This window comes from Psychrobacter immobilis (assembly GCF_904846065.1).
GTDB classification, from domain to species: domain Bacteria; phylum Pseudomonadota; class Gammaproteobacteria; order Pseudomonadales; family Moraxellaceae; genus Psychrobacter; species Psychrobacter immobilis_H.
Genome location: NZ_CAJGZV010000001.1, coordinates 519044 through 749729, shown reverse-complemented (window position 1 = coordinate 749729; position 230686 = coordinate 519044). Strand labels below are relative to the sequence as shown.

Annotated in this window: 180 protein-coding genes, 5 tRNA genes and 1 other RNA gene (2 of these 186 cut by a window edge); 74 read left to right on the top strand and 112 right to left on the bottom strand. The window is 43.0% G+C overall.

Going from position 1 to position 230686, the window contains the following annotated elements; translation table 11 throughout:
• From JMW64_RS03155 to JMW64_RS03105, 11 genes are all read right to left on the bottom strand, one after another.
• Positions 1 to 475, bottom strand: the 5' portion of a protein-coding gene (locus tag JMW64_RS03155) for a UvrD-helicase domain-containing protein (RefSeq protein ID WP_201553129.1). The gene continues 137 nt to the left of window position 1, outside the view; 475 of the gene's 612 nt are visible here — the first part of the coding sequence; the start codon lies at positions 473 to 475; its stop codon lies beyond the left edge, outside the window.
• Positions 459 to 2273: an ATP-dependent nuclease gene (locus tag JMW64_RS03150; protein WP_201553126.1), complete on the bottom strand. Its 1815-nt coding sequence runs from the start codon at positions 2271 to 2273 to the stop codon at positions 459 to 461. The genes JMW64_RS03155 and JMW64_RS03150 overlap by 17 nt, the downstream gene beginning before the upstream one ends.
• Positions 2274 to 2313: 40 nt before the next feature.
• Positions 2314 to 2460: a DUF2256 domain-containing protein gene (locus JMW64_RS03145; protein WP_201553123.1), complete on the bottom strand. Its 147-nt coding sequence runs from the start codon at positions 2458 to 2460 to the stop codon at positions 2314 to 2316.
• A gap of 51 nt (positions 2461 to 2511) precedes the next feature.
• The gene (locus JMW64_RS03140) at positions 2512 to 2682 is read right to left on the bottom strand and encodes a DUF2256 domain-containing protein (RefSeq protein ID WP_201553120.1); all 171 of its coding nucleotides are present in this window, start codon (positions 2680 to 2682) and stop codon (positions 2512 to 2514) included.
• Between the two features lie 312 nt (positions 2683 to 2994).
• A complete protein-coding gene (locus JMW64_RS03135; protein WP_201553116.1) occupies positions 2995 to 9141 on the bottom strand; it encodes a DNA repair ATPase in 6147 nt (2048 codons plus the stop codon).
• A 392-nt stretch (positions 9142 to 9533) separates the two neighbouring features.
• Positions 9534 to 11612 (bottom strand): flotillin family protein, encoded by a 2079-nt coding sequence (locus JMW64_RS03130; RefSeq protein WP_201553113.1) that lies wholly within the window; start codon positions 11610 to 11612, stop codon positions 9534 to 9536.
• A 251-nt stretch (positions 11613 to 11863) separates the two neighbouring features.
• Positions 11864 to 12529, bottom strand: a complete 666-nt coding sequence (locus tag JMW64_RS03125; RefSeq protein ID WP_201553110.1) for an OB-fold-containig protein — start codon at positions 12527 to 12529, stop codon at positions 11864 to 11866.
• Positions 12530 to 12711: 182 nt separating this feature from the next.
• Positions 12712 to 13716 (bottom strand): PD40 domain-containing protein, encoded by a 1005-nt coding sequence (locus JMW64_RS03120; protein ID WP_201553107.1) that lies wholly within the window; start codon positions 13714 to 13716, stop codon positions 12712 to 12714.
• A gap of 270 nt (positions 13717 to 13986) precedes the next feature.
• On the bottom strand, positions 13987 to 14475 hold the full coding sequence (locus tag JMW64_RS03115; protein ID WP_055125201.1) for an META domain-containing protein: 489 nt from the start codon (positions 14473 to 14475) through the stop codon (positions 13987 to 13989).
• A gap of 312 nt (positions 14476 to 14787) precedes the next feature.
• Positions 14788 to 15900, bottom strand: a complete 1113-nt coding sequence (locus tag JMW64_RS03110) for a lipase secretion chaperone (RefSeq protein WP_201553102.1) — start codon at positions 15898 to 15900, stop codon at positions 14788 to 14790.
• Positions 15901 to 15974: 74 nt separating this feature from the next.
• A complete protein-coding gene (locus JMW64_RS03105) occupies positions 15975 to 17051 on the bottom strand; it encodes an esterase/lipase family protein (protein WP_201553099.1) in 1077 nt (358 codons plus the stop codon).
• 310 nt (positions 17052 to 17361) lie between these two features.
• Here JMW64_RS03105 and map point away from each other — a divergent pair, with 310 nt between their 5' ends.
• Both map and glnD read left to right on the top strand, forming a co-directional pair.
• Complete coding sequence (gene map, locus JMW64_RS03100) at positions 17362 to 18153, top strand: type I methionyl aminopeptidase (RefSeq protein WP_372815769.1); 792 nt, start codon at positions 17362 to 17364, stop codon at positions 18151 to 18153.
• A 215-nt stretch (positions 18154 to 18368) separates the two neighbouring features.
• A complete protein-coding gene (glnD, locus tag JMW64_RS03095) occupies positions 18369 to 21131 on the top strand; it encodes a [protein-PII] uridylyltransferase (RefSeq protein ID WP_201553096.1) in 2763 nt (920 codons plus the stop codon).
• Positions 21132 to 21237: 106 nt separating this feature from the next.
• Here the strand turns inward: glnD and JMW64_RS03090 are convergent, their stop codons facing one another.
• Positions 21238 to 21909, bottom strand: a complete 672-nt coding sequence (locus JMW64_RS03090; RefSeq protein ID WP_193007864.1) for a hypothetical protein — start codon at positions 21907 to 21909, stop codon at positions 21238 to 21240.
• 257 nt (positions 21910 to 22166) lie between these two features.
• Here JMW64_RS03090 and dapC point away from each other — a divergent pair, with 257 nt between their 5' ends.
• The 8 genes from dapC to JMW64_RS03050 all read left to right on the top strand — a co-directional run bounded on the left by dapC (position 22167) and on the right by JMW64_RS03050 (position 31197).
• Complete coding sequence (dapC, locus tag JMW64_RS03085; RefSeq protein WP_201553079.1) at positions 22167 to 23435, top strand: succinyldiaminopimelate transaminase; 1269 nt, start codon at positions 22167 to 22169, stop codon at positions 23433 to 23435.
• Positions 23436 to 23592: 157 nt separating this feature from the next.
• Entirely contained in the window at positions 23593 to 25533 is a 1941-nt protein-coding gene (locus JMW64_RS03080; protein WP_201553076.1) for a DUF294 nucleotidyltransferase-like domain-containing protein, read from the top strand.
• A gap of 34 nt (positions 25534 to 25567) precedes the next feature.
• On the top strand, positions 25568 to 26173 hold the full coding sequence (locus JMW64_RS03075) for a 3'-5' exonuclease (protein WP_201553060.1): 606 nt from the start codon (positions 25568 to 25570) through the stop codon (positions 26171 to 26173).
• A gap of 119 nt (positions 26174 to 26292) precedes the next feature.
• Positions 26293 to 28302 (top strand): D-alanyl-D-alanine carboxypeptidase/D-alanyl-D-alanine endopeptidase, encoded by a 2010-nt coding sequence (gene dacB / locus JMW64_RS03070; protein ID WP_227676004.1) that lies wholly within the window; start codon positions 26293 to 26295, stop codon positions 28300 to 28302.
• A 43-nt stretch (positions 28303 to 28345) separates the two neighbouring features.
• Positions 28346 to 28861: an ABZJ_00895 family protein gene (locus JMW64_RS03065; protein ID WP_201553057.1), complete on the top strand. Its 516-nt coding sequence runs from the start codon at positions 28346 to 28348 to the stop codon at positions 28859 to 28861.
• A 147-nt stretch (positions 28862 to 29008) separates the two neighbouring features.
• On the top strand, positions 29009 to 29557 hold the full coding sequence (locus tag JMW64_RS03060) for a DUF421 domain-containing protein (RefSeq protein WP_201553054.1): 549 nt from the start codon (positions 29009 to 29011) through the stop codon (positions 29555 to 29557).
• Positions 29558 to 29686: 129 nt separating this feature from the next.
• On the top strand, positions 29687 to 30175 hold the full coding sequence (rlmH, locus tag JMW64_RS03055; RefSeq protein WP_045447690.1) for a 23S rRNA (pseudouridine(1915)-N(3))-methyltransferase RlmH: 489 nt from the start codon (positions 29687 to 29689) through the stop codon (positions 30173 to 30175).
• 128 nt (positions 30176 to 30303) lie between these two features.
• Complete coding sequence (locus JMW64_RS03050; protein ID WP_201553051.1) at positions 30304 to 31197, top strand: DODA-type extradiol aromatic ring-opening family dioxygenase; 894 nt, start codon at positions 30304 to 30306, stop codon at positions 31195 to 31197.
• A 30-nt stretch (positions 31198 to 31227) separates the two neighbouring features.
• Here the strand turns inward: JMW64_RS03050 and JMW64_RS03045 are convergent, their stop codons facing one another.
• Positions 31228 to 32721, bottom strand: coding sequence for an amidase (locus tag JMW64_RS03045; RefSeq protein ID WP_201553048.1), 1494 nt, complete (start codon positions 32719 to 32721; stop codon positions 31228 to 31230).
• Between the two features lie 215 nt (positions 32722 to 32936).
• Entirely contained in the window at positions 32937 to 36308 is a 3372-nt protein-coding gene (locus JMW64_RS03040) for a DNA translocase FtsK 4TM domain-containing protein (RefSeq protein WP_201553045.1), read from the bottom strand.
• A gap of 589 nt (positions 36309 to 36897) precedes the next feature.
• Between JMW64_RS03040 and trxB the strand changes: the two genes are divergently transcribed.
• The 3 genes from trxB to JMW64_RS03025 all read left to right on the top strand — a co-directional run bounded on the left by trxB (position 36898) and on the right by JMW64_RS03025 (position 39261).
• A complete protein-coding gene (gene trxB / locus JMW64_RS03035) occupies positions 36898 to 37920 on the top strand; it encodes a thioredoxin-disulfide reductase (protein ID WP_045456114.1) in 1023 nt (340 codons plus the stop codon).
• Positions 37921 to 38730, top strand: coding sequence for a leucyl/phenylalanyl-tRNA--protein transferase (aat, locus tag JMW64_RS03030; protein ID WP_201553029.1), 810 nt, complete (start codon positions 37921 to 37923; stop codon positions 38728 to 38730).
• Positions 38731 to 38826: 96 nt separating this feature from the next.
• Positions 38827 to 39261 carry a MerR family transcriptional regulator gene (locus tag JMW64_RS03025; RefSeq protein WP_201552999.1) on the top strand — a complete coding sequence of 145 codons (435 nt, stop codon included), beginning with the start codon at positions 38827 to 38829 and terminating at the stop codon, positions 39259 to 39261.
• Positions 39262 to 39324: 63 nt separating this feature from the next.
• Here JMW64_RS03025 and rimI read toward each other — a convergent pair whose 3' ends face one another.
• From rimI to JMW64_RS02970, 11 genes are all read right to left on the bottom strand, one after another.
• The gene (rimI, locus tag JMW64_RS03020; protein WP_201552996.1) at positions 39325 to 39822 is read right to left on the bottom strand and encodes a ribosomal protein S18-alanine N-acetyltransferase; all 498 of its coding nucleotides are present in this window, start codon (positions 39820 to 39822) and stop codon (positions 39325 to 39327) included.
• A 180-nt stretch (positions 39823 to 40002) separates the two neighbouring features.
• Positions 40003 to 41193: an elongation factor Tu gene (tuf, locus tag JMW64_RS03015; RefSeq protein WP_055124836.1), complete on the bottom strand. Its 1191-nt coding sequence runs from the start codon at positions 41191 to 41193 to the stop codon at positions 40003 to 40005.
• A 523-nt stretch (positions 41194 to 41716) separates the two neighbouring features.
• Positions 41717 to 41791, bottom strand: a tRNA-Thr gene (locus JMW64_RS03010).
• Positions 41792 to 41910: 119 nt separating this feature from the next.
• Positions 41911 to 41984 (bottom strand) — tRNA-Gly (locus JMW64_RS03005).
• A gap of 84 nt (positions 41985 to 42068) precedes the next feature.
• A tRNA-Tyr gene (locus tag JMW64_RS03000) sits at positions 42069 to 42152 on the bottom strand.
• 67 nt (positions 42153 to 42219) lie between these two features.
• Positions 42220 to 42295, bottom strand: a tRNA-Thr gene (locus JMW64_RS02995).
• A 181-nt stretch (positions 42296 to 42476) separates the two neighbouring features.
• A complete protein-coding gene (trpE, locus tag JMW64_RS02990; protein WP_201552977.1) occupies positions 42477 to 43973 on the bottom strand; it encodes an anthranilate synthase component I in 1497 nt (498 codons plus the stop codon).
• 213 nt (positions 43974 to 44186) lie between these two features.
• The gene (locus JMW64_RS02985) at positions 44187 to 45353 is read right to left on the bottom strand and encodes an FHA domain-containing protein (RefSeq protein ID WP_201552974.1); all 1167 of its coding nucleotides are present in this window, start codon (positions 45351 to 45353) and stop codon (positions 44187 to 44189) included.
• A gap of 123 nt (positions 45354 to 45476) precedes the next feature.
• Complete coding sequence (locus tag JMW64_RS02980) at positions 45477 to 46331, bottom strand: RsiV family protein (protein ID WP_227675940.1); 855 nt, start codon at positions 46329 to 46331, stop codon at positions 45477 to 45479.
• 213 nt (positions 46332 to 46544) lie between these two features.
• Complete coding sequence (locus JMW64_RS02975) at positions 46545 to 48140, bottom strand: peptide chain release factor 3 (protein WP_045453786.1); 1596 nt, start codon at positions 48138 to 48140, stop codon at positions 46545 to 46547.
• 188 nt (positions 48141 to 48328) lie between these two features.
• The gene (locus JMW64_RS02970) at positions 48329 to 49252 is read right to left on the bottom strand and encodes a hypothetical protein (protein ID WP_201552958.1); all 924 of its coding nucleotides are present in this window, start codon (positions 49250 to 49252) and stop codon (positions 48329 to 48331) included.
• A 278-nt stretch (positions 49253 to 49530) separates the two neighbouring features.
• On the opposite strand from JMW64_RS02970, the gene JMW64_RS02965 reads away from it, so the two are divergent.
• The 3 genes from JMW64_RS02965 (at position 49531) to JMW64_RS02955 (ending at position 54046) form a co-directional block, all read left to right on the top strand.
• Positions 49531 to 49944: an organic hydroperoxide resistance protein gene (locus JMW64_RS02965; RefSeq protein ID WP_060490459.1), complete on the top strand. Its 414-nt coding sequence runs from the start codon at positions 49531 to 49533 to the stop codon at positions 49942 to 49944.
• Positions 49945 to 50141: 197 nt separating this feature from the next.
• Positions 50142 to 53132, top strand: a complete 2991-nt coding sequence (gene polA, locus JMW64_RS02960) for a DNA polymerase I (protein WP_406947485.1) — start codon at positions 50142 to 50144, stop codon at positions 53130 to 53132.
• Positions 53133 to 53254: 122 nt separating this feature from the next.
• The gene (locus JMW64_RS02955; protein ID WP_201502019.1) at positions 53255 to 54046 is read left to right on the top strand and encodes a WG repeat-containing protein; all 792 of its coding nucleotides are present in this window, start codon (positions 53255 to 53257) and stop codon (positions 54044 to 54046) included.
• A gap of 37 nt (positions 54047 to 54083) precedes the next feature.
• Here the strand turns inward: JMW64_RS02955 and JMW64_RS02950 are convergent, their stop codons facing one another.
• Positions 54084 to 54860 (bottom strand): hypothetical protein, encoded by a 777-nt coding sequence (locus JMW64_RS02950; protein WP_201502018.1) that lies wholly within the window; start codon positions 54858 to 54860, stop codon positions 54084 to 54086.
• A gap of 92 nt (positions 54861 to 54952) precedes the next feature.
• Between JMW64_RS02950 and JMW64_RS02945 the strand changes: the two genes are divergently transcribed.
• From JMW64_RS02945 to JMW64_RS02935, 3 genes are all read left to right on the top strand, one after another.
• Entirely contained in the window at positions 54953 to 56113 is a 1161-nt protein-coding gene (locus JMW64_RS02945; RefSeq protein ID WP_201552955.1) for a hypothetical protein, read from the top strand.
• Between the two features lie 251 nt (positions 56114 to 56364).
• Positions 56365 to 56913 carry a hypothetical protein gene (locus tag JMW64_RS02940; RefSeq protein WP_227690144.1) on the top strand — a complete coding sequence of 183 codons (549 nt, stop codon included), beginning with the start codon at positions 56365 to 56367 and terminating at the stop codon, positions 56911 to 56913.
• A gap of 294 nt (positions 56914 to 57207) precedes the next feature.
• A complete protein-coding gene (locus JMW64_RS02935; protein ID WP_201552951.1) occupies positions 57208 to 57993 on the top strand; it encodes an SDR family NAD(P)-dependent oxidoreductase in 786 nt (261 codons plus the stop codon).
• Between the two features lie 65 nt (positions 57994 to 58058).
• On the opposite strand, the gene JMW64_RS02930 is transcribed toward JMW64_RS02935, so the two are convergent.
• A complete protein-coding gene (locus JMW64_RS02930) occupies positions 58059 to 59360 on the bottom strand; it encodes a right-handed parallel beta-helix repeat-containing protein (protein ID WP_201552941.1) in 1302 nt (433 codons plus the stop codon).
• A 196-nt stretch (positions 59361 to 59556) separates the two neighbouring features.
• Here JMW64_RS02930 and JMW64_RS02925 point away from each other — a divergent pair, with 196 nt between their 5' ends.
• Complete coding sequence (locus tag JMW64_RS02925) at positions 59557 to 59892, top strand: hypothetical protein (protein WP_227694043.1); 336 nt, start codon at positions 59557 to 59559, stop codon at positions 59890 to 59892.
• A gap of 118 nt (positions 59893 to 60010) precedes the next feature.
• On the opposite strand, the gene JMW64_RS02920 is transcribed toward JMW64_RS02925, so the two are convergent.
• Together JMW64_RS02920 and hemH are read right to left on the bottom strand one after the other, a co-directional pair.
• On the bottom strand, positions 60011 to 60826 hold the full coding sequence (locus JMW64_RS02920; protein ID WP_201552938.1) for a BPSS1780 family membrane protein: 816 nt from the start codon (positions 60824 to 60826) through the stop codon (positions 60011 to 60013).
• Positions 60827 to 61020: 194 nt separating this feature from the next.
• Entirely contained in the window at positions 61021 to 62040 is a 1020-nt protein-coding gene (gene hemH / locus JMW64_RS02915; RefSeq protein ID WP_201552935.1) for a ferrochelatase, read from the bottom strand.
• A gap of 488 nt (positions 62041 to 62528) precedes the next feature.
• On the opposite strand from hemH, the gene metX reads away from it, so the two are divergent.
• The 4 genes from metX to trhO all read left to right on the top strand — a co-directional run bounded on the left by metX (position 62529) and on the right by trhO (position 67079).
• The gene (metX, locus tag JMW64_RS02910; protein WP_201555008.1) at positions 62529 to 63959 is read left to right on the top strand and encodes a homoserine O-acetyltransferase MetX; all 1431 of its coding nucleotides are present in this window, start codon (positions 62529 to 62531) and stop codon (positions 63957 to 63959) included.
• On the top strand, positions 63956 to 64573 hold the full coding sequence (metW, locus tag JMW64_RS02905) for a methionine biosynthesis protein MetW (protein ID WP_045443684.1): 618 nt from the start codon (positions 63956 to 63958) through the stop codon (positions 64571 to 64573). Before metX ends, metW begins: the two co-directional genes overlap by 4 nt.
• Positions 64574 to 65133: 560 nt before the next feature.
• Complete coding sequence (locus JMW64_RS02900; RefSeq protein ID WP_045443681.1) at positions 65134 to 65715, top strand: tetratricopeptide repeat protein; 582 nt, start codon at positions 65134 to 65136, stop codon at positions 65713 to 65715.
• A gap of 278 nt (positions 65716 to 65993) precedes the next feature.
• Positions 65994 to 67079 carry an oxygen-dependent tRNA uridine(34) hydroxylase TrhO gene (gene trhO, locus JMW64_RS02895; protein WP_201552932.1) on the top strand — a complete coding sequence of 362 codons (1086 nt, stop codon included), beginning with the start codon at positions 65994 to 65996 and terminating at the stop codon, positions 67077 to 67079.
• Positions 67080 to 67189: 110 nt separating this feature from the next.
• On the opposite strand, the gene uraH is transcribed toward trhO, so the two are convergent.
• Positions 67190 to 67621, bottom strand: coding sequence for a hydroxyisourate hydrolase (uraH, locus tag JMW64_RS02890; protein WP_201502008.1), 432 nt, complete (start codon positions 67619 to 67621; stop codon positions 67190 to 67192).
• Positions 67622 to 68029: 408 nt separating this feature from the next.
• On the bottom strand, positions 68030 to 69256 hold the full coding sequence (serA, locus tag JMW64_RS02885) for a phosphoglycerate dehydrogenase (RefSeq protein WP_201552929.1): 1227 nt from the start codon (positions 69254 to 69256) through the stop codon (positions 68030 to 68032).
• Between the two features lie 481 nt (positions 69257 to 69737).
• Between serA and JMW64_RS02880 the strand changes: the two genes are divergently transcribed.
• Positions 69738 to 71180 (top strand): FAD-binding oxidoreductase, encoded by a 1443-nt coding sequence (locus tag JMW64_RS02880; protein WP_201552926.1) that lies wholly within the window; start codon positions 69738 to 69740, stop codon positions 71178 to 71180.
• A gap of 99 nt (positions 71181 to 71279) precedes the next feature.
• Here JMW64_RS02880 and JMW64_RS02875 read toward each other — a convergent pair whose 3' ends face one another.
• The gene (locus JMW64_RS02875) at positions 71280 to 71909 is read right to left on the bottom strand and encodes a BLUF domain-containing protein (protein ID WP_201552923.1); all 630 of its coding nucleotides are present in this window, start codon (positions 71907 to 71909) and stop codon (positions 71280 to 71282) included.
• Between the two features lie 238 nt (positions 71910 to 72147).
• On the opposite strand from JMW64_RS02875, the gene JMW64_RS14055 reads away from it, so the two are divergent.
• The 6 genes from JMW64_RS14055 (at position 72148) to lspA (ending at position 79709) form a co-directional block, all read left to right on the top strand.
• Positions 72148 to 72501, top strand: coding sequence for an IS630 transposase-related protein (locus tag JMW64_RS14055; RefSeq protein ID WP_045456530.1), 354 nt, complete (start codon positions 72148 to 72150; stop codon positions 72499 to 72501).
• Complete coding sequence (locus JMW64_RS14050) at positions 72473 to 72994, top strand: IS630 family transposase (RefSeq protein WP_406947496.1); 522 nt, start codon at positions 72473 to 72475, stop codon at positions 72992 to 72994. Before JMW64_RS14055 ends, JMW64_RS14050 begins: the two co-directional genes overlap by 29 nt.
• A 468-nt stretch (positions 72995 to 73462) precedes the next feature.
• Positions 73463 to 75100, top strand: a complete 1638-nt coding sequence (locus JMW64_RS02865; RefSeq protein WP_045453728.1) for a carbon-nitrogen hydrolase family protein — start codon at positions 73463 to 73465, stop codon at positions 75098 to 75100.
• A 145-nt stretch (positions 75101 to 75245) separates the two neighbouring features.
• Entirely contained in the window at positions 75246 to 75797 is a 552-nt protein-coding gene (locus tag JMW64_RS02860) for a protein disulfide oxidoreductase (RefSeq protein ID WP_201555006.1), read from the top strand.
• A gap of 425 nt (positions 75798 to 76222) precedes the next feature.
• Positions 76223 to 79069, top strand: coding sequence for an isoleucine--tRNA ligase (gene ileS / locus JMW64_RS02855; protein WP_201552920.1), 2847 nt, complete (start codon positions 76223 to 76225; stop codon positions 79067 to 79069).
• Positions 79062 to 79709: a signal peptidase II gene (gene lspA / locus JMW64_RS02850; protein WP_201552897.1), complete on the top strand. Its 648-nt coding sequence runs from the start codon at positions 79062 to 79064 to the stop codon at positions 79707 to 79709. The genes ileS and lspA overlap by 8 nt, the downstream gene beginning before the upstream one ends.
• Positions 79710 to 79871: 162 nt before the next feature.
• On the opposite strand, the gene JMW64_RS02845 is transcribed toward lspA, so the two are convergent.
• Together JMW64_RS02845 and JMW64_RS02840 are read right to left on the bottom strand one after the other, a co-directional pair.
• A complete protein-coding gene (locus JMW64_RS02845) occupies positions 79872 to 80483 on the bottom strand; it encodes a glutathione S-transferase family protein (protein ID WP_045453726.1) in 612 nt (203 codons plus the stop codon).
• A gap of 216 nt (positions 80484 to 80699) precedes the next feature.
• Positions 80700 to 81371 carry a DUF1294 domain-containing protein gene (locus JMW64_RS02840; RefSeq protein WP_060490442.1) on the bottom strand — a complete coding sequence of 224 codons (672 nt, stop codon included), beginning with the start codon at positions 81369 to 81371 and terminating at the stop codon, positions 80700 to 80702.
• 148 nt (positions 81372 to 81519) lie between these two features.
• Here JMW64_RS02840 and JMW64_RS02835 point away from each other — a divergent pair, with 148 nt between their 5' ends.
• Together JMW64_RS02835 and JMW64_RS02830 are read left to right on the top strand one after the other, a co-directional pair.
• The gene (locus JMW64_RS02835) at positions 81520 to 82017 is read left to right on the top strand and encodes an FKBP-type peptidyl-prolyl cis-trans isomerase (RefSeq protein WP_045453721.1); all 498 of its coding nucleotides are present in this window, start codon (positions 81520 to 81522) and stop codon (positions 82015 to 82017) included.
• Positions 82018 to 82067: 50 nt separating this feature from the next.
• Positions 82068 to 83108 carry an aldo/keto reductase gene (locus JMW64_RS02830; RefSeq protein ID WP_201552895.1) on the top strand — a complete coding sequence of 347 codons (1041 nt, stop codon included), beginning with the start codon at positions 82068 to 82070 and terminating at the stop codon, positions 83106 to 83108.
• Positions 83109 to 83250: 142 nt separating this feature from the next.
• Here JMW64_RS02830 and JMW64_RS02825 read toward each other — a convergent pair whose 3' ends face one another.
• On the bottom strand, positions 83251 to 84051 hold the full coding sequence (locus JMW64_RS02825; protein WP_109591016.1) for a lysophospholipid acyltransferase family protein: 801 nt from the start codon (positions 84049 to 84051) through the stop codon (positions 83251 to 83253).
• Positions 84052 to 84393: 342 nt separating this feature from the next.
• On the opposite strand from JMW64_RS02825, the gene hflX reads away from it, so the two are divergent.
• The 4 genes from hflX to JMW64_RS02805 all read left to right on the top strand — a co-directional run bounded on the left by hflX (position 84394) and on the right by JMW64_RS02805 (position 88613).
• Entirely contained in the window at positions 84394 to 85857 is a 1464-nt protein-coding gene (gene hflX, locus JMW64_RS02820; RefSeq protein WP_201552893.1) for a ribosome rescue GTPase HflX, read from the top strand.
• Positions 85858 to 86241: 384 nt separating this feature from the next.
• The gene (locus tag JMW64_RS02815; protein ID WP_201552889.1) at positions 86242 to 86676 is read left to right on the top strand and encodes a CidA/LrgA family protein; all 435 of its coding nucleotides are present in this window, start codon (positions 86242 to 86244) and stop codon (positions 86674 to 86676) included.
• 22 nt (positions 86677 to 86698) lie between these two features.
• Complete coding sequence (locus JMW64_RS02810) at positions 86699 to 87388, top strand: LrgB family protein (protein ID WP_055125716.1); 690 nt, start codon at positions 86699 to 86701, stop codon at positions 87386 to 87388.
• 406 nt (positions 87389 to 87794) lie between these two features.
• Positions 87795 to 88613 carry a lytic transglycosylase domain-containing protein gene (locus JMW64_RS02805; protein ID WP_198329664.1) on the top strand — a complete coding sequence of 273 codons (819 nt, stop codon included), beginning with the start codon at positions 87795 to 87797 and terminating at the stop codon, positions 88611 to 88613.
• Between the two features lie 211 nt (positions 88614 to 88824).
• Here JMW64_RS02805 and tsf read toward each other — a convergent pair whose 3' ends face one another.
• The 10 genes from tsf to JMW64_RS02755 form a co-directional block, all read right to left on the bottom strand.
• Positions 88825 to 89709, bottom strand: a complete 885-nt coding sequence (gene tsf / locus JMW64_RS02800; RefSeq protein WP_109591012.1) for a translation elongation factor Ts — start codon at positions 89707 to 89709, stop codon at positions 88825 to 88827.
• Between the two features lie 346 nt (positions 89710 to 90055).
• The gene (rpsB, locus tag JMW64_RS02795; RefSeq protein ID WP_045443642.1) at positions 90056 to 90853 is read right to left on the bottom strand and encodes a 30S ribosomal protein S2; all 798 of its coding nucleotides are present in this window, start codon (positions 90851 to 90853) and stop codon (positions 90056 to 90058) included.
• Between the two features lie 361 nt (positions 90854 to 91214).
• The gene (locus tag JMW64_RS02790; protein WP_045443639.1) at positions 91215 to 91664 is read right to left on the bottom strand and encodes a chemotaxis protein CheX; all 450 of its coding nucleotides are present in this window, start codon (positions 91662 to 91664) and stop codon (positions 91215 to 91217) included.
• A 41-nt stretch (positions 91665 to 91705) separates the two neighbouring features.
• Positions 91706 to 92155 carry a chemotaxis protein CheX gene (locus JMW64_RS02785; protein ID WP_045443636.1) on the bottom strand — a complete coding sequence of 150 codons (450 nt, stop codon included), beginning with the start codon at positions 92153 to 92155 and terminating at the stop codon, positions 91706 to 91708.
• 29 nt (positions 92156 to 92184) lie between these two features.
• The gene (locus tag JMW64_RS02780) at positions 92185 to 92547 is read right to left on the bottom strand and encodes a response regulator (protein ID WP_045443633.1); all 363 of its coding nucleotides are present in this window, start codon (positions 92545 to 92547) and stop codon (positions 92185 to 92187) included.
• 62 nt (positions 92548 to 92609) lie between these two features.
• On the bottom strand, positions 92610 to 94820 hold the full coding sequence (locus JMW64_RS02775; protein ID WP_201552887.1) for an ATP-binding protein: 2211 nt from the start codon (positions 94818 to 94820) through the stop codon (positions 92610 to 92612).
• Positions 94821 to 94832: 12 nt separating this feature from the next.
• Positions 94833 to 95717 (bottom strand): transporter substrate-binding domain-containing protein, encoded by an 885-nt coding sequence (locus JMW64_RS02770; protein WP_045443631.1) that lies wholly within the window; start codon positions 95715 to 95717, stop codon positions 94833 to 94835.
• Between the two features lie 369 nt (positions 95718 to 96086).
• Entirely contained in the window at positions 96087 to 97346 is a 1260-nt protein-coding gene (locus JMW64_RS02765) for a multidrug effflux MFS transporter (protein ID WP_055125721.1), read from the bottom strand.
• Between the two features lie 317 nt (positions 97347 to 97663).
• The gene (locus JMW64_RS02760) at positions 97664 to 98476 is read right to left on the bottom strand and encodes a crotonase/enoyl-CoA hydratase family protein (protein ID WP_201501991.1); all 813 of its coding nucleotides are present in this window, start codon (positions 98474 to 98476) and stop codon (positions 97664 to 97666) included.
• Positions 98477 to 98653: 177 nt separating this feature from the next.
• A complete protein-coding gene (locus JMW64_RS02755; RefSeq protein ID WP_201552885.1) occupies positions 98654 to 102202 on the bottom strand; it encodes an ATP-binding protein in 3549 nt (1182 codons plus the stop codon).
• A gap of 513 nt (positions 102203 to 102715) precedes the next feature.
• On the opposite strand from JMW64_RS02755, the gene cysM reads away from it, so the two are divergent.
• The 6 genes from cysM to JMW64_RS02725 all read left to right on the top strand — a co-directional run bounded on the left by cysM (position 102716) and on the right by JMW64_RS02725 (position 110899).
• Positions 102716 to 103699, top strand: a complete 984-nt coding sequence (cysM, locus tag JMW64_RS02750) for a cysteine synthase CysM (protein WP_201552883.1) — start codon at positions 102716 to 102718, stop codon at positions 103697 to 103699.
• Positions 103700 to 103746: 47 nt separating this feature from the next.
• Positions 103747 to 104571 carry a 3'-5' exonuclease gene (locus tag JMW64_RS02745; protein ID WP_201552881.1) on the top strand — a complete coding sequence of 275 codons (825 nt, stop codon included), beginning with the start codon at positions 103747 to 103749 and terminating at the stop codon, positions 104569 to 104571.
• A gap of 88 nt (positions 104572 to 104659) precedes the next feature.
• On the top strand, positions 104660 to 106201 hold the full coding sequence (gene rlmD / locus JMW64_RS02740) for a 23S rRNA (uracil(1939)-C(5))-methyltransferase RlmD (RefSeq protein ID WP_201552879.1): 1542 nt from the start codon (positions 104660 to 104662) through the stop codon (positions 106199 to 106201).
• Between the two features lie 384 nt (positions 106202 to 106585).
• On the top strand, positions 106586 to 109138 hold the full coding sequence (locus JMW64_RS02735; protein ID WP_201552869.1) for a RelA/SpoT family protein: 2553 nt from the start codon (positions 106586 to 106588) through the stop codon (positions 109136 to 109138).
• Positions 109139 to 109191: 53 nt separating this feature from the next.
• The gene (gene mutM / locus JMW64_RS02730) at positions 109192 to 110130 is read left to right on the top strand and encodes a bifunctional DNA-formamidopyrimidine glycosylase/DNA-(apurinic or apyrimidinic site) lyase (RefSeq protein ID WP_201552867.1); all 939 of its coding nucleotides are present in this window, start codon (positions 109192 to 109194) and stop codon (positions 110128 to 110130) included.
• Positions 110131 to 110458: 328 nt separating this feature from the next.
• Complete coding sequence (locus JMW64_RS02725) at positions 110459 to 110899, top strand: hypothetical protein (RefSeq protein ID WP_060490428.1); 441 nt, start codon at positions 110459 to 110461, stop codon at positions 110897 to 110899.
• Between the two features lie 123 nt (positions 110900 to 111022).
• On the opposite strand, the gene mscL is transcribed toward JMW64_RS02725, so the two are convergent.
• The 3 genes from mscL to JMW64_RS02710 form a co-directional block, all read right to left on the bottom strand.
• Positions 111023 to 111466 (bottom strand): large conductance mechanosensitive channel protein MscL, encoded by a 444-nt coding sequence (gene mscL / locus JMW64_RS02720; RefSeq protein WP_060490427.1) that lies wholly within the window; start codon positions 111464 to 111466, stop codon positions 111023 to 111025.
• Positions 111467 to 111751: 285 nt separating this feature from the next.
• Entirely contained in the window at positions 111752 to 113602 is a 1851-nt protein-coding gene (gene typA / locus JMW64_RS02715) for a translational GTPase TypA (RefSeq protein WP_201552865.1), read from the bottom strand.
• Positions 113603 to 113958: 356 nt separating this feature from the next.
• Positions 113959 to 115272, bottom strand: coding sequence for an OmpA family protein (locus tag JMW64_RS02710; RefSeq protein ID WP_201552857.1), 1314 nt, complete (start codon positions 115270 to 115272; stop codon positions 113959 to 113961).
• Between the two features lie 560 nt (positions 115273 to 115832).
• Between JMW64_RS02710 and JMW64_RS02705 the strand changes: the two genes are divergently transcribed.
• Complete coding sequence (locus JMW64_RS02705; RefSeq protein ID WP_227675944.1) at positions 115833 to 116558, top strand: pilus assembly FimT family protein; 726 nt, start codon at positions 115833 to 115835, stop codon at positions 116556 to 116558.
• 45 nt (positions 116559 to 116603) lie between these two features.
• On the opposite strand, the gene JMW64_RS14250 is transcribed toward JMW64_RS02705, so the two are convergent.
• The 20 genes from JMW64_RS14250 to coaD all read right to left on the bottom strand — a co-directional run bounded on the left by JMW64_RS14250 (position 116604) and on the right by coaD (position 136573).
• Positions 116604 to 116768, bottom strand: coding sequence for a pyridoxine 5'-phosphate synthase (locus tag JMW64_RS14250; protein ID WP_406947498.1), 165 nt, complete (start codon positions 116766 to 116768; stop codon positions 116604 to 116606).
• Between the two features lie 21 nt (positions 116769 to 116789).
• Positions 116790 to 116921, bottom strand: a complete 132-nt coding sequence (locus JMW64_RS14245; RefSeq protein ID WP_406947484.1) for a pyridoxine 5'-phosphate synthase — start codon at positions 116919 to 116921, stop codon at positions 116790 to 116792.
• Between the two features lie 249 nt (positions 116922 to 117170).
• Positions 117171 to 117947 (bottom strand): DNA repair protein RecO, encoded by a 777-nt coding sequence (gene recO / locus JMW64_RS02695; RefSeq protein WP_201552855.1) that lies wholly within the window; start codon positions 117945 to 117947, stop codon positions 117171 to 117173.
• Positions 117948 to 118003: 56 nt separating this feature from the next.
• Positions 118004 to 118969: a GTPase Era gene (gene era / locus JMW64_RS02690; protein ID WP_045443844.1), complete on the bottom strand. Its 966-nt coding sequence runs from the start codon at positions 118967 to 118969 to the stop codon at positions 118004 to 118006.
• Between the two features lie 361 nt (positions 118970 to 119330).
• Entirely contained in the window at positions 119331 to 120128 is a 798-nt protein-coding gene (gene rnc / locus JMW64_RS02685) for a ribonuclease III (RefSeq protein ID WP_201552845.1), read from the bottom strand.
• A gap of 120 nt (positions 120129 to 120248) precedes the next feature.
• Entirely contained in the window at positions 120249 to 120641 is a 393-nt protein-coding gene (locus JMW64_RS02680) for a DUF4845 domain-containing protein (RefSeq protein WP_227675945.1), read from the bottom strand.
• A 145-nt stretch (positions 120642 to 120786) separates the two neighbouring features.
• Positions 120787 to 121689 carry a signal peptidase I gene (gene lepB / locus JMW64_RS02675; protein WP_201552843.1) on the bottom strand — a complete coding sequence of 301 codons (903 nt, stop codon included), beginning with the start codon at positions 121687 to 121689 and terminating at the stop codon, positions 120787 to 120789.
• A gap of 104 nt (positions 121690 to 121793) precedes the next feature.
• Positions 121794 to 123590, bottom strand: a complete 1797-nt coding sequence (lepA, locus tag JMW64_RS02670) for a translation elongation factor 4 (RefSeq protein ID WP_201552841.1) — start codon at positions 123588 to 123590, stop codon at positions 121794 to 121796.
• Between the two features lie 533 nt (positions 123591 to 124123).
• Entirely contained in the window at positions 124124 to 125368 is a 1245-nt protein-coding gene (locus JMW64_RS02665; RefSeq protein WP_201552839.1) for a capsule biosynthesis protein, read from the bottom strand.
• 160 nt (positions 125369 to 125528) lie between these two features.
• Positions 125529 to 128111: a capsular polysaccharide biosynthesis protein gene (locus JMW64_RS02660; protein WP_201552837.1), complete on the bottom strand. Its 2583-nt coding sequence runs from the start codon at positions 128109 to 128111 to the stop codon at positions 125529 to 125531.
• Positions 128112 to 128191: 80 nt separating this feature from the next.
• Positions 128192 to 129964 (bottom strand): polysaccharide biosynthesis/export family protein, encoded by a 1773-nt coding sequence (locus JMW64_RS02655; RefSeq protein WP_201552834.1) that lies wholly within the window; start codon positions 129962 to 129964, stop codon positions 128192 to 128194.
• A 141-nt stretch (positions 129965 to 130105) separates the two neighbouring features.
• The gene (locus JMW64_RS02650; protein ID WP_227694041.1) at positions 130106 to 131212 is read right to left on the bottom strand and encodes a capsule biosynthesis protein; all 1107 of its coding nucleotides are present in this window, start codon (positions 131210 to 131212) and stop codon (positions 130106 to 130108) included.
• A complete protein-coding gene (locus JMW64_RS02645; protein ID WP_201552830.1) occupies positions 131190 to 131861 on the bottom strand; it encodes an ABC transporter ATP-binding protein in 672 nt (223 codons plus the stop codon). Before JMW64_RS02645 ends, JMW64_RS02650 begins: the two co-directional genes overlap by 23 nt.
• 56 nt (positions 131862 to 131917) lie before the next feature.
• Positions 131918 to 132730: an ABC transporter permease gene (locus tag JMW64_RS02640; protein WP_201552828.1), complete on the bottom strand. Its 813-nt coding sequence runs from the start codon at positions 132728 to 132730 to the stop codon at positions 131918 to 131920.
• A gap of 235 nt (positions 132731 to 132965) precedes the next feature.
• Positions 132966 to 133042, bottom strand: a tRNA-Met gene (locus JMW64_RS02635).
• Between the two features lie 133 nt (positions 133043 to 133175).
• Positions 133176 to 133542: RNase P RNA component class A (gene rnpB / locus JMW64_RS02630), an RNA gene on the bottom strand.
• 113 nt (positions 133543 to 133655) lie between these two features.
• Positions 133656 to 134396 carry a dethiobiotin synthase gene (bioD, locus tag JMW64_RS02625; RefSeq protein ID WP_201552826.1) on the bottom strand — a complete coding sequence of 247 codons (741 nt, stop codon included), beginning with the start codon at positions 134394 to 134396 and terminating at the stop codon, positions 133656 to 133658.
• Positions 134393 to 135709 (bottom strand): adenosylmethionine--8-amino-7-oxononanoate transaminase, encoded by a 1317-nt coding sequence (gene bioA, locus JMW64_RS02620; protein WP_201552817.1) that lies wholly within the window; start codon positions 135707 to 135709, stop codon positions 134393 to 134395. The genes bioD and bioA overlap by 4 nt, the downstream gene beginning before the upstream one ends.
• A gap of 3 nt (positions 135710 to 135712) precedes the next feature.
• Positions 135713 to 135961 carry a YfhL family 4Fe-4S dicluster ferredoxin gene (locus JMW64_RS02615; RefSeq protein ID WP_021814308.1) on the bottom strand — a complete coding sequence of 83 codons (249 nt, stop codon included), beginning with the start codon at positions 135959 to 135961 and terminating at the stop codon, positions 135713 to 135715.
• A gap of 102 nt (positions 135962 to 136063) precedes the next feature.
• Complete coding sequence (gene coaD / locus JMW64_RS02610; protein WP_201552815.1) at positions 136064 to 136573, bottom strand: pantetheine-phosphate adenylyltransferase; 510 nt, start codon at positions 136571 to 136573, stop codon at positions 136064 to 136066.
• A 358-nt stretch (positions 136574 to 136931) separates the two neighbouring features.
• Here coaD and smpB point away from each other — a divergent pair, with 358 nt between their 5' ends.
• Complete coding sequence (gene smpB, locus JMW64_RS02605) at positions 136932 to 137408, top strand: SsrA-binding protein SmpB (RefSeq protein ID WP_011512728.1); 477 nt, start codon at positions 136932 to 136934, stop codon at positions 137406 to 137408.
• Positions 137409 to 137512: 104 nt separating this feature from the next.
• Here the strand turns inward: smpB and rarD are convergent, their stop codons facing one another.
• Positions 137513 to 138535, bottom strand: a complete 1023-nt coding sequence (rarD, locus tag JMW64_RS02600; protein WP_201552813.1) for an EamA family transporter RarD — start codon at positions 138533 to 138535, stop codon at positions 137513 to 137515.
• Positions 138536 to 138825: 290 nt separating this feature from the next.
• Here rarD and JMW64_RS02595 point away from each other — a divergent pair, with 290 nt between their 5' ends.
• From JMW64_RS02595 to JMW64_RS02575, 5 genes are all read left to right on the top strand, one after another.
• Positions 138826 to 139293: an Lrp/AsnC family transcriptional regulator gene (locus JMW64_RS02595; protein ID WP_201552811.1), complete on the top strand. Its 468-nt coding sequence runs from the start codon at positions 138826 to 138828 to the stop codon at positions 139291 to 139293.
• Positions 139294 to 139435: 142 nt separating this feature from the next.
• Positions 139436 to 140191 carry a YidX family protein gene (locus tag JMW64_RS02590; RefSeq protein WP_201552802.1) on the top strand — a complete coding sequence of 252 codons (756 nt, stop codon included), beginning with the start codon at positions 139436 to 139438 and terminating at the stop codon, positions 140189 to 140191.
• Between the two features lie 220 nt (positions 140192 to 140411).
• A complete protein-coding gene (locus tag JMW64_RS02585; RefSeq protein ID WP_201552800.1) occupies positions 140412 to 142871 on the top strand; it encodes a YgiQ family radical SAM protein in 2460 nt (819 codons plus the stop codon).
• 335 nt (positions 142872 to 143206) lie between these two features.
• A complete protein-coding gene (locus tag JMW64_RS02580) occupies positions 143207 to 143620 on the top strand; it encodes a hypothetical protein (RefSeq protein ID WP_045443583.1) in 414 nt (137 codons plus the stop codon).
• A gap of 240 nt (positions 143621 to 143860) precedes the next feature.
• Positions 143861 to 144424, top strand: coding sequence for a hypothetical protein (locus JMW64_RS02575; RefSeq protein ID WP_227694039.1), 564 nt, complete (start codon positions 143861 to 143863; stop codon positions 144422 to 144424).
• A gap of 52 nt (positions 144425 to 144476) precedes the next feature.
• On the opposite strand, the gene JMW64_RS02570 is transcribed toward JMW64_RS02575, so the two are convergent.
• From JMW64_RS02570 to JMW64_RS02545, 7 genes are all read right to left on the bottom strand, one after another.
• The gene (locus JMW64_RS02570) at positions 144477 to 145493 is read right to left on the bottom strand and encodes a DUF2971 domain-containing protein (RefSeq protein ID WP_201552798.1); all 1017 of its coding nucleotides are present in this window, start codon (positions 145491 to 145493) and stop codon (positions 144477 to 144479) included.
• 13 nt (positions 145494 to 145506) lie between these two features.
• Positions 145507 to 146022 carry an IS630 family transposase gene (locus tag JMW64_RS14045; RefSeq protein ID WP_227694225.1) on the bottom strand — a complete coding sequence of 172 codons (516 nt, stop codon included), beginning with the start codon at positions 146020 to 146022 and terminating at the stop codon, positions 145507 to 145509.
• A complete protein-coding gene (locus JMW64_RS14040) occupies positions 146006 to 146344 on the bottom strand; it encodes an IS630 transposase-related protein (RefSeq protein ID WP_227694015.1) in 339 nt (112 codons plus the stop codon). Before JMW64_RS14040 ends, JMW64_RS14045 begins: the two co-directional genes overlap by 17 nt.
• 44 nt (positions 146345 to 146388) lie before the next feature.
• Entirely contained in the window at positions 146389 to 147441 is a 1053-nt protein-coding gene (locus JMW64_RS02560) for a tetratricopeptide repeat protein (RefSeq protein WP_201552796.1), read from the bottom strand.
• 3 nt (positions 147442 to 147444) lie between these two features.
• The gene (gene ligA, locus JMW64_RS02555; RefSeq protein ID WP_201552794.1) at positions 147445 to 149544 is read right to left on the bottom strand and encodes an NAD-dependent DNA ligase LigA; all 2100 of its coding nucleotides are present in this window, start codon (positions 149542 to 149544) and stop codon (positions 147445 to 147447) included.
• A gap of 293 nt (positions 149545 to 149837) precedes the next feature.
• A complete protein-coding gene (locus JMW64_RS02550; protein ID WP_201552787.1) occupies positions 149838 to 150854 on the bottom strand; it encodes a cell division protein ZipA in 1017 nt (338 codons plus the stop codon).
• 214 nt (positions 150855 to 151068) lie between these two features.
• Positions 151069 to 155031 (bottom strand): AAA family ATPase, encoded by a 3963-nt coding sequence (locus tag JMW64_RS02545; RefSeq protein ID WP_201552785.1) that lies wholly within the window; start codon positions 155029 to 155031, stop codon positions 151069 to 151071.
• A 139-nt stretch (positions 155032 to 155170) separates the two neighbouring features.
• On the opposite strand from JMW64_RS02545, the gene JMW64_RS02540 reads away from it, so the two are divergent.
• A complete protein-coding gene (locus JMW64_RS02540; protein ID WP_055123439.1) occupies positions 155171 to 155470 on the top strand; it encodes a DUF4298 domain-containing protein in 300 nt (99 codons plus the stop codon).
• On the opposite strand, the gene JMW64_RS02535 is transcribed toward JMW64_RS02540, so the two are convergent.
• Positions 155471 to 156412 (bottom strand): STM4504/CBY_0614 family protein, encoded by a 942-nt coding sequence (locus JMW64_RS02535; RefSeq protein ID WP_201552776.1) that lies wholly within the window; start codon positions 156410 to 156412, stop codon positions 155471 to 155473.
• Positions 156413 to 156459: 47 nt separating this feature from the next.
• The gene (locus JMW64_RS02530) at positions 156460 to 157263 is read right to left on the bottom strand and encodes a sulfite exporter TauE/SafE family protein (protein ID WP_060492142.1); all 804 of its coding nucleotides are present in this window, start codon (positions 157261 to 157263) and stop codon (positions 156460 to 156462) included.
• A 195-nt stretch (positions 157264 to 157458) separates the two neighbouring features.
• Here JMW64_RS02530 and JMW64_RS02525 point away from each other — a divergent pair, with 195 nt between their 5' ends.
• Both JMW64_RS02525 and JMW64_RS02520 read left to right on the top strand, forming a co-directional pair.
• Positions 157459 to 158418: a biotin--[acetyl-CoA-carboxylase] ligase gene (locus JMW64_RS02525; RefSeq protein WP_201552774.1), complete on the top strand. Its 960-nt coding sequence runs from the start codon at positions 157459 to 157461 to the stop codon at positions 158416 to 158418.
• Positions 158419 to 158455: 37 nt separating this feature from the next.
• Positions 158456 to 159184 carry a pantothenate kinase gene (locus tag JMW64_RS02520; RefSeq protein ID WP_201539803.1) on the top strand — a complete coding sequence of 243 codons (729 nt, stop codon included), beginning with the start codon at positions 158456 to 158458 and terminating at the stop codon, positions 159182 to 159184.
• Between the two features lie 79 nt (positions 159185 to 159263).
• On the opposite strand, the gene JMW64_RS02515 is transcribed toward JMW64_RS02520, so the two are convergent.
• The 13 genes from JMW64_RS02515 to JMW64_RS02455 form a co-directional block, all read right to left on the bottom strand.
• The gene (locus JMW64_RS02515) at positions 159264 to 159731 is read right to left on the bottom strand and encodes an energy transducer TonB (RefSeq protein ID WP_201552772.1); all 468 of its coding nucleotides are present in this window, start codon (positions 159729 to 159731) and stop codon (positions 159264 to 159266) included.
• 184 nt (positions 159732 to 159915) lie between these two features.
• A complete protein-coding gene (locus JMW64_RS02510) occupies positions 159916 to 161103 on the bottom strand; it encodes an isovaleryl-CoA dehydrogenase (RefSeq protein WP_201501964.1) in 1188 nt (395 codons plus the stop codon).
• Between the two features lie 72 nt (positions 161104 to 161175).
• Positions 161176 to 162096, bottom strand: coding sequence for a hydroxymethylglutaryl-CoA lyase (locus JMW64_RS02505; protein ID WP_201552762.1), 921 nt, complete (start codon positions 162094 to 162096; stop codon positions 161176 to 161178).
• Between the two features lie 45 nt (positions 162097 to 162141).
• Positions 162142 to 164271, bottom strand: a complete 2130-nt coding sequence (locus JMW64_RS02500; RefSeq protein ID WP_201552760.1) for an acetyl/propionyl/methylcrotonyl-CoA carboxylase subunit alpha — start codon at positions 164269 to 164271, stop codon at positions 162142 to 162144.
• 60 nt (positions 164272 to 164331) lie between these two features.
• Positions 164332 to 165141: an enoyl-CoA hydratase/isomerase family protein gene (locus tag JMW64_RS02495; protein ID WP_201552758.1), complete on the bottom strand. Its 810-nt coding sequence runs from the start codon at positions 165139 to 165141 to the stop codon at positions 164332 to 164334.
• A gap of 49 nt (positions 165142 to 165190) precedes the next feature.
• The gene (locus JMW64_RS02490) at positions 165191 to 166801 is read right to left on the bottom strand and encodes a carboxyl transferase domain-containing protein (RefSeq protein WP_201552756.1); all 1611 of its coding nucleotides are present in this window, start codon (positions 166799 to 166801) and stop codon (positions 165191 to 165193) included.
• Positions 166802 to 166914: 113 nt separating this feature from the next.
• The gene (locus JMW64_RS02485; protein ID WP_201552754.1) at positions 166915 to 168690 is read right to left on the bottom strand and encodes an AMP-binding protein; all 1776 of its coding nucleotides are present in this window, start codon (positions 168688 to 168690) and stop codon (positions 166915 to 166917) included.
• Positions 168691 to 168972: 282 nt separating this feature from the next.
• Positions 168973 to 170760: an AMP-binding protein gene (locus tag JMW64_RS02480; RefSeq protein WP_201552749.1), complete on the bottom strand. Its 1788-nt coding sequence runs from the start codon at positions 170758 to 170760 to the stop codon at positions 168973 to 168975.
• 301 nt (positions 170761 to 171061) lie between these two features.
• Positions 171062 to 172285, bottom strand: a complete 1224-nt coding sequence (locus tag JMW64_RS02475) for an FAD-dependent oxidoreductase (protein ID WP_201552748.1) — start codon at positions 172283 to 172285, stop codon at positions 171062 to 171064.
• 193 nt (positions 172286 to 172478) lie between these two features.
• Complete coding sequence (locus JMW64_RS02470) at positions 172479 to 173210, bottom strand: amino acid ABC transporter ATP-binding protein (protein WP_045443837.1); 732 nt, start codon at positions 173208 to 173210, stop codon at positions 172479 to 172481.
• Positions 173211 to 173392: 182 nt separating this feature from the next.
• Positions 173393 to 174064: an ABC transporter permease subunit gene (locus JMW64_RS02465; protein ID WP_060490392.1), complete on the bottom strand. Its 672-nt coding sequence runs from the start codon at positions 174062 to 174064 to the stop codon at positions 173393 to 173395.
• The gene (locus JMW64_RS02460) at positions 174061 to 174807 is read right to left on the bottom strand and encodes an amino acid ABC transporter permease (RefSeq protein ID WP_055123453.1); all 747 of its coding nucleotides are present in this window, start codon (positions 174805 to 174807) and stop codon (positions 174061 to 174063) included. Before JMW64_RS02460 ends, JMW64_RS02465 begins: the two co-directional genes overlap by 4 nt.
• 96 nt (positions 174808 to 174903) lie before the next feature.
• Positions 174904 to 175890: a glutamate/aspartate ABC transporter substrate-binding protein gene (locus JMW64_RS02455; RefSeq protein ID WP_045453598.1), complete on the bottom strand. Its 987-nt coding sequence runs from the start codon at positions 175888 to 175890 to the stop codon at positions 174904 to 174906.
• Between the two features lie 324 nt (positions 175891 to 176214).
• Between JMW64_RS02455 and hslO the strand changes: the two genes are divergently transcribed.
• On the top strand, positions 176215 to 177195 hold the full coding sequence (gene hslO / locus JMW64_RS02450) for an Hsp33 family molecular chaperone HslO (protein WP_055123454.1): 981 nt from the start codon (positions 176215 to 176217) through the stop codon (positions 177193 to 177195).
• A 116-nt stretch (positions 177196 to 177311) separates the two neighbouring features.
• Here hslO and JMW64_RS02445 read toward each other — a convergent pair whose 3' ends face one another.
• From JMW64_RS02445 to JMW64_RS02400, 10 genes are all read right to left on the bottom strand, one after another.
• A complete protein-coding gene (locus tag JMW64_RS02445) occupies positions 177312 to 178781 on the bottom strand; it encodes an esterase/lipase family protein (RefSeq protein WP_201552747.1) in 1470 nt (489 codons plus the stop codon).
• A gap of 228 nt (positions 178782 to 179009) precedes the next feature.
• Positions 179010 to 181211 (bottom strand): PhoX family protein, encoded by a 2202-nt coding sequence (locus JMW64_RS02440; protein ID WP_201552746.1) that lies wholly within the window; start codon positions 181209 to 181211, stop codon positions 179010 to 179012.
• A gap of 250 nt (positions 181212 to 181461) precedes the next feature.
• Positions 181462 to 182106 carry a fumarylacetoacetate hydrolase family protein gene (locus JMW64_RS02435; protein WP_227675953.1) on the bottom strand — a complete coding sequence of 215 codons (645 nt, stop codon included), beginning with the start codon at positions 182104 to 182106 and terminating at the stop codon, positions 181462 to 181464.
• Between the two features lie 268 nt (positions 182107 to 182374).
• Entirely contained in the window at positions 182375 to 183100 is a 726-nt protein-coding gene (locus JMW64_RS02430) for an ABC transporter permease (protein ID WP_045443544.1), read from the bottom strand.
• 12 nt (positions 183101 to 183112) lie between these two features.
• Positions 183113 to 183847, bottom strand: a complete 735-nt coding sequence (locus JMW64_RS02425; RefSeq protein ID WP_045453595.1) for an ABC transporter permease — start codon at positions 183845 to 183847, stop codon at positions 183113 to 183115.
• 458 nt (positions 183848 to 184305) lie between these two features.
• The gene (locus JMW64_RS02420; protein WP_201552742.1) at positions 184306 to 185217 is read right to left on the bottom strand and encodes an ABC transporter substrate-binding protein; all 912 of its coding nucleotides are present in this window, start codon (positions 185215 to 185217) and stop codon (positions 184306 to 184308) included.
• 102 nt (positions 185218 to 185319) lie between these two features.
• Positions 185320 to 186246, bottom strand: coding sequence for a transporter substrate-binding domain-containing protein (locus JMW64_RS02415; RefSeq protein WP_201552740.1), 927 nt, complete (start codon positions 186244 to 186246; stop codon positions 185320 to 185322).
• 32 nt (positions 186247 to 186278) lie between these two features.
• Positions 186279 to 187079: a transporter substrate-binding domain-containing protein gene (locus JMW64_RS02410; RefSeq protein ID WP_173936682.1), complete on the bottom strand. Its 801-nt coding sequence runs from the start codon at positions 187077 to 187079 to the stop codon at positions 186279 to 186281.
• A gap of 311 nt (positions 187080 to 187390) precedes the next feature.
• Positions 187391 to 188188: an ABC transporter ATP-binding protein gene (locus tag JMW64_RS02405; protein ID WP_045443533.1), complete on the bottom strand. Its 798-nt coding sequence runs from the start codon at positions 188186 to 188188 to the stop codon at positions 187391 to 187393.
• A 394-nt stretch (positions 188189 to 188582) separates the two neighbouring features.
• Positions 188583 to 188906, bottom strand: coding sequence for a hypothetical protein (locus tag JMW64_RS02400; protein WP_201552738.1), 324 nt, complete (start codon positions 188904 to 188906; stop codon positions 188583 to 188585).
• Positions 188907 to 189355: 449 nt separating this feature from the next.
• On the opposite strand from JMW64_RS02400, the gene JMW64_RS02395 reads away from it, so the two are divergent.
• From JMW64_RS02395 to JMW64_RS02365, 7 genes are all read left to right on the top strand, one after another.
• Positions 189356 to 190657 carry a glutamate-5-semialdehyde dehydrogenase gene (locus tag JMW64_RS02395; protein WP_201552736.1) on the top strand — a complete coding sequence of 434 codons (1302 nt, stop codon included), beginning with the start codon at positions 189356 to 189358 and terminating at the stop codon, positions 190655 to 190657.
• Between the two features lie 181 nt (positions 190658 to 190838).
• Positions 190839 to 191609: a ribonuclease domain-containing protein gene (locus JMW64_RS14130; RefSeq protein WP_201552734.1), complete on the top strand. Its 771-nt coding sequence runs from the start codon at positions 190839 to 190841 to the stop codon at positions 191607 to 191609.
• 1 nt (position 191610) lies between these two features.
• A complete protein-coding gene (locus JMW64_RS02385) occupies positions 191611 to 191979 on the top strand; it encodes a barstar family protein (protein WP_201552726.1) in 369 nt (122 codons plus the stop codon).
• An 89-nt stretch (positions 191980 to 192068) separates the two neighbouring features.
• Positions 192069 to 193343 (top strand): sodium/glutamate symporter, encoded by a 1275-nt coding sequence (gene gltS, locus JMW64_RS02380; protein ID WP_045453577.1) that lies wholly within the window; start codon positions 192069 to 192071, stop codon positions 193341 to 193343.
• 142 nt (positions 193344 to 193485) lie between these two features.
• Positions 193486 to 193734 carry a DUF2164 domain-containing protein gene (locus JMW64_RS02375; RefSeq protein ID WP_201552724.1) on the top strand — a complete coding sequence of 83 codons (249 nt, stop codon included), beginning with the start codon at positions 193486 to 193488 and terminating at the stop codon, positions 193732 to 193734.
• Positions 193735 to 193992: 258 nt separating this feature from the next.
• A complete protein-coding gene (locus JMW64_RS02370) occupies positions 193993 to 194982 on the top strand; it encodes a DGQHR domain-containing protein (RefSeq protein WP_201552722.1) in 990 nt (329 codons plus the stop codon).
• Positions 194983 to 194984: 2 nt separating this feature from the next.
• Positions 194985 to 195881 carry a hypothetical protein gene (locus JMW64_RS02365; RefSeq protein ID WP_201552720.1) on the top strand — a complete coding sequence of 299 codons (897 nt, stop codon included), beginning with the start codon at positions 194985 to 194987 and terminating at the stop codon, positions 195879 to 195881.
• A 162-nt stretch (positions 195882 to 196043) separates the two neighbouring features.
• On the opposite strand, the gene glyA is transcribed toward JMW64_RS02365, so the two are convergent.
• From glyA to JMW64_RS02350, 3 genes are all read right to left on the bottom strand, one after another.
• Positions 196044 to 197300 (bottom strand): serine hydroxymethyltransferase, encoded by a 1257-nt coding sequence (glyA, locus tag JMW64_RS02360; RefSeq protein WP_055123466.1) that lies wholly within the window; start codon positions 197298 to 197300, stop codon positions 196044 to 196046.
• Positions 197301 to 197758: 458 nt separating this feature from the next.
• Positions 197759 to 198262 carry a chorismate--pyruvate lyase family protein gene (locus JMW64_RS02355; protein ID WP_201552718.1) on the bottom strand — a complete coding sequence of 168 codons (504 nt, stop codon included), beginning with the start codon at positions 198260 to 198262 and terminating at the stop codon, positions 197759 to 197761.
• Positions 198263 to 198327: 65 nt separating this feature from the next.
• A complete protein-coding gene (locus JMW64_RS02350) occupies positions 198328 to 199698 on the bottom strand; it encodes a GNAT family N-acetyltransferase (RefSeq protein ID WP_201552716.1) in 1371 nt (456 codons plus the stop codon).
• Between the two features lie 734 nt (positions 199699 to 200432).
• On the opposite strand from JMW64_RS02350, the gene JMW64_RS02345 reads away from it, so the two are divergent.
• Positions 200433 to 202652: an NADP-dependent isocitrate dehydrogenase gene (locus JMW64_RS02345; protein WP_201539828.1), complete on the top strand. Its 2220-nt coding sequence runs from the start codon at positions 200433 to 200435 to the stop codon at positions 202650 to 202652.
• Between the two features lie 431 nt (positions 202653 to 203083).
• On the opposite strand, the gene icd is transcribed toward JMW64_RS02345, so the two are convergent.
• On the bottom strand, positions 203084 to 204343 hold the full coding sequence (icd, locus tag JMW64_RS02340; RefSeq protein WP_201552714.1) for an NADP-dependent isocitrate dehydrogenase: 1260 nt from the start codon (positions 204341 to 204343) through the stop codon (positions 203084 to 203086).
• Between the two features lie 468 nt (positions 204344 to 204811).
• Between icd and JMW64_RS02335 the strand changes: the two genes are divergently transcribed.
• Both JMW64_RS02335 and copM read left to right on the top strand, forming a co-directional pair.
• Positions 204812 to 205438 carry a pseudouridine synthase gene (locus JMW64_RS02335; protein WP_055123471.1) on the top strand — a complete coding sequence of 209 codons (627 nt, stop codon included), beginning with the start codon at positions 204812 to 204814 and terminating at the stop codon, positions 205436 to 205438.
• Positions 205439 to 205702: 264 nt separating this feature from the next.
• The gene (copM, locus tag JMW64_RS02330) at positions 205703 to 206524 is read left to right on the top strand and encodes a CopM family metallochaperone (protein WP_201552712.1); all 822 of its coding nucleotides are present in this window, start codon (positions 205703 to 205705) and stop codon (positions 206522 to 206524) included.
• Between the two features lie 179 nt (positions 206525 to 206703).
• Here the strand turns inward: copM and JMW64_RS02325 are convergent, their stop codons facing one another.
• Complete coding sequence (locus tag JMW64_RS02325; protein ID WP_201552710.1) at positions 206704 to 208746, bottom strand: M61 family metallopeptidase; 2043 nt, start codon at positions 208744 to 208746, stop codon at positions 206704 to 206706.
• Between the two features lie 333 nt (positions 208747 to 209079).
• On the opposite strand from JMW64_RS02325, the gene JMW64_RS02320 reads away from it, so the two are divergent.
• Positions 209080 to 209565, top strand: a complete 486-nt coding sequence (locus JMW64_RS02320; RefSeq protein WP_045443514.1) for an FKBP-type peptidyl-prolyl cis-trans isomerase — start codon at positions 209080 to 209082, stop codon at positions 209563 to 209565.
• A 574-nt stretch (positions 209566 to 210139) separates the two neighbouring features.
• On the opposite strand, the gene JMW64_RS02315 is transcribed toward JMW64_RS02320, so the two are convergent.
• Positions 210140 to 212350 (bottom strand): carboxy terminal-processing peptidase, encoded by a 2211-nt coding sequence (locus JMW64_RS02315; protein WP_045443512.1) that lies wholly within the window; start codon positions 212348 to 212350, stop codon positions 210140 to 210142.
• Between the two features lie 554 nt (positions 212351 to 212904).
• Here JMW64_RS02315 and nagZ point away from each other — a divergent pair.
• Positions 212905 to 213990 (top strand): beta-N-acetylhexosaminidase, encoded by a 1086-nt coding sequence (nagZ, locus tag JMW64_RS02310; protein ID WP_201552702.1) that lies wholly within the window; start codon positions 212905 to 212907, stop codon positions 213988 to 213990.
• A 124-nt stretch (positions 213991 to 214114) separates the two neighbouring features.
• Here nagZ and JMW64_RS02305 read toward each other — a convergent pair whose 3' ends face one another.
• Complete coding sequence (locus JMW64_RS02305; protein WP_201552700.1) at positions 214115 to 215710, bottom strand: OmpA family protein; 1596 nt, start codon at positions 215708 to 215710, stop codon at positions 214115 to 214117.
• Between the two features lie 464 nt (positions 215711 to 216174).
• The gene (locus JMW64_RS02300; RefSeq protein WP_201552698.1) at positions 216175 to 217803 is read right to left on the bottom strand and encodes a hypothetical protein; all 1629 of its coding nucleotides are present in this window, start codon (positions 217801 to 217803) and stop codon (positions 216175 to 216177) included.
• Positions 217804 to 218177: 374 nt separating this feature from the next.
• Between JMW64_RS02300 and JMW64_RS02295 the strand changes: the two genes are divergently transcribed.
• From JMW64_RS02295 to JMW64_RS02270, 6 genes are all read left to right on the top strand, one after another.
• Positions 218178 to 218786: a rhomboid family intramembrane serine protease gene (locus JMW64_RS02295; RefSeq protein ID WP_198329603.1), complete on the top strand. Its 609-nt coding sequence runs from the start codon at positions 218178 to 218180 to the stop codon at positions 218784 to 218786.
• 181 nt (positions 218787 to 218967) lie between these two features.
• Positions 218968 to 219933 carry a metallophosphoesterase gene (locus JMW64_RS02290; RefSeq protein WP_201552696.1) on the top strand — a complete coding sequence of 322 codons (966 nt, stop codon included), beginning with the start codon at positions 218968 to 218970 and terminating at the stop codon, positions 219931 to 219933.
• A 99-nt stretch (positions 219934 to 220032) separates the two neighbouring features.
• Positions 220033 to 220593 carry a 5-(carboxyamino)imidazole ribonucleotide mutase gene (gene purE / locus JMW64_RS02285; protein ID WP_198329602.1) on the top strand — a complete coding sequence of 187 codons (561 nt, stop codon included), beginning with the start codon at positions 220033 to 220035 and terminating at the stop codon, positions 220591 to 220593.
• A gap of 190 nt (positions 220594 to 220783) precedes the next feature.
• The gene (locus JMW64_RS02280) at positions 220784 to 222142 is read left to right on the top strand and encodes a 5-(carboxyamino)imidazole ribonucleotide synthase (protein WP_201552694.1); all 1359 of its coding nucleotides are present in this window, start codon (positions 220784 to 220786) and stop codon (positions 222140 to 222142) included.
• Positions 222142 to 222591: a YaiI/YqxD family protein gene (locus tag JMW64_RS02275; protein ID WP_201552692.1), complete on the top strand. Its 450-nt coding sequence runs from the start codon at positions 222142 to 222144 to the stop codon at positions 222589 to 222591. The genes JMW64_RS02280 and JMW64_RS02275 overlap by 1 nt, the downstream gene beginning before the upstream one ends.
• Before the next feature lie 174 nt (positions 222592 to 222765).
• Positions 222766 to 223404 carry an NAD(P)H-binding protein gene (locus JMW64_RS02270; RefSeq protein ID WP_201552690.1) on the top strand — a complete coding sequence of 213 codons (639 nt, stop codon included), beginning with the start codon at positions 222766 to 222768 and terminating at the stop codon, positions 223402 to 223404.
• A 116-nt stretch (positions 223405 to 223520) separates the two neighbouring features.
• Here JMW64_RS02270 and epmA read toward each other — a convergent pair whose 3' ends face one another.
• From epmA to JMW64_RS02255, 3 genes are all read right to left on the bottom strand, one after another.
• Positions 223521 to 224546, bottom strand: a complete 1026-nt coding sequence (gene epmA / locus JMW64_RS02265) for an EF-P lysine aminoacylase EpmA (RefSeq protein ID WP_201552688.1) — start codon at positions 224544 to 224546, stop codon at positions 223521 to 223523.
• Between the two features lie 72 nt (positions 224547 to 224618).
• Positions 224619 to 225731 carry a 4-phosphoerythronate dehydrogenase gene (locus tag JMW64_RS02260; protein WP_201554998.1) on the bottom strand — a complete coding sequence of 371 codons (1113 nt, stop codon included), beginning with the start codon at positions 225729 to 225731 and terminating at the stop codon, positions 224619 to 224621.
• A gap of 70 nt (positions 225732 to 225801) precedes the next feature.
• A complete protein-coding gene (locus JMW64_RS02255; RefSeq protein ID WP_201552686.1) occupies positions 225802 to 226929 on the bottom strand; it encodes an AI-2E family transporter in 1128 nt (375 codons plus the stop codon).
• A 797-nt stretch (positions 226930 to 227726) separates the two neighbouring features.
• Here JMW64_RS02255 and JMW64_RS02250 point away from each other — a divergent pair.
• Positions 227727 to 229418, top strand: coding sequence for an NAD+ synthase (locus tag JMW64_RS02250; RefSeq protein ID WP_045455343.1), 1692 nt, complete (start codon positions 227727 to 227729; stop codon positions 229416 to 229418).
• 243 nt (positions 229419 to 229661) lie between these two features.
• On the top strand, positions 229662 to 230686 hold the 5' portion of the coding sequence (locus tag JMW64_RS02245) for a hemolysin family protein (protein ID WP_060490365.1). It continues 250 nt past the right edge of the window; 1025 of the gene's 1275 nt are visible here — the first part of the coding sequence; it begins with the start codon at positions 229662 to 229664; the stop codon falls past the right edge of the window.

The following is a 230686-nucleotide window of genomic DNA, read 5'->3' as shown; positions in this document are numbered from 1 at the left end:
CATTCTTTCTCTTTAACCAATTAAAAGTACTATAATTTATATTTTTTAGTTTGGAATATCTTCTTAAAGCAAACTCTTCATATATCTCATTGTCTAATCTACTTATTTTTCTTTTAAATATATTACTATAATAAGGAATTGCTAAAAACGTATCCACAAAACTTTGGATCGTACCTATGAAATTAGGGTAAGCGAATAATTTTGGACAATAGCTTTGAATTCGATGTTTAATTTCATCAATAGCAGCATTTGTATGGGACAACACCAATATACCAACACCACCTTCAAGCGGTAACTTAGTTTCTAGTATTACTAACTTAGCTAGTAATGCAGTTGTTTTCCCACTTCCAGGGACTGCTTGCAAGTCTATCGTTTGCATATTTTTGATAAAGTCTCTACGTTCTTCATCGAAAGACTGACCATCTACTAGTAATAGCTTTTCTGCGTAATTTATATCTTCATCCGTTATCAGCATTATCGCTTACTCCTGCTACATAGCGGATGGCATCAAGTAAATATCCTATGTAATCATCGTTTTGATCTAGTTCAATTTCACGTTCACTTTCGATTTTATCCAAATCTTCATCTATTACACTAGCTAATCTACAAGCAACATCTGTTTTATGCAGTCCACCATTAATAAGCTTTCTTGCAAGCTCTAATTCATAGTCATTATCCCAATTAGTTTTTGTGTGGGAATCTTTCAGCGTTTGTTTAAACTCTTTCTTTAAGGTTGTCGATTTCAATAACGAATATTCTAGAGTCCATGATGGTGCAATGAAATATTTAATATTATTTCTATTCTTATCTTCCATTTCGGTCTTTTTAGTTATAATCTGAGACTCGATCAATTTTTCATCTAATTTATTAAAATTATTTTCAGTTCTTTCATAGACCTGTATATCAAGATCAGTAACCACGGCAACAGGTATTTTCATATGTGGTTCATTTTCGCGTAAATATATACGAATATAGTGTTCAAAACCGATATTCCCAATATTAACAATTGAAATACCCTGCGCTGTTAGGTCTATACCTATAAGCTTAGCAAGGCTAGGTAGTAATATTTCCTCAGACCAACCTTCAACAAAAATAACTCCTTTTGCAAAAAATAAATTAGCTTTTGTTGTATCTAGAAACTTCTCTAAAAATTTATAATTATCTTTTTCGAGCTTAGTGTGATTACTTCCCATAGGAAAAGCGTTTCCGCCATAACAAACAATAAGATTTTGCAATTTGAGTTTAGATACTAAATTAGGACTATGAGAAGTAAGAATCAGTTGAATATCATCTTGTTTCTGTAAGTATTCTACTACTTGCATTTGAGCCTGAGGATGAAGATGAGCTTCTAATTCCTCAATCAAACCAAGACGTAAACCTGTCCAGTTTTGCTTATTCAAATGTAATAATTCAGTCGCCATAAATAGACGATTTAGCGTTCCTAAACCAAGATTAATTTCATTTTTAAGCCCAAGGGTCAATTTTTCGAGAATGCTTTTTAAAGTATTCTCACTTGCGAAAAACTCGGTTTCAGCATGTGCACCGTAAAAGTTCTGTACATACTTATCGATATTGTCTTTTATTTTTTTACCATCTTGCGGAACTGTTGAACTACTAGTGGGCACAGGACTATTGACTTGCAAATTACCTTCAAAATATTCAGTCATACTACTGTTAAGTTGTTTGAACAAACTGAGTAATTCATGGTTGTCTTCTTTTCCTTTAAATGCCACATCTCCTAAAAGGACTTGAGCTAATCGGGAGTTTCTCTTTGCTACTAACTCGTTTTTAGCGTCTCTCAATGGTTTTAAATAAGTAGCTTTCAAGTAATCTCTTGCTTCGGCTGTTAATGGATAACCCTCATCATCTGCGCCTGCTCTAACATCAGAAGGTAGCACTCTCTCTTTTATTCGGCGAACGTCATATATAAGTTTTAGATACGGAGTTACTTTTCCACCATTGTCTGTATCCCAACCCAACCACTCTGTGAAATGTGCAGCTTCTTCGTCTAATAAATTTGAAAACTTAAGCTCAATCCTGAATCTTAAAGAGTCTTGGAAAAAATCTTCATCTTCCACTCGAATGTAATCATAACTGTGCGTTTTTAAGACCAGTTTAATAGCATCGACAATTGCAGTCTTACCTGAATCATTTTCACCAATAATAACATTAAGCCCTTTGGTAAATTCAAGATTGAGACTTGGCTTAGAAAGTTCAAAAGTTTTTGAACCAAATTTACGATAATTCCATAACTTTATATTTGATAGATGCATACTCGTCCCTGATGTATATTAAAATTGTTCAATGTTCTGTTTATTCTACTTTACCCTTACCCCGCCGACACCGCTCCGAACAATAAATCACCTGCTCCCAATCCTTCTCCCATTTTTTACGCCACGTAAACGGGCGCTGACAGACGGGGCAGGTTTTTTGCGGTAGGTTTACCTTTTTATGTGCCATCGTCTGCTCCCTTGTTCCGTATGTCTCATATCTATGGTTAATGTTTACTGCCTACCTAGCTTCTTTTTGATGACCCAGCCCTTCATACTTTTTCACCCGTCGGCATTGGTCGGAGCAATAGACCATGCTCTCCCAGTTTTTATCCAGCTTCTTAGTCCAACTAAACTCGCGCTCGCAGACAGGGCAGAGTTTTTTGCGGACGTTCTTCTTTTTGTGCGCCATAACTTTCTCATTGGTTTGTTTAATCTATAGTCGATTCACTATCATCGGATACGGTGTTAGGCTTGCTCAACCTACTGTTTGTAGCAACTTTACTCGCCGTCATTGTATCCAAAGTAGCTGTTGCCGACTATATTACCACTGTCTCTTAATCATAAGCCCTATTTATAGTGCTATTCATAAGTGATGTTCATAAGTGCAAGTCATCAGCATGGCTCATGAGCGTTAATAATTAAGCATTAACGCTTAATCGTTAGCCATCAATCATAGCTGTTAACCAGTAGTGACTAATCGTCAGCTATTAATCAGTAGTAATTAGTCATAATCATCAAAGATTTTATTAAGTCTGTTGAGACTATTAACGATGAGCTTGCCTGATTGATCGGTACTGCTATCAATAAGTAATTTCTCATCCATACGCATCGTCAGCGGTGCAAGCGCTTCTTTTAATGCGTTTGCTATAAGCGCGGTCTGCTGAGTGATATCAGGCGCATCGCTATCTACGGTTTGATGCTCTTCATTTTTAATCAGGCTTTCAGTTAGACTATTAGACAGGCTATTGGCCATTTTCTGTGCCAGCTCTTCAACGGCATCGACCAGCTGCACCATCAGCGCTTTTTGCACCTCTTGGTTTTGCTTAAGATACTCGCCTTCTACCTTTTCAGCATTGTGATCATGCTTATATATTTGCATCAATTGATTCAGACTTTTCTCAAAGCCATTATCGATACTATCGCTGACAACTTTGGCATTATTGATCACGCTATCGGCAAGGATTTTCTGTGCTTCTAATTGACCGTTTAACTGGGCATCGAGTTGCGCTTGCTGTCCTGCTTCTCGTAAGCGAGCAATTTGCTCAGGATCATTTTTCGTTAAGTATGTCTCAAACTGGCTACTGATGGCATTGAAGCCACTGGCCAAGTCGACCAACTGGGCAACGATACGCGCGCCCGTATCGCCATCTTCACCGCCCATGGCTTTATTACGTAAAAAGTCTGCTTTGATTTGCGTCCAACGCTGCATTTCTGCTTCGGTCAACACACCGCGCATCTCGCCAAGCTTGAGCAGATTGCTCTCTGCGCCTTGGGTCAGTAGCTGTGACTCTCCCAAATAGTGATCGTCTATCAGCTGGTTCAGCTCACTCTTATTCATGACCGCCGACAGCTTTTCGGTCATCTTATTCATATTACGATAACTGCCTTGCAGCTTAAATATCGGCTCAACGCGGTACTTATCGTCTTGAGAGGCGGAAGCAATATACGCTTGGTTAACATCCAGAATGACTTCTTGCACCATAAACATATGACGCAAGATCGCGACAATCTCATTAATCTCTGAAGTGCTATACGGATACGTCAAATCACCGCTTTGAGCTTGGGCAAGGTTGGCATTGTCCGCTTTCGCCATTTTGATGAGACGATGAACATCCGCTAGGTCGCGGTTGGCCAGTGGCGCGAGAACGGTGTTAGAAGTGAGCGAGTTTTCGATATAACTGAGCGCAAACACTTCTTCCATGCCGCTCATGATATCGCCTAAGTTGTAGATATCGGCACGGTTGGCGAGCATGTCTGGCACTTTGAAGGCTTCGCCGCTCTCAGTATACGGGTTACCCGCCATGACCACGCAGAACTTTTTGCCACGCATGTCATAGGTTTTGGTTTTACCTTGCCAGACGCCATCGATACGGCGTGTACCATCACCCAATGAGATAAACTTCTGCAAAAATTCCGCATGTGTATGCTGAATGTCATCGAGATAAAGCATGACATTATTGCCCATCTCAAAGGCCAAATTGATTTTATTCAGCTCTTCTCGTGCGGTGGCATTGGGCGCTTTTTCTGGATCTAATGAGGTGACGTCATGACCAAGTGACGGACAGTTAATCTTCATAAAAATTAAGCCGAGACGGTTTGCCACATACTCCATCAAGGTGGTTTTACCATACCCTGGTGGCGATATCATCATGAGAATACCCATCAAATCGGTACGCTTATCTTCACCGACCGTACCCATCTGTTTGGCAAGGTTATCACCGATGAGTGGTAGATAGCTCTCATTAATCAGACGGTTACGTACAAATGAAGACAATGGACGCGGCATAAACTCGTCCAGTCGCAACGTCTCTTTTGAATCATGCAAAATCTCTGAGCGCATGGCTAGATAACGTCTATAGGCAGGAATGACTTGGGTATCATGATGATGCAGACGATTTAAGAAGTCATCAACGGCAAAGGTTAAGGTCTGCTGATGGATACGCGTATGCTCACCTAGCAAATTATTGACTTGTATCTCAAGCGACACCTTACCCGTGCTACGCTCAAAGCTTTGCACTTGGTTGAGCGGGTTGTTAATACTGGTCAATGAAGGCGTTGACGAGGTAATTGATGAAAATGACAAAGCCGATGGTGTGGCATTTGCGCCGGTACTGCTTAGTCCCTGATTGCCTAGCCCTTTAACACCCAATCCTTTATCAAAAGTAGCACCTGAATCAATCAATCGCTGCACCAAAGCTTCACGTTGGGCATCGTTCAATTGAGTAAGTAAAACGGCTATCGCCTCCGGCACATAATGACGGCCACTTTCTAAATGCTGCTTGCGTAGCGCGTTTTGTGCTTCAATCTCGGCCAGCTGAGCTTCGCTGAGTGCTTCGCCTGCTTCATTGGTGCCATCAGTCGCTACGTTAGCCGATTCGGTACCACCGTAAGTTTTCTCAAGCAATGCATGAAACCAAGTTGACAACAGCTCATAGGCTGATTTGGGTTGGAATCCAAGCTTGCTAATAGAAGACTGTAGTTGATCAAAACTGGCCGTCGCTTGCATACTACCTGAAGCACTATTTAGCGTTTGGCTTAGCTGCTCACACAACTGCTGCGCTTGTTGGCTGGTTTGCCAGTTTACTGTGCTGTTTGCGCCTGCACTGGTTTCAACCGACTGCCCCATCACGCTAACGAGATACTCACAGGCAAGTTGGACATAGCTTGGTTTGAAGATGTTAGCGCCGTTATCAACGCTATCCTCTTTATCAACGCTAGCACTGTCATCATTATGAGCCATAACAAAATGACGCATCACTTGGCTCATGTCCTCGACTAGTAAAGACTTAGCCGTATCACTACCCAATGCACGGCGTAGTTGCTCTGCGGTCGCGGCTCTATCCGTCCAGTTGCTCGCGCGCGTCAGCACGGATTCATTTAACCAAGCGTCATAACCGAATTGGCGTAAGCTGTCTAAGCCCAATGCTTGAACGATATTGAGCTGCCAATAAAATAGCTGCGCCAATGCCCGTACTTGAGGGGTATAAATCAGCAGTCCTGCCTCACGTAGAGTCGGTAATATTTGCATCAGTAATAGCGTGGCATCATGGTCATGAATGCCTTTGTCATAGCCGAGCTGATAGCGAGGGGTGGCGTAAGCTTTGACCAGTTTGGACAAGGGGCTGTCATTATCAATATCGCCATTAATATCGAGAGTAATAACCGTCGCATCGTATGCTTGATATAGACGCGCTTCGGTCAAACCTTCTTGGCTGTTCTTGGCACTTTCGATAATGCTATAGGCTAAGTACTCCGCGCGGTAAACGGTATCAGACTCGGAGGCAATATTCATATCCCAATACGGGCGCAAGGCGTTTAGCTCAGCATTATTAAGCACTTCATAATAGTCGGTACCCGTTAGATGCAAATTCAGCACACGCTTGCCATCTGACTGCTGACGACTCAATAAAGTCAAATCAAGTGGCTGAGTATTAACTGAAAAGCGGTGCTTACCCAGTTTGATGATCTGACCACCATCTTCAAACAAATCCGACTTATCTTTTAAGCTCTTATAACTCTCGATTTGAATGGCTTTTAAGCGCGCATCGATGTCATCGGCTTTTACGCTAAAGCCCATCGCTTGCAGCTCTTTTGCGATGTTGCGGACTTTTTGTACCAAACCATCAGCCGCAAAATACGTATTTAACGCCTCTTCCTCTGTAAAGCCTGTGACACCAGTACTTTGCGTGCGTTTTTTAATACTTTCAAGCATTCGCAGCGCACCATCACCTAAGTTTTGCGCTTTACGGTTGCGAGCATCGAGCAATTGCTGCTTATGATTTTCAAAGGTCTCGTAAATCTCTTCACGCTTGCTGATGATGTCGGCTAAAAACTGATCGCCGCTGTTGGTCTCTGGATCAGCGAATTGGCTCTCTAACTCTTCTAGCTGTACCAACAATTTTGCCATTTGCTCGTCTGATTTTTCAGGGGTGTTGGCAATGGATAAGGCGTTGGCAATCGATTGACCAAATAGCTTAAATTGCGCGCCAAATTGCGCCACGGCCTCCGCTGAGCCTAAATTTTTGCGTTTGTGATTGAGCTTGGCTTTACTCTGGTTCAAGCTCGCATAAATAGTCGATATATCATCGATAATTTGCGTACGTACCGTGGCATCAGCTACATCTAATGTGCCTAGTAACTCGGTTAATAAATCTAACCCTTGCGCCGTCTCGTCAATTTTTTCTAATACAGGTTTTAGCTCGGCATTGGTTTCAGCGGTGTTTAAACGCTCACTGACATCGACCAATATGCCTTGGTAACTCGAAAGTGCTTCTTCGCCACTTAAGAACAGCACGGTCTTTTCAGCGAGCTCGCTTTCTGCTTCTTCTAACTGTGTCTGTAATGCTTGTAGCTTATCAGCATCTAAATAACGCAAATCTTCCAAGCTGACCAAACGGCCTTTTTGGTGTCTTAACGCTGACAGCTGATCGACATAATCACTGGCAGACTCAAAACTAGTGACGCGTATCTGCCGCAAAATCTCACTTTGCTGCGTATCAGCATCGGCTAGTGCGGTTTGGGTTTGCTTCTGGATACTTTGTACTTTGGCGAACTCATCAATAACCAGCTCAGCCGTGGCCGTCACTTCTTTAATACTACTAGCGACTTCGCTCAGCTCAGGCTCAGACAACCAATAATAGCTGTCAAAGAGTCTGCTGGTATTATTGGTAAGCTCTTCATAGAGCTTCTGTGATACGCTTTGATTATCAATCAGGCGAGTAATGCTATAAAGGTCTGAGATACCGCGCACCAGTTCTTTATTGCCAATCTTGCCATAAAAACTCGTGCTCTCTGGCAGCTCACTCACATACTCGTGTGAGGCATAAGGCGTGTGCCAGATTTGCATTGGGTGAATACGAGACGGCTCACTTTGGTCACTAAACAGCACCAAGCGGCCATTCTCTGCCAAAGCCATACCGTTGCAATAAATAGGATTTGCCAATTGCTTTTTAATCAGGTTATAAGGGAACAGCCCCGTGACACCCAAGTCTCTGTCGTAAAATAAGAATAAAACATCTTCCCCATTTGGCGAGATAATTTTACGCTTAAACCGTAAGTCAGTAGCACCAACGTTATTGGCCTCAAACAGCTTATACTCACCCGTCTGTAGATAATAACCACCCGGAAACATGATGCCGTGGTCTTCTGGTAGCTGGACACATGATTGACCAATCGCATCCAATCGCAGCACCGCTTCGGTCAAAGTGTTATAAACGAAATAACGGTAGTCCTCTTCACGATAAGGCAATATCTTAAGCAGTATTAGACTGCCCACTTTGGCATACGCAATCTCAGCATCGGTCAGCGACTGGGTACGGTCATTGACAGGTTCGCTATAAATACCTTGCCCTGACTGCGTATTGTCCTCAATCTTGATGGTCAGATCGCCACCGACCGTTTCCACAAATATCGTGTCTAAGATATTCATATGCGGATATTTACCATTCACCATTTGATCGCGTGTGGTCTCAATCCAGTCAAAATCATAAGCAGGCGGCAGCTCAATATCACGCTCGCCTCGATTGTCCACATAGGCGACTTGCGCCGACTCTGGCGTACCTTGGCTAAAATCTAGCGCAAAACGGAACACTCGAATATCGGTGATACGCTCGCCAATCTGAAACGCCAACAGTAATTTGCTGTCTTTAACTGTTATTTGAATCAGGCGCGTTTGCTTGTAGTATCGATACAGCTCATTGAAGTCTTGGACAAAGGCATCTTGAGCCAAAAAAGTGCCTTTTAAGTCAACCTCTTCAAGCTGATACTCTTCTTCATTACCAACTGGCTCGTTCAGACGATATAACGACAATACGTCCTTAATATTACTCGCGCGTTTGAGCCCCATAAAAACGTTGTAGCCAAACAGTAAATAATCACCGACCTGCACCATGTCTTGCGCCACACAGTTGTACTCGGTACGAATACGAGTACGGGCAATGACTTGCATTTGGGTGCTACCAAACTCTTCAAGACGTGCATTATTTAGCGTCTGCGTCTGCTGCTCTAAACGACCGCCTTGTTCCGTCAGACGTTTTTTGATGAGCTCATAAGCATTGCCTGAAGCAACTGCCTGATCGGTTCGGTTAGCTTGATTAGCGCTATTATTATCGTTGCTATCTGAGTTCTTTGAAGTTTGCGTATCCGCCATCGTTGCTCGTCCGTTTTTGTTTTTACATAATATAGTCAATCCTTTATAAAAGAGCTACAGCATTAACCTCGCTTGAAGTATCACATATACATCTGCACTCGGTTGCCTTGACCCTCTTTTAAACTGAATCCACTATAAGAGAATTTTGGGCAATAAAGAATCATTAAAAGTAAAGAAGCACTTGGCTAATCTAAAAAAACGAGTGGTCACTGCTGTTTTTTTAGATTAACCAACTCATCATGATTCGTCGTTCCGAATCACCCTGAGTTAGCAAAAAAATCTGCCGCCTAAACGACAGATTCTTTATTTTAGAAAATATTACTCATTCACACTGTTAGATAAAAACTTGCTCACTAATACTTACCTCATTAAGGCTAGTCCTTTAGACCTTATTAATAAGTCGTTTTATCATCATTTGTCTGGTTTGATTTCATAGCTTGACTGGCCATCACACCATTGATGATACCGCTCAAGGTGTCTGACTTACCTGCTAGGCCATCGATGGCTTTACCGATAGACAGTGACTTGGCAAAGTTGTCAAAGAAATGCGCTTCGCCGCCAACAATATCGATTTTGGCTTTCTGTAACGCCACAGCCAATACTTCAGCATTTTCTTTCGCAATCTCTTTACCAGCATCAATTGAGGCAAGCGCTTCTTGCAAGGCCGTCTCAAGGCTCATGCGGAACTCTTCGTGCTCACGTGCTTCTTTACTCATGCTACCCATGGCATTGAATTTCTCGACCAGACCATCTGCTTCGGCTTGGAAATGCGCACGAGTAACTTCGGCTTTTGCCAATCCAACTTCACGTTCTGCTTTGGCATTTGACTCACCGCGAGCCGCGATAACTTGAGCATCTGCCATGCCTTTTTCACGCTCAGCTCTGGCGGTAGATTCACCGCGAGCGGCGATGATTTCTGCATCGACCATACCGATATCACGTTCAGCTTTTGCCTTAGATTCGCCACGAGCCGCGATAACCTCAGCATCTGCCATGCCTTTTTCACGATCTGATTGCGCTTCAGCTTGTCCAGTCGCTTTGATAACATTGGCTTTCGCAATACCTTCTTTTTCCAAAGAAGCCGCTTTGACTTCTTGGATAGCTGCTTCAGCAAAGCCATGTGCTGACTCTTCTGCTTTGGTACCTTCGGCCATCTTAATTTTGGCTTCTGAATCTTTGGCGGATGCTTCAAGATTCGCAGCGGCAAGTGTGGTGATTTCGACGGCTTTGTGCTTGGCAGATAGCTCTTCTGCTTCGGCTTTTTTCACCTGACGTACTTTGATTTCTTCCGCATCGGCTTCTGCTGCTAGGACACGTGTTTGCTTAGAACGCTCCGCTTCGCTAATTTCGCGAACTTCTTTGATACGCTCTTCTTCTTGCGCAACGGTTTTGTCCACTGCGATACGTTCACGAATGACGTTGGCGATTTCTTTTTTCTCAAGCTCAATCGCGCGTTCAGCCTCGATACGTTGCAAGTCAACTTCACGCTCACGAGAGACAATTTCTAAATCACGGGCACGCGTGACTTTTTCTTCTTCGATGACGACCGCACGCAGACGATTTTGTCCTGCTACTTCGATTTCACGCTGCTGATTCTCACGCTGAATGGCCAAATCCTGCTCAACCGAGATAACAGCCGTTTCAGACTTTTTACGCTCTTCTTCTTCAATCTTGCGGGTTTCAGCTGTTTCTCGTGCAATCACTGACGAGATTTCACGTTGCTGTTTAGCTTCGGCATCGGCTTGCTGACGCTCTAGCTCTAGCATTGCCTCTCTGGTTTCGACATTCTTTTTCTTAACCGCCAACTCTTCATCACGCTCAAGCTCATTTGTGATGACGTTTTGGAAAGCCGTTAATTGAGTAATCTTTTTGATACCTTCAGCATCTAAGATATTGCTTGAATCTAATGACGCTTTTGGCGTTTGCTCTAAATAATCAATCGCCACATCTTCTAAGACATAGCCATTCAGATCGTTACCAATTTCTTGAACGATGCTGTCACGAAACTCGCTGCGGTTTTCAAACAGTTTGACGAAATCAATCTGCTTACCAACTGTTTTTAAGGCTTCAGAGAACTTAGCATTAAACAGCTCATTAACAGCGACTTTATCTGATGCGCGTTCAACCCCAACCGATTTAGCAACTTTTAGCACATCTTCTTCGGTTTCATTGACACGTAAATAAAATGCTACGGTGATATCAGCACGCATGTTGTCTGCGCAAATCAAACCTTCTTTACCGCGTCTGTCCACTTCTAACGTGATGAGCGATATGCGCATCAATTCTTTTTTGTTGATGACTGGCCAAACAAAACCACCATCAAAACGTACGGCAATTTTACTCACACCGTTAATAATGAGTGCTTTGCCCTGCTCGACCTTAAAGTAAAAGGCCTTGAGCATCAATAGTGCGACCATCATAAAAACAAACGCCAGCACTACAACCACGCCGACGATAATGAGTGTGTCCATATCCATTCCTTTAATTAAAACATTCCATAATCCATTCAATATAAATCAAATACTCTATCAAGCCTGCTAACTCTACTATTTATAGCACTGTTTATAGCATATGCGCTTTATAGCCCTGTCACGCACCATTCTGATATCTGAACTACATTGAACCGACTATAACCAAATTTAAAACGATTCGTGCTATTTCTAAAAACTTGCTATTTCTGACAATCAATTACTTCTAAAAACAATTAGCTTTATTCATACTTCTACAATATTTTTTTATCTTCCACGACAACAACTCGATAAGTATTGGCATCTTTTAGATACTCCACCAACATCACTCGATCGCCTTGTTTTAGCAAACCATCATTGGTGTCTGAACGAATCTTTAATATCAATCCTGCACCGCCATCATTTAGCTCTGCTTCGCCATGTTTATCTGTGACACTAAGCGTACGCACAACAGCGATCTTACCCACATTATTAGACGAATTACGTTTGGGAATTTTGGCGATATTTTTGCGAATCGGCGAAATAATAATACCTGTCAACCACATAGAGACGACCAATACGAAAATGAGCGCCCCTGTACCGAATAAATAATACAGAACGCCAGAATCGAAATATTGGTGTAAAAAGCTAGTATATAAATAGCTAAGCAACCAACCGATCAAGCTAATTAAGCTTAGTATGATGATTAAAGGGACACCGTAAAGACCAAATTTGAGCATGAGACCGGTGAAAAAACCAGTCGATGATAAGGTAGAGACCTCAGCATCACCGCCTGACTCACCAAGGTCTACGCTATCCATATCTGCCATTCCGAGTAAAGACACAACCCAATATAAAGTGACGAACATCACAAGCCCCGTAAAAATAATCGTGGGATATAAACTGATTTTAGTGATAAAGACTAAAAAAGCTTCTTGCATTACGCGTACTCTCCTTTTGCTCACCCAATCTATTAGCTCTATGACTTGGTTATACAAATTGGTATTATGTGGATGATGCTCACTCGAATTAATGCTGACAAGTTTACATTTTTTAAATCAACTTATGTTGCTTTATCGAGAATTATATATACATTCCATTACATAATACATAGGTTTTGCCTTTAGCGCCCCCATATCGGCGAGCGCACGATTCCGCCCACCTTACTCACAATCGCATAGCTTGTATTACCAGATAATGAGTGAATGACCAAACTTCCACCATTTTGACCGTCCACTTGTGAAAGCTTTGTCGGATAGACTGCATACTGTGCAGATGGTGACAGACGCGCTGGTTCATCAAGTCCCGTCTCTGCTAGATTGATAACTTGCCCTGTAGCCAGCGTCATAACGGCGGCCTTACGACCATTGAGATAGGCCATACGCTGACCGTCCAAGCTCAGTTGCGGACTGGCGACATAGCCACTTGTTAGCACAGGCGTGGCACTAGCAGTCTCGAAGTTATAGCGATAGATACGTGGGCGTCCAGCGCGGACTTTATCACTGGTATAGACAAAACTTTGCCCATCACTGGCGTAACTTGGCTGTACTTCTGTGCTCGGTAACGTAGTGAGCTGTGTGGTCTTACCGTCGCTCAGACGCATCTCATAGATATCAGCATTGCCGCCGACCGTTGAGCTATAGAGGAGTTTTTGCCCATTAGGTGAGAACGACGCTGACATATTGCTGCCTTCAGCATTTACCGCAAGGTTACGGATGTTGCTTTTGCGATCATAGATATAAATCTTAGGATGCTGGCGCGGCGCTTGTTTACTATATGCCAGCAGTTGCCCATCAGCTGACCACGCTGGCGCATAAATATAACCATCAAGCTGATCGATTAACTGACGATCACTACCATCAGGACGAATGCTATAAAGCGTTGATATCTTTGCAGCTCCGACTCCTTGCTCCTCGACATAGGCAATACGCCCTTGCCGATCTATCGCTGACATTTGCGCCGTTAGTGGATTGCTCACACTCATATTATTAGCAGGTGCTTGCATCGTTTTAGACATCGTACTAGGCAAGGTCTGACACCCCGTCAACAGAATAAAAGTCGTTAGTGCGGTGATATTACTTATCGTTCGTATATTGACGGATGATTTTGATACAAGCATTTTTGACATAAAATAACGTCCAATAAAGTGTTGATTATTGCGTACTGAGAATCTTGACAATTAAGGCTAAAAGATTGAGCGCATTAAAGCATCCTAGCCTACATACTTTACTTAACAGCAAATGACAGTGTAGCGTAAACCATGCCAAATTTTGGACAAAAAAATACCCCACTAGATAGTGAGGCATTTTTAAAACTACATCTGACTTTTATAGAACATTGCTTTTATTCAACATTGCTTTTCGCAAATACTATTCAAAAACCATTTGTAATGATTGAATTATTTAGAAACGGCTTTGAAATGGGCAACTTGATTGCTATTGGTAATAGTCAAGATAGGCGTGTTATTGGCATTTTTACTGATGCTATATTTACCTTGTACGGTCGCTAAAGTCGCAGTATCAAAACTTGCTTGTGGCTCAGGGCATGCCATCATAGTAGATAAAACGTTGCCTAATACGACATTGCCATTCACCACCTTGTAGTCAGCGCCCATGTTATTACAGGTGTTCATAAAGGTCACACGGTCACTGCCGCTGTCTTTGAAGAACTTTAGCGTCAACGGCTTCGCTGGATCAAAGAACAATTGGCTAACCTTATCGCCATTGCTGCGTTTTGCGTCAACGAGCTGCCAATCATATGCTTGTAGCGTATTAGAAGTAATTGGTTGAGTCACTGGCGCTGTTACGCTAGGGGTGGTTTGGCAACCAGCAGCCAACGTACCTACCGCAAGTGTCGCTGCCATCATCATTTTAGTCATGTTTTTCATATAAGCTCCTATAGTGGTTTTTTTAGAATAAAAAATAACTCTTATCCTAAACATTCGTTTTTATTATGATTAATTTACTGTTTTATTCATTACTCTCAATAATGCGGTCATTATGCACAACTGGAGCTTAACTGTCATTATAGATTGAGTGTATGATTACCCTGTTATTTGTTGCGCTCTATAGTCTTTTTGCTAACCTCTATTGTTAGACAGTACATTAACTGCTAACACTTTTTATATAACTTCTCGAATATACTCTAAAAGCCGACAATTTCTCGTCAAAATTACCGTTTTACTTATTTATGTTAGGCATTACTCCAGATTGGCGAGGTTCTGTTGTTGCAAAGCAGCATAGCCTACCAAACGTTTGCGTTCAGCCTCACTAAATAGCTGCTGTTCGATTTGATTGATTTGGGTTTGTGCTTGCGTTTTATCTGCACTTTGACTCAATAAGTGCTGTTTTTGAGCTTGATATTGGTCGAAACGTTGAGCAAAGTTAGCATCTTCTGCATCGACTTGCGCGAGGCGTGCGGCGGCTGGAGCACCTACCAGATCACGACGCATGTTATACAATTCCTGAGCCGTTGCCCCTTTTGCTTGCATCTGTTTTGTGCGATTCATCAGCTCGTTCAGGTTGGCTTGCTGGGTGATACCGGCTTTGAGCGCATTATCCGGCATACGGCTTATATAGTTCTGCCGTGTTGCCTCTTTTTGCACATCCGTTAGCTGCTGGTTTTGGTTGATTCTGACCATCTCCATACTATAATCATCATACTCCTCTTCTGCACCAAAGAAGGCGGTAATGATTTCTTTAGTAAAATACTGCTGACGCAACTTGGCTACATCTTGCTTTTGCTGAGCGACGATATTTAGATCCAGCTCACCGCTTTTTGCCGCTTGTAATTGCAGATTGCCATAACGTTGTTCTATTTCAGAAATGGCTTTAAGATAGGTAATATATTGGTCAAATATAGCGACCGCTTGACTAGCGGCTGGCTCTGGCGTGTGGTGACGAATATAGCTTTCAACACGGGCATAAATAACCGCTTCATCTTCTTCACCCAGCGCCGACAAAAAATAATCGAATAGACGCCGTAGACCTTCAGTGACGACCAACTGCTTATTTTCGTCAATAATGATTTCGCCGTCAATTTGCGTGCCTTGTAATGAGCGCGGCAAACGCTCCAATCCAGTGACAAATAGAGATTGGTTTTGGTCGGCTGTTGTTTGCACTACTTGGCCATTATCCAGCGCAGTTGATAGAGTAGCATCAGCCTCACTAGTGAGGGCACTGGATACTGGTTGCGCTGTAGCCATACGTGTATTATCAGGTTTGAACCACATAATCACCGCCGCCGTTATGGCTATGCTAACCACGGCGATTATAACTATTGGTAGATAGGCTGGGCGGCGATTATTCGACATAAATAAGGGTTCTTTTATAAGTCAGCTTAAAGGCTTATGTTTTTAAAAGCGTATGTTCTTAAAAGCTTACATTATTAAAGGTTAGCGTTTTTAAGACGATTGACCTGAGTACGATAGATAGATTTTGGCTCAGAATCGCCCCATGCCGTCAGACCCAATACTTGATCGGCTGAATCCAAATGGTTCATTCTATAATTATCCCGAATCACATAACCAAGACGACTTGAGCAAGCAGACACCAACCCATCATTAGACTCGCCTGCAAACGGTACGCTCGTTGCTGCCAATAAATAATCACTAGGATCCAGTGCGCTTGTTATTTGCCCAACCCCGCTGAACGAATAGTATTTAATGCCATTGACAGCAGTACTGGTCGGCTGACCACAATAGTTTTTTGGCATTGCCGCAGGAAATTTGGCATTGAACTTAGCAGCACCATCGGTTGATAGAGCCACGAGCGCTTGCCAGCCATCTTGCTCTTGTATCTCTTTAAAACTGATACCTGAGCCAACGTCTGTAAAGCCACCAATCAAATTGAACACGCCTGAGACTAGCTGTGTTGTGACATTGGATGGATTACCTGTGGTGTTGTTTGGCTCGAGGGTGTTTTTGACAAAATCTGCCGTTTTTGACCCTTGTTCTGGGCTTGAGACTGCCGTGACTGATGCGACATATTTTGGCGCGACGCCAGCGACATAGCGGATATCTATACCGCCTTGACTGTGTCCAAATAAATTGACTTTAGGCTCACCTGAAATGGCAGTGATGGTTTTGACTTGTTGTAGCAGCTGCTCTCCGCGAATCTCACTGTTATTGACGGCTGACGTTTTGGTGGTATATACCTCTGAGCCGCCTTTCATCAACTCTTGAGGAATGCCATTGAAGTAGTCGATAATCCCAAACAAGTTAGTGAAGCCGCCAAGACCATGTGCCATAACAATTGGGTATTTTGTATCAGTATGATTTGACGTCCAGTATTTGTTGCTGACCAGCTTACATCCGGTTGAATTGGCGCAATTATAGTATTGACCAGCAGCTTGAGCCGAGGTGGTTTGTAGAGCCATTAAGAGTACACCGGCACCGATAACACCAAGTGAGGGGAGAAATGCGCTGGGCGTGAAAGCCGAAGCTAGAGAAGTTTTTAGCGTCATAATAACGTCCTTGTTATCATTAATGTGGGTTATCTTTACCTCTCAAATACGACAGCAGAAGCGGCAAAGATTGCTGCTAATTCCTTTAGCATGCAAAATTACATTACTTATATCTTCTGTAACATTCAACTAAATTGTCAAAATATGAATATATTATCGTGACTAGAGGGTCACAACTGCCCCTACTTCGCTGTAAAGCAATTATTATCAATAATAATGATAGATTCACTATCACTTAACGTAAAACAGCGGCGTCTTCATTTATGTTATAATTCAAGCCATTAATTCCATAACTATAAGTAATATAATGATGACTAAAAAATCCCTTATCCAGTCCCCAGAAGCCATAGAAAAAATGCGCGTGGCCGGTAAACTTGCCAGTGATGTCCTTGTCATGCTCGATGAGCACGTTCGAGTTGGCATCAGTACCGAGGCACTTAACCAAATCGCCCATGACTATATTGTTAATGTGCAACAGGCTATTCCTGCACCGCTTAACTACAATGGCTTCCCAAAATCAATTTGTACCTCGATTAACCATGTGGTTTGTCATGGTATCCCAGCCGAAAACAAGCTACTCAAAGATGGTGACATCATCAATATCGATGTGACCGTGATAAAAGATGGCTACTATGGCGATACCTCAAAAATGTGGATCGTTGGTAACGGCTCTATCATGGCACAGCGTATCTGCAAAGTGGCACAAGACGCCCTATATGCTGGTATGAGTGTCGTCAAAAACGGTGCGCGTCTAGGTGATGTCGGTGCTGCTATCCAAGCAGTGGTCGAGCCTGAACGTTTCAGTATCGTTCGCGAGTTCTGTGGTCACGGCATTAGTAATGAGTTTCACCATGAGCCGCAAGTCATGCACTATGGCAAAAAAGGCACAGGCTTTGAGCTAAAAACAGGCATGACCTTTACCATCGAACCGATGATTAACCAAGGTACATGGCAAACCAAGATTTTGCCTGACGAATGGACGGCGATTACTAAAGACCGTAAGCTGTCAGCACAGTGGGAGCATACGATGGTCGTGACCGATAATGGCTGTGAGGTGTTTACCACTCGCCCTGAAGAAGATTTGAGTTTTTTGACCCAGTAATATCAAAAAAGATCGCCTAGGCGGTCTTTTTTTTGGCCAATAATTAGGTCATATTGAGTATTGTGCTCACCCGCTTTTTATCTTTATACTCTGATGACTTAATAACTTATATTGGTAACTTCTATTTGTGGCTTTTGTCAGCTACCAGCACACTGGTGATTCTACGCTTTTCAGCTGAAACGTTTTATTTTTAAACTCTTAACGGGATAACACTCATGTTTACTTGTGATGTCGCTTCTATCGATCTGACACCTTTACCTCTATTATCAAAGGATATAGCGACAAACGCGTCACTGCTAGCGGACACCCCTGTCACTGAAAAGTCGCTACTGGGTATTCCTCACTGGTTGACTCAAATTAATCAGGATATTAACCGTGCACTTGAACGCGGTGTCAATATTCGTCAATTGGTCGCGGCACGCTCTGGTGCGATTGACGAATTGCTGATTGCCTTGTTCAACTGGTTTGAGCTGGATAAGACAGATTTGGCTTTATTTGCCACAGGCGGTTATGGTCGCGGCGAGCTGTCGCTTTATTCAGACATCGACATTTTATTGCTCTCCCCTGATGAGATTGGTGCTGATGCCAGTGGGAAAATAGATCGGTTGGTGGCTCTATTGTGGGATATCGGATTAGAGCCTGCTCTCTCGGTACGTAGTGTTAATGACGCTTTAGAGGCGTCGCTCGATCACACCATTGCCAGTGCCCAGCTAGAAGCTCGGCTATTAATTGGTAATGAGGCTTTACAGGATGTGCCCGTTCAAATTGTCAATAAACAGTGGTCGCCACGTGAGTTTTTTGAAGTAAAAATCGCAGAAGCGAAAGCGCGATATTTACAGCACAATGCCACCGAGTACAACCTTGAACCCAATATAAAAACCGCCCCTGGTGGTCTACGCGACATTCATATCATCGGCTGGGTGACCAAACGCTATTTTCGAGTGGGTAAGCTTTATGACTTAGTACAACAAAACTTTTTGACTGAAAAAGAGTTCGATGAGCTGAACTTTGCAGAAGGTTATTTATGGCAAATACGTCATTATCTGCATGTATTGACTGGTCGCAACGAAAACAAGCTGCTGTTTGATTATCAGCGTGAAATTGCCCAGTTGATGGGTTATGAGACGCAGCCAGACGATCAACCAAATGCCGCCGTCGAGCGTTTTATGCGCGACTATTATCGCTGTGCCATGCAGATATCGACGCTGTCTGAGATGCTGACCAATCACTATTACGAGACGATTATAGAGCCGCAGTTGCCTGATGATGAGCGTCCAAAAAAGCAGCCAATCAATGCGCGCTTTAACCAAGTTGGTGACCAAATCGCCATGGCGCATCATCGGGTTTTTGCCCAGCATCCTGATGCTATCTTAGAGATGTTTTTACTGATGGGTCAGTACGGTATCAAAAACGTGCGCACTCATACGTTGCGTGCGCTAAAAATCGCCGCGCGTGGCATCGATCAAATCTACCGTGATAACCCCGCTCACCAAGCGCTCTTCTTAGCCAATTTAAAAGAGCAGAATTATCTGTTTCATCGCCTGCGTGCCATGAATCGCTATGGCGTCTTAGGCAGCTACATTCCTGCGTTCGCCCAAGTGACCGGTCTGATGCAATATGATTTATTTCACCGTTATACGGTTGATGCGCATACCTTATTTTTGATTCGGATTTTGCATCGCTTCACCGACCCACGGTTTTATGAAGATTTCCCACTGGTTAGCTCTATCTTTCAACGTATCGAGCGCAAGGAAATCTTGGTACTGGCCGCCATGTTTCATGATATTGCCAAAGGTCGCGGTGGCAACCATAGTGAGCTTGGACAAACTGAGTCGACTGAATTTTGTTTGGCGCATGGTATGAGTCTGGCAGATGCCAACTTGGTCGGTTGGCTCACTCGCTATCATTTATTGATGTCGATGACTGCTCAGAAAAAAGACATCTCAGATCCAGAAGTGGTCACTATTTTTGCCAATTTAGTCGGTAATGTCACCCACCTCAATCATTTATATGTGCTCACTGTTGCGGATATGAATGCGACCAATCCACAGTTGTGGAACAGCTGGCGTGCCACATTAATGAAACAGTTATACTCACAAACTCGGCGCATTTTGCGCGCTGATATCGATGCACCTACTAACCGCCAAGATATGATCAGTGCCACACGTACCCAAGCCTTAGCGATGCTCGATAATGTCAACAATCAACACATGAATCGTGATGAAGTCTTGAGGCTATGGGATGATTTGGGTGATGAATATTTCTTGAGAGAAATTCCTGAAGACATCTTATGGCATACCGAGGCCATTTTGAACCATCCGCCGATTGGTCTTGCTTCTAATGCGGATAGCCCGCCATTGGTGGTACTGCGTGAGCATCGTGAGTTGGCCCTTGATGCGGTACAGGTCTTTGTTTATACCCAAGATCAGACGAACCTGTTTGCAGTCACCATGGCTGTATTCGATCAAATGAACTTGGATGTTTTAGACGCCCGTATCATTACTGCTACCCGCGATTTTGCTTTGGACTCCTATGTACTGCTCGATCCCAGTGGCACATTATTGGTCGATGAGGACAGTCAACAAGAGCTCAAACAGCGCTTAATCAATGCTTTTAAAGACCCGACATTACTGAAACTTACCAATAAGCGCATACCGCGTCAGCTTAGACATTTTGAAGTAACCACGGTGATTAATTTTGAGTTTAACGAGGCTTCTGATCAGCATATTATGAGCTTGGAAACCCTTGATCAGCCGGGACTATTGGCAAGAGTAGGACAGGTATTTTTGCAGGAGAAAATTGAGGTACATGCGGCGCGTATCACCACTTTGGGCGAACGTGCAGAAGATATGTTTTATATCAGCGATCAAAATGATGAACCGCTATCTGCTGCTAGACTTGAAGCGCTACGATCCGCTTTGATGGCAAGTCTCAGTATGCAAAGAGAGCAGCCTGCTGCTTACAGCAAATGTGATTGAACAAATGGGCTTACAAGATAAGTCTAAGATAAATACTCGGCGTGTATCATCCATTCATTGATGGCATGCTTTGTATTTTTTAACCCGTTAATATCAAAAGCACCTTTTATAAGGTGCTTTTATATATCATTTCGCTAGCGTGCTCATTGAGCTCATCATCCGCAAGATCTGGTGGCAGAATCTCTGCTTCAATCTGTTTTTGCGTCAGTATTAAGCGCCCAGCGTTGACCTCTTTTTGTAGCAAACAATGCAAACTTGCTAAATGAAAATCTCTGCCAAAACACTCATAGATTTGTCTTAGAGAAATAGGCGATTTGGCATGCACATCGGGATAAAGGCTGTCCTCTGCTAAGATAATCATCTCATTCAGTGCCTCTTCACGCATCAACTCATCTTTATCGATTTTACGTTGCAAGCTGTCTGCCATTCGACTTTTGGACGCGAGCATGGCCACAAAAATCACTGTCTGTAAGACAAATAAGGCAATATATTGCCATAAGGGTAGTAAAATACCGAGCTGATTGCTAAGCAACATCAGCACCATCGCAACGATCACGTAACTGACCAGTTGCCACAGTAACCACATCATCAAGCTGTTTTCACCGTACCAAAACATTTTTCGTTCTTTATGGCTAATTAATTGCTGGCGAGCTTGCCACCAGCTTTGCTCCCGCTGTTTTAATAGCTCGTAGAATTTGGCTCGCTGTTGCGCATCATCAAAATTTTCATCTTGAATGCCTGTCGCGTTAAGATCATTAGTTTTTGAGATACTAGGCATATCAAATTATCCTCACCATAATCTATCATTAGGGCTGACAGCAGTTTTTTGTATTGTTATAAGTTATCAATTGATAAGCTTTTTTTAGGATTTTTAAATCTGTGACGGCTTCATTAGTTATTATAATTTATGGTTAAATAGCTAAGCAGCTTGAGCATGAGAAGTAAAAGACAAAAAATAAGAGAAGTGCTACACTGCTTAAATGTAATTTTTCTTTATAACTTTATTATTAATTGTCTATTATAGTTACCCTACTTATGAATCACAACTTAACGTACCTGCATCCTTACCCTTTTGCAAAGATGGCAACATTGCTTGCTAACAGTGTGCCAGCCCATGACTACAGTGAAATCAAGCTCGGTATTGGTGAACCAAAACATGAGCCACCAGCGTTCGTGCTGGACGTACTACGTGAAAATTTGGACAAAATAAGTCGTTATCCAACGACTAATGGCATGTTTGAGCTGCGCCAAACCATCGCGCATTGGCTAGAAAAACGCTTCTTTTTGAACCATGTCGATGCCAATACGCAAGTATTGCCAGTAATGGGCACACGCGAGGCTATTTTTAGTCTGGTACAAGCAGTCGTTGATCATAAAGTAAGCGATACAGAGAGTAGTCCGCTGTCTGGCTCTGACCCGTTATCTGCCGTTTCTCCTACGACTGTTCCTACGACTGCTCCTACAATAGTCATGCCCAACCCTTTTTACCAAATATATGAGGGTGCAGCGATACTGGCGCAAGCCGAGCCTTATTTTGTGCCTTGCACACTGGACGATGACTTTAAAGGTAACTATCGCGCCGTACCAAAAGACGTTTGGGCGCGCACGCAGTTGCTGTTTGTTTGTAGTCCGAACAATCCGACGGGCTCAGTCATGACGATGGATGATTGGGAGTATCTCATTCGTCTGTCAGATCAGTACGATTTTATTATTGCCAGTGACGAGTGCTATAGCGAGCTGTATTTTGATACGGCACCGATTGGACTATTGCAAGCCTGCGCTGCCCTCGGTCGTCATGATTTCAAAAACTGTATTGTCTTTCACTCTTTATCTAAGCGTTCAAATCTGCCTGGTTTGCGCTCAGGGTTTGTGGCAGGTGATGCCAATATTTTACAAGCTTACCTGCAATATCGTACTTATCAAGGCTGTGCGATGCCGATACCACATCAGCTCGCCTCGATCGCTGCATGGCAAGATGAAAAGCATGTGGCACACAATCGCGCTCTGTATCAAGAAAAGTTTGCCTTGTGGATGTCTGAGCTTGGTGAACTACTAGAGTTACGAATGCCTGAGGCTGGATTTTACTTTTGGATAAAGGTCCCTGAGCCGTTCAATGGGGATGATGAGCGGTTTGTCAAAGCACTGTATGAGCAGGCCAATATTCACGCACTAGCAGGGCGCTATCTGTCACGTGATATTGATGGCAAAAACCCTGGGCAAGGCTATGTGCGCATTGCGCTTGTTGCGAGTGTTGATGAGAGCCGCGAAGCAATAAACCGTATTCGGAAATTACTAGGCGCATAAGCAGTCGCTTTATACGTAAAATTTTCAAAAAAACAGCAACCTCTAATAGCCACAATATTACTGTGGTTATTAGAGGTTTTTTGCTTTAATAATGCTATAGTAAAGTGTATTTTATCATCAATTATCTTTTACTCAATATGCCATCAAGGATGATGCCATGCCCCATCTTGATTTTACCCAGCCGCCCTTTGACGTATTGAGTCTGGCTGAACGCCAAAGCATCAGAAAAAACACTCAAATCCGCTACCTTGCCAAAAATGAGCATCTAACTGCCGAAGAGTTGCAATATCTGTATGTGGTCATTAAAGGGCAGATTGAGCAATTGCTTGATGGTGAGTTTGTTGCCTCTTACTTGGGTAGTAACCACTCCGACCATCTCAATAATAACGATTGGTTCGACAGCCGTCGTCTGCCTGAATCATTGACTGAAAATAGCCTTAATACTAAAGCGCTGCAGACCTATCAGTTTCGAGCCGCTGAGGATACCTTGTTGCTCCAAGTCGCTGGTAGCGCAGTCGATAAAATAAGCGCCCAAAATCATCTAGTGCGCCAAATGCTGTCAGACAAATTGCCCGAACGGCTAAAAGCATTACAGCAGCGCCGCAATACTAAACCCATAGTCTCTGCCAGCTACAATGACCAACAAGAAGTGCAGCAAATCATGTTGCAGCCCGTCATTGATGTCAATCTATTGCCAGTCCATATCGTCAACGCTAATAACAGCTTGTACGAAGCCGCGTCTATCATGACGAAAGCGGGGCTAAAACACGTACTGGTGCAACCCTTAGACCACCTAAAAAACGAGGGAGAGGTGCGATTTGGTACTGGTCATCTATTGGGCATTTTGACCGATACCGACATTTGCCGCGCCGTGAGTGACCAGCAAGATCCAGCCACTACCCCATGCCAGCGCTATGCTAATTTTAACCTGCGTACCATCAAAGCCAGTGATGAGATTGGCGATGCATTATTGACCATGACCCGCTATCGCATCCATCGGCTACCAGTGATTGATCAAAATGGGGATGTCGTCGGTATATTGGGACAAAGCGATATGCTTGCGCATATTGGTCATCATTCACAGCTCATTAGTATCCAAATCGAGCAGGCAAAAGACTTATCGAGCTTAGATACTGCCGTCGAGCTTATCGGTCGTTACATTCGCGCACAACATCAAAACGGTGTCAAAATCGGTAATATCAGCCGCATGGTACAGACCTTGAATGCACAGGTATTTACCAAGCTCTGGCAACTTATCGTGCCTGATGAGGTCATGACAAATACCTGCCTGATCGTGATGGGCTCCGAGGGGCGCGGTGAGCAAATCATGCGTACTGACCAAGACAATGCGCTCATCTTACGTGACGGCTATACTCACCCTGATCTGGCACAATTTGCGGATACTTTTAATCAGCATTTAGCAGACCTCGGTTATCCACTGTGCGATGGTAATATCATGATGACCAACCCTATGTGGCGACAGCCGCTAAAACAGTTTAATGCCCAGATTGGTTTATGGTTTAGAAATACGGATCCCATGCATGGTATTTACTTGTCCGCCATACTCGATGGCGAATATGTCTGCGGAGATGAGTCATTATTGACTCAGGTGCGTCAACATTTAAAGGTTGCCCACAGGCAGTCAGACCCTATGTTTGTACGCCAGTTCGCGCGCGCCGCGCTACAGTTCGGTGATGTCAATCAGTGGTGGCAAAAGTTCGTGCCTTTGCTCGGTGGTAAATCCGGGTCAGAAGACATTGATCTAAAGAAAGCCGGTATCTTTCCACTGGTTCATGGTATTCGTACCTTGGCATTAGAAAACGATATCTTAGAGCTGCCCAGTAGTAAAAATCGTCTTAAAGCTTTGGTACAAGCGCGCGCCTTGACCCAAGAGCGCGCAGATACTCTATTAGAGGCCTTGGAGTTTTTTATGGCACAGCGCCTATCCGTCGCCCTATCAACCGATGATAAACATGCACGGCAAGTCAACCCAATGACCTTGACCGCGCTTGAGCGCGACTTATTAAAAGAGTGTTTGGCCGTTGTTAAAAGCTTTAAAAACCAGCTACGTCAGCATTATCAACTAGAACTCGCATAAGTAAAACAATCGCATAAATGGATGAGCGACAACTATGAGTTGGCTAACACAGTTATCCTGCGCTTGGCAAAAAACGCAGCTACAGCGTCCAGAATTGGCATCGATGTTTACCAAGCCTTTGGCTAAGCAGTGGGTAGCGATTGACTGTGAAATGACGGGACTCAATCCAAAAAATCACCATTTACTGTCTGTCGCCGCGATTCATATCAATGACAATACAATCGACACTGGCAATGGCATGCATATCGTATGCAGACCACCTGTGATGCCAGACCGTGACACCATTGTGATTCACGGTCTACGTACTGCCGACGTTGAGCATGGTATGAGCTACGATGAGATGCTGGCGCTGTTGTTGCCATTTATAGGCAATCGCCCGATTGTGGGATTTTGTACGAGTTTAGACACAGCGTTTTTAAACCCTCTGGTCAAACGCTATATGGGCACAGCGCTGCCCAACGAAATCATAGATTTGCGCCATTTATATAGTCGGCGCAGGAGTGGTCAAACCCAAGGACTATCTAGCCAAGCGCAGCATCTGACCAATATTTTAGCGCATTATAATATACCCGAGCTAGGCGCCCATGATGCTTATAACGATGCGATCATGACTGCCATGGCATTTTTACATGTGCGCTAGCGTGCGTCCGTAGTTTGAACATTCAGATAAAAACAGGTTTTCAACCACGCCTACCATCTACGCGAAAACGGCAACTCATGTTACCATAGGCTGTTTTTGCTACCTGATGAAAGATGCTCATGCGACCCACCTCTAAACTCCGTCATTCCTCTGCTTTTACTGCCAAATTACTTCCTTTTTCTCGTTATCTGCGACTGTCGAAGCCGCCTGCTAAATACGTACCTATCATGGCGTTATTAGCAACGGCGACACTATTGCCCATCCATGCACAAGCAGCACTACCAAAAGCCATCGAAGCAGCATTATCACGAGCCGATTTAACAGAAGCTGATATTAGTATTATCGTCACACCAGTCGGTGATAAAAATGCCAGTCACCTGCCCGCTCCCATTCAGGTTATTGATAGCAGCAGCACGCACCGCTCACCTAAACCCGCTCTTCAGCCAAAACCGACTGCCAATATAAATGCTAATATAAAAAGTAACTCTCAAAAAACCACGCAAAATAATAATAACAAAGCCAGTAATAACCATGTGCGCCAACAGAGTACGCTGATTACTATTGAGCAGCGTACCATTGAAAAGCATGAGAAAAAACTGCATGCTTACACCGATGACCCTTACACTTATCAAAGCTTAGAAAGCATCCCGACGATATTGGGTGATAAGGCAAAAACAGCTGTCATTAGCAACAATGCTAATAACAATAAAACTGATGACATCAGTACTGATAACCCCTCCATAAAAATTTCATTTTCGCCGTTGCTGAACCATCAAGCCGATATCGCTCGCACGCCTGCCAGCACCATGAAACTCGTTCCCAGCTTTATTGCTTTAGACACCCTAGGCGCTGATTTTGTCTGGCATACCCGTGTCTATCATACAGGCCTTGTCATCGGCGACCGTCTGCATGGCGATTTGATTATCCAAGGCAGCGGCGATCCAAAAATGACCCACGAGCGTTTAAAACAGCTCCTTTATAAAGTACAGTCGTCCGGTATCCGTCATATCGACGGTGATATTATCATTGACAGTGGCGTCTTTAAAAATGTCAGTAAAGACCCTGCTGCCTTTGATAACTCGCCACTGCGTCCTTATAACGCCAGTCCCGATGGTTTTTTGGTGAATTTTAGTACCATCGGTATCAAAAGCTATCCGTTAAACAATGTCCAAGCAAATCTGACTTATACACCAAAATTAGCAAATTATGATTTGCCCAGCATCATAAATACACGTTCGGCGGCCTGTGGGCAAGCGCGTTATAGTCTCGCACCTGAGTGGCAAGCAAAACAATTGGTGTTAAATACTCATTTGCCAAACAGCTGCCAAGAGCATGCTTTTTATGTGGCTTATCCTGATGCCAAAGATTTTGCCGCACGCGTTATTGCCGCAAAATGGCAAGAGCTAGGCAATACGCTGAGTGGTAGTGTCATCACTCAAGAAGCACCTTACACTACAACGAAAAGCACCAAATTAACGCATGGTCTGACAGCACTTCCTATATCACCGTTGCCTATTGTCAGCTACCCATCGTTGAATTTGACGCAGCAGATTTACGATATCAATCACTTTTCAAACAATGTGATGACTGAGCAAGTGGCGTTATCGATTGGTGTTTATGACAAAGTTGATAATAAAACACTCGATAAAGCTATTAATCATTCACATAGCTTGTATCAATTTGGCAAGCCGACTGCGACGAGCTATCCTGTCGCATTACAGACTATTAATCAATGGTGGCAGACCAATCTAAGCACACCGCCGCCCTATTTGACCAATGGTTCAGGACTCTGCCGCGACTGCACCATAACAGCCGCCAACCTAAGCGAGCTATTAACTTATGCTTATAGCCATCCAAGTTTTGACGCTTACGTCAACTCGTTAGGTATCGCTGGCGTCAGTGGCACCATTACCGCTCATAGTGAACGCCTACCAGAATCAGCAGCCATTGGTCGGGCGTGGATAAAAACAGGTACCTTAAACAACGTCACCTCGATGGCAGGCTATGTCAAAGGATTGTCAGGACAGGATTATGTCGTGGTTGGACTCATCAATAGTGAGCAAGCACATAACGCTTATACAGCCAGACCCGTGCTAGATGCGATGCTTGATTGGACGGCGCAGCATTAAGTGTTTTTCACATCCTATTTTTCACCTTTATAAAGGTTCACTTATGTCACGCAAGACAACCAATCTCAATAAATCCAAGACTCATTCAGGTGGCGAGCCGCTGCCGAAAAATCATGAGTCAGCACAGCCTAGATTGGCACAATATATAGGATATTTCGCGATAGGCTATACGCTTGCCAGCGCAATATTTATGATGATTCAAACCAAGCTTGCGTTGAATTCGCAACTGGTAACGGTATTGTCTATCATTATCGGGGCTTATATCGCGGTTCGTAAATTTGTCAAACATCAGCAGCACGCATTGAATAGCGGTGAAATCAATCGCTTAATGTTTGGCGGCGTCGCGGTGGTCTGGCTACTGACTGTCATTTACTTCTTAGCCATATGGTTTTGGTTGTTTGATGCGGTAAATCGCGAAGTCCTACTGGAGATGGCCGTCCAGCAACCATTGCCATTGGTCTCATCGCTGGTGATGATATTGGTGCTGACACTGGTCAGTGCTCGCATCAGTCTTTGGGCGATCAATCGCCTGCTTGACCCTAAACGCAAAACGATGTGAGCGAGAAGACCTCAGCCGAACCTCTACAAGGTGCTACAAATTTTTCTCCCTATTAATACATAAAATCCGTTAGGCTAACTTTAATGAGTAACCTTTTGAATGATTGTGGGTGATTAACGGTTTTATATTTTAATAGGAGCATTTATCATGGACATGGTTTTTTTTGACAATATAGACAAGCTCGGACGCATCGTTTTGACGACTGTCATGGTTTATGTGTTGATCGTACTGGTGACCAAAGTCTCAGGTAAACGCTCCACCTCGCAGCTCAATAATTTTGATTGGATCGTCACCGTGATGATCGGTTCACTTGGTGCCAGTACTATTTTGCTCAAAGACATTCCTTTTGTCGAAGGAGTTTCATCGATTTTAGTACTTTATTTATTGCAGTTTTTAGTTACGAAATACGCCTCTATCTCACCGCAATTTAGCAGTTTTATTTTGTCAGAGCCGCGTATTGTTTTTTATCAGGGGCAGTTTTTGCCAGATGCCATGCGCGCTGAGCGGCTGACTCGTCAAGAGATTGAATGTGCGATGCGCTCCGAAGGCATGAATAGCTTTGATGATATTGAAGCCATCGTTTTTGAATCGGATGCCAAGCTTACTATTATTCCAAAACCTAGCCCAACTGATGCTAGCAATAATGACCAAAATACAGAAGATACTGCCTCACAAACCATACAGCCTTTGATGTAAGACCTATTGTTTATCCAAGATTAGTAAAGCATAAAAAAAGCTTCGTAGAATCTTGTTTGTTACGTTCACTTAAGCGTAAAATTTTTTTGTTACATTTTACTAATGACTAAAATTAAAGTGGTACTGGCTATGAAAGTAAGGATTTTAACCGTCGGTAATAAAATGCCTAAATGGGTACAGACGGGGTTCGATGAGTATTTTAAGCGTATCCAGCCTATGCTCAGCACAGAAATCGTGGAAATTGCTGCCGCAAAGCGTGCAAAAAACCCGTCTGATGCCAATTTGGCACAATACCGTGAGCAAGAAGGACAGGCAATATTAGCCGCTCACAATGCCTCAGGGCGTGAGCAACTATGGGTATTGGATGTCAAAGGTAAAATGATTTCCACAGAAGGACTGGCTGATAAATTAGCTGATGGCATGCAGCAAGGCGATGATATTGCACTGGTGATCGGCGGTGCAGACGGCGTATCGCCAGAAGTATTAGCCAAAGCCGATGTAAAATTGTCACTATCAGCGCTGACATTACCGCATCCGTTGGTACGTGTTGTGCTAATGGAACAATTGTATCGCGCGATGAGTATCAACAACAATCATCCTTATCATCGTGGTAATTAAGCAGTCATTAAACACTGCTATACTCTGTGCTAATATTTTTTGCCGATATTCTGTGCTGATAGTTTATGGGCAACAATATCAATGATAGAAGCGATTGAAAAATCGCGGCGCGCCCTAATAAACGCTACATGAAATATCCAAAACATGCGACACCTAACGCCCCTCATGCAATTCATCAGCCTGATGACTCGTACTCTCATTCGCCAACGCCTATTACGGCAACTGGCGTTTGGACAGATGCACCTGCTTTAGGGTCAAATGTGGCTAAGCTACCAGCGTTGTTTATCTCGCATGGCGCACCCACGCTTGCCATTGAGCAATCTGCCACGACCAGTGCACTGGCACGTATTGGGCAAAACTTACCAAAGCCACGTGCCATCCTAATTATGTCAGCGCATTGGCAATCCGCCAAACTCGAAATGAGCAGTAATCCGCAACCTAAGACTTGGCACGATTTTTCAGGTTTTCCACCTGAGCTATATGAGCTTCAATACCCTGCATCTGGTCAGCCAGCACTTGCTGAATCCCTTGCCCAGCAGCTCACTGCACGCGGTATTACTTGTAGTGTTAATCCGGTGCGGGCTTGCGATCATGGGGTGTGGGCACCGCTCAGGCACTTATATCCAGAGGCTGAGATACCTATCGTACAGGTTTCTCTACCGCAGCATTATGACAGTATCGCCTGTTATCAATTGGGTGCGCAGCTAGCGCGCCTACGTGAAGAGCAAATACTGATCATTGGTTCAGGTAACATTACCCATAATCTGCAAGCATTACGCTGGCAAGCAGATAGTGTTGACCAAACGGCTAAAGCATTTAAGCAATGGCTGCTACAACAGCTCAAAACAGACATTCCTAGTGCTTTAGATTGGCAGCAATATCCTGACTATAAAGATATTCATCCGAGTGACGAGCATCTGTTGCCATTGTTTTTTGCCCTGGGTACAGGTCAGCGTGTCTCAGTTGTCCATCAAAGCATGGCGCATCATAGCTTGGGCATGGATATCTATCGCTTTGATTAAATAGTACTTATCTAATCAAAGCGTTCAAATCTACTTCTCAAAGGCTGCCTTGGTAAACAACCCTGCTCGTTCCATCTCCCCTGCCACACTGAATAATGTCGCTTCATCATTCATACGCCCAATCAGCTGCATCCCAATTGGCAAACCTTTTTTACTCATTCCTACCGGTAATGACATCGCTGGCAATCCCGTGATATTACCCAGTAGTGTAAAGGCCATTTTGCCCAGTACAGGCTGACTAAGCTTTTCGATCATACCTGAGCTAAAGGCATACTTACCCATATCGATGCCCTTATTGAGCAATCCTGCGCTACGCATGAGCATTTCATCCATAACACTTGGTGGCAATACACCATGCTTAACTGAAGGTGTCGGCACGGTCGGACATAAAATCATATCATAGGTTTCAAGTAGCAAGCCAGTTTGATACTGACTGTGATGCCAACCATGCTTAGCATGCGCCAAATCAACGGCTGATAATGAGCGACCCAGCAATGCCATATTGTAGGTTTGTGGCTCTAGGTTTTTGATATGTTCTGCCCCAAAGTCACGCTCAATATTATCAATGGTAAAAGCGGTATGGGTGCAGACCACCACCATAAAGTCATGCCAAAACTGCTCGATATTGATATTCGGCTCAGCGGGTATGACGCGATGACCCATGGCTTCTAGCTGCTTAGCCGTTTGCTCTAATACGGCTAACACTTCTTTATCCACCACAGTATTGGCAATCAATGGCTGTTGATGCAAGGCAATGGTTAATTGCCTTGGTGCGCGCATCGCAGCTTGCAAAAATGTGCCATCAGGTGGCGCGATGACATAAGGCGCACCAATCTCTGCGCCATTTGTAGCGTCGAGCATCGCGGCACTGTCACGTACGCTGCGGGTAATCACGTGATCTGCGACTGCACCTTCCCAGCCTTCCCCGAATTTAGGGCCTATCGGGTTACGACCACGGCTGGGTTTGAGTCCAAACGCGCCGCACCAAGCAGCAGGGAAGCGTATCGAGCCACCACCATCACCCGCGCCCGCCATCGGTACGATACCGCTCGCTACTGATGCTGCACTACCGCCCGATGAACCGCCAGAGCTGTAACCTTTTTTGAAAGGGTTATGAGTCGCACCATGGGCTTTTGGTTCAGTGGTAATGATTAAACCAAATTCTGGCGTATTGGTCTTGCCAAAGGTATTCACACCTGTGGCTTTCATTCGCTTGACGATTTCACTGTCGCTCTCAGAGATGATATTAACACTACGACTGCCCATCGTGATTGGCTCATCGGCAAAGCTAAATGACAAATCTTTGAGCAGATAAGGCACACTATTGAATATACCTGAGGGTAATCCCGCCTGTGCAGCATGATAAGCACGGTCATCAAAACGATGGATGATGGCGTTTAATTTGGGATTGAGTGTATTGGCTTGATAGACGGCAGCATCTAACAACTCTTTAGCGCTGACTTCACCTGCATTGACCAATGCCGCCAATGCTATGGCATCATATTGGGTATATTCTTTAAACATAGTAGCGTCCTTGCTGAGTAATAAACCTAAAATTTCTGAAAATTGAGTGATATTTATGCTATCAACAAAGGTCAGTTTAGTATAAAAAACGAGTGCTGATAATTGATAAAAAAACTGATTGGTCATTCAGACATGAGCGTTATCATATTTTTCCGATAAAAAAGACGAACCACTTCTGTGACTCGTCTTTTTTATTGTCTAATAAAGTCTAAACGCTACATTAATAGCTCACGCTTACCGCTTTTGCCCATTGAGCTGACCAACCCCGCGTCCTCCATGGAATCTACGATACGTGCGGCACGGTTATAGCCGATGCTAAATTTACGCTGGATACTAGAAGCAGAAACTTTTCGCGTCTCCATAATAAAGGCCACAGCATCGTTATAAAGATCGTCATCCTCACCAGATGCATTCGCCGTACTACCACCGCCACTAGGACTAGACAGTTCAAAGTTGCCTGCCATATTATCAATATAATCAGGCGCACCGCGTTCGCGCCACGCGTCACAAACACGGTTGACCTCTTCATCGCTGACATAGGCACCATGCACACGATCTGGCTCAATTTGCCCAGGTCCTAGAAAGAGCATATCACCATTACCCAGCATGTCTTCGGCACCGCCACTGTCCAGAATCGTCCGCGAATCTACTTTTGAGTTCACTCGTAGTGCCGCCCGCACAGGAATATTGGCTTTAATCAAGCCAGTAATTACATCGACCGATGGACGCTGGGTAGCCAGCATTAAATGAATCCCTGCTGCGCGTGATTTTTGTGCAAGACGGGTGATAAGCTCTTCGGCTTGTTTACCAACCTGCATAATCATATCGGCAAACTCATCCGCGACAATGACAATCATCGGCAAGGTTTTTAGCTTCGGTGCTTGGCTGATACTCATGCTGTCATTAGGTCGCCACAAAGGATCAAGCATCGGATTGCCCGATTTTTCAGCAGCAATGACTTTTTTATTAAACTCATTAAGCTTACGCACTTTGAGCAAACTCATCAGTTGATAGCGACGTTCCATCTCTGCCACGCACCATGACAAAGCACTGGCCGCTTCAGTCATATCGGTGACGACTGGTGTTAATAGATGCGGGATATCATTATAGTTGGCAAGCTCAAGCTGCTTTGGATCAATCAAAATGAGACGCAGCTCATTTGGCGTATATTTGAGTAGCATCGATAATAGCATCGAGTTGACCAATACCGATTTACCCGAACCTGTAGTACCAGCAACCAACATATGCGGCGCGCGTGCAAGGTCAGTAATGATGGCATTACCACCGATATCCTTACCCATCGCCATGCTGATTTGAGCTTTGGGATCTTGGAATTTTTCGGTATTCAGTAGCTCAATCAAACGTACCATTTCGCGCTGCTTATTGGGTACTTCGATACCGATATACGGCTTACCCGGAATCACTTCAACCACACGCAAAGACGCCATCGATAACGAGCGCGCCAAATCACGTGAAATACCGGTAACCTTACTGGCTTTTACACCAGCAGCAAGCTCGACTTCAAAGCGGGTGACAACAGGACCCGGAATGGCGTTGACCACATTCGCCTTTACATTAAATTCTTGTAACTTAATCTCTAGTAACTCTGATAATTGCTCAAGCTCGGCGACGGTATAACTGGGCTTACGATCAGGGTCTGGCTTATCCAAAATAGAAATCTCTGGAATAGGCGTTAGGCTACTACGATAGGCAGCCGTTTGCATCGAACGTGATTTTTGACTGAAGGCGGCATCATCACTAATATCTGGCATAACGGGCGCATTGACATCCTCAGCGCTATCATCCTCTGGCATCATGTCAGTGATATGATTGCTACTATCGCCCTCAGGTACCGCAAAACTTACCGTTGGTTTAGGCGCAACCATTGGTTCAATAGCTGATGCTGTGACGCGGGTTTCTACTACCGTAGGCGGCAGTTTAGGATTAGACGGTGGCGTATTGGTCGGCGTCATATCAGCAACTGGTTCAACCACGTCTACTGCTTTGGCGATACTCGCTTCATTAGGTACAGAAGAAGGCTCGAAATCGTCTGACAGTTCAGGCTCTTCATCAACCCATCTATCAGTAAAGTCGTTCATTTCGCTATTAGATGAGTCTGTCTCAGGCGCTGTGACTACTGCTTTGGGCAGCTCGCCCATATCGTCTACTTGTACTGTTCCTGCAGGTTGCCCTATTTCTGTAGGCTGCATGACTGTAGATGTTGAGACATCAGCATGCTCTGCCAACCATGCATCGGCCAGTATATCAACGGCCTCCACGTTATCCTCTAACTCGAACGATTTAGGCTCATTATCCGTTTCGTCAGCCGTCTCACCGTATACCAGCTCATTTATTGATGGCTGAGCTGTTGACGGCAAGTTCTCTGTTGATTGAGCTTCGGACATCTCTACGGCTGATATCGCTGTAGAGTCTGGTACCACAGTCTCTAACGACTCAGTATTGCTATCAGCAGATACAAAAGTAGTAGCAGCTGAATCAGAAGTGTTCATATTATTAGCGTGATAAGCCATTTGCTCGCTAGCTAACAAGTCATCGACAGTATTGGCGTCATTCCAAGCAAAGCTTGGCTCGACTTTACGGATAGTAGTCATGGCAGGACTTGACGGCGTCGATGTATTCGTATGACTTGCTAGATTTTGAACAGTATTGCTAGGTGTCTCTACTGAGACAGGAACAGGTTCACTATTCTCACGACTAGATTTAGCAGCTGAATTAGGCATCGCCGCTTGTGTTGCGGCAACTACAGAAGCTTTAACGCTCTCAGCCAACCCTGACGTTGCCAAAAACTCTGACAACACATTGCTGAACCGACCACTGTTGTCTACGGCTTGAGCATTGCCAGCAACTTGTAACTCAAATGGCAGCTGCTCGTGATCGGCTGCGTCTTTTTTCGCGTTACTGTTGGCTATGTTTTCATCATTTTGCTTGGCATTGATATTTTCTGGCGTGGTTGACACGCTATCGTGCATCCTACCCTGATGCTTCACCCCTGAGCCCAGCCACGATAGCGCCTTAACCTTCTCATAAATCGCTAGCCAATGAATATTAAAAGCAAAAGTCGCGGTAATAATGACGAATGCCGTCAAGAAAATCACACTCCCCCACTGCGATAAAAGCTGTGCCAAACGCGCCTGTAATTCAAACCCAATAATGCCACCAGCCACGCTTTCCAGCCCTAGCGTTCCTGGATTGGTCAATTGCTGTACTAACGCCACCAATTGTGCAAACAACGCACTGGCACTTAATAATAAAAACACATAAGCAACCACTCGCATCAGCCAAAACGTTGGCTTGTTGTCCCACCAAATAAGGATAGACTCATAAACCACAAACGCCAGCAGCCACCATGCACCAAAACCAAAGAAGCTATAAAGCAAGTCAGATAACCAAGCACCCGATTCGCCGCCTACATTATTAATCGTGGTCATATCGCTACTGATATGCGACCAACTGGGATCGTTACTGGTATATGTCATCAAAATGACAAATAGATAGACGGCCAGTATTAACCCAAGGAGGGTAAATATTCCCTTTTTTAAATACTCAATAAGCGGTGCTGATATCACGTAAGATCTGCCTTGTTATTAATACTAAATGGTTGCCAATACATGACTAAGCCTAATCATGCTGACATAAAGCGCTGATAAAGGGTTGGATATAAAGTGCTGATACAGACGCACTTAGCGAAGTGTACAGAAAACATTGTCTATTATAAAAGCGATATACAACAGCCTTCTTTTTGCCTTTGGTACACTTGGCATAACTTCTTATAATAACAAATACATAGGGATAGTGGCGACCGTCTTACAAAGAAAGCGTGCAATAAAATCAGTCTGTATACGGTTTAGATAAAAATCATACGGTTTAAACAAAAACTTATGTCACTCGCAAAATATAACGAACAGAACAAGGACAGTCATATTAGGTAAGCCCTATAAAATACCAGCGGTTTCTAACCATAGTATTTCAAGAAAAATATACTTTGATTGTAATCATACCTGTGTTTGTTTTAGCAAACTTGTACTTTTCGTCCAATGCCCTTATGTTATTATCACGCAGCGATTAGAAAATCCCATTAGCATCAATTTTGAAGACTGTTTTTTATTATATTGCTCACTCGTATCTTTAACATCTATATTTAGCAAGGAATAACTCATGGCAACTGACAATACTGCTCCACGTCACGAAAAACTCATTATCCTAGGCTCAGGCCCTGCTGGTTATGCAGCGGCTGTGTATGCAGCACGTGCCAACCTCAAACCTGTCATGGTCACGGGCATGGAAGTAGGTGGACAGTTAACCACCACCACTGAAGTCGATAACTGGCCGGGCGATGCGCATGACTTAACAGGTCCTGCATTGATGGATCGCATGAAAGCCCATGCCGAGCGCTTTGGTACTGAATTGGTTTATGACCATATCAATGAAGTCAATTTAAACGTGCGACCTTTTGAGCTGACGGGTAATAATGGTAGCTACACTTGTGATGCGCTTATTATCTCGACTGGTGCATCAGCACAATATTTAGGACTGGAATCAGAAACCAAATTCCGTGGCCTAGGCGTATCAGCGTGTGCAACTTGTGATGGTTTCTTTTATAAAGACCAAAAAGTTGCCGTCATCGGTGGTGGTAATACTGCTGTTGAAGAAGCCCTATATTTATCAAATATCGCTGCTGAAGTGACCTTGGTGCATCGCCGTGATAGCTTACGCTCTGAAAAAATCCTCCAAGATAAACTGTTTGAAAAAGTCAAAAACGGTAATATTAAAATCGAGTGGAATCATAAAGTCAAAGAAGTCGTCGGCGATGACATGGGCGTCAATGGCGTAATCATCGAATCTATGATTGATGGCAGCACCAAACAGTTAGACGTGTTTGGCATGTTTGTCGCGATTGGTCATAAGCCGAATACAGACTTATTTAAAGGTCAGCTGGATATGAAAGACGGCTATCTTATTGTCAAAAGCGGCTTAGACGGCAATGCCACACAAACCAGCATCGAAGGTGTATTTGCCGCAGGTGATGTCGCAGACCATGTCTATCGTCAAGCAATTACTTCTGCTGGTACGGGTTGTATGGCCGCGCTAGATGCTGAAAAATACTTGGATGCGATTGGCGAAGCCACAGCCGCTGACCATACTTATGCGTCAACATTGACTGCTGATAAAGAAGCCTAAATGGGTAATTTCTCTCAATACAACAATGAGCACATCACGCCTGAGACCTTAAAAAGTCTTGGGCGTTATGACTTTCCTGACCCTTTAACGGTTGATCCTGACGGCATTGGCATCGTCGCTGTCGGAGGAGATTTGGCAGCCGAAACATTGATTTCTGCTTACGCGCAGGGATTGTTTCCGTGGTTTAATGACGATGAACCTATCGCGTGGTGGTGTCCAGAGCCGCGCTGTATTATGCTGCCCACTGACTATAAGCCCAGTAAATCGCTGCGCAAGCAAGCGGGTCGCAGTCGTTGGCAATTGACCCTGAATCAAGCGTTCGATGACGTTATTCATGCTTGTAGTTTACCGCGTAGCGACGGTAACAATGACACGCTGCCCGAGGGCGAACATACTTGGATTCATAGCGAGATGATTGACGCTTATACCGAGCTGCATGCTCAAGGGTTTGCGCATAGCATTGAAGTTTGGGATGATCAGCAGCAGTTGATTGGTGGTTTATATGGCTTAAAGATAGGCGGTATTTATTTTGGTGAATCGATGTTTCATGTCGCATCGAACGCGTCAAAGCTCGCCTTTTGGGGCTTGATGCGTTTATGTGCCCAAAGCAAAGTCGAATTGGTAGACTGTCAGTTACCAAATGAGCATTTGATGAGCTTGGGTGCAACCACGCTACCACGTGCTGACTTTTTGACTCAATTAGATCTCTTAACGGCTAATAGCACTGTCAAATGGCAAAATAACTCTCACAAACCACTCGCCGTATCGTTACTTGATACCATAGAACCTTGGCAGCTTAGATTAAAATAAATACGATGGCGAAGTGATTGATGGCTTATGCCTGTTTGTTAATCGCTACTTTATTAACTCGTACCTTATCAACTGCTACCTACCGACGAGGTTATCATGGCACCCGACACATCGTTCTTACTGATTGGAACACTGGCAACAAAAGCTCAAACAACCAAAGATACCGTTCGTCATTATGACCAACTGGGCTTGCTAAAATCTCGTAAGCGTCAGGCAGGCTCCCGTTTATATACCGAGTTTCATCCAGAATGTATCGAACGTATTGAGCTAATCAAAAGTGCGCAAGCGATTGGCTTTACACTCACTGAAATCAGAGACAGCTTGAATGATTATTACGATGGTCAATTGGATGTTGATTTACAACTGGTGCTTACTCAGCAAAAATTGGCGCAAATACAAAAACAGCAAGCCAATATCAGCCTCATGGTAGAGCTATTAAGCGAACGTATCGATGTTCTTGAGCGTATGAAAGTAGATAATGACTATAAACTCAATATTGAAATCTGCAAAAAGAAAATACCCACTCAATAATAATAAAAGTGCCGACCCATCTACTATTTTATGGGCTTATATGGTTCTATTCGATGCCATTCATTATTCTCGGACGTACAGGCGCTGCATAATCAGGGCATCAATAGCTGGTTGATGTGGAGTTTGGTAATACCCTTTACGCTTATGAATTAGAGCAAGTTCTTGCTGCTCATATAAGGCTATCGCAGGCGTATTATCTGCGCGCACCTCTAATAAAAGGCTCTCCACCTGATGCTTTCTCAATTCTGTATTCAATCTGGCAAAAATTTGTGAGGCAATACCTTGACGTTGATAATCAGGATGAGTGCCAATACGTAAAATCTCCGCTTGTTCAAAAATCACTTGATATAAACAATAGCCTGTCACAGTATTATTAATAATAATATTGTCTTTTTGCTCATAAACGATCAGCAGATGCATGCTATCTTGTTTGAGTGATTCCACCAATGTCTGATAGCCCCAAGCATCTTGCGGTTGAACGATGGCTTCAATATCCGCTACTGCTTGCAGCACTTGCTCAAAATCTGCACTATGGGTTGATAAAACCTTTATCATCAACATTATGTATCCTTTTACTATTATTTATACAAACCCAAATACAATAGCACTTACTGTATTTCAAATATTTGTCATTATAATATTGATTATGCCGTTATCTGTTTTGTAGCCAAAAAAAAGCCACCCTTAAACAAGGATGGCTTTTTATGACTAACTTACAAGCTCATTACTGAGACTGATAGATTAGTTTAGTACGTTAGCAACAACACCAGCGCCTACCGTACGGCCGCCTTCACGAATAGCGAAGCGAAGACCTTTGTCCATAGCGATTGGGTGGATAAGCTCTACGCCCATCTCAACGTTATCACCAGGCATAACCATTTCAGTACCGTCTTGTAATTGGATTGCACCAGTTACGTCAGTAGTACGGAAGTAGAACTGTGGGCGATAGCCGTTTAGGAATGGTGTATGACGACCACCCTCTTCTTTTGACAGTACATATACTTCAGCGTCAAACTTGGTGTGAGGAGTGATTGAACCTGGCTTAGCTAGTACTTGGCCACGTTGTACGTCTTCACGCTTAGTACCACGTAGTAGTACGCCACAGTTTTCGCCTGCACGACCTTCGTCAAGCAGTTTACGGAACATCTCTACACCAGTACAGGTGGTTTTTTGAGTGTCACGGATACCGACGATTTCGATTTCGTCGCCTACGCGTACGATACCAGATTCAACACGACCTGTTACTACAGTACCACGGCCTGAGATTGAGAATACGTCTTCGATTGGCATTAGGAATGCTTTATCAACGTCACGCTCTGGCTCTGGGATGTAGGTGTCAAGAACGTTAAGAAGTTCTACAACCGCTGGTTGGCCGTATTTTTCTTGTGAGCCTTTTAGGGCTTCAGTGGCTGAACCATGGATGATTGGGGTATCATCACCTGGGAAGTCGTAGTCATTAAGAAGTTCACGAACTTCCATTTCTACGAGTTCTAGCAGTTCTTCGTCATCAACAACATCACATTTGTTCATGAATACGATGATGTACGGTACGCCAACCTGACGTGAAAGCAGGATGTGCTCACGGGTTTGTGGCATTGGGCCGTCAGTTGCTGATACGACTAGGATTGCGCCGTCCATTTGAGCGGCACCAGTGATCATGTTTTTAACATAATCGGCGTGACCTGGGCAATCGACGTGAGCGTAGTGACGTGCTGGGGTGTCATATTCTACGTGTGAGGTGTTGATGGTGATGCCACGTGCTTTTTCTTCTGGTGCTGAGTCAATAGACGCGTAGTCTTTGGCTTCGCCACCAGAGGTGATTGCTGCTACAGTTGCGATGGCAGCTGTTAGGGTTGTTTTACCGTGGTCAACGTGTCCGATTGTACCGACGTTGACGTGTGGCTTTACGCGTTCAAACTTGGCCTTTGCCATGGGTATTTCCTCTTTTTTTGGTGAATCTTTATCAATCAAAGATCGGTGAATAGCTGTTTGACGGCTCATGATGCATACAGAACCATCAAACCGTTGACGCTATGGCTTATCTACTAAAACTGTTTGATCACTTTACGACTATATATATGTGCTCAGATCATGCATTTCAATGCTGCACACATAGGTTTAAGCATTATACGTATTTTTTAATCTAGTGAACATTGCAAGATATTATACATTATCGCTGTTGCACTACTTTATCTCAGTGTAAATCATTAATAATATTGGAGCCTGCCGAACCTAGATGCTTTTATCTTAAATAATTTTGTCTTAGATACTTTTATATAATTACTCATGTATTGATAGCTTGATAAATTGACAGCACTAAAAGGCAACACCTCAGTGTCACCCTTAAATATTATTTGCTACACTGTAATTTATAATTTTCAATATTTTGTAATTTCGATATCGACACGAACTGTTTAAAGATGGCAAAGCAAACACAAGAGGTTTAAACAATAAATGGAGCTCATATTGAGAATTGAACTCAAGACCTCTCCCTTACCAAGGGAGTGCTCTACCGCTGAGCTATATGAGCATGTTTTTAATAACCACAAAAAACAACTTATGGATTTACTAAAAAAAATATCACGATACAGCAATATCAAAACTGACTGTCGTGATGATTTATTGATAATCTTTGCGATGTTGTATATATGGAGCGGGTGGCGGGAATCGAACCCGCGTCATTAGCTTGGAAGGCTAAGGTGTTACCATTATACCACACCCGCAATTACTCTTATTCAAGAAGACTCTAATCGAGAGTCATTAAGTATAAAGAGTATGCTTGGCGCTATGACAAACTTAAAAAAATATGGTGGTGGGAGAAGGATTCGAACCTTCGAAGCTTTCGCGACAGATTTACAGTCTGTTGGGTTTGACCGCTCCCCAATCCCACCTTAGGTTGCTTTAAACAAAAATGGCTTTAGTTTAAGACATATTCATAAAAAGCTACTTTAAGAGATATGGTGCCGACTGCCGGGATCGAACTGGCGACCTACTGATTACAAGTCAGTTGCTCTACCAACTGAGCTAAGTCGGCTTGTTCTCTTAAAGTGGTGGCTATTCTATCAAATTTTTTGAAAGACGCAAGCTCTTTTTTGCCTTTTTTATGATTATTTCAATAAAAAAATATAACTGATTGATTGTAATGATGTTTTTTAATTAAAAAATAGGCGGTTTTTCCACAATAACCGCATACTGTGTTTTTATGACTGGAGCCCCTAGCGAATCCGTAAACCATTACACGCCATTTTTACCGCTTTGACCAACGCCAATGCTTTTTTGTTGGTCTCTTCCCACTCTGCTTCTGGAATAGAATCAGCAACAACCCCAGCGCCCGCTTGGATATGAATTTTACCACGGCGCATCACAGCAGTACGAATAGCAATGGCGGTATCCATGTTGCCATGCCAGCCTAGATAACCCACTGCGCCACCAAAGACGGTTCGACGGACTGGCTCTATCTCGTCAATGATTTGCATGGCGCGTATTTTGGGCGCACCTGATAGCGTACCAGCGGGGAACGTCGCACAAAAAACATCCAACGCATCCTTATTGGGCAATATCGTCCCTTCAACATTAGAAGCAATGTGCATCACTTGCGAATAACGCTCGACAAACATCTTTTCGGTGACTTTGACACTGCCATATTCACAAACGCGGCCAATATCATTACGACCCAAATCGATAAGCATCAAGTGCTCGGCGATCTCTTTTTTATCACTCAGCAGCTCTTCTTCAAGCGCTAAATCTTCCGCTTCATTTTGTCCGCGTCTACGAGTACCCGCCAATGGTCGTACCGTCACTTTGCCATTTTCGATACGTGATAATATCTCAGGGGATGCTCCAATAATGTCGAAACGCTTGTGATCATCGAGGGTATAACCATGCACCAGAAACAGATAAGGCGATGGATTTAAGAATCGTAGGGCACGATAAACTGCTAATGAGTCGCCAGTATAATCGGCTGTCAAACGCTGCGCAGGAACGACTTGCATGACATCGCCTGCTAAAATGTAATCCTTTATTTTATTGACATCATGACAATATTTCTGCGCGCCTGTTTGTGAGGTAAATGTCGGCGTCGGCATTACGGGTGCGCTCAGATTTGGCATTTCTGCCAGTTTTTCTTCAATTTTTTCTAGCTCGCGGATGGCATTGCTATAGCCATCTTCAGTGTGACAATCAGCATAGACGATGATAGATAACGTATTTTCTAAACTGTCAAAAACAATCACGCTCATTGACAGCATCAGCCACATATCCGGCATTGTCATCGGATTGGGGGCGTCTGACAAACCCACGCTTGGCTCGATAACCCTCACCATGTCATAGCCAAAGTAACCTACTAAGCCGCCGCTAAAGCTCGGTAGCGTTGCAATATCCTCGACTGTTGGCATCTTATATTGCGCCATTAGCTGACGGATATAGTCAAACGGCTCAGCGACTGCATCGACATCGGTGTGGTCATTTTTTTTGACGGTCATATTACTATCGGCATACTGCAAAATGAGATCACTACCTAAACCAATCATCGAATATCGAGCCCAACGCTCCCCGCCTACGACAGACTCAAATAAATATGCAGAGCCGTTTAAATCACGTACTTTAGAAAATACAGATACTGGTGTCTGTGCATCCATTAGACGTTTTTTTATCAGTGGAGCATGACTAAAGCCACGGTCTTTAAAAGCTTGATATTCTTCAAAGTTCATCATAATAATGCTCTCTTAACAAAATATTGGCAAAAGATAAAACAGCAGACTGTTAAATAAAATATAGCGTCAACACTCTATTGAATGTTGACGCTATCAAAGTGGCATATTCGTAAGGGTTGCTAGACTATTAGCCGATAGTAGCTAACAATGGGCTAATAATTATACCAAAGCCGCTTGGATTAGAGCATCTCAAACGCACTGGTCAGTACTTAGTTACGCACCGCCCATGTTAAATAACCACAATGCTAACGCAATAATGATGATGGCAATAAACACCCAAATAAACCAACCACCGCTTGGTTTTTTCTCTGCCTGTCCTGCATTGGCTGGATTGCTGATAGTCTGATCCATCGCATTATTACCTTCTGTCCCAACATCACGAGATTGACCTAGATTGGCAGTGCCAGAAAATTGTGCGGTTGCCGCCTGCTTAGCTCGTAGAATGTCGGGATCTGCTTCTTCTTGTAGAGCAGTTTTAGTCGTTTTGTCATGCTCTGATTCAACTGCTGGCTTTTCATGTACAGCTGACTGCTCTACTAATGACGTATCATGAGCAGGTGCTGTCGGTGCCGCCTCTGTCGCTGTGACGGCTTCTGGCTGACTTACAGCAGGTTGTGCATCTATTACAGTTGCAGCGGGGACTGGTGCCGCTTCAGTTGTGTTAGACACGGTATTATCTATAGCCGTTAGGACTTCATCGATGCCCGTTTGTTTCACAATCGGCTCCTGAATCGGCTCCTGTAAGACTGGTTCAACTGTTTCATTAACACTGGTCTCAGCTACCGCTACTGAGTCTGCTACTCTATCCGAGGCTGTATCAACAGGTACTGTCTTCAAATCAGCTGTCACAGGCAGAATATCTTCGACGCCCGTTTGCTTAACAATCGGCTCTTTTACTACTGATTCATGAATAACAGGTTCACTCACCGTCGAGTCTTCGACAGCCTGTGTTTCGGCAGTCGTTTCAGCAACCACTGTCTCAGTCTTAGCCACTGAATCCTGTACTGCTACGGGCGCTAATACATCAGTATCTGTGGCAGCAAGTGGCGCGTTTACCTGAAAGCTGAAACTGGCAAATCCAATGGTATCATTTACCTGTAAAAGGCTCGATGTATTACCTTCGATACGCTGCTCGTTGATAAAGGTACCGTTCGATGAGTCTAAATCTTTGACATACAATCGACCATCTAAGATGCTTAACACCGCATGATTACGCGATACTTGCTTGCTACCAAGTACCACGTCATTGTCGCTGCCACGACCAACAGACAGGCTGTCATTGACCGTCAACGTTAGGTCACCAAGCGCTTCTGTTAAGGCATTAAGTTGCCAAGTCTCTGTGTCGACTGTCGCCTTCATACTATCTGTATTGTTCGTCATGCGGTAACTCCTTATTCTTTTATTAAATTTCAAATGGTTTTAGATAAATCATTGCCAATTTTTTAAGAGATTTTACGATTTTTTTAATATAAACCGTAATAAGTTATGCAATGACTATCTGAACTATTTAGGTATAAAGTGCGGCTTTATGACACCGTCGAGCTTACTGTACGGAATACTAAGTACCGGCATACCATAAGCATATGCGCCGATAGCATAATGCTGATAACGGATATCGATGCCTTTGTCTGTCAGTGTCACATTGTCACTTAAGGTAAATGGCCAGTTTTTCTCATAACTGCTGACATCGTCGTCAACCGTTTTGACCCACGTTTTATAAGCATCATAAGCAAGCGCTTTAAAACGTGATTCCTTGCCTGATTGAAGCATATCCTCAAGCGTGATTTGTTTTTTGGTGCCAAGGTCAAATATTAAGTATTCGCTATAAGGCATGCCATGAGCGCCACCAGTAAAGACATAAGTATTGATTTCAAACAGCTCAAAATCACTGACATGACCTAAATACTCAGGCGTTACCATTAAGCTATAAGCCCATGAACTGCCCTCTGGCATATCTATGAACTGTGAGCTGGCAAAGTCATCAATGGCGGCTTTCACCATTGTCTGATTGGCGTTCGTTTTGATAGGCACAGATTCAGTCGGTTTACTATTGACGACTAAATGATTAATACGCGCATTGGCGATATCATTGATCCAACCGTGATTGGTCTTCAGATATTTGATGTCAATCTCTGGACAGTTATCGCGCTCAACACACTGTGCTTGCACTTTTTTAGGCAGCTCATATTCTAGATAATCCGTGCTACTGATGAGATTACCTGCATTGGCAGGCATCGCGATGTTACCTAGCAGTAAACTGCCGGCAAGCAGTCTCAGCAGACGACTACGACTTGCTGTCATCGATAAATGCGGATTCATTGTTGGCTTATTGATATCAATTTGATTCGCAGCGTTCATATATCCTCTTTTATAAACATAAGATGTTACTTGATATTCTACCGTAACAATTACGATGTATTGTAGGAACACTGTTTGTGTTTTTAGGGTTTTGCTGTCTCCTGCTAACGAATAGCTACCTACCCTCTCTCGTTTAATGCCTAAATCTAAGCTAATAAAAAAGACACGGCTGGCGTGTCTTAAAAGATAAACTAACTCGTGAAACGATGGATTTTAATGCTCACGAGTATTACTAAAAGTGACTTCTGGATAGCGATCTTGCATCAGCTGCAAGTTGACCCGTGATGGGGCAAGATACGTTAAATAACCACCGCCATCTAGCGACAACTGGTCATGGGCTTTGCGTTTGAATTTCGCCAATGCCACTTCATCATCACAATGAATCCAGCGTACGGTGGCAATCGATACCGGCTCAAAGATACACTGTACTTTGTACTCCTCTTTGAGACGATGCGCGACCACTTCAAACTGTAGTACACCAACCGCACCCAAGATTAAATCGTTGTTAATCTGCGGCATAAAGACCTGTGTCGCGCCCTCTTCGCTTAGCTGCTGTAGCCCTTTTTGCAAGGCTTTTGATTTGAGCGGATCTTTTAGAATGACACGGCGGAACAATTCAGGCGCGAAATGCGGAATACCCGTAAAGTTCAGCTCTTCGCCTTCGGTAAAACTGTCACCGATAGAGATAGTGCCATGATTATGCAAACCGATGATATCACCCGGATACGCTTCTTCTAACGCTTCGCGGTCCCCTGCCAAAAAGGTCAGTGCATCGGCAATACGTACATCTTTACCCAAACGCACATGCTTCAGCTTCATGCCTTTTTCATACTTGCCTGAACACACGCGTAAAAATGCAATGCGATCACGATGGCGTGGGTCCATGTTGGCCTGAATTTTAAAGACAAAACCACTAAAATCTGTTTCTGTTGCCGCTACTTCACGCTCATTGGTCGGATGCGACTTGGGTGGCGGTGCATATTTGATCAAGGTATCAAGTACCATATTTACGCCAAAGTTGCCCAATGCTGTACCGAACAATACTGGCGTCATCTCGCCCGCTAAGAACGCCTCAACGCTAAATTCTTCTAACGCCATTTGTACCAGCTCAAGTGACTCTTCGAAAGCATCAAACATCAATTGACCCAAACGCTCACGGATATCTGGATAATCATAGCCCGCGCGGGTCTCAGAGACTGTCATCTTACCGCCATTACCTTTTTCATAAAGGTAGGTCTTGTTTTCAGTCAGATGGTAGACACCAACGAAATCTTGTCCCATACCGATAGGCCAAGTTACTGGAATACATTTAATTTTTAACACTGCCTCAATCTCACTAAGCAGCTCAAGCGGCTCACGAATTTGACGATCCAGCTTGTTAACAAATGAGATGATTGGCGTGTCGCGCATGCGGCAGACTTCCATCAGCTTGATGGTTCGCTCTTCGACCCCTTTAGCCCCATCGACCATCATCAGCGCGCTATCGACAGCGGTCAAGGTACGATAGGTATCTTCACTAAAATCGGCGTGACCTGGTGTATCCAATAGATTGACCACATGGTCTTGATAAGGAAACTGCATGACAGAAGTGGTGATCGAGATACCACGCTCTTGCTCCATACTCATCCAATCTGATGTCGCATGGCGATCAGTCTTGCGGCCTTTGACCTCGCCTACTACCTGAATTGCCTGACCCCATAATAGTAACTTTTCAGTCATGGTGGTCTTACCTGCATCGGGATGCGAGATAATGGCGAAAGTACGGCGTTTAGCCACTTCTTTGTTTAATTTCTTTGGATCTACGCTCATAATTTTTGGCTTCAACCTTAACTTCAAAAAGGCTGTCTTTTAGACAGTAATCTAACTAAATAGAATAAATAATGAGCGTATTGTAGCGGATTTAGCGTCAAGGTGCAGAATTAGCGCATAAAAAAACACTCCCTAGATAGTTAAATAGAGAGTGTTGGTCAGTTTTTTAACACGATGCTTTTTTAAGATTAATAGTAGCGTTTGATTTGTGCGGCCAAGAAATCTCCTGCGGCTTCATTGACTATCGTACAATCCACCACACCGCGAATACTGTTGGTATTCGGATTCATCACACCTTTGGCAACATAATTTGCTTCATAAATAGCATTTTTATCATCCGTGCCATCGTTATATTCGACACCATTGTACTGATAAGCAGGCTGATTCCGGTATTCAAAGAACGTCACTTGTGCCGCTTTTTGCTTATTGCCTATGCCTACACCAAACTCAGAAGTTCTGTAGCCTCTATCATCGCTAAAGCGGTCTTCAGCTGCATCAATCCACTTATCAAGCGATGTATATCCCGTCTTGTTTTTGTCGTTAAAGGCTAAAAACGAGCGTTCGCTCTCGACTACTGGAATATAGCAAACAGAACCTATCGGAAACTCTGCATTGGCTGGAATCTTAGGATAATTATTTAAGTCGGTGAGAATACCGCGACTGTTATTTATGTTTGTACCAGCGCTATAACTGTTTGCCTGCAAGCCTGATAAGTTAAGCGTCTTATAATTGGTTTCGTAGTCTAGCTTGTTATTACTGTCTTTTTCATAGATAGGGCGTTTGACAGTGCGGTTATCAACTTCAATGTTTTTGTTTTCCAGTCGCCCTTCAAAATTGTCTGATAATACCGTTCTGTCCAAAGTATTCAAACCTTGATTACTATAATTATTAACGATATTTTTTATCTTGATTTCACGCTCACCAGTACGGTAGGTCTCATCGATGCGTGCAATAGCGCTATCTTTCGCTTGCTTATCATAGCTATTGTCAAAGCTGGTCAGCGTAATCTTATTACTACCCGAACCATAAATACCATCATCCTCCCCGCCGCAGCCAGCAAGGGTAAATGTTAGCAAAGAAAGTGCAATAGGTAACACCATTGATTTATTCATCGAATAAGACCTTTATTGGTTAGATTTTTTATCATCTATTTTGGTAACTTTATTTTTTACAGCTATATTCCTATATTACATTAATACTTCTGTTACTTATAGCGATTAAGCTTTTCCTGCGATAGTTAAATGCAGCTAAAGATTCTACTAACAGTTCACTTACAAATCCACAGTATATACTTACGACTGACCTATATTGCTCATGCACTGGTTTGTTATGCTGAATCCCTATCAAAATTTAATGCTTGAACATAAAAACTCACAACAAAGGATATGTTATGAAAACACTATATTCCACCAAAGCAACAGTTACTGGCGGCCGTACAGGTAATGCCAGTCTGCAAGACAGTGATTTGACGATTAATATGGTCGCGCCGGGTTCCAGTAAGGACGGTAATAATCCAGAACAGTTATTTGCGATGGGCTATGCAGCCTGCTTTGATGGCGCACTTGCTGCGGTCAAAGGGGCAGAAAAAGCAAAGTTTGACTCTACCACTGAAGTATCCGTAGATTTAATGAAAGGTGAAGGCTTAGATTTTCAATTAGCCGTGAAAATTCATGTCACTGCTGAAAACACAGAGCTATCAGCGGATGAGTTCCAAAAATTGGTCGAAAAAGCCAATAAAGTTTGCCCATATTCTAAAGCGACTCACGGTAATATCGATAGCGAAGTGACTTCAGAAGTGAGATAGATTTTTAACAATAACAATATCGGCTTTATCTATAAGAGAGCTCAGTGAATACTGGGTTCTTTTTTTATGAGCGTCTGTCAGCAGTAGAAATATCATAACTATCGAGAAGTTCGGCAAGGTCTGATTTTATCGTTATAATGGAAGCATCGTTTTATCTGATATTTACTCTATCTGATACCTAATAATAAGTGACCTTTATGACTGACCATATGACCGACTCCTCCGTAGACAATAACCACAACTCGCATCAAGCGCTTGACCCTAAAGCCTTACCAAATTTTGATACCATGCCCAACGTAGCGACTATGGACACCAGTCACGTGGACAAAAATCAGCCACCTTTTATTTTGGTTGATGGCTCTTATTATCTGTTCCGCACGTATCACGCCTTGCCAAAAACCATGCAAAACTCGCAAGGGCTGATAACGAATGCCATCCGTGGCACGCTCAATGCACTGTTAAAATTGATGCGTCGATATCATCCCACCCATATGGCGGTCTGTTTTGATACCAAATCACCGACCTTTCGCCATCATATGTCTGCTGATTATAAGGCGGCTCGTCCGCCCATCGACATAGAGCTGGTGGAGCAAATTCCTTATATCCATCGCTTGGTAACCGCTTTGGGCATTCCACTGTTACGCATCGAAGGTGCAGAAGCGGATGACATTATCGGCACACTGGCGCACCGTGCGGTCGAGCAAGGTCATCATGTGGTTATCTCAACCGGCGATAAAGACATGATGCAACTGGTCAATGACTGCGTCATATTGGAAGACAGCTTCACGGGCAAAGTGACAGACACCCAAGCGGTCATCGAAAAATTCGGTATTAATCCAAATCAAATGATTGATTTTTTAACCTTGATGGGTGACGCCTCTGACGGCATTAAAGGCGTGCCCGGCATCGGTAAAAAAACCGCTAAAGACTTACTCGTTGAGTACGGTGATATCGACAATATGTTAAAGCATATTGGCTTTATTAAAGGACGCGGCGCTAAAGGCTTGATTGAGCATGCAGAGGAAATTCCATTCAATGCCAAACTGGCCACTATCGTCACAGACTTAGATATCGGTCAAGACTGGAATGATTTGAAAATCGATACCAATCCTTGTGCTCATATAGATGAATTGCGCGAGCTGTATAGCGAGCTTGAGTTTAGAAATGAGCTTGCTTCTCTTGACCACCCAAACCATCCAGCCAATGCTAATGGGAACGGCGTACAAAGTGTTGCAAGTAGCCAAGCAGATGCTGAATCACAAGCACAAATCGCTAAATCGCTACAATCAAGCAGTATTGAGAATGTCCAAAACGGCAAACAGCATGATAGAGCGTGGCATACTGTGCTCGACGAACCAGCTTTTGAGAGTCTAGTCGAATTATTAGAGTCTGCGCCGCACTTTGTCATTGATACCGAAACCACTAGCGTCCATTGGCGTCAAGCACAAATCGTCGGTTTGTCTTTTGCGGTACAAGCGCATGAAGCCTATTACATACCACTGACACATGCGCTAGAGGGTGACGAACTGACGGCTAAACAGCTCGACCGCGATAGCGTATTGGCTCGCCTAAAACCTATCTTAGAAAACCCAAATATCGGTAAAATCGGTCAGCATTTAAAATACGATGCGCATATTCTCAGCCATTATGATATCGATTTATTGGGTAGCATTCATGCTCGTCCCAATAATTGGGCGATGGATACCATGCTTGCCAGCTACGTGATTAATGCCGCTATCACTCGTCATGGCATGGATGATTTGGCACGCCATTATCTACAAACCCAAACCATCAGCTATGAAGATGTCGCTGGTAAAGGCGCTAAGCAAGTCACCTTTGATCAAGTCGCCATCGATATCGCTAGCGACTATGCTTGTGAAGATGCTGACATTACTTATCAGCTATTTGAGGTGTTCAGCGTTGAGCTAGCCAATGATGACAATAATACCAAATTGCTCAATGAGCTAGAAATCCCAACCGCCGAAATCCTCTGTCAAATGGAAGCAAACGGCATTTTAATCAAACGCCCATTTTTAAACGAGTTATCAAAGCGCTTCGATGAAGAAATTATCGCGCTAGAAAAACGTGCTTATGAAGTCGCTGGTGAAGAGTTTAACTTAGGCTCACCGAAGCAGCTCGGTGAGATGCTATTTGAAAAACTCGGCGTTCCGGGTGGCAAAAAGACCAAATCAGGTCAATACTCTACTGGTGAAGCCGTACTGTCAAAAATCGATCATCCATTGGTCGATATTACCTTAGAATATCGCGGTCTATCTAAGCTCAAAAGCACTTATACCGATGCGCTTGATAATGTCGCAGATAGCGAAACTGATCGCGTCCATACCAGCTATCATCAAGCACTGACCAGTACTGGGCGTTTGTCTTCGACTGATCCCAATTTACAAAATATTCCGATTCGTACTGCGACTGGCCGCTTGATTCGCCAAGCCTTTATCGCCCCAGAAGGTCGCGTTATTTTGGCGGCGGATTATTCACAAATTGAATTGCGTCTCATGGCACATTTCTCAGGCGATAAAAACTTAACTGACGCCTTCAACGAAGGGTTAGATATTCACGCTGCGACTGCCGCTGAAGTACTTGGCAAGGATGTTGCTGACGTAACCTCGATCGAGCGCCGTAATGCCAAAGCCATTAACTTTGGTCTGCTATATGGCATGAGCGCCTTTGGACTGGCTAAGCAATTGCAAATGAGCCGCAATGAGGCACAAGATTATATCGATATGTATTTTGATCGCTACCCGGGTGTCAAAAACTATATGATCAATACCCGTGCCAGTGCTCACGAGCAAGGCTATGTCGAGACGATATTGGGTCGTAAGCTCTACACGCCTGATATTACTCACAGCAACCGCATGGTCAAACAAGGCGCGGAACGTGCTGCGATTAACGCGCCACTACAAGGCTCAGCGGCTGATTTAATTAAGCTGGCGATGATTGCCGTCGATAAAGTACTGCCAAAAGCGCAAGCCAAAATGCTGCTACAAGTCCATGATGAATTGGTGTTTGAAGTGGATAGTGACAAGGTAGATGAAATTAGCCAACTCATTACCAATGCAATGCAAGAGGTCTTAACGACCACTGCTGTTGAAAAAGGCTGGAACGTGGATTTTGCCGTGCCTTTATTGGTTGAGACGGGTGCTGGCGAGAATTGGGATGAGGCACATTAAGCATTTTTGTAGAATAAAACAGCTCAAGACCTAACGTTTTTATTTTATAGGATATGGGCTGTTCTTTAGATTGCCCATATCATACCCAATCGATAGTATCTAATTCGTAGGAGCTGACGTTGATGACTAAGGATTCCGTTATCAAACAATTATCGACCACACTCATCCTAGCTTTTAGCTTGTCTTTAAGCAATTACGTAATAGCATGCGGATTATTGCCAGGATATAAGTTGTCGAAGGGAGTAAGTTGGGGTGAGCTATGTGACTTTAATGAAGGTTTAGCAAGTGCTCAGAAAGATGGGAAATATGGTTTTATTGATAAACAAGCCAATATCATCGTTCCATTCAGTTATAACTTTACTGCTGAGTTTTCTGATGGACTCGCCATCGTTAAAAAAAATGAACATCATGGATACATCAACAAAAAAAACCAAGTCATTATTCCGATAATATATGATGATGTCAGACCTTTTTCTGAAGGTAAGGCGGCTGTTGAGTACGAGGGTAAATGGGGTGTTATTAATGATACTGGCGAACTTACTATTCCATATCAGTTTGACGAAATCAGGTATTTCTCAGAAGGACTAGCACCTGTAAGAAAGGATGAACTGTGGGGTTATATTGATAGCAGTGGAAAGACTGTTGTACCCTTAAACTATCTGAATGCTGATTCATTTCATAATGGCTTGGCAGTCGTGGCAAAAGAGAATGGTTATGGCATGATAAATAAAGATAATAAAATAATCGTCCCTACGGAGTATGACATGCCTATTTTCATTGATAATTATTACATAGATACTTTTAAGTTTTTGAAAGGCAATAATTTTTATTATTTTGATTCAAATGGTGATCGCTTAGCTGTTAGCAGCTATCTTGACACGATGCCTGAAGTGATACTCGATAGACAAAGATAAATACAGTAACCGCTAAAGATAATAAGAATTTTTCATCTTAACTTTTATCATCTGGCAAGTTAAACATCTGTGTCTGCTCGTTGAACTCTACAATAAAGCTATCTGTACCTTTATCCAGACTAGAGGGTATTGGCTCGTAGTTGTTATCATAAAGACCGTGTTCGTAATTGACAGTGACTTTTAAGGGATAAAAGCCTTGAGTCATAACCCCACCTGTATTGATACTAACATCACTTTCAGCTTCACCATATGACGGTTTACTCATAAGCTCATACGAATAATCTAAATCCAATCTTGCCACTTCTTCGACTTTACCACTTGTCATAGCAGCGTACATACTCCAAGAACAATTGGTTTGACCACCTGCACCGGAGCCACAAAACTTACCTACCCAACCGTACCTATCAGCACCCACTTCTCTTAAATCAAAATCTATCAGCTGACTTCTACCCGCTCCGCCATTTTTTATATAAGGACTGCTTGCAGAGACGACCCAAGAATTGCCTAATTTATAAAGTATAAATAAACCGCCAAGTCCTGGTGTCACTCGTGCACCATCTTCCACCGTATCACCAGAAACCAATACATATAAAGTATCTACTCCCTCGATGTTTTTAAATTCATAATGCTTAGGAGCGAGGCAATAGGTTTCTGAGCCCTCATCATATAAGGTACAACCACGCAACTTATCATAGCTTGAACTGTAATAAACACTCATAATTTTTTCAACAGCTTGCCTAGCATCAAGAGATATTTCAGCATGTGCTGAAGGCAAGACCATCAGAAACAAGCTTACAATGATTAAAACTTTCATATAATAGCGCCTCTATATGTATGTGCTTAACGACCTATGGCATAATACTTTTGTTTGTCCTTTTTAGCTACCCAAAGTAATTGAAGCTCTCCATGATTAAACCAGCAAATCTCAATACCATTACCCTTTACACACTTGCCAGCTTAAGTTTATGCACGCAAGCATGGGCGGATACTACGTCTACCACAGAGCCGAAAGTCGAACCGCTAAAATCTGACACGGCTTCGTTATATCATGATGCTAACTCTAATCGAGATGAAAACCTCAATCAATTTGGTTATCGATCTCAACCTACCGAAACAACTGCCGAGCAGTCTGCTCCATCAGTACAAGGAGCACAAAATTGGACGGACGAACGCCGTGAAGAGGTCCAAGAGCAACTGCATGAATGGGCACACAAAATGGACGGTTGGTTCGGCGAACCGGATCCCAAAAAACCCGCCAAAGCCAGTTTACGAGTTGTACTAGATACCCGCTGGGTCAACGATCCACAATCAGGCAGTGACGTGAGCGTTGAACCTAGGATTCGCGGCCGCTTACGATTGCCAGTGTTAGAAAAAAGATTAAGTCTGATTATCGGTGATGAGGATTTGGATGAAGATACCTTCTTAAAACAGAATGTGACGGGCGATACTTACCAAGCAAGTACCAGTAACCAAGATGGACTCGTCAACAGAAGAAAAACGCGGGAAGACAATGGTTCTATCGCCCTACGTTGGTCACGTTTTAGTCATGAGGTTGAGCAGCAGTTAGGGGTCAAAACAGATATCGATGTCGGGGTTCGCTCGCTCGATGACTTATACGTAAAAGTGAGCGCCGATAAAGACTGGTATGACAATAAAAAATGGACTGTCACTAGTGATAGTTACTATCGTTATGGACTCGATAGTGAGCACTATGCAAAAGGCGGGCTAAATCTGCAATATGGCACAAATGCTGAGCGGTTCATCAATAATCGCACCGCCATCCGTTATCGCAATCAAGACAATGAAGAAAGCACAGTCTGGAGCAACGACCTCAGACAAGTGCACTATTTGGGCAATGAAAAACAGTTGGCTTATGGTGTCTCTACTGGCGGTTACTTTGACCATGATAAATCAACATTAAACAGCTATGGCCCTGCTATAAGCTACCGCCAACCTGTCTGGCGAGAGTGGCTTTATGTACAAACAGAGCTAAATTATTACAATGATAAAACAGCGGATAAGGACCATTACCCGTCAGCATTATTACGGATGGAAGCCTTATTTTAACCCTACTATCTATTGAATTGGTTGTATCATCATAGGTATAAATAGCCGATAGCAATGTGCACAACAAAGAGCATTTGTTTGCTTGTATTAACAATGACATATGACTCATTAGTTATATTAAATAACGTTATAGCGCTGACATTGGCGTTATAATAGCGGTCTATTACGTTACCTGTAATTAAATAAATTTCGGTCTAAAGTGAGCCTTTGTGCTCACTTTTTTTATTTTAAAAAATCAGGAGGTTTTTATTTTGAGTTCAGATGGCATCATCGAAATCCCTGGCATTATTATTTTATTCGCCTGTCTGCTACGTTGCGTGCAGTATTTACGACAGAGCTCTGCCACAAATACGTTTAAACAGATTCGAGCTTTTTGGTTGGCAGCGGTGCTGGTATTCTTTGCTGTGATACGCCGTGAGTTAAATTATCTACCAGACTTATTGGTTCCCACTGACTTTATGTTGTTCAGCCATTCTTATGACTGGTGGGAAGACCTCGTCCTGACCATCGTTTATGTGCTGATCGTTGGTTTATTGGCTTATTCATGGCGTTATCTTTGGTCAATATTAAAAAAAGTACCCGTTTCTTTGTATTTTAGCGTCGCCGCCTTGGCATTATTAGAATATATGGGCGAAAACGCCATTATGATTCCCGAAGCTTTTGGCGTCATCACAGAAGAGCTGTCAGAGACTGCTATTTATGGCATTGCCTTGATTTATTTGTGGCGCTTAAACTTAAACGAGTACGACTGTCAAGCAGAAGAGACGAGCGAGCTGCATTGTCAAACGGCTTCACACTAACGCAGAGTGTCTCTGCTAACAGTGATAACTGCTCATTATATTAATTACCATGCGCTCTACATCAATAGTTATACTCTCTAGCAAAATACATTTAGACGAATTTGTTATACTATAGTCGGTTCAATTTAAAAACAGTACAAAGCAACCGAGTGTAGATGTATATTTAATACTTCAAGCGAGGCTAACGCAGTAATATTATTATAGTGGAATGACTATAATAATAAGTCCGAGGGATAAGCATCCTAATATACGACCTCGATTTACTCATGATTAATAACGATTAAGTCACTTATTATGAATATATTGATTACAGGCGCATCACGTGGTATCGGCTTGGCCACCGCCAAAAGGCTGGCGGAAAAAGGTCATCATATTGGGTTATTTGCGACCAATACTGCCACACTTGAAAGCGCCATTAAAGACAAATCTTTTAAGAAAGCCGTCAAACAACAGCGTATTATTACAGGTCAGCTGGATGTCACCCAGCCTGATTCGTGGGACAATGCGATCAAGCAAATGATTGAACATTTCGGTGGTATTGATGTACTCATTAATAATGCTGGGGTGCTGGTCAGTGGCGCATTACCAACGACCAATCTAGATGAGCAATTGGCTTTAATTGACGTCAACTGTAAAGGTGTTTTGATTGGCTGTCATAAACTGGCGCCTTATCTGGCTGATAGCAAAGACGGCAAAATTATCAATGTGTCCTCTGCTTCTGCTATCTATGGTCAACCCGAAGTTGCGACTTATGCGGCCAGTAAGTTTTTTGTGCGAGGTCTCACAGAAGGCCTTAATATTGAGTACGAAAAATTGGGTATCAAGGTGATCGATGTGATTCCGCTGTGGGTCAAATCTGACATGACTGCCGATATCGAAGTGACCAGTATGGATCGCTTGGGCATCCATCTAACGGTCAACGATGTCGCCAAAACATTGTGTAAATTGACGACCAGTCCCAATCGTAAACTCAAAAGTACGCATTACTCTGTGGGCATGCCAGCAAAACTCTTTCAAGCAGTCTCGCAAGTCACGCCAGATTCTGTAATCCGCTGGGTCAATACCAAGGTTGGTGCTTAATAACAACATCACCTATTCGTTATACTGTTATTAACCGGTAACGCTTATTTAATATACAACCACACTTACGGCTGCTCAATATGAGTAGCCGTTTTGCTTGCCTCACGAATTTTTATGGCTTGCTCAGTGGTCTTATCGATAAAAGCATTGTTGCTGATAACCGTTTCTTTTATCGCCCCTGCTGCGCTGTCTTCCCGAATTTCAGAACCAACGCTAATCGGTAAGTTCACATCAGCAGCGAATTGATTACCAGCTATTAGCGTGCCATCGTCCTCCACGATAATGCCCTGCTCGACTTGCTCAAATCGATTATCGATGATCTGATTGTCCTTAGCGCTGTCTAAATGATAGCTGGCAAATGGCGTTTGCTTCAGCAAATAAGCACCGCATTCAAAACCTTTTAGATTGCGCGACTGTCTTGACGCCACCCAAACCCCGACTGGCTCGTCGTTAAAAGTATTGCCACGAATCATATTGTCACGGCTCGACTCGGTACGCTTAAAGTGATTGCCACGCGCCCGATCATCAGCATGCTCAAAGCAATTGCGATACAGCAAAATACTGCCTGCCCCATTATGGATAAATTGATTGTTTTCGATACGGTTATTGCTCGACGAATCCACGGCAATGGCCTCACGATTGGGCTTAAAGGTACGGAAACCATTACCGACAAACACCGAATTTTGAATCACATTATCGCGGCTACCAAATTCTAAATATAGCCCAACAGTACCTGAGTTTTGAATACGTACTTTATCAAAGCTTACGCCATGCACATGATCGCCGACGAACATGCCACTATTGATACTGTTTTGACTACTCACATTAATCACACGAATATCGCTTGGTGCAAGCGCACGATTGGCAGCAGGGTCTATCAAGCCGCGCGCATAACGCTGATTGGGCTGGCTATATTGGCGAATATGTAACGCATGACCATAGCCATCCACATGACAATTGGCAACGGTAATATCTTCGATAGCACTATCTGTTTTGGGCTTAATCATAATTGCGCTAACCTTTGATGCATCATCAGCGCGAGTACTGAGTAGTGCGCCCTGACAGTCGAGAGAGCTGTGCGAATCATTCAACTCAAAGCGTATCGACTTGGCTGTCAAATCACAGCTTGCACTGAGTACGCTGTGACCTTTTACCTTAACTATTTGCTTCGGCGTTAATTGTGCGCAGTCTATGATTGTCGTGGCTTTTGGCAGTTTGGCATCGATAATTAACGGCTGTTTTAAATCAGCCTTATCCAAGCTGCTATGGGCGCTGCTACCAGAAAAAGGTACACCTTCACAAGCCGTCAAACCTATTGTGGCACTGATTAAGGATATTGTGACGAACAACCTACTACTTGATACCATCGTATATTTCCTATTTTTATGTCTATCTTGTACTTGTCTTACATTTTTTGAACATCCTGTGACACCTTACTACTATTAGCAAGCGTCATAACACGTCACAATGTTTTTAATAAAGTCACAATGCTTTTAATAAATAAATCTTAATAAGTAAAATCAGTCACATCCATTAATAATAACTATCAATAATAAGGAAACCATGATGGACCATTCAAAAAGCCCATTACCAGAAGCAATGGATCACATTGAAGGTGATACGGACATCAATAATAACAGCCAAGAAATTGATTTGGCTGACCCTATGTTGCATACCATTGATAATGATGATGTCATTGACAATAGCGCAGGATTCGACAACTCACAAGCCGGAAGTGATGCAATTCAAGGGCTAACCCCTATCCATCATCAAAATATAGACGAATCGCGAATCGATGAAGTATTAGTGGACGATAATTTGGATGACAGCGATTACCCAGATATTGTCGATATCGCTGATAGAGATGCGGCGGAACGTAGTAATGATGACGATTTTTAACCACGCTCTTTCATGATAAAAAAGCTTTCAAACAATAAAAAAGCACGCTCGATATAATGGGCGTGCTTTTTTATTGTGCCTACTGTACTTCTGATACTAGGGTCTGTTAAACAACCAACTATAGCGCTGACAATGGCTGATCTGTCCAAACGTCTCGGTAACTGGTGTAGTAGGTAATCATACCTATTGGAAGCAGTGCTAACATACCTAGTCCTAGTGTAAAAACTACCATCAATATCATTATTATAGGAGCAATTAACCAAAAAACGAAAAATGGTAAGATATTTTTTAAACATCCTTTAAAACTCATTTTCATTGCCTGAACAGGCTCAATGTTGTGAAGCACAATTAAAGCAGGTGCAAACCAGATAGCCATAAGTACAGGAAATAATAGTACAAAAACCAATAAAACACCCAATACCATACCTGCAATCGCAACGTCACTTGACTCCTGAGCTAAAGACAAAGCCATACCACCGAATATAATCAGCATAGGTATCATTGCAACAATAACAGCTACTAAATACAAGACGAATAAAATAACTAATGGCTTGAGATGCGTATAAAAAGCTGAAAAAAGATGGTCAAACCTCAGCTCATTACCTATAGCTTGATCGGCACAACCTTTTATTATTCCACCAACAAAAACAAAGGAAAGAAAAGGAAAAATGAAATTTATCACGGGTACGCTACTACCAATCATAGCAATGATTAAATAAACAACACCAATAGCTAACCATAATAAAAATTGATCTTTAAATATTGCAAATGCTTTGGTAATCCAACTTATACCCCATCCTGCTTGGCACATTCGAGGTTCTACCAATAACTGCGGTAATAGGCCGCCATACTCGTCAGTGGGCGGTAAGTTCGGTGGTTGACCGTTAGGTTTTTGTAGAGACACAGAGGGTTGTGAATAATTGGAGCTGGACATATTTATCCTCAAAAATAAAGTTAAGCAAACGTAAAATTAACAATGACAATAAAAGTTTATTTGGCATAGTTTTACATATCAGTCACCAAAAATCCCAACTTTATTCCATTTTAATAAAATTCACTAAAATCATTTAGTCAAAAAAATACCGAACATGATGTCCGGTATTTTTTATGATTTACAAATTCAATTAATCAAGCCCAACCATCTAGCGTTCCCGCCCAGCCTTTGACCAATGGCGCACTGAGCGCTTCGAGCAAATCAATGTGCGCCTCATCCAAGTTCAATGCGGGAATATAGTGATATTCTTGTCCACCCGCGTGAAGAAAGTTTTCACGATTTTCGATGGCAAGCTCCTCTAGCGTTTCCAGACAATCAGCAGAAAAAGCCGGACTAATGACTTGTACCGAGCGCACACCTGACTTGCCCCACTCTTCTAATACCACGTCGGTATAGGGCTTGACCCATTCTTGCTTGCCAAAGCGTGATTGAAAACTGATAATCCATTCGTTATCCTTTAGACCAAGCGCGTGAGCCACTTGTGCAGCGGTACATTTACAACGCTTAGGATACGGATCACCTTTATCAGCATAAGGCTGCGGGATACCGTGGAAGCTAAACATCAACTTATCAGGCTTGCCATGCTCTGCTTGAAATCGGCGAATCGAATCAGCCAATGCTTGAATGTACAGCGGATGCGCAAAGTAATCTTTGACAATAGTATAGTTCGGCAAATTACGCTGCTTTAACGTCCACTTTGTCAACGCATCATAAACAGCACCTCCAGAGGAAGCGGAATACTGTGGAAATAATGGCAAGATAACAAAGTGATCAACGCCTTCACCGCGCAAGGTATCCATCACATCAGGCAAACCAGGATTGCCATAGCTCATCGCCGGATGGACAGAAACCCGAAATGGTGCGGCACTATTTGCAAGCCGTGGTTCTAATAGCTCCACTTGGCTCTTTAGTATCTTACGAATCGGTGAGTCGCCTTCCCAAATACTGGCATAGGCTTTTGCCACACGTTTAGGGCGGCTTGGCAATACAAACAAATTGAGAATAATCGCCCACAAGAATTTTGGAATCTCGATGACACGGGGGTCAGACAAAAACTGTTTTAAGTAACGACGTACGGCAGGCGCTGTTGGCTCATCTGGCGTACCTAGGTTCACTAATAGGACGGCAATACGGGGAGGCAGTTCAGGTTTCATAGCAGCACTATTTTATTATTAGGTTAATTAAAGAAGAATATGCGATAAAAGATTATTAAGTCATGATTGATTGAATGCTTTGTTAGTGTAGCATTTTATCCATTAATAACGCATGGTAAAAGTACACTTATACAATTTGATACTTAGTTGCTATTTATTGATAGTCAGCAATCATTGATTCACCCTAACCCTTCTCTACCTACCACCCATCGTCCCTAAGAACCATGCTTAAAAGGCTATGCTCAAAAGACTCGCTCGACGGTTGTACTCCTACGCGCATCACCATACAATAGGCAAGCACATTGTAAGAAAAACATTTAGAAAACAGTGTCGGCAAAGCAGTATTGGCAACACTGCCTATCGACAGTTTGCCCTTTTTATTTTATTGATGATTGTTGTCTTGCGAGGTAGCTTTGAACGCACGCCCTAATAATACCAGTGACCAGTCCCCGACAGATACGCTTCATTCGGCGAGCTTAGTTAATCCTGTGGACTCAGTCGGTTCAGTCGGCATTATCACGCCTCAGATTTTTCATTTCGCTGAGCCGTTGACGTTAGAATGTAATCGTACTTTGCCATCGTTTGATTTAATCATCGAAACTTATGGCACGCTAAATAACGACAAATCAAACGCGGTACTCATTTGCCACGCCCTATCCGGCAGTCATCACGCGGCAGGTTTCCATAGCGATGATGATAAAAAGGCTGGCTGGTGGGACAATATGATTGGCCCTAATAAAGCGATCGACACCAATCGGTTTTATGTCGTATGTGTCAACAACATCGGCAGCTGTTTCGGCTCTACCGGTCCAACGACCATTAATCCTGACAGTATCGATTCAGACCAGAATAATGTAAACAAAAACAGTTTAGACAAAGAAAGTTTAAACAAAAACAATCCAGCCAGTGAACTGCAAGTTTATGGCCCTGACTTTCCGCTCGTGACCATCAAGGACTGGGTAAAAACCCAAGCGATGCTGTCAGATCGTCTTGGTATTGATGTTTGGCATGCCATTGTTGGTGGTTCCATGGGTGGTATGCAGGCGCTGCAATGGTCAGTTGATTATCCAAATCGGTTGAAACGCTGCGTGGTCATTGCCAGCACGCCAAAGCTCTCAGCACAGAATATCGCCTTTAACGAAGTGGCGCGGCAGTCGATATTGTCTGACCCTGACTTCAAAGAGGGACGCTATTTACAAGCAGGCACCTACCCTCGTCGCGGGCTAATATTGGCTCGGATGGTTGGGCATATCACTTACTTAACCGATGACGCGATGAAGGCGAAATTTGGTCGTGATTTAAAGTCTGGCAAATTTATGTATGGCTACGATGTTGAGTTTCAAGTGGAGAGCTATTTACGCTATCAAGGCGAGCGCTTTAGCGAAAATTTCGATGCCAATACTTATTTGCTCATGACAAAAGCCTTAGATTATTTTGATCCAACACGTGATTATCCATCAGCCATGGCAACAGATTCGACAGAATCAGCAGCACAGCTTAAGGACTCGATTGCCACATCAGTGGAATCTAGTAAACAAAGCACGCAACCTGCGTTAGAAGATACGGTGGCAACGATAGATGAAAGTGAACAGAATCGTCAGCAAGAGCTGTCTGCGCTCAAAGCCGCCTTTGCCCATACGCAATGCCAATACCTAGTGGTCTCATTTACCACGGATTGGCGCTTTGCGCCGGAGCGCTCACAAGAGATTGTCGATGCGCTGATGGCGACTGGCAAACCAGTTAGCTACATCAATGTCGATGCGCCGCATGGTCATGATTCTTTCTTATTTGATATTCCTCGTTATATGGGTGCCGTCCGAGGATTTTTGACTGCGCCATTTATCACCGACAGCAAATCAAAACAACCAGCACAAAGCACAAATCAAAGCAGCCAGCAAAAAGCAGGAGCGCGCTCATGAGAATGGATCATCAATTGGCTGAGCGCTGGATTGCGCCGCACTCACATGTACTGGACTTGGGCTGCGGCAATGGTGAGCTACTCGCGCATTTACAACAAAATCGCGGCGTCACCGGCTACGGACTTGAGATTGACGAAGAAAAAATCAACGATGGTATCGCCAAAGGCTTATCTATTATCGAGCAAGACTTGAATGATGGTCTGGCACGTTTCGCTGATAACAGTTTCGACACCGTCGTCATGGCACGGGCGCTGCAAGCGGTGAAATCGCCTGATGTGCTCTTACTTGACATGCTACGTGTTGCTCGCGAAGCCGTCATCACCTTTCCCAATTTTGCTCATTGGCAAAACCGCATTCATTTAGGACTTAAAGGGATGATGCCTGTCTCAGAGGCATTGCCTTATGAGTGGTATAACACCCCAAACATTCATCTGTGTACGTTTAAAGATTTTGAGCAGCTTTGTGCACAGCATGATATTCATATCGTCAACCGCTTTGCCGTCAGCGATTCTGAAAAAGGTCATACGCCACTTATGAAAGCATTGATACGCCAAGCACCCAACCTATTGGCAGACGTCGCTATCTATCGTGTCACCAAACAAAAACCTGAATAATAGGTTTATCTACTTGGGGCGTATCTTTATTTTAAAAATGGTGATAAAAATGAGATAAATTGCCGTCAAACAAGGAAAGTAGCGCAAATAATATCGAGATATTGCTAAACTATTTGACGATGTTTGGCAAAATTTAACCATTTTTGCCCATTTAGAAGATAATCGATTGAATTGAAGACACGCCCTAGCATTGGTTGAAAGCAATAGCATGGCTCATAAATACAAATTTTAACCTCAATAGCTGGTTAACTTATTCTTACGCCTAAGTAACCCTATGATTTTATTGAGGACAATGAGGTATGAATAAGCATTAAATCATGTAATTAGTATTTGAGTTTCGTAAGTTTGGGTGTTAAGCTAGCAAAATAGTGTCAATCGCACCCTGATTCTGACCGTTTATCGGTTCGATTAAAGGAATTTGCCACAACACATCGATTAATTATATTGCTAATAATTAGGTAAGTTGGTATCGCAAGATTTCACCTAATTGTTATCGCCGTCTAAACCCTTTTAGCGGTGCAACTTTTTTTGCTTATTAACTGCCTAATTTTGGAGCTGCTATGAAATTATTAAAAGCTGCGTTGTTTACTGCCTTATTTTCTTGTGCAGGTCTAGCAAACGCTGAGTTAATATCAAACGTGCCACTTGATACGTCACGTTTTGAGCTAATGCCAGTCAGTGAGCTGTCTAACCGCGCTGCCCAAGGTAACGATCACGCTCAGTTTTATTTAGCCAAGCGCTTACAGAAAGGCGAAGGTATTGCAAAAAATACCCAACAAGCTATTCAGTGGTATACCAAAGCGGCTCAGCAAGGCGTTGCCCCTGCTCAGTTGAATCTTGCCATCATGTACTTGCGCGGTGAAGGTGTGCAGCCTAATTTGCAACAAGCGAAAGTTTGGTTAGAAAAAGCGGCAATGCGCGGCGATAACCGTGCCAGCTATACGCTTGCATTGCTCGATGAAAAGCAAAAAAATCTCGTCGATGCTTATAAATGGTACGATTTGGCTGCCCGTGACGGTATGCTCGATGAAAAAGTACGTAACAAAGCGCGCGGTAAAATTGGCCAGTTGGCATTGAACTTATCCAGTTCAGACATCGCTAGCGCTCGTAGCAAAGCGGATACTTGGTTTCAGAGTAAGTAAACTCTAATTTTGCTTTACGCAGTGAATATGAAAAAAAGCTCAGTATCTTACTGGGCTTTTTGTTGTCTATCTTTATTATTATAATCACCACCTATATCTTTCTTAAGAATGATAAAACCTCCAAAACTTCCCTAAAATTTGCTACACTACGCCCGCATTAGTCAATTCCACAATTGCACTAGTGTTATGAATCTTACTAATTAGTTTCAACCGTTAATTTTAAAAAGCACCTTAAACCCAACGCACTAGGTTTGCGACCTAGCCAGCAGGAGAAAAACATGAGTACCCTTCAAGACCATAATATAGATAGCAATATCCAAAACAGCACTGTCACCGACAACAAATCAACCCCTGCCTACGATAGCGTCACCAATAACATCGTCGTTGCCGCTCTATATAAGTTCACGCGTTTTGCTGACTTTGAGCAATACCGCGAGCCAATTTTAAATAATATGCTCGATAATGATGTCAAAGGCACGTTATTGATTGCTAATGAAGGCATTAATGGTACGATTTCTGGCACACGCCAAGGTATTGATAACGTCCTTGAGTATCTGCGCAGTATCGAAGCGATTGGCAGCTTTACCTTTAAAGAATCTTATACCGATGCTCAGCCTTTTTATCGTACCAAAGTGAAGCTCAAAAAAGAAATCGTTACCATGGGCGTTGAAAATATCGACCCATTGCAATCAGTTGGACGCTATGTAAAACCAAGCGAATGGAATGCGTTAATCTCAGACCCTGACGTCATTCTTATCGACACCCGTAATGATTATGAAGTTAAAATCGGTACGTTCCAAAATGCCGTCAATCCAAATACCGAAACGTTCCGCGAGTTCCCAGAATACGTCGCAAAAGAGATGGATCCAGCCAAACATAAAAAAGTCGCGATGTTCTGTACTGGTGGTATACGCTGTGAGAAGTCTACTGCTTATATGCGTGAGCAAGGCTTTGAAGAGGTGTATCACTTAGAGGGCGGCATCTTAAAATATCTAGAAGAAATTCCAGCCAGCGACTCTATGTGGCAAGGCGATTGCTTCGTTTTTGATAACCGCGTGTCGGTCAATCATAACTTAGAAAAAGGCAACTATGAGCAATGCTTCGCCTGCCGTATGCCCATTACTGTCGATGACATGCAAAGCCTTGCTTATATCAAAGGTGAGTCTTGCCCGCATTGTATTGATAAAGCAACGGATGAGCAAAAAGCCAGATTTCGCGAACGTGAGCATCAAATGCAGTTAGCAAAAAAACGTGGCGAAGCACATATTGGTAGTGATGTGATTGATGTGATTGAGAAACGCAAAGCCGCTAAAATCGAAGCACGTCGTCAAGCAGAAGAAGCCAATAAAGCTAACGCTGAATAAATTTAAGCTTGATAAAAGCAAAAAAGGACGCCCCAATCAAATTTTTGATTGGGGCGTCCTTTTTTGCTTTATTAGTATTAACTTACGGCTTATTTAGCACGTAATATGGCTTAGCTACCGCGGTAAGTGCTATAGCCGTATGGAGACAAAGTGATTGGCACATGGTAATGGTTATCGCCTTCGATATTGAAATTGACTTCAACATATGGATAGAAAGACTCTAGACCTTGATTTCGGAAATAAGGAGTCGTCTCAAAAATCAACTTATAAGTACCATCATGCTCAACGCCGTCTTGATTCGGTAAGAAGTTGCCGATACGACCATTATTATCAGTCTTTTGCGCATTAAGCAATTTCCAGCTACCAGTTTTCTCTTGCATCATCAGTTTTACATTGACGTTTGGTGCTGGTTTGCCTGTACTAATGTCTAAAATATGACTAGATAATTGATATTTATCTTGATCACCAGCAGCATGGCTAGCCGTTGCAGTCATAGCTAATACGCTACCAAATGCAGCTGCCTTGAGTAAGTTTTTTTTCATGAATCATCCTATTCAGTCAATTGTATGTGTTAAATGAATTATCTTCTTCAGCAAGCTATTTACCATTTTTAAGTATGCCTGTCCGTAGAAAATAACCGTGATTTACCTCAAAAACATAGTTAATCATGTTGTTCATTAAAAATATATTCATCATTATAGGCTTAATGTACTGGTGTAGTTTAGATTGTTAATAAGACCGTATAATTAAGATAATGTTAACTTATATAAAAATGAGTATAGTGAATGTAAAACTTACATTCGCTATAATTCGTGTTACTCATAAATAAAAAGCATCAATGCCATGATTGAACATTGCAATTGCTTGATTTAAGACAAAAAAATAGCAGACCATCTGAATGATGGTCTGCTATTGCTAGGCTAAAAATAATGTTTGCATGCAAATATTATTTAAAACAAAATACGCACGCGAATCGTCTCTTCTACGTCTTTTAACTGATCTAGCGCGGCAGTTGAATCATTGTAATCAACATCCATGACCAAATAACCGACATCACCTTCTGTCATCAGGCTTTGTGCTAGGATGTTAATTCCTGCTTCTGCAAACAGACGGTTGATCTGAGACAACACGCCTGGCACGTTTCTATGGATATGTAATAGACGATGCGAGTTTTCTTTGAATGGAATAGAAACTTCTGGGAAGTTCACGGCTGTCGCTGTGTCACCTTGGTCAGAGTATCTAACAAACTTATCAGCGACTTCAAGTCCGATATTGGCCTGTGCTTCTTGAGTTGAGCCACCAATGTGCGGCGTCAAGATGACGTTATCAAATTTACGCAGTGGTGATTCAAACTCTTCATCAGCTGATTTTGGCTCTTTCGGGAATACGTCGATCGCCGCGCCCAGTATTTTACCAGATTCAAGCACAGCGGCTAAATCATCAATCTCTACGCAAGTACCACGAGCGGCATTGATAAAGTAACTGCCGTCTTTCATATGGGCGAACTGCTCAGCTTTCATCATGTAGCGGGTGCTTGGTACATCAGGTACATGCAAAGTCACGATGTCAGCCATTGATAGTAGCTCTTCTAAGCTACCTACTTGTACCGCATTACCTAGTGGCAATTTGGTCACAGCATCATGATAAATGACTTTCATGCCAAAGCTTTCTGCTAAGACAGACAGTTGCGAACCGATAGAACCATAACCGACGATACCGATAGTCTTACCACGTACTTCATGTGAATTGGTCGCAGACTTGCCCCAACCGCCACGATGTACGGTCGCGTTCTTTTCAGGAATGCCGCGATATAGCATGATGGCTTCGGCCAATACCAGTTCAGCCACCGAACGGGTATTTGAGTATGGCGCGTTAAAGACGGGAATACCCAAATCACGAGCGGCGTCTAAGTCTACTTGGTTGGTACCGATACAAAAGCAGCCAATACCGATGAGCTTGTGCGCGTGCTCAAGTACTTCACGTGTCAATTGCGTACGCGAACGGATACCGATAAAGTGAGCGTCTTTAATTTTTTCGATCAGCTCATCTTGATCTAATGCGTGACTGATATTCTCGATGTTATGATAACCAGCTCCTTCCAATACTTTTAAAGCATTGTCATGTAGACCTTCAAGCAATAAAAACCGGATTTTGTCTTTTTGTAGTGATAACGCCATATGAGAACTGTCCTATAATTGTCTTGTAAAATTATCTGAGGGATAATCTGTAGTCGAAGCCGTTTAAAGTAGGTACAAAGTAACCAAGCGCAAACCATACACTGAGTACATTAAATGAGGTTAACGTCGTAACCACTTACCAATGCTTTAACTATAGGGTGGGTGAAACGAAAACAGTCTGGATATCTTACACAAAATTGGGCGGCGATGTTAGCAGATTAGATGAATTATTGGTTATCAAGCCTGAAAACTTTTTATGCTATAGTAAATCATGCTGTTCGACGTTTATTAAACTATTTTTTGCCATTTACCGCCATATAAGCACGCAGCATGACATCTTTCTATCATTGCTTTACTGGCTCACTTATAATCATATAAATACGTACTATATAAACATACCTATGTGGCTATGTTTATATCCATTTAGCGATATAATAATCCCCTTTAGGCATAGCGCTTACGTTTATACCGAGATTTGACCATGACTTCTTTATCTAGCCAAAGCACCTCTGCAACCCATACAGCTGCTGTTCAAACTATTTTAAGCACGCTCATTGATGCCCATCAGTTTGACGCCAGCCAAATCAAAACCGACCCTGAGAGTTTAGAACATTGGGGCAAGGACTGGACCAAGCACTTTGCCCCTGCCGCTGCTGCTATTCTCTTTCCAAAGACCACTGAGCAAGTACAAGCCATCGTATTGCTTGCCAATGAGCACAATGTGGTGTTAACGCCAAGTGGCGGTCGTACCGGTTTGTCAGCTGGTGCTGTCGCCGCCAATGGCGAGATTGTCGTCAGTATGGATAAAATGAACCGTATCGGACAGTTTTATCCAGCCGATCGAATAGTTGAAGTCGAAGCAGGCGTCATTACTCAGCAGTTGCAATCATTCGCAGAGTCTAAAGACCTCTACTACCCTGTCGACTTTGCCTCAGCTGGCTCAAGTCAAATCGGTGGCAATATTGGCACCAATGCAGGCGGTATCAAAGTCATACGCTATGGCATGACTCGTCAATGGATTATGGGGCTGACAGTGGTCACTGGTAAAGGCGATATCTTGCAGCTCAACCGCGGTATGGTCAAAAATGCTACGGGTTATGACTTACGCCAATTATTTATCGGTAGCGAAGGCACACTTGGGCTTGTCACCCACGCGCAAATCAAGCTTGAGCGTCAGCCGCAAGACTTAAACGTCATGGTACTGGGCATGGACAGCTTTAATGATGTCATGAATGTGCTATCAGCCTTTCAAGCAAAGATTGATTTGACCGCTTTTGAGTTCTTTGATGATGTGGCGATTGATAAATTGATGGCACATGGTCAAGTACAAGAGCCATTTGAATCGCGCACCAAATTTTATACGCTATTAGAGTTCGAAGCGCCATACGAGCCGATCATGGATAAAGCCATGGCGATATTTGAAGAATGCATGGAGCAAGGTTGGGTCGTCGATGGTGTCATGAGCCAGAGCTTGGCACAGGCTGAAGAGCTGTGGAAGCTGCGTGAATACATCTCTGAGACCATCTCAGTATTTACGCCTTATAAGAACGATGTATCCGTACTAATAAGCTATGTCCCTGAGTTTATCACCGAGATTGATCACATCGTCAGCAGCAACTACCCTGACTTTGAAGTCTGCTGGTTCGGTCATATTGGCGATGGCAACTTGCATCTTAATATTCTAAAGCCTGAAGACATGAGTAAAGATGATTTCTTTGCAGAGTGTCAAATCGTCAACAAACACGTGTTTGAGACGGTGCAAAAGTATGGCGGTTCGGTTTCGGCTGAGCATGGCGTCGGTATGACTAAAAAGCCTTATTTACAATATAGCCGCAGTGAGACTGAGATTGAGTACTTACGAGAGGTAAAAAAAGTCTTTGATCCGAATAACATTATGAACCGTGGCAAGATTTTTGATATGTAAGTGCTTATTCAATGATTAAGCTCATAATTAAAATGGCATAAAAAATGACGCTAAACATTGATATTTAGCGTCTTTTTTTTGTCTTATAAAAGTGATTATTTATAAAAATAACAACACTAGCGCTACCACTAATAACACACTTAAAAAACCTTGAACGATTAAAAATGCTTGATGCGGGGCGGCGATATGACGAAACATGTTGCCCAGTGCATTATAGGTAATACCAGCCGCTTTAATATGTGGCGGCGTATCAAAGGTTTTGATGATTTGTAAAAAATTCTCGGTACGATCAGGCGACCAATTATGCGGCGCAAATGGCAAATATAGCGATAACTGTGCGGCTTGCTTTTTGCTCGCTGGTGACCATAACCAACGCTCTAAAAATAATAAGCGCATACGCCAATCCGCAAAACGGCGATGTTCTATCGTCTGTAACAGCAATATTTCAGTATTCTTATGGCGCTTATCCGCAAATATGCGTTGCTTTAAGGCAAATACGTGCGCTTTCTCACCTTCGATGCATTGCAAAAAATGACCACTACCATAACATAGAGTACCTGTAATGCCATGCTGTTGATTATAGTTACGCGCATGACATTCTACTTCATCAAATATAGAGGCGCTTAAACGTGAGACAAGCGTCAAACTACTAACATACACCAATTGAACCAGCGCTGAGTCTTCTATCTCATCCCAGCTACTGACTCTATTGTTGTGACTTGAGGGCATAATAAAACAATCCTAAAAAGCCGATTAAATACGGCTAAACAAAACAAACACAACGACGCCCCAATAAAAAAAGACAGCGACTCACAAAAACGTAGCAAATAGTTACCACGTTAAACTGTCATTACTTGAGTAGCTTGTTATGATAACCAGCAAAACAAATAGACCAAAACCAAATATAGTCAGTTCTTTTTAAATAAGATACAATCGTTTTAAAACAAGCGAAATGGCAGAATAACAAATGACCTATTCAGCAGATTTTCGAGCACAAGTGATTAAAAGTGTCAAAAACAAAGACATGAGTATCCGTCAGGCTTGTACTTTTTATAATATTAGCAAAACCGCATTACAGCGCTGGCTCAAAGATTCAAGTATCAAACAAACCCGGAATAAACCACCGACTAAAATACCGAATGAAGCACTCTTAAAAGACGTTGAACAACATCCAGATGACTATTTATATGAGCGAGCTAGGCGATTCAACTGTAGTAAGACCGGCATGCACAATGCTTTAAAACGCCTAGGTATCAGTCAAAAAAAAGACCTTAGAGCATCCAAAAGCCTGCCTGATAAAAAGAGCGTCGTATCAGAGTAAGCTTGATAGCTTTACACAGCAAGGCTATCCCATTGTGTATATGGATGAAAGCGGCTTTGAGGCTGAAACTATAAGACCTTACGGATACTCACCGATAGGCAAACCCTGTATCGACAGCTTCAACTGGCAAGCAAAAAAGCGCACTAATGTCATCGGTGCTTTGTATAAAAAGATGCTGTTTGCGCTTGATTACTTTGAACAAAATATCAACAGCCATATATTTTATGACTGGTGCAAGTTCACGCTAATTCCAAGTCTCAAGACTAAATGCGTGATCGTTATGGATAATGCCCGCTTTCATAAGAGCAAGCGTATTCAAAAACTACTGAACAGGCACGGTCATCGTATTCTATGGCTGCCACCCTACAGTCCTGATCTAAACCCCATTGAAAAGAAATGGGCTCAAGCTAAGTTTCTACGCCAAGGGTGGATGGAGAATAATCTGCCTAAGCTATTTCAGGATATGGGCTGTATTTATTTTATTGTGAACTGACTATAGATCAAAACTAAGCATTCTAAGATATGATATTTAAAAATAATGTTAAGCTAACAAAATATCTGTACTGACATCTTCAGGTTAGAAGCTGTACCAAACACTTGGCTTGTATTAACCCCAACGACGGTTTGTGAACATTATGAAAAATTTTATAGTTACTTTAATTCATAGCTAATTTAATTTACAGACACTTTAATTTAAATTTATAGCTACTTTAAAATGATATGAGATTCAAAAAACACGTCAGTAACGCCAAATCTGACAGAATTCATAAGATAAATCATTTTCATAACTTATTGTAAATACAGTGATAATTGATTGTAACGATAATATTTTATGATTGGAATATTTTTATCACTTTTTTTACACAAAAAATTGCCAACCGAAAAAAATTGCCAACCGAATTGTGGCAACGCATGCTATTTGATATCACTAAAATTAATAAAGATCCAAAACAGGAACATTATGAGCAAAATAGAAAAACTAGACGACTTTCATCTAACCATCGCTGAAATCAAGAAAAAAGACTATCCACAATTAAAAGCATTAATGGATCGTGTCTATGTCAACTTAGGCGGTGCATGGTCAAAGAACACTATTAATACCTTAATCGATGCCTTCCCCGAAGGTCAGATCGCTTTATTTGATCATGATCAATTGATTGGTATCGTGTTATCTATGCGTGTTGATTATGCCACGTTTTCTAACCCGCATACCTACGACGACTTGATTGGTCATAAAGAGATTATCAGAGACAACCCTGAAGGCGATGCTATTTACGGTTTAGATGCGCTGATCGACCCTGAATACCGTGGTTATCGCCTAGGACGTCGATTATACGATGCCCGTAAAGAGCTGTGTCGCCAGTTAAACTTCCGAGCTATTTTGGCTGGTGGTCGTATCCCGAACTATCATAACCATCAAGATCTCACACCTGGCGAATATATTGAAGCCGTCGCGGCTCGTGAAATTCATGATTCTGCATTGTCTTTCCAACTCTCAAATGGCTTTATCGTCAAGCGTATCTTAACGGCTTATTTGCCTGACGATAAACAATCTAAAGGTTTTGCTACTCTACTTGAGTGGGCAAATATTTATTACGAGCCGCAAGATTATAAGCCAAACACTCGTAAGTCTGAGGTGCGTATTGGTGGCATCCAATGGCAAATGCGTGAAGTCGAGTCACCTGAAGAGCTGCTGCAACAAGTCGAATTCTTTGTCGATATTATGGCTGATTACAATTCTGACTTTGCTTGTTTACCAGAGTTCTTTAACGCACCGTTGATGGGTCTGTGTGAATCGACAGATCAAAACGTCGCTATTCGATTTTTAGCTGGTTATACCGAATGGTTTAAAAATGAGATATCGCATTTAGCGGTCAGCTACAACGTCAACGTCATTACAGGCTCGATGCCGTACTTAGACGAGGACGATACGTTATATAATGTCAGCTACTTGTGCCGCCGCGATGGTACGGTCGAAGAGCAGCGCAAAATCCATATTACCCCGCATGAGCGTAGCGCTTGGGTCATCGAAGGCGGTGACGAGGTTAAGGTGTTTGATACCGATGCCGGTCGTATTGGTATTTTGGTCTGTTATGACGTTGAATTCCCTGAGCTTGCCCGCCTCATGGCACTTGATGATATGGACATCTTATTCGTGCCATTTTGGACAGACACGCAAAACGGCTATCTACGCGTGCGCCACTGCGCCCAAGCACGTGCGATTGAAAACGAATGCTATGTGATGATTTGTGGTTCGGTTGGTAACTTACCACAGGTTGAAAGTCTCGATATTCAATACGCACAGTCTTCTATCTTCTCGCCATCAGATTTTGCTTTCCCGCATGATGCGATTATGGCAGAAACCACTGCCAACACTGAGATGGTATTTTTCTCAGATGTGAACTTAGACAAGCTTATTCATGTCCGTAACGAAGGTTCGGTACATAATCTGCTTGATCGCCGTGATGACTTGTATAGTTTGAAATGGAAGAGAAAATCTAAAGTATCAGCCAGTAAGCTAAGCGATGATGAGCGCCTCGAAAACTCTGGTAGTGTCCTGCTCGGTGATCCATTACAAAACCGTGCGCAAAAACCTTAATCAGTCACTTTAAAATACCAACACTGAACACGGTTTAATAAAATTTATGAATAATACGGCTGACATTTCAGCCGTTTATTTTTATCTATCAACAACCACTTATCAAAGCCATTTATACAAAACCTATAGCAAAAAAGCAGCCATTATGACGACTGATACTGAAAAATCCATTAAAAAGCCAAAGAAAACGCCCAAGCAAAAGGGGTTGTCTATCGCTAAAAATCTCCTCATATATGGCTTGGTATTTGCTGTTATTTATACCGCTATTAATTGGTGGCGACAACCTATCATGCCCGCCAACCCGCAATTGCAACTGACCGATTATCAAGGGCAAGTCGTTGACTTAGCGGCGCTGAGCAATGAACAACCAACGCTGGTGTATTTTTGGGGCACGTGGTGTCCCATTTGTAGTATCACCTCGCCGACCATAGACAAACTTGCCGCCGCAAATGATTATCCAGTCGTTACGATTGCCATTAAATCAGGTACTGACCAAGAGCTGAATCGCTACCTTAATGAAAACAGCTATCGCTTTACGACGATAAATGATCAAGAAGGCAGCATCTTCGCTGATTGGCAAGGACAAGTGACGCCTTCGTATGTCATATTAAAGAATGGCGAGATGACTCAAGGGTTGACGGGCATTCAACCCTTATGGTCGCTGAAATTGCGCTTATGGTTATCATCAGTTTTTTAACGCTTAGCCTCCTGTTTAGAGTCCAATTATTTAGAGCCCAATCGATAGACAATGGCACTTGCCATCCGTATGATTCAATAGATGCTGCATCACTCATATAAATGATTGGTTTTGGCTAAAATAAGGACAATACTGACCAGCTCTTTTTACCCTAGCTTTTTTGTCATATAATAGCTGGCAATCTCATTGCCTCTTTTTAGTTTATTGCTATCACGGTATTTTATTATCCATAAGCATATTTTATGTTGCATTCGTCTCGATAGCATTTATTATTGACGTGAGCATATTTATGACGTTGATGCACAGCGATATATTATAAGTGAGAAAGCGATCATCAACGGTTAAGCAGCCAGCTAAGCATTACCCTAAATGTCACATCTGACTTTACATCGATTTTTAATCCATCTTCTAAAAAGACATCTTCTATGACTGATAAAAGTACTGATACGCCAAACCAAGATTATAAAGACACGCTAAACCTTGCCGACACGCCATTTGCGATGCGTGCCAACCTTGCCAAGCGCGAGCCAGATTGGCTTGCTGCTTGGGAAGCGGATGATGTGTACGGCAAAATTCGTCAGGCACGTGCTGGGGCGACCAAATACATTTTGCACGATGGCCCTCCTTACGCCAACGGTCAGATTCACTTGGGTCACGCGGTTAATAAAGTACTCAAAGACATTATCGTGAAGTCAAAAACGCTATCAGGCTTTGATGCGCCTTATGTCCCCGGTTGGGACTGTCATGGTCTGCCTATCGAGCAAAAGGTCGAAGCCAAAGTTGGCAAGGTCGGTCAAAAAGTATCGGCGACTGAGTTCCGCGGTCTATGCCGCGAGTATGCGAGCACCCAGATTGAATTGCAAAAGGCAGATTTTAAGCGTCTAGGCGTATTTGGCGATTGGGACAACCCATATCTAACGATGAACTTCCATCAAGAAGCCAACATCGTACGCGCCCTTGCCAAAATTTATGACAATGGTCATGTCACTCGCGGTATGAAGCCAGTCAACTGGTGCTTGGACTGTAGCTCTGCGCTGGCTGAGGCGGAAGTGGAATACCAAGATAAAGTGTCTGATGCTATCTACGTGAGCTTTGATGTTTTGGATACCGATAAGGTTGCCTCGTTGGCTGACGTAGCGGGCAATATCGCCGCTGTTATTTGGACGACGACCCCTTGGACGCTACCTGCTAACCAAGCCATCTCTGTACATCCTGAGCATAACTATAGTGTGGTGGCGACTGAAAAAGGTAATTTGCTATTAGCTGCGGATTTGGTTGAAACAGCATTAACGGAACTCAAACTTAGCAATCAGGGTGTGTTAGCTACCGTATCTGGGCGCGAGCTTGAAGGCTTGCGTGCCCAGCACCCACTGATTGCAGACCGTCAAGTCCCATTAATCTTAGGCGATCACGTGACCACCGATAGCGGTACTGGCCTCGTCCATACAGCACCCGGTCACGGTCTTGACGATTATATCGTAGGTCTTAAATATAACTTACCTGTTGAAAACCCAGTCAGTGGTACGGGCGTTTATCTGGACAGCGCAGCGGTATTTGCGGGCGAGCACATTTATAAGGCCAATCCAAAAATCATCGCCGCACTGCATGACAATGGACATCTAATCAGTCATACCAAGATTGAGCATAGCTATCCACATTGCTGGCGTCATAAGTCACCGATTATTTTCCGCGCAACGCCGCAGTGGTTTATCAATATGGAAACCAAAGGTCTGCGTGAGCGTGCGCTTGCAGATATCCCAGCAGTAAGCTGGACACCAGCATGGGGACAAAACCGTATCGAAGCCATGATGACGGGTCGACCAGATTGGTGTATCTCACGTCAGCGTACATGGGGCGTGCCGATTACTTTCTTTACCCATAAAGAAACAGGCGAGCTGCATCCAAACACGCTTGAGCTGATGGAAGTCGCTGCACAAAAAATCGATGCGGGCGGTGTGGAAGCTTGGTTTGATGCCAGCTGTGAAGACTTCTTAGGCAACGAGGCTGCTGACTATGATAAAGCAACCGATACCTTAGACGTTTGGTTTGACTCTGGCACGACGCATTTTGCGGTCCTTGAGCAGCGCGATGAATTGACCAATCCAGCAGATATCTACTTGGAAGGCTCTGACCAACATCGCGGTTGGTTCCAGACTTCATTATTGACCTCAGAAGCCATATACGGTCGCCCACCATTTAAGCAAGTACTGACGCATGGTTTTGTGGTTGATGAAAACGGTCGCAAGATGAGTAAATCACTGGGCAATATCATCACGCCGCAGGAAGAGATCAACAAAACAGGCGCGGACATGCTGCGTTTGTGGATTGCCTCAAGCGACTATCGCTATGAGATGAGCGCAGGTAAAACGGTCTTTAAAGGTGCAATCGATATGTATCGCCGTATCCGTAACACCCTGCGTTTCTTACTTGCCAATACCGATGACTTTGATCCTGCGACCAACAGCGTCGATATCAATGAGCTGGTCAGCCTTGATAAATTCATCATTGAGCGCGCGCAAACCGTGCAAGCACAAATCATCAGTGCTTATGATGCCATGGATTTTCACCAAGTCACCCAGCATATTACTGCGTTCTGCTCGCAAGATTTGGGCAGCTTCTATTTAGATATTATCAAAGATCGTCAGTATACGACTCAGACTGATGGACAGCCACGCCGCTCTGCGCAAACGGCTATTTATCATATCGTTCAGGCGCTCATTCGCTGGATTACGCCGATTTTGTCATTCACGGCACAAGAAGCGTGGGAAGTATTGCATGGCGCTGACAATTATGTATTTACTGAAGAATGGTATACATTTCCAGAATTTGAGCTAAGCGCGATCAGCAACGATGACTGGCAACGTATCATGTTGGCAAAGGATATGGTCAATAAACATATCGAAACGGCACGTGGTGAAAAAATCATCAACGCTAACTTGTCTGCCGATGTTAATCTATATGCTGACGGTGCAATGCACGAAAGCTTGGCCAAGCTGGGTGAAGAGCTGCGCTTTGTACTAATCACTAGTAGCGCAACTTTGAAACCAATGAACGACGCTCCTGCCGATAAAACAAGCACAGATGAGCAAACTGACGGCAGCACGGATGAATCAGTAGGCTTAGTGGTCAAGGTGAGCGCCGCAACTGGCACCAAGTGCGTACGCTGCTGGCATATCCGTGATGATATCGGTACCGATAGTGCACATCCAGAATTATGCGCGCGCTGCGTGACTAACGTCAGCGGTGATGGTGAGGTGCGCCACTATGCCTAACCATACGCCTAACTCAACAGAATCATCAAACAACAAGCCGCCATATGGTGAAGTCGATAAATCACCTGAACCAGCTCATGCAACCACAGGCAGCTCAACGACACCGAAAAGTCGTCTGAATAAGACGCCAAAAATGATTGCGAATGGCCGTCGTGCGTTTACGTGGTATCTCCTATCGTTGGTCGTGCTAATTATCGATCAATGGACGAAGTGGCTGGCTGAAACTAAACTGACTTTTCATGAGCCAGTACCTGTGATTGAGCCTTTTCTGAATTGGACATTGGCATACAACTATGGCGCGGCATTTAGCTTTTTGGCAGATGCCGGTGGTTGGCAGAAGTGGTTTTTTTCGGGACTGGCATTGATAATGTCGCTATTTTTAATTGGCTACCTGATAAAAGCCCCGCGCCAAGCCAAGCTACTATCGACAGGTCTAGCGCTAGTGCTCGGCGGTGCGGTTGGCAATCTCATTGACCGCTTGCTACATGGTCACGTCATCGACTTCATCCATGTACACAACGCTGATGTCTGGCATTACCCTATCTTTAATATTGCGGATATGGGCATTAGTATCGGTGTAGCGTTGATTGTCATTGACATGCTATTTTTAGAAAAAAAGCGTGAAATGCCACGGTTGTAACCGTCTACAGCTAGAAATATTAATTCAATTTATAAATAAATAAAAAAGGTGGATTACTCAGTCGTAACCCACCTTTTTTATTCATCATTTTTTCTGATAAAGACTATTGGCATAGAGTATTGCGCCTATACGCCACTCTTAAAAGCTGAAAGTCATGATTGATTACCTCTTAGGAAATTTCTCACGCTTCGATAATTTTTTAAGATAATCTTGAACCTGCTCAGGCAACGCAACGCCCAGCATCTTCAACCATGAAAACAAATGCTGATAATAAATGTCTGCCAGCGTAAAGCTGTCCCCCGCTATATACTCCTGCTCATCTACCCAAGCATAAGCAATTGGTAGGGCTTTTTGGATACACTTCATGCAGTTGTTAGCGGTGCCCTCAGGCCAGTTTTCATAATTGTCTAATACCTTGATTTTGGTGAGTATCCATAGATAACTCTCAATCTCGATCATGCCAAATGAAATTACTTGGCGAAGTTTATAGTTTTTCTCAGCGAAGTTCTCATCTGCTGTGTTTGGTGTCAAAGGTTTGTCAGGGTGTAACTCATTGAGATATTCAATAATAGCCAACGACTCAGTAAAATGTTTGCCTTCATGTGTGATGGTAGGGATTTTACCAAAGGGGTTAACGGCTAAAAACTCAGGACTACGCTGCTCCCCTTTTTTGCCATCTATTTCTTTGGTCTCATATTCTAAGCCCAGCTCCTGCAATGCCCAAATGACCGTTTCAGCGCGACTTGGATGGGTGTATTTGTATAAAGTAATCACTTACGTTCGCCTTTTATTATTAATAAAATCCATTTAAGGTTTATTCTGAAAAATCGTGCTCATTGCGTACGATTCGTCATACTCGCACAAAATACCAATGCACGGCAAGCAGCCACTCAAGATATAAAACTTTGATGTTTCATGAGCCGTTTATTTTAGACTTAAGCATTAAACATCAAAACTACACCGCTCACTATGATAAATAAACAAGTGCTTTTATACCAAAGAATCAAGTAATCCTTGCAAAAATTTCAAGCTTCCTCCTGTCAATATAAACAATAACCCCGCCATATTGATGAGAACAGTCAAATAATATGCCACTCGAAATTCAGGCTTTTGCGACTTGTGGCGTAGATACGTTTGCGCAACCATCGCGCCCACCCAACCGCCCAGCGCACTTAGCAGATGCAAGGTTGATTCAGGTGTGCGCCAATCATTATTCTGAGCAGCGGCTTTGTCTTTGGCATACATCATATAAGTAATGAGACCCAAAGCCACATACCAACCCACAACTAGCCAGCTGAGCTTGTTCATAGCGGCCAACAAGATTAATACGCCATAAAAGCCCACACCAAGGAACAAACGTTTCTTTTGTCCCGCTTCAAAGTCTGCTTGCATGCTACGTTTGTGATTACGCTGACGGATTTTCTGATTTTTTTGCGCCATTTTTTGCTGCACAAAGCTCAGTTCTTGTACATCTTTTGCTTGCATACGCCCTTGGTTGTCTTGCCCAAACGTAAAAACAACGGGCTCACCGACCTCAGGGCGACGGCGCGCTTTAAACTCATTGATATGAAAGAATATTGAATCACCATTCTGTGTTTCGATAAAACCAAAGCCTTTGTCGTCTTGCCACTTTTTAATGTGACCTTGTTGTTTATTTACCATAAAAACCCCTGCCTGCTCTTAGAATTGCCAAATATATTACACTATTTGCGTTACACTATTTACGCTTACATACTCTCCAAGATGGCTTATCATTTCTTATATTATTCGCCAAACCAATTCCTAATCCCGTAATAAATGGCTGTTGACTATGACCGACTCACAATTTATCAATCCCAATGAAGACACCCGTATCACTTTTGGCAGCCTTGTAAAGCTGCACTTTGAAGTATCACTAGAGAACGGTACGATGATTGATTCTACCTTTAGCCGTGATGCGCCTGTGACGCTCACCATTGGTGATGAAAGTTTGTTACCTGGCTTTGAGCAGGTATTAATGAACCTGCGTGCTGGTGATACGCGCTCTGCCCACCTTGAGCCGGAGCAGGCATTTGGCGATTGGAATCCTGACAACATCCAACATTTCAGCCGTACTCAGTTTGCGTTAATCGCTGATAATCCAGAAATCGGCATGATGGTAGAGTTCGAAGACAAAGGCAAAAACACGCTGCCGGGTACGATTAGTGCACTCGATGACGAGCAAGTCGAAGTGGATTTTAACCATCCCCTTGCCGGACAATCCCTGTTATTTAAAGTAAAAATCTTTAAGGTTACCCCGCCTGGTGTCACTGGTATAAAGCTCATGTAATCGCTTAAAAAACTGTCAGCTATAAAAATACATTTACAAAGGACATTCATATGCAATATCAAATGTTGCCACAACTCAATGAAAAAGTTTCTAAGATTTGTTTAGGCACGATGACATGGGGACAGCAAAATACCGAGACCCAAGCACATGAACAAATGGACATGGCGCTAAGCGAAGGGGTGAATTTTTGGGATACGGCGGAGATGTATCCATCGCCGCCGGATAAGGACAAGCAAGGCGATACTGAACGCTTTATGGGTACATGGTTTAATAAAACCAAACAGCGCGATAAAGTTATCCTTGCTAGCAAAATATCGCCGATGGATTTTTTGCGTGATGGGCAAACGCGTTTTAATGCCGAACATATTAGCAGCGCCATCGATGGCAATCTTCAGCGTTTGCAGACCGATTATATTGATATTTACCAGCTCCATTGGCCTGAACGCCAAGCGAATTTTTTTAGTCAGCTTGGCTATACCGAAGAGATGGCAGCGCAACCATTAGATGATTTGACACCATTTCTAGAGACCATTCAAGCGTTAAATGATGAGATTAAAAAAGGGCGTATTCGCGCTTATGGACTATCGAACGACACCGCTTGGGGACTGATGCGCTACCTATGGGAGGCCGATAAAAATGGTTTGATCGCCCCTATCACGGTGCAAAATCCTTATAGTTTGCTAAATCGCTTATATGAAGTCGCTATGGCCGAGATTACGCACCGTGAGAATGTGGGTCTACTGGCTTATTCACCGCTTGGCTTTGGTGTATTATCTGGTAAATATCTCGATGGCAAACGTCCAGCGGGTGCGCGTCTGACGATGTATGATCGCTTTGCGCGCTATACCAACGAAGAAGCGCTATCAGCCACTACTCAATACGCCAAAATAGCAGAAGATGCAGGTTTAGATATGGCACAGATGGCACTAGCTTTCGTTAACTCACGCTCATTTGTCACCAGTAATATTATTGGCGCTACTACGATCGAGCAGCTAAAATCCAACATCGATAGTATACACTTAACCTTAAGCTCAGAAGTATTGGAAGCGATTGAAGCGGTGCATACCCAGCATCCCAATCCATCACCTTAGTTTGATATAGGTAAAGCATTTATAAATTAATGTTTGAGTATTTAGTAAACAAAAAAGGCGCAAATCGCAGTTATAAACTGAGCGATTTGCGCCTTTTTTATTAGAGCGTGTTAAATATTCGAAACTATTAAGCTGTCACCGCTTAAACTTTAGCGACTTTCGTTAAGACTCGCGAATGCAGTTCCGCCAAACCTTCTTGCATACGGGCTTGTAACAAATCCGTCAATTCACTTTTGCTCAACCCTTTAGGATCTATTGGCTCAAGTGGCAATACATAGGCGGTCACATCTTTCGTATCGAGCACCTTTTTTATGCTCTCTTTCATCGTAAGCTTGCCATAGTAAGGCAACTCTTCACTTAACGTGCCGTCTTTATTGACGTAAGCAATTACCAGTGGGCGTACGGGTACGTCAGCATCTATGGCAGCTTGTAGCAACGTGCCATGAATACGCTTGATTTTTTTGCCATCGGTGGTGGTCGCCTCAGGGAAGAATATGACCGAGAAACCTTTGGTCAAAAAACTGGCAATTTGGGCGGCGACCGACCCTGCATCACCGGAACCACGCTCGATAAATACCGTGCCTGCTGCATGAGCCAGCTTACCAAATACAGGCCATTCACCGATTTCAGCTTTGGATAAGAAAAAAGCAGGACTCAGCGTCCCCACCACAGGGATATCCATCCATGACACATGATTGGATACCCATAATCCGTGATGCTGCTCTACCCGCTCGACTGCCACAACCTTGACGCCAAAAGAGCCTGCCATTTTGCGGCAAAAGGCTTGAATATAGCGTGGCAATTTTTCGCGTGGTGGCTGCTTAAATGCGCCAATACGTTGGGCGGCGCGCAATCCACCAGCGATAGTGGTGGTCATGCCAGCAATTTGTTTGCCGCGCCCTAATTGTTGTCTGAGTGAGAAGCCTGACTTAGATTGGCTCATCTGTGTCCCTCGTGGTTAAAAACTTATGATTATATATCGTAAACAAGCGCCATGAGTATAACAAAATTTATTCAGTCAGTGACGATTTGTTCACTGAGTTGCTTTTTATTCACTGAGCTCCTTTTTGTTCAATGAGTTGCTTTTTATTCAACCAGTTCTGCTGCGTTCACTGATTTGCCTATGGCTTTCATTTACGCTGTAACATAAAACCATCGTTAATTGTGCTAGAACGCTTTAATATTAACTGATGAGACCACATATATATGGTCATATGAACGCTATATCGACGTTTACTGAATGGATAATAGCGATATATTTACTTTATTAAATAGGTGATACTCTTTGGATTATTTTGAAAGACACGAAGGTGGCGAGCGCGCCATTATAGTACATTTAGACATCCGTCAAATTCAAGATCCTGATGATCTAGGTGAATTTGAGCTGTTAGCAGACTCAGCAGGGGCTGATCGTTTGGCTTTAGTCACAGGCTCACGCCAAAGACCCGACGCCAGATACTTCGTTGGTAGCGGTAAAGCAGAAGAAATAGCAGAATTGGTACGCGAACATGATGCGGATATCGTCTTATTTAACCATAGCTTATCGCCATCACAAGAGCGTAATATTGAAGCTTTGGTCAAATGTCGCGTACTGGATCGTACGGGTTTGATATTGGATATTTTCGCGCAGCGTGCCCGTACTTATGAAGGTAAGCTACAAGTAGAGCTGGCGCAGCTCAACCATTTATCGACGCGTTTGGTACGAGGTTGGACGCATTTGGAGCGTCAAAAAGGCGGTATTGGTCTACGTGGACCCGGCGAAACCCAGCTTGAGACCGATCGTCGCTTGCTACAAGTGCGCGTGAATCAGCTTAAAAGCAGAATCGAGAAAGTCAGACAGACACGTGCGCAAGGTCGAGCCCGCCGCCAAAAATCAGATGTGCCGACGATTTCGCTTGTCGGTTATACCAATGCGGGAAAATCTACGCTATTTAACCGCTTGGTCGACGAAAATATCTATGCAGCGGATAAATTATTTGCCACGCTAGATCCCACTTTACGCCGTTTAGACTGGCAGGGTGTTGGTCGTGTTGTTTTAGTCGATACGGTAGGTTTTGTCCGTCATCTGCCGCATGAGTTGGTCGAATCCTTTCATGCGACATTAGAAGAAACCTTGGAAGCAGATTTATTGCTACACGTCATCGATTCTTCTAGTGAAGATATGCATGAGCAAATTCAGGCGGTCAAAGACGTATTAGCGGAGATTGATAATGATGTACCAGTGCTCAATGTCTACAACAAAATTGATTTGACAGATGAGCCTGCACATATTGGTTATGCTAGCGAAGGACAACCCAATCGCGTCTATGTTTCTTCTAGAGAAAATCTAGGTATGGAAGCGTTGTCGTTAGCCGTCCAGCAGTTACTGACTGGTACACTCACCACCTTTGAGTTGACCTTACCTTATCATGCAGGTCAGTTAAAAAACGCCTTATATGAGCTGGGTGTTATTCAGGAAGAGAGCTACGATGACAGCGGGCATGAATGTTTAACGATTCGCTTGCCAAGCGATACGCTAAGACAACTACTGGGTCAGGCCAATTTAGAGCCTTTAGATGTACTGCCATTAGCACAAGCCACATTATTGATGCCAGTACTTGAAGACTTCGAAAAGCCTGACGAGGTTGAAGAGCCGACGATGACCGAGGCAGAAGAAAAAGCGTTTGATGAGTTTGATGCGCTGAATTCTGAAGCCGCTAAGTCAGAGGAATTAGCAGTAGAAGTGGAAACTCCTGACTCAAAGATATAAATGACTGAATCTGTAAAATAGCTTTATAAAAGACAAAAGGATGATATCCATTGATATCATCCTTTTTTTTGGCACATAGCATTAAATTTGGGGCTTTCCGATCACCAAAACGCGCTACCATAGCCTATGTCGTTCAAAGTGAGCACAAGGTAGCCTGGCGCAAATGATACATTCATTATAGTAAGCGAGCTTAACGCTGTTGCTATTTATAATCGCACTGACGATATGCTATAAGCTTTATTAGTTTGCCTACTCTCTATATAATCATCGACTATAGGTTCAACCAATATTCATATCATTGATAGATAGAACACACTCATTAGAGTGCTGTTACATATTTTGTTGCTACTATCCTATCTCTTTCTAAATCGGCCAGTATTTCTTATGAAATCTACTCACTCCGCCCATTTGCCGCTATGGCTTGCCTTAGTCCTGACACTCACGATGGTCATCGTGGTTCGTGAATCAGCCGTTATCATCTGTCAATTGGCAGGAATAGAAAAGGCTGCCAACATCGTTGGATTGGTCGCCATGTTCTTTATTTTGATGGCATGGCGATTACTTAAAGGGCTGCCCAGTTGGCTCACCCAAGCCAGTAACACTTTATTGGTGGATAGCGGTTTTGCTTTTTTGCCCGTGTCTGCAGGTGCAGGTTTACTGCTATTCGCTTTAGGTGATGAGCTTTGGGGCGTTATGCTGACGATGATGATTAGCACACTCATACCGCTTTGGGGACTTGCCATACTTGCCAACCGTTCGCTCAATCACGATGTTAGCATCGATAGCACCACCGTTGAAGAGCACAAAGGACAGCTATGAGCTGCATGAACAAGGAAATGCAATGACTTTTGATAACGTGTTTGTGGCAACCTTTGCGGCGATATTATTAACGCTAATCGCTCATGTGACTGCTCGTGTATTGGCACGTAAGCTCTCATGGCTGCCGATGGTGATTACGGCGTTGGCGCTTGTTCTCTTATTTTTGTTTATCCTACAATGGGATTACAACGATTATTACGATGTTGCCAAGCCTGTATTTGATCACTTATTGGGATATGTCACCGTACTGTTGGCAGTACCATTAGCAGCAATGAACTTTAAAGGTCTGCCAGTCAAAAAGCTTACTCTCATAGTTATCCTTGCAAGTGTGGTTGGTGCATTGCTACCGATGTCATTGGCTTATTTATTTTCATTAAGTCACGACACCATACTCGCTTTCGCAACGCGTTCAGTGACCACACCCATCGGTCTGAGTGTCGCAGATCTAATTAAAGCACCACTAGCCATGGCGAACTTAATTATTATTGTCTCAGGGCTTATCGGTGGTACTTTGGCGCGCTTTTTATTTCGCGGTATAGATGATGACCGTGCCAAGGGCTTAGCACTTGGATTGGCAGCACATGCTTTTGGTACCGTCGAAGCATGGCAAATTAGCCACACTGCTGGGCGTTATGCGGCATTTGGACTGGCAGTAAACGGGCTGGTCACCGCCGTTTGGGTGCCTATTTTTATCAGCGCACTTTCTATATAACCCTGTTCAAATCACTTTCCAGTGCTCCAAACAGCTTTTATTTCTCACGATTCGTTCATTGCCACAGCAAGAATATTCACGTACCACATACGCCTAAAAACAATAAAGCCGATACTCAATCAACGTACTCAAAAACGGTAGTGTGTTGATTTTTTTACAAATTAAAAATGACTTTTATACTTTGTACTGATAATCGTATGCGTCGAAAAGTTATTATATGTTATAGTAAGCAACTATTATTTTTTGTATCCAATGCGAGTGGTTTCTAGTTAGACGTGGTTTTTGCTAGGGTGCTATATCGTTTACAGCGATAAAATCCTACCAGCACGATAACCGCTTAAATGCGCAGAACGACGCGCCTATAGGCAAAGCAATTTGCTATTACTCGATGAAAAGTGATAACCCTATGATAAATGTTACAACCTTAGTGACTCGCTGCTTGTCTCCTGTTTTATTGACCGCTGTCGCCTTATCCAGCCTATCTGTTGCTGCTCAAGCAGGTAATATGTATATTTACAAAGACAAAGGCGGACAAGTCTTACTCACTAACGTCAATCCAAGTGGTAATTTTGACAAATTCACCAAAAAGGTAAAAGTCACTTACTACAAAGATTCTAAAATGTATGACGGTAGTAGTGACAATAGCAGCAGTAATTACGGTAGTAGCTCTGCCAGCAGTAGCGGAAGCCGCAACTCATACGACAGTTATATTCGCGCCTCAGCTCAGCGTCATGGAGTAGATCCTGGGCTTATAAAAGCAATGATGCATAGCGAATCCGCCTTTAACCCGAATGCACGCTCACCTGTCGGTGCGCAAGGTCTCATGCAGCTAATGCCAGCGACTGCGCGACGCTTTAAAGTCAGCAATCCTTGGAACCCTGCAGATAATATCGAAGGCTCTGCTAAATATATTGCATGGCTGATGAAGCGTTTTAATAACAACGTAGAATTTGCGGTTGCGGGCTACAATGCGGGTGAAGGTAACGTTGATAAATATAACGGCATCCCGCCTTTTAAGGAAACCCGTAACTATGTCAAAAATGTCATGAGCCGTTACCATAGCTTGTATAAAAACGACTCAGGGCTATCAGGCAGTACCATGAACGCTAGCAATCAAATCGCCAATCCTAGTCTCAGTAGTGGCTTACAAAACGTCAGCTATGGTACCAGCAGTAATAGCAATAGTGCCAGCTATGCCAACTCAGCATATGATGCGCTACGCTAAAATGAAGACTACATGAACCGTTGAATCCAAACGTAAAAAAGCCCGTTAATTATATTAACGGGCTTTTTTGTGCTAAGAGGCTTTATCTATTAATTCATAATCTATCTTGTCATATTTTTTGAGTTCGATACAAGATTAATAATAAAGCTGATCGGTGAGTACCAGACCAAAAAGCTTAGCACTCACCTTTCTTCTTAGCAAAATTTAAAAATTACTTGTTAGCCAGTGCTTGTGTTGCAGCAACTTCAGCAGCAAAGTCTTCTTGCTTTTTCTCGATGCCTTCACCAACTTCTAGACGTTTGAAAGCAAGTACTTTTACGCCTTCAGCTTTTAGTACATCACCAACTTTCTTCTCGTTGTCCATAACGTATGGCTGACGCAATAAAGTCACTTCTTCTAGGTACTTACGTAGGCCACCTTCGATCATTTTTTCAACGATGTTATCAGGCTTGCCAGACTCACGAGCTTTTGCTTCGATGATGTCTTTTTCGCGTGCTAATAAATCAGCATCTACACTTTCGTCATCAACCGCAACTGGGTTAAACGCAGCGATATGCATGGCAAGGTTTTTGCCAGTATCGGCGTTGCCGCCTTCAAAAGATACCACAACACCAATACGTAGACCATGACGGTATGAAGCAAGGTTGCTACCTTCTAATACTTCAACGCGGCGTACTTGGATGTTTTCGCCGATTTTTTGTACCAAAGATACACGAGCTTCTTCAATAGTCTGACCATTGCCATATGGCAATTCAGCGATAGCAGCTACGTCAGTCACATTGTTTTCTAATGCAATGTTCGCTACTGCTTCTGCAAATGCCGTAAAGTTTTCGTCTTTTGCAACGAAGTCAGTTTGGCAGTTTACTTCTAACAAGAATGCTTTGTTATCGCCTTGAGCGATGATGATAGCGCCATCAGCTGCAATGTTACCCGCTTTTTTAGCGGCTTTGGCTTGACCAGATTTACGTAGGTTATCAATGGCAGTTTCTACATCGCCGTTTGACTCTTCTAACGCTTTTTTACATTCCATCATGCCAAGACCAGTACGGTCACGCAATTCTTTTACCATTTTGGCAGATACTTTTACTTCTGACATAAGAGTTACCTTTTATTATGTATGGGAGTGCTTAATTTCTATGAGATATATCTTTACTATCTATTGGTACTATATCGCTTTTATAGTAATGAAAGCACTCATGGTTGATCGTGATAACAGACAACATTGTAATGACAGATATTGTGCATCACGAGTCTAGCTATAAGCGATAATACTCGCTTATTAACGAGTGTTCCATCAACAATAAGGCATGACGAGTAAAACTACATCATGCCTATTGTAAGCTTATACGTGTGAGCTTATACGCTGTTAATAACTTTATATGAATGCTGACAAGATAACTATCAAGACACCGTTACAAAGTTAAACCTTAGCGGTCAGCGATTTATTCTGCTGGAGTCGCCGCTTCTTCTGCTTTGGCTTCAACTGGTGCTTCTTCAGTAGCAGGTGCTTCTTGCTCAGCTTTGCCGCCCGCTTGAGTCTGTGCGTATTCTTTACCAGCGATAATCGCATCAGCCATAGAAGTCACATACAAGGTCACAGCACGGATAGCATCATCGTTTGCTGGGATGATGTAATCAACGTTATCTGGGCTAGAGTTAGTATCAACGATACCGATAACTGGGATACCTAGATTTTTAGCTTCTTTGATAGCAATCGCTTCATGATCTACGTCTACAACGAAGATTGCGTCAGGTAGGCCGCCCATATCTTTAATACCGCCTAGTGAACGCTCAAGTTTTTCCATATCGCGAGTACGCTCTAACGCTTCACGCTTAGTAAGCTTGGCGAAAGTACCGTCTTCTGCTTGCTTTTCTAGCTCTTTTAGACGGTTGATTGACTGGCGAAGTGTTTTCCAGTTGGTAAGCATTCCACCTAACCAGCGATGGTCAACGTATGGCATGCCAGCGCGTGCTGCTTGCTCAGCGATGATACCGCTTGCTGCGCGTTTAGTACCTACGAACAATACTTTGTTTTTCTTGGCAGCTAAGCCGTTAACGTAAGTCAATGCTTCGTTAAACGCTTTTACTGTGTGCTCTAAGTTAATGATGTGAATCTTGTTACGGGCACCAAAGATGTATGGTCCCATTTTTGGATTCCAAAAACGTGTTTGGTGACCAAAGTGAGCGCCGGCTTGTAGTAAGTCGCGCATTTCGATTTTGGTTGGATTCTTTGTAGACATGTGAAATTCCTATTGGTTGGGTTATGCCTCCACATCACAAAAACTGCCTATCTAGCGACACGCATCTGCTAACGGTTAATGCTCATTGTGGCAGCACTAACTTTTTTGCAAATTAATCAAGTCGCCAAACACCCAGCAATTTTTTGCCATGATGTGTGTGTCATTGGTTGATGGGTTGGTTTAAAAAATTGAGCTATCGTTTGAACGTAAAAATACGATGTGATAAAAATAGCTGGGCTGTATTTTATCACATAATGCTTAGCGACTGCTAGCGCTATTATGCTGTTTAAGTAGATGATAACGCATAAAAAAACGACGCATTAACGTCGTTTTTTATATTGAATAAATGAGCAGCTGTAGATTAAGCGATACAGATACCAATGACCGCTTTATACCCACGCCAGGTAAATGGCGTGACGTAACTTTGGCGATCTTTTGGCAAATAAGACACGCTTGGTGCGCTCTCAACAATATGCGGCGGCGAGATAATAAACTCTGAGCCAAACTCAGTACGAGCATTACCAGAGATAGTGTTGGCCATCTCACCGAGCAGATCTTTCATCATCGTGATCGATGAGTCAGGCTCGCCCATCACTTTTATGACCTCTCGTAACATCACGCTTGGCGCACTCACATACACACAGCCTTCAAGAGGCCCTGATATCTCGATAACGCCGCTATAATCATAACCAACAGCACTCTTGTTATGATTTAAATAAGGGGTATCAATGGACACTTCCGAGCCATCAATTTGTGCAAAAAATGCATTGATTGAGCTCAGAAACACACCCAATTTTTCTACTTTAACCATAATATATTAATATCCATCTTTATGACGCGGTGGCAGCAACGTTAATCCTGCAAACAGACCACAATCTCGCCTATCTGCGAGTTCCAAGTGATGGGAATGATAAAAGAACGCTCATCATTCGGCAACACAATACTTTGTGGAGAGCCTTTAAATACAAACGGCACAGAAATATGGAACTCTGAGCCAAACTCTTTACGCGCATTACCAGCGATGGTATTGGCCACTTCACCAGCCAAATCGATATAATTCTCATCGCTTTTATCCGTTTCACCCATGCTATCCAGTATAGCGGACAATAACTGACGGGTTGCCGAAAAATACACCACGCCTTTTTGTCCACCCGATATACCGATCACACCCGTATAATCATGGACTTTTGGCTGTTTGTTCTCTAACAGATATGGGGTGTCAGCGACAAGCTCCTCGCCCCCAAACTGATTAAAATAATTACTAATAATACTTAAAAAAATCTGTAGCTTTTGTTCTTTCATAATGACATCTACTTAAGTCGTTGAATGGTTTAGTCTTGCATTAGCTCATACAAAGACTCTACAAGCTCTTCTTCTGAAAAAGGCTTGCACAAAAATCCGCTGGCACCCAACGACAATGCTTCAATGCCAGTGGCTTTATCAGACAGTGCTGACACCACTAAAATTCGTACTTCAGGGTCAATCGCAATGATTTTCTCAATGCATTCAAGCCCGTCCATTTGTGGCATGGTCAAGTCCATAGTGATTACATCAGGACGATGGACATTGAACTTTTCAATGGCTTGAACACCACTGGTTGCCGTCGCAACCAGCATAAACTGCCCTGAATCGTACGCGCGTTGAATACGATTTCTAATAATATTTGAATCATCAACAATCATTAACTTATGCATAACTGATCTATTACCTTTAATGAAGTGCTTGTCATCCTTGACAATATACCTGCTGTTTCTAATTAAGCTTTTGGTAAAGTAATAACAAACCGTGTCATCTGACCAAATTCGCTGTTTACGTTAAGCTTGCCATCATAATCTTTTACTTTTGCTTTAATGATATCGAGACCGACACCGCGTCCGCCATCTTCATCTGCGTGTTCTTTGGTAGAGAAACCCGAAGAAAACAGTTGTTTGAGCAGCTCGCTTTGACTGAGCTGACTGGCTTCTTCTGTACTAAAACGACCATCACTGCTTAACTTGGCACGAATGCTGTCATAATCAATACCTTGACCATCATCTTGCACCATCAGCATGAAATCTGAGCCGTTGTCTTTTAGTTCTAAATCAATCGTCCCAACCGCAGTCTTACCAATCGAATGACGAACACTTGGCGCTTCAATGCCATGCACCACGGCATTACGTAGTAGCTGAATGCTAATCTCTTTAATCGGCTTTACCAGATGCGCTGGTATGTCCGCTTGCATCAGCGTATTACTCTTTAGCTCTACTTGCTTACCTTGTCTTGCGGCAATATCTTTTGCAAATGCTTTATAAAAAGACAGATGGTCATCAGTTGCTTCATTATCTAGGTCAATATCCTGACCAATATCAGTATCCATGCTACTGATTGAAGGATTTGATGTCTGACTGTCAGTCACTACCGTTTTTGACATACTGTTTTGAGCACTATTGTCATCTAACCCATTTGCAGTTGGTGCAGTCGCTGGTGCTGAACGGTTAATACGCTCGCCCAAGGTTGCGATGGTATTTGATAGGCTTAATAAGTCATCCAAATGTACGGCCAATGGCAAGAAATCGTTACCAGATAATTGACCTTGGTTTTGCAATGCGTGCAGTTTGTCTTCTGCATCTGAGGCAATTTTAGTAAAGCTGTGCAGTTTTAGCGCAGATGCCTCACCTTTTAAGCTATGCATTTCGCGATAGATGGCTTTTAGTTTGCCCTCAAGCTCGTATTGAGAGCTACCAGGATTTTTCAAGATATTGTTCATCTTCTCAATGTGCATCTGCGTATTATCAATAAACTCATTAATGATTTTTGGATTTACATTTAGAATCGTGGTGAGCATCTCAATCTGCATATCATTTTGCGAGCGCTCTTTTTCTAGACGCTGCTCTAAATATACGGCATCTGATACATCGTTGACGTTGACCAAAATACGGGCAATGTCTTTGTTGTCATAAACACGTGAGAACTTGAAGTCTAAAAAGCGATTATTCTGTGCTTTATCACCAGCATTGTTGTGTAGCATGACTTTGTGCAGTGGATTGAGAGAATCTACCAATTTTTCTTTAACGCGTGGATTGTAAAGCTGCTCAATAAATTGCTGTGTGGTTTTCAGATCTTTATCAGAAATACGCCCACGTAAAACGTTGGTAAAGTTCTCTCCTGACAATCTGTCCTCACCGATAATATCATTCAGTGCGCGAGAATGCTGCTGACCAATATTCAAGTCTTTATCAAGTAAGAATAGACCCGTATTTACCGTCTCCATAATCTCTTGCGTCTCGCGACGAGCAGCGAACGCTTCAGCATCGGTTTCACGTAAACGACGTACAAAGAAGAATACAAAGATTAGAAAGTAGGTAAAGATGGCGGCAACACCAAGTACCTGAATAAGACGAATGGTCGTCGCTTGGCGTTCGGCACTATTGAAAACATCTTTGGTCAAATTGTCTAACGAATCGTTAATCAATAGACTTGACGTCTTGGCTTGTTCAACGGCTTGGGTCAGATCATCTTCAGAGGAAACCATAATATTATCAGCATCTTTGAGATATGCTTGAATCTTAGGCTCTAACGCTTTCCACTGCTCATTAGCCGCGGTAATGTTTACTTGTGCGTTGCTGTCAATCTTTGGCAGATCATAAGTTTTGCCATCAACGTCAGTGATCGTTGCACCTTGCTCAATAGCAGCAATAGAGCTGGTAATCAACGCCGTATTTTCCTCCAAACGCTCCAAAACGCGCTGAATATGTGGAGAGTTCGTATCTTCTCCATAGCTATTATCTAAATCGAATAAATCTTTAATTACCGCCTGCGCGCTATTAGCGACTTGGTTGGTTTGGTCAATTAACGCGGTATTTCTTTCTAATAAGTTTGAGGTATAGAACGTAAAGGCTAACAAAGCACCGATGAGCGATAAAAATAGTGCAATTGAAATGATCAGACCTTGATAGCGCTTATTGTCAACATTGGGAGTGGTTGCCATCTTCAGAATTCCTTAGTTCAATTGCGTAGTATTAGTATCAGAATTGCTCTTATCAGCAGATGCAGGTACAGCCTCACCTAACCAGCGCTCTTCAATTTCCTTAAATGTCCCTTTTTCTTTCAGTTTAGCAATACCCTCATTAACCGTATTAATCAACTGAGTATTTTCTTTTGCCATTAATACGACTTGTTGCGCTGAAGGTGCGTCTGCCGCTTCATAAGGTACAATCTTCACTTTATGTTCTGGATAACCTTTTATGATGTACTGCAGCACTGGCATGTCGTATAAGAAAACATCAGTCTTACCTTGCACTAAGTCCTGATAAGCCAAAAATGCAGTAGATCTTGAAACCAACTCAACCGAGCTACCCATCTGTTTCAGAGTATCTTCTTCTTTAGAACCTGCCAACGTACCAGTTTTTAGACCCTTTATATCGTTTAAGCCTTTGATATCAAACTTACCTTCCAAGTACATGATGGTAGCTGGGTTAAAAAAGTAAGGCGTTGATAGACCGTATCTTACTGCGCGATCATCTTTATAAGAGATACCAGAAATAGCTAAATCACGTTTTCCTGACTCCACACTATCGAACATATCTTGCCAAGTTTCTTTATAAAACTCGACCTTAAAGCCTTGCTCCTCGCCGATAGCTCTAATGGAATCAACGTCCGTGCCCTGCATATTGCCATAGTCATCTTGAAACGAGAAAGGTGGTAAATCACCCGTCATAGCGACCTTTAATGTTGGTGCCGTATCAGGCAAATTACTGACAAAATTATCTTTGTTTTCTGTTACTGGCGTACCAGTCGAATTGGCATTTTCTTGAGTGGAAGAGTTACCGCAGCCAAACAGGCCAACACTCAATACAATTGGTAACACTCGATATAACTGCATCATAATTTACCCTTAAAGCTTCACGTGGTTGTACATATTAATTAATGACAATCTAGCAAGGTTAGGTAATATCTTCACAATACTTACTTACAGAAAGTTACGTTTGATAATACTTGCCTAACTTTATGATTGCAATAATTATGTTTAGTTATTACGTACAATTTGTTATATATGGCAAATAAAGGATATTAAGGGCATACATAAGTCTATCTATATGACTGAAAACTTGTAATATGTCCTTGTTTTATGCGCAGTCTTATGCAAAAAATAAAATAAAAAGTACAAAAAAAGCATCCCTACATAATTAATGTAAGAATGCCTTTTAAGAATGCCTTTTAAGATTCTAGTGCAAAAAACTATAAAGCTTCTGGCTTACTCCGCATCGTCCAGATTTAAATTACGATCTATCTGCCAAATTAAAAAACAGCCAAGACTCATTAACGCGAACATCGCAATACCAATTTTGAGTACGGGATTAACTGGAAATAGGTTTAATAATAATCCACCAAAGATACCGACTGAAAACATGAGCGAGCCTTGTAGCGCACTTGCCATGCCCGCTCGGCGTTTTTGAAAGGCCAGCGCAATAGCAGAAGCATTTGGCTGAGTAAGACCTAAGCCTGCGATACAGAAGAAAATACAAGCCAGCACCAGTGGAAGCCAAGCATCAGTACCCAAAAATAGACCTATTACAAATAGCACGCCTGCAGAAATAACCTGCATCATCGCACCAAAGCGCAAAATACTCAAAATACGAAAGCGATTGGTGAGCCACTGATTCAGCTGAGTCAAACCCACAAAACCAGCAGCATTCATCCCAAATAGCCAAGCGAAGTGGGTTGCGGATACCCCATAGGTATCCATAATTAGCTCAGAGGCTGAACTGATATAAACAAACATCGCCCCCATCAGCAGGCCGCCACCAATCGCTGGATAATTGAACGTCGGGTCTTTTAATAAGTCCCAGTACTGACTCAGTACTTCTCTTGCAGGACGTACATTACGATTTTCTTCCGTCAACGTTTCAAAGAAGAAAAACTTTGTGAGTAATAAATTCAACGTGCCAAAAGCAGCCAAAAACCAAAAAATAGAGTGCCAGCTAAAAAACTGTAGAAATAGCGCACCAAGCGATGGGGCTAATATCGGCGCTAAACCCATCACCAAAATCATAATAGAAAAGGCTTTTGCGGTTTGCTTAGCAGTCAATCGATCGCGAATCGCGGCACGAGTGACCACCGCGCCAACACACGCACCAAGCGCTTGCATCGTCCGTCCAACAAACAATACATACTCGTTATTAGTAGTCGCACAAACAATGGAGGCGATGACATATAGCGTCATACCGATATATAAAGGCTTAACACGACCGACACGATCACTAAATGGACCATAAAATAGCTGGCCAAATACCAAGCCTAAAAAATAGGCAGGAACAGAATTGGCCATAAAGGCTGTAGATACGCCAAAGTCATCTGCCATAGATGGTAATGCAGGCAGATACATATCAATAGACAATGGCCCCACTGCCACGATAAGTCCAAGCATCATAATCCATGCAACAGGCAAATCAGCAGAGCGTACGCGCTCAGAAGCAATGGGTCGATTGGGTAGAGAGGATTTTGGAGCAGACATATTCAGACCATTTTATATAGAGTGTATTGAATCGTTATAAAGGTTCAATACACCCTAGTGATTGTTATTGTATTATTCAGGCTTCCATTGTCTTTAATATTTAGTCTTTACTCAATACTGAAAACAAGGGTCATTGCCACCATTAGTGCACATTTGCATGCAGCGGCGCAAGTGGATAGTGATATATCGTACTATCCCCTCACATTTCAATAGAGGTATGACGTGAATAAAACAAACAATAACAACTAAAAACAATCACAATAATTTGTCAAAATAGGTCTGAGCGTTAGCATAGCGGCATAATTAGTAAAAGATATTTAGCGGAACTGGCGCTTGCCAAATGCCGTACTGGCTTGCTTGGCTTTTCTTAAAGCAAGCTTGCGATTACGACCGAGCATCATTTTAAGCTGCCATACTTTTTCTTTATATAAAGTAGTGGCTGGCTGCTGGAACATAGCATTGACCACACGCTTACTCGCCAACACCGCATCAGGAGAGCGCTCTGCAAATTCAGCAGCGAGCTTTTGCGCCTGCTCAAGTGGCGCTTCATTGCAATGGCTGACAAGACCCAATGCTTTGCCCTCACTGGCAGTCACGATACGCGCACTCATGGCAAGCTCTTTTAGCACATCTTCACGTACCACGCCAAACGCCGATTGCGTCAAACCCATGTCTGGTACCAGACCCCACTTAGCTTCCATAATGGACAGTTTGCAATCTGGATGACTGATACGCACATCGCAAGCCAGCGCTAGCTGAAGACCTGCACCGATACAATAGCCTTCTAATACGGCAATGACCGGTACAGGCACATCGCGCCATACCAGACAAACACGCTGGAACGAGCTCTGCCATGGCTTTATCAGCTCCCAAACGGCGAACGCTTGATTTTTTGGATGATTCAAATCACCTAAGTCTATGCCTGCACAAAACGTGCCTTCAGCACCATTTAGAATCACCGCACGTATCGTTTTATCTTTACCAATGCGTTCTGCGACAGCTATCAACTCTTTCACCACTTTAAAGCTCATGGCATTTTTTTTGTGTGGGCGATTCAAGGTTACCGTGAGTATATTGTCGGTCATACTAACTTGTAAGGTTTCATATTGGTAAGTGGCAATCGCGTTCATAACAATCCTTATTCATGAATAAAATAGAAATGGCATCTAAATATGATGCCGATACGTCTAAAGCTGATGACAACAATATTAACAGCCTTGTTACGACGCTACCTCATCAATAACTGACTGCAAAGATTCGATTCAACCTTAATGTCATAAACCAACAGTGTCATAAAACCATCATCTCTAAATCATTTTCCACGTCATATCATTTTCACTCAAACGATGATAATTGAGCTGAGGATAGGCTGATAAATCCAGCGCCTGCAAGTTATTTAACGCTGTTATTAATGCGGCATAATATGGCTCAAGCATGGCAAACTGCGCAGGGGTGGTGTGTTGGACATTCAGCAAGCACTTATCTTCTAGGTCTTGACTGGCCTGACGTAATTGCGGCACACCGGTATAACGACTGCCGCCTAAGATGCGATGGGCAATTTGCGCTAGCATACTGCGATCACGGGCGTCCCACGCTTGCGTCAGCGCCTGCTTTTCATCATTAATAGTATCAAGCATCATAATGATAAGCTTGGCTGCCAAGTCGGGCTTATTCGCTGAGCGGGTCAACGCGTCTTGCCAATCTAAAATAGCAAACCCATCACCTTCGTTAGCCCCCAAAGAGTGATGGCTTAAATGGTGGTGACTGCTGTCCCAACTCTTTGTTTCTTGCGCATATATGTGTGAATCTGTAGGCGTTGCTACTCCGTTGTGAGCACTATTTATCGGTGTTTCCGATGGCTTTAATAGTGGCGACTGTCCTTGTTTATGTAAGCGCAAGTTCTCATAGCGTGGCTGGGTGTCACGCGGTGTTTCGCGTCTATAATCCTCGCGTGGTTGGCTATCTCGCAAGTAATTATCACGAATTTTTTTCAATGATAAAGGACGCGTTATTTTTGGCTGATTGATTGTATTAGAATCGCTATGACGGTTATTTTCATCACCTTTCACCATAGGATAAGCAATGGTTGTAGAGTCCGATGGCCACGTTGAATACGTTTCAGCCTCCCTATTTTGTGAGTCGGTAGAGTGTGAGTTCTCTTTTGATAAATCGATGACCTGCACATCAGTATTGTGCACATCCGTACTGTGCAGATTGGTATCAGGCAACGCTGTTAACTGCGGCATTGTCGTTGTGCGTCCAAGCCATTTTTGCAGCACTTGTAACAACTGAGGCTGGCTAATGGGTTTACCCACATAGTCATTAATGCCACTAGCGATCAGTTTGTCTCGCTCATCAGCCAAACCATGTGCAGTCAACGCAATAATCGGGATACGGTTATCATCATTTTCAATATTACGAATTTGTCTTGCGGCTTCATGCCCTGACATACGCGGCATTTGGATGTCCATGAATATTAGATCAATATGACCTTTATCCTGAGTAGCAACTTTATCGTCGGTATTCATCTCTTCATAAAGCGTTCTATTTGATTTCTTGTTCACCTCATCGCGCGTTTCAGCTTTAGAGATTTGCGTTTTATTCGACAGACTTTGCTTATCATTTTTCGTGGTTTTGATATTTTTGGTTTGTTGTTTGCTGATAATTTCTATGGCGTCAAAACCACTACTCGCTGTGATGACCTGAATACCAAGCTCACTAAGTAATGCATCGAGCACCAACAAATTGGGCAGATGATCGTCGACTGCCAGTACCGTCACCCCTGTCCAGCGCGGTTCTTGCACGCTTTTTTTGGTACTGCGATTTTGGGTGTCGAGCATGGCATAAAGCTGTCTTTTGTCTAAAGGCTCATACAAAATATTGGCATGATAACGATTTAATAATGCTTGATCGGCAGCAACTTGATAGCCAAATACCGCAAGCTTACCTTGGTAATGCAGACGAATTTGTTTGAGTAATGCCATCATATCGTCTTGGGTATCATCATCGACGATGACCCAATCCCAATAATTACCATGCTCTTTTAATGACTCAAGTACGCCTGGTAAGGAGTTGGCTTGGGTCAATTTAATCGGCAAATATTGCAAGCTGGCTTTGAGCACTTGTATAGAAGCGGTATGATTGATCCATACCAATACATTAAACTCATCGGTCTCACTCGCCAGCGGAGCCAAGACTGGAAGCTCAATCGTCTGACCAGTAGCAGCTTCCAACACATCGACATGTGCTGGCATCCGAAACCAAAACGTTGCGCCCTGATTGGCAATATTCTCTTGAGCATTATCATGAAAGCCAATATCACCGCCCATCAGCCGCGTCAATTGCTTGGAAATAACGAGCCCCAACCCTGTACCGCCATACTGACGAGTGATTGAAGGGTCGCCTTGGCTAAAGCTTTGGAACAGCATCTTTTGATCAGCTAAAGAGATGCCCTTACCGCTGTCTTGCACACTGATCATAAGATAATTATCACGATGGTCATCTAAGCTGACGCGCACTACCACATCGCCACTGTCGGTAAATTTAATAGCATTGCCGACGATATTGGTCAATACTTGCTTGAGGCGTAGGGCGTCGCCATTGATGCGCATCGGTACATCATTATAAAACAGCACCGCCATGCGCAGACCTTTTTCTGCGGATACAGGCGAAAGCATATCGACTACGTCATAAATGGTGTCATAAAGGTCAAACTCATGACGGTCAAGTACTAACTTGCCTGCCTCAATCTTAGAGAAATCCAAAACATCGTTAACCAAGGCGAGCAAGTGTGCTGATGACTTACGTATGGTTTGCACGTACAAATCTTGTTCAGGATTTAGTTCGCCATGCCTTGCCAGCAAATTGATAAAGCCATCGATACTGTTTAATGGCGTGCGCAGCTCGTGGCTAATATTCGCCAAAAACGCCGATTTTGCTTGGCTGGTTGAAATTGCCGCATCACGTGCATTACGAATAGAGATATTCTGCATTTCCATCTCATCAAACGCGAGGCGCAAATCATCCTCGGTTTGCTCGGCATGGTCTTTTAACTCCTGAAAGCTTCTATGCAGGCGGCGTAGCGTTTTGACCAAGTCTTGCTGCAATAAGTTCAGCTCACCATCTGACTCAACAGGAATAGGCTGATACAGATTGTCGACATGGGTACGCTGCAACTGCAAACGCAGCTCATAAATTGGTGCTATCCAGCGCTTTGAATAAATATTTAAACTCAACAATAAAATTAAAATAGTGAACAAGCCAGTAATCACTAGTGCCATGGCAATACGATAACGTGCAATATAAAGCGGTTCGTTGTCCATATCGACGAGCAACCAGAGTTTTTGTCCTTCAAACTCCCCTAATATACTGCCATAAGCGGTTCCAATAGGTGTTGGTTGCTGCGATAAAAAATTCTTTGTTGTGTCTATTGCAGGCCATGCTTCGTTCAGTCCATAGCCGACTGCGGCGAGCACTTGATTGCTTTCATTGATGATCGCAATACGCTGTACATGTTGCTCGGACTGCATACGACCCAGCTTATCTTGTATTTCCTCAAGCTTCGTGATGGTCGTTTGAGTGGCATCATTTGCTCTGACTTCGCCATCAGAATTGGGTTCGCCGTCTGCTTGCTGGCGCTCTTGCGCTAACAGCTCAGGGATTAGCTCTGCAATCGCTGGGGTATAACGAATCAGCACCGCCTCCGCCAATACTTCTTGTTCGGAATTGCTGGCGCGCATGGTCTCATAAAAGACCAAAATACCGCCCACCGCTGCCAAGATACAAATGGGTAAAAACACCAATATAATCAACTGACCATACGCACTGCTAGTATCAAAACGTTTTTTGTATGCCATGCTAGCTTTACTCTCTACAGAAAATTGCACTATGAATCAATAGCGGCGGTAAGCGGTGTTAGCCAATCATAATTTTTTTAGGGGCTGTGCTCATTTCAAAGCTATTCTCATTTCAAAGCTATCGTCATTTCAAAAATGATAACTGCCTACCCATGATAAAATTTAATGGTTCTTGTTCTTGCCGTACCTATATATTGCCATAACTATAACGCATTTCATCGATCATGGTGAGTGGCTATGATGCAAAGGCATTTTAACTGTCCAGCCCTTTTTAAACACCACTCATTTACCAAAATCTCTTGATGCCTTCAGCGTAGCCAAAAACAAAATGATATAATGACGCAACTTTTCATTTATTGCTATTTGGTTAAAGCGGTAGAAATATCATTAACGATCAAATTACTCACTTCACTCAATAGCAGCCGTATCAAGATATTTATTCAAAAATCACAATGATAATTAAAAAATAAACGGTAATTAAAAATCAATTTTAAAAATTCACAAGGATACTTTATGTCCGCAACGGCTATCTCCAACTCTAATTTCATTACTCAAGTCACCAAACTTGCTGATTGCGTCGGTCAGACGCCATTGGTTAAATTGCAGCGCTTACCTGAGCAAGAGCAGCTGACCAATGGTGCTGCGTTACTGGCCAAGCTTGAAGGTAACAATCCAGCGGGGTCTGTTAAAGATCGTCCTGCGTTTAATATGATTTATCAGGCAGAACAGCGCGGTGACATCAAAGCGGGCGACATGCTGATTGAAGCCACGAGTGGCAATACGGGTATCGCTTTAGCCATGGTCGCCGCGATGCGTGGCTATCCGATAACGCTACTGATGCCAACCAATTCAACTCAAGAGCGCAAAGATGCCATGATTGCGTATGGTGCGACGTTAATCGAGGTGGATGAAGGCATGGAAGCCGCACGCGATTTAGCGCTGCAAATGCAAGCAGATGGCAAAGGCATCGTATTAGATCAGTTTAATAACCCTGATAACAGTCAAGCCCATTACCTGACCACAGGGCCTGAACTGTGGGCGCAAACGTCAGGAAAAATCACTCATTTTATTAGCTCAATGGGCACCACTGGTACTATTACCGGTGTATCGCAATACCTCAAAGAACAAAATCCAGATATCAAAATCATCGGACTACAGCCTGATGAAGAAGCTTCGATTGCTGGTATTCGCCGCTGGCCTGCAGCTTACATGCCGGGTATCTTTAACGCAGATTTGGTTGATGAAATCATGGATGTGGATCAGCGTATCGCAGAAGTTTATATGCGCAAACTGGCCAAAACCGAAGGTATTTTCGCGGGCGTTTCATCAGGTGCTGCAGCATGGGCTGCCGTACAAGTCGCTAAAGAAAACCCTGATGCCGTCATCGCCTTTATTGTCTGTGATCGCGGCGATCGTTATTTGTCGACGGGTTTATACAATATTGATGACAACAGTATTGACGACAGCAATGTCGATAACAATATAGAAGTTAATTAACGCACAGACAACGCTGCTCAGTTTAGTTGGTTTAATCAGGATTTCTTATGTCACAAGCTCTACTATCCGACCCTATATTGGTCTTTGATATCGAAACTGTCGCTGATACCGATGCGGCGCGCCGTATCTATCCGCAATTGGCAGAGTTGAATGATGCAGATGCATTGAGCGCACTCACAGCGCTTCGAATACAAGAAGCTGGGCATGACTTTATGCGCTTGCCACTGCAGCGTATTGTCTGTATCTCAGCGTTATATATCAAAGATGGCAAGTTTTCGTTGTTCTCATTGACCGCTGATAAATTCAGTGAAAAAGACATCCTTGCCAAATTTTTTCGGGCATTTAGTGACATCGAAAAACTGCCACAGCTTATTAGTTGGAATGGCTCAGGTTTTGATATTCCTGTACTGATATATCGGGCTATGCAATACGACTTATCAGCGCCATGGTTATTTGAAGAAGGCGAGCGCGTCAAAAACATGCGCTTTGATAATTACGTCAATCGCTTCCACACGCGTCACCTTGATTTAATGGACAGATTTAGCCAGTACGGTGCCAGCCGCCGCGAAGCCATGGATATTGTCGCAAGTTTATATGGTCTACCGGGTAAAACAGCTGTCGACGGTAGTATGGTTGGTGAGCTTGTCAATAACGATGACTGGCAAACGCTGTCTATTTATTGCGAGTCTGATGTCATGAATACATGGCTAATCTATTTGCGCTGGTTGCGTTTAACTGGACAATTATCCTCACAAGATTTTGACGCTTGGCAGCAGCAGAGCTATGACTATTTAGTAAAATATACCCAAGCGGATGGTCATGCTCGCCATCAAGACTTCATCGCTGATTGGTCATCTGCGCCCACATCATAACAAATGAAGTTATATGAAGGCGCGTTATAAGACATCGCGTTTATCCTCATTTTTTTAGTTATTTATCATTTATTATTAAGGCAGGTTTATGCAACCCACCGATTCAAAAACGTCTACAACCTCTGATGTTACGCCAGCAACGAGCGAGACCCAAACGATTACTATTCCGCCTAATAAGAAAAAATCTAAACCCTCATCAAAGACACGCCGCCGTCTAAAGGATGCAGAACCTCTGCCCTTCACCATTGATGGTTTGTCGCATGATGGTCGCGGCGTTGCCGTTTATGGTAATGGTTTTGGTATAGACGATGGTCATGTCGAAGACAAACATGGCAAAAAAATCTTTGTAAGCTTTGCATTGCCGGGTGAAAGTGCCTTGGTCAAAATAACCAATAGCCGTGCCAGCTTTGAAGAAGGCGAGGCTGTCAGTATTACTGCCAACCCAAATTCTGAACGTGCCGTACCGCCCTGCCCACATTTTGGCGTCTGCGGCGGCTGTAATTTGCAACACTGGCAGCCAGACGGTCAAATCAACTTTAAGCAATCTGTATTGGCTGAAATGCTGATACACCAAGCCAATGTCACGCCTGATAACTGGCTTGCTCCCGTGGTTGGTGATCGTCTTGGTTATCGTACCAAAGCACGATTGGGTGTGCGTTATGTCACCAAAAAAGAAACCGCGCTTGTCGGCTTTCGTGAGCGCTCAAGTAACTTTTTGGCAGAATTAAATGAGTGTCATATTTTAGATCCAAGAATTGGTTTTGAGATTGAAAACTTAAAAACACTGATTAGTACGCTAGAGAGCCGTAACAAGATTGCTCAGCTTGAGTTGGCCATGGGTGAGGAAATGCCTGAGCTGCCAGATGGCAATCAGCCCGTTGCCCTTATCGTACGCAACTTGGAGCCGTTATCAGACGCGGATATAGAAAAGCTAAAAGTGTTTTTTGCCGCACGCAACTGGCAGCTATATTTGCAGTCTAAAGGTGCGGACAGTATCCAGCGTATTGCATTGACTGAAGATGATGACATGAGCCAGCAATTTGGTCGTTTGTATTACCAATTGCCAGAATACGATTTGACTTTCGAGTTTATCCCGACAGATTTTACCCAAGTAAACCTGTCCGTCAATCGTCAAATGACCAAGCTTGCTTGCGATTTGTTAGACTTAAAAGCAGGTGAACGCGTACTTGATTTATTCAGTGGTCTAGGCAACTTTAGCTTGCCACTTGCGCGCCTCGTTGGTGAGACAGGTTCTGTGGTTGGTGTTGAAGGTAGCGAAGCGATGACCGCACGTGCAGCCGATAACGCACGTCGTAATGGCATCAATAATACAGAATTTTATAGCCAAGATTTGACGCAAGACTGTACTGATAAACCTTGGGCGAATCAAGGCTTTGATGCGCTATTGATCGATCCGCCGCGTTCTGGTGCTTGGGAAATTATGCAGTACTTGCCAAAATTTAACGCTGAGAGAATCGTTTATGTCTCTTGCAACCCTGCAACCCTCGCCCGTGATACAAAAGCATTGTTAGAGCAAGGCTATCGTCTGACTCATGCTGGCGTAATGGACATGTTCTGTCATACCGGTCATGTTGAGTCCATCGCTCGTTTTGAAAAAGTAGCGGTATAATTCAATTTACGGTTAAGTGAGCGGTTCAGAGCATTAAATAGCCATGCTAAAGGTCACTGAGCTTAATTCAAAATTTGAGTCAAGCGGTGGCAAAAAAATGATGGTTATTTATCCTGATTAACCGCAGACATTACATAGCCTCGCTTGATTTGTCTCTTTAAAGTGAGATAATAGTAAACAATATTCCTAGGCTGGTTTTTTCCATTCTTGTGAACGTTTGCACTCATAGCTTTATATATTTTACGCGCATTTTATGACTGCTAAAAAACAGATTTTTTAGCAGTTATATTGGTTTATAGCTGATACTTTATGAATCGTAAGTTCAACGTGTGTGCATAGTAGATGAGGTTATAATCAATTCAAAATAGCTAAGAGGAGTCGGCTATGGTAAAAATTCGTGAAGGATTACCGCTGGTGGATGGACAGACCACCCAAGCCGATAGTGCAGCACTTGCCGCTCAACTGGTCGCGAGCCAACGCTCGCACCAGTCTGCCAATAGCTATGCCCAAATCCCCCTCGATATCAAATACCAGCTGTCCACTCATAAGCTACACACCACTTTTGATCGCTCAGCACTACATGCCTTTCATAGTCATGATCCAAAGCTTGAAAACGAATATTCTGATAACCCGCTTTTAGATAAAAATAATGCTCTCTCAGATAAAGAGCTCGAAGCGATTGATTTAGATCGAGTCAATATTGATGTTCCCACTTGGTTAGACAACGTCGCCAAACGTATCGGACAAGAGTCTGTACCTCACTTGAGTGCTGCTTGTGAATTTATTCGCAGTCATATGAATACCAGCGAATCTGAGCGTTCAGGTGCTTATGTCACGGGTATTGGCATGACAGATATATTGACCTATCTCTACCAAGATGAAGATGCTCTTGTGGCTGCAATGCTCTATCGTAGTGCACGAAAATCAATCATAAGCCTCGCTGATATCGAGAAAAAATTCGGTGTAGACATATCGACCCTCGTCAAAGATACCTTGGCAATGGGTAAGCTGTCTGAGATTATTGAAAGCAATAAGCGTCTAGAAGATCACTTTGTAAACAATCAGCGCGACCAGCTATCTAATATTTATAGCATGCTAATTTCCGTCACCAATGATGTACGCGTCGTGCTTATCAAATTGGCTGAGCGTACTTTCGCCATGCGCGAATTGACCTTTTCTAATGAAGAGCGTCAGAATCGTGTGGCGCGTGAAGTCATGACCATTTATGCCCCATTGGCGCATCGCTTGGGCATCGCGCAACTTAAATGGGAGCTGGAAGACTTAGCCTTTCGCTACCTTGCGCCTGAACGCTATAAAGAGATTGCCAAACTGCTCTCCGAAAAACGCAGCGAACGCGAGTCCTATATTCAGCGCGTACAAGATAAGCTCAATGAGGCATTAGCAGAGGCTAATATCGAAGGTGAAGTCTCTGGACGTGTCAAGCATATCTACTCTATCTACCGAAAAATGAAGCTCAAAGGCTTATCGTTTGATCAGCTTTATGACATTCGTGCGCTGCGAGTATTGGTCACCAACCCGTCAGACTGTTACCACGTGCTTGGATTGGTACATGGCTTGTGGCGATATATTCCAGAACAATTCGATGACTATATTACCAACCCCAAGTCCAATGGTTATCGCTCACTACATACGGCAGTCATTGCTGAAAACAAATCACTGGAAGTACAAATTCGTACTCATGAAATGCACTTCGAAGCTGAGCTTGGTATGTGTGCTCATGTTAACTATAAAGAAGGTCTAAAGAATAAAAAAGACAATTATCTTAATCAAAGAATCAGCTCGCTGCGTCAGCTGTTATCGATCAATAATGAAACCCGTAACCAACCGCGCTCATCTTTACTAACAGGTGAAGAAATAGAGGGTATGGAGTTTGACGAAGAAGAGCAACTCGTTGACTTTGACGAGCTCGAACGCATCTATATCTTTAGCCGTGATGGTGACATTACTGAACTGCCAAAAGGGGCGACCGTTCTTGATTTTGCTTATTATGTACATACACAAGTTGGTAATCGTGCCCAAGCTGCGCGAGTCAATCAGCGCTATGTACCATTAACCTATCAACTCAAAACAGGTGAACAAGTTGAAATTATTACCAAAGCATCACGTGAGCCCAACCGTGATTGGCTAGTTGCTTCACTTGGATACATTCATACCAACCGTGCACGTTCAAAACTGCGTCAATGGTTCAATAAGCAAGACCGTGATAAGAACATTGAAATTGGTCGTCAAATGCTCAGTAAAGAGCTTGAACGATTATCGGTACATCCCAATAGCATCGATTTAAACGACTATATTCAGCATTTCCATGTTAATACGACTGATGATATTATCGTTGGATTGGTCACAGGCGACATTGGTCTCAACCAACTCACCAGCCACATCTCTCGTCAGCTACACCTAGAACCTGAAAGACCGCCAGAAAATTTTGCGCCAAGTATAGATGCTAGAGAGGCAGGAAAAATCGATGCTTATAAAATTCGTATCGATGGGCTGGATAATATAGAAATCAATCTAGCAGGCTGTTGCCACCCTGTACATGGCGAGCCAATTGCTGGTTACATCACCTTATCACGAGGTGTCAGTGTCCATAATCGTGGTTGCCCTGAATATTCACGCTTGATTGAACGCGATCCTGAGCGCGAAATAGAGGCTTCGTGGCGGGTACAAGCTGGTCGTTATCAACCCGTTGATATTCACGTAGAAGCGTATGATAGACGCGGACTGTTGCGTGACTTGACGCAAATTATTGATAAAGAAAATGTCAATATTCGTCAAGTTGAGACGCTTAGCAATGATGATAACATTGCCTTTTTGAAATTTCATATTGAGGTTTCAGGATTGGCACACCTATCTAAGCTTTTAGCGAAACTAGAGCAACAGCATGGTATCTTGCATGCTCGCCGCGCCGTCGCTTAGATATAAAATCACAAAATACGTCCGCTGAATCATAAGGTTATTATAAAAATATCATGCCTGAACTGCCTGAAGTAGAAACAACCAAAACCAGCCTTGCACCGTTATTAGGGCAACGCATTATCGATATAAAAGTTTTCCAGCCAAAGCTGCGTTGGGCGATGCCAGATGATTTAGATAGCTTGATTGATTACATGCTAGATAGCGTTGAGCGCCGCGCAAAATATTTAATTCTTAACTTTTTACCTTTATTACCCAATGATGATAGCGCTGCGGCTCAAACTGCTACGTTAGTACCGCGTCAACTTTTGGTTCATTTAGGCATGTCGGGCAGCCTGCAACAGCAGAGCTACGGTACTGAAAAGCGCAAGCATGATCATCTCATCATTGTTTTTAAGGGCGTTAATAATACAAAATCCCAACTACATTACTATGACCCAAGACGTTTTGGGTCAGTGCTATGGCACAAAGATTATAGTGCTAAGCTATTAGATCATTTAGGTCCTGAGCCATTATCAGATGAATTTACTGCAGACTACCTGTATCAATTGATTCAACGGTCAAACTTGCTTGATCACAGTGCTGATACTGTAGCAATTGGCAAAGCCAAATCAAAGAAGCAGCCCATTGCTCGCGCTATAAAATCAGTCATCATGGAACAACAGGTCGTCGTGGGTGTCGGTAATATCTATGCAACTGAAAGCCTATATTTATCAGCTATTCATCCAGCCACCCCCGCTCACCAACTGTCCCATGCTCAGATGATTATTTTGGTCGATCATATTAAAGTTATTCTACAAAAGGCGATAGCGCTTGGTGGTTCGACACTGCGAGACTTCACCGTAGCAGATGGTCAAACCGGTTACTTCCAGCAGACATTAAATGTCTATGGTAGACAAGGGGAAACTTGTCCGCATTGTGATGCCGTGCTTGAGAATATCAAAATTAATGGTCGCGCCAGTGTATTCTGTCCCAACTGTCAGCCAATCCTTTAAATATTATCTGAAACTATCACTATCTGTTTAGCCTTAAGTACCAAAATAACTTAGGTATCAAATCGTATAATATAGCAGCACAATACTCTTGACTAAGTGTCCTATTATTTTGCACTAAGATTATTATATCGCACGCCATTTTTGTTGCTGATTGACACACATCTTGCTTTAATAGTATGAGCACTTACATAAATAGTGCATAATGTTTATACATCTGTAATATATTTAGCTTACTTATCGTTGCGCATTGTTTATATAGGGAAATTGTCTCTGTGTGGAAATAGCAGCAGCTAATAATCATACCAACTATGAATTTTAGGACATCGTTATGACTGTTAAAGCCAAAAACCAACGCACAGTTAAGCAAAAAGCCATTACTATAGCCGCAAGCTTAAGTTTAATGGCTGCTACTATGCAGCCTGCCTTGGCAGCCATAGAAATTGATGAGACAGACTTTGGGCCCTCTTATGAGACAATGGTGGTTGATACTGTAGTGGGTAAACCTCTACAACTGGTCAGTGCCGTTGCTGGTACTGCCGCCTACCTAGTTAGTCTACCCTTCTCGCTTATCGGTGGTAATGCGGATCAGGCGCAGCAGAAACTTTTTGTTGAACCTTGGGATGCGATGGGACGTTGCTTAGGTTGTACTGTGGCTGAAGACAACTATTACAAATCACAAGTGACTAATGATAATGTTGTCCGTATTGTCGTTGATCAACCATCTGAGATTTTGATTAATACCAACGATTATGTCGTAGTTACGCCATAGTCTTTATATTAACAGCTGGTTAAATGATACAACTGCGCTAAAGACAATGCATTTATAAATTATCCATAAAAAAGGCTAACACGACGTTAGCCTTTTTTGTGTTTTTAATCAAATCATCATATTTTATTTTGAAACAGCGGTATTACCTAATTTAGCACTAATTTCACGAAGCAATTGCACCTCTTCTGAAGGTTGTTTTACCAATTCTTGTACTTCTTCTTTACGACGCATTTTGTTAACCATTCTAACCATCATAAAAATAATAAATGCTAAAATTAAGAAATTAATCAGTACGGTAATGAAACTGCCGTAGGCTAATACAGGAACGCCAGCCGCTTTGAGGGCATCATAGGTCATGGCAACACCTTCAGGCGCATCACCCAACACTAAGAACATGTTTTTGAAATTGATTTCGCCACCTGCTATGAAGGCCACTATCGGCATAATAATGTCTTCAACTAAGGACGTTGTGATAGTAGCAAATGCCCCACCGATAATGACACCAACCGCTAAGTCCATCACATTACCTTTCAAAGCGAATTCTTTAAACTCAGAAACCATACTCATTATTTTCTCCTCAAAATACCAATCTATAATCGAATAAGTATCTCAACAGTCGACCCAATCTTGAGCCTTAAGAGTAATAGTAAGAAACACTACTACTGTCAGTTATTCTGTCTATATTCTATGGAAATTACAACAAAAAAAAGCAGCATAAAATGAACCATATTCAGTTCACTCTATACTGCTAATTTTTTAGTTATCTTGATGCCCATTATTAAATAACAACAGCATCAAATGCTTCTATAAAACATCAATCCAATAAATTACTCAGTAATTCATGGCTCAATATTAAGCACCTTTTTTACCACGGCCGTGACGCTTACGCTCACTTTCAGTCAAATAACGCTTACGCAGACGAATCGCCTTAGGTGTTACTTCAACCAATTCATCATCTTGAATGAATTCAAGCGCTTGCTCAAGTGTGAACTTGACTGCTGGAGTCAACGTCAATGCTTCATCAGTACCACTCGCACGAACGTTGGTTAACTGCTTAGCAGTCGTTGGGTTAACAGCCATATCATCGTTACGTGAGTTAAGACCAACGATCATACCTTCGTAAACTTCAAGCTGTGGCTCAGCAAACAATTTACCACGTTTTTGCAGGTTAAATAGCGCGAAACCTAAGCAAACACCTTTTGCCATAGAAACCAAGACACCATTCGAGCGACCACCAACATCACCGATCTTTTGTGGACCGTAATGTGAGAAGCTTGACGTCATGATACCAGTTCCTGAGGTCAACGTTAAGAACTCAGAACGGAAACCGATCAAACCACGGGCAGGCATCGTCGCTTCGATACGCATACGACCTTTACCATCAAGCTCCATATTGGTCATCTCGCCTTTACGCAAGCCAACCTGCTCCATGATAGAACCTTGATGCTCATCTTCAATATCAAAAACAACGTTTTCATACGGCTCTTGTAATTTACCATCAACTTCTTTAACGATAACTTCTGGGCCTGAAACACCCATCTCAAAACCTTCACGGCGCATGTTTTCGATCAATACAGATAAATGAAGTTCACCGCGACCTGATACTTTGAATTTATCAGGAGATTCTGTATCTTCTACACGTAATGCTACGTTATGAATCAATTCACGCTCAAGACGCTCACGGATATTACGCGAGGTCACAAACTTGCCATCACGACCAGCAAAAGGTGAATTATTTACTTGGAAGTTCATTGAAACGGTAGGTTCATCAACCGTTAATGCTGGTAATGCTTCGACAGCACTAGGATCACAAATCGTATCTGAGATATTAAGCGAATCAATACCAGTAATACAAACGATGTCACCAGCTTGTGCATCTTCAACATCAATACGATCAAGACCATGATAACCCATAATTTTCAAAATACGGCCATTACGGGTATTGCCATTTTTGTCGATTACAGTCACTTGAGTATTGGTTTTAACTTTACCACGTTGAATACGACCAATGCCGATAACGCCAACAAAACTGTTGTAATCAAGGCTTGAGATTTGCATACGGAACGGTGCATCAGCATCAACTTGAGGAGGCTGAACCACATCAACAATTGTTTTGAAAAGCGGTGTCATGTCATCAGCCAAATTGTCAGCTTCCAAACCTGCAATACCATTCAATGCTGAGGCATAAACAACTGGGAAATCAAGCTGTTCATCAGTTGCACCCAAGTTATCAAAAAGATCAAAGATTTGATCCATTACCCAGTCAGGGCGTGAGCCAGGACGGTCAATTTTATTGATGACAACGATAGGTTTTAGACCTTGCTCGAACGCTTTTTGCGTCACAAAACGGGTCTGTGGCATTGGGCCATCAACCGCATCAACGACTAGAAGCACGCAGTCAACCATAGACATTACACGCTCAACTTCACCACCAAAGTCGGCGTGACCTGGGGTGTCAACAATGTTGATACGATATTCAGTATCATCAGTCTTATCTGTCCAGCGGATGGCTGTATTTTTAGCCAAAATGGTAATACCACGTTCTTGCTCAATATCGCCTGAATCCATTGCACGTTCAGCAATGTTTGCACGGTCGCCAAAAGTACCAGACTGATGTAATAACTTATCAACCAAAGTTGTTTTACCGTGGTCAACGTGGGCAATAATTGCAATGTTACGCAGGTGTTTGATATCGTTCGCCATATAAAATGCTCGTTTCGTCTTAAAAAAATGCAGTAGCAATAAGCGCCGCTGGATAAACTTTTATCATCAACCAGATAGATATTGAGTACTTACTTTTAGAAGACTGCACAATAGATGCGGTTAATCAAATAATTTCAATATAATCAAGTATCTACACTGATAAATTCATCATACAGATAGCTATGCTAATGTACATTCTGTCAATTTACAGAATGTTTGGGCAGCTAGTATAACATTATTGCTTCACAAATTTATGTAATAACTTGCTTTTCTCAATCCATAAATAAAAAAAAGCCACCCATTAGGTGACTTTTTTTGTAACTATATATTTAGTAAAACAATTGATCCAATACTATTTACTGAACAACCATATCTTTAGTTTGTTCAACAGTCATTGTTTTGTCACCAGTGATGATGGCATAAACACGACGGTTCATAGCACGACCTTCTTCAGTGTCGTTTGGAGCGATTGGTTGGTCATAACCATAGCCAACTGTTGATATACGGTTTGGAGCGATACCGAATTCGTTAGTCAACATAGATTTAACAGCAACGGCACGGGCTTCAGATAAACGTTGGTTATAACGTGCTGAAGGACCAGTTTTAGAAGCATGACCTTCGATACGTGCTGTAGAGTTAGGATACTCGCGCATCTTCTCTGCTACTTTAGCGATTTCAGGTTGATACTGAGATTTGATAGTTGATTTATCGTTATCAAAGAATACACGTAGTTCCATTTTCAGCTCATCAGTAATATCTACTGGTACTGGGCAACCGCGCTCATCTACTACGACATTCATAGGAGTGCCTGGGCATGCATCGATGCTATCAGGTACGCCATCCCCATCAGAATCAAGATCAGATTCAACTACGACTACTGGAGTAGTATCGATAACTGGCTCTTGCATTGGTGGTACTGCTACTGTAGGTGCTAAATGGCCACCAAGTACAACTTCTAGACCGGCCAAAGCCATGCCTTCCCACCAGTTGTTATCAAAGTTATGAATCGCACGAGCTTCACCACGTAGGCTTAAAGCGTCGTTGATACGATACATAGCACCTAGACCTAGGTTACCAATAGTATCTTTAGACTCTGCAACTTCAGTACCAGCATTAACTGTACCTACAGAAGAACCTTCAGCAGCTGTATAAGTTTCTTGGTTTTCTACTTTGATCTTAGATTGACCAGCACCAACCAATACATATGGCTTGAATGCGCTATCAGTATAACCAGTAAATTCTTCAGTACCGATTAAGAAGTTACCAGAAAGCATGGTTTGTTCTACGTCAAAACGGTTAACACCAGCATCAGCAGAATCTTCAGAAGCTTCGCCGTTTGCACTTGACACGCCGTACTCTACTTGGAACTGAGTAGAAGGAGTTAGTTCAATACCTAGTGCAGCACCAGTGTATAAGCTACTTTCTTTAGCTACGCCGCCATTATTAGGATGACCATTAGCGCCAGTAAAAGGAGTACCGTCGTCGATGTTATTACCATCAGCATTTACGTACAAGTTTTTACCAGTTGTAAGGATTTCGCGTTGCTCGTCATGAGCTTCGCCAGTGTAATGATAACCTAGTAACAATGGGCTAATAGTTACGCCAGCATTAGCTGCTAAAGGTGCAGCTGCTACAGCAACCAGAGCTAGAGCAATTTTATTCAATTTCATGGACTTCCTCCAAAGGATAATTTGAGTGATGCATTAAGCAAAACCGCTTCTCAAGATGCTCTAAAATAGACATCTTTTACGAATTTTAAGTGACAAAGCAAAACCAATTAAGGAGTAGCTTAGCGATTATCAATTCAGTTTACAACTTTTTTCGTTAACGAGCTACACATTATTACACGATAATGTCGTAACTAAAACACAATAACCAGCTTAAGTTACCTAGAACTAACACACCTTACGCTTTTTATCTTTTGTATGTCAGTTCACAATAGATAGTAAACCTAACAGTATCTATTGTCTGGGCGTATTTTAGTACAGTTAGTATTTTTTCTCTATTATTAAAACCAGTCATTCACTAATTGAAACATTTTTTGACAGTAGACATATATTCTGTTTATATTATATCACTCAACATTATTTCATACATCATAAATTTGATCATTACTCTAAAATTTCACGAGCATATTGGCTCGATTTTACGCAATGATTGGATTGAATAACATTTAAAGAAGCGAGACTGTTTTATTGAACTAAACTACTTATTATAGGTAACAAGCCTCATGGCATTGCTGCATAAAACATTATCAAGTTATAAAAAGCTCTCAGCATTTATGTTATGGGTTTTTACTTCAAATAAGCACAGGCTAGCTCAAAGCCGATTGATTCTTTATGTTTATCATAGATATATAGTATATATCTATAAAAGAGCAGCCGATACAACTACCAGAACAGACCCAAGCACTGTTAATAGACATAACAAGGGTTTTACGCTGGTTGAACTTATCGTCACTGTATGTGTATTAGCAATTATAGTGACGATCGCAGCCCCAGTCATACGAACGCAATTAGCACGTATGGAAGCCAAACGGATTCAAAGTCAGTTAGAGAATTCTCTTGCCTTAGCCAAGGCTGAGAGTTACATCAGAAGACAGAATGTCATTGTTTGCTTGTCTGATACTGGAGGGCGCTGCCATAGAGACAGCGATAAGACACTTTTGTTATTCATAGATAAAAATGACAATAATCACTTTGATGCTCAGGTAGATTCATTAGTTATTCAGCAGTCTTTAAATCCTAAATACAGTAAGCTAAGTTTACGAGTTGGAAGTCGACGCCACTACACCAAATTTTGGGGTGATAGTGGCAAACCACGAGGACATTTTGGCCATATAAAATACTGTCCCATCGTTGCTTATAATGAAGCAATGTATCTAATATCATTTAACCAAGGAGGTATTGTTAAACAAAAACTTAATGAAGATCATCCCACTGAATGTGACGAATAAAAAACTACCAATGACATAAGTTACCACTGGCATTTTTTGATAGCTCTATAGATCTATATACATTGCTTCTTTCATCATAATAACTGCCTGCTCGAGTCCTACAAGTACAGCGCCTGCAATGAATGCATGGTTGATATTCAACTTATAAATACCCTCAATTTGTGCGATAGCACTCACATTATCACGTGTTAGATCATGACCTGCGTTAATTAAGAGCTTATTATCACTGCGTTAAGCAATAGCAAGAGCTTGCTTAATTCGTTTCAGCTCAGCCTTTTGCATGTCCATATCGGCTACCAAGCTTGCCTCAGCATAAGCGCCTGTATGTAACTCAATAGCATCAGCGCCGCCTTCTCGCATCAAAGAGCGGCGGCTAAAGGGCTTGGATAACTAACCCCACGCGCTTAACGCAGATTTGCTAAGTGATCAATGTTTACACCTAATAAAGGTTTTTGCAAAGGGTTGTTAGATGAAGGTAATGAAGCAGTGGTCATAAGAGATTTTTTTGATAACGAAACCCAATTGACTGATCAACGGTACAAGAATATGAAACTTTAGACAGTCTCAGCACCAATCAGATTGGTTATAGCACTTTGAGGATGGTACTATTATTTATTGGTAACGCTGTTGCTGCTGCCACAGTAAGCGGCTTTGCAATGGTTGATAATCCAGTAAATGGTCAATAAGCTGTCGATGCATTTTTGACCAATTATTTAAGGTTTTGTCAGTAATACCTAACTGCGTCATCGCAATGATATCAGTACCTTTGAAAAAAATTTGCCCCATAGTATTATCTAAATGCTCAGTCTGTATATCATTCTGCAAGACAGGCACTAAACCAACATCAGGTAAAAAACGATAAGAATCGTCAGGCTGAATGATGTTTTCAACACTATCGTGAGTCAACATTAAGCTAAAACCCAACTCATTGAATAAATGCTGCTCAAATTGGCGCAAGCACAACCGTAATTCGTTGGCGCTCAAAGGTCGCCTAAGCTGAGACAGACTGTCCTGATAATGTAGCCATAATACTGGCATTGGATCTTCAGTCGACAACAACCGCCATAGTATTTCGTTTAAATACAACGCCGCATATTGATGTTGACCTGTAATATTTTCGTAGGGCAGTGCTTCTAGAACAGTGGCAATGCCATCATCTTTTGCTATGCCTGTTTGAGTTGTGTGTTGCGATGCAATATTGATCTGACTAAACGTTTTTAAATCTCGTTTACCAGTGGAAAAGAGCTGCAATGGCATGAACAATGGCGCGCCTTTTTTCCCAATACCATGGATCACGCCATGTTGCTGAGAAAACAGATAATATAAGGCGCGCTTTTCTTGATAAGGACGCTGATGCAATAAGTAACCGACTAACGCTTCATTGCGCATTTCTTATTACCTCAGCATCGAGCATATAGAAAAGTGATTAAAGCGCTATTCTTCAATCAATATCCTAAGCTAGTCAATGCACGTTCGTCATCAGACCAGCCACGTTTCACTTTCACCCACAGTGTCAGCATGATTTTTTTATCAAACAACTGCTCCATATCTTTACGAGCATCCATACCAACTTGCTTAATACGCTGACCTTTATCACCAATCACAATGGCTTTTTGACCACTACGTTCAACATAAATAGTTGCATCGATGAAAGTACAAGCCTTACGTGGACGCCCTGTCTTTGGATCAGTGTGCGCAGGCTCATCTTTGAACCCATCAATCTGTACAGTTAAGTCATATGGCACTTCGTCACCAGCGCTACGCATAATTTTTTCGCGGATAATTTCACTGGCCAAAAATCGTTCTGAGCGGTCAGTAATTTGCTCGGTATCATAGATAGGAGCAGCAATAGGAAGATGCGAAGCAATCACTTCTTGTAGACGATCTAGGTTTTGGTTTTTTAAGGCAGATACTGGTACGATATCGGCAAAATCAAAACTGTCATTAAACGTTTCAATCAGTGGCAACACGCTGCCTTTATCTTTTAAGGTATCAGATTTATTAATAACCAATACCACATTTAAATTGGTGTCGCCAAGCTTTTGTAAAACCAACAAATCATCATCACGCCATTGATCTGAATCAACAACGAATAACACCAAATCAACATCTACTAATGCAGATACTGCAGCTTTATTCATACGCTCATTAATAGCACGTACTTCATTGCGATGAATACCCGGCGTGTCAACAAATACTGCCTGCATCTCATGATTTGACAAAATACCGTGGATACGGTGACGAGTCGTTTGCGGCTTACGTGATGTAATAGACAGCTTTTGACCCAATAAGTGATTCATCAAAGTCGATTTACCAACGTTTGGACGTCCAACGATCGCGACATAACCCGCTTTAAAATCATCAGCAATACCTGCATGACTACTAGGGGCAAAGAATTCTTCAATTGCCATATCGTTGTCTACAGTAGTATCTTCTGCTTGATTGATGCCATCGTTAGTAGTATCGATATTATCTTGGTTTTGATTCAATTCTGTGTTTTCGGTCATATTTTTGGCATTATCTTCATCATTGGATGGCAAGTCAGTACGATTGCTCATAGGTTAATCCTATAGAATTTATACCCAGTCAAATGGTGCTTAATGATGTATTGGCTGTATCAGCACTAAAAAAGCAAAACTATCATCGGCTGGGAAATATTTAAGGTTTTGAAATGTGTGACGTTTACGCTAATTCAAATAAACGATTTTTGAAACGTCATTTAACATATACTGTCAAAAAAAGTGGTATGTGCGATTCATAGGTTAATCCTAGTTAGGATCGCTTTTTAGCTGGGCTCGGCAGTTTATGCAATTGGTTAATCATTAATTCTGCTGCTTTTTGTTCAGCGATACGGCGGCTCTCACCAGATTCAGTAATATCAACACAGTTATTGATATTAACATGGCAACGTACAACAAAAATTTGATGCGGCGCGTTACCACGTGTTTCCATTAGCTCATAATGTGGCAGATCAAATTGCTTAGATTGTAGCCACTCTTGCAATCGACTCTTGGCATCTTTTAACGCTTTTTGGTCATTAACGTTGTCAATCAAATCACCATACCATGAGAGAACACAATCGCGAGTAATATCCAAATCTTGGCTGTCTAAATAAATAGCACCAATCAACGACTCCACGGCATCAGCCAATATAGAAGCGCGATTGCGCCCACCACCTTTACGCTCACCTATCCCTAATATCAGATGATTAGAGAGCTCTAAGTTTTGCGCAATAATGACCAATGATTCTTGACGTACCAAGGTGGCACGCATACGAGTCAAGCGACCCTCATTTTGGCTAGGATAGCGATGATATAAAGCCTCACCCACAATCATTCCTAACAGAGCGTCTCCTAAAAACTCTAAACGCTCATAATTTTTTTTGCTATCAAATGAGCGGTGTGTCAACGCAAGTTTGGGGAGACTCAAGTCCTTAAACACATAGCCTAACTTGCGTGTTAATACGGCTAATTGCTGAATAAATTCTGAGCTAACAATCAGCGTGTCGACAGACGTGCTATTTTGTTGAGGAGTAGGAATCGCTTGGGAATGCTGCAAAGTTGGTTTCATGCGTGGCTTGTGGTTATCCCTTCTGTTTTACTGATTTGGTTAGTAATAGTATGGATTAATGAATATTATAAAGACATTCAGATATTAAAAAGTTTAAGAGTGATCTAACACTCTTTTTAGTTACTCTGCTGTTGTCATATCGATATCACCTTCGAAGCGATTGACGATATCAACATTACCAAAGAAATTTTTGGTGACTGCATATTCTTTACGAATAGCCAATTGTCCCGTCTTTTTATCAATAAAAGTAAATACATCTTCCGCCTGAGTATCATAATCAGCATTAATAGATAGCTGTCTATTAACACGCTCGACAAACTGCTTGGCCGTCTCATTATTATTATTTGCTTCCTTAAGCTGTGCGCTTAAGGTCTTGGTCAATTGATAATCACCGATCTGAGCAGGTATGATAGCAACCATCAATTTGGCAGCAACTCCTAACACAAGAATAATTAAAACGATACTCGTTACGCTAGCACCACGCTGTGTGGCGATTCCAGATAATTGCTGCACTATGATATCCCTCTACTGGTAAACAACTATTTTTAGGAGCTACCGAAATACTAGGTAGCCATTTATTAGATAGCAACAATATTAGCATAAAACTATTATCGATAAATCAACCAATAGAGCGTCTCATAATCTTAATGACATAATCTTAATCAATAGTACCATTGCGTTCAAAGGTTGGTAAATTAAGTCCTGGTGGCTTATGCATCCAGATATAAACCGCTTTACCCGCTAAATTCTCATCAGGAACAAATCCCCAAAACCGACCATCAGCACTACGATCGCGGTTATCGCCCATCACAAAATACTGACCTTCTGGAACGCTAATACGCCATTTGGTGCCTGCTGAGCTAACCACCTCTGGCGATTGCTGCTGTAAAAATGGTGCATATTGGGAACTATTCATACCATTCAAGTAACGAACAAGATGCTTGTTTTCGCCTTGTGTTTCCTGAAAGTATTGCGCCTCACCCTCTTCTTGCTCACCCATCGCTGCCGCACTGTCTTCGGTCAGTACTTGCCCTGGACCAATTTGTCCTGGTAAATAAAGCTGTGAGGTCAACTCAGGGTTCGCCGCAAAATCGACAGGCTTAGTGTCAACTGGGACATCATTGATAGAAAGTGTCCCTTGATCATAACTAACAGTATCACCAGGCAAACCAATGACACGCTTGATATAATAAATACTTGGGTTTTCAGGATAGCGGAATACCGCCACATCACCATGCTCAGGCGCGCCAGTATCCAGAACTTTGTTATACGTCAGCGGTAGGCGCACCCCGTAGGCATACTTATTAACCGCAATAAAATCGCCCGTATATAATGTCGGCACCATAGAAGATGAGGGAATATTAAAAGGCTCAATCAAAAACGAGCGTACTATTAACACCACTGCCAATACGGGGAAAAAATCATAAGCCCAGCGTACCAAGAGACTTTCTTGACCACGCCCGCGAGTTTTACGCTGTTTCAGGGTCAGCTTATCTAATAGCCAAATAATACCCAAACCAATGGTTAACGGTACTAAAATTAAATTAAAATCAAAATCCATACTCAATTGCCTATTAACGAGCGACTTATCTGGCTATCTATACTATCAACTGCGCCACTAATTACACCAACAAAACTATCGTTGACCAGTCAATTAGTAATGACTTACTCAACCTGCAATACCGCTAAGAAGGCTTCTTGTGGAATCTCCACATTACCGACTTGCTTCATACGTTTCTTACCCGCTTTTTGCTTAGACAATAGCTTTTTCTTACGCGACACATCACCGCCATAACACTTAGCTAGGACGTCTTTACGCATGGCTTTCACTGTACTACGCCCAATAATTTGGCTACCAATCGCCGCCTGAATTGCCACATCAAACATCTGACGCGGAATCAACTCTTTCATCTTAGTCACCAACGCATTTCCACGATAGCGTGATTGGGTTTCATGAACAATCATGGCCAGCGCATCGACTTTTTCGCCATTGATTAATACATCTACTTTAACCAATTTATCGACTTGATAACGCTCAAAATTATAGTCAAGTGAGGCAAATCCACGAGAGACAGATTTTAGACGGTCAAAGAAATCCATGACCACCTCTCCCATTGGAATATCAAATATCAGCTGTACTTGACGACCCATAAAGCGCATATCAACTTGTACACCGCGGCGCTCAATACAAAGCGTCATCACATTACCAAGATAATCTTGCGGTACTAAAATCTGACAACGGGCAATTGGCTCACGAAATTCTTCGATATTATTAGGTTCAGGCAGTCTTGATGGATTATCAACATAAATGATGCTGCCATCTTTTTTTACAATCTCATAGATAACTGACGGCGCAGTAGTAATCAAATCCAAGTCATATTCGCGCTCTAAACGCTCTTGGATAATCTCCATGTGCAGCATACCGAGGAAGCCACAGCGAAAACCAAAGCCCAACGCATCAGAAGTATCTGGCTCAAAAAACAACGAAGCATCGTTAATTTGCAGCTTTTGTAGCGCTTCACGGAATTTTTCAAAATCTGTAGAATCAACAGGGAACATACCCGCATAAACTTGCGGCGTAATCTGTTTAAACCCAGGAATACGTTCAACATCGGGCGTTTTAGCATGAGTAATCGTATCACCCACTGGCGCGCCAGCGATATCTTTGATGCCAGCAATAACAAAACCGACTTCACCTGCTTCCAAGATACCCGTATCTACAGGCTTAGGCGTAAAGACACCAATTGAACCAACTAAATGCGATTCTTTGGTTGATTTGATATAAAGTTTATCACCTTTTCGGATAGTACCTTCACGTACCCGAACCAATGACACAACGCCTAGATAATTATCAAACCAAGAGTCAATAATCAATGCTTGTAGGGGTGCATCACGATCACCAGTCGGTGCAGGGATGAACTCAACCAGTGCCTCAAGTAGTTTATCGACGCCTAAACCCGACTTAGCAGAGACTCGTGGCGCATCAACAGCATCGATCCCGATAATGTCTTCAATCTCTTGAATAACGCGTTCAGGTTCAACTTGTGGCAAATCAATTTTATTGAGTACTGCCATGACTTCTAAGCCTTGATCAACGGCCGTATAACAGTTAGCGACGGACTGAGCTTCAACCCCTTGCGCCGCATCAACGACCAAAAGCGCGCCTTCACAAGCCGCTAGTGAACGCGATACTTCATAAGAGAAATCGACGTGTCCTGGAGTATCAATAAAGTTGAGCTGATAACGCTCACCATTAGGATGATCGTAGAATAAAGTTACCGACTGCGCTTTAATGGTAATACCGCGCTCACGCTCAATATCCATAGAGTCAAGTACTTGCGCCTGCATCTCGCGATCTTGCAAGGCACCGCACATTTGAATAAAACGATCAGCAAGCGTCGACTTGCCATGATCAATGTGGGCAATGATTGAAAAGTTACGAATATTTGCTAATGCAGTCACAAAGCGCCTACTAAATTAAGGGTGATAGAATAATAAAATTAAGAAATGAATGCTGTCAGGCACAACCGCTAAAATAGCTGTCCATCATTAAGGGAGCAATAACAAGAGAAAACAATTAGAATCAGCTTATTCGCCAATACTCTCATCTCCAATCAACCGCTCAGGACGCTAGCTATTACGCGCAGGCATCAAAGAGTATTCTAGCAGTTTTCTACTATAAAGTAAGGCGATTTTATTAGCAGAAGGATGATTTACAAATGAATTTACGAGCGGATAACTGTACAGATAGAAAGCAAGCCACTTATTAGCCCTTTATTAACTTCGTTAGGACACATGCTAAAGCATGTTTTCATTTTAGAAATGGAGGTAGAAATAAGATAAATTGCCGTTAAACAAGGGCAATAGTGCCGTTAATATCGGGATATCACTCGGCTATTTAACGATGTCTAAAAAATACAGCCATTTCTAGACCATTTAAATGTTCATTGATTGAATTGAGGACATGCCCTAACTTACTGTTAAAATTTAATAATCTACTGAGGAGTATTGGTTTTGGATAGATCGTTTTCTATGGCCTCACGTCCTGCTTGATGCAGATATTTATATATCCATGGCGACTTACCATAAAAAGCGCCATTTAACTGAGTTTGCTCTATCAAGTATTCACGAAATCTAAGATAAAACTCATTGTCTGGGCGGTTAGGTTGTTGCCAAAACTCATTCAATGGTTTTTGATCTATCAGCTTAGGCGTATTATAAATCGCGCGGCCCATGATCTTAGTAGGTTTTTTATGATAGACCGATTGCAAACCTGTCGTACTATTGATAGTTACCATCCCAATGCTATATTTCATCAAGGTTGGCAGGTGCATATCACAACCATAAAACACACGATCAGCCACTTGATAGCGTCTAGCCAAGCTAGATACCAGCTCGCGATAATCTCGATGACCACGATCTAGCGGATGATGCTTAAAGACTAGTAATTGCTTCTTATCAGCGTACTCTGCAAAGCTTGCAATAGACTCATCAATAAACTGCACCACATCGCGATAGTCACTATGATGCGTAATCTGCGAGTCATTATGCACTTGTAAACTAATTAAAAAATAATTATTACTTTGTTGTTTTGTCAGTTTATTTTGCAATCGCTTGTCAGGTAAATATCCACGCAGTTTACGCCATGGTGCTTTGAGCCAAGCTATCGCTTCTTGCCATGCTGTCATACCACGATAATGCGAATAGTGCGGATAGCGACTTTTGTAAATCCAAGCGATAATATAATAGACAATAGCAGCGATACTCAAACGATAAAAACGATTGTGGGTATACAGTGGTTTATCATTGGCTTTTTTGAGCGCCTTGATATCCGCCGTATTTAAGCGCGAATAGCCATTGATGCCATATTCTTGCAATGTAATATAATCTGGACGCAAGTAGCCTTCTTCAAATACGAAAAAAGAGGTGCCCAACTGCTCACTGACACATGCAGCTTGGGCATGATGCGGACGACAATCCCCAAAGCAGACGATCGCATCAATATCATTTTCTTGAACAAACAGCTGTAACCAAGAAGAGAATTGCGCTAACGTATCGGTGTACTCATACGTATTATCATGATGATAGAAGAATGCATCACCTGCATTAAAGTTAATCTTACTAACTTTAATATTTTGAGTTTGCAAAAATGTCGAAAAACGGTTGAAGAATCCGCCCATCTTTCCTTGTAACAGCAAGACGTGTCGATGAGTAAGCAAGTGAGACATCGAAGCTGCCATAGTATTGAATTACCATTAATGAGAAGATGAAGGATAAAAGCGTGAGTATTTATTAAACAACATGAATATTAAGCTGTGTGAATACACGTTAATCATCACTGATTATACCCAAAAACGCCATACTTGTCGCAGTGGATTTACGGCACAATTTTAGAGCAATCTAACGAGATAGTTGACGCAGGCGCTGCTGCCATTGATGACGCTGCTGCATAAAACGAGTCGTCGCTTGGCGTTTAAGCTTTGCAGGTAGTGCTGATAAAATTGAAGTCGCATGGCTAACCGAGCTATTTATAGGGCTAGATATTTGCGCTTGAGATTCTGTATTATGAATATCTTTAAGCAAAGGAGCGCTTTTAGGAGGGTATAAATAGTCAATCACTTGCTCTACTTGTGCAAGCCCGTAGCCATTAGGTAAACGATATAAGGGATAGCGAATAAGCGCACAATATAACAATTGCTCTAACGTTAATGCAGTGTCGCGTTTTCGTCTCTCTAAATAGTCAGCTTTCGGTGAAAACTGGGCATCAATATCTGCCGTTAACCCCCAACCAGCATAAAACGGTAAGCCGTAGCAAGTAACGTCTAAACCGCGCAGCAACGCCTCAAAGCCAGTCAATGAGCTAATCGTATGTACTTCATCAACACACTCTAAGCAATCAGGCATCGCGGTATCATAGGCGACGGCACTGACCTGTTGTAAAAAATCTGCGCTAACCTTACCAGCCCTTAGTCCTGCTTCAACGTCAGGATGCGGCTTATAAATAAGATAAGCCTCAGGGTTGTCTTGGCATACACGCTCAATCAAGCCGCTGTTGGTTTTGATGGTTGAACCGCAATACTGCACCGATAAATCATCTTCGACTTGACCGATGATAAGCAGACGGCGCTTGCCAGATACTCTAGCCTCATACATCCAAGAAGTATGCTGGTTATTGGCACTGGCGACATCAGCTCCAACATTGTATTTACTCACCCGCTGATTCAGCAATTTATCTTGCAGCTGTTGTACACGGACACTTTGCTGTGGGTTCAGTGCTTGACAATGGCGTAGCAACGTCTCTAAATCTGAGGGCTGGGTCGCATCATAATAAATACCTTTTTTATCTATGACGACCGACAACGGTGCTAACAACGTCGCGCCCAAACCATTTGAGCGGATAAACCCATCTTCCATACAGTATATAGACGGTATGGATAAATGTGGCTGTTTCTCAAGCTTACGCTGTAATTTATTTTGTACTTGCTGGCGTTTGGCCAAACCCCACACTAATAGAGGCTGCTGATAATCAACACGAAAATGATCAGGATGCAGTAAATTCTTTAGACGTGGCTTGGGTTTGATAAATAATGTCGTACGCGGTAGATTCGTAAAAGCTTTTACAAAGGGTAATTTCCAGCGACTAAATTCATATATCGTGAGATCCCCTTCAAGGCGCGCTTGCCAATATCGATTAGTCACTAACCATTCTATCGCTGTATCAATATCACAGGCTTGCTTGGTGGCCGGATCTACATAACGACTATAATCTATATAAGCGCTATAAAATAACGTTTCTAACGTCGCAGATGTTTTTTTAGCAAATGATATAGGAAACAACGCAGGATTTGAATGTCCCCTAGACTCTAGCTGTTTGCTGACAAGTTTTTGACGACGTTTCTCGACCGCTTTAAGCAGCTTTTTGGGTGCGCCGCTGTCATCAGTTAGACCCCAGCCACTATACCAATTGACTCCGAAGCAATGTACTACTTTACCTAAAATCAACCCTTCAAAGCCCATATGGGAGCTGACCGTATAAACATGGTCAACTTGCTCTAATAGCTGGATAGGATTGAGTGCTTGAGTTAATAACCGAACCTGCTTAGGTAGTTTTAAACGGGTCAGGTATCCTGATTTTGACGCAGGATGTGCCTTTATCCAAATATGGGCATGAGGATGATTATGACACGCAGATTTTAACATCTTCTTAAACTGACGTTTATCCGCGCCCGCACCGGTGATAGAAGCATCACCAACCACTTGGTCAATCAATAAAACATGCGATTTCAAGGGATCTGCTGTTGTATTAACACCGTCTTCACTTATCAATTTATCCAATGACGGACAATCGATCACTGCGTTATATTTACTGAGCTGCTCATTACAAATACGTGCCATCAAGTGCCGCGCGCGCGCGTCATCTATTTCATAATTATTGGGCGTAGTAGCATTTTTAGTACGCTCAATAATCAGCCGCTCAAGGCGTGAGTCATGCGTCGTATCAAAATAAATACCAAGGTCATCAACGACGACACTCAGGCCATGACGGCTACTAATACCAGAATCTAATGAGCGCAAAAAGCCATCTTCGACACTTAATATCTCAAGCTTTTGCCGCTTAGCCACGTTATTAGCTCGTTGATAGCTTTTTTTACGACCCCAACCGATAAAGGCATCGGGTTGCTGAAAAGAGAGAGAGGAATTGGACAAATGAGTTATCTGATTTTTTACAACCTTAGGTAATGGCAATGCAGACAGTAAAAGCGTTTTACCTACATTGATACGTTGCGGTAGACCTGACCACGGATACCAGCGCTGAATATCTGCTTGTAATACCTGAGACAAAAGTAAATTGTTTTGACGCATACCCTTACCAATGACCGCCAAGTGCTGTGGCAATTGGTATGGGGATGATGGCAAAAGCAGTGCATTATCAGAGTGAGAGGTCACTGCCACATTGACATCATCTGCCGCGCTTTTTGCCATTTTCAACACCCTTATTCATTACTTTTACATCAATCTATGCAGATGACTTGTTCTCTTGTTATACAACTTTTCAATAATGGTTATAAATCGAGAACCACTTTAGCAGCGATGGCTAATTGATAAACAATTTGCGATAAGCCACGCGCAATTTCTACGCGCTTAGTTTTGACTTTTGGTAATACCATAATCTCATCGCCTTGCTGGATACGATAAGCGGTATTGACCACCTCACTGGCGCCATTTTGATGGATAATCAAGATTTCTTTAACATCAGCATTGTCAGAGAAACCGCCTGAATTGGCAACATAATCACCAACGGTATAATCTGGATTAAAGGTCAGCGCGCCTTGTGCTCGTACTTGACCATTAACGGTAATGACAGACGTTTGCGCAGGTATCTCAATGATATCACCTTGCTGCAGAATAATATCCTGCCACGAATTCGGGACGACAACAATTTGACCCGTCGTTTTAACATTACGCGCTTTGGCAACAAACTGCTTAACCAACGCTGCATCGTCTTGACGCAGTGCTGCTTCTTCACGAGTGGTCGACTGCGTGGCAAGCGTCAGCTCTTCTAGGCGATCGAGCGACTCATTAATCATGCGTTTTTGTTGCTCAGCAACAGACTCACGATAAATGGTCAAATGAGTCAGTTTAGCGAGTGGGCTTGGCTGTAGCTGTGGCACGATGTCCTTTAAGCGAGCACCATATGGTACAACCATGGCACCATTACCTGTATGCGCACCTTTTACTTGCACCGCGATTGTGCCCGCATAACGATCGGAGGTAACTACCATCTGATCACCATTATAAACAGGCACGTTTTGAGCTTCTGCCAACGAGTAATATTCCGCCGTCTGTGCACGTCCTGCACTGCGAGTGATACTAACGTTGGTGGCATTCGCTGCTGGATTGGCCACTTGCAATACATCACCAATGGTCAGATCGTTCACATCAAATTCAAAGGTATATTCGTTTTGGACTTGACCGCCTACTTCAAAGGTTTTTTTCTGCGGCGCGACCGTAATCACATCGCCATCACGAAAAGAGAATGCTTGTAATTTACCCGCCAGTAGAAAATCATACAGGTTGACTTGCTGTAGCATCTGACCATTACGTTTGATTTGAATATCAATATAACTGCCGCGGGTTGGATCGACACCGCCTGCTCTATCTAAGTAAGATAATACCGAATCTGCTGCAAGACCACCGTAATAGCCAGGTTGTTTAACAAAACCTGTCACGAACACTTTCACTGGTTGCGCTTGCTCTAAGGACGCATAAACGCCAACATTTGAGCGGTAAATACGACTGACCGCACTTTTAACCACATTTTGTAGGCTGCCATTTTGCACACCAGAAATACGGACTGGACCCACATTGGGTAAAAATATATTACCTTGCGGATCCACAGTTGTGGTCGCGGCATATTGATACGCTCCCCACATCCGTACCTGTACATTATCGCCAGGATTAATCACATAGCTGTCGTTAAAGGTTGATCCTGAGGTCGTAGAAAACGCACCACGAAACAGCTGCTCACCAAACATCATATCCTGTGTATTAATATCTTGATAAGGACGGGTGGTATTGATGACCGATTGACTTGGCAAGCTTGCTGCATCAACCGCTTCTTGCGTGGTTGCCTGTCCTGGTACACCGCCAGCAAACGCTTGCGTTGACACATTAATATTGCTGCGGTTTTGGTCTTGACCCATGTTATTGTTGCTAGTACCAAAACTAGACCCTGCTATTTGATCAGCATAACTGCTTGCTGCCATTGCTGGCATACTAATCGTTGCCATAGCTAAACTTATCATCGTCACGATAGAACGTGGTTTCATATTCATGAGAGGTATTCCTTTGCAGATCTATCGATCATTACTGGTATCTGGTTTGGCAAATCGTTCACGATTATCAAGCAAATCAAAACTTTAACGTTTTATAGGGTAGCAAGTTAACCATTTACCCTATAAAAAATAAGTTCCAAGCTAGCTACGATGGTCACGAACCACTGCCATTACTAAACGTACAAAGCCATAAAGCATCAAAAGCAATGCAAGCGATGTCCAAATAATATAAATATGACGCGGATATGATGATTCTTCAGCCTCATAAGGGGTTGAGATCACAATCAAGTTTTTCATCTTTTTAAAGGCTTCTAAGCGTGCCTTCTCAAGCGACGATAGTGACAACTTATATAACTCAGTGGCAAACTCAACATCGGCTTTAATCGTCTCAAACTGTACGGCTTGACGGTTCAATTTGGTGGTATTCGGTGAAGTTAGTTTGGTTTGTTCTTGAGCAATTTGCTCTTCAACCGCTTTGATCTGACTTCTTAACGAAACCACTTGCGGCGCATCTGGGTTCAAATAGCTGAGCAATTGACGCTCTTCGGTGCGCAATGAGCTAAGCTGCGCTTGCAAGCTACCAATCAGCTGATTGACGATTTGCGCATTGGCTTGCGGATCATAAATTTCGTTTTTATTTTGATAGCTGAGCAGCTGCTCTTTGGCATCATTCAAGCGGTCTTGTGATTCATCAAGTTGTGTTTCTGCAAACACTAGCTGATCACGCGCGACCTCTTGTGAAATACGGTTTACGAATTGTTCAGACTCACTTAAAATCGCTTTATTAAGCTCAAAAGCATACTTCGAATCAAAAGCTTCTGTCGACACTGAAAGCACGTAGCTTTGTTCATCAAGATTGATATGAACACGACTTTTGAAATATTCGAGTAAATCTTCTTGCGAAGCATCAGGATCAATCTCATAGATAGGATCCGAACCATCCACATAATAAGCCTCGCGGAACTTAAACTTATTATCAAGGCGCTTCACCATATCATTAGACAAGATGTATTCAGTCAGATAAGTTGCATCTTCCTTACTGGTATTGTTCACCCCCAATAGAGCAGATAGACCACCACCAGATGGCACACTTGACTCACTGACTTGCTTTACTACTACATCAGCAGTCGAAACGAAACGTGGATGGGCAAGCGTCATGACATAAAAGATCACCAGCACCCAAGGGAGGATCACCAAGCCAATAAACAGCGAGAAGTCAATTATCTTATTTTTTCGCTTTGTGGACATGCTCTTCATATACCTCAATCGCTTCTGTTGTATCGTCAAAGACGTGTGCTGTTTGATCCATTAGCACAATACCAATATCACAATTACGCTTAATATCACCGATGTTATGCGACACTATTAAAAATCCTGCTTGCTCGCGGCGCGCTGCTAAAATCTCTTCACTACGCTTACGAAAAGCGGCATCACCAACCGCACCGGCTTCGTCGAGCATATAATAATCAAAATCAAAGGCTAAGCTTAAGCCAAAGGTTAAGCGTGCTTTCATACCTGATGAATAGCTTTTTACTGGCATATCAAAATAGTTACCAATGTCAGCGAACTCTTCGACGAAACGAATTTTTTCATCGATATAAGGCCCGCTTGAATAAAGACGACAAACAAAACGCACGTTTTGACGACCCGTTAAGCTACCTTGAAAGCCACCTGCTACGCCTACTGGCCAAGAAATAGTGGAATCGGTAATAATTTCACCACTATCCGGCTCATCAAGACCACAAATAATTCGCAGCAACGTTGATTTACCGGCACCATTTCGGCCAAGTAAACCCACATTTTTTTTATCACCAATGGTCAGGTTTAAATCTTTAAATAAATAATGCCGACCTTGCTTAGTCATAAATGATTTGGAAATATTTTTGATCTCGATCATTTATCTACCTATATTTTTGAATGACTATCAATAATACTAAGGAGAAAGCTAGCTACCTAACGAGAACGCAGCATATCTCTTTCTGTAAATTTATAAAGTAAAAGGCCAAAAAAATTAACACCGATCATCCACTTCAAGAAATACGTTATATCAATATGATAGGCTGGATAATTGGGAGCGAAAGCATGTCTTATGAGCTCAATATTATGGATCAGAGGATTGTATAATAAGTAACTAAAATAAGGCTCTGGAACTATGTGAATAGGGAAAACAATACCTGAGGTAAAGTAAAGTATCGTAAAAAATATTGTCACTACTTTACTAATCTCGCCACCATAATACCCTATTACCATCATAATTAAAGCGATGCCAAAGCTAAACATGAACAAAGTAATCCAGCAAAACAGTACGATATGCAAGTTTTCTAGATTGGCATAGATATTGAAAAAGGCCAAACCAGCTAATAGCAGTATAGAAGTAAAAAAATAAATGATTAACTCTAAAAATGAGCGGGCAATAATCACATCGATGTGTTTGATTGAACGATACATCAACAAGCCTTTATTAGCTTCAACAGCCCCTAATGCCCTAGTTGCTATTTTTTGAAACATACGAAACGGAACCATTCCTGCTACTAAGAACAAAGAAAAATCCATTCCTGGCACTAAACGCTCACGAATAGCGCCAAAAATAACCAAAAATATAAGAATTTGAAAAAGAACTTCTAGCGGCGCCCACAAATAGCCCAAACGGTAACCACCAAAGCGCGTTTGTAGCTCACGCATGAGCAGTGCATGAAATGCAGCACCCATGACTTTAAGGCCACTACGATGCTTAATCGGACGATAAGGGGGTAATTGTACAGACATAGCGTTACAGGACTTTACCGAAACAGCCCCTATGATAAGTAAGCGGGACATAAGTTACAAGAATTAATCTGTACCTAAACAGATAAACCTATGATTTAGCAAGAAAACAGTAAGTAATTATAAGCGATTATTTATTTAAATGACTGTATAACAGAGTTTTCACTTATTTATTTTGGACAAAAAAAAACCAATCACAACGGATTGGCTTCTTTAATACTGCAAGTCTTACTATAAATGGTGGCGATGAAGAGACTTGAACTCTTGACCTCACGATTATGAGTCATGCGCTCTAACCAGCTGAGCTACATCGCCATTTAAGGCTCGGTATAATACCGATAGAAGCGAAGGACGTCAACCCCTAATTATCATTTTCTGCAAGAAATAGGAATTTAATTCAAATTAATGGCAAATACTTATACTACTAACGATAAAAACGAACAATAAAAAAGTTGGTAAACCGATAAGCCGGGTTCTGTCGTGGACAATCATTCCTCTAGGCGCACAATCGCTCGTACGCTCAAGCAACCTACCCGCATCGAACGCGGGCCGCGCCATGCCGATGCCTATTTGGTCTTGCTACGCGTGGAGTTTACCATGCCGTGAGATGTTGCCATTCACGCGGTGCGCTCTTACCGCACCCTTTCACCCTTACCGATAACATCTTGCGATGCTAAAGGCGGTCTACTCTCTGCTGCACTGGTCGTCAAGTTACCCTGCCCAGCCGTTAGCTGGCACGCTGCCCTATGTAGCCCGGACTTTCCTCCCCTGCTCATCTGTTGCCAGTGTGCAGCGGCGATTGCCTAGTCTACCAAGCGCGCTAGTATAGCAAACATATCGACTAATTGGGAATGAGTTTTCTATTTATTTGCAGACTTGAGATAAAAGCCTATTTTGCGATAGAAAAGAAACCACACTCATAAAGCTTTTAGACGAAATCGACTGGTAAAGACAATGAATAGCTTTTTGATAACGCCTCATAATTGGCTTGATGACTGCCATCTATATACGGTATCTGTAACCAATGCGCTTTGGGGTAATTTGCAGCTAAATAATTTTGTAAAAAATCCATGGTACTATTTGCAATCTCAGCATCCGTCTGAGCAGCATTATCATGAATATGATTATAAATAACACTATGAACTTCTAGACCGCGAAATTTTATCGCCTCCAAACTAAGCAAGGTATGGTTGATGCTACCAAGCCGACCAGAAGTGACCAAAACAATCGGATAGCCTTGAGCTGCAATATAATCTAAGGTTAATAATTGCTCAGTTATTGGCACGAGCAATCCACCAGCACCTTCTAAGAGCACCACATCGTAGCTTTGTTGCAATTGCTGCGTCGCTTTAGTAATCAATTCAGGATTAAGAGTTTGCCCTGCAAGCTTGGCAGATAAATGCGGTGACGCAGGCTTCTCATAACGATATGGACAAGTGGTGAAATTGAGGTCGCAAGGTTGCAACGGAAGGCTCATCAGCTGACGATGGATAATAATATCATCAGCAATTCCTATCTCGCCACTATCTAGATTTATTGCGACACCAGTTTGCACCAGCTTTTGGGTAATGACATTGACGCCTTGATGCATCAGCGCTTTGGCAATCATACCCGTCGTATAAGTTTTGCCGATGTCGGTATCGATACCGGAGATAAAGAGAACGCTCATTCTTGACCTTTTTGCGTTAAATAAATACTGACTACTTTTAATAGCGATTGACATAAAGTCAAAAGCTCAGTATTCGTGATGATATAAGGCGGCATGATATAAACCAGTTTCCCAAATGGTCTGACCCAAATACCATTCTCAATCAATAAAGCCTGAAAGATTGGCATACCAACCGCTTCATTTAACTCAATGACGGCAACTGCGCCTAGACAGCGTACTTCCTTAACACCGTCTAGCTTTGCTGCTACAGCAAGTTGTTGTTCCATTATTGTTTGGATATTTGCTGTACGCGCTTCAATATCATAGGAGAGTATTAAATCAATTGAGGCACAAGCGACGGCACAAGCTAGCGGATTGCCCATAAAGGTCGGACCGTGCATCAGTGCCGGATAATCACTTTGGCTAATGGTATCGGCAATGTTACGCGTACATAAAGTCGCCGCAAAAGTCATATAACCGCCAGTTAATGCCTTGCCAATCGTCATGATATCAGGGCTGATACTCGCATGCTCACAAGCGAACAGCTTGCCACTACGTCCAAAGCCTGTGGCGATTTCATCAGCAATTAATACAACATCATATTCATCACAGAGCTTTCGCAACAGTTGTAAGTATTCTGGGCTATAAAAACGCATGCCGCCTGCGCCTTGAATAATCGGCTCGATAATAAAACCGGCGAGCTGATCGCTATTTTTATCAAAGAAATCCGTTAATTCATCATATTCAGACTGGCTAATATCACGCTCAAAGCCCATTGGCGGAGCTGGCACAAAATGCTGCATCGGTAACTGTTTACCATACAAGCTGTGCATGCCATTGATAGGGTCGCAGACACTCATCGCATGCCACGTATCACCATAATAGCCAGAATGGGTCGAGGCAAATTGGCACTTTTGCGGACGCTTAGCGGCAATTTGATATTGCAATGCCATCTTTAATGCCACTTCTACCGCAATGCTACCGCTATCTGCATAAAATATGGCATCCAGTCCAGCAGGAACGATTGCAAGCAGCTTTTTACCCAAGTCTATCGCGGGTTGATGGGTCAAACCACCAAACATGACATGCGCCATTTTACCCAACTGATCAATAATTGCCGCGTTTAGTTTGGGATGATTATAGCCATGGACGCTCGCCCACCACGATGACATACCATCGATCAAGCGCGTGCCGTCTTCAGTAACGATATAAATACCATCAGCGTGATCAATCACAATATTAGGATAAGTCGGCGGTAGACTAGCATAAGGATGCCAGAGATGTTGCTGGTCAAAGTCGTTCGTTGATTTCGTAGATAAGAGTGATGTTGTCATATTTTATTGACCAGTAATGCGTTTATATTTTGACAACAAATCGCTTTCGGTCTCGACATGATTGGGATCATGAGGGATGCAATCCACAGGGCAAATGACCACGCATTGCGGCTCGTCGAAGTGCCCGACACATTCGGTGCATAAATCAGGGTCAATCACATAAATATCATCGCCTTCTGAGATGGCTTCGTTTGGGCAGGCAGGCTCGCACACATCACAGTTGATGCATTCATCAGTAATTAATAACGCCATAGACTGCTCCTTATATTTTGCTTATAGCACTTGTATCGGTGGCTTTGAGGATTTCGATGCGTTTAAATATTCAACACATCTTCATTGTCAGCAGGTATTTTGCTATTTAAGATTGAGTTTTTCAGCAAAAGCTTGTGACACACATGGCGGGACAAATTTAGTCACATCACCACCGAGTTTGGCGATTTCTCGAATCATTGTCGATGAGATAAAGGAATAATTCTGCGATGGCGTCAAAAACACTGCTTCAAAGTTTTCATCAAGCTCACGATTCATATTGGCCAGCTGAAATTCATATTCAAAATCTGACATCGCACGCAGACCTCGTAAGACAGCAGTGGCATTTTTTTCACGCATAAAGTCAACGAGTAGACCTTCAAAACCCACCACCGATACTTGCGGCAAGTCAGCAAATACTGTCTCGACTAAGGCGACGCGCTCCTCAAAGTTAAATAAAGGCTTTTTGTGATGTCCTGAGGCAACCGCAATAACGACCTCATCAAACAGTTTGGTGGCGCGTGTGACCAAGTCCACATGACCATTGGTAATAGGATCAAAGGTACCAGGATATAAAATCTTGGTATGCAATTTCGAAGAAGTAGAGTGGCTCATAGCGTGGCTAATAGGGTCAGTAATATTAGGCTATATGCTAGCAAATTTTGCTCAAACTTAATACTTATCGTCGATGCATTTGTAAATAGTTACCGCCTTAAACTCACTTAATGTACTCAGTCTTCTGTTTGCGCCCGATTGCTGTGTACCCACCTTAAATGACTTCGACTATATTGGCTACATTTGTCCTAATAGCCGACTTACATTTTTGTTAGAGGCTTTGCTACAATAGGCGGTTCGACTCATCCGTTTTATAAACCAAATAAAGGACAATACCATTTATTGAGTTAGGATGAGGAATCAGTAGGAATAGTCATATAAGGACTTTGTATTTGTAGGCAGTCCTTATGGAGAAATTATGTCAAAAAAATCAAAAAAACCAGAGAATCAAATTTGTGCCAATAAAAAAGCTCGACACGAGTATTTTATTGAAGAAACGTTTGAGGCAGGATTGTCGTTACAAGGTTGGGAAGTAAAAGCCATTCGCGCGGGCAAAATGACCATTACCGAAGCTTATATTATCTTTCGTAATAATGAGGCATTCCTGTTTGGCGCGCATATCCAGCCGCTACTATCCAGCTCGACGCATGTCAGTCCTGATAGTATACGTACCCGTAAACTGCTGCTTAATCGCCGCGAAATCGAAAAGTTAATGGGTGCAGTCAACCAAAAAGGCTATGCCTGCGTGCCATTATCCTGCTATTGGAAAAACTCGCTGGTGAAATGTCAAATTGGCTTGGCATTGGGTAAAAAACAGCACGACAAACGTAAAACGCTTAAAGACCGTGACTGGGAACGTGATAAGCAGCGTGGTTTTAAGAAGGATTTAGATTAAAGCCATCTTTCAACAGATTGGTGTTAATCTTAAAAAAACGGACGATTCAACTTTATGCTGAATCGCCCGTTTTTATTTATTCGATTACTCTTACTTATTAACTTTCAAACAACTGGCGCAATCTTTGTCGTTTGCGATTGTTTATGAGCACTGCGTAATTGACGTATACCGTGCATAATCAGACAGATAATACCGAGCCAAATCAAACCATAGCTATAAATCATCGCTGATTCAAACGGATTGCCCAGTACAGTTACGGCTAAGATAAATAATAATGCAGGCTCTAAATAGCTCATCATGCCATAGACATTTACTGGCAGCATTTGGCTGGCATCCACATTGGTTTTCATGGCCAACACGCTCATGACACCAAGTCCCGCCAGCATCAGGATAAAAAAGCCAGAACCGCTCACTAAGCTTAAACTGCTCGGTGCGAATAAAAACAAATAAGCCACAGCAAATGGTGCGAATATCGTTAAATCAACCAATAATCCAGTCACCGCGCCAATCCCTTGCAGACGACGCAAAATATAATACAGCGGATACGTGCCGCAGACCCAAAGCGTTGCCCAAGAGACACTTTGCGTACGGATAATTTCACTGCCGACTCCTAATGCAGCAAATGCAACCGCCAACCATTGCAAACGGCTTAATTTTTCACCAAATAGCACGCAACCAAATATAACCATCATCAGCGGAAATAAAAAATAACCCATCGCGGTTTGTACGCCCTGCCCATTGACCGGTGCCCACATAAATAACCAAAACTGGCTTAAGAATATCGGTGTCGGCAATAGTAACCACGCCCACTGTTTAATTGATACTAGATTTTTTATTTTATTGACATGCAAGCCTAAACGTCCACTAACCAGTAGATAGCATATCAATGCCGCCCACATTGCTAGCATCCGCCAGATAAAAACTTGCGTACCTGATAACGGCGCCAAAAAGCTGCTGTAAGCATACAGCACGCCAAATAAAAGGTTCGACAAGATTGCTAGTATGACGCCCAAAATTAATGTGCGTTGCTGTGCGCTACCCGCTGTCCAAATCGCTGGCAATGGCAAGCGTGAGACAGTCGTTGCGAGCGTATTTGCGAAGACAGTAGAGAGCATTGAAGTAGACATAAAATCACCGTAAGTTTAAATAGATATTAGAAAACCAGCTGTGAGCTTTTACTTGTTATGGTTAAGCTTTGGTTGCTAGGCTTTAATTGCTAAGTTTTGATTGTTAGACCTTGATTAATAGCGCCTATTTTACTGAGTGTCGCTGAGAGATTATTGCTATAAAAATTTATTTATGAATAAATTTATCTTTTATAGCCTTTGAAAATAAATATTTTCTTATATTTTGACTTATAGTGATAATAATTATAAAAAATCTAGTGAATGAAATGCTTTCTAAAAGAGAGAACACCATGAGCCAAGTTTTAGATGATATCGATAAAGCGATTTTAAATTTATTACAAGACGATGCGACCTTGCCATTAAAAAGGGTGGCAGAACAAGTGCATGTGTCTATCGCTACTGCCCAGCGCCGTATTCAAGCATTAATCAGCAATGGCGTCATTACCAAGCAAGTCGCTATCGTTGACCCAAATAAGGTTGGTTACGGACTGACCGCGGTGGTGATGATAGAGATGGCGCGCTCAAATACCTCGATGCAACATCGGTTTGAGCGCTTGATGAATGCGCAGCCACAGGTGATGAGCTGTTATGAGGTGTCTGGTGATGCGGATTTTATGTTGATGGTCAATGCCAAAAATATGAGCGATTACCATCGATTCACGACTGGTTTGCTCACCTATGAGAATAATGTGCGCAACTTTAAAAGCCAATTTGTGATGAACTTTACTAAAAGTGGCACAAAGATTTTGCTCGATTAATTTGATTATGAAAACTGCTTGGCTGTTTAATTAAAAGTAGATAAGTCGCGGTCAAACAAGGTACGATATCAACGAAAGTTTGGCAGTAAATAATAGATGCCGCACCAGTAGTCCATCGCCTAGTAGACAAGGAAGCCTTACCATGACTAAAAACACCCGTACCATTAGAAAAGAAGAAAGTAATAATCCAGTACTAAAAGCATTAAGCTTTAAGACAGTGATATCAGTGGCGTCCCTTGCGGCATTGCTCGCCAGCTCAGGCTGTGCCACTAGCTCATTATTAGACAGTGACAATCGAGTCAGCAAAACGACAACTAAAAGTGTGTTGTCTGAAGATCAAATCGTAGCTTTTGGTCGTCCTGCACAAGCATTGCCAAAAATGCCCAACGCGACCATGGTAATCGTCGGTGAAAAAAACAGCTATGTGCTGACCCAAGGTGGGACAGAGATGGTGGGTTTATTAACCAACTTAACGCCAAAAAATATCCAAGTCGATAACGAGATGAACTTTTATGTGCCCAATAACGATGGGTATTTTCAGGGTGAGATGAAGCTGTCTTATGCCAAACTAAAAGATGAATTTAAACGTTCTGACTATCAGTTCTTTTTGCAAAACAACGGCAAAGAATGTACCTCAGCCAGTGACCAGCGTATCAATGCTCAGCGCTTTTGCTTTAGCGTTCCTGTCAAAGGTGCTATCTATCCGCAAGTAAGTAACCTCAGCTTAATCCAATCCAATTATCGCCCTTTAACTAAGCCTTATACGGTGAGCTTTTATACCCAAAGTCAGCAAAATCAAGTGTCTCGTAGTGGCGCAAATACAGCTCAGAAGCTGGTTTTATTGCCTTTTGCCTTAGCTTTTGACGTTGTCACTTTCCCATTTCAGTTATTAGAGTAGCAAATCCTTACTATAAACGATGATTTGAAATAAAGATGCGCTTAGTTCCTAGAAGCCTTTTTATTCATAGATTACTTAAACTATCAATAACTTATCGCTAATCGTTTATGACATCATGAAGACAATTCATGTTAAAATGAGCGCTTTTAAATGAGCCGTTAATATTTTTAATGAATAACGGCTTTTTTTAGTGCCATTTTTCTAATTAACAGGTCCGCTCATGTCTGCCGATACCATCGCCCGCACCGCCTTTAAACAAGGCACCAAACCACTTTACGACTACGACAAACATTGGGCAAGCTGTTACGAACCTGCGCCTTATTTGCCAATGAGCCGCAAAGAAATGGACGATTTGGGCTGGGATGCCTGTGATGTCATCATCATTTCAGGCGATGCTTATGTCGATCATCCAAGCTTTGGTATGGCGATTATCGGTCGTCTACTAGAGTCACAAGGCTTTCGTGTGGGTATCATTGCTCAGCCCGATTGGAAGAGCAAAGATGCGTTTATGGAATTGGGCAAACCTGTCTATGCTTACGGCGTGACCGCAGGCAACATGGACAGCATGATCAACCGCTATACCGCCGATCGCAAGATTCGTAGCGATGATGCGTACTCGCCGGGCAACGTGGCAAATAAACGCCCTGACCGCGCCGCTATCGTCTATAGCCAGCGCTGCCGTGAAGCTTATCCTGATGTGCCAATTATCTTAGGCGGTATCGAAGGTAGCTTACGCCGTATCGCTCATTATGATTACTGGTCGGACAAAGTCCGCCGCAGTATTTTGATGGATGCCCGTGCCGATGTTTTATTGTACGGTAATGCTGAGCGCGCCATCGTCGATGTGGTACATGGTCTGTCTAAAGGCTATAGCTTTGAGCAGATGAGCAAATTGCGCGGTACCTCATATCTATTGACGCCAACGCGCCGCCATTGGCAAGACGATATGACTGAAGTTGCTAGTAATGACGTCGATACCGTGGGCCGTGTTGACCCGATTATCAATCCGTATGTGATGACCGAAGACGTGGATCAATGCTCAATCGAGCAAGACAAACCCAGCGATTCACCGGTTGGGCAAGCGCTCTCAGGAATGGCTTCACAGTATCCGGGCTTTGTGTCTGAACCAGTTGCCAATAAAATTCTAAATGCCGAGCAAGTTGACGAAGAAACGCAAGTGGTGCAAATGCGTGGTTTTGATAAGCCAATGACGGCGCGTAAACATAAAATAAAAATGCCACCACGTGAAAAGACGGTCATTCGTCTGCCTGATTATGAGCACGTCAAATCTGACCCTGTTTTATACGCTCATGCCAGCCGTATCTTACATCTTGAGACCAATCCAGGTAATGCCCGTGCCCTCGTGCAACGTCATAGTAGTGGCGCTGGTAACTCACACACCTCCATCGATGTCTGGCTCAATCCACCACCGATTCCGCTCTCGACTGAAGAGATGGATTATGTGTTTGATTTGCCGTACGCACGTTTGCCGCATCCAAGCTATGGCGATGCACGCATCCCTGCTTATGACATGATTAAATTTTCTGTCAATATCATGCGCGGCTGTTTTGGTGGTTGTACTTTCTGCTCAATCACTGAGCACGAAGGACGCATTATCCAAAACCGCTCGGAAGAATCTATCCTACGAGAAGTCGAAGCCATTCGTGATACCGCACCTAACTACACTGGCGTTATCTCTGACCTTGGCGGGCCAACGGCCAATATGTATCGTCTGAGCTGTAAAGACGAGACCATTGAAAAGAATTGCCGTAAGCCGTCTTGCGTCTATCCTGACGTCTGCGAAAACTTGATTACCGATCACAGTAATTTGACCAAGCTGTATCGCAAAGCCCGTGATATCAAAGGTGTAAAAAAGATTCTTATCGCCTCTGGCTTGCGTTATGACCTAGCGGTGAAAGATCCAGAATACGTCAAAGAATTGGTCAGTCATCATGTCGGTGGTTATCTAAAAATTGCACCTGAACATTCAGAAGAAAACGTCTTATCGAAAATGATGAAGCCGGGCATGGGCAGCTATGATAAATTCAAAGCCATGTTTGAGCAGTACAGCCAAGAAGCTGGCAAAGAGCAATATCTGATTCCTTACTTTATCGCCGCGCATCCGGGCACGAAAGATGAGGATATGATGAACCTTGCGCTGTGGCTAAAAAGCCATGGCTACCGCGCTGACCAAGTACAAGCGTTTTATCCTAGCCCGATGGCGACAGCGACCACCATGTATCATACGCACAAAGATCCACTGCATAAAATCAGCCGCGATGAAGGTGACATGGATATCGTCAAATCGGGTAAGCAGCGCAAATTGCATAAAGCGTTCTTGCGCTATCATGATCCAAAAAACTGGGTATTATTGCGTAAAGCTCTGCAAGATATGGGTCGTGGTGATTTGATTGGTAAAAATCGTGGCTGCTTAATCCCGCCGTTCAACGCCAGTTTAGAAGGGCGCGATGCGGCACAAGACAGCTATCAATCAGCGCGTAAAAAGAACAGCCGCCTAGGTAATGACTCGGTGAAGCGTAATAATAATTCGTCAACCAATGGCGCATCCGCTAAAGGCGCTGCGAGTAAAAACACGGTCAGCAAAAACACCAAAAAGCGCGTGAGCAAAGGCAATTTCCAAACCCAGCATACGGGTCTGCCACCGCGTAAAACCAAGTAGCTAAAGCTCTGTATCTCATTGCTAAATGCAGATGCTTAAACGAGTGACGAACACTTATTTAAGCTCATCAAAAAAGCGTCTATCGGTCAAAAGATCGATAGGCGCTTTTTCATTTCAATCGGTTTATTTTTAATAAATCCACAATCAAAGCTCAAATACCGACCAAAATGCACCAAATGATGCGTTACATTAGTCAGTGATTAAGTAACTTAATGAACACGTAACAAACAATTTCTAACATTCTTCAAGCGCTGTTTTCGTTACCATATGCGCTATATGCTTAACGCATTATTAAAAATAAATACATTATGATTTTTATATCTTTGGAGAATGCCATGAACACCCTAACTAAATTTGCTGTTGCCCTACCTACCCTTGCCCTATTAAGTGCTTGTGCGACCACAGCTCCTACTACGCCAAATGCATCAAACACGCCTGCATCAGAAAGCGTCACCGATGCCGCTTATGATCGTATGGCACCAGCACCTTATACCTGTACTGACGACAGCACCATCATGGCTAAACAATCTATTAATAAAAAACAAGTGATGCTCAATGCGACCTTGCCTAAAGTAAAATGGGCTGAGCAGCCAATCATCTTAAATGGTGATGTGCAAGGTGATACCGCAAGCTACGTTAATGAGTCAAACCCAGAAGCTGTCTATGCATGGCATATGAAAGGCGACAAAGGTATTTTTGCCATCAAATGGGCAAACGGTAAAGAATATCAAGTAAACTGCCAAATCTAGTTAGCTAGCTATAAACAGTCTGCCAGTTGTAAAAAACTAGCTACTTATAAAAAACAGTCATCATAGGATGGCTGTTTTTTTTGCGTGTTGATTAAGCAATAATGGCGCTGAATGTCTGTATAAAAACTGACATCAAAACCACAGATTCAGGTAAAGCATTGATTAGAATGAACGGTTTGCTGCTTTTGTCTAGAGAAGCATCAAGAAACCTGTCAAAATAGCACTGATAGGACATTGTCTATGATTAATAATACTAAGGATACGTCGATGGCTAAGCGCCTAATGAATATGATGATCATCGCTACTGCCAGCATGTGGGCACTGGCTGGCTGCGACAACAATGCTGAAACTGCCGCTCAAGCTTCTGAGCCAGCGGTGGCGACCGCAGACTCGTCAACGACAGCCACTAAGACTATCGACTGGGCTGTCATGGCGAGCGGTGAGAAGCCCGCTGACCCTGCCAATTATCAATATCCGTTTGCGCTTGATAGCCAAAATGTCCGTGATTATGCAGAATATTTCAAAGTGGATAATGCCACCGCTCAGCATAATCTGACCGTGAGCATGGCGAGCAATGAAGCACTATCGAAAGCCTTGGATCAGCTGAGTGAAAGCTATGTTTCACATGAGCTAACCGATGGCAATGAGATGAAACTCATTATTCATACTACGCCTGATATCGCTGCCAGTAGCTATGATTATGTGCTGTCTGATGACTTTGCGAAAGGGTTGGTATTGCCTATCGTGATACAGCCAGATGGTAAAAAAGGTGAAGCGAAGGCACATGGAGAGATGGCGGAGTAGAAAAGCCTGTAGCGTATGTTCTGATTGGTAAAACATACGCTACTAGAAGATATTAAATCTGACGATATGGATTGTTTGAGAGTTCAATTTTGACATTTGTATCGCAGAGCAGCTTTGTTAAATAAGGCTGATATTGTGTGGCAGCAGGGGCTATATATAACTTGTCGAGATGGGATTTTACGTCAGGTTCATACTCGACGTATAAAAATCTACCAAATTCCATTTTTACTTCAGGTCTATCAAGTGAAGTAATATAAATCATTCGGCACTCTTGCTCCTCTTGAAATGCAGAATGTTTAATTAGATACTTCAATGGCAAAAGAATTTCATCCAATAATACTTCAAGTGCATTAGATTTATCTAATGAAATATCTCTGATTTTTGTATTTTCACTAACAATCTTTTCATAATCATTTTTTAAAATATTGAAAGACTCTATAAAATCCTTGGTTTTTTTAGCCATTTCATTAGAGTAATGTTCCCAGCTCTCCTCTGCAAGGCTTTTCTCTATATCCACCCTATCTTTATCTATTATAGTTTTGTTGCAATCAAACTCGCGATAAAAAGTAAGCCTGTTACGTTGTGCCAATTGAATATATCCACTTTCTGGATCTAAGTAAATGCAACGCATCACTGGCTTTTTACCTATTAAATTATTATCAAATTTGTCTTCATTCTCAATATTCTCATAACCAAATTCAGGAGAAATGTGTTTTTCTCTTAATTTTTGAGAAAAAGAGTCAATTGATAGAAATGAAAGTCCACCAGAATTATTATCTTGAAAAAAGTTCTGAGTAAAAACCAGACTAACACCAGAAGCTTCTAGGTAATCTTTCTTACCGTAAAGTCGGAATTGATTCAGACTATCATGATTAAAAGTAAAGCAACTAAAAAAAGCATGAAACCTTTCGTCAAAATCTGTAGGATTATAAATTATACCCTCTTCTTTATTCAGAAATAATTTGAGCAACTGTCCTTCACTAGGATCATTCATATTGCTAATAGTATTTAAACGTAATTTTTTGGCAGGCTCTTTGCTGCTGGCTTCACTTAACAAAATATTAGCCACATCAGTACTATAGTCAGCTTAATATAAAATCGATACAGCCCATATCATGAAACAGTTTAGGTAGATTATTCTCCATCCATCCTTGGCGTAGAAATTTAGCCTGTGCCCACTTTTTCTCGATAGGGTTCAGATCAGGGCTGTAGGGTGGTAAAAATAAAAGGCGATGGCCGTGTCTATTAAGCAGCTTTTGTACTCGTTTATGAAAGCTTGCGTTATCCATTACGATTACGCACTTGGTTTTTAGGCTCGGTATTAGCGTGTACTTGCACCAGTTATAGAATACATCTCCATTGATGTTTTTTTCGAAGTAATCAAGTGCAAATAGTACTCTTTCGTACAGGGCACCAATGACGTTGGTACGTTTTTTACCTTGCCAGTTGTAGCGATCGATACAAGGCTTACCTATCGGAGCATAGCCATAAGGCCTGATGGTCTCATGCTCAAAGCCACTTTCATCCATATAAACAATGGGATAGCCTTGAATTATATAATCACTCAAGTGATTGAGATACTTAGCTCTTTTTTCCAGACAGGCTTTTGGATGCTCTAGTGTCTTTTTTTTGGCTGATGTTTAATCGTTTTAAAGCATGATGAATGCCGGTTTTACTACAGCCCAGACGATTTGCGCGCTCATATTGATAGTCATCAGGATACGCTTTGACATCCTGAAGCAAAGCGTCATCAGGTATTTTAGTCGGGGCTTTATCTCGCCCTTTCTTAGGCTCTAAGTTCTGTCTCCAGCTATGTATAGTACTGGTGCTAAGCGTGTAAAAAGCAGCAGCTTCTCTAACAGTCAGACCATTATCGATGCTAGAAAGAACCTGTTTACGATAGTCGATTGAATAAGTCATGGTTTATCTAAATAGTTGATTAGTTTTTATGTGTTGTATCGGTTTTATCTGAACTCTACTATAGTATAATGAGCGAGCTTTCTTTCAGCACTTTGATTATTACTATTTGAATCTATAAATTTTATTCTTAGAATATCAACTGTTTTTAAAATCCTTTCAAAAAACCTTAAGTACTGTATTCTTGAAGTTTTATCACTATCCTTTCTTAATAAATCACATATTTTCATATAGCAATGCGACTCGTAAGAAAAAAACTCTTTTGCAATTAAAAAATGTTTTTTGGCTTCAAGAGCACTTTCCTCAACATTCTTATCAATAAGAGCTTTCCCTATTTCGAACTGAGCACTACAGAAAAAGTTTAAGCCATCAGAACGTCTTATTTTACTCCATGCCTCCATTGCTCCTGCAAACCTACCTCTAGATTTTAACAGAACTCCGGTATTAAATTTCGCTCTAGCATATAAATCCGTATTATCAGAACGCTTGATATTACCCCATACTGATAAAGCTTCTGCTACATCATTTTGCTTTATTAAGACTAGTCCGATATTAAATTGTGCAGCAAAATATACATTCTCATCATCACAATACTTAATTTTTCGCCATGCATTTAACGTTTTCTGACTATCTTTCATCTCTTGAAATAATATGCCAATGTTAAACTGCGCTCTAGCATACGCTGCTAAATCATCAGAACGCTTAATGTTACCCCATACTGACAGAGCACCTTGCAAATCTTTCTTCTGTTTTAAAACTAAACCAATACCAACTTGTGCCTTAGAATATGCAGGTGGATAATCTTTACGCTGAATTGCTTCCCACGCTAGCAAAGCCTTTTCAAAATCCCTTGCTCTTTCTGAAAGAAATCCAATATTACACTGTGCTTTAGCATATGTTTTTACATCATCATAACGTTCTACAGTACGCCATTTAGCAATTGCTTCTTCGTCACTGACATTTTCTTGAAGTATTTTTCCTATGTTAAATTGAGCATCTGCAAAAGCCTCTCCTCCATCTTTCTCACGCGTCACTTTCTGCAATTCTTCAATTTCTTTCCGTGTTGCTTCGTCCAAACCTTCCATATCATCAATACTCATAACCTACTCCGCAACCAACGCCAAAAACTCTTCTTCACCCACTACTTTAACGCCTAGTTTCTCTGCCTTTACCATCTTCGAGCCAGCTTTATCCCCTGCCAGCAGCGCCGTGGTTTTTGCCGAGATACTGCCTGAGACTTTTGCACCAAGTGCTTGCAGCTTAGCTTTGGCCTCATCACGCGCCATGCTATCGAGCGCACCGGTGATGACCCACGTTTGCCCATCGAGTGGTAGACCTTCTGATGCGACTTGCTCAACCTTATCCCAGTGCACGCCAGCTTCTCGTAATGCCGTGATCACTTCGATATTATGCGGTGCGCGGAAGAATTTATAAGCAAGTTCAGCGGTGATCGCACCGACGTCAGGCGTTTGCAGTAGCTTATCGATGTCAGCAGCCATTAATACATCAAGGTCGCCAAATTGCTGCGCCAAATTCTGCGCCGTCGTCTCACCGACACCGCGAATACCCAGCGCATAAATAAAGCGCGCGAGTGTTGTATGCTTACTGGCTTCGATAGCACTGAGGATGTTCTGTACCGACTTTTCGCCCAGTTTCTCAAGCGTAATCAGCTCGTCTTGATGATTGTGCAACTGATAGATATCAGCGACTGTCTTCACCAAGCCATGCTCAAAAAAGCTAATCAACCAACTTGCGCCTAAGCCATCGATATCCATTGCCCGACGCGAGACAAAGTGGATGAGCGCCTCGACCTGCTGCGCGGGACAAAACAGCCCACCACTGCAACGCGCCAACGCTTCATCTTTGGGTAATACCACAGGCGAGTCGCATACTGGGCAGGTCGATGGCAATGTAACGGGTTCAGAATTTTCTGGACGCTGATCTGTCCAAACACGGGTCACTTTAGGAATCACATCGCCTGCACGGTGGACGCTGACCATATCGCCTGCGCGCACATCCAAGCGCTGAATCTCGCCAAAGTTATGCAAGGTGACATTGCTGACCGTGACGCCGCCGACTTTCACGGGTTCTAATTTACCAACGGGCGTAATCGCGCCAGTGCGTCCGACTTGCCACTCGATAGCGTGCAAGCGGGTCATGACGGTTTCGGCAGGGAATTTATAAGCAGTCGCCCAGCGCGGCTCACGCGATAAAAACCCAAGCTGCTGTTGCAACGCCAAGCTATTTACCTTGATGACCATGCCATCAATCTCAAACGGTAGCTCGCCACGTGTCTCCTTTACCGATTCATAATAGGCTTGAGCCTCGCGTGGATTTTGCACCACCTCGACTGCACTGACGGTAAAGCCAATGGTTTTTAGCCATGCAAGCGCTGCTGATTGGGTTTTGATATGTTCAGGTAACCCTTGATTGACTGAATAACAGTAAAATGCGAGCGGACGGCTAGCAGCAATGGCGGGATCTAGCTGACGCAAACTTCCAGCAGCGGCATTGCGTGGATTGGCAAAAGTTTTGTCGCCCTTTTCTTCAGCAAGGCGATTCAAACGCTCAAAACCCGCTTTCGGCATCAGCACTTCACCGCGCACTTCCAATAATGGAATCTCGCTTGCAGCCGCGAGCCAAAGTGGCAAATTGCGAATGGTTTTGGCATTTTGGGTGATGTCCTCCCCGGTTTGCCCATCACCGCGTGTCACCGCTTGGACAAACTTGCCATGAGCGTATTTGAGTGACACCGCCAAGCCATCAAGCTTTAGCTCCATCTCATATTCAGGGTTTTGCTGTGCATCGTTGAGGCGATCATTCACGCGGCGCATAAAGCCATGTAACTCATCATAATCAAAGACGTTGCCAAGCGAGAGCATAGGAATATCATGAGTGACTTGGATAAAAGCCGATAGTGGCATATCGCCAACTTGATTGATTGGGCTGTCTGGCTGTACCAAATCTGGATATTGTTCTTCAAGCGCCAATAAAGAGCGGCGTAACTGATCGTATTCGCTGTCTTCTAAAATGGGATCATCAAGCACATAGTAGGCATAATTGTGCTGCTTGAGAGCATCGATAAACGTGCGCATCTGGGTGACGATAGCGTCATTATTTTTTATAGGATTGGCAGTATTGATGTCTTTATTAGTGTCTTTATTAATGTCTTTAGAGGTAAGCGGTGAGATAGGGTCAGTCATAGTCGGCGTCTTTTTCTTTGCAATTCAAGATGCCGATATGATAACAAGTTTGTAGGATGCTCGGATATAGTCGGTTCAAGATAGTTTAGATACTGTGTCAGGCTCGCTCAGTCTACTATGTGTAGTACTTTCTCTCACCTTCCTTGTATCTAAACTATCTTGAACCGACTCTAGCATTTTGCAGAAACTAAAGCCCATTAAAAAAGGCAAATAACGTCAAGCGCTATTTGCCTTTTAGAATACTGCTAATATGAATCAGCTTTTATTAATCAACCTGTATTCATACATTAAAACTAACCTTCATAATCGCGGACTTGATTACGCAATTGCTGCTTGTATTCAGGGGTGATTGGTTCGTTCTCTTCATCGAGCATAATGGCGTCCAAATCACTTGCCATCATATAAGCAATACTCATCATACTATCGAAGCTACGCAGCGCTTGTGGATGCGGCAAAGATAAGAATACTACCACACCATTATAAGTATTGGTCGCCACGCTATGCGGATCAAAAGGCGCGATACCACTATCAGTGATACCCATCATACTGAACCATAGCATGCCCGTGCCGTCTTTTTGCTCATAACGATGGAACATGTTCATCGCGCCATAGCGCAGACCATACTTATCAATTAATGCCAATAAATCACGACCACGGATAATTGCGGCTGGACGGTCGCGATATTGATGCGGCAAAATAGTGATATTAATATTGTCTTTGGCATTGATGAGTGGACCGTTTTGCGCTTCATCCACTGGCTCTGAGAGATGCTGATCGAGTATCGGACTGTTATTATCGAAGCTTGGCTCGTCTGCGGTATCAATAGAGGGCATCAAGCTGTCAGTTGCAGACATCAGGCTTGAAAACGCATCCTGCTCTTGCTCGATATGCATCTGCTCAGCGGCTTCTGCAAACTCGCTGTTGTCAGCACGCTGCTGCTCTGCTTGCCAGCGCACATAGTCAGCATCATCTATTGTGTCAGTATCGGTGTCATTAACATCCGCATGCCCAGCTGTCAGCTGCGTATCAACATGGGTATGAGATTGGGTCAAAGGCTCGTCTTCGACCACCGCATTTAGATAACTGCGATCAGGAGCGATACTTGTTTCGCCAGCGACTGTATCGTCTAAGTCTGGCTGATCGACGATATTGCGTTCATGACGCGGTATGATAGGAATACCGTTTTTATCATAATTGACCGCTACCGCTTCAGCATTATTGCGGCGCTTAAAGCTACGAATGACCATAAATAGCCCTGCAAGCATGATAAATGCGGCAATGGCAATCAATATAAACTGAATAGCGGTCATAAGAGATACATCCTAATATATGACAAAAGGGAATACATAAGAGGGAATAAATGGCAATAGTCTAGCATGGCTAATGAATATCGTCACCATATAGTCATCGTTTACCGTGAGGCTGACACACTTGCGTGACGTTGTAATATTGTCACATCATTTCTAACTATACCACCGACAACTGCTGCCAGTTATCAATTATTTTTGCTATTCAACGCTGCTCTTAATCAGAAAGGTAACGCGCTGCCTCATCGAGTGACACACTGACCAAGGTAGAAATCCCTGCGCTTGGCATGGTCACGCCTTTTAACTCATCGGCAATCTGCATCGTTAATTTATTATGGCTGATAAAGATAAACTGCAAATCGTCTGCTAATTCATGAATAAGACTGGTAAAGCGAGCGACGTTGGCGTCATCAAGTGGTGCATCGACTTCATCCAACACACAAAATGGCGCGGGATGCTGCTTAAATATCGCAAAAATCAAGCTCAATGCAGTAAGCGTCTTTTCGCCGCCTGAAAGCACAGCGAGGCGGCTATTACGTTTGCCTTTTGGTTGTGCCATTAAGGTTAGCCCTGCCCGCCACTGTTCTGATTTTGGCGCATTAACGGGCATATCATCCGTATTGAGCGTTAAACTGGCTTGCCCGCCACCAAACACTTTAGCAAATAAATTGGCAAGCTCAATATTGACGGCATCGAGCGTCTGCATAAATAGCGTTTTGGTCGTTTCATCAATCGAAGCAATCGCCTCCGTTAACGTCTGCATACTGGCAGCAATATCGGTTGTCTGCTGCGCGAGTGGCTCTAAGCGTTCATTAACCTCTGCCAACTCTGCCACGGCAGCGAGATTGACCGCGCCAATTTTGCTTAGCTGCTGCTCAAGCTGCACGCGCTCAGACTCAAGCTCAGCAATTTTATCTGGGCGCACACGGCGATCATGCGCAATAAAATCTGCCAATAAGTTTGAGACGCTCATCACTTGTTGCTGATGCTGTGGGTGCTGCGCTATGTCTGATTGTGCTTTATATTTTTGACTCACCTTATAATAAGCATCTAGCGCTTCTTGCGTATGGCTACTAGCATCCTCTAATTTTGCAGCGCTTAGTGCCAGCTCGGTCGAGTGATTGGCAAGCGCATTTTGCTGGGTTTGCAGTGTATTTTGCAAGCTATCTAGCTCAACCTGCTGCTGATTGTATTCTTGCTTGAGCACCGTTAATGCAGTTTCTCGCTCTGTTAATACAGCCTGCTGCTCATCGCGCGCGGTCTGTGCTGTTTGTAATGCATCTTGCAGTGCTGGCAATGTATTTTGCTGCTGCTCATGACGCGTCTTTAGATTTTGCTCACTTTGTAGCGACTTTTCAAATTGCGCACTTGCCCGAGCAAGACTGCTTACACTGTGTTCTAAACGCATCTCACTTTGTTGAATACGAAGTTGCAAGGCTTGCCAAGCGTCATCATCTACTTGACGGGTACGACTTAGCTCACTGCGCTCCGCTTGTAATTGCTGAGTTGCCGCACGAGCATCGGCGATTTGTGGCGTTAGCGCTGCTATTTTGCTTTGGATATCTTGCTGCTCATGATTGAGCGATTGTTGTTCTTGCACCAGCTCCTGTTGCTCTTGCTCAAGGGCTGCTTTATCAGCATTGAGGCGTTGGCTGTCCGCTTGCAAACGTTCAGCGTTGGCGCGCTGAGTAGTGAGCTGTTGCTGATATTGATGCTCATCACGGGTCAATTGCTCAGCTTGCGCGCGTGTTTCTTCTAAGCTGACTATCAATGCATCATAGTCACGCTGGTCTTTTGTAATCGCTTTTTTCTGCGCTTCTATTTTGTTCTCAAACTCATCGAGCAAATTCTCTAACGCTTGTAAACGGCTGCGCTGCCGCAAACGCTGGGTTAAAAATTGACTGTTGCTGTTATTGCTACCATTTTTTCCATCTTGCGCACCAGCAAATTTACTTAGATTCATCGTACCCTGACGACTGATAAGCCAGCCGTCAGTCGTGAGTAAAATAGCTGACGATGGCAATGCTTTTAAAATCTCAGCAAGCGCTTCTAACGTTTGCTTATTATCTGTCTCAGGCTGTGCAATATATAAATAGCACTGCCGCCAAAGCGCTAAGTTCGGTGCGCTAATCAGCTGTGATAAAGGCAGTACTTTATCAATTAAGTTCTCTGGCAAGACACTGGTAAATGGCGTTGAATCTGTATCATTTGTCTGAGCAGGTAGCCACAAACTATGACCCGTTTCTATTTTGATTGATGGCTTGTCCACTGTATTGGTTTGCGCATTTTGATAAACAAATAAATCTTTTAACTCATGCTCAAGCACCTGCCATAAGCTATTCACTTTCTCAGAGTCATCGCTCACGTTATCAATATTTGGTTGATAAGTTTGGTTAGAAACTAGTACATGGCTGTCTAACCATAATGCCAACACACTATCAAGTAGCTCTGCATGCTGCTGACCTTTCGCGCTTAACTCAATCTGGTCACGCAAGGTGGTAATGGTCAATTGGCTATAGTCGCTAGCTATTTCATTTTCTAAATCACTTTTAACATCAGCAGTTTTTGCATGAACAAGCGGTTGCGATTTTGGTGTCGGCTTAGGATTCAATATTTGATGCAGGGTATCGTACTCACCCGCCAATACGGCGTGGCGCTTCTCATTCTCGCTTAACTCGCGCTGCTGCGTGTGTAATTGCTGTTGTAAATCCTGCGCTTGCGGTTGTAGCTCAGACAGTCGCTCATCGACGCTGTCTTGTTGGCGTTCAATCTGCTGCAATTGTTTGTTTAGCTCAGCAACTTGCACCGCTAACCTCTGCTGCAAATGATTCGTATCAGAATTATTTTGCAAACCAGCACTTGCAACTGGTGATAGCGACTGCTGTAATTGCTGCCATAAATGCTGCCAATTTTGCTGACGGCGCTGCCATTTTTCATGGTTTTGCTGATAACGTTTTTGTGCTTGGTTATTAATGGCTTGCTGTTGTTCTAGCATGCGCGCATTATCTTGCAAGCGTGATAGCTGATTTTGCGCGTCATGGTAGGCGCGCTGTAATGGTTGCTCGTTGCGTTTATGCGCTTCACGTTTATTCGTTAATTCAATAAGCTTCGGACGCAATCCTTCTAGCACAGTCTGCTGCTCGGCTTGCTCAGCCTTTAGGCGATTTATCTCATCGACTGCTTGCTGACTCTGCTGCTCTAAGCTCGTGAGTTGCTGCTCGATAGCGTTTAATTGTGATTTAGCATCACCTAATTGATGCTCTGCTTGTTGATAGCTTAATTGATGCTGATAATGGCTGCTTTGAGCATCGTCTTTGAGCCACTGCTCTTGATTGATATGAGCAGCAAGCTTATCTTGCTTGGCTTTTAGGTTGTCATAGTTGGCTTGTAAAGTTGATACTTCAGTGGCGCTGCGCTCATGCGCTATTTTTTGCTGCTGCTGAGTATGCTTGGCTTGATAGAGCTGCTGAATGGCAAGCTGCTGCTTGATATCAGCAAGCGCTAATGCCAGCTCCTCGTAGCGCTCAGCACTGGCGGCTTGCTTAGACAGACGCTTTTGTTGGCTGACCAGCTCGCTTTGCATATCATGCAGGCGTGCCAAATTATCTTTAGTTTTCTCGAGCTTCTTTTGCGTTTCTTCACGGCGTGCTTGATAGCGCGAGACCCCTGCCGCCTCTTCGATAAACTCACGCAGCTGCATCGGGCTAGACTCAACGATACGCCCAATCATGCCTTGCTCAATCACCGCATAGCTACGTGCGCCAAGTCCCGTACCCAAAAATACATCGACGACATCACGGCGACGACAGCGCGTGCCATTGATAAAATAATCTGAGCGACCTTCCTTATTTACCTGACGACGAACGGACAGCTCTTGATAGAGATTAAATTCATGGCGAATACCGTTTTGCTCATCTTGCGTATGCTCGAAGGTGAGCTCAACGCTAGCGACACTTTTGGCGGCTTTATCTTGCGTACCCGCAAAGATGACATCACTCATCGCCCCGCCACGCAGCTGCTTGGCAGAGGTTTCACCCAGCACCCAACGAATGGCATCAATGACGTTAGATTTGCCACAGCCGTTCGGCCCGACAATGGCGGTGATACCATGACGAAAGGTAAAAGTCGTAGGATTGGCAAAGGATTTAAAGCCTGCCAGCTTGAGAGATTTTAGGCGCATGAAGGATCAGTAAATATGGCGAAAACAGGCGGCTATTCTACCTGAAATTGTGACGGATTTTTAGGGTTTGTGAAGGATGCTATAATAGGGCTGAAAATAATAATCATTCGTCTAAGTATCAAAAAATAAGAGTATAAAAATGCCTAACTATAATCCGCAAGAACTACAGCAAAAATACGAGCAATGGTGCAAACTGCATCGCCAGCAACTCGAAGCGCAGCAGCAGTTTTTGCAAGCTGAAGCATTGCAAAATGAGTTGAAAGATTATTATCTCAATCCGCAATGGATGACAGATCGTGAAACGGATCTGCCAATTGAACATTCAGGTGATGAATACTCTATCTTTAGTGAAGATGCGCTATGGAGTATGCTCAGCGACCATGATGAGCTAGCAAGAAAATGGATGCGTTTGGGGCTGGATGCGATTGATAGGAAATAATCATTTCAAGCTTTCATCTGCTTTGATTAAAAATACAATGGTAGAGGCTGTCATGTGTAGCACATACTGAATAAGGTGTTCAGGAACTTCTATGTCATCATTACCTTTACCATGACCACTCAATTTGTTTCGAGGTGTACCTACACTCGAAGTAAGTATATTGCTTAATGAATTAAATTGATCTGTCCAGAACTTTGGTATCAATTCATTAGCTAAGCAACAATCAATAAGCTTCTTTGAAGCTGCATTTTTATCACATACCCAACTTCTCTTGTGGATTATGATTTTCATGGTACTTTCAAAAGCTTTAAGACAATCTGTTAGTGCTGAATCGTAACGACCATGACGATAATGTTCGTGAGCCTTTAAAAATTCTTCTTGTGCACCTTTATATATTGGATTACTTAGTAACTGTAAAGCTGGCTTAACTGCTTCAGCATGAATAAACTCAGAATCGACTCTAATAATTTGACCATTCTCGTATTGATAACCTACGCCATGCTCACGAAAACGTTGGTTCAATTCGTTGATAGATTCATCAACGTTTATAGAAACTTTATACCTATATTCTCTAGCGAAGCTTGAAATAGTTTGCATCATCAACTCTATAACACTTAGAGCTTGTTCAGTATTGTCTTCACTTAAAAAATAGTTAGAAATACTTTCAAAGTAGGTGATATAAATTTCATTATCGCTATCTTCTTCATCTAGTTTAAATACACCTATTTCTTTGCATAGACTCTTGTAGCATTTTTTCAAATGTTCACGATTTAAGCTGCTAGGATTCCAACCACCGCCTGAATAGTCCGCTTTTATTGTTTCATCCCATAAGTGAACCATTTGGACTTTTAGTTTATCTGGTAATTCATCGTATTGATAAACATCAGGATACTCACCTCGGAGCTTCTTCTGCCTTTTATGAAATAAATCAACAATAGCCATATTAAACCCTCAATTTATTGATTAATAACTACTTTCCTAAACCAAAACTAAATCACCCCAATCCCACTTAACAACAGCTGCCCACCAGCAAATAATAACAACACCCCAAAAGCACGCTTGAGCGTTAGTGCAGGCAACTGGTGCGCAAGCTTGGCACCGACTTTTGCCATCGCAAAGCTAGCGACGGAAATACATAAAAAACCCGTAATATGCACAAAGCCTATCGTGCCCTCAGGTAGGTTGACCACATCTTGCCCGAACCATGCAAACCCTGCCGCACCAGCCAATGCAATCGGCAATCCACAAGCGGCAGACGTGCCGACCGACTGCTTCATCGGTAACCCCGCCCAATTTAAAAACGGTACGGTTAAGCTGCCACCGCCAATACCAAAAATAGACGACGCCATGCCAATCCCTGTACCCGCGCCGAACTGTACGCCAGTTGACGGTAGCGGTTTACCCAGCTGCTCTTTATTGGACAAAAACAGCATTTTTAAAGCAACCAATAACGCGCCGACACCGATGATGGCTTGCAATACTTTTCCATCAATCATATCAGCGATACCTGCTCCCACCAAACTACCGATGACCAAGCCGAGTGCCATTTTGCGCCACACTTCCCAACGCACGCCGCCGCGCTTATTGTGCGCAGTCATTGAGCTGATCGAAGTCACAACGATGGTCGCCAGTGATGTACCAATCGCCAAATGGGTCACCACTTCTGGTGAAAAATCATAAGCGGTAAAAATCCATACCAATGCTGGTACGATAATCATGCCGCCGCCAACGCCAAATAGACCTGCACTGACACCCGCAAATGCCCCTGCAATCACAAACCATACATATAACATCATCGAATCAGCCTTTTATCACACTTATTTTTATAAAAATTCTTTAGTTTTATAATCACTTGCCTATCGCATTTGCTAAATCATAATCCGACCTTTATGCTGTTTATTTGATACTGTCTAATCGCGACAATCTCATGACAATCGCCCAGTATAACAAAGATTATCCACGCTATATTAACCACATCGACGAAACTTATGCCGCCATTGTCCAATTTTTCTGACGACTCATTAGAGCTTCATCATTTACCACAGCTGAACCATCGCCACCTTGTCAGCAGTGCCTCTACCAATAGCGAGCTAATAGCAGATGTACAACATGGCACGTTAAATGCTGCGCAGATGCATCTACTGACCGCTGAAACCCAAAGTGCAGGTCGTGGGCAGCACGGGCGCTCGTGGCAATCACCGCGCGGCAATGTCTATCTGTCGTTATATCATCCTGTTCATCTGCCGATTAGCGGTTTATTGTCGTTAATTATTGGCGTTGAACTGGCAAAAATGCCCGTTATTCAAATATTAAATGAGCAATTACGCGCGCAAGGATTGACGCCCATCGGCGTGAAGTGGGCAAACGATTTGGGCTTTTATCAACCACCATCTGACTCAATGTCAAATGAGCCTAAACTGGCAGCGCAGACCCTACCCTTTAATAAACTTGCGGGTATTTTAATAGAGCCTGTTACCCAAACGGGCAAATTGGTCGGCGTAGTGATGGGCGTAGGACTTAATGTACAGGCAACGCCCAAACTCACTGCGCAAACCTGCGAAGGCATGAGTTATGAGGCGATTAGCCTACAGGATATTTATGAGAGGCTAAAACCAGAGACAGATATTGTGAGCCTACCAAGCCTAAAAATACTTTACCAACAAATGAGTAAAGCCCTGCTAGCCGCGATGACACGCTTTGAGCACCTAGGATTAGAGAAACCCACTGGTCAAAGCTATAATTTGGACAGCTTTTTAAAACAGTTTGATTCGATGGACGCACTGGCAGGATTACGCTTGCACGTTACTCAAGAGCATAACGGTAAAACAGATAGCATCACAGGTTATGCTTGTGGTCTTGATACACATGGATGTTTGCAATTGCGTCAAGATAGCGGTAAGATTTCTGCGCTTTTTACCGGACGCATCGACGTTATTGATAAGGCTTAAATCAAAGACCCAATGGGCACGATATAAAGGGATTTTTATGCTCTGGTTAGATCTTGGCAACACCCGCCTAAAATACTGGCTCACCGATGATATCGGACAAATAGTCGCGCATGATGCCAAGCAACATTTGCAAGCGCCTGCCGAACTACTGATGGGTTTGACCGATCGCTTCGAGCGTTATGCGCCTGATTTCATTGGTATCTCATCGGTGCTGGGCGACGATTTGAATATTAAAGTGTCAGAGACGTTAGGTCGTCTGAATATTCCGTTTGAGTTTGTCCATGTCGATGCCGCGCATGCTTTGATGAAGAGTGCTTATAATGACGAACAGCTCGGCTGTGATCGTTGGCTACAGATGCTGGGCGCCGTGGATAAGAAAAAACGTCAATGCGTGATTGGCTGTGGCACAGCAGTGACCATTGACTTGATTGATCATGCTGAGCATTTGGGCGGTTATATTTTCCCTAGTATTTATCTGCAACGTGAATCACTATTTTCAGGCACTAAGCAAATTACCATATCCAATGGCACCTTTGATAGTGTTGGTCAAGGCATGACCACACAAGATGCGGTACATCGCGGTATCTTGCTCTCTATCGTCGGTGCCATCAATGAGATTAGCCATCGCCATCCCAACTTTGAAGTTATCATGACGGGTGGTGATGCAGCTATTATTTCTCAGCATGTTAATCGACCAGTACGTTTGCGTGATGACTTATTGTTGAATGGCTTGGCACGATATTTTGATCATACCAAGCAGTCGTAATACTCAATAGATACTTTTACATTGAAAATAAAAAAAGCAGTACGTGTAAGGCGTACTGCTTTTTAGTATTGTTTAAGCTTTAGTAATACTCAAATATTATTGGAACGGTTACTTTGCCTACTACTGTCTTACTATCTTTTCTAAATGGTTTCAAAAGACTGCGGCGTAACTCTCTCATAAACTCACTATCAATTTTATCGGAGCCACTACTCTTCAATACGGTAATATTTGCAACTTTACCTTCCTGATTTACAATTAATAAAAATTTCATTTCCGCACGTTTGAGTTTGCAAGGTTCTTCCGGATCACAATTACCCTCTAAGTTGCGAATGTGACGACTATCGAACCTTGGTTGATGTACCCACTTCGCATCAGAAGTTGAAAACTGAATGACGGGTTGCGATGGTGACACGTCTGCTAACTCAGCATTTGCTGAGTGTACCGCAAATACACTCAGTAGAAATAGCGCTTTTGTCAGCACAGAAATAATAGTTAATCGCAGATTTATCTTGAAGCGTGTTTTAGGTGTGGTAATAGTCAGCAGCATAGACGATATCTTATAAATATGGCGAATAAAAAAGGCTAAGAAGCAACTCTATTAATCGATTATTGTCAATCAAAAAATAAAATATACCTTAGCACAATTGTTCGTTATTAACCAGCCATTGTCCTAAGCTAGTCTGGTTATGCCAAATTTAGAAAGTCGCTGATGATAGTATTATATTTTTATACTATTTAGTCTCATTAAATAGCTCACGACCGATAAGCATACGACGAATCTCACTAGTGCCCGCGCCAATCTCATATAGCTTGGCATCACGCCAGTAGCGACCAAGTGGATACTCATTGGTGTAGCCATTACCACCAAAGATTTGAATGCCTTCGCCTGCCATCCAAGTGGCTTTTTCGGCACACCATAAAATCACACTAGCACAATCTTTACGTACTTCGCGACTATGACCAGCACCGCGCGCGTCCAACATATCGAGATTTTTGCCGACAGTGTACAAGAAACTGCGACCTGCTTGCAGTATCGTATACATGTCTGCGACTTTGCCTTGAATAAGCTGAAACTCTCCAATCGCTTGACCAAACTGCTTACGATCATGGATATAAGGCACGACATTGTCCATCACGGCTTGCATGATGCCGATAGGACCTGCAGCTAATACTGCACGCTCGTAATCCAGCCCGCTCATCAATACCTTAACGCCTTCATTGAGACCGCCCAAGATATTTTCACTTGGCACGGTCACATTATTAAAGGTCATCTCACCCGTATGGCTACCACGCATGCCAAGCTTATCGAGCTTTTGTGCCGTACCAAAACCTTCCATGCCTTTTTCAACGATAAAGGCAGTCATACCTTTCGCGCCTAGCTCTGGATTGGTCTTAGCATAAACCACCATCACGTCAGCATCGGGACCATTGGTAATCCACATTTTGCTACCATTCAACACATAGCTACCGTCTTTCTCTTCAGCTTTTAGCTTCATACTAACGACGTCTGAGCCAGCGCCTGTCTCACTCATAGCCAATGCACCGATGAACTCACCGCTGACCAGTTTTGGTAAATATTTTTGTTTTTGTGCCTCAGAGCCATTACGTTTGATTTGGTTGATACATAGGTTCGAATGCGCACCATAGCTTAGCGCGACCGATGCCGAAGCACGGCTGATTTCTTCCATCGCGACCATGTGTGCGACGTAGCCCATGTTAGAGCCGCCGTATTCTTCAGGAACGGTAATGCCATGCAGACCGATATCACCCATCTTTTGCCATAGATCCATTGGGAATTCATCGCTGCTATCAATCTCGGCAGCACGTGGGGCGATTTCATTGGTTGCAAACTGCTGTACCATATCGCGTAATGCATCAATATCTTCGCCAAGTTGAAAATTCAATCCAGGTAAACTCATAACTATTCCTTGTGTTTTGATATTCTGATATTTTTAACGTTTAAGTTCTAATTTGTTTTTTAAAGCCAAAATTTAAGACTGGCGTTTATTGATGATGGCACGTGCCACGTTTGAGCCATTTGGACGCTTTAAGAACGCACTGATACGCTCACCTGCCATGACCAATTTATCTAAATCGATACCAGTGCTGATACCCATACCATGCAGCATATACACCACATCTTCAGTCGCAACATTGCCCGTTGCGCCTTTGGCATAAGGACAGCCGCCCAGTCCAGCCACTGAGGTATCAAACTCGCTAACACCCATTTGTAGTGCGGCTAGCGTATTGCTCAATGCTTGACCGTAAGTATCGTGAAAATGACCTGATAGCATAGAGATATCAGCATATTCTAATGCGGCTTGTAACGCGCGCTGTACCTTGAGCGGCGTACCAACACCAATGGTATCGGCAATACCAATCTGCTCAGCACCAATCTCAACCAAGCGCTTGGTCACATACGCTACTTGGCTTGGGTCAATGTCGCCTTCATAAGGACAGCCAACCGTACAAGAGATAACGCCTCGTACTTTGATGCCTTGCGCCTTTGCAGCCGCTGCCACTGGTGCAAAACGCTCGATACTCTCATCAATACTACAGTTGATATTCTTTTGACTAAAGGTCTCACTGGCTGAGCCAAAAATAACGATTTCATCAGGACGGTGCAAAATGGCGTTTTCAAAACCGCGCATATTGGGCACTAGCACTGAATAGCAAATATCTGTCTGTCGTGTCGGCGCTAGCGCCTCAAGTAGCGCGCTATTATCGCCCATCTGTGGCACCCACTTTGGCGAGACAAAGCTTGTTGCTTCTAGCTTTTTGACACCTGCCGCAATCAAATCATTGATAAGTGCTTGCTTAACCTCAGTCGGTACCGTCGTTGACTCGTTTTGTAGTCCATCACGCGGGCTGACATCAACGATTCTGACGTGCTCTGGATACGAATGGCTCATGCTTGTCGTCCTTATTTTTACTTACCTATTATTAAGCTATGTCAGCTATTCGCTCTCAGTATTTTCGCCAGCATCAATGCGTAATAACTCGTCACCATCAGCAACCAAATCACCTGCTGCAAATAGCAATTCTGCCACTACCCCATCTGTCGGTGCAGTAATAGTATGCTCAATCTTCATGGCTTCGATGACCGCTAACGGTTCGCCTTTTTTCACAGTATCGCCAACCGCCACTTTAAAGGCAACAACCTGTCCTGGCATCGGTGATTTTAAACTACCAACCGCTGCGGACTCTTCACCCACGTGTGCCATGATATCAATCAGCGTAATCTCGTCACGACCACTGTCTGTGAACACATAGACGGTCTCATTAAGTACCCAGCTTTGCGCGCTAGTACGTGCACCATCTAACCATAGCGTATGATTGTGCTCGTCGCTACTGGCATAGCTCACATGACCTTCATAAACCGTTTCAGTCTGAGCAGCGACATTGATATTGCTATTATCCTGCGTGTTAGCGACTTCTTTTTCGATAACGAGCGTAAAGCTACTGAGGTTATCGCTGCCTTTTTTGCTGTCTGAACAATTCGCATTGTGCCAGTTGCTCATGCGGGCAGTATAAGCACTCTCATCATAAACCAAGCTGAATGAGCGAGTATAATCACTATAAGCACGGAAGCCGGTAGGTTTGCTAAATGGATCGATATCTGACTCTTGCATCGCTATCTCGCTCGCAAGCTGACGAGTAATAGCGGTCACAACTAGCGTCGATAATGCCAAAGGCTGCTGATTAAAAATCGCATCACGCTCATGTTCAATCAGAGCAGTATCGAGATTGGCTTGGCTAAAAGATTCTGTATTTAAGATATAACGTAAAAATGCCGCGTTATTCGGTAAACCCACGATACGCGTTTGCGCAAGTGCTCGATCAAGCTTGGCTAATGCCTGCTCTCGCGTTGGTGCATGAACGATGAGCTTGGCAATCATAGAGTCATAAAATGGGCTAATAACATCACCTTCGCGCACGCCATCATCGATACGTACGCCAGTACCATCTTTATCAATCATAAAGGTGCTGTGTTCAGGTTTTTGATACGTAAATAATGTACCGGTCGCGGGCAAGAAGCTATTGTCAGGGTTTTCGGCACAGATACGCGCCTCAATTGCATGACCGTTGATAGTTAGATCGGCTTGGGTTTTTGGCAATGGTTGACCTGCCGCAACCAACAGCTGCCATTCGACCAAATCAACACCAGTAATCGCTTCGCTGACTGGATGCTCAACCTGCAACCGCGTATTCATCTCCATGAAATAAAAATTCATAGCGTCTTCGCGCTGCTCAACGATGAACTCAACCGTACCTGCGCCAACATAGTCGACCGCACGAGCCGCTTCGATGGCAGCGGTGCCCATCGCCTCACGCATCGCAATATCAACACCCGGTGCAGGCGCTTCTTCTAATACTTTTTGGTGACGGCGCTGTACGGAACAATCACGCTCAAACAAATGCACATAGTTGCCATGCGTATCACCAAATACTTGGATTTCGATATGGCGCGGTTTTAAGGCGTATTTTTCAACCAACACTTTATCATCACCGAAGCTAGTAATGGCTTCACGGCGACATGAGTCTAATAAATCCACAAAGTCGCTACTTTGCTCTACGATACGCATGCCTTTACCGCCACCACCTGCACTGGCTTTAATCAGCACTGGATAGCCAATACTATCGGCTTGCTGTTGTAAGAATGTGGCGTCTTGATTGTCACCATGATATCCCGGTATCAGTGGTACGCCCGCTATCTCCATCAATCGCTTGGATTCAGATTTGCCACCCATGGCGCGGATAGCATCAGCTGATGGACCGATAAATATCAGTCCTACATCCTGACAGGCTTGCGCAAAATCTGCATTTTCACTTAAAAACCCATAACCCGGATGAATCGCTTGTGCGCCAGTCTCAAGCGCTATCGCGATAATCGCGTCACCTTTTAGATAGCTGTCTTTCGGTGCCGAGCCGCCCAAATAGATAGCCTCATCACAGACAGCCACATGCTTAGCTTCACGATCCGCATCAGAATAAACAGCGACGGTGCTGACACCCAGACGCTTGGCAGTCGCGGCTACTCGGCAGGCAATTTCACCACGGTTGGCAATTAGAATTTTAGAAAACATAACTATCCCTGTTTCTTGTCGTTTTTATTTGAGGTCTTGTTTATTTACTCATTTATGTCGTTAGTCTGCTGTTAGCCAATCAGGTTTACGCTTTTGCAAAAATGCCTGCACGCCCTCTTTGCCTTGCTCTGATGAGCGAATATCAGCGATGCCTTTTACCGTATCGGCAATCAGCTTATCAGTGATGGGAGCATCAGCGACATCGTGTAATAGCTGCTTGCAAGTTTTGACTGCATCAGGGCTGTTTTTGACGACTTTGCTACAAAATATAGCGACCTCATCAGCCAGCCACTCTTCGCTAACACGCTCATGGATAAAGCCAAGCTGCCGTGCCTTTTTAGCATCAAATACTTCAGCACTTAAGAAGTAACGCTGCGATGCTCTAGCGCCTAGCGCTCGGATGACATAAGGGCTAATCGTTGCAGGGGCTAAGCCCAAACGCACTTCACTTAGGCAGAAGTTTGCAATTTTGACAGCGATGGCCACATCACAGACGGCTACTAAGCCCATGCCGCCTGCATAAACATCACCTTGAATAGCCGCGACTGTTGGCTTTGGGCACTCGTAAATAGTTTTGAGCATTTGCGCTAATTTGTCCGCGTCTGCTAAGTTTTCCTCGTAGCTATAATCTGCCATGGCACGCATCCAATTCAAATCAGCACCCGCACAAAATGCCTTGCCAGCAGCGGCTAGCACAATGACACGTACCTCATCATCAGCACCAAATGTATTGAATGCATCGGTTAGCTCATTAATCATTTCATCATTGAAAGCATTACGTATCTCAGGGCGATTTAAGGTCACCGTAGCAACGTGTTGTTCCACTTTAACCAATAGGCTTTTATAATTTTTATCACTGTCTTTTTGCATAACTTTCTCTATATTTGATATCTCATTATTTAGGCAGACCTTAGGATGATTACATTCTAAAAATACCAAACGTCGTCTCTTCGATCGGCGCGTTATACGCAGCGCTTAACCCTAATGCTAATACATGACGGGTATCAGCAGGGTCAATCACGCCATCATCCCATAAACGTGCGGTGGCATAATATGGGTGACCTTGCTTTTCATACATCTCACGAATCGGTGCTTTAAATGCCGCTTCGTCTTCCTCACTCCATGTCTCACCTTTACGGTCAAAATTGTCACGCTTAACTGTTGCCAGTACCGATGCTGCTTGCTCGCCGCCCATCACAGAGATGCGGGCATTTGGCCACATCCATAAGAAACGCGGGCTATAAGCGCGGCCGCACATGCCGTAGTTACCAGCACCAAACGAACCACCGACGATGACCGTAAATTTCGGTACTTTTGCATTGGCTACTGCCATAACCATTTTGGCACCGTGACGGGCAATGCCTTCATTTTCGTACTTACGCCCGACCATAAAGCCTGTGATATTTTGTAAAAATACTAATGGAATTTTGCGTTTACAGCACAGCTCAATGAAGTGCGTGCCTTTTTGCGCTGACTCACTAAATAAGATACCGTTGTTGGCGATGATACCGACTGGCATCCCTTCGATATGAGCGAATCCGCAAACCAGCGTCGTGCCAAATCGTGATTTAAATTCATCAAAAGCACTGTCATCGACGATACGAGCAATGATTTCTTTGATATCAAATGGCTTGCGCTTATCGGTTGGAATGACGCCATATAACTCTTTGGCATCATAGCGTGGTGGACGCGGTTTGATTTGATTGGGCACTTGCTTCGCAGGACGATTTAGATGGCTAACGATGTTACGCGCAATCGACAATGCATGGGTATCGCTCTGTGCTAAGTGGTCGACGACCCCCGACAGACGAGTATGCACATCGCCGCCGCCCAAGTCTTCCGCCGTGACCTCTTCACCTGTCGCCGCTTTTACCAGTGGAGGACCACCCAAAAAGATAGTACCTTGGTCTTTCACGATGATCGACTCATCACTCATCGCTGGCACATAAGCCCCGCCAGCCGTACAGCTGCCCATGACCACGGCAATCTGTGGAATACCGGCGGCACTCATATTGGCCTGATTAAAGAAGATGCGACCAAAGTGTTCTTTATCGGGGAACACATCATCTTGATTGGGTAAGTTAGCCCCGCCTGAATCCACCAAATAAACACAAGGCAAATTGTTTTCTTGCGCGATTTCTTGTGCACGCAGATGTTTTTTGACCGTCATTGGGTAGTAAGTGCCACCCTTTACCGTGGCATCATTACAGACAATCATACACTCAATGCCATTGATACGACCGATACCCGCAATCACGCCTGCCGCTGGAATCTCTTCGCCATACATATCGTGCGCGGCCATCGGTGCCACTTCTAAAAATGGCGTACCCACATCGAGCAAACGCTCAACACGCTCACGAGGCAAGAGTTTGCCACGGGCTAAATGCTTGGCACGTGCACGCTCTGAACCGCCTTGCACGACTTTACGTAAGTGGCCATATAGGTCATCGACCACCGCTTGCATTGCGGCACTGTTTTGCTGAAATTCAGCGGCGTTCGGACTCAGTTTACTGGTTATGATAGCGCTCATGACATCCCTTTTCTTTAATGCGTAAATGCGAGTGGCTTTTTTATTTTATGCTTTATTTTAGCTTTTACTCATATATCTTACTCATAAAATAACAGATAAGAGTGGTCAAATTTCTATAGACTCAGCTCTTCTATCATCTGCTCAATAATTTTATATTTCTGAATTTTTCCAGTGATGGTCATTGGATATTCAGTCACGAAACGATAATAAGTCGGTACTTTATAATGGGCAATATGCTCGCTACAGAACTCGCGAACGTCTTCTTCCGTCAAGCTGTCTGCTTCTTTAGGAATAATCCACGCCGCGAGTACTTCACCATACTTTTTATCAGGAATACCGACGATTTGCACATCTCGAATCTTCGGATGACGATAGAGATAGTTTTCGATTTCGACCGGATAAATATTCTCACCGCCACGAATCACCATGTCTTTACTACGACCAACGATTTTGACATAACCGTCTTCATCCATCGTAGCCAAATCACCCGTATGCATCCAACCGTCTTGGATGGCTGCGCGGGTTTTGAAGCGACTGCCCCAATAGCCTTTCATCACTGAATAACCACGTGTCAGTAACTCACCGGTCTCGCCCAATGCGACAGTCTCACCGGTTTCAGTATTGATGACTTTGACTTCAAGCGCAGGCTGTACTAAACCAACGGTTGAGACTTGTTTATCAAGTGGCGTGTGCTCATTGGTCTGGCAAGACACTGGACTGGTCTCTGTCATGCCATATGCAATGGTGACTTCACTCATATGCATCTCGTCGATGACGCGGCGCATGACTTCGATCGGACAACTAGAGCCCGCCATGATGCCAGTACGCAAAGTCGATAAATCAAAGTTTTTAAACTCTGGATGGTCAAGCTCAGCGATAAACATCGTTGGCACACCGTGCAAACCCGTACATTTTTCTTCTTCGACGGCTTGCAACACAGTCAATGGCTCAAAACCATCGTTCGGATAAACGATACAACCACCATGCGTGAGAATAGCTAAGTTACCAAGCACCATACCGAAACAATGGTAGAGTGGCACTGGAATACAGAGTCTGTCCTCTTCTGTGAGATTCATAGCCTCACCGATGAAGTAACCGTTGTTAAGAATATTACGATGGCTTAATGTTGCACCTTTTGGCGTACCAGTCGTGCCACTGGTGAACTGAACATTGATAGCATCGGTGTTTTTGAGTTGGGCTTGGCGCTCTGCAACCCGTGGATCGTTAGCATCGCCTTCCGCCATCCATGCAGAGAATTTCTGCATAAAGCCAAAGGTTTCTTCAGATGATGGCTCATCAATCCAAATGATACGCTCAATCGTTGGAATCTCGACCAAATCAAGCTGGGTGTAGTCTTTATGATAAATCTCAGGACACAGTTCACTGATGAGACTGGCGTAATCGCTGGTTTTGAAATGGCGCATGAGTACAAGCGCTGAACAGCCCAATTTATTCAAGGCATATTGCAGCTCAAAGGTACGATAGGCAGGATTGATATTGACAAGGATAATACCGGCTTTTGCCGTTGCTAATTGCATGAGCAGCCATTCAGCATTATTGTGTGACCAGATACCGATGCGATCACCGATTTCCAGCCCCATTTCAATCATGGCACTCGCTAACTGATTGACTTGCTGTTGCAATTCTCGGTAGGTCCAGCGAATATTTTGATGGCGAGAAACCAAGGCTTCGCGCTCTGGATATTTGGATACAATAGCATCAAAAAAGTCACCGATAGTCGCTTCAATGAGCGGCACATCAGGACCTTTATCATAGCTTTGGGTAAGCGGTGCATTTGCTGAGCGTGCGCCCATATTAATACTAGGAATGCTATTTAGAATAGTATCAAAATCAATGTGAGTCGCATCAAAATCAGAATTTTGCGTCATAACGAGTCCTTTCGTTTTACTTTTTATGGTGCTTATTAGTCGCCTATCGCCGATTCATTCTTCCTTGAACAGGTCTTAACTAGCGTTAGCTACTATACCGTCTTAAATCGAAGGCTGTCAATAATAGTAATACAATATGTATCATTTAAAATGATAGTATAAGATAAGATAAATTCATCAGTCATGATTAAGTGACGAATTTTCTGAATGACTTAAATCAAAAAAGCCAGCCTTATCATATATAGAAAAAAGCTGGCTTTTCCAGTGATTAATAGTCTCAAATCACTCCAGACCCAATTCTTTTATCATTTGCTCAACAATTTTGAATTTCTGAATTTTACCAGTGATGGTCATTGGATATTCATCAACGAAACGAAAGTAGGTCGGCACTTTATAATGAGCAATATGGTCACAACAAAACTGCCTTACCTCTTCTTCGCTTAAGCTATTTGGCTCTTTTGTAATAATCCACGCCGCAAGTACCTCACCGTACTTTTTATCAGGAACACCAACAATTTGTACATCGCGAATCTTCGGATGACGATAGAGATAGTTTTCGACTTCTACTGGATAGATGTTTTCGCCGCCGCGAATGACCATGTCCTTGCTACGTCCCACCACAGTGATGTAGCCATCTTCGTCCATTACCGCCAAATCACCCGTATGCATCCAGCCATCAGTAATCGCCGCGCGTGTTTTAAAGCGGCTGCCCCAATAGCCTTTCATCACCGCGTAGCCATAAGTGAGTAATTCACCCGTCTCTCCAATCGGGACGACATCACCCGTTTCGGTATCCACGATTTTGACCTCAAGCGCGGGCAGCACCATCCCTACGGTAGAAACTCTTTTTTCAAGGGGTGTTTGCGAGCTGGTTTGACAAGAAGCTGGACTGGTCTCGGTCATGCCATAAGCAATCGTCACCTCGCTCATGTGCATTTTATCCATGACGCGGCGCATGACTTCGATGGGACAACTAGAGCCGCCCATAATACCAGTACGTAAGCTGGTCAAGTCAAAACTGTCGAAGTCTGGATGATCCAGCTCTGCGATAAACATCGTCGGTACGCCGAGCAAGGCGGTACATTTTTCTTTTTCGACCGTTTGCAATACGGTGAGCGGATCAAAGCCATCATTAGGATAAACGGCGCAACCACCATGGGTTAAAATAGCTAAATTACCACCTACCATGCCAAAGCAGTGATAAAGCGGTAATGGAATGCATAGCCTATCCTCCTCTGTCAGCCTCATACCTTCGCCAAGGAAGTAGCCATTATTCAAGATATTTCGATGCGTTAAAGTAGCGCCTTTTGGTGTACCCGTTGTCCCACTAGTAAACTGCACACTAATAGCATCGGTATTCTTAAGCTGGGCTTGGCGCTCCGCGACGCGAGGGTCGTTTGCGTTACCCTCTGCCATCCAAGCAGAGAATTTCTGCATAAAATTGAAATTTTCATCAGATGCTGGCTCGTCAATCCAAATGATGCGCTCAATCGTTGGAATCTCGACCAAATCAAGCTGAGTATAATCTTTATGATAAATCTCAGGACAAAGCTCACGAATCATTTGCGTATAGTCGCTGCTTTTGAAATGACGCATTAATACCAATGCCGAACAGCCCAGCTTATTCAGTGCATATTGCAGCTCAAAGGTACGGTAAGCGGGATTGATATTGACGAGGATAACGCCGACTTTCGCGGTTGCCAATTGCATCAAAAGCCATTCAGCATTATTGTGTGACCAGATACCGATGCGATCACCGATTTCTAGCCCCATTTCAATCATGGCACTCGCTAACTGATTAACTTTCTCTTGTAGTTCGCGATACGCCCAGCGAATATTTTGATGACGAGAAACCAAAGCTTCACGCTCTGGATATTTATTGACAATGGCATCAAAAAAATCACCGATTGTCGCTTCAATCAGCGACACATCAATGCCTTTATCATGGCTTTGGGTGAGTGGCGCATTTGCTGAACGCACGCCTACATTAACTTTAGGGATATTGTTGAGAATACTGTTATTAGGCGTACTTTCATTAATAGTACTTTCAAAGTCAGAAACTTGAGTCATAACGAGTCCTTTCGTTTTGCTGTTTAATGTTTGTTATCAGAGCGGTAATAGACTACAAAGGTAAATGTCATATTCTTCCTTGAATATTCTCTGTCACCATAGACTATAATTAAATCAAGCCCTAACCAATATAGCCTCTTAAATGAAAGCCTGTCAATAATATTGATACAGGACGTATTGATTACTATTGCTGCGCCATCTTATTAAGTTGATTATTTATATAAAAGATACGATAGACATAAAAAAGCCAGCGCTGCATTAGGATAGCAACACTGGCTATGATTTAGAGCTTTTTTAATCGTTACAATGTAGGTGCTACAGGCGATTTAATCGTTACTGTTGCGCTGACTTCATCACTATCATTTAGCAAGTCCATGACCAGCTCTTCATCACTTTCTGTCTTGACCTGCCAATTACCAGTCGCTTTTGGCACACCTGTCACCATGACGGAGATTGCTTTGTTTTTTAGACGAATCATTGGCGGTTTATGCTCATAGCCATTATGATCTAGGCCCAACACATCATCAGCAATGGTAGCAGCCTGCGCGCGTAATGGGGCGACATAGCGACACGGTACACCATCGATAGACATACAGTCACCAATCGCATAAATATTGGCTGTACTGGTACGCAAGGTCGGCGCATCCACCACGATCCCAGTGCGACGGTCAAAATCGACACCAGCTGCGGTAGGCAGTTTGTCATCGACCGTCAAACCTGTACTGGCAATCACATGATCCACGATGAGTGGTTCGATTGGCTCAGCAATACTGCTTTCTGTCGCTGATGCTAGCGCCTCATAACTGACCTGCAGTTTTCCATCACTGATACGAGTAATAGCAGATACCTGATACCCTCCTAAAAAGTTAATCCCTTGCGACTTGACCGCTTGGGCGATACGAGAAGTTGCTTTTGGCGGTAGCATTTGTGATAGTGGCGCATCGTTTAAATCAATGAGTGTCACTTGATGACCGGCTTTTAATAAGTCTTCTGCAATCTCCGTCCCAACCATACCTGCACCAACGATGGCAACGTGCTGACTGCCAGTTGCTAGCTTTTCTTGCAACTGTCCAAAGCGCTCAATATGATTGACGTGCCATACCAAATCCTCTGGCAAGCTTTTTGGGAAGATAGGATGCGCACCCATGGCGAGCACCAACTTGTCATAGCCGATTGTGGCGTAATTGGTATAAACGGGATCTGAGCGCAGCGCAGAGATAAGCTGCAACTGTTGAGTGGTCGTATCAACATCCGTTACTTGCGTGTTGGCAAGTAGCTTAATATTTGCAGCTTCTGCGGCATCAACGCCTGTTGCTCTGACCAAATCTGCTGCACTTTTCTTTTGGCTAATCGCCATGGTCAGCATTGGCTTGTGATAACGATCGCCACTGTCGGCAGTAATTAAGGTAATCGGGATGTCTTTGTCTTTTGCACGAATGGCATCAATGACATGCCAGCCTGCCAAACCTGCACCAATAATGACGATACCTTTAGATGATTCTACTAATGAATTTTCTACACTCATATGAACTCCAATACGGTTTATGAATTATTTTAATTATCAGAAATATTGACCGCTATTGTATCAGTAAACAGGTATGCACTCACATACGCATCCAAATTGAAGGTATAAATCAACTTCCACAAAAAAAGCGCCTATTAATAGACGCTTTTTAGAGATGCTATTTATAAAAAATTCAAATAATGAAATAGAGATTTTAGTGATTCAAAATCTTCGATAAGAAAAGTTGCGCGCGATCACTTTTTGCCCCTTCAAAAAACTCATCCTTACTACAGTTCTCAACAATATGACCTTCGTCCATAAAGATAATACGGTTGGCTACTTGACTGGCAAAGCCCATTTCATGGGTCACACACATCATGGTCATGCCATCACGAGTCAGCTCAACCATGACATCAAGTACTTCTTGAATCATCTCAGGGTCAAGCGCAGAGGTCGGCTCATCAAAGAGCATCGCTACAGGATCCATTGCCAGCGCTCGTGCAATCGCAACACGCTGCTGCTGACCACCAGAGAGCTCGGCTGGATATTTCGCAGCCTGTACCGTTAGTCCAACGCGATCTAAATATGCCATGGCTTTTTGCTTGGCCTCGCTCTCTTTGCGACCCAATACTTTAATTTGAGCGACCGTTAAATTATCAATAATGGTCAAATGCGGAAACAACTCAAAATGCTGAAAGACCATGCCGACACGGCTGCGTAATTTTGGCAGATTGGTTTTTGCCGCACCAACTGAGATACCATTTACCATGATCCCACCTTCTTGAAAAGGCTCCAGTCCATTGACCGTCTTAATCAAGGTTGACTTACCACTACCTGATGGCCCGCACACGACAACGACATCGCCTTTATGAACATGCGCCGTACAATCACTCAATACTTGAAAATCCCCATACCATTTGCTGACATCGGACATTTGAATGACCATCTCATCACTAGCATGACCATTATTGGTGACCAGTCCGCCAAAGGCATTTAAGTATGTATCAGCTTTGCTCATCACTGGCTCCTAACCACATTGTTTTTAATAATCGTCATTTAAAAAAAGTTAAATCAACTACTCAACCAAAGCCTCAACACTCAAAAAGCGCAAGCCAAGATAAATATCTATCAAAATCGCAAACGCTTTTGCAATTGTTGTACACCCACGGAGGCACTGACACTGATGATAAAATACACCGCACCAGCACCCAAAATGTAAGGCGTCAGCAAACCCATCAGCTCACCGCGTACATAGGCGGCACGGAAAAAGTCTGTCAAACCAATAGCGAAAACCAACGTCGTATCTTGGAATAAAATAATACACTGCTGCAAGATTAGCGGCAGCATTTTGCGAAAGGCTTGTGGCAAAATAACCAGACGCATGGTCTGCCCATAAGTCATACCCAGCGCTTTGGCGGCATTGACCTGCCCACTACCAATCGATTGAATACCAGCACGCACCACCTCTGAAAAGTAAGCGGCTTCAAACATCATAAAAGCAACCACACAAGAGGCAAAAGCAGCATCAAGTTGTAAATACTTACCCGCTATCCAAAAATAAATCATCGGTACGGCAAAGTAAAACCACAGTAGCACCAGTAGTAGCGGTACAGAACGAAAATAATTGACGTATAGCTTTGCTGGAATCTCAAGCGCTTTGATACCAGACAAGCGCATCAATGCCAATACCGTTCCTAAGCTAATACCACCAATAATCGCCAAAAACAGCACTTTTAAGGTGGTAATCATGCCGCCCATCAAACCAGGATAGGCTGTTGCCAATTCGGTCATCATGTTCATTTCTGACCTCCTGCAATGAGCCCAGGTACACGCAGTTTGCGCTCAATTAACCCCATAATAGCAATCAAAGATAAGTTAAATACTAAATAAATAATCGTCGCGTAGGTATAAATCTCGATGCTGTTTTGGGTGTATTCGCTGATGGTTTTGGTTTGACTAATCAGCTCCATTACCCCCACTAATGAGGCGACGGAGGCGTTTTTGAAGCAGTTGGTCAGCTCAGAGCTGAGCGGTGGCAAAATAATACGAAAGGCCTGCGGTAGCAGTACTTCTTTGTAGACTTGCGGAATACTAAAGCCTAGTGCATAAGCAGCATTGATCTGACCTTCGGGCAACGACTCAATACCTGTACGCACCTGTTCAACGATACGAGCGGCGGTAAATAAGCCAAGACCGATACTTGCTGAGAGCATGGCTGACGTATTAGGAGATAAATCTTTATACCACCACTCTTGTATCGTGGGCGTGAGCCAGCCAGGTGCAATATAAAACCAAAAGAACAATTGGACAAGCAGTGGAATATTACGAAAAAATGTCACATAAGCGGTGCCAATGGCACGAGCGGTCTTATTAGGCAAAGTACGCATGATGCCAAAGATAGTACCTACGACCATAGCAATGGCCCATGCGATACTACCAATCAATAGTAGCCAGCCAAGACCAGTAATCATCCAATGGATATAAAGCTCATTACCGATACCAGTCTGCTCAAAGAGCACACCCCAGTTCCAGCTATAATTCATGGTTGTCTCTCCGAGCAGCGACTGAAAATCCTACGTGTTCAGATTGATATCAACATCAGTCTTAACACGTAAGCAAGCTATGTTGCAGGACAATAATTACTGTGCCGTCGCAACTTTCGGCTGAGCGCTGTCATGCGGACTGGCAATCAAGGCTTTTAAGTTGTCAGACATCTCAAAGTTTAGATTGACGTTCTTTGGTGGGATTGGGTTTAAGAACCACTTGTCATAAATGCTGTTGATTTCCCCTGATTTAAAGACATTCGCTAACGCTTCATCGACCACTGCTTTGAACTCAGGATCATCTTTACGCATCATGCAACCATAAATCTCAAACGATTGCGGCGTGCCGACGATGACCCATTCATCAGGATTTTTTGCTTTGGCTTTTTCGCCAGCAAGTAGTACATCATCCATCATAAAGGCATCAGCGCGACCATTTTCTAGCATAAGGAAGCCTTCGCCGTGGTCTTTTGCTGAGATGATATTCATGTCCATTTTGTTGTCATCGTTGTACTGACGAATATAACGCTCTGAAGTTGTGCCTGCGGTGGTGACTAAGGTCTTACCTTTTAGGTCTTCGAAATCTTGAATACCTGAGTCTTTTTTGGTCAATAAACGCGTACCGATTTCAAAGAAACCGTTGGAGAATGCCACTTGTTTTTGACGCTCTTCGTTGTTGGTGGTTGAACCACATTCAAAGTCGACCGTGCCGTTTTGTACCAAGGGAATACGGGTTTGTGAGGTGATAAGGTTATAACGGACGTTGAGGTCTGGCATGTTTAGCTTTTGCTTAACCGCTTCGACGACTTTCATCTCTAAATCGTGCGCATAACCAATCGGCTGATTTGGGTCGTCAGCGATATAAGAAAATGGAATAGAAGAGTCACGGTGACCGACCACGATAGTACCTGAGTCTTTGATTTTTTGTAGAGTACCGTTGGTAGTGGTTTCTGTCGCTGTTGCATCATCTGCTGGCGCATCAGTGCTGGTTTGGCTACTGTTATTACACCCTGCAAGACCTAGCGCCATAAAAGCAGCGAGAGTTAAAGGTTTAGAGAAAGACCTAGAAGATAGATAGCTCATGAGATACATCCTTTTATCACATTATCACAAGATTGAATGAGTGCTTGGACGACACAGGTCTTATTCATTGACCTCATTGCCACGCATCCATGCGGTTGTTGTTGCTGTTATTTATCACAATGCAACTTAATGTTACTGTACAACAAATTAGCGGGTGTGGGTAAAAAATTTTTAATGAGGCTTATTTTTTGAGGATATCGGGTTTAGTATCGCCATAACTATCCAATAAACGTCTTTAATCTGTTAAACAATATCTAAAGAGCAATTGATAAATCACGATGAATCCCCATAAAGCTAACAACTTCTTAATACTATAAATGACCTATGACACAAGATACTCAAGTCCCTAATACGGACAGCCAGAACGCTGGCAACCATAGTGACAATGACGTACGTCAACGTTTCTTTATTGAAGATTCGCCGGTGCGCGGTGATGTGGTGCGCCTATCACGCAGCTATGCCAGTACGATAGCCCAAAAGCCTTATCCTGAAGCGATCAAGCGCTTATTGGGTGAGATGCTGACAGCAGCGAGTTTGCTTATCGGCACGGTCAAAATCAATGGTCATCTGTCGATTCAATTGCAATCATCGGACAGCGATAGCTTGCTAAACTGGGCAATGGCAGAATGCAATCAAGACGGTATCATCCGTGCCCTTGCTAGCTGGAAGGGTGAGACTGATGAGCAAGTACAGGCTTGGGAAAATATGACTCATGCCAAAGAGGCATTTGCTGAATTGGGTGCGATGGGTCAAGGCGTATTGTTTATTAACATTCAGCCTGAAGGCGGCGAAGCCTATCAAGGCATCGTCGAGCGCAGCCATGACAATTTGGCAGACTGCTTAGCGCACTACCAAAAGCAATCGGCGCAGATTCCAACCTTGATTAATTTGGCGTCTGATGGTCTGCAAGCGGGTGGAATGTTGGTACAGATGCTTCCTCGTACTGCTGAAGAAACCTATGAAGTCGAGCAAAACCAAGATGCGGGTATCGACGATGATTTATGGACGCGTCTGAGCGTTTTGACACGGACAGTGAAAGCTGAAGAGTTGACCACGCTTGATGCCAACGAAATCCTTTATCGCTTGTATCATGAAGAAAATGTCGTCGCGCCCGATCCTGTTGCATTATCATTTGGTTGCACCTGCTCACGTGAGAAATGTGAGATGGCCATTGAGCAAATCGGTGAAGCAGAAGCCTTAGACATCATTGATGAGCAAGGCGGTAACTTTGAGATGGATTGCGGGTTTTGTGGCGAGATGTATAAATTTAATAAAGACGATGTGACCACGATATTTTCTGAGTAATTAGGATTTAGTGCAGCTCGCTTAGTAATAAAAAAACCCTCAAGTGTGACGCTTGGGGGTTTTTAATGTCAGGGCTTGAAATTTATGACTGACGATATAAATGGTTTCGAGCACGCTTAATTGGCTACTTCATCCACTTCTGGATAAGAATAGATACGACTATCAAGCCCATACTTTGCATCATGGGCATCGCCTAGCCTATTATCCAACAGCCAAGCAATAACTTGCTCATGTACTCTATCGCTGTAGATTAAATTCATGTGATTGACCCCATAAAAAATCGCCTTATGTCCCTCTGGTACTGCTAGCGTATGCTCTTCGGTATATTCGCCGAGCGCTGACTCTACTGAGACCAACCCGTCTCCAAGCAAACTTGTGGTCTTAGATTCATAATGAGTTTCAATCAAAGCTGCCGCTACTAAATAGGTATTCACATGCAGGGGCAAACGCGTGGGATGACGAAACTCTGCTGGCAGCACGCTGCGCCCTGCGGTAGACTTCCAATCAGCATCGCGAATACTGCCGTAACGTAAATCTATAATACCAGCGCTACGCAAGTCGCCCAATTTAGCCAATGATCCTGCAAAAGGCAGCTTAGCGATTTTATCTTGAACAAAATGTCCAATCTGCTCCAAGCTTGCGCCATGATGCGGTGAGCCTAAGGTGACAAGATTGCCCACGCGTTTGACCCAGCTAAAGCCCTGCTCTTTACCATAAAATAGCGCACTACGGCTCAACAAACCGCCCATACTATGACCGATTAAATCTATTTGAGTGACGTCGGGATTATTCTCCACCAAATCTTGCAAGACTTTTGCAAAGCTACGTCCGTTGCTAGAAATACGCCGACCCGTATTATAGTTTAAATACAGAACCGTCGCTTTTGGCAAGTGATTGACCAACGCTTCACCCAAATTGCCTTCTCCAGATACTTGCCAGCTCAAGTGACTCATACAAAGCCCATGGCATAAGATAATAACGCGCCCTGACAGCGCGCCACTTTGTACACGATTGTATTCATCATATAGCACCATCGATACTGCCAATGGGTTGTGATGAGTGATAAGGTGATCGCCCATGACGCCATTTAGAATATTGACCAAGCGACGTAAGTTTTTGGGTAAAGGTTGTATTTTTTTGGGTTTAGAAACAGTGTTATAAAGACGCAGCCCTGAGGCAAGATTATTGCCCACCAATTGCATCGTATAACGCACCGTGCCATAAATCCGCCCTGTGATACCGCGCTGCCAGTGCTCAATATTGCCTTTATTAAACCGCCCTAAAGGACGCAGCAGAATCTCACGATGGATAGCCTCTACAATATCAGTGACTTCCACCACGCCCATCGTTGCCAACTGAGCCAAGCCTTCAAAAAAATCAACCAACGTAATAGGCTGATGCGGTTTGCTATAACTGTTGTCCACCGTCTCGGCGCTCAGCTCATCGACATAGATATATTCGAGTTTCGCCAACTCTTCATAGACATCGCCCTGAAAACCTTCACCAGTATCCGACTCAATAGCAGTTGGACGCCGAGTGGTGGCAAATAAATCATGAATGGTTTCTAAAGGTTTTGGACTGGTCATAGTGTTAACATATCAAGCAGTTGAAGGGATTTTCCATACTATCCTGTAATTGTCATAAACAGAAGAGAATGATTTAACTATCAAGTATCTTTATTGTCAAAGAAAGGCGCTATCCTTTAATACCAATGCTTGCATATTAATAACTATCCTCCAAAATACAAAATCCCAAGCCATGACTTGGGATTTATGTGTTGAGTAAGAAACATCATTACTCATGCAAATGTCTAACTAGACAAACGACTCTGCCAGTATGACATCGCCATCTTCGCGCGTAATCATCACGGTCGCTGAGCGCGGCGTACTGCCTCCAGCAATAGCGCCCCAAGTATTACCCGGATGCTGAATATTGATAAATAAGGTTTTAAAGTCAGGAGCCATGGTAATACCTGTGACTTCACAACCTTCAGGACCGACAAAAAAACGTTTGATATTGTCATTACTAGCAGGCATCCCAACTCGTGTTTGTTGTCCTGCTGAGGTCGTTATGGCTGTCCCATCACTGACTTTACCCGGCAGCGCCGCCAGTAACATACAACTGCTGATATCGGTATAAGCGCCATCATCGCTCTGAATCCATAATACGCCACGCGGATCGAAGTACAAACCATCGGGAGAAGACAAATCATTGCTATCATTTAACTGTGACAAATTTTCTGCGGCCAGATCATAAGGCGTAGCAAACAGATAAATATCCCACTCAAAACTCATGGCCGCATGATCGCCACCTGCTTCTGCCCAGCGAATGATATGACCGTTGTCATTACCTGCCGCTTTTTCACCTGCCTGATAGCTACGCGGATTAGAGGCTGAGACAGGTTGATCCTCACGTACGCCGCGGTATTTATTATTGGTCAATGTGACGTATACCTCACCCGTCATAGGGCTAACCGATACCCACTCTGGTCGATCCATTTTGGTTGCACCGACCACATCTGCTGCGGCACGAGCAAAAACCAGAACCTCATCCTGCCCATTAAAAGGCAATACTGTATTGGAGGCATCCAGTCCGTTTTGACTATGGACGAGTGCTTTCCATTCACCGCTGCCATCTTCATTAAAGATAGCAACATAGAGCGTGCCATCATTCAAATACTTATCGCCCGCTTTTAAGCCACCGCCGATATCACTATTTGACCATGTGACTTTGGAGACAAACTTATAAATATATTCGCCGCGAGCATCATCGCCCATATAAAAGACCACCGGTTTGCCTTGTTCGACGGGGGCATAAGCACAGTTTTCATGGGCAAAACGTCCCAGTGCCGTACGTTTTTGCGGCATAGAGTTTTGGTCAAAAGGGTCAATTTCGGTGATATAGCCAAAGGTATTAAAGCCATTACGATAATCGTCAGCCGCACTGGTACCGACAGCAGTCATATCCCAGCGCGAAAACTCATCGGCTATCTTGGCATCTTTGGCTTCAGGTGTGTGCCACAGATACTCCCAACCTGGGAAATCCTCTGTTGCACCGTAGCGCTCGCGACCATAATTTTGCCCATCACTTAATTGGCTAGCGTCTTGCCCACGGGCGAATACCCCTAAAAAGTTCTCTTCGGTGGTCAGATAGGTGCCCCAAGGTGACAAACCTGCACCGCAGTTATTATTGATGCCGCGAGTCTGAAAGCCTGTCGGATCAAACTTAGTCTTGACCAAATCAGAGCCAGCAACGGGCCCTGTTAACTGCGCTGTACTACTACTCGTGAGACGGCGATTATATTTCGAATCAGCTACCATCTCATAGCCCATGCCATCAGCGCGACGTTTCATCTCAACCACTGCTACCCCATGGCAATTAACTTCCCTACGCACGTCACTTGCGAGGCGACGATTTTGAAAGATGGGCGCGGCATTATTATCTTGGATCACATGATAGCCAAACGGACTCAGCTCATTACTATTTACATATTCATGATTCATCACTAGCAGCCCATTCTCTGCCGCTTTAGCATCATAAGCGCCGCCCTTTTTACCAAAGAACCACATGCCATCATGGTTATCACCCATGCGCCATTCGAATGACTCTGCCGACTGCTCTCGATTGTCTTTCCAATCATCGATACCAGATATCAGCGGCGTACCAAGTGGTAATATCATCTCGGCTTTATAGCCTGCTGCCACGCTCATCGTTTCGGCAGTTGAATGCGCCACTGCCGTAAACTTCAAAGTTTCGGGACGTTTGAGATCGCCCTGTGCAGGAATAGCCGCGTTATTATCAGTATTTTTGATAGGACTGCTGTCATCATCATCGCTACAGCCAACCAAAGGTAACGCCCCAAAAAAAGCCGCCGCCGTCAATCCTGTGCCACCTTTTAGGATACTACGACGATTTAAACGACGACTAATAATGGTTTGAAAATCGATATTGTCGGTCGGATTAGAATCTTCAACGACTTCATGGGCAAGTGGTTGTTTATTATTCAATAATGTCATTATCAGTCACCTTGCTGTTAGGCTGGATTGGCGGAGAGTTGGTCGCGGCTTTACAATTACCACCACAAAAATACGAATTACGCCTAAGTCTACCGAGAGTTTATGACAGAACGTTGAAACATAGATGACATTCTCATGACAGCACTTTGTGAGCACCTCATAAAACGAAAAAAATCCCAAGCGTTAACTTGGGATTTTTTGATGGCGTCGCTGCATTTGACGACTGATAAAATAGTACTGCTATAAAAATTTATTGAACCTTAGCCTGCCATTCATGGGCACCGAGCTTCAACTTTAACGCATCGCCTGCTTGTAATATGCCAACGCCGCTCGGCGTTCCAGTCATAATCACGTCACCTGCTTGTAAGCTAAAGGCATGGCTAATCTCTGCCAGTAATTCATACGCTGGAAATAGCATCAAGGCACTGTCACCATCTTGCTTCAACTCATCATTAATATAAAGCTGATATTCGACATGGCTAAAATCACTAAAAGCTTGCGGATCAATCCAATCAGCAAGTACACAGGCACCATCGAAACACTTAGCACGCTCCCATGGATGACCTTTTTCTTTGAGCTTACTTTGCAAGTCACGTAAGGTCAAATCCAGCCCCAAAGTCACGCCACCTATCGCTTGCTGTGCTTGTTCAAGCGTGGCTGCCGATAAGTCTGCTGCTAATTGCACACACAGCTCAGCTTCATAATGGGTCTCACCATATATTGCTGGATTGGGACGGACGATATCATGACGCACACTGACCACTGACGATGCTGGTTTCATAAATAAGATGGGTGATTTTGGTATCTCATTGCCAAGCTCGCGGGCGTGTTCCGCATAGTTACGACCGACACAGACCACCTTGCCGATGGATGCACGTACGCTATCGTTAACCATTGCGATGCTCGCGTCATCATTGACACTGGCAGCAATCGCATTGATTAACGACATATGGGGTGATTGGCTCATACTAGGCACTCACAGCAGATTATTGATAGGTTGGTCATACATACTGCACTATCTGTCGCTATTTTTCTAGGGCTTATCTTCATTTTAAAAATAGCCATAAAAATGAGATAAATGGCAGCTAAACAAAATAATAGCGGGTTAATATTAAGATATTAACCCGCTATTATTTTGTTTAGCATTATTTTGAGCCAAACCATTAAGGTATGGTATTGGTCATTACATCAGGCGGTACATAGCTTGTGTGGCGGTTCATTCTTTTTTCAAACAACCTAAAGCTAAACAGAATCACCCATGATAATAGAAGGTAAATAATACCAGCAGCAAAGAACAGCTCCATCAAGGTATAAGTTCGCGCACTAATGGTTCGAGCGACACCCGTGATATCCATCAAAGCGATGGTTGACGCAAGCGCACTGCCTTTTAGCATAAAGATCACTTCATTGCTATAAGCTGGAATGACAATACCAAAGGCACGGGGTAAGGTAATACGCGTAAGCTTCTGCCATTTCGACATACCGATAGCGTCAGCTGCTTCGAGCTCACCAACAGGAATAGTCTGAATCGCACCGCGAATGATTTCTGCCAAATAAGCACTGGTATTCATGGTAAAGGCAATGATGGCACACCAATACGCTTGACTGAGCACAGGTTCCCATAAGAACGAATTCCGTATGGCCTCAAACTGTCCTAGACCATAATAAATCAAAAATATCTGTACCAGCAGCGGCGTGCCACGGAAGAAGAAGATATAAGAAAATGGTAGTATCTGTACCAGCCAATTTTTTGACAAGCGCAACTGGGCTAAAACCAAACCAAAAAATAGACCGATAATACCTGAGATAACTACCAGCTGTACGGTCAATACTGCCCCGTTTAATAAATCAGGAATACTATCAAAAATGACCTGCCAATTCCAATCCATAGTATTTCTCCTCTATCCTATGGTCGATTGACGGTGGGTTGACTGACGGCTCAGCTTTTTAGCGTAGCGTGCCGCTGGATTGGCGCGCCATTCGAGCCACATCATAAAACCAGTAATCAACATGGTTAAACCCAGATAAATAATCGCCGCTGCCATATAAAAAGTAAATGGCTGCTGCGTTGATTGGGCGGCACGTGACGCCTGATACATGATGTCTTTGAGACCCACAACTGATACCAATGCGGTATCTTTGAGCAACACCAAAAACAAATTGCCCAATCCTGGCAACGCAATCTGCCAAACTTGTGGCAAGGTAATGCGATAAAACGTCTGAAAAGGACGCATACCAATCGCTTGTGCCGCCTCCTTCTGCCCTATCGGAATCTCTTGGATCGACATGCGAAAAATTTCAGTCGCATAAGCGCCAAACGCGATAGACAACGCCATCACGCCACCCCAAAAGGCACTAATCTCAACATATTCGTTATAGCCGAATTTCTTGAGAATCGTCATCAGCAGCATAGAGCCACCGTAATAGATAAACAGTACCAATAGCAACTCTGGAATACCGCGCATTGTCGCTGTATATACAGTCGCAATTTTACGCAGCAGCCAGACGTTGGACAGCTTAGCTGTGGCACCGAGCAGCCCTAAAGCCATGCCGATGACTAAACTGGTCATGGCAAGCTTGATGGTGACGGTAGCGCCGCTCAGTAGTAGCGCGCCAAATCCTTGTAAATCAAACACAATTATCCACTCAGTCTCTTTATATTAGCAATTTGCAAAATATGAGTTAAAAGAATCAGCATCAATCGCTGAGCGCTGCTGATAAGCGTATTTTATACCAAATAGACCTTGGTGATTTGCGTCATAGATCGACGTCAAATCAATACGATTATTGCAGCGGAAATTGACACAGTAGAAATGAGCGCTGATTTTATCATATTCGCTGCCAGCTATGTTAATACTCACACGTAAAAGCAGTGCTTAAATAGACGCTTATCTTCTTAAAAATGCATTAGATTAGTCATATTTTTACAAACCGAACAGTCAATATCACAAGACCGAACTATTTTTTATAAAAAACAAAAAAAGGATATCGCTATTGAAGCAATACCCTTCCTATGAAATGGAGTTCAAACTAACCTATTAAAAATCACTATTCTCACGATTACGATGCAACAGTGCTAAATGTATTTTAAGACTTATTCAGCAGGTTTTTCTGTCGGCTCAGTAGTGACCGTCGAGCTTGACGCTGGAATCGCAAAATATTTTTGATTGATTTTATCGTAAGTGCCATTCGCTTTAATATTGACCAATGACTTATTAATTTTTGCTTGCAATGCATCACCTGGACGCACCGCGATGGCAAAATTATCATTGATGTCAATCTCTTGACCTTTGAGCGCATACTGACTGCCTGAGGTGGAGCCAAGCCATTCTAGCGCTGGCAGCTTATCAGATACCATCGCATCGACACGATTCGAACCCAAATCCAAAAACGCATTACTTAGTGTGTCATAAAGCTTCATATCAGCATTTGGATAAACCTTTTCTAACCACTGCGAAGAAATGGTCGAGCGCTGAGCGGCAATAGAATGCGCATTGATATCATCGCTATTGCTAGGATCGAAGCTGCTGTCTTTTTTGGCCAAAAACACCAAGGTATTGCTAAAGTACGGCTCTGTAAAGCTGACTTGTTGCTCACGCTCAGGCGTCACCGACATAGCGGCCACAATCGCATCGTACTTACCCGCTTTTAGACCCGGGATGATACCGTCCCAATCTTGCGCCGTGATTTCACATGTTACCTTCATATCGGCACAGATAGCGTTGGCAATATCAACATCAAAACCACCAAGGGTGCCATCCGCATTGGTATAGTTAAAGGGGGCATAAGCGCCTTCGGTACCAATACGTAACACATCACCCGTCGCTGCGGTCTCAGCGGCGTCTGGGCTGACATCATCATTTGCATCATTTTGACCATTGCTACACCCTGCTAAGGTTAAAAGCGCCGCCATCGCAAGCAAGGGCGCTGAAAAACGTCGCGCTTTGATGCCATTGATAACGGATGCGTTCGCGATTGCACGGTGTTGGTCAAAATGGTTATTCATGATCATCCTTGGGGTTTGTGAGTAAAATAACACTCATCTCTATGAGTGAATATCGCCATACGTGACAGCCATATCAGCCGAGCACAGAGATGAGCTATGATATTAGTTAGTCGCCGCTTCAGCTGATTCTTCTTTCACTTCAACAGCAGCATCACCTTCAACCACCATCACTTCTTTTACGTCGGTGGTTGCTACGGCTTTTTGCGCAGCAGCAGTAGAGTTGGTGCCAAAATAGCTGCCTGTGATTTGGTCATAAGTACCGTTTTCTTTTAATTCAGCCAACGCTTTATTGAACTTAGCGACCAATGGATCGCCTTTACGCAATGCGATACCCATGGCATCTTCGTCGGTGCTAATTTCTTGTCCTTTCACTTCATAGTCTTTACCAGCATCCGTTTTTAGCCAATCGATGCCAGTGACTTTATCGGACATCATTGCCCGTACGCGACCTGAAGTCAGATCCAGATACGCATTGTCTTGGGTATCATAAAGCTTGATATCAGCATCTGCATGTTCATCCTGCAAGTACTGTGAAGCGACGGTTGAACGCTGTGAGGCAATGGGCTGACCTTTTAATGCATCGACGCGAATGTCATCACCTTTTTTACCAATTAAGATAATGCCAGTGTGAAAGTACGGGTCAGTGAATTCAACCACTTCTTTACGCTCAGGCGTGATCGACATACCTGCGATAATTGCATCGAATTTTTGGGCATTTAGACCAGGAATGAGACCATCCCAATCTTGTGAGATGACTTCACATTTTGCCTTCATTTGTGCACACAGAGCATCGACCAGCTCAATCTCATAACCAATTAACTTGCCATCAGCATCGGTATAACTGAACGGCTTATAGCTTGATTCGGTGGCAATTTTTATGTTCATAGGTGCATCGGCTGTGGTGTCAGCTGCCGCACCATCTTCAGGCGTGGCGCTATTATTACAACCAGCCAGCATAAGCATCGCGGCACTTAATGGCGCAAGCCAAAGCGCCTTGGTTTTTAATGATGATGTCATTGATATTGTCATGTTTGCTATTCCTTCATTTTTCAATCAGAAGATTATTGACCAAAGTTCGCTTGCTCAAGACGTGCCAGCTCACCGTTACTACGGATTTCGCTGAGTGCTTTATTAAAGTCGTCTCTGAGTGCGTCACCTTTACGAACAGCAATGGCAATATTATCGTCATTGTCAATTTCGTCACCAACGATACCAAAGCCTTCAGGGTTGTCTGCCAACCATGATTTGGCAGAGACTTTTTCCGCCAATACTGCATCGCTACGACCAGACTTTAGATCCAGATAAGCATTGTCATAATTGTCATACAACTGCACAGTATTGCCGTCTTTGCCTTCATAGTTATCTTGTAAATAAGCGCCAGGCGTGGTTGAACGTTGACCACCAAGTGTCAAGTTTTTGATCGCCATAGGATCAAAACTGCCTTTGGTATCGGTCAGCCAAACCATCGTATTGGCAAAGTAAGGCTCGGTAAAGTCGACTTTTTCTTGACGCTCAGGTGTAATAGACATACCCGCAATCACTGCATCATATTTTTGTGCTAAAAGACCCGGAATAATACCATCCCAATCTTGAGCGACGATTTCACATTTGGCTTGCATCTGTTTACATAAGGCATTGGCAACGTCAATATCGTAGCCTGCCAAGCTGCCATCAGCATTGGTGTAGTTAAAAGGAGGGTAAGCACCTTCGGTCGCGATACGAATGGTCTTGCCAGCCGTTTCTGCTGCAGTGGCGTCAGTGTTGCTATCAGTAGTTTCATTAGCCGGTTGACTACAGGCGCTCAGCATCAATGCGGCGGTAACGGTCATCGATGACCACAATAGGCGAGAATTCGACATCATACATTCCTTAAATTCTGATGGGTTTTTAATGTAGGGTTCTGATATTTTGTTCTCTGACGTCCCTGCCAGACAAGCAATATAGATAGCAGAATACACAAGCAGCCGTCATTATCGACCACCTGTAAACCTTTTGATAATACCTGAGTAAAATATCAAAAACAAACGTTTTACATACCGACTGTTATTAACGAGTAATAAACGGTCAACGCTGCTTACTAAGCAGTAATTTTATGCTTAAAATAAAATGACGATAGGGTGGTAAGAATATTACCACCCCATTTTTGCATATAAAACGGATACTAAATACGAGGCTAGTTCTGACGATGCGATGCCATAAAGTCTTTGACACGCTCAGAGGTAGGATTATCAAAAACTTGCTCAGGCGTGCCAATCTCTTCAATCACGCCTTGATGCAAGAACACCACTTTGCTTGATACTTCTCTCGCAAAACGCATCTCATGGGTGACGATAAGCATAGTACGCCCCTCTTCTGCCAACTCACGCATGACGGCGAGCACTTCATTGACCAGCTCAGGATCTAAGGCTGAGGTTGGCTCATCGAATAGCAGCACTTGTGGCTGCATGGCAAGCGCACGGGCAATTGCCACACGCTGACGCTGACCGCCAGATAAATTCGCTGGATAGGCGTCTTTTTTATCAAGCAAACCGACTTTATCGAGCAGTTTTTCAGCATCGCTAATGGCTTGATCTTTTTTAATCTTTAAAACTTGCGTTGGCCCTTCGATGATGTTTTGCAAAATCGTTTTGTGCGGCCACAAGTTAAAGTTTTGGAAGACAAAACCCACGCGCGCGCGCAAGTTTTCCAATTGCTTAATATCGACCGCTTGCAGCTCACCTGACTTGGCAGGCTTGAGCATCAGCTCATCATTACCGATAATAATACGACCTTGATTGGGCTTTTCGAGCAAATTAATGCAGCGCAGCAAGGTAGATTTACCTGAGCCTGATGAGCCCAAAATAGAGATGACATCACCGTCATATGCGGTAAGGGACACCCCTTTTAGCACTGCCAATGAGCCATAGCTTTTATGGACGTCTTGTAAATCTAAGGCGATAGGCCGAGTCGGATCTTTTGCAATATCAAGCATGGTTCAGCAGACTTCCAATAAATATGAGTGAAAACACGAATAAAAATAAATAAAAAATAGCGGCATAGGCAGCATAAATAGTATCAGCATCAATCATAGCATTATTGTGATAAGGCTATGATTCGTGACACAAATAGAAAAAATATCACATTGTCTCTTATTACACAGCAAAAAGGCAAATCCTGTATTGAACCAGATGCTCAATCAACGCTGAATCAGTGGTAAATAAATATTAATAAGCCACTAAATAGCTAACACAAAAAAGCCCAGACTGTATTTACAGCGCTGAGCCTTATTTTATCACTTTCGTGTACTGGGCGTAGTTTTATCTGATTATCTAGTTTTATTCGCTTATATCATCCACTAATGATAATCAGTTAATCAAAGTAGCGATTTAATACGTCGAGACATGTTCTTCGCTCTCAGTGCCGTCCAGCACTTCGGCGTCATCTGCTGTTGCCACCGCCACATCATCATTACTACCCACTGCCATGCCATCATCAGCACTAGCAACTGCAATATCATCACCTTCGCCTGCTGTCGCAACACCAGTAGCTTCATCCTCTACCGCTGTTTGTGCATCAACGGCTGGAGCAGTTTCCATAGGTGCTTCCTCTTTCTTACCGCAAGCGCCCAATGTCAATGCCGCGGCAACCAAACCAACTGCCAGCAAGCTTTTACGCATGGTGTTGTCGATAGTGTCATTTCTAATAGCCATTTTTATTCTCCATCATTATTTCATTTGTTAAGTTGTATTTGACGAGCAACCATTCGTACATGAATGTCTGCCCTTTAATTGCTTTATGATGCACCGTTAAGCTCTACTATACGTATGATTAATGCTAGCTACCTTAGTAGTTACAACGCAGTTCTGTTAAAACCACGTAACCGAAAGCTTGCGTTTCTGCTTTCTCTAAAACGGTGCTTGTATCATGAAGTGGCAAGGACTCAGTAATAGTAAAGTCAGTAAAATGACGCGACGACCATGCTCATAAATGCTATGTAAAGTAGGCACTGTTCACAAAATCATCTTTACTATCACCTCAATCTCCTCTATGTTAAATAGCATAATACCTGACAGGTATCAAAATCATCTTTTTGCCACATTTTCGCCTTTTTGGGCGCTTTCATTTGCTTAAAACATTTATAACATAAGGAAAATAATTTATGAGTCAATCGAATACCACAGACGTTACTGCCTATATGCAAGCTGTCGGCAAACAAGCACGAGCGGCTTCTCGTGTGCTGGCTGCGGCAAACACTGGTGATAAAAACTCAGCATTAATGGCGATTCATGATGTGTTAAAAGAGGCCAAATCAGATATTTTGGCCGCTAATAAAATCGATATGGATAATGGACAAAGCAACGATTTAGAGGCAGCCTTACTGGATCGCTTAGCGCTAAATGATGCCCGCTTTGACGGTATGCTCCAAGGGTTAAAAGACGTCGCCTCATTACCAGACCCTATCGGCGAAGTCACTGACATGACCTATCAGCCATCAGGGATTCATTTGGGTAAAATGCGGGTGCCACTCGGCGTGGTCGGTATGATTTATGAGTCGCGCCCTAACGTGACCTTAGAAGCGGCTTCATTGGCGCTAAAATCAGGCAACGCTATTATCTTGCGCGGCGGCTCTGAAGCGTTTGAATCCAACCAAGCGATTGCCAAGTGTATCTTGGAAGGACTACAAAAAGTCGGGCTGTCTGAGCACAGTGTGCAAGTATTACAAACGACAGATCGTGCTGCTGTCGGCGAGCTGATCACCATGACAGATTATGTCGATGTCATTGTCCCACGCGGTGGCAAAGGATTGATTGAACGTATCAGCCGTGATGCTCGTGTTCCTGTCATCAAGCATTTAGATGGCAACTGCCATACCTTTATCGATAGCGATGCAGATGCCGAAATCGCCATCAAGGTCAGCGTCAATGCAAAAACCCATCGCTACGGTACGTGTAATACCATGGAGACGCTATTGATCGACGAATCAGTTGCGGGTGAGCTATTACCTAAGATTGCCGAAGCCATCATCGCCGCTGATGATGCGATGCAACTGCGCCTTGATGATAAGTCGCAAGCCATCTTAAATGACAATGCTAAGCTTGCTGGACATCTGTCTGCGGCCACTGCTGAGGATTGGGATACCGAATATTTAGCGCCTATCTTAGCGGTAAAAGTTTTGTCAGGTATTGACGAAGCCATTGAACATATCAACACTCATGGCAGCCATCATACCGACGTCATCATTACCGACAACTATACCAAGTCGCAACGTTTCATCCGTGAAGTTGACTCATCGAGCGTCATGATTAACGCCTCTAGTCGTTTTGCCGATGGTTTTGAGTATGGATTGGGTGCCGAGATTGGCATCTCGACCGATAAAATCCACGCTCGTGGTCCAGTAGGACTTGAAGGTCTCACCTCACAAAAATGGATCGTTTATGGTCATGGTGAGACTCGCGCCTAACGTCTTGTCGCTTAGCCTATCATCCACTCTCTCATTTAACGTATAATCCACAAAAAAACGCCAGCTCAATTGCTGGCGTTTTTTAGTAGTGTCAGATATGTTATATATGCGGTATTAAAACTATGTATATGATAGAAGTCATGCGGCACGATAACAAAACATGCGATAGGAAAGTGGGCTTATGCAGAGTGGTAAAATCAAGCACTGGAATTCAGATAAAGGCTATGGCTTTATCGATGTAGACAACCAAAGTGAAGACGTGTTTTTTCATGTGAGTAAAGTGCGATTATCACAGCCGATAACCATCGGTCAAAGCGTCTATTTTAATAGTGAGCGTAATGATAAAAACCAACTACGAGCCACTGAAGTCACTTCCAACGAATTGAGTATTTTAGCCACTCCAAACTCAAATATAACCAATCACTATTCAAATACTAACAGCCGAAACAACTCTACTGATAATAACAAAAACTCGCGACACACTACCCGTGACAATCGCCATAGTCAGCGTGGCAACCAAAACAAGAGAAGCTTAGGATCTACCCTATTTAGTTTGATTGCTCTTATTGCCGTCGCTGTTTACTTTTTTGGTGATTTGTCGTCTGGGTTTTTGACCGATAGTATTGACCCAACGACGGTATCACAAACCTCATCAGAGGCACATCCAGCAAAGACAAGCGGCGTCACGGGCGATGCTCAGATAGACAATACCATTGCCCTTGTTCAACGAGGCGGGCCATTTCCTTATCCTCATAAAGATGGCACGACATTTTATAATCGTGAGGGAGTATTGCCCACGCAGTCACAAGGCTACTACCGCGAATATACCGTGCCGACCCCTGGCGTGTCACATCGCGGTGCACGGCGTATCGTCACAGGTGGTCATCCGCCGACTGTGTATTACTTGACCGTTGATCACTATGATAGCTTTCGCAGACTGGACGTAAAATAATATGAGTAAAGCCATCCACTATATTAATCTGGGTTTTGGCCAAGATATTAACCAAAAAACTACAGCACTAAATGCTAGCATGCCCGCTCAGACTGTTAACATACCGGTAGACGAGATACTTAATAAAACCACATTATTAACAAACTTAGCCAATGCCTGTGATTTTCCCAGCTATTTTTCACATAACTGGGATAGCGCATGGGACTGTTTAACGGACAGCGAAGTGACTCACCTGATGCTGAATCTAACAGCGGTGAAAAAAATAAACACCGAAGATTTTAATGTTTTCAAAAGCATCATTGAAGATGCCTACAGAGATTTTGGCAAGCCGCAATTATGGGTTATTATGCCGTCCGTGGATGATGCCTAGTCGCCAATCACCACACAAACCTGAATTCGAGATAAAACCATATTTATCCCGAATTCAGGTTAATTTATTTTTATAGAAAGGATTAATATATGGAAATTACCCTAAACGGCTATTACACGCTGATACTAGCCACTCTAGTGCTGCTGCTTGGGCGCTTTTTGGTCAAGAAAATTAAATTCTTAGAAGATTTTAATATTCCAGAGCCTGTTGCTGGTGGTTTGGTCGCGGCAATAGTGGTCTATATTCTAAATATCATTTGGGGATATAGCTTTAACTTTCATCAAGGATTACAGACGGCGACCATGCTGATGTTTTTTGCCTCTATTGGTTTGAGTGCTGATTTTAGTAGACTCAAAGCCGGTGGTACGCCATTGTTGATTTTTACCATCGTTGTGTCCGTTTTTATCGTCTTGCAAGATGTCGTTGGTGTGGCCATGGCAAGCGCGTTGGGACTTGATCCACTACTTGGATTAGTGACAGGTTCTATCGCTCTGACTGGTGGTCACGGTACGGCAGGCGCTTGGGGTATCACCTTGGAGCAAGATTACGGTGTGGTCGGTGCAACGACACTTGGTATCGCTGTTGCCACCTATGGCTTAGTCGCTGGTGGTATCATTGGTGGTCCTGTTGCCCGTCGTCTGATTCAAAAGCTGGGGTTAAAACCAACACCCGCCAATCCCAATCCTAGTGACATCGAAAAAGTCGCTGGTGCGCAGTCGCTTTATAGCACCAAACATGATGAAGATTCGGCGAGTAGCAATAAAGAAATTTTCGAAAGACCTGACAGCATGCGCTTTATCACCGCCTCTTCTACTATTGAGACATTGGCATTGTTTGCCGCAGCGTTGGCCTTCGCCGATGTCATGACGCTTGTTGCGCAAGGCACGTGGTTTGAGCTACCTACCTTCGTTTGGGCGTTGGCAGGTGGTGTGATTATTCGTAATGTCTTAACCACAATCTTTAATTTTGATATGTTTGATCGCTCTATCGACGTATTTGGTAACGCTTCTTTGAGTCTGTTCTTAGCCATGGCGCTGCTGTCATTGAAGCTATGGCAGCTGACTGATTTGGCAGGCCCTGTGTTGATTATCTTATTGGTACAGACGGTCATTATGGTTGTTTATGTCTATTTCATAACCTTTAAGGTGATGGGTAAAGACTATGATGCAGCGGTCTTGTCAGCTGGACATTGTGGTTTCGGTATGGGTGCGACGCCAACGGCGATTGCCAATATGCAGGCGGTCACGGATCGCTATCTGCCTTCGCCTAAGGCGTTTTTGATTGTGCCAATGGTTGGTGCATTCTTTGTCGATATCGTCAACGCGACGATCTTGCAGATATTTACTAAACTGCCGTTTATGTAATTTTATAAGCAATAAAGTCGAATTAACCTGAATAAGGCTGGGCTACGCTATCGTAACCCAGCCTTTTTTATTGGTTATTCAACCTTCCTATAAAGGTATGATTGAACTAAGCTAGATCATTACCTAGTATTGAGAGAATGATATGAGTAAAGACAAACTTGTCAAGTTATCGAAGGAAGAGGAAGAAGCGCTGTTAGATAATTTGAGAGATTATATGAGCGAAGAGTTTGATTTGGATATCGGTAATTTGCCTGCCAAGTTCTTATTCGATTTTATGGTGGACTTGATCGGCTCTAAAATATATAACCAAGCCATCGATGATGCTGAACCTTGGTTATATGAGAGATTTATGGGCATATTAGAAGACAGTCATGCGCTGAAGAAGGATTAGTTTGATTAAGGCTGAACCTTAATAGAGAAAAGCCTTAATGATTTGACTATCTAAGCAGAGATAAGAAACTAAGTACAATTAAAACCTAAACAGTTAATATATTTGCTTTCTTACTATCGCTCTAGCTGATATTCTACGGCGATACTAGAAAGCCATTTTAAGTATATAGTAGGCTATAACATAATAAAATATGAATGCTATCATTCTTATGACTCAACTCCTAGAATAATTTCTAATTATAAATAAGAAGGTTAAATTATGGAAGCTAATGGATATACCGCTTGGAACATCGGTACTGAAGATACACCATGCTATGTGACAGTTATGGAAGCCAGTAAAATTTTCAATATTTCAAAAGTTTCTAGAGTAGATCAAGATAGTGAAAAAGGTTATCAGCGAGTTTTAAGCGAAAAGAGAGCCAATGATATTGCTCAATATCTTAATGACGGAAACATTATACCTGGTTCAATAATTCTTAGTGCACAAGAAGGTTTTCATGTTAGTTATAATAAGCAAAGTATGCAATTAGAATTAGAACCCAATAGCAGCTCTCTTTTTGTAATTGATGGACAACATAGACTGTGGGGTGCAAGTAAATGCGAACAAGAAATATACCTACCTGTCTGTATTTTTACTAACTTAGAATTAAAACAAGAAGTTCAGTATTTTTTAGATATAAACTCTAATCAGAAGGGTGTACCAAAAACACTTAGAATTGAATTATTAAAATTTTTATCAGAGCCCGACTCAACAGATGAGGTTCTTAGTAGACTATTTAACGACCTTGGTAATGACGCAAGCTCAGCACTTTTCAATAAAATATCTCCTACGAAGTCAATAGTTGGAAAAATTTCACATGTACCTTTTAGAGCCTCTATAGAACCACTGATTGAAAGCTATATACTTAATAAATTTGATTATGAGTCTAAAAAAACACTATTGGTTAACTATCTAAATGCGGTTGAAAACACTTTAATTAAAATTGAAGATGATCCTAAACGTCTAACTAGTTCAGCTTTTTTTCAAGCTATTTTCAAGATATTTGAGGCTATATGTGAATACTCAATGGCCTATTTTAAAAATTATAAGCAAAGCTCATTTGAAGAGATTTTATCAGGTATAGCTATTATTGACTTTGAAAAGCATCAGGGGTCAAATCAACAAGCTATTAATTCGCTTGCCCAAGAGATGAAAGTATTAGTTGAGCTACATGCTTCTAAACTTAATGCACCTGAAGACCTATTTTAAATATGATTGGACATGAAATTGCTAATTTAGTCTTGAAAAAAGTTCAAGTAACAGAGTCTTTTTCCTGTAATTCTACAAATAAACCATTTGCAAAAGATACGGTTAAAAATTTCTTAGTCGATAAGGTTGAGATTCATGATTATGAAATAGAGAATAACCATAGTTTTTCAATTGAGGTTACTTCTAATAGCTATAGTCATGCATTAATATCTGACTATTACTTTTGTAATGAAAGGATCAGGCAACAAAAAGAAAGTATAGATCATTTGGTACAAGCTAAATCACAAGTTGCATGGATACTAGTTAGCGTTTATTACTGTAGCTTTTTCTTAGCTAATGAAATATCTAAACTTTATGGAAGTTTTATAGTAAATTTTTCAAGAGAGGATATGGAATATATCCTGAGTCACTCTCAATACGATAAACCACATGAATTTAATGAAAAAATTGATGATTACAATAATTCTTATAGATTACAAGTATCTCAAGCCGCTTATGATGGATTCATAAAGTTAAATTTTTCTAAAAGCTCACCTAAGCCACATCAGGCTGTATGGAAAAATCTAGAAGCTGTCTTAAAAAACTTAGACTTAAATGATAGTTTATTGCATCATAATAATTTACTGAAAGATATATTGAGTCAAGAACAAAGAAGCTGGGATTCACCTAACAAAATTCGAAATGATTGGAACTATAAACATGCAAGTTACTACAGTGACAATGGAGACGCACTAGGAAATCAGTTTTTGAAGCTCTTAAAAGACTCTAAGTCAGCTTTTAGTTGGGGAGGAAACAGAAGGTTACATCCTCATCCAGAAAATAATGTCGCTAGCGTTGCATATCTATACCACGTACTCCTTGAAGCTCATGGTCGTATTAACTATAGATTAGGTTTATAGTTAATTTCTATTTTGCTTTCGGCTCACTTACCCTAAACTGGCAGATACAATCGGATAGCAGCGATAGCTAAAAAGTCAAAACCAGCTGACCACAAAAAAACCGCCTAGCAAACGCTAAGCGGTTTTTATTTTAACCAACGTTTAAAACTGCTCAAACAAAAACTACTGATTTTTTTCGTAAACTGGTAACTCTTTGCAGATCGCTTCTACTTTACCGCGTACTTCAGTAGCGACGGCTTCATCACCGCGACTATCTAGTACATCACAAATCCAACCTGCCAAATCACCTGCTTGCGCTTCGTTGAAGCCGCGAGTAGTGATTGCTGGCGTACCGATACGGATACCAGACGTCACGAACGGAGATTTTGGATCATTTGGTACGGCGTTTTTATTCACAGTAATATGCGCATCGCCAAGCCATTTGTCCGCCTCTTTACCCGTCATTTCTTGCTTAACTAGGCTGATCAGCATGAGATGGTTTTCAGTACCGCCAGAGATGATTTCATAGCCGCGGTCTTGAACCACTTTTGCCATCGCTTTAGCATTTTTGACCACTTGCTGCTGATAAGTAGAAAAGTTATCTTCTAACGCTTCTTTAAAGCAAACCGCTTTTGCCGCGATGACATGCATCAACGGACCGCCTTGGTTACCTGGGAATACGGCAGAATTCAGCTTTTTAGCAAGTACTTCATCACGTGCCAAAATCATACCTGAACGTGGACCACGTAGGGTTTTGTGTGTAGTCGTTGTAACCACATCAGCGAACGGTACTGGGTTTGGATAAACACCACCAGCAACTAGACCAGCAACGTGCGCCATATCTACTAGCAAATAAGCACCAACTTCATCAGCGATTTCACGGAAACGTGCCCAATCGACTACCTGTGAATACGCTGAAAAACCAGCAATAATCATTTTAGGCTTATGCTCTTTTGCTAAACTTTCAACTTGGTCATAATCGATAAGACCAGTGCCTTCGACCAAGCCGTACTGTACGGCATTGTAGTTCAGACCTGAAAAGTTAATGTGTGCGCCGTGAGTCAAGTGACCACCTGCGTCTAAGCTCATGCCTAGTACGGTGTCATTTGCTTCAAGTAACGCTAAAAATACGGCAGAGTTTGCTTGACTACCAGAATGTGGCTGGACGTTGACGTACTCAGCACCGAACAACTCTTTTGCACGATCAATCGCCAATTGCTCTACAACGTCTACATGCTCACAACCACCATAATAACGCTTGCCAGGATAGCCTTCAGCGTATTTGTTGGTTAGATCTGTGCCTTGCGCTTCCATCACTGCTTGCGAGCAGTAGTTTTCAGACGCAATCAATTCGATATGGTTTTCTTGACGAACGCTTTCTGCAGCCATCGCTTCAGCAAGTACTGGATCAAAATCTTTGATAGAAATATCTTTAAACATAGTGATGTCCTAGGTAGTGACTGTCATTGAAAAATGTCGTTGAAAAGAAGCTTATAGGCTGCCCACAATAAAACGATTACTGTGTCAACGTCGCTCAAAGTACCAGCGGTACTTTTACGCTCAGTTTTATGGTATGACCATTATTGTGAATTGAGTCTATTAGCAAAGATAAGTAGGAGTAAGCAGAGGCAATAGGCCTGTCATTAACTTGTCCAATTCGGCAATAAACTCGATACGCGTTGGCATCAAAATCATCGCTAAACATTAAGTGTAACATGAAAATTTGTGCGGTGAGCGCAAAAAAATCTCACTGTAAGCTGAGTGAATTAAATGGTGATATAACGCAGATAAATAGCCAATAAAATAAATGGTTTACCGCTATCATATTGCTCCTAGCCTGTTGTTGGTCAGCAGATTATTAGCGATATTTATATATTGGCTGGCTACTTAACGGATATTTAACTGTCAGTAGTGACAAATGCTGGCAAGAAAGTTTCGCTGATCAGCAGCTGGCGACCATACCAATCGTAACGTGTTTGCCGTTGCCAGCCCTCACTTGTCTGCTGGATAAAACGCTGATTGGGCAAAGTCCGACTGCGTTTAAATAACACATAACCGATAGGTGTGCCTTTTAGCTGCTGTAGACGGCGGGCGTTACCTTTGAGACTGGGTAACGGAAAGATACTTTGCGCGGCCACCCACGGGCGTGCGTCATTGCCATATAGTTGCGCTTCACGCACCCATGCTAGCATGGGACGATTCAGCATGGCACCTGTGACATTCAATTGTTTTTTTTGTGCCAATGACAGCAATCGGTAGCCCTCAAAGCTACGCTCCACGCGCAAGGGCTGCCCTGCTTTCACTTCCAACACCGCCGTGAGAGAGCCTGCGACATTGAGCCACGAGAGTAGCTCACTAGGAGGAGACAAATGAGTAAGACAAATAAAAGGAGTACTGGACATAGTTAACGGCTAATAGTGACATAATAATAAAAAAGAAAGCGAGCGGTAGGCGTATTAAGCAAAGCCTATTGATTGGTATCAAAGGCTGGCATATTATCCGCATTAAAGGGCAATGCCTCAAACGCTTGCTGACGATACTGCGCCATATGCTCACGGTCTTGGGCGCAAAAATTGGCGATAGCTGGCACAAAACGTGGGTCATAAATACGGTGGATAGAGTGTGTCGTCGTTGGAATAAAACCACGAACCAGCTTATGCTCGCCTTGCGTACCCGGATCAAAATACTTAAGCCCTTGCTCGATGGCAAACTCTAAACCTTGATAATAACACAGCTCAAAGTGTAAACTGTCGTACTCACCCAGTGCTCCCCAATAGCGACCATAAAGAGTGGCATTTTCGCTATGGCGATCATCGTATAAAAACAAGCTACTGGCGATAATTTCTCCAGAGGCATCTAACGCTTGTGCGAGCATTAAGTGCTCAGACATAGTCGCTGCCAGTGCCATAAAAAAATCTATTGTCAAATAAGGCTGTTGTCCACGTACTGCATAGGTCATCACATAACAATGATAAAAGGCTTTCCAGTCCTCGTCAGTAATAGCGGCACCGCATTTACGTTGGCAAATGATGCCTTGCTCGGCGACCTTACGACGCTCAGCACGGATGGTTTTACGTTTTTTGGCTTTTAGCGTCGCTAAGAATGCTTCAAAATCAGCAAACGGTTGGCAGTCTTGTAGCAAGTCTTTATTTTGCCATAAGAACTGGCAGCCTTGACGTTCCAGTATGGGCATGTCAATTGCGGTTGATTCTAAACCATTATCTTGAGCGGCTAGCAAATGCGCTACATCAATATCAGTAGGCATAGATGCCGTGGCAATTGTAGCCAATTCAGGCGTAATGAATAATCCGTGCCAGCTTGAGGCACCTACTTGCTGAGCAATATCATCGACGCCTGCGATAGCTGTCTTTATGATATCGGTGGTTAACGTCTCACCTTTTGCCAACCAAAGCCGCTGACCCGTAATCGGTGTATAGGGCACGCTGGTGACCAGCCTTGGATAATAATCCACCCCATAACGCGCATAAGCTTCTGCCCATGAATGGTCAAACACAAACTCGCCACGATGATGACCTTTTAGGAATACTGGCAACACCGCCACAGGATGCGTGACTGTTTGCGCAGCTTCGTTAATCGCAGAATGGTTTTCGCTATGGTTTTCATTATGATCAGCGTGGTCTATCGAGCTGTCGCTTTGACTATTTGCGACACGATGTACCAACACAAATATCGGCAACCAGCCTGCCTGCTCACCAATCGCGCCAGTGTCAGCTAACGCTTGCCAAAAAGCAAACGACATAAAAGGGGTATCGGGGGTTTGCCAGTCTGCTTGACTCTGCCAGCTGGTGTCATTGAGTAATGCATATTGTAAACTCATAATACTCACTATTTATTTTTATATGGGCGTAGTTTTTTATACCTTGTTTCGTATATGACTGGCCTAGCAAAATTCTACTCAAACTCTGTCACAATTATGCTCTCATCATTTTCAGATATTACGAATAAAATAGATAACAATGCGCTCTCGATAATAAAAGCCATCCCAATACAGTCACCTCTAAAAACATAGATAATTTGGTTTGTCAGCTCATTTCTGACAGAAGAGTAAGAATCACTTAGTCACGACTCATATCTATGATATGACTGGCAGTTTTTTGAATAATGATTGTATTATTCATCCTTTTATGACGAATATTAGCAGGCAGTGTTTGTATAGAAAGGATGAAATTTTTATCGATGACTGGTAGAATAAGGCTCTTAACAGCTTAATGTAATTAAGACATATTAGAAACAACCGAAAACACTACACTTAGTTCATTATGCGATATTGACATCGTATCAGATTTATAATCAGTTAACTATGATGTAGCGTCCGCACTCTATTTTTAAGTCATTCATATGAGCAGGTCGTTCAGACAAGACAGTCAAACTGCCGCTTAACGAAGAAAAATTCTAAGCAGACTCGATGGTTTCTAAGAAACTGTCTACAAAAAACTAGCGACACATTATTTAGTATCGTTGCATGATCCATTATTACGTCAGAGCTGCATGGAATTATTAACTTATATTTGAGCCTTATTATTAATTACAACTAAAAGGAATGCCCAACTAATGTCTAAAATTATTTATACAAAAACTGACGAAGCACCAGCGCTCGCAACCTTATCATTTTTGCCAATTGTAAAAGCTTTTACTCAAACAGCAGGCATCGAAGTTGAAACCAGCGATATCTCTGTTGCTGCCCGTGTGTTGGCTGAGTTCCCAGAGTACTTAACGGAAGAGCAGCGCGTTCCTGATAATCTGGCTGAGCTGGGTCGTCTGACTCAAGATCCAGACACCAATATCATTAAACTGCCTAATATCAGTGCTTCTGTTGGACAGCTAAAAGCTTGTATCAAAGAATTACAAAGCAAAGGCTACGCTATCCCTGATTTTCCAGATGATCCCAAGACAGAAGAAGAAGAAGAGATCCGTAAGCGTTATGGTAAAAGCTTAGGCAGTTCTGTCAACCCAGTCTTGCGTGAAGGCAACTCAGATCGCCGTGCACCAAAAGCGGTTAAAAACTATGCACGCAAGCATCCACACTCTATGGGTGAATGGAAGCAATGGTCACAGACCCACGTATCGCACATGCACAGTGGCGATTTCTATGCTGGTGAGCAATCTATCACTTTGGATAAAGCACGTACTGTACGTATGGAACGTGTTGCTGAAGATGGCACTATTCATGTCTTCAAAACAGGCATTGCCTTGCTGGATAAAGAAGTCATCGACTTAATGTTTATGAGCAAAAAATCATTGCTTGAGTTTTATGAGCGTGAAATGGAAGATTGCCGCGAAGCTGGTATCTTGTTTTCACTGCACGTAAAAGCCACGATGATGAAAGTATCGCATCCTATCGTGTTTGGTCATGCAGTCAAAACTTATTATAAAGATGCCTTTAATAAGCATGGCGCTTTCTTTGACGAGCTAGGTATCAATGTCAATAACGGCATGGCAAGTTTGTACGAAAAAATCGCTGAGCTACCAGCCAGTAAGCGTGAAGAAATCGAACGCGATTTACATGCTTGCCAAGTGCATCGTCCACGCCTCGCGATGGTTGATTCATCAAAAGGTATCACCAACTTTCATTCACCAAGTGATGTAATTGTCGATGCCTCTATGCCAGCGATGATTCGTTCAGGCGGTAAAATGTGGGGCGCTGATGGCAAAATGTATGACTGTAAAGCGGTCATGCCTGAATCTACCTTTGCTCGTATCTATCAAGAAATGATTAACTTCTGTAAATGGCATGGTAACTTTGATCCAACCACGATGGGTACGGTTCCTAACGTTGGTTTGATGGCACAAAAAGCCGAAGAGTATGGCTCGCATGACAAGACTTTTGAGGCAAGTGGTTCAGGATTGGCTCGTATTGTCGATGAAGATACTGATGAGGTATTGCTTGAGCAGCAGGTTGAAAACGGCGATATTTGGCGCATGTGTCAGGTTAAAGATGAGCCTATCCAAGATTGGGTAAAACTTGCCGTACGCCGTGCCCGTGAATCAGATACGCCTGTTATCTTTTGGCTAGACCCTTACCGTCCGCACGAAAACGAGCTGATCAAAAAAGTTCAAACTTACTTAAAAGATCATGATACTACAGGCCTACATATTGAAATCATGTCACAGGTTCGTGCGATGCGTTATACGCTAGAGCGCGTTGCCCGTGGTCTGGATACTATCTCTGCGACCGGTAATATTTTACGTGATTACTTGACTGACTTGTTCCCAATTTTAGAATTAGGAACCAGTGCGAAAATGCTGTCAGTCGTACCATTAATGAAAGGCGGCGGTTTGTTTGAAACGGGCGCTGGTGGTTCTGCACCTAAACACGTTCAACAGCTACTAGAAGAGAACCATTTACGTTGGGATTCATTGGGTGAGTTCTTAGCCTTGACCGTGTCTTTGGAGCATTTGGCCAGTCACGATAACAATGCTAAAGCGCAAATCTTGGCGGATACATTGGACACGGCGACAGAGAAACTGTTGTTAAACAACAAAGGTCCATCACGTAAAACAGGTGAAATCGATAACCGTGGTAGTCATTTCTATCTGGCGATGTACTGGGCACAGGAGCTTGCGGCACAAGATAAAGATGCTGATCTTAAAGCAAAATTTGCACCGCTGGCAGAAAAACTTGAGAGCAACGAAGCTGCTATCGTCAAAGAGCTGAATGAAGCTCAAGGCAAGCCTGTAGACTTAAAAGGTTACTACTTGGCAGACGAAGCATTGGCTGAACAAGCGATGCGTCCAAGCACGCTATTCAATGCAGCAATCGCCTCATTGTAATTGAGTCATGTGCTAATACAGCAAACAATTGGGCTTAATTTTCTTTATTTATAAAGATTTTTGAACCCAGTTAAGCAAAATAAAAACGCCGCTTAGGTCTCAGACTTAAGCGGTGTTTTTTATGCTTGAACATAAGACAGTACGTTTAAAACGTTACTTTTAAAATATAGTCAGAGCACTTTTAAACCGCTACGGTGTTACCCACCCTAGATGTACTCAGTGTACTATCTGCGGTCGGTCGCCTTGTAGCGATTCTAAAATTCCTTGACTATATCACTTATAAACAGCAAAAAACTGCCAATAAAAAAGCCACCTACATAACTGTAGGTGGCTTTTTGACATTGATAAGTTCAGCGATACTTTTGTGAATATTGATACTTTTATCAATAGTATAAAATTCTGATAACTGCTGACTCAGTGCTATATACTTTTTAAACATTCATGTGCTTGATAACCGCTTTACCAAACTCAGAAGTACTGAGCAAGATAGCATCTGGCATGAGACGCTCAAAATCATAAGTGACCGTTTTATTAGCGATAGCGCCTTGAATACCATTGATAATGAGATCAGCGGCTTCTGTCCAACCCATGTCTCGTAACATCATCTCAGCTGATAAAATTAATGAGCCAGGATTTACTTTATTCTGACCCGCATATTTAGGTGCTGTGCCATGAGTTGCCTCATAAACCGCAATTGCGCCGCCTTTGTTAGCGCCCGGTGCGATACCAATACCGCCCACTTCGGCTGCTAAGGCATCAGAGATATAATCACCGTTTAAGTTTAGCGTCGCAACGACTGAATAATCCGCAGGACGCATCAAGATTTGCTGCAAAAAGGCATCAGCAATGACGTCTTTGATAATAATATCATTGCCTGTTTTTGGATTTTTCATTGTCATCCAAGGACCACCATCTAATAATTCTGCATCGAAGCGTTCTGCGGCCAGCTCATAGCCCCATTCCTTAAATGCGCCTTCGGTATACTTCATAATATTGCCTTTGTGCACTAAAGTCACACTGGGCAAATCATTATCGATAGCATGTTGAATGGCTTTACGCACCAGACGCTGCGAACCTTCTTTGGATACTGGCTTGATGCCGATACCGCAATCATCATCGAAGCGGATCTTCGTAACGCCCATCTCTTCTTTTAAAAATTTAATAATTTTCTTAGCATCCTCACTGCCCGCTTTCCATTCGATACCCGCATAGATATCTTCTGAATTTTCACGGAAAATGACCATATCTGTCAGCTCAGGATGCTGAACAGGACTTGGTACACCTTCAAACCAACGAACTGGGCGCTGACACACATAGAGGTCAAGCTCTTGACGTACCGCTACGTTCAATGAGCGAAAGCCACCGCCAACTGGCGTGGTCAATGGGCCTTTGATACTGATAACATAGTCTTTTAAAATCTCTAGCGTCTCGCTTGGCAGATAGTCACCATCATATATTTTAGCGGCTTTTTCGCCGAGATAAGCCTCCATCCAAATGATGGACTGTTTGCCATGATAAGCTTTCTCCACGGCCGCATTAACCACTTTTATCATGACCGGCGTGATATCGACCCCGATACCATCGCCTTCAACGAACGGGATGATAGGATGATTGGGTACATTTATCGACAGATCAGCGTTCACGGTAATTTTTTCGCCGTCTCTTGGGACGATAACCTTCTCATAAGACATGGATAAAACTCCTTGGTTGTATGTTAGATATCGCAAGCATCCTTAGCACTCTGTTATGCTAGCCACTCTATTATTATTTATGCCGCTTTAAACGTGGGTTAGCCAAACTAAAAACTCTGAGCAATAGGTCTGAGCAATAGGTCTGAGCAATAGGTAAGTTGCGATATGCTGATAAATGATTTAAAAAATAAATAAGTGAAATAGCGATGCACTGAATAATCATTTATTGACTTAACGATACTGTAAAAATCCCTTTAGTAAAATAGCATCCACACAGACTGTTATAATAACGCGCAAAATAACAAAGATACTTTATATAAAATCCACAAATTTGCCGCTTATAGCGTTGATTTAAAAAAACAACGTTTTATTAGGGTGTGTCCTCGTTTTAAAAATCGTAAATTGAGGACACGCCCTACCCTCAAAATATGCACAAAATAATGATTCAAATTTAGGAAATCCCAAACCATGTCAACCTCTAGTCTGATTTTATTCAATAAACCTTATGGGGTGCAAAGTCAGTTTCGTGATGACAGCAACAATGATCACACCACCCTATCACAGTATTTTACCGATAAGTCTTTACGGATTGCTGGTAGGCTTGATGCCACCTCAGAGGGTTTGCTGATTTTAACGAGTGATGGTCGAGTCAATAAAGCCATTACCCAGCCACCTTCTGCTGCTAATTTTGCAAAAAACCGTCATAAGCAAGGCAAAACTTACTTGGTGCAAGTTGAAGGCACAGCAACGCCAGCGCAGTTGAATGAGCTTGCCTCTGGCGTACATTTAAAAGATGGCAAGACACTACCGGCGACGGCTCTCATGGTAGAAGAGGCAAACTTACCCATTGATTTATGGCAACGTGAGCCGCCTATTCGTGAGCGTAAGAATGTACCGACTTCATGGCTCATGCTGACGATTTATGAAGGTAAGAATCGCCAAGTCAGACGCATGACAGCGCAGGTTGGACTGCCTTGCCTGCGTTTGATACGCTGGTCAGTAGCAGGGTTTGAATTGGGTGATTTAGCCGTTGGTGAGTTTGTGCGCATTCATCTCACTAGCGAACGCTGTCAGCAATTAGGCATTCTTGATTAATTGTTACTATCAATCTACTAGTATCTCATTGCTGATTGCTCGTGACTGGCATCTGCTTATTAGGGCATATCCTTATTTCTATCAGCTTTTTAGATCAGAATACGTCTTAGTCATTGGCTTTGGTAGCAATTAAAACCAATTACGACTTGCCAAACATCGCGTCTCGAACGAGCAAGGTTTATCTGCTAAGCTTCAGAACACCATTGTTTAGCTATCATAAGTCTCATCCACTTATCATTTAATTTTTTATTATAGGGATATGTTATGTTTGTTTCTCGTCGTTGGATTTTGTTGGCCACTAGCGTTTCTACAGCGCTTATACTGAGCGCCTGTCAGCCGACAAAAGACAACGATGACACAGATTCTAATGCAGCGACCCCACCTGTGACTGATATCGTCGATGCTCCAAATGACGTTGACGCTGATAACGACCTAGCAGCTGGCGAAAACAGCGCGGATGAGAGCCAAATGACCGATATACTCAGAGACTATACAAGGTCGATGACTAGAATGCATGATGAGATGATGATCGGTATGGGTTATAACGATCCTGATACAGCCTTTGCTAAAGCGATGCTTGGCCACCACCGCGGTGCCGTGGAAATGGCAAAAATTCAGCTGAAATATGGTACTGACGAAGAGATGCGTCAATTGGCACAAGAGATTATCACCGCTCAGCAACTTGAAATAGATATTTTGAATAAATGGCTTGCTAGCCACCCTGATACAGCCAAACCTAAACCCAACACTGAAGCGATGCAGCAAGCGTATGCCAGAAGCATGGATGTCTTAAATGGCGAGATGGTATTGGGTATCGCCGATCCTGTGCCTGACATGGCATTTGCACGTGGTATGCTGCCGCATCACATTGGCGCGGTAGCGATGGCAAACATTCAGCTGAAATATGGCACTGACGAAGAGATGCGTCAATTGGCACAAGATATCATCGATGGTCAGCAGACTGAGATTGAGCATATGCAACAATGGATTGCAGATGCTAATGCTAGTACCGATAAAAATACTAAAGAGATACAGGGCACAAGTGAAGCGGATAATCATCAGCAATCTGAGCAAGCTGCTTCTTAGGTGCTGAATTACTAAACGCTGACTTACCTATTAATTTTTATTACGTTTGAAAAAGACTGCCAGTCATTACACAAAACCCCTGCCAAATAATATTATTTGGCAGGGGTTTTATTTTTAATAAATTATTGAACAGAATAGTGAGAAAAAGTACATTCACATTAATACATTTAGCAATGTATTTAACTTTGATAATGCTCTATAGCGTTAAGCCATGCTTGCCAGCCTGCATCGACTGGAGAAGAGTTATCACTGACTCCTGACGATTGATTTGCTTTTGCCAAGTGCAAGCTCACTTTATGCGGAGATGCTTTGTCGATGGCTTTGTCGATGGCTTCATCAGCCGCCTTAGGCAGCACATTAACACGCATCAACTCATCACGGCGAAACAGATGACACTCAATGTCACGCTCCACATTACTCAGCAACGCCAATTGTTTACTGTCAGCTTTGATACCGTCAAGCGCCACAATGACATCGTTCGCTGAAATACCTGCACTAGCAGCGACACTAGCACGTGTCACGCGATTGACTTTGAGTCCAGCAGGTGTTTCAGTACAGCGCATGCCCCAAGGCACATGCTTGTCAGCCGTCTCTTTGCTATTACTATGCATGCTGATACCGTTTGCCGCCAGCAGCGCTTCAATTGGCAACTCTTCAACACCATTGACATAACGATACTCAAAGTCTTCCCAATCCGCTAATGGCATGAACTGCCCAATGACTGTACCCATATCAGCACTATTGATGCCAATGCGTTTATTGTCGTTTTGCTTTGCTTGAGTATAAAAAGCCTTGACCACATCAAACAGACGATAGCGACCATTGCTCTTTTGGAGCAGCGTCAAATCCAAACATAACGCCACCAATGCGCCTTTGTTGTAATAACTGATACCAGCATTGCCTGTATTTTCATCGTTACGGTATAGCTTAATCCACGCATCAAAGCTCGACTCTGCAACGCTTTGATACGCGCGACCCGCGGTTTGATAGTAACGATTAATTTGCTCAGCCAGTAGCTTGAGATAGCTTGGCTTATCAATCACGCCCGACGCTTGCAACATAAAGTCATCGATATACGAAGTAAATCCCTCAAATACCCATAGCAGTGGTGTAAAAGCCTCGCGGCGCAAATCGACATCCAACATAACATCTGGGCGTACCGTTTTGACCCACCACGAATGAAAATACTCATGGCTGCATAAGCCCAAAAATCGCTGATAATCGGTGCTTGGTATTTTTGGCTCATCAAGAGTTGGTAAGTCTCGGCGCGGCGTAATGAGACTGGTCGAATTGATATGCTCAAGTCCACCATAATCCTGACCACTGGCAAAGGTCATAAAAGTATAATCATTAAATGGCGCATCACCCAACCAATCTAAATAGCACTGACAGATCTGAGTGATATCCTGCTGTAGCCTGCCCATATTGGCGCTGTGCTTACCTGAGAGATAAAAACGATGAGGTAGCGTCTGATGCGTACTGTCTTGAATAATAAAGTCAAACTTATCTTGCTCTGCAATCTCAAACGGGTAATCAATAAGGTCGTGATAACTGCCTGCTTGTAGTCCATAGCTATGCTGCCCATCAAGACGTAAATGAGTAGACTCTAATCCACATGCCAATAGCAGCCGACTCTCGTCTTTACCTGCTAAAAATGCTGCTGGCACTGCTAAGCTAGCTTGTACAGCTCGATGCTCCTGCCCTTCTACAGCCAATGCCAATGAGGTGAAATTCCCATACAAACGTTGCTGATCGACATAGGCAGTACGTACCGATAAATCATAGCAATAAACTTCATAGTGGACACTGATGGCTTGCCCTGCTTTAGCTTTTGGTAATTGCCACGTGTTTTTATCTATTTTGTGCGCGCGATAAGTCTCGTGAGTATCGTCATCCATGATTTGGCTGTCTAATGCTTTACTATCTAGCATCTGGCTGTCTAACACCTGGCTGTCTAACACCTGGCTGTCTAACACCTGATAATGCACCGCGGTAATGTTGCGCGCAAACTCACGCATCAGATAACTGCCTGGTATCCACGCTGGCATCCAAAGTTGAGGCGCATCATTTACTGCCGTAAAATTGAGCGACACATCAACCAAGTGCTCAGAAAAACGCTCGAAATTGAGTCGATAATTGATATCAGCTTTAGCTTTATGGTGATCGCTGATTGTATTGGCATCCGATAGCTGACAGCCTGAATTATTAGCAAATGAAGTCATTGTCTTTATATCCTTATTTATATCATTATGGTAAAAGCCATTGTCCAAAAACGCAACTGGCAAACCCCGAATATCCATTTACGGTCTTCAAACCACAAAAAACTGTGTTTATTTTCATAAAAAACGACATTTATCAGTATAAAATAGCATTTTTTATTGTTTTTACCTTGAAAGTTATATGAGCCATCTCAATTAAAGATGCTAACTGCTAAAGTTACTTTAATAAACTGATGATAATTGACTAATGACGTGGCTATTTGGCTTGCTGATTGGATTTTTTAGGTTTATTGCAACCGTATTTAATTTTTTACATAGATATATTTAGGATAACTTATGACTATTATTGCAAAAGACACTGCCGTCAAATTCAATTACACACTAAAAGACGACGAAGGCAACATTCTTGACCAATCACCAGAAGGTCAACCACTTGCGTACTTACATGGCCACAGCAACATCATTCCAGGCCTTGAGCAACAGCTAGAAGGTAAATCTGCTGGCGAACAAGTCAATGCTGTTGTTGAACCTGCTGATGGCTACGGCGAATATCAAGAGCAAGCGGTACAACATGTACCACGTGATAACTTCCAAGGCGTTGAAGATATCCAGCCGGGTATGCAGTTTCAGTCAGAAGCTGGCGGACAAGTAATGCTAGTTACCGTTACTGAAGTAAATGACAAAGAAGTGACCGTTGATGCAAACCATCCATTGGCTGGTAAGCGTTTGACGTTTGATGTTGAAATCCAAGAAGTGCGTGCAGCGACTGAAGATGAACTAAACCATGGTCATGTCCATGGCGCTGGTGGCGTTGAGCACTAATCTCTTCTAGAGTATAGTGAGATGTTAAATGGTAGTCTTTATTAAGATTGCCATTTGTTCAAAAAAGGTCAGTGGCTTTGTCTACTGACCTTTTTTTATGGCTATTATTTATCACAATCACCTTTTTAAAATATGAGCCTCTTAGGTGTACATTAAGTAACCTGACAGGCTTACAAACTATTCACTGCTACTGTGTTACCTATTAGGATCTATTAGCTAGTTAGGCGTGTTTCTCAATTAATATATAGCAGACGTAACAAAGCCGCATAACGACAAGCGTTATGCGGCTTTTATCACTAACCATCCATGTTATCGTTACATGATACCTAATCCCGGAGTATCCTATAACTGACAGGCATCTAGCCTTATCATCCTTAATCAGCAAACCACCTATCCCTGATGCGACCTTTGAGATACCAATCCCTAGTATCAATGAACCTTTTCGTTCAATCGTGCCGTACAGTTATAATCGCAGATTGCCTCATGGTTAGTAAGAGGTATAAACGTCAATCCATGTAAGCATATGCTTACGTGGATTTTAATCACAGCCTTTTTGGCTGACAATACTGACCGTTTATAGCTTCTCTTCAGGGCTTAACAATGCTTTAGGTTCAGCGCTCAGCATAATATAGGCCGCTTCATTGATGAAGGCTTCGTCTTCCGGTAGCTCTGGGCGCTCCTTGGCTTTCATGCGACTGCGCTCTTCAAATTTTGCATCCATTGCTGCTTGATAGGTGTTCCAATTGGCATAAGGGCGCTCACCCGTTGCAATAAGACGTTTATTTTCAGCCTCTAGTGAACGCTTTTCAATCAACTGCATCTTAGCGCGGCGGCTATTGATATCAAGTGGAATTGGTTTTTTCTCATCTTCCATATCGCGAATGTTGTTTAGCGCTGAGAGATAAACAAACTGTGGGTTTTGCTCTTGACGAATTTTAGACTGCTGGTTAAGTGTCGCTAACGTCGTATCAGTGAACTTACCTTCAGGCTTGTAAGGCGCCGTTTTGATGGTATCCCAAGGTAACGCTTTTTTCTGCGCACGTTCGCCAAAAGTGGCATCATCGTAGATATTGACCAACTCTACATCAGGTACAACACCTTTATTCTGCGTACTACCACCAGTGATGCGATAGAATTTGCGCTGCGTTAAAGTGGCTGAACCCAATGCCAAATTATCGAGTTGAATCTGCGCTGAACCTTTACCCGTTGTCGTACTGCCAACCACTAGCCCACGACCGTAATCTTGGATAGCCGCGGCAAATATCTCACTGGCTGAGGCAGACGCTAGGTTGGTAATAACGACCACTTTGCCATCATAAAGTTGCTCACCGCCATCATCGTCACGGTAGACCTGAATGTTGCCGCGATTGTCACGGATTTGCACCATCGGTCCACTCTTGATAAAGAAGCCAAGCATTTTTGCTACTTCATCCAATGAACCACCTGGATTATTGCGCAAATCAACCACGAGGCCATCAATATTTTCTTTATTCAACGCTTTCAATGCTTTTTCGGTATCGATACTGACGCTGCGATAATCTTCACCGTTACGGCGTGCCTGATAATTCAGATAAAAGCTTGGTATCTCAAGGACGCCGATGCGTTTTGGCGTTTTATCAATATTAGGGCGCTGTACTTCTACCACGCGCTGGGTAACCCCTGACTCTTCTTGTTGAATAATGTCACGAACCACCGTCACGTTACGGGCACTGGCATCAGGGGTATTTGGCTGACGCACTTTGATGGTCACTGACGTGCCACGTTTACCGCGAATCAAGCTCACAATCTCACGCGTTGACCAGCCAACCACGTCTGTCATGTTCTCGCCATCTTTGGCAATACCGATAATCAAATCATTGGGTTTAATCTGACCAGATTTGGCTGCTGGACCACCATCGACCAAGGTCACGATGCGAGTATAATCTGGGTTTTTACGGTCAGGACGAATAGAGACGCCAATGCCTTCTAATTGCAGGCTAGATTGGATTTGCAATTCGTTGGCCTGAATCGGTGCATAATAATTACTGTGCGGATCGTAAGTCAGCATCGCCGTATTTAAGATGGTTTCCATGATTTCATCGTTTGTGAGACGCTTAAACTGCTCTTGCTGTCGCGATAAACGGTTTTGTAAAATCTCGCTTGGTGTACGTTGGTCGTTGCGCACCAAATCTTGTCCACGAGTAATATCTGGATTGCTCAGGAATACTTTTTCTTTGGCTTTTTCATCTTCTTGGCCCAAGGTAATACTCATCAGCTGAAATTTCAGCTGACGCGTCCAATAATCACGCTGCTCTTTTTTGGTTTTAAAATGATTGAGTTTTTCACGGTCAAGCACGATCGTATCATCACTCGTCAAATCAATATCGGTTTTTAGCATCTTGCTCGCCATCGCAAAATACTCATTTGAGCGTTTGCGATAGCGTTCAAAGACCTCTACTCCTGCAGATAAGTCGCCACGCTTGAGGCGAGCACCGAATTCATCGGCGTATTTTTTCTTAAACTCATCCACATCAGACTGCAAAAACAACGTATGGTTTGGGTCAAGGCTATCGATATACATAGACAAGATTTCGCTGCCCGTTTTGCTATCTAGCGGCTGATTCAAATAGTGGCTACGATCCAGCAATGCGGCTACTTGGCGAGTGGTGACTTTTTGTTCAGGGGTTTGTACAAAGCCTTCAGTATTGGTGTCGGCCATTGCCGTCCCGTAGCTCTGGGTGAGAATAATACCGGCGATGCCCACTGACGCTGCACTGAGTAACCACTGTGCTGGTTGTTTTTTCATCATATATACCTAGTTATTTTACGTTAATAATATTATTTGTTTTATAAAAATCAAAAGTGACTGAATCAATCGCCGCCTATAAATGCTTTATCTTTAAGTCACGAAATACTTATCTACCATTATCAATCGAATATGTATTCAATGATACTTTCTAAAATCTAAAACGATACTTTCTAAAATACTATTTTCTGAATAATTATGGTCACTAAATGCCATTGCTGTTTGCTAATATGTTGTTAAAAATCACTCAATATTATCATGCACATAGATATCCAACTGTCTCAAACTGTATAAGCAATCTTACACGCTACGCCTGCACATACCAAACTTTCTATTACATTTATTGTTCATCATTATTTGGGTCATTTATTGATGATTCAATGCCCACTCACGAATTGATTTGAGTCTATTCATCTGCCACATTATGCTCATTTACTAATAACTGTCATAATAAAGCAGTTTTGATAATAGTTGCACACTGCCAATTATCATCATTTATTTATTTGAAGCTGAACCGATCATATAACAATATATAACACCATAAGGATTACGCAATGTACGGCGTTTTAATGATTGATATCGATAGTACCGCACTGACAGCAGAAGATGTCAGCTTAATCAAACAGGCACAAGTGGGCGGGGTGATTCTATTTGCCCGAAACGTTGCAGATGCCGCACAAGTACGGGCGTTGTGTGACGATATACGTTATCACAACCCGGACATATTAATCGGCGTCGACCAAGAAGGTGGACGAGTCGCACGCCTGCGCAATGGCTTTACCCCACTACCCGCCATGGGCAGGCTTGGGGAATTATTTAATCAAGAGCCTAGCCATGCGCTAAGCTGTGCTTACGATTGTGGCTATCTAATGGCAACAGAAGTATTGGCAGTGGGCATTGATCTCAGTTTTGCCCCAGTACTTGACAGAGATGGCATCAGTCAAGTCATTGGGGATCGTAGCTTTCACCAAGAGCCGCAAGCGATCACTGCGCTGGCGACTCAGTTTATGCGCGGTATGAAAGCCGCTGGCATGGCAACCACGGGTAAGCACTTCCCCGGTCATGGCGCGATTGCCCCTGATTCCCATGTGGCTGAGGCCATCGATACGCGTAGCTTGGATGAGATTATGCATAGCGATATGCAGCCTTTTGCCCAAACCCTACCGTGGCTTGATGCCTTAATGCCTGCCCATGTTATTTTTTCGCAAGTCGATGATAAGCCAGCAGGTTTTTCTAAAATTTGGCTCAAGGACATCATACGGGATCAGCTAAAGTTTGATGGGGTCTTATTCTCTGATGATCTATGTATGGCAGGTGCTCAAGCCGCAGGCGATGTCAGTGCACGTGTGAAAGCCGCGATTGAAGCGGGTTGTGATATTGCGCTGGTTTGTAATGACCGCGTCGCCGCCCATGAAGCCGCAGAGACCGCACAAGAGCTGCCTTATCCCAATCAAAACCGTATTAAAACAATGTGCGGACAGATACCAACATGGCAAGGTGATCTAGAATCAACTTGCCAACAATTTGACTATTGGCAACAGGCAAAGCAAAACGTGACTCAAACCTTTTTTAATCCTCAATCTGAGGCACAAGCGACTCGCAGCGCTACTGAATCAAAAGATCCGACCGCTTATAAATAATCGCTTATTATTAGATACTTATCATTAGCCACCTATAAACAACAGCCTTAACAAAATGAAAAACCGCACCTTTTATAAGATGCGGTTTTTTAAATTAGTAATAACTCAATCAATCCTTTGTGCATTAATTGGCTGGATCGACTGCCGTACCTTGAGTGGCATCATCACCATCAGGCAATAAGTCATCGTTATTGCTATCTAGAGGGTTTAAGTCTGGGTCAAGCGCATCATTACTAATAATCATACCATCGTTTGCACTGGCCATCTCGTCATTGACTATAAATTCAATACGGCGATTACGGAAGCGACCCTGCTCCGTTGAGTTATCAGCGATAGGCTCTGATTCACCCATGCCTTTCGTCATCAGTTTACTGGCATCAACACCTTGAGATACCAAATACTCTTTCACTGCCTCAGCGCGATCACGAGACAATTCTACATTGTAAGAATCTGATGCCTGACTGTCAGTATGACCGATAATCGTCAGCTTCATATTCGGTACTTCGTTGATAATCTTAGCAGCGCGGTCAAGCAGCTCTTTATTGACATCAGGAATGACCGCTTCATCCACTTCAAAGTTGATCACCTGAATACTCAATGCACGAGCCACATCACGTGGATCTGGGTTTTTACCAAGATTGGTCATAGCAACATCCGCAGCTGCCAAACTATTATCAATCTCACCCTGCAAATCTAACGGTCCTTCGGCTTGTATGGTCATCGCAGGAACAGCCGCTTGTAAGTCAGCCACTAGCTTATCTAATGCCGCTGCATCAGGCGCATTGACAGTGATAACATCGCCTTTGATGATCATGCTCGCATTTGGTACATTTTTGACGATAGGCAAGATAGTAGCTAGCTGAGCCGCTGCTGGCATATCTACTGCAAAATTATCATCGACATCAGAACGGCATTTATTGGCTTCTTCACCAAATGCACTGGTTAACGCATTCATTACATTGGTCTGCAAGGTCTCGTCGCCCACATTCATACGGCAAGCATACAGTTCACTATTTTCACCAGTCGCAATGCGCAATGATGCAGGCTCGATATCACCTGCCACTGCCAACTGACCCTCTCCCTGCACTGCTTGTTGGGCAGTAGCCACCGGTGTAGCGACAGGCTCAGGGTTCTCTTGGCAACCACGAAGTAAAGCCCAAGCCAATGCGCCTAAAATAATCAAACCAATAATGGGGAGCAATGCTTTCATAAAGCTGCCTTGCTGCTCTTCTTCGCGTTGCAATGGAGCGGTGCTCACCGTATCAGAGATACGCGCGCCAGCAGCAGGCGTCGCTGCCAACATACCGACTGGCAGAACGGCGCTTGCCCAGGCAGGAATATAACGCTGATAACTGTCGAGATTATCATTTAAAAACTGCGGCACTGGTGTGGTACCTGCCAAGCTTTTGATTTCGTGAAAAGCCAGTGGCGCTGCCATCGCTATCAGTCCACGCGAAGACGTTGCATCAACATTATGCTTGCCTGCCAGCTCACGAGCGATTTGATCACGTTGCGAATCATCGCTCCATACACGGTCATAAAAACCTTGGTCGTCACGAGTGATATTCTCATTTGCAAAACGATTATAAGTATCGTTATCCGCTAAGCGGGCCGCAAAAATAGCGTAGAACTGCTCCAGTAGCCCCTTTTTAGCGGGACTATGATCATCTTCCAGCACGGCTGGGCTGACTGTACGCGTCAAATGACTGATAATATCCATAATACAATTCTCCTATTAATACCTACATAAGTATCGATTTATATAATTTAAATATTCAAAAAATGCCAGATAAAATAATGATTTGAAATAAGAACCATGACAGCTAAAACCATCTTGACCCTTTTCAATTTTCATCATTATAAAAGTATTAAGTCAGTGTTAACAATCAACAGGTTGTTGTACAAATGATACGTTAGGTAATATTTCAAGTGTCACACGTAACCAAAAACATGGCAAATAACCAACCATTAACCCAGTGAGAAGCCATAAAAGAATCAGTAAAACTTATGTATAAATGGAGAAAATACATCCTTTTTTCAGATACTTTATGGTTTTTTAGATACTTCTAACTGGGTATCTACAGAAAAAATGGCGGTATAAGCAACTTATACCGCCATCTTTACTTGATAACTTGTTTCAATGGATAGGTGATTAAACAATCGTTAAACACCTCTATTATCCAATCATTTATTCCTTACTTGTGCAGGTTCAGCGATGATGAGTGTGCTTGCCATATCATCTACCTCCGATTCTGAAATAGAACCTGACGGTCTGTTATTCATCGGTGCATTGTTAGGGGTATTGTTAGGAATGTTACTGGGAATATTGTTGGCATTGTTACTATAATTGTTGGGTGCAGGATTAGGTACGATACGATCGCCTGTATCATCATCTGCTGCTTGAAACTCTCCAGACCCACCGTTGTTATAGTCATTAGCATACTGATTGTTGGCAGCTCCCTCATTCTCAAACTGGTTATTCGTATTATTCATTGCATTGGCATCGTTATTTTCAGGCAATGGTAGTGGTGCAGTACTATCGATGACCATGGCAGGTATCAAAGTACGCATATCCGTAACCAGTCGTTGCAAGAGCATACTATCTGGCGCTTCTAACATAAGACGATCATTCTGCAAATGTAGGCGTGCAAATGGCGTAGACCTAATCATCGTCAAGACATTGGGCAGTACTTCCTCTGGTAAATTGGCAATACTACTAGCAATTCCAGCCTGTACTGTTAATTCGCAAATACTCGCTTGCTCACCAAAGCTGGTATTGAGCGCTTGTTGCAAGGTGCTTTGCAGCGCTGCATCGCCAATGGTAGCGCTACAGGCATACAGACTACCGCTGTTATCTACGCCAACGATGAGCTCAATGGGAGTCATGACCTGCGCTACTGGTGCAAGCGTTGGTGCTACCACAACAGGCATTGTCGCAGCGGCTTCTACAGGCGGCGCGTTGTTCGGTCTGATTAATATTGCCCAAGCAGCAAGCCCTATCGCGGCAATGGCTACTATTAACAAACCCACCCGTACCACTAAATCATTACGTTGATTGCGAGTACGCACTTTTTCTTGCTTCATACTGCTATTTTCTGCCAAATGATGCGTGGATGGATTGGCATGAATGGCGCCAGTATGAGCGCTAAAATGACCATCGGTATCACCTATCCTCATACTTTCTACATCAGTATTTCCAATATCTTTTTTATCTGCTGTATCAGCATTTTGCTTATAAGCGGCTGTCGCTGCGGCGATCGTACTGGTATCTATATGAGAATTTTTCCGTCCATCCAAGGAGGTGTCACGCACTGGTACGCTATCAATATCCACGGCGATGTGTGGGTGTGATTCTGATGCGCTATTTACGTTTTGAGGAGCAGTAATAATAGGTGCTGACCACATCGGTAAATACTGACGCAGTGCCGCCTGCTCTCCCTGCAAAAACGCTGGTAAAAACTGGCCGTTTGCCAATACTGTCAGCTCACGATAAGCCAGTGGCGCGGCATTGATAAGCAGCTGTAACGTAGCAAACTCATCAATATGATGGGTAGCAGACAGCTCTCGGATCATAAGCTGTTGTATGCTTTTATCTTGCCACAGTTGCTCGAACAGTGGACTTTCTGTGACTCTATCAACCATCCCTTGCTCGGCGCGGATAAATTGTGAATACACTTGCGGCAAGGCGAGACGTGATGCCAAGATGGCATAAAACTGCTCTAGCAAGCTGCTGTAAGCCACACTATCATGACTGTTGCGCTCACCTATGACAGCTGGCGTTACGGTCTTTTCTAATTGGTCGATAATACTCATAGATTACTGCCTCTTTCGGCCTTTATTTTAAATTTACCAACGCATGAAACGTTTATTTTACTTGTCGTTAGCGTCTGTATTCTTGGATACCGCTCTCATTTAACCCGCCATTACCGTCAAGATACGAAGCATTACTTAATTTGCCTGACAGCCTGCTATATTATTCACTATAAAAGCATATAAATGCACTATTTTGTCACATAATAAGTTTTTGCATTGTCATAACTACTGTTAGTATTACTTTATTATAAATAGCTCATGCTTAATAATTGCTTGTCAGTCCTATTTAGTTTGCACTCAGCCATAATGCGTAGGCTTTGAACATTGTTATTCATCACATTGTCACATATCAGGCGCAGCCTAAGGATTTCCCTTTGTTCAATCATACGACCCTTATTATTATTATCACGGTTATTGTCAGCTTAGTGGCATGGCAAAACAAGACAGTATTTAATCGACTTATTTTTTATCCGCCAGCGGTAAATAATGGGCAGTGGGACCGTTTTGTCACGCATGGCTTTATTCATGCCGATAGCATGCACCTGCTCTTTAATATGTTTACTTTATACTTTTTCGGTCGTGCTATTGAAGGGCTGTATCAGCCGTTCTTATTTGGCTATGGTTTTGTGGTCTTTTACGTCTTGGCCATTATCATTGCGATGATTCCAAGCTACCTTAAGAATAAAAACAATGCGAGCTATTTAAGCCTTGGCGCGTCAGGCGGTGTATCAGCCGTGTTGTTTGCTTTTATTTTGCTGGCACCGTGGGAAAAAATCTACCTATTCGCGATTATTCCTATACCTGCGATCCTATTCGCCGTCGCTTATATTGCTTATAGTATCTATGCAGACAAACGGGGCGGCTCTAATATCAATCATATGGCGCATATGTGGGGCGGCGCGTTTGGGGTTATTGCCACGATTATTTTAGAACCGCAAGTCCTACCGCATTTTATCAATGCGCTATTATCGCCTGGGCTTTAAATTTAGTAATAAGTTCAGTAATGAAGTTTAGTGGTAAAAACTGAAATAAAACTCAGTGATAAAAAGTGAAATGAGCACTTGGTTTATGATGGCAATTTAAGTAACTAAGCAATGATTAACGTCGCGTTATGTTTTGCACAAACTTATACTTAACAAACTATTTAAGAATTTGATAATTATTATGATGATAGATGTTATCGGTGATATTCACGGCTACGCAGACAAGTTAATTGGCTTATTAGAGCAGCTAGGTTACGTTCATAATGGCACGTACTTTGTACCGCCAGTAGGGCATCAGGCGTTATTTATCGGTGACTTGATTGACCGAGGACCACAGCAATTGGCTACCTTAGAGATTGTTTTTGCCATGTTAGATGCTAACGTGGCAGATGCGATAATGGGTAATCATGAATATAATGCCCTCGCCTTTGCCACACTTGACCCTGATAATTCCAGCCAATATCTGCGCTCGCACAATGACATACATACACGCCAACATGCGGCATTTTTAGCCGAAATAGCTTTTGGCTCAGAGCGTCATCAATATTGGCTTAATCGGTTATATGAGCTGCCTTTATGGATTGAAACAGACGACGCTTGTTTTGTTCATGCCTGCTGGGATGTCGATAGTATGGCAGTATTGCAGCCATTATTGACTAACGATAACTGTTTAACGCCGCACGGGCTAGTCGCCACTGCCAAAGAAAACACGGCGCCATTTGACGCGCTAGAGCGGGTATTAAAAGGTGTAGAAACAGCATTACCCGACGGCATGATCATGGTCGATAAAGAAGGCACTGAGCGCAAGCGCGTTCGAGTATGCTGGTGGCTTGACGGGCTGAATAAGCGCCGTCTTTATGAGGTGGCGCGTGCGCCTGCATCAGCATTGGCGCAGATTCCAAAAGAGGTGTTGGCTGAAAATATTGATTTCGCCCTGAAAACGAATAAAGCAGTATTTGTCGGTCATTATTGGCTAACTGGCACGCCTGAGCCACTGAGTTCACAAGTTGCCTGTACTGATTATTCAGCGGCGGTAGACAGCGGATATCTGACTTGTTATCAGCTCAATACTGAGCAACCATTGCCACTAAAAGCCAGTAACTTTGTCCAATATCGCCATGATAAAACGGTAAACCCCAATCCATAAAATTGGTACTATTGCCCCCGCTTTTTTATTAAAAATCAAACTTGGCTTTACGAGAGCAACAAAACTTTTGTATGATGGTCTTTTTGAGGATATCAAAGCATGAGCACCACAACAGCTACTGTTAACACGATGGATCAAAACAGCCCTATCGCCTCCCCTGCTGGTCAGCCAAAAGTTGGCATTATTATGGGATCACAATCTGATTGGGCAACCATGAGTGCGGCAGCGCAATTACTCGCAGACTTTGATATCGCCTTTGATTGTGAAGTGGTGTCAGCACACCGCACCCCTGATAGATTGTTTGACTATGCAAAAAGCGCAAAAGATAACGGTCTACAAGTTATCATCGCTGGCGCTGGCGGTGCTGCTCATCTGCCTGGCATGTGTGCCAGTCAAACGCCGTTACCTGTGTTTGGTGTTCCTGTAAAGTCTTCCATGCTCAGCGGTTGGGATAGTCTCTTGTCTATCGTACAGATGCCTAAAGGCGTCGCAGTTGGCACATTAGCGATTGGCTCAGCAGGCGCTTACAATGCTGCTCTGCTTGCGATTCAAGTGTTAGCATTGAATGATGAGACCATTGCGGCTAAGCTGGACAATCTGCGCCAAACGCAAACTGATACTATCCTTGCTAGCCCAACGCCAGGCATTATCAATACCTAATTACCTGTCTTTGATAACGGTTCTTGAATCCCATTATTGAGACATAGCTGCTATTTACTTGATATTTATTTTTAGATGGGTTTTACTTAATACAAGGTGCATGTAATGCACCTTTTCCTATTTTAATAGATGACTTTTTACCTTTTATTACACCCAAAATATTATTCATTTTTAACTCAAAGAGCCTGCCATGACTACAGCGAACGCTTACCCTGTTACCCAAACCATTCGTACCATCGGTATTTTAGGCGGTGGTCAGCTTGGTATGATGCTTGCCGAAGCAGCGATGCCACTGGGCTACCAATGTGTGTTTTTAGAAGACAGCGCTGAATGCCCTGCTAGCCTATACGGCCGCGTCTTTCATAGTGATCAGTTAGCAGACTTCATCGCCGCAGCAGACGTTTTCACCTTAGAGTTTGAAAACACACCGACGGCGACAGTCGAACAGCTTACTGATTTGTCAAAATCAGGTAGCAAACAAGGCATGTTTCCGCCATTGATTGCGCTTGATATCGCTCAAGACCGCTTGAAAGAAAAGCAAATGTTCAATTCGCTTGATATTGCCACTGTACCCTTTATGGCTGTCAACTCTGAAGCGGATTTGCAGCAAGCCTGTCATGAATTAGGACTGCCTATTGTCCTAAAAACCAGCCGTGGTGGTTATGATGGCAAAGGTCAGTTTGTGATTAGACAAGACAGTGATATCAAGGCGGCATGGCAAGATCTTAAAGATGCAGTTACGGGTAAGGGCTCACTAACGCCAACGCCTGCACCTTTGATTGCAGAAGGTTTCATTAACTTTAGCCGCGAGCTTTCTATTATCGCCGCACGCGCACAAAATGGTCAGGTTCGTTGCTACGATTTGGTCGAAAACCATCATCATAATGGTATTTTAGCCAAGACCCAAGCGCCTGCCGTTGGCACCAGTCATTTATTCAAACAGGCAACCGATGCCATCACCAAGATCATGAACCACTTAGACTATGTTGGTGTGATGGCACTTGAGCTCTTTGTGACCAAAGATGCGCGTGGTCATGACACGCTACTCGCTAATGAAATTGCGCCGCGTGTGCATAATTCAGGACATTGGAGTATTGAAGGCGCTGTCACCAGCCAATTTGAAAACCACATTCGTGCCGTCGTCAATCTGCCATTAGGTGACACCGACAACGTGCATCCAGCCATTATGCTCAATGTCCTAGGGCAATATCCAGATATTAGCGCGGTGCTAAATATCGATGGTGCGCACTATCATAGCTACCATAAAGCAGAACGCGATGACCGCAAAATTGCGCATATTACCTTGATGCCTAATGATGTTGCCGACTTAGAGCCTGCTTTGGCCAAGCTCGTCGCTACGCTACCCAATAAAATGGGACTTGAGAAAAAACCATCTGCGATTGATAGCCAGCCAAAAGCGGCAGATAGTCTAACCACTACTGACAATAACAATGACAATATTTTAGAGGGTATAGAAGTCCATATCGATGACAGCCAAACAACTAAGTCTATCGACGCTAAGGCAAAAACAGAAAAGGTTAAGAAATAATGCAGATTTGGGTAGATGCCGATTCAGTGCCATTGATTGCCAAAGATTTGATTATCAAAACCGCTGAACGCACACAAACCATGGCAATATTCGTCGCCAATCAGGCGATCAAACTGCGTAAGTCACCACTGCTGGTCATGACGGTGGTGCCATCAGGGTTTGATAAAGCCGACGATTATATCGTTGAGCAAATACAGCCAGGCGATCTGGCTATTACTAGCGACATTCCTTTGGCTAATGACATTTTGGACAAAGGTGGTATGGTCTTGACGACACGCGGTATGGTTTATGATAAAAATAACATCAAGCAAAAACTCAATATGCGTGATTTCATGGATACCATGCGCGGTACTGGCGTGCTCGAGCTACAAGAAATGAGTGGTCAAAAACCTTATGGCGATCGTGATAAAAAAGCTTTTGCTGATGGATTAAACAAGTTGGTACGCTAGTTTTCACACGCTTTGTCTTTGATTTTTTGATCTTATCCACTTTGCAAACCGTATACACGCCATAACCAAACACTATGCAATCGGCACGCTTCATAACGAAGTGTGCCTTTTTTTCTTGATACGCTATAGTCAGTTTTTACAACAACGATAACGTATATAAGAATAGGAATGACAATGAAAATTTTAGTAATTGGGGCAAGTGGTCGAGTGGGAACGGATTTGGTCAAGAATCTATTAGCGGATAACCATCAAGTTGTTGGCACGACACGCCAAGAAGAAAAACTGTTTACCGATGACAATTATAGCCAACTCGATTTAGATATCACTGCCGAAAAAGAGGCTATACAAAAGCAAATTGATCAAGACATTGACGCTGTTTATTTCGTTGCAGGGTCTGGCGGCAAAGACGTCTTAGAAGTAGATTTGCATGGGGCGGTCAAGACCATGCAAGCTGTAGAAGATAAAGGTATTAAACGCTATATCATGCTCAGTACCGTCTTTTCGTTAGACACCAGCAAATGGGACAATGCTGGTATTGCTGACCTAAAAGAATACTATATCTGCAAACACTATGCGGATCAGTGGTTGATTAATAACAGTAGCCTTGACTACACCATCGTTCAAGCAGGGGCACTAAAAGAGCGCGAAGCGACTGGTACAATCACTATCAACGATAATAATGCTGGTGAAAATTCAATTGCCGATGTGGCGACTACTCTGGCAGCCGTCTTAAATGCCAATAATACCATCAAGAAAGTCTTTAGTATGCATAACGGTGAGACTGCGATTGATGAAGCGATTGCAAAATTATAAGAAGCAACTTTACAGCGATTAAAACGAAAAAAGCGAGTAAGCCTGATGGGTTACTCGCTTTTTTCTAATAGGCTTGTCAAATAAGTGGCAACTATATTAAGTCTACCAATGATCGACTAGGCCAAACCGCTTGGAAAAGAAATCACATCTTCTAAGCTATTCGCACCTGTAATCACCATGAGTAATCTATCGATACCAACGGCGATACCGCTACAGGGTATTAAAGCATCAGATGCTGCTAATAAATGCTCATCGATTGGCATTTGTGGCAGGTTATGACGCTTACGCAGTTGATTGTCTCGCTCAAACCGTTCTCTTAACCCTTGTCCATCTGCTAGCTCATCATAAGCATTAGCAATCTCAATGCCATTGATATACAGCTCGAAACGTTTAGCGACTGTATTGCCCTCTTTATCAACTGCTGTTTTTGCCAGTGCAGCCGTGGCAGGTGGATATTCTATAATCAAGGTCGGTAAGTCGTGACCCAAGTTTGGCTCGACCGCATGACTAAACAGCAAATCCAGCCAGCTTTGACGAATATCTGCTTCGCCATCTTCTGTGTTAGCCAAGTCGCTATTAAAATCAAAACCTGTCAAACTCTTATCTTCTGCTACTGCTTGCAGGGCATCAAGGCTAGCTGTTAGCGGATGTATGCCGACAAAATCCATAAACGCATCAACATAGCGGTAATGACTCATTACCACTGAATGTCCATAAAGCGCCGCTAATAATTCACCTAATTCAGCCGCCATATCATCCAGACTATAATTCGGCTGATACCACTCAAGCATGGTAAATTCGATATTATGGCGTACGCCTATTTCGTTATCTCGAAATACGGAGCAAATTTGATATATAGGCACTTGCCAGCTGGCAAGTAAACGCTTCATAGCAAACTCAGGTGAAGTATGCAGATAATAAGTACAAGGTTTATCTTGGTAAGTCACTTGTGCGGCGACTGATTGTAAGAAAGTATCGGTATTACCAGCCTGCGATAGGAGCGGTGTTTGCACTTCAAGCACTTGATGCGTGGCGAAAAACTGACGAACGGTGATCATCAATTGCGCACGCTGCTGAGCCATTGCCAATGTCATGGTCGGCGCATAGCTGGGTTTTGAAGAAGAGTTACTTGCTTGGGTCATTATTATTTACTGCAATTAAAGGATAAGAATAAGTTCTCAGATGCTACTTTAGGGTTGAAGGCTGCCTAACTTTTACCACTGCCATTCGCGGCGTAAGTGATAATCTCGGCGCAACTGATCAAAGTCAGCACCCTTTACTTGACCGTCAGCCAGCTTGCTTCTTAGTGCAGCATCATCGTGCATGATATCGTAAAACTTCTGTAATCTGTCTGGATGTGCTTTTAGCTCAGACCAGAGATAAGTATTGAGCGATAGCAAACTATGCATCGACAATACAGGCAAGACTGCTAACTTTTCACAGAGCGCATCATAGATGATTTGCGTACCACGCAACTTACCTTCGACCGTATAACCTGCGATATGAGGAGTGGCGATAGCCAGTTTGGACAATAAACTCTCAGAAATCTCTGGTTCAAATTCAAACACATCAAGCACTACTTGGCGATCTGTGCGCTCAATATCTGCTTCTAAATCACGCGCATTAATGACTGGTCCGCGCGCACTATTAATCAACAAGGTATGCGCAGGCATCACTGCCAGCGTAGTTGCGTCAATCAGATGCTTTGTTGGATAATCACTGCCACTAGGGTTTTTACTATCTTTTTTATCGGTTAAAGGCACATGTAAGCTCACTACATCGCTTTGGCTAAGCACTTGCTCCAGGCTGGCATTATTCGTATTCGATGTAGGCAGTAATGGATCATAGCCTAGTACTTGCCAGCCTAAATCAATGGCATACTGAGCTAGCGTACTACCAATATTACCAAGTCCGATGATGCCCAATATTAATGGCTTCGTGGATTGCTGCCAATAGTGCGGACGCAACGTCAAAATCGCCGTCAAGACATACTGCGCAACAGAATGTTTACTACATCCAGCCGCATTGGCGAAAGTGATATTTCGCGCCGCTAAATAGTCTTGATCGACATGATCGGTACCGATAGTCGCCGAACCGACAAATTTTACGCTGTTATTATTGGCTAGCAGTGCCTCGCCTACTGGCGTCACCGAGCGTATCAACAGCACATCAGGCTCAACGTCTGCCAGTAATTGCGCATTGATATCGCGTCCGGCGACGGTGATTATATTGACCGTCTGCTCAGACGCCTGCCCAAGCATCGAAGCATTAAAAAACGCATCCAAGCTTGCGATATTGCTATCGGCCACGATAGTAATGCTGTCAATAGAGTTCGCTCTATTTTGCATAGCGTTTGCAGTATTCTTATTTAACATGACTATGTGCCTCTACGTGCCTCTACTCTGATTCATTGACTGGTGGCAACGTTTGGTTGTCAGACAACACCAAATCCTGCGGAGCAAATATCTCATTTTTATGCTGCGATATCCATTCTCGCCATACCGCCAATCCGATGGCTAGCACCACAGGACCGATAAACAAACCAACAAAGCCAAAAGCCGTTAGACCACCTAATACACCAATAAAAATAATAATAAAAGGGATTTTGGTCGCGCCACTAATCACAATAGGACGGATGAGATTGTCAACCCAGCTGATAACCAAAGTGCCCCATAGTGCCAAGCCAATCCCTTCTACAGTATGACCTTGGCTTAACAACCAAATGGATACACTGCCCCAGACAAATGGCGTGCCAAACGGAATCAGGGCGATAATAAAGGTTACGATAGTGAGTAAGATAGGACTTGGTGCACCAGCGAAGTAGTAACCCACACCTGCAAGCAGTGCTTGTGCCAATGCCGTCAAACCAATGCCATAAACCACCGCACGCGTGGTCGTACCCACAGAATCAATATAACCATCAATGCGATTGCCAATGATATTACGCAGTGCTTGGCGAATTTGACGCACCAAACTGGTACCATCACGATAAAAGAAAAACAACGTCATCAGCGCCATACCTAACTTGGCAAGACCGCTAAACACCACATCAAATGCTACTTTGCCATAATATAAATGTGACTGTACCCAGATACGAAACGCCTCTAACGTCCCTTCTGGGTTTTTATTGATTCTCCACAGCACATCTTTCACTTGCTGACCGATGATAGGCATATCTTTAATAGAATCAGGCACATCTAAATAGCCCACTTTTATACGATAAATCAAGTTACTGATTAGGCTTAAGGCTTCTTGCTGTAGAATAAAAACACCTATAACCAGTGGCACACCTATCATTAAGGAGATACTCACCGTCATAATAGCAGCGCTAAAATTAGGACTCAGCTTTACTTTTTCATAAAAAAAGTTATAAATAGGAAAGGTCACATACGCTAAAATCGCCGCCCATAGTGCGGGTACAATAAAAAACTGTACCACTTGAAAACACAGTACGAACAGCACCACCAACAGAGTAATAGCCAATAAGCGCTGAATAATAAATTCTTTTGTCCAATTTTCAATCATAGCGTATAAACCAAGAGCAGACAGCGAAGATCTATCGCGACCTTGCTGGCAAGTTTATAAATGTGTGATGAATATCAACTCACAGACGGTGCCCATAAAAAGACCCTGTCCATTAGCGGTATTCATTAGCGAGGGGTGTAAACAATCAGTGCCAGTAAATCTGCTTTGAGAGCATCAAATCGTAGCATACTTACGGACGATAGTTTTGACTAACGCAAGATAAATATCAAACGATTATCACGGCTTATTATGCCGCAAAACACGACAATGATATAACGATATGTTGTAATCTTTACTTACAACTTTCTCTGTGTAAGCTTACTAGATGATGACATTAATAGATAGAAATTGACACATAGATTTAACATGTAAAAACAAGGCACTAAAAGGATATTTTACATTCATACTGTAAACTGACCTATTGAAAGGTAATTCACTGGCGCGTTCTATTTGCAACGATAATTGATGCTATACTAAAGCAATTATTTTAAGCTTTTTAATAGCATTAAATTCGTTTGTTCTTATTTATTTGGATCATTCTACATATATAACATTTTTCAGACGATGCGCTACAGCCCTCTTTTATCGTCCTTCTATAGACTATCATAAGATCAAACCTGTAGAGGGGTGTTACAACGTTGGACACTGTGCGTAAGCAAGCTCATCATCTCGGTTCACTATTAGAATTCGATATGACAGAGTGCTATTTTGAGTGAATTTCGGATTTACTTTGATTTTATTTTAAATCAACAATGACCCAACAAATTTTAAACCATATATCGATAGGAACAATAACAATGTCAAAAGACAATGATAATCCCAATATAACTCCCTCAACTGAGGCCAGTAAGACCAATAAAACCCAAGAAACTGTTACTTTTGCATTGGCTCAGTCGCATTTTTTGGTTGGTGATATCACTGCCAATGCTGAAAAAATGCGTGCACTCGCATTGCAAGCTCGCGAGCAAGGTGCGGATGTCATTATTTTCCCAGAACTTGCTTTATTAGGTTACCCACCGCAAGATTTATTACTACGCCCAAGTTTATCTGGTCGCATCAAAAGCGCCTTGTCTACTTTAAGTGATATCGATGACATCGTGATGATTGTCGGTTATCCACATGTCGACCATCATGGTACTTTCAACTCTGCTGCTATCTTGCATAATGGTCATCAAAAAGGCTTTTATCATAAGCAAATCTTGCCAAATTATGGCGTATTTGATGAGCGTCGTTATTTTGATAAAGGTCGCAACCAAGTTTTATTTGACTATAAAGGCATCACAATCGGTCTGCTCATCTGTGAAGACTTGTGGGAAAAAGGCCCTATTGCCGAGCTCAAAAAGCAAGGTGCTGATCTGATTATTAGCTTGAACGCCTCACCTTTTGAGATCGAAAAACAAGACAATCGTAAAACGATGCTGGCCAAGCGTAGCCGTGAGAATAATTTGCCTATCGTCTATGTCAACGCCGTTGGCGGTCAAGACGACTTGGTATTTGACGGTGGTTCTATGGCGGTGCAAGCTGATGGTAGCGTTGCCCACGAAGCACCACGTTTTATGAATCAGTTACTTCTTGCCACTTTAGACGTCAAAACTGCCAAGTTTAATAGTCAAACTAAAGCGCCATTAACACTGAGCCGTGAGTCAGAGATGTATCAAGCACTGGTCGTTGGCCTGCGTGATTATGTCAACCATTCAGGATTCACTGGTATTATCCTTGGGCTATCAGGTGGTATTGATTCTGCCTTAACGCTATGTATCGCTGTTGATGCTTTGGGTGCTGACAAGGTATATGCAGTGATGATGCCTTATGAATATACTTCTCAGATTAGTCTAGAAGATGCTCAAGCACAGGCTCGCCGCTTAAATGTTTCTTATACGGTTTGTCCTATTTTCGATGCAGTTGAAGGTATCCGTCATACCTTAGCCCCACTATTTAACAAATCGCCAGCAGACACCACTGAAGAAAATATCCAAGCGCGTGCGCGCGGTGTGGTACTGATGGCGCTGTCCAATAAGTTTGGGCACTTGGTCATCACCACTGGTAATAAGTCTGAGTTAGCAGTCGGCTATTCGACATTATATGGTGATATGGCAGGCGGCTTTGATGTGTTAAAAGATGTTTATAAGTCGCAGGTTTATAAATTGGCCAGTTATCGCAACCGTTTGGAAGACACTCCTGTCATCCCTGAGCGCGTAATCACTCGCCCGCCATCTGCTGAGTTACGCCCAGACCAAAAAGACCAAGACAGCTTGCCTGACTATGATGTATTAGATGGCATCTTAATGTCATACATCGATGAAGACATGGGCTATCAAGACATTATTAATAAAGGATTTGACGCTGAACTGGTCGCAAAAGTCATCCAGATGGTAGACAATAGCGAATATAAGCGTTTACAAGCGCCAATCGGTACCAAAATTAGCCATAAAGCCTTTGGACGTGAACGTCGTTATCCATTAGTGAATAAATGGTCAGTAAAAGGCTAAATTAAATTAACCATTGTTGCTTGCCCTACTTTTATTATATAGAACGCGAGCAACATGGCTAACTTAATACTTTTATAAAAAATCAAGTTTCTTATGATTAGCTGGGTGCTTACCCAGCTTTTTTAGTTTCTATAAACCGATTTTTAATGCCAAGCTGTTATAAACAACACTTTCTTTTTGTACTTCTAACCTCTTCTTTAACTTCAATTATTTTAATCCCTATATTTTTTTACCGAGTATGTCATGAGTTTGCTAACCGCTAGTATCTTTCTTCTTTTATTGCTTGCCCTCAGTGCCTTTGTATCCGCTGCCGAAATTGCCATCGCTGCTGGTCGCAAAATTAAGCTGCAAATCATGGCAAAAGAAGGGGATGTCCGCGCATTTGACGTCCTTAAAATGCAAGAGCACCCTGGCAGTTTTATTACTGTCGTACAAGTGGTTTTGAATGCCGTCGCTATCTCGGCTGGTGCGGTAGGTGAGTCAGCTATTAGCCCTTATCTAGAGCTTTTGGTGAAGAATGAAGCAGTGTCATCCGTCATATCATTTGTGCTGATCACCAGCTTGTTTTCTCTGCTCGCTGATTTAATGCCCAGACGATTGGCGATGTCGAACACTGAAGCTATCGCTGTACGTCTCGTACGACCAATGATGCTATTGATTTTTATATTCAAACCCGTGATTTGGATATTTGATGGTGCAGCAAATGTCATTTTTGAATTACTGGGTATTTCAACCATACGACAAGACGATATGACGCCAGAAGATATTTATGCTGTCATGGATGCTGGTGCTGAAGCTGGTGTGCTCAAAAAACAAGAACATCATCTGATAGAAAATATCTTTGATATGCAAGAGCGCACCGTAACGTCGGTGATGAATCCACGTGAGAATATTGTTTATTTTGATACCAAAACCAGCACTGAAAAAGTCGTTGAAGTGATGATTGAACAACCACATAACAAGTTTTTGGTCTGTCAGGAAGACGATCTAGAGCACATTATTGGTTATGTAGAGTCGCGCAGCTTTTTGGCATTGGTTCTTAACCAGCAAGAGGTCAGCTTAACTGACAAAGCCCTACTAAAACCTGCACTCTTCGTTCCTGATACCTTGTCCTTGTTTGAAGTATTAGAGATGTTTAAATCGACAGGCGCTGACTTTGCCGTCATCGTGAATGAGTATGGATTGGTAGTGGGTGTCATTACTCTTAAAGATGTGATGAGTATCGTCATGGGGGAGCTTGTCACCTTGGAGGAGCAGCCTATCGTTCA

What these genes read in the sequence shown, in the direction of transcription:
- JMW64_RS02725 (WP_060490428.1), top strand. Translation starts at nt 110,459, where the DNA reads ATGACTGTTAAAGCCAAAAACCAACGCACAGTTAAGCAAAAAGCCATT.
- JMW64_RS02355 (WP_201552718.1), bottom strand. Translation starts at nt 198,262, where the DNA reads ATGTCCAGTACTCCTTTTATTTGTCTTACTCATTTGTCTCCTCCTAGT.
- mscL (WP_060490427.1), bottom strand. Translation starts at nt 111,466, where the DNA reads ATGAGTATGGTTTCTGAGTTTAAAGAATTCGCTTTGAAAGGTAATGTG.
- JMW64_RS02735 (WP_201552869.1), top strand. Translation starts at nt 106,586, where the DNA reads ATGGTAAAAATTCGTGAAGGATTACCGCTGGTGGATGGACAGACCACC.
- rlmH (WP_045447690.1), top strand. Translation starts at nt 29,687, where the DNA reads ATGAAAGTAAGGATTTTAACCGTCGGTAATAAAATGCCTAAATGGGTA.
- JMW64_RS02560 (WP_201552796.1), bottom strand. Translation starts at nt 147,441, where the DNA reads ATGAGTATTGATGATATGGAAGGTTTGGACGAAGCAACACGGAAAGAA.
- uraH (WP_201502008.1), bottom strand. Translation starts at nt 67,621, where the DNA reads ATGAAAAAAAACTTACTCAAGGCAGCTGCATTTGGTAGCGTATTAGCT.
- JMW64_RS02350 (WP_201552716.1), bottom strand. Translation starts at nt 199,698, where the DNA reads ATGAGTTTACAATATGCATTACTCAATGACACCAGCTGGCAGAGTCAA.
- lspA (WP_201552897.1), top strand. Translation starts at nt 79,062, where the DNA reads ATGCCTAACCATACGCCTAACTCAACAGAATCATCAAACAACAAGCCG.
- JMW64_RS02515 (WP_201552772.1), bottom strand. Translation starts at nt 159,731, where the DNA reads ATGCTGCTGACTATTACCACACCTAAAACACGCTTCAAGATAAATCTG.
- JMW64_RS03090 (WP_193007864.1), bottom strand. Translation starts at nt 21,909, where the DNA reads ATGCCTAGTATCTCAAAAACTAATGATCTTAACGCGACAGGCATTCAA.
- JMW64_RS02825 (WP_109591016.1), bottom strand. Translation starts at nt 84,051, where the DNA reads ATGAGCCAATCTAAGTCAGGCTTCTCACTCAGACAACAATTAGGGCGC.
- dacB (WP_227676004.1), top strand. Translation starts at nt 26,293, where the DNA reads ATGCGACCCACCTCTAAACTCCGTCATTCCTCTGCTTTTACTGCCAAA.
- JMW64_RS02945 (WP_201552955.1), top strand. Translation starts at nt 54,953, where the DNA reads ATGATTAAACCAGCAAATCTCAATACCATTACCCTTTACACACTTGCC.
- JMW64_RS02385 (WP_201552726.1), top strand. Translation starts at nt 191,611, where the DNA reads ATGAGTAAAGCCATCCACTATATTAATCTGGGTTTTGGCCAAGATATT.
- JMW64_RS03080 (WP_201553076.1), top strand. Translation starts at nt 23,593, where the DNA reads ATGCCCCATCTTGATTTTACCCAGCCGCCCTTTGACGTATTGAGTCTG.
- JMW64_RS14040 (WP_227694015.1), bottom strand. Translation starts at nt 146,344, where the DNA reads ATGACTTATTCAATCGACTATCGTAAACAGGTTCTTTCTAGCATCGAT.
- JMW64_RS02590 (WP_201552802.1), top strand. Translation starts at nt 139,436, where the DNA reads ATGACTAAAAACACCCGTACCATTAGAAAAGAAGAAAGTAATAATCCA.
- JMW64_RS03065 (WP_201553057.1), top strand. Translation starts at nt 28,346, where the DNA reads ATGTCACGCAAGACAACCAATCTCAATAAATCCAAGACTCATTCAGGT.
- JMW64_RS02445 (WP_201552747.1), bottom strand. Translation starts at nt 178,781, where the DNA reads ATGACCAGTCCAAAACCTTTAGAAACCATTCATGATTTATTTGCCACC.
- JMW64_RS02965 (WP_060490459.1), top strand. Translation starts at nt 49,531, where the DNA reads ATGAAAACACTATATTCCACCAAAGCAACAGTTACTGGCGGCCGTACA.
- JMW64_RS02835 (WP_045453721.1), top strand. Translation starts at nt 81,520, where the DNA reads ATGACCGACTCACAATTTATCAATCCCAATGAAGACACCCGTATCACT.
- hemH (WP_201552935.1), bottom strand. Translation starts at nt 62,040, where the DNA reads ATGAAACCTGAACTGCCTCCCCGTATTGCCGTCCTATTAGTGAACCTA.
- JMW64_RS02370 (WP_201552722.1), top strand. Translation starts at nt 193,993, where the DNA reads ATGGAAGCTAATGGATATACCGCTTGGAACATCGGTACTGAAGATACA.
- JMW64_RS02490 (WP_201552756.1), bottom strand. Translation starts at nt 166,801, where the DNA reads ATGAGCGCTATCATAACCAGTAAACTGAGTCCGAACGCCGCTGAATTT.
- JMW64_RS02790 (WP_045443639.1), bottom strand. Translation starts at nt 91,664, where the DNA reads ATGGTTAAAGTAGAAAAATTGGGTGTGTTTCTGAGCTCAATCAATGCA.
- JMW64_RS02435 (WP_227675953.1), bottom strand. Translation starts at nt 182,106, where the DNA reads ATGGTTAACGATAGCGTACGTGCATCCATCGGCAAGGTGGTCTGTGTC.
- JMW64_RS02775 (WP_201552887.1), bottom strand. Translation starts at nt 94,820, where the DNA reads ATGGCAACCACTCCCAATGTTGACAATAAGCGCTATCAAGGTCTGATC.
- JMW64_RS02300 (WP_201552698.1), bottom strand. Translation starts at nt 217,803, where the DNA reads ATGAGTATTATCGACCAATTAGAAAAGACCGTAACGCCAGCTGTCATA.
- mutM (WP_201552867.1), top strand. Translation starts at nt 109,192, where the DNA reads ATGCCTGAACTGCCTGAAGTAGAAACAACCAAAACCAGCCTTGCACCG.
- JMW64_RS03105 (WP_201553099.1), bottom strand. Translation starts at nt 17,051, where the DNA reads ATGACGCTAAAAACTTCTCTAGCTTCGGCTTTCACGCCCAGCGCATTT.
- gltS (WP_045453577.1), top strand. Translation starts at nt 192,069, where the DNA reads ATGGAAATTACCCTAAACGGCTATTACACGCTGATACTAGCCACTCTA.
- JMW64_RS02840 (WP_060490442.1), bottom strand. Translation starts at nt 81,371, where the DNA reads ATGGTAAATAAACAACAAGGTCACATTAAAAAGTGGCAAGACGACAAA.
- cysM (WP_201552883.1), top strand. Translation starts at nt 102,716, where the DNA reads ATGTCCGCAACGGCTATCTCCAACTCTAATTTCATTACTCAAGTCACC.
- JMW64_RS02345 (WP_201539828.1), top strand. Translation starts at nt 200,433, where the DNA reads ATGTCTAAAATTATTTATACAAAAACTGACGAAGCACCAGCGCTCGCA.
- JMW64_RS02460 (WP_055123453.1), bottom strand. Translation starts at nt 174,807, where the DNA reads ATGAATTATAGCTGGAACTGGGGTGTGCTCTTTGAGCAGACTGGTATC.
- hslO (WP_055123454.1), top strand. Translation starts at nt 176,215, where the DNA reads ATGACACAAGATACTCAAGTCCCTAATACGGACAGCCAGAACGCTGGC.
- JMW64_RS02480 (WP_201552749.1), bottom strand. Translation starts at nt 170,760, where the DNA reads ATGACTCAAGTTTCTGACTTTGAAAGTACTATTAATGAAAGTACGCCT.
- JMW64_RS02545 (WP_201552785.1), bottom strand. Translation starts at nt 155,031, where the DNA reads ATGCGCCTAAAATCTCTCAAGCTGGCAGGCTTTAAATCCTTTGCCAAT.
- typA (WP_201552865.1), bottom strand. Translation starts at nt 113,602, where the DNA reads ATGGCGAACGATATCAAACACCTGCGTAACATTGCAATTATTGCCCAC.
- JMW64_RS02765 (WP_055125721.1), bottom strand. Translation starts at nt 97,346, where the DNA reads ATGTCTGCTCCAAAATCCTCTCTACCCAATCGACCCATTGCTTCTGAG.
- JMW64_RS02660 (WP_201552837.1), bottom strand. Translation starts at nt 128,111, where the DNA reads ATGGCAAAAAGCGCGGCAGATGATGTCAATGTGGCAGTGACCTCTCAC.
- JMW64_RS02290 (WP_201552696.1), top strand. Translation starts at nt 218,968, where the DNA reads ATGATGATAGATGTTATCGGTGATATTCACGGCTACGCAGACAAGTTA.
- JMW64_RS02780 (WP_045443633.1), bottom strand. Translation starts at nt 92,547, where the DNA reads ATGCATAAGTTAATGATTGTTGATGATTCAAATATTATTAGAAATCGT.
- glyA (WP_055123466.1), bottom strand. Translation starts at nt 197,300, where the DNA reads ATGTTTAAAGATATTTCTATCAAAGATTTTGATCCAGTACTTGCTGAA.
- smpB (WP_011512728.1), top strand. Translation starts at nt 136,932, where the DNA reads ATGTCAAAAAAATCAAAAAAACCAGAGAATCAAATTTGTGCCAATAAA.
- bioD (WP_201552826.1), bottom strand. Translation starts at nt 134,396, where the DNA reads ATGAGCGTTCTCTTTATCTCCGGTATCGATACCGACATCGGCAAAACT.
- metW (WP_045443684.1), top strand. Translation starts at nt 63,956, where the DNA reads ATGAGAATGGATCATCAATTGGCTGAGCGCTGGATTGCGCCGCACTCA.
- JMW64_RS14055 (WP_045456530.1), top strand. Translation starts at nt 72,148, where the DNA reads ATGACCTATTCAGCAGATTTTCGAGCACAAGTGATTAAAAGTGTCAAA.
- JMW64_RS03075 (WP_201553060.1), top strand. Translation starts at nt 25,568, where the DNA reads ATGAGTTGGCTAACACAGTTATCCTGCGCTTGGCAAAAAACGCAGCTA.
- JMW64_RS02535 (WP_201552776.1), bottom strand. Translation starts at nt 156,412, where the DNA reads ATGGCTATTGTTGATTTATTTCATAAAAGGCAGAAGAAGCTCCGAGGT.
- trpE (WP_201552977.1), bottom strand. Translation starts at nt 43,973, where the DNA reads ATGATGAACTTTGAAGAATATCAAGCTTTTAAAGACCGTGGCTTTAGT.
- JMW64_RS02880 (WP_201552926.1), top strand. Translation starts at nt 69,738, where the DNA reads ATGACTTCTTTATCTAGCCAAAGCACCTCTGCAACCCATACAGCTGCT.
- JMW64_RS02470 (WP_045443837.1), bottom strand. Translation starts at nt 173,210, where the DNA reads ATGGTCATTCAAATGTCCGATGTCAGCAAATGGTATGGGGATTTTCAA.
- JMW64_RS03110 (WP_201553102.1), bottom strand. Translation starts at nt 15,900, where the DNA reads ATGTCGAATAATCGCCGCCCAGCCTATCTACCAATAGTTATAATCGCC.
- JMW64_RS02770 (WP_045443631.1), bottom strand. Translation starts at nt 95,717, where the DNA reads ATGATGCAGTTATATCGAGTGTTACCAATTGTATTGAGTGTTGGCCTG.
- rlmD (WP_201552879.1), top strand. Translation starts at nt 104,660, where the DNA reads ATGCAACCCACCGATTCAAAAACGTCTACAACCTCTGATGTTACGCCA.
- trxB (WP_045456114.1), top strand. Translation starts at nt 36,898, where the DNA reads ATGGCAACTGACAATACTGCTCCACGTCACGAAAAACTCATTATCCTA.
- JMW64_RS02785 (WP_045443636.1), bottom strand. Translation starts at nt 92,155, where the DNA reads ATGAAAGAACAAAAGCTACAGATTTTTTTAAGTATTATTAGTAATTAT.
- JMW64_RS02540 (WP_055123439.1), top strand. Translation starts at nt 155,171, where the DNA reads ATGCCTAACTATAATCCGCAAGAACTACAGCAAAAATACGAGCAATGG.
- JMW64_RS02465 (WP_060490392.1), bottom strand. Translation starts at nt 174,064, where the DNA reads ATGAACATGATGACCGAATTGGCAACAGCCTATCCTGGTTTGATGGGC.
- JMW64_RS02375 (WP_201552724.1), top strand. Translation starts at nt 193,486, where the DNA reads ATGAGTAAAGACAAACTTGTCAAGTTATCGAAGGAAGAGGAAGAAGCG.
- recO (WP_201552855.1), bottom strand. Translation starts at nt 117,947, where the DNA reads ATGCGCAATGAAGCGTTAGTCGGTTACTTATTGCATCAGCGTCCTTAT.
- JMW64_RS02485 (WP_201552754.1), bottom strand. Translation starts at nt 168,690, where the DNA reads ATGACGCAAAATTCTGATTTTGATGCGACTCACATTGATTTTGATACT.
- serA (WP_201552929.1), bottom strand. Translation starts at nt 69,256, where the DNA reads ATGGCGTTATCACTACAAAAAGACAAAATCCGGTTTTTATTGCTTGAA.
- ligA (WP_201552794.1), bottom strand. Translation starts at nt 149,544, where the DNA reads ATGACTGACCCTATCTCACCGCTTACCTCTAAAGACATTAATAAAGAC.
- JMW64_RS02645 (WP_201552830.1), bottom strand. Translation starts at nt 131,861, where the DNA reads ATGATCGAGATCAAAAATATTTCCAAATCATTTATGACTAAGCAAGGT.
- JMW64_RS02745 (WP_201552881.1), top strand. Translation starts at nt 103,747, where the DNA reads ATGTCACAAGCTCTACTATCCGACCCTATATTGGTCTTTGATATCGAA.
- JMW64_RS02455 (WP_045453598.1), bottom strand. Translation starts at nt 175,890, where the DNA reads ATGAGCTATCTATCTTCTAGGTCTTTCTCTAAACCTTTAACTCTCGCT.
- JMW64_RS02315 (WP_045443512.1), bottom strand. Translation starts at nt 212,350, where the DNA reads ATGAAAAAACAACCAGCACAGTGGTTACTCAGTGCAGCGTCAGTGGGC.
- JMW64_RS02275 (WP_201552692.1), top strand. Translation starts at nt 222,142, where the DNA reads ATGCAGATTTGGGTAGATGCCGATTCAGTGCCATTGATTGCCAAAGAT.
- tsf (WP_109591012.1), bottom strand. Translation starts at nt 89,709, where the DNA reads ATGTCAGAAGTAAAAGTATCTGCCAAAATGGTAAAAGAATTGCGTGAC.
- JMW64_RS02335 (WP_055123471.1), top strand. Translation starts at nt 204,812, where the DNA reads ATGTCAACCTCTAGTCTGATTTTATTCAATAAACCTTATGGGGTGCAA.
- JMW64_RS02640 (WP_201552828.1), bottom strand. Translation starts at nt 132,730, where the DNA reads ATGTCTGTACAATTACCCCCTTATCGTCCGATTAAGCATCGTAGTGGC.
- JMW64_RS03135 (WP_201553116.1), bottom strand. Translation starts at nt 9,141, where the DNA reads ATGGCGGATACGCAAACTTCAAAGAACTCAGATAGCAACGATAATAAT.
- JMW64_RS02255 (WP_201552686.1), bottom strand. Translation starts at nt 226,929, where the DNA reads ATGATTGAAAATTGGACAAAAGAATTTATTATTCAGCGCTTATTGGCT.
- JMW64_RS02270 (WP_201552690.1), top strand. Translation starts at nt 222,766, where the DNA reads ATGAAAATTTTAGTAATTGGGGCAAGTGGTCGAGTGGGAACGGATTTG.
- JMW64_RS02595 (WP_201552811.1), top strand. Translation starts at nt 138,826, where the DNA reads ATGAGCCAAGTTTTAGATGATATCGATAAAGCGATTTTAAATTTATTA.
- JMW64_RS02325 (WP_201552710.1), bottom strand. Translation starts at nt 208,746, where the DNA reads ATGACTTCATTTGCTAATAATTCAGGCTGTCAGCTATCGGATGCCAAT.
- JMW64_RS02950 (WP_201502018.1), bottom strand. Translation starts at nt 54,860, where the DNA reads ATGAAAGTTTTAATCATTGTAAGCTTGTTTCTGATGGTCTTGCCTTCA.
- JMW64_RS02955 (WP_201502019.1), top strand. Translation starts at nt 53,255, where the DNA reads ATGACTAAGGATTCCGTTATCAAACAATTATCGACCACACTCATCCTA.
- purE (WP_198329602.1), top strand. Translation starts at nt 220,033, where the DNA reads ATGAGCACCACAACAGCTACTGTTAACACGATGGATCAAAACAGCCCT.
- map (WP_372815769.1), top strand. Translation starts at nt 17,362, where the DNA reads ATGACTAAAAAATCCCTTATCCAGTCCCCAGAAGCCATAGAAAAAATG.
- JMW64_RS02495 (WP_201552758.1), bottom strand. Translation starts at nt 165,141, where the DNA reads ATGCAAAAAGACAGTGATAAAAATTATAAAAGCCTATTGGTTAAAGTG.
- JMW64_RS02665 (WP_201552839.1), bottom strand. Translation starts at nt 125,368, where the DNA reads ATGGCAGCTTCGATGTCTCACTTGCTTACTCATCGACACGTCTTGCTG.
- JMW64_RS02575 (WP_227694039.1), top strand. Translation starts at nt 143,861, where the DNA reads ATGATTAATAATACTAAGGATACGTCGATGGCTAAGCGCCTAATGAAT.
- JMW64_RS02400 (WP_201552738.1), bottom strand. Translation starts at nt 188,906, where the DNA reads ATGGCTATTAGAAATGACACTATCGACAACACCATGCGTAAAAGCTTG.
- coaD (WP_201552815.1), bottom strand. Translation starts at nt 136,573, where the DNA reads ATGAGCCACTCTACTTCTTCGAAATTGCATACCAAGATTTTATATCCT.
- JMW64_RS03060 (WP_201553054.1), top strand. Translation starts at nt 29,009, where the DNA reads ATGGACATGGTTTTTTTTGACAATATAGACAAGCTCGGACGCATCGTT.
- JMW64_RS02900 (WP_045443681.1), top strand. Translation starts at nt 65,134, where the DNA reads ATGAAATTATTAAAAGCTGCGTTGTTTACTGCCTTATTTTCTTGTGCA.
- rarD (WP_201552813.1), bottom strand. Translation starts at nt 138,535, where the DNA reads ATGTCTACTTCAATGCTCTCTACTGTCTTCGCAAATACGCTCGCAACG.
- JMW64_RS02830 (WP_201552895.1), top strand. Translation starts at nt 82,068, where the DNA reads ATGCAATATCAAATGTTGCCACAACTCAATGAAAAAGTTTCTAAGATT.
- JMW64_RS02860 (WP_201555006.1), top strand. Translation starts at nt 75,246, where the DNA reads ATGACGACTGATACTGAAAAATCCATTAAAAAGCCAAAGAAAACGCCC.
- JMW64_RS02475 (WP_201552748.1), bottom strand. Translation starts at nt 172,285, where the DNA reads ATGAGTGTAGAAAATTCATTAGTAGAATCATCTAAAGGTATCGTCATT.
- era (WP_045443844.1), bottom strand. Translation starts at nt 118,969, where the DNA reads ATGGCAATTGAAGAATTCTTTGCCCCTAGTAGTCATGCAGGTATTGCT.
- JMW64_RS02505 (WP_201552762.1), bottom strand. Translation starts at nt 162,096, where the DNA reads ATGAGCCATTCGTATCCAGAGCACGTCAGAATCGTTGATGTCAGCCCG.
- JMW64_RS02920 (WP_201552938.1), bottom strand. Translation starts at nt 60,826, where the DNA reads ATGTCCAGCTCCAATTATTCACAACCCTCTGTGTCTCTACAAAAACCT.
- JMW64_RS02520 (WP_201539803.1), top strand. Translation starts at nt 158,456, where the DNA reads ATGCTCTGGTTAGATCTTGGCAACACCCGCCTAAAATACTGGCTCACC.
- JMW64_RS02320 (WP_045443514.1), top strand. Translation starts at nt 209,080, where the DNA reads ATGACTATTATTGCAAAAGACACTGCCGTCAAATTCAATTACACACTA.
- trhO (WP_201552932.1), top strand. Translation starts at nt 65,994, where the DNA reads ATGAGTACCCTTCAAGACCATAATATAGATAGCAATATCCAAAACAGC.
- JMW64_RS02305 (WP_201552700.1), bottom strand. Translation starts at nt 215,710, where the DNA reads ATGGATATTATCAGTCATTTGACGCGTACAGTCAGCCCAGCCGTGCTG.
- JMW64_RS03125 (WP_201553110.1), bottom strand. Translation starts at nt 12,529, where the DNA reads ATGCAAGAAGCTTTTTTAGTCTTTATCACTAAAATCAGTTTATATCCC.
- JMW64_RS02410 (WP_173936682.1), bottom strand. Translation starts at nt 187,079, where the DNA reads ATGATGTCGAATTCTCGCCTATTGTGGTCATCGATGACCGTTACCGCC.
- JMW64_RS03130 (WP_201553113.1), bottom strand. Translation starts at nt 11,612, where the DNA reads ATGGACACACTCATTATCGTCGGCGTGGTTGTAGTGCTGGCGTTTGTT.
- JMW64_RS02760 (WP_201501991.1), bottom strand. Translation starts at nt 98,476, where the DNA reads ATGAACGCGATTGCCACTTACCAATATGAAACCTTACAAGTTAGTATG.
- polA (WP_406947485.1), top strand. Translation starts at nt 50,142, where the DNA reads ATGACTGACCATATGACCGACTCCTCCGTAGACAATAACCACAACTCG.
- JMW64_RS02650 (WP_227694041.1), bottom strand. Translation starts at nt 131,212, where the DNA reads ATGTCCACAAAGCGAAAAAATAAGATAATTGACTTCTCGCTGTTTATT.
- JMW64_RS02415 (WP_201552740.1), bottom strand. Translation starts at nt 186,246, where the DNA reads ATGACAATATCAATGACATCATCATTAAAAACCAAGGCGCTTTGGCTT.
- JMW64_RS02755 (WP_201552885.1), bottom strand. Translation starts at nt 102,202, where the DNA reads ATGGCATACAAAAAACGTTTTGATACTAGCAGTGCGTATGGTCAGTTG.
- JMW64_RS02585 (WP_201552800.1), top strand. Translation starts at nt 140,412, where the DNA reads ATGTCTGCCGATACCATCGCCCGCACCGCCTTTAAACAAGGCACCAAA.
- JMW64_RS03145 (WP_201553123.1), bottom strand. Translation starts at nt 2,460, where the DNA reads ATGGCACATAAAAAGGTAAACCTACCGCAAAAAACCTGCCCCGTCTGT.
- JMW64_RS02615 (WP_021814308.1), bottom strand. Translation starts at nt 135,961, where the DNA reads ATGGCGTTATTAATTACTGATGAATGCATCAACTGTGATGTGTGCGAG.
- tuf (WP_055124836.1), bottom strand. Translation starts at nt 41,193, where the DNA reads ATGGCAAAGGCCAAGTTTGAACGCGTAAAGCCACACGTCAACGTCGGT.
- JMW64_RS02580 (WP_045443583.1), top strand. Translation starts at nt 143,207, where the DNA reads ATGAACACCCTAACTAAATTTGCTGTTGCCCTACCTACCCTTGCCCTA.
- JMW64_RS02655 (WP_201552834.1), bottom strand. Translation starts at nt 129,964, where the DNA reads ATGAATATGAAACCACGTTCTATCGTGACGATGATAAGTTTAGCTATG.
- JMW64_RS03115 (WP_055125201.1), bottom strand. Translation starts at nt 14,475, where the DNA reads ATGAAAAACATGACTAAAATGATGATGGCAGCGACACTTGCGGTAGGT.
- JMW64_RS03120 (WP_201553107.1), bottom strand. Translation starts at nt 13,716, where the DNA reads ATGTCAAAAATGCTTGTATCAAAATCATCCGTCAATATACGAACGATA.
- rpsB (WP_045443642.1), bottom strand. Translation starts at nt 90,853, where the DNA reads ATGTCTACAAAGAATCCAACCAAAATCGAAATGCGCGACTTACTACAA.
- aat (WP_201553029.1), top strand. Translation starts at nt 37,921, where the DNA reads ATGGGTAATTTCTCTCAATACAACAATGAGCACATCACGCCTGAGACC.
- JMW64_RS02510 (WP_201501964.1), bottom strand. Translation starts at nt 161,103, where the DNA reads ATGAGTTTACCTGGATTGAATTTTCAACTTGGCGAAGATATTGATGCA.
- ileS (WP_201552920.1), top strand. Translation starts at nt 76,223, where the DNA reads ATGACTGATAAAAGTACTGATACGCCAAACCAAGATTATAAAGACACG.
- JMW64_RS02980 (WP_227675940.1), bottom strand. Translation starts at nt 46,331, where the DNA reads ATGAACGCTGCGAATCAAATTGATATCAATAAGCCAACAATGAATCCG.
- JMW64_RS02875 (WP_201552923.1), bottom strand. Translation starts at nt 71,909, where the DNA reads ATGCCCTCAAGTCACAACAATAGAGTCAGTAGCTGGGATGAGATAGAA.
- JMW64_RS03045 (WP_201553048.1), bottom strand. Translation starts at nt 32,721, where the DNA reads ATGTTTAAAGAATATACCCAATATGATGCCATAGCATTGGCGGCATTG.
- dapC (WP_201553079.1), top strand. Translation starts at nt 22,167, where the DNA reads ATGAATCACAACTTAACGTACCTGCATCCTTACCCTTTTGCAAAGATG.
- copM (WP_201552712.1), top strand. Translation starts at nt 205,703, where the DNA reads ATGTTTGTTTCTCGTCGTTGGATTTTGTTGGCCACTAGCGTTTCTACA.
- JMW64_RS02280 (WP_201552694.1), top strand. Translation starts at nt 220,784, where the DNA reads ATGACTACAGCGAACGCTTACCCTGTTACCCAAACCATTCGTACCATC.
- JMW64_RS02430 (WP_045443544.1), bottom strand. Translation starts at nt 183,100, where the DNA reads ATGGATTGGAATTGGCAGGTCATTTTTGATAGTATTCCTGATTTATTA.
- JMW64_RS02405 (WP_045443533.1), bottom strand. Translation starts at nt 188,188, where the DNA reads ATGCTTGATATTGCAAAAGATCCGACTCGGCCTATCGCCTTAGATTTA.
- JMW64_RS02250 (WP_045455343.1), top strand. Translation starts at nt 227,727, where the DNA reads ATGTCAAAAGACAATGATAATCCCAATATAACTCCCTCAACTGAGGCC.
- JMW64_RS02420 (WP_201552742.1), bottom strand. Translation starts at nt 185,217, where the DNA reads ATGAATAACCATTTTGACCAACACCGTGCAATCGCGAACGCATCCGTT.
- icd (WP_201552714.1), bottom strand. Translation starts at nt 204,343, where the DNA reads ATGTCTTATGAGAAGGTTATCGTCCCAAGAGACGGCGAAAAAATTACC.
- JMW64_RS02710 (WP_201552857.1), bottom strand. Translation starts at nt 115,272, where the DNA reads ATGAAATTGAATAAAATTGCTCTAGCTCTGGTTGCTGTAGCAGCTGCA.
- JMW64_RS02810 (WP_055125716.1), top strand. Translation starts at nt 86,699, where the DNA reads ATGACTTTTGATAACGTGTTTGTGGCAACCTTTGCGGCGATATTATTA.
- rimI (WP_201552996.1), bottom strand. Translation starts at nt 39,822, where the DNA reads ATGTTGATGATAAAGGTTTTATCAACCCATAGTGCAGATTTTGAGCAA.
- JMW64_RS02440 (WP_201552746.1), bottom strand. Translation starts at nt 181,211, where the DNA reads ATGACATTATTGAATAATAAACAACCACTTGCCCATGAAGTCGTTGAA.
- JMW64_RS02970 (WP_201552958.1), bottom strand. Translation starts at nt 49,252, where the DNA reads ATGAATAAATCAATGGTGTTACCTATTGCACTTTCTTTGCTAACATTT.
- JMW64_RS02530 (WP_060492142.1), bottom strand. Translation starts at nt 157,263, where the DNA reads ATGTTATATGTATGGTTTGTGATTGCAGGGGCATTTGCGGGTGTCAGT.
- JMW64_RS02805 (WP_198329664.1), top strand. Translation starts at nt 87,795, where the DNA reads ATGATAAATGTTACAACCTTAGTGACTCGCTGCTTGTCTCCTGTTTTA.
- JMW64_RS02365 (WP_201552720.1), top strand. Translation starts at nt 194,985, where the DNA reads ATGATTGGACATGAAATTGCTAATTTAGTCTTGAAAAAAGTTCAAGTA.
- JMW64_RS03025 (WP_201552999.1), top strand. Translation starts at nt 38,827, where the DNA reads ATGGCACCCGACACATCGTTCTTACTGATTGGAACACTGGCAACAAAA.
- rnc (WP_201552845.1), bottom strand. Translation starts at nt 120,128, where the DNA reads ATGAAACCAACTTTGCAGCATTCCCAAGCGATTCCTACTCCTCAACAA.
- JMW64_RS02975 (WP_045453786.1), bottom strand. Translation starts at nt 48,140, where the DNA reads ATGAGCGTAGATCCAAAGAAATTAAACAAAGAAGTGGCTAAACGCCGT.
- JMW64_RS03050 (WP_201553051.1), top strand. Translation starts at nt 30,304, where the DNA reads ATGAAATATCCAAAACATGCGACACCTAACGCCCCTCATGCAATTCAT.
- JMW64_RS02935 (WP_201552951.1), top strand. Translation starts at nt 57,208, where the DNA reads ATGAATATATTGATTACAGGCGCATCACGTGGTATCGGCTTGGCCACC.
- JMW64_RS02930 (WP_201552941.1), bottom strand. Translation starts at nt 59,360, where the DNA reads ATGGTATCAAGTAGTAGGTTGTTCGTCACAATATCCTTAATCAGTGCC.
- JMW64_RS02925 (WP_227694043.1), top strand. Translation starts at nt 59,557, where the DNA reads ATGATGGACCATTCAAAAAGCCCATTACCAGAAGCAATGGATCACATT.
- lepB (WP_201552843.1), bottom strand. Translation starts at nt 121,689, where the DNA reads ATGGATTTTGATTTTAATTTAATTTTAGTACCGTTAACCATTGGTTTG.
- JMW64_RS02985 (WP_201552974.1), bottom strand. Translation starts at nt 45,353, where the DNA reads ATGACGAACAATACAGATAGTATGAAGGCGACAGTCGACACAGAGACT.
- JMW64_RS03150 (WP_201553126.1), bottom strand. Translation starts at nt 2,273, where the DNA reads ATGCATCTATCAAATATAAAGTTATGGAATTATCGTAAATTTGGTTCA.
- JMW64_RS02500 (WP_201552760.1), bottom strand. Translation starts at nt 164,271, where the DNA reads ATGTTTTCTAAAATTCTAATTGCCAACCGTGGTGAAATTGCCTGCCGA.
- JMW64_RS02395 (WP_201552736.1), top strand. Translation starts at nt 189,356, where the DNA reads ATGAGTCAATCGAATACCACAGACGTTACTGCCTATATGCAAGCTGTC.
- JMW64_RS14130 (WP_201552734.1), top strand. Translation starts at nt 190,839, where the DNA reads ATGCAGAGTGGTAAAATCAAGCACTGGAATTCAGATAAAGGCTATGGC.
- glnD (WP_201553096.1), top strand. Translation starts at nt 18,369, where the DNA reads ATGTTTACTTGTGATGTCGCTTCTATCGATCTGACACCTTTACCTCTA.
- nagZ (WP_201552702.1), top strand. Translation starts at nt 212,905, where the DNA reads ATGTACGGCGTTTTAATGATTGATATCGATAGTACCGCACTGACAGCA.
- JMW64_RS02705 (WP_227675944.1), top strand. Translation starts at nt 115,833, where the DNA reads ATGGCATTGCTGCATAAAACATTATCAAGTTATAAAAAGCTCTCAGCA.
- JMW64_RS02865 (WP_045453728.1), top strand. Translation starts at nt 73,463, where the DNA reads ATGAGCAAAATAGAAAAACTAGACGACTTTCATCTAACCATCGCTGAA.
- bioA (WP_201552817.1), bottom strand. Translation starts at nt 135,709, where the DNA reads ATGACAACATCACTCTTATCTACGAAATCAACGAACGACTTTGACCAG.
- JMW64_RS02525 (WP_201552774.1), top strand. Translation starts at nt 157,459, where the DNA reads ATGCCGCCATTGTCCAATTTTTCTGACGACTCATTAGAGCTTCATCAT.
- JMW64_RS02815 (WP_201552889.1), top strand. Translation starts at nt 86,242, where the DNA reads ATGAAATCTACTCACTCCGCCCATTTGCCGCTATGGCTTGCCTTAGTC.
- JMW64_RS02550 (WP_201552787.1), bottom strand. Translation starts at nt 150,854, where the DNA reads ATGACCGCTATTCAGTTTATATTGATTGCCATTGCCGCATTTATCATG.
- JMW64_RS03140 (WP_201553120.1), bottom strand. Translation starts at nt 2,682, where the DNA reads ATGGCGCACAAAAAGAAGAACGTCCGCAAAAAACTCTGCCCTGTCTGC.
- epmA (WP_201552688.1), bottom strand. Translation starts at nt 224,546, where the DNA reads ATGACCCAAGCAAGTAACTCTTCTTCAAAACCCAGCTATGCGCCGACC.